Below are 230,686 nucleotides of genomic sequence, written 5' to 3'. Positions count from 1 at the left end.
GGTAGAAGAGCGTGTCCGTCTCGCCCGTATGGCAGCCGCTGCACGTGTTGGACGAGAACCGAAAGCGCGCCTCGAGCTCCGCCGGCGTGTCCAGCTCCTTGTGATCCCAGAAGGTCCCGGCGTTGTAGGTCGACGCGCCGCCCATGAAGGGCACGCCGCCGCGGTCTTCGGGCATCGTGTAGCCGGGGCTCATGGAGGCCAGGATCTCCGTGAGCAGCGCGTCGCTGCCGTTCAGATCGATCGGCGCCGGGGTCGTGCCCGGGACCGACGTGAAGCTCGCCTGGTGCTCGCGGGGGTTGTTCTTGGTGGTGGTCTGTTGCAGAGGTCCGCTCCCGGGGCGGATCACGAACTCGCGCATCTGCCAGATCCCCGTGAGATCGATCTCGTTCGTGCGCAGCTGGTTGAGCGCGTTCTGGTTGGGGTTGCCCGGCGCGGCGCCGTTCCTCACCACCTGCTCGGTCAGCGCCTCGAGCGACGTGCCGTACGCGGGGTCGCCGGGGAGCAGGGCGCTCAGGTTGACCCATTTGTTCGCCCAGTCCTTGATGTCGCCGCAGCTCGTGATGGGCACTCCGTACTCGAAGATCGCCGCCGCCTCGATCGGCTGGCAGGTGTCCACGCCGTCCCTGGCGTCGCCGTCCCGATTGCCGTCGCGGACCTCCATCAGGCCGAAGACGAAGCGGAGCTCGCCTCCGTTGTTGCCGGCAGCCCCGCCGAGGTAGGGCGAGCTCTGCGCGAGGTCGGGGCGATACAGGATGGCCTGCAGCCGAAACGGCGCGATGCTGAGGTTCAACGCGCCCCCGCCGCTCCGCTGGCGCCAGGGGTTGATGATCATGCTGTCCACGTTCGCCGCGGCGGCCGCGCTCGTGGCGTCGAGGACCAGGCCCCCCGAGCTGGCGTTGACGATCTGCTGGGTGCGCCAGGAAGCCAGCCACTGCTCGACGAACTGGCTCGCGGTGAGCCCGGAGCCGATGGCCATCTGTTCCATCAGGTAGCCGAAGGTCCACTTCTTGAGCGGGGCGTTCGCGGCGATCGAGTCGCACGGGTTCATGGTGCGCGCCGGGTCCTCGATCACCGGTAGTGAACGGATCAGCAGCGATTTCTGCGGGTTGATGGCGGCCGTGGTCACGCCGCCGAGCGTGCGCAAGGGGCCGAGCTCCGCGAGGTTGGGCAAACGGATGGTCGCGCCCTTCTTCAGCGCCTCGATGTCGATCGCGCTGGTCTGCGAGATCTCGATGGGCTTGGCGGCGAAACGCGACCCCGGCTCGAACGTCTGGAGCGTGCGGGTCTTGAGCTTCGAGATCTCGCTGTTGATCTGGCTCAGCCGTTCCAGGTCGATGGGGATCGAGGCGGAGAACAAGCCATCTCCGGCCTTGAGATCCGGCTTCATCCCCGAGTCGTTGAAGGTGACCGCCTTCTCGCGCGCGTCGAGGCTCATCTGGAACGCCGTGCCTTTGTTCTCTTCGAGCACACGCTTGCGGTCGCTCGGCGCGAACTCGAGGGAGAGCACCCCGACGCCATCCGACGCGAGCCGCAGGTACAGCTGATCGACCTTGGGCGCCCGCCTGGAGGGCGCCACGATGAGCGAGTCGCTGTTCGATCCGGCGAGCTCCGGCTCTTCCGGCTCGGCGCCGCAGGCGGTCAACAGCAGGGCGCAGGTCAACGCCGCGCCTATCGTTCGATTCTTCATGGAATTCTCCATCGCTGGTCGTTGGTGCGCGCGGCGCGAAAGGCGCCCGCGCGTGACGAGAAGATCCAGACGTCTGCAATCCTCACGCAGAGCTGGACGTCTCCCCCGCCCCTGGCCACGCATCCCGGGCCGAGAAATGGCCATCCGGGCGCCTGACCGCCCGGTCGGGCAGACGCTCGCCGGTATTGCAGCTCCGGTGCCAACCGGACGGACGATCGCGCGTGGCCAGCGCTGGCCCTTCGAGCGCGTGCCAGACGCGGACACCCGCGCCTCGACGGGGTGATGCCGCAGGGCCGGACGTGCCGTTCCATGGCGGCGCATCGTTCGTGGCTTCACGCCGAAACGGACCGCCGGCCCGGCGCATCGGTCACCGTCACCGTCCTGTGACGCCCCGCTGGCTCCGCGCCGCGCGGTGCAACAGCGGGGCGCCCGACCTGTTGCGGGGACACGTGCGCGGCGCGTTTCTCCGCAGCGCAACACGGTGTATCACCGGCGTAACACCCCGGTTCATCGCAGGCGCTGGGCGCGCCAGGCGGGGCTCGGGGCTGCCTCGATGGGACGGCGAACGTGCCGCCCGCGGTAAGAAGCAGGCTCCAGCCACGCTGGTGGGCAATGCCGCGCAGCGTACACCGTGGCACGAAAGATGCCTCGACGGCGGCAAGAACCATTCAGCATCGATGGGGCCAGCTGGCCAACCGCCGCGCGTCCGTGCAAGGATGCGCGCCCACGAGGAGCGCTCACCTCGCGACTCGAGTTCAGGAGAAGGAGAATGCCTGTGACCGTAAGCCGTTTGTACATGGCGCTGGCCTGCATCGGCGTGGGTTCTTTCCTGGGGTGCGGCGGGTGCGTCGTCACGGTGAACCCCAAAGGGCCCGTGACGCCGGCGTCCACGGGTGGGCCAACAGAGCCGGTCGCTCCCCCGGGGCAGCTGCCTCACAACGGCATGCCCAAGAACGGCATCAGCGCGGAGGCGCTCCGCGCGAACAGCGAATTGCTCGAGCGCCTCAAGGTGAGCAAGCTGAACAGCCTGAAGCTCGACGATGTCAAGCCTTTCAGCTCGCAGGACCCGACGCTGGAGCCTCGCGCCGTCCAGCTGATGCACTACATCGTATCGTTTGCCCTGAAGGAAGGCCAGAAGGTGTCGGCCCGCGTCGGGAACAAGCGCTACGAGTGGAGCGGGCACATCGGGGCATGCGCCGGCGGGGGACCGCTCGGGGACTGGTTCAACGACCTTCCATCCCCGGAATGCCTGCAAGCGGTCTCCGCCGGCGTGCTCGCCCGGGTGAACGCGCTCAACAAGGTGGTCGTTGTATCCATGCGCGGCCCAGGGGATCTCGTCGCGCTCCATGACAAGGTCCCCGCCGAGACAAGGTCTCGCGAGCGGAACACGAGCACTGGCGAGGCCACGGTGATCGAGAGCTTCGCCGCTTGCAACCCTGTCGGCAGACCGGATCAGGCGACGAGCGACTGCGGGTGGTCGGCGCGCTACGTCGGGCAGTGCCTGGCCCAGAGGTCAGGCGATACAGCGCCGAGGACGGTCAAGCTCAAGCTCAACTCGGCCCACGCCCGCCCATCTCCGGTGTTCGTGCGTGTATGCGCGGGCATCCATGGATGCAACCATGTGGACTACGCCGCGGCAGATCCTCGGAGCAGGTACATCAAGCACATCAAGAGCGACGCGCTCGACGTTCCTGGCGATACGGTCGAGTTCACGTGCCCCGCGAATGGCCCTGCCGGCACACGCCTTGTCGATGAGGCGAATCCCACCTTCGAACAGATCGGGTACTTCAGCGTGATGCTGTCGGAGCGAAATTTTGCGGTCGATGTAAAAGTCGAAGGCTCGGGCGATGGCGTGAGGTATCCGGCGAAGGAGGCGGAGCTGTTCAGGTACCGCGAGGGCGCGTTCTATGGGAATATCTTCGATTCGGTGCCCAGCGATGCTCGGCCCGACGGGGTGCTCTTCGACAAGCAGTACGCGTGTTATGGCGAGGACTGGGATCAAGGGGCGGCGAACCTCGCCGACAGGCTCTGCGCGCTCCCTGCGCCCGATGCGGCCGCGCAGTGCTTCGTCCATGAGCCGAAGGCATGCTCGCCTTTCAATGGGAACCCGGGCGCCTGCACCAGGTCTGCTGGCGGCAGGCGAGCCATCTACACGCCGTGTGATGAGGCGGGCGCGAACTGGAGATACCCCGTCACGGTCTACTTGAACCATCCATGCGATCTCAGGAGCGATTCCGGGTGCTCCTCTTCGTTCAAAGGCTGGGTGATCGACCGTTCACTCAGGTAGCCTCGCCGCGAGCCGCCTCATCGACTCGACCGCCGGGACAGGGGCGTCCACCGCAGACCAGGCCTTGATCACCTGCTGGGCGAGCGCGAGGGCCCTCTGCCTGTCCCCGCGCCTCGCCGCGCGCTCCGCCTCGCGCACCGTCTTCAGGCTCGCGCCGTTCAGGGCCTCGCTGTCGTCCGGGATCGCCCGCTCCAGCCGGTCCGCGAGCTCGTGCTCCCCCTCGCGCTCGTACGTCGCGATCATGGCGTCGCCGAGCACCTCGACGAACGGCTCAGGCTCCTGCAGCAGCGGGCGCCACGCGAGCGCGGCGCCCCTCGGGTCTCCGCTGGCATGACGCTCGGCGCCCGTGATGAAGCTCTCCGTGTTCGGCAGCTCGCCTTCCGGGAACCTGACCCGGAGCTCGCGGAGCCGCTCGAAGCAACGCCGCGTCACCGCCCGGCTGGCGCGGGCGCAGACGGCGCCCATGCGGAGCGGGACGCTGATGTGGGTGCCCTCGAGGAGGGGCGGCTCCGGGTCGAGGAAGCGGGACACGATGAGGTCGGCGATCTCGCGCTCGCGCCCGAGGACGAGCGCGAGCTCCAGCGCGCGCCAGGCGATCTGGAGGCGTTGCACGCGAACAAACCCGGAATCGCCGGGGGAAATGGCCATCGCGCGCCTCGCTCGCTCGAGGGCGGCGCCGACGCCGGCCTCGCTCGCCTCGACGCGGAGGAGGAGGAGCTCGCCGCCGACCTTGTGCAGCACCTGGCTTCCCTGCCCCACCGCGAGCGCTATCCCGCGCGCCTCCTGGCGCGCTCCCTCCTGGAGGAGCCGCTCGACGAGCGTGTCGGCCACATTCATGTCCAGGGGCGAGAGGACATAGGCACGCCGCGCGAACGTGAGGGCGCGCGCGCGAGCCTGCCGCGCGGGAGCCTCGGCCGCTGCAGGGCCGGAGTCCTCGAACAGCCACCCGTACGCCTCCCACGGCATCCAGGCCCGCATTCCCTGCAACGCGCTCGCCGCGCTCGGGGTCCCGTGCGTCACCGTCGCCAGCTGCACCCAGGGCGCGCACCACTCCCCGATCGGGTTCTTCGGCTCGGCCTGCACCGCGCTGAACGCCATGTCCTTGGCGAGCGTCGTCCTCTCCGTGGCGCGCTTCTCGTCGGGCGACGGCAGCAGGCAGGATATCGTCGCCGCGAGGGTCGAGCGCCCCCAGGCCGACGCCTCGCGATCATGGAGGCGCTGGAGCTCCGCCACGGCCGTCGGGTCGACGGTACGCCGCATCATGAGATCGACGCGGGCGCGCGCGGCGAGCTCACCCGGTGAGGCGTTTGCGCTGGCCGGTGGGAGCGCGACCCCAGGCGCGGGCTCGCCGAGCGTGTAGGCGCAGCGGAAGCGCTCTCCTGGCCCCATCTCCGCGAGCCCGCCGCCGCGCGCCTCGAACCGGGCGCACTCCTGTCGGAGCCCGCCGGCGTTGTGGGTCATGGCCAGCGTCAGGTCGAGCAGATCCAGCGCCCCGTCGACCGTGCGCGCCCTCGAGTAATCGGCCACGGCGTCGTCGAGGCGCTGGGCCTTTGGCAACACCCCCGCATCGACCCAGGGATCCATGGCGTTCCTCACGGCTTCATAGAGCGCGCTCGCCCTGCCGACCGAGGACGCGAGCTCCCTGCCGTCGGCGGCCCGCAGCGTGACCGTGAGCCGAAAGGCGCGGGACGGCTCCAGGACGATCGCCCCGTCCACATAGGCCGCTCCCCTCCTGCGCGCCGCGTCCAGCGATCGCGCGCGAGCCTCCGGCCCGGCATAGGGATCGATCGGCGCCGTGTCCGCGTGCGGCCGCGGGAGCGAGAGCAGCTCCGCAGGGACCAGCGTGCGCGCCGCGCGGCCTCCGAGGAGGACCCGAGCCCGCTCGCACAACGTCGCCGCCGCGGCCGCTCCCAGCCAGCCGGCCGGCTCCTCGACCCCGGAGGCCTCCAGGATCGGACAGGCGAGCACCGCGCTGTCGGGCTCCAGCGGAGATCGCAGGACGGCGGGTGGAGGAGCAGGCGCTTGCCGGTGAGGGAACACCCAGCGGGTGGCGCCCAGGCCCATGGCGGCCAGCGCGACGCTCGAGGCCGCGATCCAGCGCCACCGGCGCGACCGATGCACGATGGCCCGCGGCGGCCGAGCGGAGCTCGCGCTCGGCGCGTCGCTCTCGGGCTCGGAGCGAGGCGGCGCGGGGCCGGGCCCCCCTGCGCCGGCGGCCACCGGGTCCGTTCGTCCCGCTGCCTCGCTCCCGCCCCGATGCCCGTCGGACTGGAACGTGTCGGTCCACGTCGATTGCTCGTCGACGGGTGGCGTCCCCTCGCGCGCCTCGGCCCCGGCGGCCTGCTGTGCTGGCAGCTCGTAGCCTGGCACGCCGAGCGCTCGCGCGAGCGCCCCCACGGCGGCGCCCGCGGTCGGGAAGCGCTGGCCCGGCGCGAGCGCCGTGGCGCGCGCGAACCACGCGTCGAACGCGGGCGGCAACGTCACGCCGTACCGCGCGGCGCGCTCGCACGCAGGCTCCTTGGGGCCCTGCAGCGCGACGAGCGCGAAGGCGACGGGGCTGTCGCCTATGGCCACTTCGTCCTCCCAGTAGGGCCTGCCGACGAGGAGCGTGAACGCGATCATGCCGAGCGCGTAGATATCGGCGGATCGTGTGATCCTGCCGTTCTGGAACTGCTCCGGCGCCATGTAGATCGGCGTCCCGGCCGCGCCGGTCGAGCCGCGCGTCGCGCCCTCGCGCAGCACCTTCGCCACGCCGAAATCGAGGATCCTGATGCGCGGGGCGTCGTTCTCTCGCTGCTCCAGGAACAGGTTGCTCGGCTTCAGGTCTCGGTGGACGATGCCGAGCTGGTGCATCTTGTCGATGGCCGGCGCGGCTTGAGCGAGATAAACAAGCACCTCCTCCGGCGCGTGACCGCCCGCGCGCGCGAGCCGCTCGCTCAAGGTCTCCCCCCGGAGCAGCTCCATCACGAGGAATGGAGTCCCCGTGGCGTCATCGACGCCCGCGTCGACGACGTCGACGAGCGCGGGGCTGTCGACCTGGCCGGACACGCGGGCCTCCAGCGCGAATCGCTCCCTCAGGTCGGCGCGATCGACCGTGTGCGGGTGCATCACCTTGAGCGCCCGCCGGCGCTCCGTCTGGAGGTCGATCACCTCGTAGACAGCGCCCATCGCGCCGGCGCCCAGGCGGCGCAGGACGCGGTAGCGAGCCGCGACGACGGTGTCCGGCGTCATGCCCGCCTCACGCCGCGGCCGCGGCGCAGCACCTCAGTGGCGGAACTCATCGGGGTCGATCTCGTAGCGCTTCAACCAGCGATGGATCTGCATCCTGGCTTTGCCCATGGCGCGCGCCACGCCAGCGATGTTGCCGCTGTGCGCGCGCAGGAGCGCCTTGAGCTCCTCGGGCCGGGTCGGATCGTCCCCCTGCTCCGCGGCGCCCACGGCGTTGCGCCTCAGGGCGCTGTTCAGGTGATCGAGCTCGATCGTGCCCCGCTGCGCCAGCACCGCCGCGGTCGTGATGCACTGCTCGAGCTCGCGCACGTTGAGCGGCCAGCCGTACGTGACGAGGGCGCGCGCCGCGCGCGGGTGCAGCTGGATGTGCTCGGCGCGCTCTGCGTCGGCGCGCCGGAGGATCGCGCCGAGGATGAGGCCGAGGTCCTCCCGGCGAGCCCGGAGCGGCGAGAGCTCGACGGCGTGACCGGAGAGGCGCGCGAGCAGGTCGGAGCGGAAGTCGCCCGAGGCCGCCATCCGCTCGATCGGCCGGTGGGTGGCCGCCACGACGCGGAGGTCCACGGAGATCGAGCGCGTGCCGCCGACGGGGCGCACCTCGCGCTCCTGGAGCACGCGGAGCAAGGCCACCTGGGCGGACAGGGGCAGGTCGCCGATCTCGTCGAGGAAGAGCGTGCCGCGATCGGCGCTGCGCACGAGCCCGGGGCGATCCTCGGTCGCCCCGGAGAAGGCGCCCTTCCTGTGCCCGAAGAGCTCGCCTTCGACGAGATCCCGCGGCAGCGCGCCGCAGTTGATCGCCACGAACGCGCCCGGCCTGCCCGAGAGCGAATGGATGGCGCGCGCCATGACCTCCTTGCCGGTGCCCGTCTCGCCCTGGATCAGCACGGGGATGGTGGAGGCCGCCACCACCCTGAGCTGCTCGAACATCTCGAGCTGCGACGGGATGAGGGAGAGCAGCCCGGGGACGTGCGCGGCGAGGCTCGACGCTTCCAGCAGCGTGACCTGCTCGGCGCCGCGGGGAATCGCCGCGCGGTAGAGGAAGAACGTGCGGCCCAGCTCGAGCACGTCGCCCTCCGCGAGCTCGGCGTGCTTCCTCGGCGCCCCATTGAGGATGCTGCCGTTCTTGGAGCCGCAATCCTCGAAGCACCACCGGCCGAGGACCCGCATGATCCGCGCGTGCCTCGACGAGAGCCATGGGTCGTCGAGCCGGATCTCGACGCGCCGGCGTGAGCCGCTGTCCGCGACCTCCAGCCTCCGGGCATTGCCGCGGCCGATAACGACCTCCTCCACGTCATCGAGCGCGATGCGCGCCGACGACGCGAGCGGCCGATGGCTGTCCGCGATCAGAAACAAAAAGCTGCCGTTGCCTGAATTGTCCAGATACAACTGTCCGCCCGTGGCGGATAGCGTTCGTTGATCAGGTTCACCAGGCACGAACCCAGTCGTACCCAGTCGGGCAGACGCGGTCAATATGCCACGGGCGGCATTCCGAGCGGCTGCCGCGCGGGTTAGTCATCGTCCGCGGGCGTGCGCCGCGTCTGGTCACCGATCGGCCAGGAACGCCGCGAGCACCTTGCACGGCGCGGCGCACAGGAGCATCCGGGCGGGGGGCTCGACCGACCCGTCGTCCGCGCTGCGCGCCTTGATCGCGAGGGATCGTTCGGGGAAGGTCGGGCAAGGCCTCGACTCGGCGAGCGGAGCGCATCGCGAGGCCATCGTCTGGCCGATTCGACCAACTCCCTGGCCGGCGCGACCAAGCAGCTCATCAGGCCGATCGCTAGATCTGCCACATGTCCAGCCGCGCAGGCGCGCGTCGCGCCTCGCCGGACGCGTGGAGGCTCAAAGCCATGATCGGTCGAATGGAACTGTCGCGAAATTCAAGGAGGGGCTCAATGGCCCTCGCGCTCGCCACCACCCTCGCTGTCGCAGGGGGCTGCCCCATGTCGGATGAGGATGGCGCCGGCGGCAGCTCGACGAGCGCAGGGCACGGCGGCTCGTCGGCCTCCGGCGAGGGCGGCTCCTCGAGCTCCGGTGAAGGAGGCTCCTCGAGCTCCGGTGAAGGAGGCTCGGACCGCTGCGCCCCGGTCGCGACGCACAACGGGATCATCTCTATCCAGGAGATATCGATTCAAGGGGTGCCTCAAGCGGGCCACGGCCTCACTGTGCAAGTCCTGTTCACCGCGTCCAGGCCTCCTACTTACGAGGAGAGGCCCGGGCAAGTCGAAGGATGCAAGGCGTGGGTCTACGACACGGAGGACAGCCCGCCGCCGGCGCTGACGGATCAAGGCGAGATCACGATTGCCGGCCTCCAAGGCGGGCCCATCGCGTGCCGCTTCGCTGGCTCGGGTTATGTGTGCCCGACGTCGACTGGGACCGGCCAGGCGAGCGTCGCGCCGGGTCAGACGGGGACCGCGGCCTACACGATCGAGGGCGCGACGTTCTCCGCGGCCGACGTCGGCCGTTACCTGCGCGTCACCGGCGCGGCGAACGTGAAGAACCAGGGCGCGTTCCCCATCGTCGCCGTGGAGTCGAGCACGACGGCGATCGTGGTCAACCAGGGCGCGGCGGAGGAAGCCTTCGCGGCCGAGTACACAGTCCTCGCCGGGGCGGGGCCCGTTCCGAACAACCCCACCAACCCGATCGAGGGCGGCGACGAGGTCGTCGTGGGCATCTCGCCCGGCGGCGAGATGGCCTTCGACTTCCCCGACAGCGCGCCCATCGTGGCCGGCGAGGCGTTCACTCCCGACACCGCGTCGGCGGCCGCCCTCGTCGCGGTGCCGCTCGACGGAAGCCCATTGACGCTCGGCTGCGGCGGCCCGGGGGGCAGCTGCGGGCCGGCGCAGGCCACGATCGTGCGCCTCACCAGCACGGACGGTGACGTCGAGGGCGCGTCGCCGTTCGCGATGCCCCCGCCCGCGCGCAAGCAGGTCGAGATTCAATGCGTCGCGCTGGGAGGTGATGGCACACTGACCATCCCGGCCGAGGCGATGAAGCTGCTCCAGGAGGCCCACCAGGTCTCCCCGATCTCGCGCATCCGGACGGCGCTGATGCGCGAAGGGTGGGCGGCCCCCGCGAACGCCGCCTCCCTGCCTCCGAACATCACGACCCTCCTCGTCGGCCACGGGCTCCTCGGCTTCACCAGCCCCTGACACCCGCGGTGCCTGCGCCCTGATCGGCGCGTCAGAGCGCGCTCGCCCCGCCGCGCTCTTGCGCCGCGGCGAACGCCGGCGAGCGACCTCCGGTGCGGATCCTGCATAATCGCGGGCGCATGCACCGCCCGCTGCCCACCGTGATGACGTCCGTGGCCAGGCTGGTCGTCGACCTCGGGCTCCGCGACGGCATCCGGCTGGGCGCGATGGAGCGCGCCGCGCGCCTGCCGCCGCTCGCGGCCGATCCCGAGCGGCGCATCGAGATCGACCGGCTGCTCGATCTGTGGACGTATCTGGGTCAGACGCTGGACGACCCGTCGCTGCCGATCCGCGTCGCGCAGCGGGCGAGGGTGGAGGACCTGCATGTGCTCGGCTTCGCGATCATGACCGCGCCCTCCATCCGCGATGCGCTCGACACCGCGGCGCGGTACAGCGCGCTCCTGACCGACTCGGGCCGATGGGAGACGGTCGAGAGCGCGAAGCGCGCCGAGGTGCGGTGGCATCGCCTGCGGCCGCTCACGCTGGGGCACCGCCTCTCCAACGAGACAGCGCTGGCGCAGAACCTCGGCTGTCTGCGGCAGATGGCGGGCGACGACCTCACGCCGCTGGAGGTGAGCTTCCGCCACGCGGCGCCGCCGCGCCGGACTGCGCACCTGGAGTTCTTCCGTTGCCCCGTGCGGTTCGACGCGCCCTGGGACGGGATGGTGTTCCGCCGCGAGGTCCTCGACATGGTGCCTGCGGGCGCGAACCAGAGGTTATGGGAGTACCTGTGCCGGAGCGTGAGCGCCCTCTGCGAGCAGCTCGCGCCGCCGTCGATCGCGGACGGCGTGCGGCACCAGCTCGTCCGCGCGCTCTCGAGCGCCGAGGGCGCGATCCCGACGCTGGACGACGTGGCGCGCTCCCTCGGCACGACGGAGCGGACGCTGCGCCGGCGCCTGGCGGTCGAGCGGACGAGCTTCCGGAAGCTGGTCGAGGAGGTGCGCCGCGACCGCGCGGCCGACCTGCTGGCGAGGAGCAGCGTGACCGAGACGGCGCTCCGGCTCGGCTTCTCGGACACGACCGCGTTCAGCCACGCGTTCCGGCGCTGGTTCGGCTGCCCTCCACGCGAGCTCCGGGGCGCGAGGGGGGCAGCGGGCAATCAGGGGACGTGAGCGGGGGCGACGCTGGGACGGCGTCCGCGGCTGCATCGCTAGAGCGACAAACGGGTTGAAACCCCGGAAAAGAACAGGAATTTGAACCGCCAAGCGCACCAAGGACGCCAAGATTCTGTTTTGTTCTTGGCGTCCTTGGCGCCTTGGCGGCTAATTTCTCGCTCGATCAACGTGATCGATGTCCTAGCCACGATTCGACATGGGTGAACCGCTGCGTCATGCGCGCCCCCGAAGCTGTCACAACCCGTGGAGCCACCCCGACCTCGGTCGGCTCGAAGCATTATTCGTCGGCAGACTCGAGGAGCCCGGGCCGAGGTCACGGTGCACCTCGATACACGTTCCGATGACTCGCTCGGACAGATCTCACAATCTTCACGATTCCCTGTTTCCCTGTGCCCAATCGATGCTCATGCCCAATATATCGACGCGGGGCCAGCTCTGGTTGCGCGGAATTGACATCGCCGGGCGCCACATGCAAACGAGTGCCATGAAAGCCGCCGACCCCGATCGAGCAGGCCCGAAGAATGGTCCCCACCTCTCCGCCTCTCCCCGTTGGGCTCTCTCTCCTCCCCGTCTCCCCGTGTACTCTCCCTTTCTCTGTCTCCCCTCCAACAAGCCGCTGGTGCCGACCACGCTTCGCGCGGCGGCACGCCGGCAAGACGTTCGGCGGCCGAGTGCGACGCCGATGTGGGACTGGCGGACGCACCTTCGCGCGCCGTGGCGGCGCCGGCGCGCCCAGCCATGCACCCTACGTGCCAGGGCGGCAAGCCGATCGGCGCGATGGGGAGACGGCTGGGCGAGCGCGGCGATGGCGATGCCTCGTCCGCGACGGACGATGCCAGCCCATGGCGCTGAGTCAATCCGATTCGCCGCGGGAACCAGGCAGCAGAACGTGCCGGCTCTCGCCCGCCACGCGGCGCTTGACACGGGCGAACGTCTGGGTGTTGCTAGAGTTCCCGGAGAGGATTGAAGCATGAGCTCGGCCGCATCCCTGAAGACCTTCCTGAAGGACAAGAAAGCGCGCGATGAGGAATCGGGGCGCCTCGCCGACAAGGAAGAGAAGATCAAGCTGCGCAGCGCTGCGATCGGTGATCTCTTCAACCGCATCGAGGGCTGGCTCAAGCCGTCGGTCGACGAGGGCATCGTCGAGCTGGAGAGGGGCTCCTACGTCCATTCTGACGAGCAGCTCGGTATGCTCTCCGAGGAAAGCATGAAGCTGATTGTCGGGGTATCGGAGGTCTTCTTCGCGCCTCGTACGGGCACCATTGCCGGCGCCTCAGCTCGCGTAGACATGACCTGTGATGCCCGCACGCTGCCCATTGTGCTGCTGCCGGACCGCGGATGGCACTTCCTCGTGCGAGGCCCGATCACTCGTACTGAACCCGTCACCGAGGACTCGTTCGCGGACGCGTTAAGGGAGCTTCTCGACGGATGAGCTTCTTCGCGGACCGACCGCGCGCCTCGCAACTTCGGCAGTGGCATCTCGAGATGCGAGCTGCCATTGACGACCGCGAACTCAAGATACTGGATCTGATTGCTCAACACCTCCCGGTTCCGAATGCAGTTCTGGGTATGACGAAGGAGGAGGTAACCGTCTACCTCGAGGACGCGCGCCGCGAACTCGATGCCGCGGCGAGCCTTTTGGCGCTTGCCGAAGCTGAAGCCGTGCTCCGCGTCGATTATCTCTCTCGAGTCCAGCGCAAAGCGAAGGATCCCGTCAGCAGAACCTACCGCGAGCTGTACAAGGACAAAGAAGCAAGCGTACGGCTCGATGAAGATCTACTGGCCACTTGGGTCACCCACCACGCGGAGTGCAAATCCGCAGTGTCCGAGTTCAGGGCGGCGCTGAACCTTCGCCATTGGCTCGCGCACGGTCGATATTGGACCCCAAAGCTGGGACGGGCGTACGCTCCCAAGGACGTGTTCGAGATAGCTGAGCGACTCTTCGCGAAGCTCCCCGGAGTCACCGGCTGGACCTGACGCGCCATGCGCGGAAGTAGTCGAGGATGGCCGTAGCGCTCACCACCGAGCAAGATTCGGGTGCTGACGACTCGCCTGGCCGGTGCACCGCAGCACAGCCATAAGGCGTTCGACAGCCAGGACCTCCCGCTACATCACACATTTGAGACCACGTAATCCTACAACCCGCGAGGAGACATGGCCGAACCGTACACCATACGAATCTACGTCCCAGCCGGCGATCCAGAAGGACTGAAGATTGTCGATCGGCTTAACTGGACCGGTGTAGGAGTCGCCTTTCCTCGGCTATTGTGGCCAGAGATTGCTGCGCGGCCGGAGTTCGCAAGAGCTGGGGTGTACGTCCTGAGCGGCACGGAAGAGGGATCCGCCGACGATCTACCAACGATCTACGTCGGCCAAGGAGACGGCGTCGGCGAGCGAATCAGGGCTCACTATGCCGAGAAAGAGTTCTGGGAGTGGGGATACGCCTTCGTCTCGAGCAACAGCGGTCTGAACCGCGCGCACATCACCTGGCTGGAATACGCGCTACTGGAGAGAGCCCGCAATGCCGGGCGATGCCATTTGAACAACGCGAACGCCCCTCGAGAGCCCGGCCTGACGGAGGCCGAAAAGGCGGACACGCAGGGATTCCTTCGAGAACTCCTTCGCATCCTTCCACTTCTGGGCGTTCGCGTCTTTGAGAAGCCCGTCCCCATCGCTTCGTCCAACACACCACGCGCGGCTGCCGTGCCCGTGTCGCAGATCGACGATCGCGACACCATTGTAGTTCCCGCTCAAGAGGACGGGTTTCGTGACGTTTTCCTGGCCGAAAACTGCTGGTATGCGATCAGGGTCAGCGGTGGCATGCTGACGCGAATCAAGTACATCGCTGCGTATCAGACCGCCCCGATATCCGCGATTACTCACTATGCGCCGGTGCGCGCGATCGAGCCCTACGGGGACGAGGGGAAATATCGACTGGTCTTCTCGGAGGCCCCCAAGCCGATTGGTCCTATCCCCTTCGCGAACGCCCCGACGGGCTCCATGCAAGGCCCCCGCTACACGAGCCTTGCCAGGCTCAAACTCGCGTCGAAGGTTGCAGATCTATTTGTCAAGTAGGATTATCCTGACGCCCCGCACTGCGGAACGACTCGCTGCTGCCGACGGCGCTGCGCGCCGCGGCAGACCGGCGCACCGTACGTCGTATGTCGGGCAGACGGCTTACCGCCTGATCGGTCGGGGCCTGGACAAGCAGGGAGCGGTTGTCGATGTGAGCATCGCGAGCGGCGCCCGCTTGTTCGACACCGCGGGGATGTACGGCCACGGCGCCTCGAACGCGCAGTCTGAGAGCTGACGCGAGAGACCGGTGCCTCCATCGCGACTAGTCGGCCTGCTCCGGGAGCTCCCCGAGGTGCGCGACAGGAGCCGTTGCCATGTGGCCCTGCACTGGTTGATCCAGAAGAACGTCGTCTCCGTACCGGGCGCGAAGAGCAGCGCGCAGGCACGACACAACACGGGTGCACTCTCGTTCGCGCGGTCGAGCTCGGAGATCAAGGACATCGAGCGTGAGGCGGCCGCGTGGCGCGAATAGAAGGACGAGCATGCACCCCCTGTTTCTGACCGCGGCTTGCAGGACAGCGAACCTACACCGCCCGCCATGAGGTCCTCCGCTTTTCTGGACCGGGCGCTCGCGCAGGCGGCGGAGCAGCGGATAGCGTGGAAGGATGAAGAACCATCTGCAATTTCTCCTGGTGATCGCGCTGTTCTTCGCCGCCTGCGACTCCACGCCGAGCAACGGCGGCGACGGCGGCTCAGGGCCCGACGTGCCCTCGCCGCACCCCGACGGCGGCGGCGGACCGAACGATGGCGGCGGCGGCGGCGGAACGAGCGATGGCGGCGCGGGCGGCGGCGACACGTCGCCGTCCGGCACGCTGAGCGAGCGCTACGCGGACGACGTGGGGCTCGCCGGTGACCCCGCGGTGCTCTTCCACGACGACTTCGAGCAGGGCTGGGGGCGCTGGGACGGGCCCACCGCCGACACGCGCTATCTGCACATCGAGACCGACCCGGCCACGGCCCACGCCGGGCAAGGCTACCTCCGCTCGACCGTGACGACCGCCGATCTGGCGGAGGAGACGTACATCTCGTCGTCCACGTGGGTCACCCATGAGCGCGTCGACGCGCTCTACTGGCGCTTCCATGTGCGCTTCCCCGAGCTCGCCCCGAACCCGCACCACTGGGTGCGCATGGCGGCGGGCACCGAGAGCTGGGACAGCAGCGGCCGCGCGAACACGGTGCCACCAGGAGACGAGGGCTTCTGGTTCGACTTCGACACGACCACCGACGACGTCTTCAACTTCTACGCCTACTGGTACAAGATGCGCTCCGGGCGCTGCAACGACGGGACCGCCACCCCTGGCTGCGCCGGCGATCAAGGCACGACGTATTACTACGGGAATGTCTTCCAGCCGCCGGATCAAGCGCCGTTCCCGCGCGACCGGTGGTTCTGCGTCGAGATGCACGCGCGCGCCAACACGGTCGGCCAGAGCGACGGCGCGCTCGCGTTCTGGATCGACGGCGTGGCGATCGGCGACTACCGCCCCGGCTACCCCGACGGCACCTGGCTCCGCGCCCAGTTCCACACGGGAGGGTGCGACTTCAGCGCGTGCACGCCGCCCGAGCCGTTCGGTGGCTTCGACTTCCGATCGAGCGATGACGTGCGCTTCAAGAGCTTCATGCTCGACGCCTACTACGAGCGCGACTCCGACGCGCGCCGGCGAGCGGAGATGGAAGAGCTCGGCATGACCGTCTCCGACACACACACCATCCTCTACGACGATGTCGTCGTCGCGACCGAGCGCATCGGCTGCCGCCGCTGAAGCACGCTCCGCGCTCGGCCCTCTCCATGGTACCCTCCCGCGCATGGGTACCGCGAACGCCCCCGCCCCCCGACGGCGCTCGGCCCTGCGCTGCGCCGCATGCGCGGCCCTCCTGCTGGCCGCGTGCGGCCCCGCGCCCACGCTGGCCGAGCCGCGCGCGCCGGAGCCGCCGCCCGCCGCCGAGACGGTCTACATCGTCCTCCAGGATCCGCCCCCGGCGGCGACGACAACGGCGGCCGACGGCTGGGTGCCGGAGGAGTTCCCCGGCGACAACCCGTTCGAACAGACACGGACCTGGATCGGCGATTACGACTGCCCGCAAGGCACGACCGAGATGACGTTCCGGATCCTGGAGGTCAAGGGCGACAGGATCAAGGCCGTGTTCGGCTTTCATCATGCCGAGTCCGGCGCCGCCGGCAAATACCTCATGAGCGGCCGCTACGACGCCGAGACGCGGACGGCATCGTTCTCGCCCGGCGCCTGGCTCGAGCGCCCGCCCAACTACGTCACCGTGGGCATGAAGGGCGACCTCGCGTTCGACGGCTCGCTCTTCGCCGGACGCATCGAATACCCCGACTGCGGCGCATTCCGGCTCCGGCCGGCGGGGTAGCGCCGCCCCTCCCGCTGCTCGTCGCCGGGCCACGCCGAGCGACGAGCAGCGGTTTCATGATGTGGGCAGTCGCGCGAGCGAGGGGCGCGGCGCGATCCTCATCAGGGCGTGCTCGACGGGTCCGCCGCGTCGCTGCCCTCGTCTTCCTCGTCGCCGTCGCGGAAGCCGTCGCCGTCGCGATCCAGCCCCATCCGCACCCCCGAGCCCGGCGGCGCGCACGTGTACGTGAGCTCGCCCCGGTTGCGCGAGGCCCGGTGCCGCAGCGCCGCGTCGCGGATCGGCGCGTCGCAGAGCCGGTCGCCGACGAACAGGCCCGCGCCGACGTAGAGGAACCCGGCCGCCTCGTGGTCGTGCGATCCCTTGACCACCAGATCGCACTCCCCTGCATCAGCCCGCGCGCGGAGCAGATCGATCCTCGGCCCGACCACGGCCGCGTTGTGCCGGGTGAGCGTCACCTGCTGCCCGACGATCGGCGCCAGGTTGCTGTCGAACGCGAGCAGGAACTGCTCCACCTCGCGCCGCATCACGTCGCCCTCCGGCCCCGGCGGGAACCCGCCCGGGGTGAGCGGCGACTGGTTGAACCCCATGTCGGGGGTCGCCGAGCTCACGAAGCGGAAGAGCGTCGGGACGCCCCCTTCGTTGTTGAAGCCGAAGCCGCGGACCTGGTCGCCCATGTGCGCGTCGCTGCCCGGGAAGAGCTCGTTGTTCGCCATCCCGAACATGCCGACCTTCTGGTACAGATTGCGGAAGTGCGGCGACTTGAAGGCCTCGGTCTCCAGGTCGAACGTGTACCGGCCATCGCCGCCGAAGAAGCCCGGCGCGTCGACGCCGAACTCCTCGTTCGCGTGGCGGTCGAGCACATGGCACGAGACGCAGGTGCCCTCCTCGCTGAAGTCGGACACGTTGTTGAAGAAGAAGCCGCGCCCGGCCTGCTGCGCCGGGGTGAGCGAGTTGTCCAGCGCCCGGATCGGGTTCGGCGGATAGGTGACCTGCAGGATGAAATCGGCGAACGCCTGCATGTCGACCTCGGGGATGAACTCGCTCCTCCCCAGGAGATCCGTGAACGCGGCCTGGAACTCCATGAACGCCGTCACCTCGTCGAACGTCCCGCTGTCCGGGTGCGCGCTCGGCTCCTCATCGCCGCCGGTGCGATCGCCGCGCCAGTGCATGGGCCCGTGGTTCGCCATCCCGCGGAGGCTCTGCGTCGTCATCGGCCCCTTCATCGGGTGGTGGGTGTCGGGTATCCCGAAATCCAGCGGGTGGGACTCGAACGGCCCCGGGATGTCGGCGACAACGCCGTCCGGATTGCCGAGATCCCAGGCCAGGCTGTCGAAATCGCCGTAAACATGGCAGCTCGCGCACGACGAGTCGCCGTGGCTCGACTCGAACGACGCGTCGTAGAGGAACCGGCGGCCGGCGACAACGCTCGGCGGCTCCGGGTTGTGCATCGGCACGTGCGCGATCTCGGACCTGGTCGTCGTGCTGAGGATCGAGATCGCGTTGTCGAAGCGCGTGATCGTGTACAGGCGCCGCCGCGCCTCGTCGAGCAGGAGCCCCGTCGGGCCGCCGCCGGGCACCGGGATCTGCTTGGAGGCGCTCGGCACGAAGGTGTTGTTCTCCAGGGCGGCCGTGCTGAACACCCCGATCTTGGACGAGCCTATCGTCGCCACGTACAGCGTCTTGCCGTCCTTCGTGACGGCCATCTGCTGCGGGAGGGCGAGGCTCTTCTGGTTCTCGGCGTTCGGGACCGGGGCGCAGCACGCGTCGTAATCGATGTGTTTGTTGAGGTGCCTCGGCTTGACGCTGCCCGCCGGGCCGAGGACGGTGATCCTGCTCTCGTGCAGGTGGCCTCGCACCGTCTGGCCGGCGAAGATCCCGGGCCCCTCGAAGCGCTTCTCGTTCCGCGCCTCGGTGTTCGACACGTACACCTTCCCGCTGACCGGGTTGACCGCCATGTTGTAGAGGACGGTGCCGACGCCGGTGTAGAACCCGGCGGCGCCGGGCAGCTGCCTCGGCGGGTTCGCGTTCGCGTCGATGACGAACACGTCCTTGTCGGGCAGCGAGAGCCGGACGGAGCCGTCCCAGACGCGGTTCAGCTCGTCCACCCAGTGGGAGCCATTGAACTTGACGATGAGCCCCGTCTCCGGGTGCGGGATCCCCTCCGCGTTGGTGGCCGGCCCGGGCACGCCCCCCGCAGCCTCTCCGCCGTTCGGGATGATGCCCTCGTGGATCGCGGTGGTGCGGTTCCCGGAGTGGAAGGCCGCCGCATACACCTTGCTGCCGTCCGGCGTCACCGCGAGCGCCCTCGGGGTATCGCTGAACAGCGTGACGACCGTGAGGGGCGCGCCGGCGAGCGTCGACCCGAGGTGATTGGCGTCGAAGACCCATACGTCCGCCCGGCCCACGCCGGGGGTCGTGAGCTGGGGATCGAACGGGATGTTCTGCCCGCGGTGCGCCGTCGTGATGAACGCGCGGCGCCTTCCAGGACCCGCGAACACGATATCGCGCGGCTCGTCGCCCACGAGCAGCGTCCGCACGACCCGGCCCGAGCGCGCCCCCTGGGTCAGCTCGACGACGCTCACGCTGTCCGACAGGTGGTTGACGACCCAGACCTCGGTATCGCTCCGCGCCGCCACGGCCACCGGCTCGAGGCCGACGGGGATGGAGGCGCGGTGCTCGATACCCTGATCCTTGACCCGATACACCTCGAGGTGGTTGTCGGGCGTGTTCACGGCGAATAGCAGCTTTCCGTCGGGCGAGAGCGCGAGCGGACGCACATGGCCGCTCTCGAAGAGGGTGAAAGACGACGCCGCGTCGGCGGATCGGCCCGCCGCGAGGGCGACGAGCAGCGCCGACGCCGCGACGAGACGGGAGAGGACGTCGCGCACGACAAAGTACGAGGCCATGAGTCACCTCCGATGAGTGGGGTTCTCTTCAACTGATTTCGAATGGCAAGCAGACGATAAGACGCGAAGGCTGAGTTTAAGGGTAGTCGTGGCCGGCTCGCATTGCAATATCGCAATGGTTTTGCTTCAGCAATCGATGCCTTCGGCACACCTGCGCCGAGCTACCTACCGAGGTCTCGCGACGGTGCGAGGCAGTCCAGCCGGGCAGACGGCGCCGGCGACCTCGAGCCGCGCCCCCGGATCGCCGTGATCCGGTCGCAGAGCATCGCGGCGCCGCGGCGGTTCATGGTAGGCTGCGCAACATGCAGGGGGGCCTCGCAGCCGGGCCGTCGTCTCGGCGCCGGGAGCACGGCGCGCGGCGATCGGCGCGCATTCCGCGCTGTCGCGCCGCCGGGCGGCGCGCGCGGCCCGCACGACACGCCCCGGGAAGGAGCCCCGAGAGACCATGAAGACATCGGTTGCGCGACGCACCATCGGCTGGCTCGCGGTCTCCGCGCTGTCCGTCCTCGCCTCGGCGTGCCAGCCGGAGCCCTCGCCCGGCGATCGGGGCAAGGACGCGCGGCCGCCGCTCCGGGTCAGCCACGGCAGCTGGGTCGGGTACTTCCCGCTGTCGATCGCCGAGGAGAAGGGCTTCTTCGACCAGCAGGGCGTCGACGTGGAGCTCGTCGTCAACCCGGATCTCTACGGCATGATCTCCGATTTCACCGCGGGCAAGGTCGACGGCCTGCCGTGGACCATGGAGGTCGTCGTGCGCATCCTCGCGAGGGAGCCCGATGCGCGGGTCGTCCTCTACTCCGGCCAGACGGCGGGCGCCGACGTCATCATGGCGCGGCCGGAGATCCAGACGATCTCCGATCTCAAGGGGAAGAAGATCGCGGCCAAGACCGGCGCCATGGGCGAGATGCTTGTCAGCGAGATGCTGGAGAGGAACGGGCTCGCCATCGACGACGTGACGCTTGTCAACGTGAGCGAGACGGACGTCGCCCCGTTCCTGGCGAACAATACGATCCAGGCTGGGCACACCTGGGAGCCCTATGTCACGCAGGCGGCGAAGTCCGGCGCCAAGGCGATCTTCTCGAGCAAGGAGACGCCCGCGCTGTTCGCCGACTTCACGCTCTTCCGCAGCACGGTGCTGCGCGACCGGCCCGACGACGTCCGCGCCTTCATCCGGGCGTGGTTCCAGGCCGTCGAGTTCTGGAAGGCCCACCCGCAGGAGGGCAACGAGATCATCGCGAAGGCGCTCAAGATCCCGGCCTCGGACATCAGCACGGACGGATACGAGCTCTTCTCGCTGGAGGAGGTCCGACGGAGGTTCGCCCCGAACAACGACCCCACGTCGCTGGCCCCGCTCGTCAACAAGCACATCGATTTTCTCGTCCAGGACGGGCAGCTGGGGCGCCGCCCGGACCTCGACAACATCTTCGATTCGTCCTTCCTGCCGCCCGCCACGGGCCGCGAGTGACCGCCGCGGGCCGCGGAGCACCTGGAGAGCATCGCCACGGAGGTTCGACGAACGCCATGAGTCGCGCAATGCAGCAGCAGGTCCCGCTCATCACCCTCCGCATGAAGCTGATCGTGGCGCTCTTGACGGTCGCGCTCGCGCCGCTCTCGATCCTCACGCTCCTGAACAAGCGGACGAACGAGATGGTGTTGACCGAGAGCGCCAACCAGGCGCTCGCCGCGGCCGCGTCGCAGGCCGCGACAAGCGTCGACGACTTCATCGAGAGCAACCTGGACGCGGTCCGCGTCGAGGCCCGCCTGCCCGGGCTGACCAGCTACCTGAGCCTCGACGACGAGGCCCGGAGGAGCGGGAGCGAGGCGCACGCGCTCGCGTCGAGGACGCTGCACGGCCTCATCCGGAAGGACACGATCAACATCCTCTCCTATGCGCTGCTCGACGAGCGCGGGCACAACGTGCTCGACACGGTGCAGACGCCCGCGGAGAGGGACGAATCCAGGAGGGACTACTTCGTCCGCGCGATGGAGACGGGCCTGCCGTACGCGTCGTCGGTCGTGTTCGCCGGCGACGTGCCCCAGCTCGTCTTCAGCAGCCCCGTCCGCGACGCGCTGAACAAGAAGAAGACGATCGGCGTGCTCCGGTGCACCTACAACCTGTCCGCCGTCCAGCGGATCATCCTCTCCCAGACGCGCCTCCTGGAGGCGTCGGACGCGTTCGCGATCCTCCTCGACGAGCACCACGTCCGCCTGGCGCACGGCCGCTCCCCGGAGCTCGTGTTCAAGTCGCTGGTGCCGCTCGCCCCGGAGCTCGAAGGCCGGCTCAAGGCGGAGCGGCGGCTGCCGGACAAGCCGGCCGCGGAGCTGTCGACCGACGTGCAGGCCTTCGACGAGGGGCTGCGCCGGTTCGAGCGCGAGCAGGACCCGACCTCGACGGCGAGCCGCTTCCTGCAGGCCCGCATGGCCGCGCGGGGCGCCCCCATGAGCGCGGTGGCCCTCGCGCGCGTGAGCGCCTTCGACGGCATGAAGAAGCCGCCGTGGACCGTGGCGTTCGTGCGGCCGGAGGCGGCGTTCCTCGAGCCCATCGAGGAGAGGACGACGCGCGACGCGCTGCTGCTCGCCTCGCTGATCGCCGCGATCGTCACGGCGGTCGCCGTCCTGATGGCGCAGGTCCTGACGAGGCCGATCACCCGCCTCGCCCAGGCGGCGTCGCAGCTGGCGAGCGGGAAGCTCGACACAGCGGTCGAGGTGCGATCCCACGACGAGATGGGCACGCTGGCGGAGTCGTTCAACCAGATGGCGCGCCAGATCCAGGGGTCGTTCGAGGAGCTCGAGCACCGCGTCGAGCAGCGCACGGCCGAGCTGAAGGAGGCGAAGGTCGCCGCGGACGCCGCCAACAAGGCGAAGAGCGACTTCCTCGCCAACATGAGCCACGAGCTCAGGACGCCGCTCAACGGCATCCTCGGCTACGCGCAGATCCTCCGGCGCTCGCGGGGGCTGAGCGAGCAGGACCTGCGCGGGATCGACGTCATCCATCGCTCCGGCGCCCACCTGCTCACGTTGATCAACGACGTCCTCGATCTGGCGAAGATCGAGGCGCAGGCGATGGAGGCCCACGCGAACGATTTCCACCTGCCCTCGTTCCTGCGATCGACGGCCGAGATCTGCCGCATCCGCGCCGAGGAGAAGGGCATCGCGCTGGTGTATACGCCCGATCCCGAGCTCCCCACCGACGTCTACGCCGACGAGCGGCGGCTGCGGCAGGTGCTGATCAACCTGCTCGGCAACGCCGTGAAGTTCACCGAGAAGGGCCGCGTCTCCTTCACGATCAAGCGGCTGGGCGACGGGCCGCGCCCGCCGCACGGCTCCGCGCCGGACTCCGCCGCGATCCAGAGCGCGCCGCGCAGGACGCACCGGGTGCGCTTCGAGATCGAGGACACAGGGACGGGCATCAGCCCGGATCAGCTCGACCAGATCTTCCTCCCGTTCAAGCAAGCCAGCGACGGCAAGCGCCGCGTCGACGGGACGGGGCTCGGGCTCGCGATCAGCCAGCGCATCATGAAGCTGCTCGGCAGCTCCATCGAGGTGAGGAGCGAGCCCGGCAAGGGGAGCGTGTTCTGGATGGACGTGGTCCTCGCCGAGTCGCCCCGGCGAACCCAGCCCACGGCGCTCCGGCCCGCTTCGGCGGTCGCCGACTACGAGGGCAGGCGGCGCCACGTCCTCGTCGTCGACGACCAGCCCGAGAACCGCGCGGTGCTCGTGAAGATGCTGCAGTCCGTCGGGTTCGAGACGTCCGAGGCCACGGGCGGCAAGGAGGGCCTCGCGGCGGCGTCGGAGCGCGAGTTCGACCTGGTGATCACGGACCTCGCGATGCCGGAGCTCGACGGCTGGGAGATGATCCAGCTGCTCCGGAAGGCGCCGGGTCGAGCAGGATTGAAGATCTTCGCGTCGTCCGCGAGCGTCTTCCTCTCCGATCAGGACAAAAGCCTGGCCGCGGGCGCCGACGATTTCCTCCCGAAGCCGCTGCAGCTGGAGGAGCTCTACGACAAGATCCAGCGGCACCTCGGGCTCTCGTGGGTCTACGAGCAGCAGGGCGATCCTGCCGCGCCGGGCGAGGCGCCCGCCGGCGCCCACCGCGACCCGAGCTCACCCGAGCTCGCCGGCGGCGCAGATCTCCCGGTGACCGCCCCCGCCGCCGAGGATCTGCGGCTGCTCTTCGATCTCGCGCACAGGGGGCTCTTCAACCAGCTCCAGAAGCACCTCGACAGGCTCGATCGCGCCGATCCGAAGCTCGCGCCGTTTTGCAGGCACCTGCGCCGCCTGATGCAGGATTTCAAGATGGAACCCGTGGAAGATTTCATCAAGATGCACCTACGCGATTGACGTTGCTTGGACGGCGCGCGCCTTGGTCGTGGCAATGGGAGCGCGCGCTTCCTGGAGGGTAGAACGATGGATGCCAGTGAAGCCGGGACGATACTCATCGTGGACGACAACCCGAGGAACCTCGGTCTCTTGTCCGATACCCTGACGGGCTCAGGCTTCGAGGTCGCGGTGGCGGTGGACGGCGCGCGCGCCCTCCGGCTCGCGAGGGAGGGATTGCCGGATCTCATCCTGCTCGACGTGAAGATGGATGGGATGGATGGGTTCGAGACGTGCCGCCGGCTGAAGGGGGACCCGGCCACGGCCGCGATCCCCGTCATCTTCATGACGGCGAGCACGGACCTGTCTGCGGACCGGGTGAAGGGCCTGAACCTCGGGGCCGTCGATTACCTCGCCAAGCCGTTCCTGGACGAGGAGCTGCTCGCGCGCGTCCGGGTGCACACCAAGCTCAGGAAGCTGACGATGCGCCTCGCCGCGCAGGTGGACGAGCGGATCGCGGCGGAGGCGGCCTTGCAGCGGCTCACGCAGGAGCTGGAGAGGCGCGTGGGAGAGCGCACGGTGGCGCTGGAGCGCGCGCTCGAGGGGCTCACGCAGGCGCAGGCGCAGATGGCGACGGTCATCCGCGCGGCGCAGGCGGTCTCGGGCGAGATCGTCCTCGACGACGTGCTCGACCGGCTGATGCGGCTCACGCTGGAGCACGCCGGCGCGCGGAAATGCGTCCTCGTCCTCTCGCGCGAGTCCGGGCTGGTGATCGAGGCGTCGATCACGAGCGAGCCAGATACGGTGGTGCTCGGGCTCTCGGCGCCGGTGGGCCCGGGCGCCGATCTCGCTGTGTCGCTCGTGGAGGAGGTCGCGAGGACCCGTCAATCGGTCTTCGTCTGGGACACGGGCCGCGACGCTCGCCCGGAGGACGCGCGGTACCTCGCCGGGAAGGGGCCGAGGTCGATCCTCTGCCTGGCCATGATGTGCCAGGGCGAGCTGATCGGCGTCCTCTACATCGAGGGCGACGCGGCGCCGGAGCCGCTGCTCGCGGCGCAGCTGGAGACGCTCGGGCTCCTGGCCTCCCAGGCGGCGGTGGCCGTGAAGAACGCCCTGCTGTACGGGCACCTGGCCGACATGACGTCCGAGCTCCGCCGCTCGAACGAGCGCCTGGAGACCGAGGTGGCGCGCCAGACGGAGGAGCTCCGCCAGACGAACGAGCGCCTGCAGCGGGAGCTCGTGGAGCGCGCCCGGGCCGAGGAGGAGCGCGCCGCGCTGCAGGCGGAGGTCATCGACGCGCAGAGCGCCCGGCTCGCCGAGCTCTCGACGCCGCTCATCCCGATCACCGATCATATCATGGTGATGCCGCTCATCGGGACGATCGACTCCGCGCGAGCGGAGCAGGCGCTCGAGGCGGCGCTGAACGGCGTCCAGGCGAACCGGGCGAAGGTCGTCATCATCGACGTCACCGGGGTGACGGTGCTCGACTCGGCGGTCGCGAGCACGCTGATGAGCACGGCGACGGCGCTGCGGCTGCTCGGGTCGAAGACGGTGATCACCGGCATCCGCGCCGAGCTGGCGCAGACGCTCATCGATCTGGGCGTCGATCTCGGCGCCGTGGTGACCAAGGGGACGCTGCAGAGCGGCATCGGCTATGCGCTCCGGCAAGCCGGCGGCGGCGTGGCGGGCCTGCACGAAAGCGGCAAACACGCCCGCAACGGCGCCGCGCCCGGGCGCCGGAGCGGCCATTAGAGCGGTTCCCACCCGCCCCTGGCACGAGCGTCGCAGAGCGGCGGTCACCCGCACAGGAGACGGGTCCAGATCGGCGTTTTCGGCGCGGAAGCGCACTCCTGTGCGCTGAGCACCGAAAACGTCGAGGTGGGCCCGTATCCGAAGCGGGTGACCGCCGCTCTAGAGCGCCGCCCGGTACCCCAGGTAGCGCCCGAACGCGCGCATCGCCTGGTTCCAGTGCTTGGGCTCCTTCACCAGCATCTCCTTCACGCCGACGTCGGCCAGCGCGTCGCCCACCTCGATCCACCGCGGCTCGCGCGTCAGCGCGTAGGCGGCGCCGAACACGGGCACGATCAGCAGGTTGAGGTCGGCGGTCCCGCTGTCGTCGTACGCGTCGGTCTCGCAGCCCCACAGGTACCGGAACGCGCGCCCGTCCGAGGTGATGGCGCGCTCGGCGAGCCAGCCTGCCGCGCGCGCGACCACCTCGCGGACGCGCGGATCGCCGGTGAGCGCGTGGTAGTCCATGAGCGCGTCGACGAGCAGCGCGGTCATGAACGGCGAGCCGCCGCGCGGGCCGCGCTCGCACTCCGACGGGTCGGCGCGGGTCAGGTCGTGCTCGAACGCGCCCGACGCGCCCTGTCGCTGCCACGCGACCGTGCGATCCGCGAGCCCGCGCAGCGTCGACAGGAGCTCCGGCCGCGGGTCGAGCGCGTAGTAGCTCGACAGGGTCATCATCACCCAGGCCATGTTGCGCTCGGTCACGCGCAGCACGTCTTCCCTTCCGCCCGTGAGCGCGGCCTGGTTCTGCCGGAGGGCCTCGCCCATGGCGAGGACCGCCTCCCTGGCCGCAGGATCGCCGGTGAGCAGGTAGTCGTCGACCATCCCCTGGCCGAGCATGCGCCGGAGGACTCGCCAGGAGAGGGGCGCCGCCGGGCTCCAGTCGTCGCGCTCGCAGACGTGGACCGCGAGGCGGCGATCGGGCGAGAACCTGAGCTCGTGCTGCCGGTACCAGACGGCCTCGGCGCGCGCGCGCCGGTAGCGCGCGGCGTCGCCGTTGCGGAGGAAGCGCTGGTAGAGCGCGTGCGGGCCGTCGTAGTACGTGCGGTACGGGGCCGCGCAGCTGACGCCGTACGCGTCGTAGGCGGGCGTCATGCGGGCGAGCGCGCCCTCGATGCGGGCCTCGAACTCGGGGAAGCGGCGGTCGTCGATGGCCGGCAGCTGCGGCCCGGACACCAGGCTCGCCGCGTACCACGACGGCGGCAGCACCGCCGCGATCGGGCCGTCCGGGTTCGGCAGGAGCGCCTCGTCGAGCACGGCCGCCCGAGGGACCTGGAAGGGCTGCGGGACCTGGGCGAGCGGGGCGGCCTGAGGGGCTTGGCGGTCGGCGCGCTGCGAAGGTGACGATGGCGAAGGGGAGCCGAAATTCAGCGTGTAGATCGCTCGTTCTCCGGGCGCGAGCGCGGCGCGGAAGACGAGGAGCGCGCTGCGGATCGAGCGGCCCCTGGGCCAGATCGCGAGCGGCTTCGCGCGGAGCGGGACCGCCGCGCCGCGCGCGTCGCGCAGGCGGATGAGCCGGACGTCGCGCAGCGCGCCCGGCGGGAACGGCACGGCCGCCGACACGACGGCTTCCGGCGCCGGCGGCGCCGCTCCCGGCGGGCGCTTCAGGGGCGCGGGCGCGCTCGGCGCGGCGTCGGCGACGAGCAGCAGCGGGACCGATTCCGCGGCCGGCGGCGCCGGGAGCGCAGGCGCGCCGTGCGCCTCCAGGACGGCCCGCACGCCCGGCTCCACCCGGCGGGCGGCGGGCGCCCGAGCGGACGGCCGGCCGCAGCTCGCCAGGAGGAGCGGCGCTGCGAGGAGCAGCGCCGCGAGCGGGCGGCGGGCGGCGGGCCTCGCCTTGGCGCGCTGCGCATCCATGCCGCATCCGATGCTCTGCGCCCGCCGCGCATCGCGGCAGCGCCATCGAGCGCACGGCCGCGACGAGGCGGGCTGCTCGGCACGGCGCGCTCGCCCGGTCGCGCTTGATCGCGCTCGCCGGCGCCGCGGGAACGAGGGCAAGCAGCGCGTCGAGCTCGCCCGGCAGGCCGTAGGCCCGAACGCCTCGGACCCTCGCCGGCATCGAAGGGGAACCTGCCGCGATGCTGTGGGCTGTCCTGAGCGTGTTCGTCGGAGCGCTGCTGGCGCCGGCCCTCTACCGCGGGCTCGGGCGCCCGGCCGGCTGGCTCTTCGCGGCGCTCCCGCTCGCGGTGCTCGTGTCCGCGGCGCGGCTCGTCCCGGGGCCCTTCGCCGGGGGGGAGGCCCACCACGCGTCGCTGCCGTGGATCCCGTCGCTCGGCGTGGCGCTCGCGGTGAGGCTGGATGGGCTCTCGCTCGTGTTCCTCGGGCTCATCTGCGGCATCGGCGCGCTGATCTTCGTGTACGCGAGCGAATACCTGCGCTCGCACCCGCGGCTCGGGCGGTTTTACGCCTACCTGCTCCTGTTCACGGGATCCATGGCGGGCCTCGTGCTCGCCGACGACGTCATTCTCCTCTTCGTGTGCTGGGAGCTCACGAGCGTGAGCTCGTATCTGCTCATCGGGTGGGACCACGAGCGGCCGGAGGCGCGCAAGGCCGCCTTGACGGCGCTCCTCGTGACGGGCGGCGGCGGGCTCGCGATGCTCGCGGGCCTCGTCCTCCTCGTCGTTGTCACGGGAGAGACGCAGATCTCGCGGTTCTCGGGCGACGTCGTCCGCGAAGGCCCCCTCTACCTGCCGATCCTGCTCCTCGTCCTCGCGGGGGCTTTCACGAAATCAGCGCAGGTGCCCTTTCACTTCTGGCTCCCTCGGGCGATGGAGGCGCCAACGCCGGTCAGCGCTTACCTGCATTCGGCCACGATGGTGAAGGCCGGCGTCTATCTGCTCGCGCGCCTGCATCCCACGCTGGGCGCCACGCGGCAATGGCACCTCGTCGTGACGGGCTTCGGCGCCGCCACGATGGTGGCGGGCGCGGCGCTCGCTGTCACGCAGAAGGACCTCAAGCGGATCCTCGCCTATTCGACCGTGAGCGTGCTCGGCCTGCTCACGATGCTCCTCGGCATCGGGACCCGGGAGGCCGTCTCCGCGGCGGTGGTCTATCTGGTCGCGCATTCGCTGTACAAGGGCGCGCTCTTCATGACCGCGGGGACCCTGGACCACGAGACCGGGACCCGCGACGTCACCCTTTTGCGCGGCCTCGCGCGGCGGATGCCGATCACCGCGACGGCGGCCGTGCTGGCGGCGATCTCGAGCGCGGGGGCGCCGCCGCTCCTCGGTTTCCTGTCGAAAGAGCTCTTCTACGAGGCCGTCCTCGGGCCGCCCTCGATGACGGCGGTCCTCGCCGGGGCCGCGGTCCTGTCGAGCGCCCTCCTGGTCGTTGTGAGCCTGGTCGTCGCCCATCGCCCCTTCTTCGGCGGTCCTCCGGCGGCGCCCGCGCTCCCCCACGAAGCGCCGCTGTCGTTGTGGCTCGGGCCAGCCACGCTCGCGGCGGCGAGCCTCGTCCTCGGCGTGGCGCCGCGGCTCCTCGGCGACCTCCCGAGCGCGGCGGCGACAGCGATCCTCGGCCGGCCCGCGCCGCTCGAGCTGCACCTGTGGCACGGCCTGACCCCCGTGCTCGGGCTCAGCGTCGCGACGCTCCTCGCCGGCCTCGGGCTCTTCCGCGCCCTCTCCGGCCGCGAAGGGCGCCTCCTCGACGCCGCCGCGCGCCTCGGCGCCTGGGGCCCCGCGCGCGTGTACGACGCTGCCTTCGCGGGGCTCCTCCGGTTCGCGGAGTGGCTGACAGGGCGGCTCCAGACGGGGCATTTGCGCCGCTATCTGCTCATCACGGCCCTGACGACGGTCGTGCTCGTCGGGACGCCTCTGCTCCGGAGCCTCCCTTTCACGATCCCGTCGCTCACGGTGGAGCTCCCGGAGCTCGTGCTCGCGGGCGTGATCCTCGCGTCCGCGGCCATGGCGACGCGCACGCGATCGCGCCTCGCCGTCGTCGCCGCGCTCGGCGCGATCGGCCTCTGCGTCATGCTCGTCTACGTGATCTTCAGCGCGCTCGATCTCGCGCTGACGCAGATCATGGTCGAGGTGCTGACGGTCGTCATCTTCGTCCTCGTCCTGCACCACCTGCCGCGCTTCGTGCCCCGATCCCCCGCGCGCGTGTGGATCCCGGACGCGATCGTCTCCGCGATCTTCGGGGCCACGGTGACCCTGTTGATCCTGATGTCGTCGACGCTCTCCCCGGAGCCGATCCTGCGCGAGTTCTTCGTGGCGAAGGGATACCCGGAGGCCCACGGGCGGGACATCGTCAACGTGATCCTCGTGGATTTCCGGGCGATGGACACGCTGGGCGAGTCCACGGTCCTCTGCGTGGCCGGGATCGGGGTCTATGCCCTGCTCGCGACGCGCGCGCGGAAGGGCGCCTGAGCCATGCCCTCCGTCATCCTGCGCGCCGTCACGCCGGTCTTGATGGTGCTCCTGATCATCGTCTCGATCTACGCGCTCCTCCGCGGCCACAACGAGCCCGGGGGCGGGTTCCTCGGCGGGCTCATCATCGCAGCGGCGTTCTCGCTCCACATCCTCGCTCACGACGTCCCCTCGACGCGGCGGCTGCTCCGCGTCGCGCCCCAGACGCTCATGGGGCTCGGGCTCTCGACGATCCTTCTCTCGGGCGTCGTCGGGCTCGTGGCCGGCGGATCCTTCCTGCAAGGCGTGTGGGCGACCGTCCCCGTGCCGGGGCTCGGCGACGTCGCGGTGGGGACGCCGGTGCTGTTCGACGTCGGCGTGTATGCCGCCGTGATGGGCATGGTGCTCATGATCCTCCTCATGGCCGCGGAGATGAGCTCATGACGGTCCTCCTCGCGATCGTCGTCGGCGGGCTCTACGCGTCGGGGCTGTTCCTCATGCTCCGGCGCAGCATCGTGAAGCTCGCCTTCGGCCTCGTGCTGCTCGGGCACGGGACGAACCTCCTCATCCTCACGGCGGCCGGCGTCGTCCGCGGCCGTCCCCCGCTGATCCCCAAGGGCGAAGGGGCCTTCCACGCGCCGCCGGCCGATCCCGTGGCCCAGGCGCTGATCCTGACGGCGATCGTCATCAGCTTCGCGGTCGTCGCGTTCGCCGTCGTCCTCCTTCATCGCGTTCATCGGACGATGGGCAGCGACGACATCGACTCTCTCGAATCGACCCGCCCATGAAGGTGCTCCTCGTCCTGCCCGTCCTCGTCCCCCTGGCCACGGCGGCCCTCTCGCTCCTCTCCTTCCGGCGCGTGGGGAGGCAGCGCGCGCTCGGGCTCGCGGGGAGCGTCCTTCAGCTCACCGTCGGGTTCGCCCTGCTCCGCGCCGTGCACCGGGGAGGCATTCAATCGACCCAGCTCGGCGGCTGGCCCGCGCCGTACGGCATCACCTTCGTGGTCGACCTCTTCTCCGCGCTCATGGTCCTGCTCTCGGGCGTCATCGCGGTCGTCACGTCGATCTACTCCGTGTCGGACATCGACCGCGGGCGGCGGGCGCACGGGTTCTACCCGCTCATGCACGTGCTCCTCATGGGCACGAACGGGGTCTTCGTCACCGGCGACCTCTTCAATCTGTACGTCTGGTTCGAGGTGACGCTGATCGCGTCCTTCGTCCTCCTGGTGCTCGGCAACGAGCGGCCGCAGATGCAGGGCGCGATCAAGTACGTCGCGATGAACCTGATCTCGAGCGCCCTGTTCCTCACCGGCCTCGGCATCCTCTACGGATCCGTGCACGCCCTCAACATGGCCGACCTCTCGCTCAAGCTGCCGAGCCTCGCGCCGCCGATCCGGTTCACCCTCGCGATGATCTTCCTCGTCGCGTTCGGCATCAAGGCCGCTGTCTTCCCCCTCTTCTTCTGGCTGCCGGACTCGTATCACACGCCCCCCGTGACGGTCACCGCGCTGTTCGCGGGGCTCTTGACGAAGGTGGGTGTCTACGCCCTCGTGCGCAGCTTCACCCTCCTCTTCGTGAGCGACGGGGAGGCCACCCACGCGCTCCTCCTCGGGATCGCGGCCTTCACCATGGCCGTCGGCGTGCTCGGCGCGGTGTCCCACCGGGAGGTCCGGCGGATCCTCGCGTTTCACAGCGTGAGCCAGGTCGGCTACATGGTCATGGGCCTCGGCCTGTTCACGCTGTCGTCCCTCTCGGGGGCGATCTTCTTCGTCTTGCACCACGCCATCATCAAGTCGAACCTCTTCCTCATCAGCGGGATCATGCAATCCGGGGGGAAAGACGCTCGCCTCGACCTCCAGGGCGGGCTCCTCGCGCGGAGCCCCGGGCTCTCCGCCTGCTTCCTCGTCACGGCCCTCTCGCTCGCCGGCATGCCGCCTCTGTCGGGCTTCTGGGCCAAGCTCATCCTGGTGCGATCGGGGCTCGAGGTCGGCTCGCGCGGGGCCGCGGCCGTCGTCGCCACGAGCCTCGCCGTCGGCCTCGTCACCCTCATTTCGATGACGAAGATATGGAACGAGGCCTTCTGGAAGCCCGCGCCCGCCGGGGCCGACCTCGCCCCGCGCGAGAGCGGGACGCGGCGCCCTGCGCTCCTGTACGTGCCGGTCGTCCTCTTGACCGCGCTGGGCGTCACGCTCGGAATGGCGCCCGAGCCGCTCCTCGCCGTCGTCCGGCGGGCCGCCGCGCAGCTCGCCGATCCAACCGAGTACGTGCGCGCCGTGCTGGGGGAGGGTCGCCCATGAGAGCCCTCGTTCTCAATCTGTTCCTGGCGATCGTCTGGGTGGGCCTGACAGGCCGCGCCACCGCAGGGGGCCTCGTCTTCGGCTTCCTCCTCGGGTACCTCTTGCTCCTCTGGCTCCGGCGCCTGATCGGCCCCACGACCTATTTCGAGAAGCTGCCAGGGGTGCTGTCGTTCATGCTCTTCTATGTGAAAGAGATGGTGCGGGCGAACCTCAGGGTCGCCCGCGACGTCATCTCGATCAGGCGAGAGAGCCGCCCGGGCATCGTCGCGGTCCCCCTGGATCTGACGACCGATCTCGAGATCACCGTGCTGACGATCCTCCTCGCCCTGACGCCCGGCACCTTTGGCCTCGACGTCTCGGGCGACCGCACGGTCCTCTTCGTCCATGCGATGTTCGTGGACAGCGCCGACGCGCTGCGCGCGACCATCAAGAGCGACCTCGAGCGCCGCGTGAAGGAGCTCTTCCGATGACCCCGCTCCTGCTCTTCGCGATCGCCGTCGTCACGGTGGCGTTCGTCGTCGCGTTCATCCGCCTCCTGCTCGGGCCGAGCCTCCCCGACCGCGTTGTCGCGATGGACCTCATGGCGACGGTCGGCAGCGGGGGCATCGCCCTCTACGCGATGGTGACCGACCACGGCGTCCTCCTCGACGCGGTGATGGTGCTGTCGCTCATCTTTTTCCTCGGCACCATCGCGTTCGCGTACTACCTCGAGCGGCAGGGGGAGGCGTCGTGATCCTCGAGCTCGTCGAGGGCGCGCTCCTCGTCGTCGGATGCATCTTCATGCTGCTCGCGGCCGTGGGCATCCTGCGCATGCCGGACCTGTTCACGCGCCTCCAGGTGACATCGAAGGCCTCGGTGCTCGGGATGACGTGCATCATCTCGGCCTCCGCCCTTCATTTCTACGACCCGGCCGTCACCACCCGGGCCATCGTCATCATCGCGTTCGTTGCGCTGACGATGCCCGTGGCGACGCACTTGCTCGCTCGCGCCGGTTACACGACGAGCACGCCCCTCTCGCCGGAGACCGTGGTGAACGAGCTCGCGGCGCATTACGATCCGGCGACCCACACCCTCGCCGGCACAGAGCCGAGGACCCGCGCGTTCGAGCTCGTGTCCGGGGCCGCCGTCGTCGGCAAGCGTATCGCTGAGCTCGGCCTGCCTGCCGGCGTGCTCATTCGCGCCATTCACCGGGAGGGCGGGACCGTCGTGCCCCGAGGCCAGACGATCCTCGAGGCCGGCGACAGGCTCGAAGTGCTCGTGGAGCCGGCAGAGCTCGGCCGCGTGCGCGAGATCTTCGAGGCCTAGAGCGACAAACGGGTTGAAACCGCCAGAAGAGAGCAGAATTCGAACCGCTCGGGTAGCCCTGGGGGATTGCTCCCCCAGGGCCCCCACAGATCCGGACGTGCGGGGCTACCGCATCCGGCTCTTCGCAACATGGATTCGCTACGCGGGTGAGTACGGCCTCGCGACCCGGGCAGGTGGGAGGGGGTAGCGTTCCAGCAGCATGTGCCTGCGGTCCCAGTTGATCCGCGCTCTCTGGGAGCGACGACCGAGCCACTTGCACCAGATGCCGATGACCAGCTCGCGGAAGCGGCTGATCGCCTCGGAGTTCCCCGTGATGCCGAAGTACCCGAAGTGACCTCGCAGCTTCTGCGCGAGCGATCGCTGCTGCTCCCCGAGCGCCTGGTGCCGATGCTGCCGACACCACGCCGCGACCCGCTTCAGCGCGCGGCGAAAGCGACCGGAGGCGGTCTTCTGCTTGACCACCCACCTGCCTCGACGAGACAAGCCCCAGTAGTGGGTGAAGCCCAGCAGGTCGAACGTGTCGGGTCCATGATCCGATCGATCCTCCGAGGGAGGCTGACGGTCAGGCCGACGAAATTCGATCAGCCGGGTCTTGTCCGGGTGGAGCGCAAGGCCGTACTTGCCGAACCTCTTCGGGAGCACGGCCAGAACGCGACGAGCATCTTCCTCGTGCGAGAACACCAGGACGAAATCGTCCGCGTACCGGATGAGAAACGCGCGGCCTTGCAGTCGCGGCTTCACCTCCTGCTCGAACCACACGTCCAGTACCTCGTGCAGGTAGACGTTCGACAGCAGTGGCGAGACCACGCCGCCTTGAGGCGAGCCAGACTCCGGGAAGGACACGGCCCCGGATTCCAGCACGCCCGCATGCAACCACTTGCCGATGAGCCGCAGCAGCACCCCATCGCGCACCCTTCGGCGAAGGATCTCCTGGAGGTGGCCATGGTCGAGGGTGTCGAAGAACTTCCGGATGTCGACCTCCAGGACCCAGCCGCCGCCCATGTGCATCACCTGGTCACGGAGCGCGTGCAGCGCTTGATGCGCAGAACGCTCCCTCCGGAAGCCGTACGAGCTGTGTAGAAAGTCCTGCTCGTAGATCGCCTCCAGCACCATGACGACCGCGCGTTGCAGGACCTTGTCCTCGAAGGTCGGAATGCCGATGGGCCGCATCTGCGTCCCGTCGCCCTTCGGGATGAGGACCCGCCTCACGGGCGGCGCGCGGTACGTGCCGGACTTCGCGCGTTCAAGCAGCGACCGGAGGTTGTCCTCCAGATGCGCCGCGTACTCGTCCGCGGTCTGCCCGTCCACGCCCACGGCGCCGTCCTTGCGCGTGCGACGGTACGCCTCGCGCAGCCACTCGACGTCGATGTGGTGCGCGAGCGTCGTGAACGCCACGCCAGGCGCTTCCCTCGCCAGCTTCGCTATCCGCTCGAGTTTCGTGGAGATGTTTTGGGAGCCCGGTGTCTCCTTCATCTTTCCCTCCAGCAGTTCCATGTCCCGGCACCCCCTTCGCTCCACGGGGTCCCTCGGGACGGTTCCCCCGCTTCATCCGCTACTACGAGGTGCTCGGACGCCTCGTCACCCTTCCCGCCTCGCTTCGTTCCCTTCGCTCGGCGGTACCGCACCCGCCGCTGCGGCGGGCTTTTCTTGGCGGAGGCGACGGGGCCTCCCAGGTTCCTGGGGAACCCTTGCGTGCACGCCCTGGTCTCCGACCCCGGGGGGTCCAGCGCGCCGAGCCCTTCGCCGCACGCAGCGTTCCAGCGCGCCGGTGTTGCCTTCCGCTTCTTGGACAGCTTGGGCACCCACCAAACATGGCATTTCGAGGCTCAATACAAGGCTTTCACGCTCGCTGTCTACGCTTCGCAGCCCGGGGTCTACCCTCCGAGCCACGCAAGACTCGCTTCCGGCTGGGGGCTAGCCTTGGCCGGAGAGGTCCGCAGGACCTCCATGGGTTCCATCGCAAGGTTTCAGCTTTCTACATGAGCATCCTCCTCGCCCAGGCTTTGCCTGGCGCACCCAAGGCGCCAACGACGCCAAGAGAATCACAATAATCTTGGCGTCTTATGGCGCCTTGGCGGTTCACTTCTCGCTCGATCAACGTGATCGGTCTTCTAGTACTAGCTCGATCCCTGATGAACCGGCTCCGTATCCTCACGCTCAATCTCTGGAACCGCAAGGGCCCCTGGGACGCGCGCCTCTCGCTCATCCGCGAGGGCATCCGCGCGTGGAACCCAGGTGGTATCGGGCTTGAGGAGGTGCTCCTCGAAAACCATCACACGCAGGCGGACGAGATTCGCGAGGGCCTCGGGAGCTGGGATCTCGAGCTCGCCGATCGCATCCGTGCAGGCTGGCCAGACGGCCCTCCCCGGAACCAGGACTTTCTCGCTTGGCTCGGTCGAGACTACGATCGTCTCGCTGCCAGGACAGCCTCCTCCACGCGAGCGCTCAGGGCTGGATAGCCCCCACCGCGCGCGCCGGAGCGCCGAAGCAGGGCAGCAGCGCCACATCTTTCTACGATCGTCGGAATTCCGTCGCCGGATAAGCGACCGATGCATGATTTTTGTGACGGAACTGCTTGGACGCTCGCCGTGTTCGGACATACTCGTGCCCTCGATGGCTTGATCGCGTCCGGGGGGCAACTGCCTGCCTGTTCGGGTCACGCCGAGAAAAGGAGACTTATGTCACGGTGGTTGAAGCTCTCGTTGCTCGCCCTTGGGGCCAGCACTCTCTTGGCCGCGTGCGGGGATGACGGGGAATCGCCCGCTGGCACCAGCAGCACGTCGTCCACGGCCGGCTCGGGCGGGGGCGACGCCTCGACGAGCACATCCGCGTCGGGGAGCGGCGGCGGTGGCGGCGGTGACGGCGGAAACGGCGGCGGTGACGGCGGAAACGGCGGCGGCGCGTCCCTGCGGGCCGAGGCGGAGATCCAGGGGCTGAACTCGAGCGGCCTGACCGGGACCGCGGCTTTCGCGCAGACCGGAGAGGAGGTGACGCTCACCATCACGCTGTCAGGCTGCCCTGAAGGCGAGCACTCCGCTCACATCCACGAGAACAAGAGCTGCGGCAGCAACGGTACTGATGCGGGCGCCCACTGGGTGCCCAACGGCGAAGGACTCGGCAGCTTCACGTGCGATGCGAGCGGGAAGGGCACGCACACGGTCAAGCGCGGGACCGACGTCTGGACCGTCGGCGACGACGCGGACACCGACGTGACGAAGTACGCGATCGTCGTGCACGCCGCGGCAGACCCCGACGCGGGCGGCCGCATCGGCTGCGGCCTCATCGAGCAGGAGTAACCCTCCGCGGAGCTCGTCCGTCCGGGCCTCCGGGGGGCGTATCGGCCCCCCGGCTACCATCCCGCGGCGGGTGGCCAGCTAGCGAGACTCGGAAACTTTCTTCGAAGGCATCACCGTGACCGTGCTCGTGGAGCCGGCGGAGCTCGGCCGCGTGCGTGAGATCTTCGAGGCGTAGCACCAGAGCCGCACCTTGACACCCCCGGCGGTCGGCGGGCAGGCGTGTTTGCCAGGCTCGCCATCCTCTCTTATCCTATGCGGTTCGTCCGCTTGCGCCGCTTCCACGCGGCGAGCCGGGACGAAGGGGGGTTGTAATGAACAGAATGATGCTGGTCGCTGGGTCGCTCCTCGCGCTCACGGGGCGTGCCGGGAACGTGGACGCTCCCGGCGCAGGCGGAGCCGACGACGCAGACGGGTTCGAGACGGCGCCCGGGCCGCTCCGGGCGGGTGACGTCATCGCGTATGCGGCCGAGACGTCCCACCCGTACGCGGGTGGCTGGAAGCAGGCGATCACCTCGCCGGGCGCCACGTTCGTGCGCGTTCACTTCAACGACTTCTCGCTCGCGAAGGGCGATGTCGTCACCGTCTCGAGCCCCGACGGCGCGCAGTCGTTCCGGTACGAGGACCGCGGCCCGAACGGGGACGGCGACGTCTGGGCGTTCGCCATCGACGGCGAGACGGCGATCGTCGAGCTGCACAGCAGCACCGGCGGTGGCCACGGGTTCTCGATCGCGGACATCGGCCACGGGACGCTCGCGATCGCCCCGGATCCTGTGACGCCGGGCGAGGCGACGCCCCACAGCGTCTCCGTCGAGCGGAGGCCCGGCGGAGGCACGCCGGATGTCGTGTGCGCCACGCCGCGTCGGCAACCCCATCAACTTCATCCAGCACCCGGGCGGACGCCCGAAAGAGATCGGCTTCTGGAGGGATGACGCGCATACCCTCCGCTGCCAGATCGACACGCTCGATCAGACCTACTCCGGCACGCTCTCGGGATCGCAGATCGGCTACTCGTGCGACAGCGAAGGCGGATCGAGCGGGTCGCCGATCATCAATGCCAACACGGGCCTGGTGGTCGGCCTCCACCACCTCGCCAACGTCGCCTGGTTCTCCTGCAGGAACGGAGGAACAGAGATGTCCGCGATCTGCGCGGACGCCGGCGACCTCATCAGCTGCGCCACCGATTGAGTCGAACGAAGGCTCCACGCGTCTCGCCCTCCGAAGCGCCCTCGGCGTAAAGCCCCGCGCGCCTCGGCCCCGGGGCTCGCGGTCGCCGCCCCACGCAGGGGCCCGGCGCCGACTCCTCCACCGGGCAACCCGCCGCTGGACGCCAGCGGCGATCGAGGGGTATCCAGGTCCCCATGATCACGAGGGCGGGTTCACGGAGGCGGCGCGCGCGGGAGGCCGCCCGGCACGGAGGGCGATACGGTGGGTAAGTCGCCCGCGAGCGCGAAGACCCAGAGCCTCCACCGAGGCGACCTCTCCGGCGGCGATCTGGACGCCGCCGCCTATCTCCTCGTGATCGACGGCTCCTCGTCGCGGCGGTTCCCGCTGCCCAGGGAGGGGGTGCTCTTCGTCGGCCGCTCCACCGACGCGGAAATCTGCGTCGCCGCCGCCGCGGCGTCCCGGCGGCACGCGAAGTTCCTCGTCGCCGACGGCGAGGTGCAGCTCATCGACCTGAAGAGCCACAACGGCACGCTCGTCAACGGCGAGCGCCTGGAGGGCTCGCGCCTCCTCTCCTCGGGCGACGTCGTCGCGATCGGCGACGCGCTCCTGATCCTCCGGCGCGAGCCCCGGACGCCGGACCGGGCCACCGTCGACGCGGGCCGCTGGCGCCGGCGCCTCGAGGAAGAGCTCGCGCGCGCAGGCGATTACGGCAGGCCGCTCGCCGTGGCCGTCGTGTCGACCGGCGGCGTCCAGGACAGGGAGGCCACCGGGGTCGCGGCCGCGGCGGCGCTGCGGCTCATCGATGTCCTCGCCTGGAGCGGCGGCGCGCAGCTCGTCGTCCTGATGCCCGAGCTCGGCCCCGAGGCGGCGCGCGCGGCGACGCTCGATCTCCTGGAGGCGCTCGCGCCGCTCGCGCCGGAGGCCCGGGGCGGCGTCGCCTCGTACCCGGCCGACGGCGGCGACGCCGAGACGCTCGTCTCCGGCGCCGCCGCGGCGGCCGCGATCGCGGGGCCGGGCGCGGTGGCCCTCGCCGCGGACACCGCCGTCCGGCACCACGTCGGCGAGCGCGAGGTCGTGCTCGCGGATCCGGCGATGATCCGCGTGTTCGAGCTGATTCGAAGGCTCGCGGCGAGCGACCTCTCGGTGCTCGTCCTCGGCGAGACCGGGGCCGGCAAGGAGAACGCCGCGGCCGCCCTGCACCACTGGTCGGCGCGGGCGAGCAAGCCGATGATCACGCTGAACTGCGCCGCCCTCCCGGAGACGCTCGTCGAGAGCGAGCTGTTCGGGTACGAGCGGGGCGCTTTCTCGGACGCGCGCGCGCCGAAGGCCGGCCTGCTCGAGCGGGCGCACGGCGGCACGGTGTTCCTCGACGAGATCGGCGAGCTGCCGCTCGGCGCGCAGGCCAAGCTGCTGCGCGCGCTCGAGGCGAAGCGGATCACGCGCCTCGGCGACGTGCGCGAGCGCGAGGTCGATTTCCGCGTCGTGGCCGCGACGAACCGCGACCTCGAGGCCGAGCGCCGCGCGGGCCGCTTCCGGGAAGACCTGCTCTTCCGGCTGAGCACGGCGGTGGTCGAGCTGCCGCCGCTGCGGCACCGCCCGCGCGAGGTGCCGATCCTGGCGCGCCTCTTCCTGGCCGAGGCGCGCGCCCGCGGCGGCAAGGCGCCGCTCGAGCTCTCCGAGGCCGCGCTGTCGACCCTCGCGTCCTACGGGTTCCCGGGCAACGTGCGCGAGCTGAAGAACGCGATGGAGTACGCGGCGGCGACCGCGGAGGGCGAGGCCGTCGAGCTGTGGAACCTGCCGGACCGGATCGCGGGGCGAGGGCCTGCCGCACCGGCCGGCGAGGGCGCGCCGGCCGGTGGACGCGCGCCGTCGTCGCCGCCGGGCGCGCCGTCGCCGCCGCAGGGCGCGCCCTCGTCGGCGCCGCGCTTCCGGCCGATCGCCGAGGAGCTGAAGGAGCTCGAGCGGCGGCGGATGCAGGAGGCGCTCGAGGCGACGGGCGGGGTGCAGACGCGCGCGGCGGAGCTCATCGGGATGCCGACGCGGACCTTCGTGTTCAAGCTGAAGCAGTACGGCCTCGCGGCGCGCCCGGCGAAGCGGCCGTCCTGAGGGCGCCGGGCGCCCAGCGCGATCCGCCGGGGCCCGGTCCGCTCACCGAGCGCTCGCCCGGCCGGAAAGGGACACTGGCTCGAAGCTTACCACCACCTCGTGAGCGCCGATGTCGTGCGTGCTCTGCTGGGGACGCGGGGTGCCGAAGAAGTCCTCCTGGACGCCGGGGAGGAGCGTCCCCCGGTTCCTGACGGGTGAGCCGCCCAGCAGCCGGAAGTCGTCGGGCTCGGTGCCTTCCTCGTGGACGAGCAGCGGGTCCCCGATCACGTCGCTCGCGCTCTGCCCGGATCCCCCCGGTGAGGAGCTCCCGTTGCCGCCGAACCAGCTGTTGCTGGCGAAGTCGATCCTGACCGTGTGGCTGAACCTCGTCAGCGGCCTGTCGCTCCTCAGCTGGTAGAAGATGTTGTTGACGACCTGCGCTCGCTTTCCCGCGGCGGAGGGCGCGGGGCCCCGGATGCCGAACAGCTCCGCGTCTCCGGCGCCGACCACCGTGTTGTTCTCGATCCTGGTTCCACCCAGGTCGCTCGGCCCCGTGCCGCCCCACGCGCTCAGCTGGAGGACCGTGCGGCGGGGGACGGCCGAGGGGCCGGGGCCGACGACGATGTTGTTCCGGACCAGGTTGTTGTCCAGCAAGACGTCGCCCGGGTCCTCGTTGGCGAGCGAGATCCCTACCGCGGCGGCGGGGATCCGCAGGTCCCCGGCCCACGTGCAAGCCGTCTCGCCCGCGGGTCGAGCGGGGCAGCTCACGCCGTCCGGGCAGTAGGGCCTGTGGAACGCCGGCGCGCTCAGCGAGTAGATGAAGTTGCGCTCGATCGTGGAGTCGGCGAGGTTGTTGAGGTAGAGGTCGACGCTGTAGTTGTCGTGCAGCACGTTGTCGGCGACGTGGTGGTTCGTCCCGTAGGCGCCGATCCCCTCCCCGAAGTTCTCGTAGATCGTGTTGCCCACGACCACGTCGCCCTCCCGCGTCAGGTTCACCGCCGACGGCCACCCGCCCTGGTGGCAGAACTGCAGCTTGTCCGCGTTGATCCTCACGTTGTCGTAGACGACGTTGTTCTCGAACCGCATATGGGTCGACTGGTGCCCGGGATAGACGGCGCCCTTGAACGAGCCGTGGATCGTGTTCCCCGCGATGCGGATGTGCTTGCCGCTGCTCGACCCGTCCCACTTCCAGAGGTTGATCGCGACGCCCTTCGCGTTGCGCATCTCGAACCCGAGGATGTCGTAGTACGCTCCTCGGATCTGAAAGATGTTCTCGTTGCCGCTCCCTCCCAGGCTGCCGTCGAGCACGACCGACTCGCCGGGATAGGGCTGGAAGACGATGTGCTCTTCCTCGGTGCCGAGGTGGTCGAGCTTCACCGGGCTCGCGCTGTCCGTGAAGTAGGTGCCGCCGCGGACGTAGACCGTATCGCCGACCTGCGCCGCCTGCCCCGCCTTCACGAGCGTCCTGAAGGGTTTGGCCAGCGTGCCCGGGTTCGTGTCGAGCCCGCTGGTCGCGACATGATAGGTGTTCCTGGTGAGCGCCTTGATCTGGGCGGCGGTCAACGAGACGTCGTAGAGGCGCACCTCGTCGATCGTCCCGGCGTAGGCGTTCGAGGAGGGGTGGTTGCCGATGACGACGGGGCGCGTGGAGTCTTGCAGCGCCCGGGGCTCCGTCGAGACGGCGGCCGTCGCGGCCAGGGCGCCGTTCACGTACAGCGAGACGCGCGTCCCGTCGTAGACGCCCGCCACGTGCGACCACACGCCCGGGGTCGCCGGGGCGGCGACGGTGACCGTGCTCCCCGAGCCATTTCCGGGGAGAGCGATGCTGAACCCGAACTGACCGTCCTGGAGGAACAGCGCGTACGACTCCATCGAATACCACTTGTTCACGATGGTCCGGAGGCCCGAGGTGCTCGACGGCTTCACCCACGCTGCGGCGGTCATCTGCGTCGTGAAGTGGAAGGCCGGGCGGTCCGGGATCTCGATGCGATCGTCGGCCCCGTCGAAGGTGGCGCCCCGGTCGACGCGGCCTGCGCCGCACCCCGCCCCGTTGTACCTCACGCCGTTCGCGCCGTTGCCCGAGTCGTCGATCACGACCGTGCTCGAGCAATCCTCATCCAGGTGCCATAGCGCGACCGGCGACGGCGGCGATGCCGCGAGCGGAGCCGAGGCCCCGGCGACCGGCTCGGCCGGGAGCGGCTCGCCCGTATCCGCGCAGCCCGCCGCGACAACCGCCGCGAAGGCCATCGTGGCCCGGCGCAGGAGCGATCGCCCTGTCCGCCGCGCGGGGGCCGAGAGGACGCCCGCGGCGGCCAACGGGGCCGGCCGCGGCGTGTCGTTGATGTTCCCTGTCATCGAGGAGCCATGTTGAATACGCATCGTGCTGTCTCGCTGTGGCGTGTTGAGCTGCAATCCGCACTCGGCTCTGGCAACTCGCGGGCCAGGTGGCGGCGTCGGGGCAGCGCGCGGGCGCAGCGCCGGTCACGCAAACGTTGCTCACCGCGCCGCGGAGCGAACGCAAGTCTTGCTCACCTCCGCAAGCGTTGCTCGGCGCCGGCGCGCTCCGCTCGTTGCCCGGCGCGCGGCATCTCGCCGCGCGGCGATGTGGCCCTGGGGGCGACAGCGCGGCGCGCGGCCGTGATTCGTTCCTCGAAAGAGGGCTATTCCGAACCTGGCATGCGAGTTGCCGAGGCTCCAGCGACATGCTCATGCGCAACCATTCTTCGAGACAACCCCATGGGATCGACCTGCTGCTCGCCTCGTGTTTCGCGGTGATGCCGCTGGGGTGTGCGGCGGCGGAAGCCGAAGACGCCCTGCTTGGGGAGAGCCACGACGCCATCATCCACGGCTACCATGGCGTCTACTCCGCCGCCCAGTATTTTCCAGCCATCGGCGAGAGCCTCATATACAGCAATCCCGCGGACGATCGGCAATTCGGATACTGCACGGGGACGCTCATCGACGACCACACCGTGCTCACGGCGGGTCATTGCGTCTGCTCGGGGATGGATCCCGACTGTGGCCCTGGCGGCGATATCTCGAGCTCCGACGCCCGGGACTCCTTCAGCATCACGCTCTACAACGACGGCGCGCCACGCCCGTTCCGCGTCCCTGTCGACAAGTGGGCGCTCGTGAGCAAGCACGCGGGAATCGATGACCTCGCCCTCGTCCGGCTGAAGTACCGCGTTCCGAGCTCGATCGCCAAGCCCCTTCCCTACGTGCAATGGAACGAGACCAAGGTGTCGTCGTATTGCACGTTCGGTTATGGCCCCGGCCCGTACGACGAGAATTTCGAGGAGGGACCCACGGGGGTCAAGCGCGTGGGCGTGCACGCCGTCGGGACGTTCACGTATGAGGACAACCCCAACATCTGGGTTGGGAGCGGAGACTCCGGGGGGCCCACGATCGCTGACTGGAGCTTGGTCGCTAAATCGACGACCTCGGCGAAGATCATCGCGGTGAACAGCGCGGCCTCTTTCGACTACCCCAACCTCCATTCGGCGCGCCCGGGCTCCTACAAGCAATGGATCGATAGCACGCGGTCGCGGTGGGACCTCGCCGGTCTGCCCCCGTCGCTCCTGAACTGGTATTACCGGGCCGATTTCGAGACCACCCCCGGCCCCGAGTGGACCGCCTCGCTCCCGGGCGTCGGGCCAGCGCTCATCCACACGACCCTGAGCGAGAACGGCTCGCAGCGCTTCCTGGGCGAGTATGCGAACGAGAAGTTGAGCCTCAAGCTGACCGGGCTACCCAAGCACTCGAGCGTCATCGTCTCGTTCGATCTCTACATCATGAAAACATGGGACGGAAACAGCACCTGGTGGGGCCCCGACGTCTGGACGTTCTCGAGCGACGGCCAGGTTCGTATCAACACCACCTTCTCGATGAGCCCCGACCTTTCGCAGGCGTACCCGGGCACCTATCCGGGCGCGGATCACCCGGCTCGAATGGGTGAGGCCGTGGACGATTCGCTCGGGTACGGCTTGGCCGGCGACTCGGTGTACCGCTTCCGCATGGCCATCCCTCACAGCGAGGGCTCGCTGTCGCTCGATTTCCAGGGTCAGGGCCTGACGGGCGTTCACAACGAGAGCTGGGGCCTGGACAACGTGTCGGTCCAGCTCGTCGGGCCGACCTTGGAGTCGGCGACAGTGCCTCTCTAGCACTAGTTTGCCCGTGCACCAGGGAAGCGCATCGGTTCCGACTTCACCACGCTGCGTGCAGGCCGACTCGCGCCGGCGAGACGTCGATTCTCCAGCGGACGGCGCCCGTGTTTTCTGGCCCGTCCTGCCGCGAAGGCGCGGTGACGAGCAGCACCAAGCCTCCCGCCGCCAGCACGCTGCCGACCACGAGCGCTGCCGTCGCCCCGTTCCCGAGATCCGCCGCCTGATCGCGCAGACCGAGCCCGATCTCGTCGCACGTGTTCCGCGCGTCGCAATGCCCCTCCTGGTTGCTCGCGTTCTTCTTTCCGACGGCGAGCGCCGCGAGCACCCCGGTCGCCCCGAGCCCCGCGGCCCCGGCCGCGACGGCCGCGATGCCGACAGGCCGTTGCCAGGGGTGCGCCGCGGGCGCGGGCGCAGGCGAGCCGGGCGCGGGCGTCGACGTCACCGGCGCGGCCGAGCCGGGCGCGGAGGCCACGGGCGCGGGCGGCGGAGCAGCTTCCTCCGCCCCAAGCATGGGCACCTCCACGCGCGCGTGCGCGCCATCCTCGCCGATCACGACCTTGCGCGACCAGGGGCGATACCCCGGCGCCCTCGCCTCGATCACGTGCTCGCCCCTGTCGACCGCCAGCGCCGTCCCCCAGACGGCGGCGCCGAGCGCGAGCCCATCGCTGGCGATCGAGATCCCTGGCAGGCGGCGGACGGCGTCCGGCAGCTCCACCGTCAAGGTCGCGAGCCTCGGCCTCAAGGCGACCGCCTTCCTGCCTGCCGCGGCGGCGCGCTGGGCCTGACCGGCGCGGCTCGCCAGCACCTCCACGAGCCCGTACTGCGCCCACGCGCTCGCGAGCCGGCCCTGGGCCTCGTAGCACCTCGCGAGCGTCTCCTTCGCGCCGAGCGCCTCGGGGAGCATCTGCGTCGTCTGCTCGAGCTTGGGGCAGGCGCTCGCGTAGTTCTTGCTGTCCATCTCGGCGACGGCCTGCTCGAAGAGGGACTGGGCCGCCGCCATGGTCTTCGGATCGGCGGCCTGCGCACGCGCGGCAGCGGGGACGAGCAGCAGCGTCAGGGCGAGCGTGCAGGCACGTGAGGGGAAACTGGCCATGATCAGATCACCAGAGGGTGGGCCGCTCGGTCGTGGAGCCCGGCGCCCGCGGCCGCGCAGAGGGCGCGGGCGCAGCGCCGGGCGCGGCCTTCGCGCTCGAAGGCGCGGGCCCTTGCTGCGAGGCCGCGCTCGCGGCGGCCGCCGCCGTGCTGCTCACGGGCGGCGCAGGGGCCGCCGCCCCGGCAGGCGCCGCCTCCTCAACGCGCGGCGCCGCCTCGGACGGCACCTCCGCTTCGGCCGCTTCGGCAGGCGCGGCAGCGCCCCCGGGCGCGACGGCCGCCGGCGCCGCCGACGCGGGCGCCGCAGCGCTCCCGGACGAGCGACCGCGGACGAGCCACCATGCTCCGCCGCCAAGGACCACGAGCCCCACCGCCGCCCCGACGGCCATGGCCGCCGTCGCCTTCCGGCGCGGGGCCGGCGCGGCCCCGCTGGTCCCCGGCGCCTCGTGGGTGGGCGCGCGCAGCGTCGGCGTGGGCTCATGGACTGTCGTGATCAGCTCGATGACCGCAGGCGCGCTCTCCGGCGCGGCCGCGACGGGCGCGGCAGGCACCTCGATCGAGAGGGTCGCCATCGTGGACGAAGGGCCGGGGGGCGCCGCGGACGCCTGCTCCAGCGCCAGCGAAGGCACGCTCACCGTCGTCGCGTCCGGCGTCGACGCCGCGCGGGGCCGCGGCGGATGGGCGATCGTCGCGCCGGCGAACGCCGCGAAGGCGGCCGGAGACAGCGCCTCGCGCAGCGCCGCCGCGAGCTCGCCGATGCTCTGGAATCGCTCCTCGGGCCGCTTGCGCATGCAGCGCAGGATGACCTCCTCGACGGACCGCGGCAGGTCCGGCCGCAGCTCGGACGGCAGCGCCGGCTCTGCCTGCAGCACCAGCGCGACGACCTTGAGGACGGTCTCGGCGTCGAACGGCCTTCGGCCCGTCACGAGCTCGTACAGCACGACCCCCATCGCCCAGATGTCGGTCCGTGCGTCGGCCGACTTCGAGCATGCGACCTGCTCGGGCGCCATGTACATCGGCGACCCCAGCATGGCGCCCGTGGTGGTCAGTTCCACCTCGTCGACGCCCGTTTGCTTGGAGACCCCGAAGTCGAGGACCTTGATGCTCGGGCTGCCGTTCGGGCGGCGGATCAGGAAGAGATTGGCAGGCTTGAGGTCGCGATGCACGATCCCGGCCGCGTGCGCCTCGGCGATCGCATCGCAGGCCTGCAGCACGAACAGCGCGGCGTCCTCGACGGGCAGCGGCCCCTTCTCGCGGACGAGCTCGCGCAGGTCGCTGCCCTGGAGGTACTCCAGCACCATGTACGGCGCCCCCGCCTCGGTGCGGCCGACGTCGTGGACCCGGGCCACGTGGTCGCCCCGGAGGCGAGCCGCGGCGCGCGCCTCGCGCACGAATCGCTCGACCAGCTGGGGCTGCTCGGGCGTGGAAGGCAGGAGGAACTTGATGGCGAACAGCTCGCCCAGCTGGAGGTGGCGGGCCGCGACGACGAGGCCCATGCCGCCTTTCCCGAGCACGCGCTCGACCCTGTACTTGCCAAGGAGGACATCACCGGTCTTGACGAGAGTGTCCATCGAGCAGGCGCGGGTCGGGGAGGGCAGGCGTGGGACCCCGGGAGAGAGTCCCTGGCAGGGGACAGCATCCTCGCCCTGGCAGCAAGGGGTCAGCTCGACAAAAGGGCCAAGCGCAGGCGAGGTGGCCCGCAGCCTGCCGTCCGGCTGGATGTCCGAGGCCCCGCGCCCGGCGGACGGCGCTCGACGGGGCCGAGTCACGGGACGTCGTCAGGCTCGGCGTAAACACAGCGAACGAAGCCGGCGTCCGATGGCGGCCGGTTTCTGGTGTAACCGCCCCAGAAACTCACCATCCAGACGTCGCGCGGTGAGTCCCTGTTCGCGTAGGGATAGTCGTCCGACGACCAGTACTCTGCATTATTGCGGTACGGTTCTGGACCGCGGAACAACTCTGGGTCGATCACTGGATAGGCCCTGGCATGGTCCACGATCGTGTGCAGCTCTTGAAGACTGGGGAGCCTCCATGGCTTGCCCCAGGCGAGCATGAGCTTCTCACACTGCTCCGCCGCACCATCTCGGGTGAAGGTGCTCGTGCCGCCGTTACGCTGCCACGTCAGGCCCGTTGCCCTGTCTCTCACGACCTCCACGCCTTCCACGTCCAACTCGTAGTCGTGACAGGCTCCGCTCCTCGGTCCTGCCGTCCGAACGCAACGAACGCGATGCAACTCCTTTCCATCAGGACAATTCCCGTCCGCCCATGCTTGCTCCGAACACGTATCTTTCCCGCAGATCGCGACGTAGCCGTCATCGACGTGGACGCACCACGCTTCCGGAGATGTGCGTTCCTTAACGGGCGTCGACCAGAGAAAATCCTTATTGACCGTCCCTGTGAACAGCGGGATAGCCGGAGAGTCGCCTTCCGGGATAGTCGGAAAGTGGTCCGGGATAGCCGGAGAGTGGTCTTCATAATTCACGATCGAGACCAGCTCAATGCGTGACGGCAGCCGCCAGTCGTCATATCCCTCCAGCTCGGAATTCAGGCAGCGATTTTCTGCGTCCTCCCAGGTGAGCGCATCCGGTTCCGCGACGAGCGCCCATTGAAGCGACGTCTTCGGATCGAACACCGTGTAGTCCGTCTTTTTCGCCTCGTCGCTCTCCCACCGAGCCACGTCGAGGCGCTTCGGGCGCCAATGCGCCCAGTTGGTGTCATCGCAGGCATGTGCGCCTCCGGCCCCTCCTGTTCCTCCCTCGTGGGCTCCGCCGGTACCGCCCGTCGAGCCTGTCGAGCTCGTGGACTCCCCTCCGCCCGTCGCTCCGACCTCGCGAGACACGCCCGCATCGATCCCGAGGACCCCATTGCACCCGAGGCACGCGCCCATCAAGAAAGCCGCTCCACCCGCCCTGATGGCGAGCTTCATTGCTGTCCCCGTACCCGCACGAGCGGGCTTTCCCTTTGAAGCCATTTCCGTGTCCCTCTGCGCACGCGTTGACGACTCCGGCGCAATCGACTCATCCTGATCGTATCATCCCCCGCCGCAAGGGACGCTCCGTCCGAGCGGCGAACCGGTCGATGCTGGCCCGGAACCGCTCCAGCGTCGCCCCGAACCGCTCCAGCGTCGCCCTTCTCCGCTCCGCGGTGCCCCCAGGCGCCACGGCCCCCCGGTACCCCCCGGCACTCTCCGGCGTGGGGCCCCGATCGCCTCGAACCCCGGGAGTCCTCGGCCGCCCATCGTGTTAAGCGTCGCCGCACCATGCAGGCGCCCGACACCGATCCCCCCCCGCCCTCGGAGCCGCTCCAGGACAGCGCCCTCCCGGCCGAATCCCCCACGCTCGCCAGCCGCGGCGCCGCCTCCGCGCGCCCGCCCGCGCGCCGCTGGGCCGTCGGGCTGCTCAGCGCCCTCCACGCCCCCGTCTTCGCCTGGGCCGCGCTCTCCCTCCCCTTCCGGCCGTGGACGCTCTTCGCCGTGGTCACCGCCGCGCTCGCGCTGCTCCACGCCGCGACCGCCGTCCTCTCGCTCCTCCCCCACCCGCTCGCGCCGCGCGCCTTCCGCGCGACGTCGTTCTGCTCGCTCGGCTACCTCGCCTTCCTGAGCTTCGAGCTGCTCTCCTCCGCCGTCTACGTCGCCTCGCTGAACCGCGGCCTCGGCACCGGCATCGCGGCGGCGCTGCTCGCGGTCTGGGCGGTCGTCGCGCTGCTCACGCTGCCGTTCGCGTGCTGGGGCGTCGCCTCGACCGGCGGCCTCCGCCTGCTCCGCGCGAAGCGCCGGCCCTCGCCCGCGCTCTCCGCGCTCGCCGCGCTGGTCGTCCTGGCCGCCCTCTCGCTGCTCTTCCGCCACCGCGTCGCCAAGGCCGACGTCATGCCCGTGCCGGGCGGCGCGCCGTCGCGCACCGGGGCGGCGCTGCGCGAGGCGCTCTCTTCCTTCGACGCGCTCCCGCCGCCGCCGGGCAAGGCGCCCTCGCTCATGACCACGGCGCCGGCCGCGTGCGCCGCGCCCCCGGAGCCCGGCCGCCCCACCCTCGTCGTCACCCACCTCGCCCGCGGCCGCGACCCCGAGCGCGCCGCCGTCGCGACCCGCTGCGTGCAGCTCGGGCCGGGCGAGGACGCCGCGGCGGCGCTGCGCGGCCCGCTCGCCGACGCCCTGCGCGGCCCGCTCAAGATCGACGTCGTCTCGGCCGCGCAGCCGCTCGCCTCCCCCGGCCCGGGCCTCGACGGGCTGTCGCTGCGCCCCGGGCTCGACGGCCTCTGCCTCGCGGAGCGGTGCCTCATGCCGTGGCAGCTCATCGCGCTCGACGCGTTCAACACGAACGCGCCGCTGGCCGGCGTCCCCGACTTCCGCTTCGGCGTGGATCTCGCGGTCCTGCGCCGCGCCCTCGGCGAGCCCGAGCCGCCCGGCGGCCCCGCCGCCGGCGGCGCCGCGCTCCGGGACGGCCTCGTGCGGATCGAGACGCTCAGCTACGCCGTCGACGCCGACGGCGCGCTCCACCTCCTGTCGCGGATCGGAGAGCCGTCGGTCCCGCTCACCGAGGCGACCGCGCAGCAGGCGGCGGCCGCGGCCCAGCGCTACATCCTCGGGGCGCAGCGGAAGGACGGCATGTTCCGCTACATCGTCGACCCGTTCACCGGGCGCGCCTCGTTCGACGGGTTCTCGATCGCGCGGCAGGCCGGCACGACGCTCGCCCTGTGCGAGCTCGGGGTCGGCGCCGAGGGCGTGCCCACGTCGCCGGAGCTCGCGAAGGTGGTGCAGCGCTCGCTCGGGCTGCTCGCGAAGCTCGAGCGCAAGGCCGGCGAAGACAGCTCCGTCGGCGCGCTCTTCTACCCCAAGGACAGCCCCGGGACGATCGCGGGCCTCAACCCCACGGCGCTGAGCCTTGTCACGTTCCTCTCGTGCCGCGACGCGCACGGCGCGCACGACGCGCTCATCGGGCGGCTCGCCCGGATGGTGCTCGCCACGCAGCGGGACGACGGCGGCTTCGCGCCGCAGCTCGACCTCGCGCGCGTCGCGCCCGTCCTCGGCCCGACGCAGCTCTACGAGGGAGGCCAGTCGGTGCTCGCGCTGACGCTGCTCGAGGCGCTCGCCGCCCGCGAGCCGAGCCCCGAGTACCCGCCCGCGGCCGCCGTGCGCGCCGCCGTCGATCGCGCCATGGACTACTACGCGAACCGCTACTGGGACCATTTCGCCAGTGATTTCGTGTACATGGAGGAGAACTGGCACTGCCTCGCGGCGCGGGCGGCGCTCGGGCACCACCGCCGCGACGACTACGAGCGGTTCTGCCTCGACTACGTGGCGTTCAAGTCGCGGCTCGTGCTCGACGAGGACAGCAAGGTGACGCCCGATCTCGTGGGCGGGTACGGGTTCGGCAACGTGCTGCCGCCGCACAACACGGCGACGGCGGGGTTCGGCGAGGCGCTGGCCGCGGCGATGGCGGTCAAGGAGGCGCGCGGCGAGGACCTCGCTTCCGATCAGGCGCTGATGCGGCGGGTGCTCGGGTTCCTCGTGCGGCAGCAGTGGTCGCCCGCGACCTGCTTCGCGTGCAGCCGCGACGTGATCATCGAGGGGGGCTTCAGCGAGAGCATGGCGTCTCCCCGGATCCGCATCGATTACGTGCAGCACGCCTGGGCCGCGCTCGGCCACGGGGGCCGGATGCTCGGGCTCGTGCCAGGGCGGAGCGCGCCGGCGGCGGGGCCTCTGTGAGCGCGGGCGGCGAGGGAGAGGCCGTCGCGAGCGCTGGCGCCGGCGGTGGACCGAGCCCGCAGGGCGGCGTTGTGGGCGCCGGGGCCGGCGGTGGATCGAGCCCGCGCGGGGCCGCTCGCTTCGGCGAGCGCCGGGCGTACGCGTACGGCGTGACCGCCGCGCTGCTGCTCCTCATGCTCGCCCCGCTGTTCCGCCGCCCTCCGGTGGACAGCTTTCCGCTGTCGACCTACCCGATGTTCTCGTGGGGCCGCCACGACGCGCGGACCGCCGTGGAGCGCGCCGTCGGCGTGGACTCCCGGGGCGGGCGGCGGCCGATCCCGCCGCGCCTCGTGGGCAGCGAGGAGGTGCTGCAGGCCAAGGCCACGCTGGCGCACAGCATCCGCCAGGGCGCCCGCGCGGCCCGCGCGCTCTGCCGCGGCATCGCGTCGCGCGTCGCGGCAGAGGACCGCTACGCGGATGTCGTCGCGGTCGAGATCCGGACCGACACCTTCGATGCCGTCGCGTTCTTCGAGGGCCAGGAGGCGCCGATCGACGCCAAGCTCCACGCGACGTGCAAGGTGGGCGCGCGATGAGGCGGCTCCTCGACCGGCTCGACCGGGCCTTCTTCGCCGAGGCGCCCGCCGAGCGGCTCGCGCTGCTGCGGCTGCTCGTGGGCGCCTTCGCCCTCGTGTACCTCTGCGCCCGCGCGGTGCACCTCCAGCGGGTGGGCCACCTACCTCCGGGGAGCTTCAAGCCGATCGGGGTGGTCTCGGTGCTGTCCTCGCCGCTGCCTCTCTGGGCGGTGCGCGGCCTCATCGGCGCGGCGATCGCGGCCGGGGCTGCCTTCGTCGCCGGCTACCGGTTCCGCGTCGCCGGTCCGCTCTTCGGCGCGCTCCTGCTCTGGGTCCTGACCTACAGGAACTCGTGGGGCATGGTGTTCCACACCGAGAACCTCCTCGTGCTCCACGTCATCGCGCTCGGCCTCGGAGCCGCGGCCGACGTGTACTCGCTCGACGCGCGCGCGGCGCGCCGCTCGGGCACCCACGCGCCGGCGCCGGACGGCCGCTACGGCTGGCCGATCCGGCTGTGCTGCGCGATCACGGTGACCTCGTACTTCATCGCGGGGGTCACGAAGCTCCGGAACAGCGGCCTCGACTGGGCATTCAGCGACATCCTCCGCAACTACGTCGCTTACGACAACCTCCGGAAGATCGCGCTCGGCGACACGCACTCCCCGCTCGGCGGCGCGCTGGTCCGCTACCGGCTCCTGTTCCCGCCGCTCGCGCTCGCCAGCCTGGCCATGGAGCTCGGCGCGCCGCTCGCCCTGTTCAGCCGGCGCGTCGCGGTCGTCTTCTGCGGCGCCGCCTGGCTCTTCCACCTCGGCGTGCTGCTCACGATGGCGATCCTGTTCCCGTACCCGCTGCTCGGCGTGGCGTTCGCGGGGTTCTTCGAGCTGGAGAAGCTGCGCGATCTGAGGCGCCCGCGCCGCGTGAACGCAGCCATCGGGGACGGGAGGTCGTGAAGGGCGCTCCCGGGCTCGCGCGCCGCTACGAGGGCTCGCTCGGCTCCTCGTCGAACGGCTCGCACACGAGATAGACCTTCTTCCCGCTCGGATGGATCGCGAGCGTCGCGTAACGCGGGCAGGCAAAGCACTCCCGCGCGTCCACCGTCGCCGCCCGCCGCGGGCAGCGCACCTTCCGTGGCTCGGTGCCGCCCCCCTCGATCTCGATCCACACCAGCTTGTCCGATTCTTCCAGATGACAGGCCATGGCGACCTCCTCCCGCGGCCATCTGCCGATGAAGGGCGTTTTGCAATCGCCGAGCCGGAAGATGTCGACCCGCGGCGCCGCCATGGCGAGCCGCCAGGACCGCACCGGATCGCGCCTGTTGCCGTCGATTCCCATGCTTCTTCACGGCTCCTCGCGTCATCGCTCGGCGGCGAGGCGGGCTGCTGCTCCTCACCCCGGGTTCCGGGGCGCACGCCCTGCGCCGAGAGGCGCGCGGAATGCATCCACCATGACACGAGCAACGGGCCCTCCCGCGCCGGCTGGCCCACGCCTCGGCACAGCGCATGGCGCGCCCCTTGCTGCGTCGTACGTGCTGCGGTGGGCGCCGCAGCGCTCTTCACAGGGGGTCGCGATGGCAGACTGGCTCGTCGTGCTGCTGGCGGCAGCTGGAGGCGTCGTGGCGTTGATCGTCGGGACGAGAAGCCTGCTCGCCCGGCGGCATTACCACACCTCGGAGGTCACCCTGGTCTGTCCACGGACCGGGGCTCCCGTGCGGTGTCGACTCGTCGTCGACGGCCGCTCCGAGGAGCCCGTCGAGGTCGCACACTGCTCGCTTCTCCCCGGCGGGCCGCCCGCGTGCGAGCAGGACTGTGTGAAGCTCCTGAACCTGGGCATCCGGCTCGCGCCCGTCGAGCCGGTGCGTCCACCACGAACGCACGAGCGCCCTGACGCGGGCGAGCCCGGCGCCGGCGAGGAGCCCGGCTCGCCCTCGCCCTGATGGGACCGGGGGCTCGTGAAGCGCAAGGCGTGCGCCGCCCCGCACTCCCTGCATCACGCAGCGCGCCGGCCCGGCCCGCCGCCGCCCGGGAGCCGTGATGGCACATCGCGTGCTGTCATCGCGGAAGCATGGCTTTCCAGACACCGAAGATGACGACCCGCTCCTCGGCCAACCTGCCGATCGCGATGGTCCTCCTGGGGACTGGCTCCCTGCTGTGGATCCGCGCCGCGCTGCGCACGCCAGGCGCGCTGGACATGACCCCCAGCGTCGACGGCTGTCTCACGGTGGGGATCGTCGGCGTGCTGCTCGCGTTGCTTCACGGCGTCACGTACCCGACAGCGCTCCTGTCGGTCGCGGCCCCGATCGCCCTCGTGCAGTTCCTCGCTACCGGGAGCTCGGGCGCCGCTTTCCTGCCCGTGCTGGGGATCGAGCTCACCGCGCTCGGCCTCTTCGGCCTGCCGCTCTCCCGGCTGCCCCGCCGCCGCCCTGCGGTGACGGCGCCGGCCCGCTCGCTGAGCGCGGCGCACCCGTCGCCCTCGTGAACAGCCAGCCGCTTGCGGGTCGATCGACGCGCCGCGGTCGCGGTGTCGCGGCGGCGCGGGTGGACAGGCGTCGCTCCGGCCCCGCGCGCGCGGGGCCGTCGCTCTCGCCGCGGATCAGAACTCGAACTTGTCGAACGAGTTCAGGTCCTTGCACGCGTCCACGAGGCGCGCCGCCACGCTCTTCTCACCGAGGTGGAGCCAGCCGCGCGGGTCGATGTACTTCTTGTTGGGCTTGTCCTCGCCCTCGGGGTTGCCGAGCTGCGACTTCAGGTAGGCGCCCTTGTCGTCCATGTACTTCTTGATGGGCTGCGTGAAGGCCCACTGCGTGTCCGTGTCGATGTTCATCTTGATGACGCCGTAGGACACCGCCTCGCGGATCTCCTCGCGCGACGAGCCGGAGCCGCCGTGGAACACGAAGTCGACAGGCTTCGGGCCCGTCTTGCGCTCCTTCTGGATCGCGTCCTGGGAGTTCTTCAGGATGGGCGGCCGGAGCTGCACGTTGCCCGGCTTGTAGACGCCGTGCGTGTTGCCGAACGACGCGGCGATCGTGAAGTTGCCGATCGGCTTCAGCGCGTCGTACGCGGCGAGCACCTCCGCGGGCTGGGTGTACAGCTTGGAGTTGTCGATGCCACTGTTGTCGACGCCGTCCTCCTCGCCGCCCGTGACGCCGAGCTCGATCTCGAGCGTCATCTTGAGCGCCGCCATCTGCCGCAGGTACTTCTGGCAGATCTCGAGGTTCTCGTGGAGCGGCTCCTCGGACAGATCGAGCATGTGAGAGGAGAACAGGGGCTCTCCGTTCTTCTCGAAGAACTTCTTGCCGTGCTCCAGCAGGCCGTCGATCCACGGCAGGAGCTTCTTCGCGGCGTGATCGGTGTGCAGGATGACCGGCACGCCGTAGGCCTCGGCCAGGTTCCGCACGTAGTGCGCGCCCGCGACGGCGCCCGCGATGGCGGCCTTCTCACCCTTGTTGTCCAGGAACTTGCCGCCGAAGAAGTGGGCGCCGCCGTTCGAGAACTGGATGATGATGGGGCACTTGGCCTCTCGGGCCGCCTGGAGCGCGGCGGTCGTGCTGTGCGAGCCGATCACGTTCACGGCCGGCAGCGCACACTCGACGCTCTTCATGTACTCGAACAGCTCCTGAAGAGCGGAGCCAGTGATCACGCCGGGCTTGAGCTTCATCTTGGACATGGCACCTTGAATCCTTGTTCCTTGCTCGGGTCTCGCCCGAGCATGCAACGCGGCGAAGGAAAGCGGAAGGGTGGATCGGAGCCGCAGGGCGGGCGCGGTCCGGGTACCATCGCCAAAGCCCAGGGAGCAAGCGGATTCTCCGCTGGCTTCACGGCGGAATGATCACCCCACGGCGAGCTCGCCCTCGCCGAGCAGCCGCCCGGAGATCCGCATGCAGGCCTCATCCATGTCGCCCGAAGAGCTCCTCGCCTCCCTCGCGGAGGCCGCGCAGGGCCTGCTGTTCCCCAGCGAGTCCGATCACGAGCTGCGCCCGTTCCGGTCGCGCGGGGACGCGTCCTCGCCGGCCGCGCTGCTGGCGGCCGAGGGCCTCGGCGCGGCGACGCCGGTCGAGGTCACGACGGCGAGCGACCTCTTCGCGCCCGTGATCGACGTGCCCGGGGACGGCGGCGACGCGGCGCTGGCCGAGGCGGGGCGGTACCGGCGGCTCGTGGACCTGCTGGAGCGCCAGCTGACCGACGTCCGGGTCTACCGCGTCGGGCGCGTCGCGATCGATGTCTACGTCGTCGGCCGCCACCCGTCGGGCGCGTGGCTCGGCCTCGTGACGAAGGTCGTCGAGACCTGAGCGCGCCGCTCAGCGACCGCCGGCGGGCCCGTCGTCGACGCGCGCCTCGAGCGTCCGCTGCGTGGCCTCGGGGAGGGCGGTCATGAGGTCGTAGCCCGCGCGCCGCTCGATCTCGTCCACCGTCGTCCGGTACTGCCCCCAGCCCCGATCGAGGATGCCCGTCTCGTTCGGCATCACCACCGCGATGACCCGCGTCGCCGGGCCGATGTCGCCGGGCCCCTGCCCCGGCTCGAGGACCACGGCGACCTTGAAGAACGCGTCCGGCACGGCGACGTCCTTGCCGATGGTGGCGGCCCGGCGCTCGCGCTCGTCGAAGAGGCCGCCGGCGATCAGGAACAGCACCCGCCGCTCCTTCTGCGCGAGCTCCTGGCACGCCTCCTCGAGCCTCAGCCACGGACCGGCGTTGAGCTCGTGCCGCTGCGGCAGGATGTTCGTGAGGAGGAACGTCGCCTTGTTGTCGTCGGGGTTCCGCGTCCGCTCCTCGGAGCGGACCATGTGGCCTCGATCGAAGCCCGAGCCGGTGTAGTCGTCGTGCTGCACGCGGTACCAGCCGTCCGGCAGCGCGCTGTCGGACAGGAATTTGCCCCGATGGCGGGGCGCGTCGCCGAACGACGCGGCGTCGAGCCTCCAGCCGACCCAGTTCGCCACGTTCCTGGAGCGGTTGTACGAGAGGGCGTACTGGGGCTTGATCATCAGGTGATCGTCGGACGCGTCGGCCCGCGCGGCGCGCGCTCCCGTGCGGGCCGGGACGCCGAGCTCGAGATGCGGGCTCGGCGCGGGCGGGCGCGAGGAGGGCGCGCCGCTCGTCGGAGATCCCTTCGGTGGAGCGCCCTTCGGCGGCGAGGCGCTGCCGGATCGGCCGGGCGTCGGCGATGGCCTGGAGGGGCGGTCGCCGCCGAGGTCGAGGCCGAGCTCCTCGAGCCCCCGCTCGAGGCCGCACTTGACCCCCACCGCGCTGAGCCCGGTCACGAGGAGCGCGACGAGCACGCGCGAACCCGAGGACTTCTGTTGTCGCTTCCTGGTCGAGCCCACGTCGGCGCTGCCAGCTATCTACGGCAGGGACGGCGCGGTCGTCCAGCGCGACCTCGGCGAGGCGCGTAGCGCTCGGCCCGAAAGGGGCGCCGGTACGTTTTGCTTGAGCGTGCCGCCGCGACTCTCCATGGTTTCCGGAGCGCCGATGGAGGAGCCGGAGCACAGCGATCTGCGACGCCGGAGGACGCGCGGCCCCGCGGCCGTCGCGGTGGCCGCGGCGACCGGCGCCCTCGTGGCCTTCACCGACGGCGAGGCCACGGCGGTTCCCGCGCAGGAGCCGGCCCCTGCGGCGCCCGCGGCGGCCACGCAGGGCGCGCGGGTCACGATGCCGTCGCCGCTCGGCCCCACCGAGCCGCCTTACCCGCCCGGCGGCGTAGGCGACGCGACCGTGGTCGCCCGCATCACGGTGTACGCGGACGGTACCGTGGGCGCGGTCGAGGTGGAGGGCGAGGAGCCGTTCGCGAGCGCGGCCGCGCGCGCGGCGCCGTCGTGGCGGTTCGAGCCCGCCCGGCGCGACGGGCGGCCCATCGGCGCGCGCATCCTGTTCCCCGTGAGGTTCCGCGATCCTCGCGCCGCGGCGCCGGCCGCGCCGAGCGCGCCTCCTGCGGCGCCCGCGGGGCCCGCTCTGCCCCGCGGGAGCGTCGCGGCGGCGCCGCCCTCGCCGCCGGCCGCCGCGCAGACCATCGACGTGGTGGTGGTGGGCGAACGCGCGGCGCCGATGACGACCTCGATGACGCGCGAGGAGGTTCGCCAGGTGCCCGGCGCGTTCGGCGATCCTTTCCGCGCGATCGAGGCGATGCCCGGCGTGACGCCCATCGCGTCCGGCGTGCCGTACTTCTTCGTGCGCGGCGCGCCGCCGGGCAACGTCGGCTACTTCATCGACGGCGTGCGCGTCCCGCTGCTCTATCACGTGGCGCTCGGCCCCAGCGTGATCCACCCGGCGCTCGTCGAGCGGGTCGATCTCTACCCCGGCGGCTTCCCGGCGCGCTTCGGGCGCTACACCGGCGGCGTCATCGCCGGCGAGACCCGGGAGCCGGCGCGCCTGCTCCACGGCGAGGCCAACCTCCGGCTCTTCGACGCGGGCGCCCTTGTCGAGGCGCCCTGGGCCGGCGGCCGCGGGACCGCGCTCGTCGGCGGGCGCTACGCGTACCCGGGCGCGCTGCTCGCCCTCTTCTCGCCCGGCGTCGAGCTCGGCTACTGGGACTACCAGGCGCGCGTCACCTACGACGCCTCGCCGTACGACCGGGTCGGCCTCTTCGCCTTCGGGTCGCACGACTACCTCGCCCAGATCGAGGACGACGGCGACACGGACGTGGTGCTCGCCGGCGACTTCCACCGGCTCGACCTCCGCTACGACAGGTTCTTCGCGCGCGGCGGCCGCCTCCGGCACGCGATCACGCTCGGCCACGAGGAGAGCGAGAACCAGGACGGGGAGCGGGCCGGACGCGCCCGCCTCGTCGGCGCGCGCGTGGAGCTGTCCGCGCCGGTCTCCGAGCGGCTGACGGTGCGCGCCGGCGCCGACGCGCAGCTGGAGCGGTTCGACATCGACATCCGCGAGAACGACGGCGACTTCCCGACCCGGAACGACAGGGCGCTCGCGCGCCTCTTCACGAGCCGGGAGGACCTCGCCGCGGGGCTCTGGGCCGACGTCGTCTTCCGCGCCGCGCCCGGGTTCGAGGTGGTCCCCGGCCTGCGCGGCGACCTCTTCGCGTCCGGCGGCGCGACGAGGGCCACGGTGGATCCGCGGCTCGCGACGCGGCTGCAGGCGACCCCGCGCGTCGCCCTGCTGAGCGCCTTCGGCGTGACCCACCAGCCGCCGAGCTTCCTCGGCGCGGTGCCCGGCATGCAGGTGGGCGGCCTGCGCGGCGGCGTGCAGACGGGGCTGCTGGCGAGCGCCGGCGTCGAGCTCCGCCTCCCCGGGGAGATCAAGGCCACGATCACCGGCTTCCGGAGCGGCTTCTTCGGCCTGAGCGACGCCCTCGGCAACCGGCCTCCCGGCACCGACGCCGGCCTCGCGCAGCGGGCCGAGCTGCGCGGGGCCGGCAGCGCCCATGGGCTGGAGATCCACGCGCACCGCAGCCTGTCGAAGCGCATCGGAGGGTTCGTGTCTTACACCCTCTCCCGCTCGGTCCGCCATGTCGGCCGGGAGAGCTTCGACTCGGCGTTCGACCGCCGCCATGTGCTCAACATGGCGGCCGCGGTCGACGTGGGCCGCGGCTGGAAGCTCGGGGGCAGGGCGGTGTTCTACAGCGGCATTCCCATGACGGTCGATTACGACCTCTGGGACAACGACGGCGTCGACGGGCAGCGCCCGGATGGCAACGACGACCGCCCCGACACGGAGCAGGACATCCGGCGCCGCGAGCAGCTGCGCGAGCGGATCGCCCAGGTGGTCCGCCGGCTGAGCCTGCCGGAGCGGCTTCCGGCGTTCTTCCGGCTGGACCTGCGGCTCGAGAAGCGGTGGATCCTCCGCGAAGGACGGACCGTCTCGCTCACAATCGAGGTGCTCAACGCCACCGCTGGAAAAGAGACGCTGCAATACGAGTGCTCGCTCCTGCGCGGATGCGCGCCGGAGACGCTCGGACCCATCATCCTGCCGAGCATCGGCGTCGAAGCGACCTTCTGAGCGGCATTGACCTCACCGCGCCGCGAGCAGCGCTCGCGCTCACCAGCGGCGCCGCGGCTGCGCGCCCGCGCCGCGCCGAGGATCGCCGGGATCACCCGCGGGGGCGCGATCGCCCGTGCCCCCGCGAGCACGACACAGCGGAGCCACAAAAATCCCATATCGGTTCATCAAACGACGTCCGTGCCGCGATGGCGTCTCCTGGCCATGACGTCCGGCAAGAGCGGTAAAGCACGGGGAGATTTGTTCGCCAGCACAGAAGTCGTCGTGATGACGCTTTCCCTGGCACATGTGCCGGGACCGGCAGCCGGCGTCACCCCCGTGCAAGCCATTGCGGCATCACGCAAAGACTCGTGCAGCGGTCAGCTCCTCACGACGGGCCGCGAGGGCCCGGCGAGCCCGCGGTCGACGCGCTGTCGACCAAACAGCGCTCCGAAATGGCGGCGAACGGCGGCGCGGGCGGAGATCGTGCGCTATCCTGTTGACGTGGACGCTTTCTGGTCCAATGTTTGCGAACATGGCGTGGCGGCGCTGGAGCTGAGAGACCACGGGATATCGCACCGCGATAGACGTTGCCTCACCTCCAATCACCTGCCGTAACCATGAGGGTCAATTCATGAACTTTTATTATCGCGCACTCAGCACGGTACTCTTCTCGGCGACGCTCGCGGCCGCCACGCTCTCTTCGGGCGATGCCGAGGCGTCGTCGTCGAGGCAGCCCACCAAGGTCGAGCGCCTGGTGTTCCCGGTGACCCTCTCCGACGGCAACACGTACGACGTCGTCGGATACCTCTACTATCAGGGTCAGACCAAGTACCGCCCCCTTCAGGTGCTCGTGCACGGCCTGACCTACACGCACGAGTACTGGGATCTCCCGTCGTTCGGCGGACACGATTACTCCTATGCCCGGCACATGGCGAAGGAGGGATACGCCGTCCTGGCGCTCGACATGCTCGGCGCCGGAGAGAGCAGCCGGCCCGACGGCGACTTCCTCGACCTGGCAGACACCGCCGACAGCGTCCATCAGATCATCACCGAGATGCGCACGCCTGGCGGCGTCTACAAGACGCCTTTCACGCGCGTCGCGCTCGTCGGTCACTCGAACGGCGCCATCATCAACACGTTCGCTCAGAGCACCTACAATGACGCCGACGTCCTCGTGAACACCGGCCTCGCCTTCACGCCGCACCCGATCCCGGTCCCCCCGGAGGCGATCTCCGCGCTGCTGCAGACGCCCTATATCGCGATCCCGCCGGACATGCGCACCGCCATCTTCTACGACACCGCGAACGCGGCCCCGGCGCTCATCGATTTCGACAACGCCACCATCGCGGACACGTTCACGCGCGGGCAGTTCCTGAGCCTCCTCGCCGTCTCCGAGGACCCCACGCTCGCCGGCATCGACGAGGTGACGAGCCCGGTGTTCATCCAGTTCGGGGAGACGGACGCGCTGCAGCCGGCGGCGTACGCGGGCTCCGACGCGGCGCTCTATGCCGGCGCCGAGAGCGTCACGACCGCGATCGTCCCCGACACGGGCCATATCCTGAACGGCCATCGCAAGGCGCGGGTCGGCTGGGAGCAGATCGACTGCTGGGTCCACCACAACATGGGCTGGTAGGGCGCGATCGGGGCCTCGGGCAGCGCCGCCTGCCCGGATCGCCGCGGCCGCCAAGCCTGCGCGCCGCCGCCCTCCCTCGCCCGGGCGGCGGCGCGCAGGCTTGGCGGCCGCTGTCCGGAGCCTATGCTGCCCCCATGCGCGAACAGCTCGCCAAGACGCTCGGGGAGGTCTTCTGGACCGATCTCCGCACCCATACAGCGCGCGACGCGGTCATCGTCGTCGCCGCCGATCTCGACCTCCTGGACGTCGGCGAGGCCATGGCCGCGAACGACACGGCCGCGGTGGAGGCCTGGATCGCGGCCGGCAAGCTGAGCAAGCCGACGGCCGCCGATCTCGCGCGCTGGCCGCAGCAGCACGATCTGCGCTTCCTGTCGCTCGTCGTCGCGCCGTTCGTGCTGATCCGCCAGCCGCCCTCGCCGCCGCCCTCTTGAGGCGCGCCGCCAGCGCGACGTGATATCGTCGCCCGCATGCGCCGGTTCGAGTTCGTGCAGGGGACGAGCGCCAAGTTCTGGATGGCCGACGTGGACGACACGACCTTCATCGTCGTCTACGGGCGGCTCGGGACCGCCGGGCAACGCAAGGAGAAGGCGTTCCCCACGGCGGAGGCCGCGCAGCGCGAGTGCGACAAGAAGATCGCGGAGAAGCTCAGGGAGGGCTACCAGGAAGTGGCCGCCGCCGCCGGCGGCGCGCCCGCCGGCGGCGCCCCCGCGGCCACCCCCGGAGCGGCCGCGCCCCCGCAGCCGCCGAAGCTCGATCTGCCACCGCGCGTCCAGCCCGGCGAGGCCACCGAGGCGCGGCGCAAGGCGGCCGTCCAGGCGCTCGCCGCGGTCTCGGCCGCGCGCGGCCGGCGGAGCTGGGTGCTCGGGCGCGCCGTCCGACGCGCCCGCCGGGCGCTCGAGTCGCTCGGCGGGCTCGATCCCGCGACCGACGGGGCGCTGTCCGCCGCGCTGGACGCGCTCCTCGACCGCGTCGTCGCGCCGAGCGCGCGCGATCGCCTGCCGCTCGTGCGCGCGCTCGAGCTGCTCTCGGAGCTCGACGCCGCGGCGTTCGCGCGCGCGGTGCGCGACACATGGAAGGCCCCGCCGGCGACCTCTCCTGCCGCCGGAGCGCTCGCCCTGCTGAAGCGGCAGCTCGAGGAGCTCGACGATCCCGAGCTCGGCCTCCGGCTCGGCGCCCTGCTCGTCGATCGGCCACACCACGGCTCGATGAGCGCCGAGGCCGGGTGGGCGCGGCGCTGGAAGGCGCTCTCGCCGCACCTCGAGGCGCACCTCGCCCACCGCGGGCGCTCGCTGAAGGACCTCCTCGCGGGCATCGACGCGGGCGGCGACCCGCACGTCGCCGAGCGGGTCGCGCGGATGCGCGCGGCGTGAGCTGCTCGGCCTGAGCTGCGCTGGCCGACCTGCGCGTCCGGCGCGCGCCTCGAGGCAACGCTCCGGGCGCCGCGCGGCACCCCTGCATCGGCGAACACGCCCCACCCACAGGCGCACACCGCGGGGAAGCGACGACGCTTCCGTCATCGTCAGCTCGACTCTGGCTTGACCTGCACCGCGGGGCTCGCGATTCTCCCAGGCCATCCCGCCGCGGGAGGGCGCCTTGACGAGCTCACCGAACCCGATCGACATCGCGAACGTCAAGCAGCTCGCCACGAGCGGCTCACCCACCCTGGCCGAGGCCGTCGAGGCGTACCTCGATCAGCCGGATCCAAAACCGGAGACGCCGCCGCGCGAGGGGGCGCTCACCTTCGCGGCGTTCCTGCAGCTGCTCTCGCGCGCGCAGGGCATGCGCTCCCCCGAGCAGCGGCGAGAGCAGTCGACCGACGCGTGGAAGCGCTTCCTCGCGCAGGTCGACGCCGCGCCGCCGCCGCGGCTCGAGCTCGCGGACCTGCTCGTGCGCATCTACGACGAGGGCACGGACGCAGGGCGCAGCGCGCTGCGCGACATCGCCACGAGCGCGCCGCTGGTCTTCGGCGCGTGGGGCGGGCTCAAGCGCATCTACAAGCTGGCCGAGGCGCGGCTCGACGCGGAGCTCTTCGGGGCGCTCGCCTTCCGCTTCGACGTCGAGCTCTCCCGCAGCCGGCGGCGCGAGGTCTCCAGCGGGACGTTGATCTACATGCGCCGCCGCGCGTGGCGCTTCCTGCGCGAGCTCGGCCGGAGCACGCCGGAGCTCTACCCGCAGTTCGCGGTCGAGGTCCTCCGCCACTACGCGCCGGGCACGAGCTTCGGCGACCTCTGGGTCGCGAACCACATCTGGGCGCACGGCACGGGCAAGTACGACGGGCGCTCGTTCCACGGCAACGTCCCGCCGAACGACATGGTGAAGCACCGCGCCTTCGACGACGCGTGGAAGCGATCGCCCGATCCGCTGATGCTCCTGCTCTCGGCCTGCCAGGCCGATCCGCCGGCCAAGTTCGCGATCCAGGGGCTCAAGAAGGACTTCGCCGACACCCTGCGGAGCGTCACGCCCGCGTGGCTCTCGCGCCTCGCGTACCGGCCGCTCGCGAGCGCGCACGAGTTTTTGATCGAGACGCTGCTCGGCTCGCCGGAGCTCCACCAGAGCAAGCTGCGCGGCCTCGGGCTGCACGACGCGGCGCTCGCGCTGCTCGCCTCCCCGAGCGCGAAGGCGCGCACGTTCGCGATCGAGTACGCCCGCGCGCACGCGACGGACCTCGACCCGGAGCGCCTCGCCGCGCTGCTCGACTCCGAGCACAAGGACACGCGCGCCTTCGCGGCGTCGGCGCTCCAGGGCAAGAGCCCGCGCGCGCTCGGCCACGCGTTCCTGGGGCGGCTGCTCACGCACGGCGAGACCGAGGCGTGGGCCAGCAAGGCCCTGAGCGAGAGCTTCGACCGCGCCGAGCTACCCGAGGGCTTCCTCATCGACATGCTCTACGGCGAGTCCGAGCAGAAGAAGTGGGCCGCCGCCTACTTCAAGGCCAAGTACCGGCCCGGCGAGCCGGGGGCCGGCTTCTGGGTGCGCGTGCTCGACGACCCGCGCCACGAGGACGACTACCAGGCGACGAAGTCCGCGCTCGACGCGCTCGGCAAGCACCCGATCGCGGCGATCGGGACGCCGTGGCTGCTCGGCGCGCTCACGCGCAAGCGCCTCGGGTCGACGGTCGCGACCTGGCTCCAGAAGGCCGACGCCCTGCCCGACCTGACGGCCGAGGGCGTCGAGCGCCTGAAGGGGCTCGTGTTCAGCGCCGAGACGCGCGCTGTCGCGCTGGAGGTGCTCGGTAACCCGAAGATCGTGTCGCCGCGGCAGCTCACGCTGCCCTGGCTGCTCGCGCTCGCGCGGCGCGCCGATCCGACGCTGAACGGCTTCGCGCGCCGCTACCTCCTCTCGCACATGAAGCCGCAGGACTTCGATGCGGGGCAGGACGCGAGCGGCCGCGGCGACCGCGAGGCGGGCACGGCGAGGCTGTTCGCGCTCGCGCTCGGCGAGAAGGAGCCCGAGCCGATGCGGGCGTTCGCGCAGACGTACCTGCGCTGCCACCACCCGGTGCTCGGGCCCGAGCAGGGCGAGGCCAAGGAGCTCGAGCTGAAGCCGGCGCTCAAGCGAGGCGCGTTCACCGCGGAGCGCATCTGGCCCGCGCTCTCCGACAAGCGGGACGATGTCCGGCGCTTCGCCGCGCTCATCACGCGCGCCGAGCTCCGGGCGTGGGGCTACCAGACCCGCGTCTACGAGCTCGCGCACAGCGACGCGAAGGAGGTGCGCAACATCGCCTTCGACGCGCTCCGCAAGGTCGGCGATCCGTCGGCCGATCCGGCGATCGCGCTCACGCCGGAGGAGCTCGATCCGGCGCAGGTCTTCGCGCTCACGGAGAGCCTGAAGAAGAGCGCGCGCGAGCTCGGCCTGTCGCTCATCCTGAAGCACTACGCGCGGCTCGGCGGCCCGGAGCGCCTCGGCTGGCTGATGCAGAGCGCCGACCGCGAGGTGCGCCTCTTCGCCGTGCGGATGCTCTGGGAGAAGCACCGGCCGCGCCATCTGCCGCCGGGCTGGAAGCCGCGCGCGGCGCGCGGAGACGAGGCGCGCCCCGCGGCGGAGCTGCCCGAGGACGCCGGGCGGTTCGCGGACGTCGAGGCGCTCCGGCGCTTCCTGCGGTACGTGCTGTCCGGGATCCCCGCGGGGCGGTCGCCGGAGCCGGGCGACGACGCGGGCTCGCGCAGGCGCCTCTCGGCGAGCGAGGCCAAGCGGCACGTGATCGAGGTCGTGCGCGATCTCGCGGTCGAGGACGCGGCGTTCGCGGCGCTCGTCGCCCCCGTCATCGCCGAGTTCACCGGGTCGATCGCGAAGGGCGAGTGGCAGGCGTGCCTGGCGGCGCTCCTGCGGCTCAGGCACGCGCACCCGGGGCTCGAGATCGAAGGCCTCGAAGCGGCCGGCGAAGGCCGGGCGCTCCCCGGCGTCGGACGAGCGGCCGGCGAAGGCCGGGCGCTCCCCGGCGTCGGACAGGAGACCGCATGAGCCACGCTATCGGCCATTACGAGAAGGTCCGCGCGCTCGCGATCGGCCCGCGGCTCCTCGCCGTCGGCGGCGTGCGCGCGCCGGCGCCGGGCGAGCCGCGCGGGACGCGCGAGACGCAGACCACGCCGTCCCCCGCGAGCGCGAGCCAGGTGACGCTGTTCGATCACGTGGCGAACAAGCCGGTGCGCTCGATCGACGTGCCCGCGCACGTGCTGGGCCTCGCCTTCGCGGGCGACCTGCTCGCGGCGGCGTGCTCCGACGGGGCGCTGCGCCTCCTCGCGGGCGGCGGGGCCGACGTGCGGGCGATCGACGCGCACCCGGGCGGCGCAACGGCGATCGCCGCGGGCGTGTGGCAGAACGCCGGCGCGCGCCTCGCGACCGTGGGGGTCGACGGCGCGCTGCGGGTGTTCCGCGTCGGCGAGGCCGCCGGCTCCCCTGCCCCGCCGCCCGGCGCCGCGGTCGAGATCGCGTCGTTCGCGCTCTCGGCGGCGCCGCTCCGCGCCGTCGCCTTCGATCCCGCGGGCGAGCTCTGCGCGGCGGCGGGCGACGACGGCGTCGTCCGCGTGGTCACGCTGTCGACGGGCGCCGTCCGCGCCATGCCGGGCCACGACGGGCCGGTCACGGCGCTCGCGTTCACGCCGCGCGACGGGCGGCTCGCGTCGGGCGGCGACGACGGCACCGTGCGCCTCTGGTACCTCGTCGGCGACGTCGAGTGCGAGGTGCGCGGCGCGGACGGGAGCGGCCACGCGGGCGGCGTCCGCGCGCTCCTGTGCCTGCCCGCCCCGCCGCCGCAGGAAGACGGCAAGGAGAGCGGCGACCGCCTGCTGTCCGCAGGCGCGGACGGCGCGATCCGCATCCACCGGCTCGAGGACAAGCGCAAGCCGCGCACGCTGGAGACGAGCGCGCTGGCGCTGCACGCGCTCGCGCTCGCGCCGGCCGCCGCGCGCAAAGGGGCGCGCGGGCAGGCGGGCCGCGGCGGCGCGGACGCGAAGGACGGGCTCGGCGCCGTCTTCGCCGCGGGGGACCGGCGCACGGTATGGCGCTTCCCGATCGACGCCGCCGGCGCGCCCGCGGACGGCACCGCCGAGCTCACGCACGGCTTCGATGTCCTCGCCCAGGCGCTCTCGGGCGCGCGGCCGGCGCGCGAGAGCGCCGTCAAGACGCTCGCCTCGCTGGACGAGCCCGAGGCGCTCGAGGCCGCGCTTCCCGTGCTCCGCTCGGATCGCGACGCCGAGGTGCGCGCGCTCGCCGCCCGCGAGCTCGGCGCGAAGGGGCGCCGCGGCGCGCGCGCGAAGCTGCGCGAGGCGCTCGACGACGAGAGCCCGAACGTCCGCATGGCCGCGCTCGAGGCGCTCCGCGCGATCGAGCGCGACACGCCGCTCGCCCCGCTCCGGGCGGCGCTCGACGCCCGCGCCGCGGACGTCCAGCGCCGGGCGCTCCTCGAGCTCGGGAAGCTCTACGGCAGCTCGCCGCTCGTCCCGGGGCTCATCGCCGAGAAGCTCGCCGGCCGCGACGCGTCGGTGCGGCTCACGGCGCTCGACCAGCTCCAGCAGATCTACCCGGACGGCCCGCAGCCGCTCCGCACCGCCTTCGAGCGCGGCCCGGCCGACCTCCGGGTCGAGGCGCTCATCCGTGCCGCGCTCGCCGGCTGGCTCTCGGCGCCGGAGTTCGCGCCGATCGCGGCGCGCGCGCTCGACGACGAGGACGCCGAGGTGCGCCGCAGCGCGTTCGCGGCCAAGGTGATCGAGCGGCGCGCGCTCGCCCACGCGCTCGAGGCGCGCGACGAGGATCTCGGTCGCGCGGCGATCGACATCGCGCGGCGCGCGGCGGAGGTCCTGCGGCGCGCCGGCGCCGGCGCAGGCGGCGCGGAGAAGCCCGCGGCGAACGCGAAGGATGGGGCGAAGGACGCCGCGAAGGCGGCCGACGAAGCGGCCATCAAGGCGGCGCGCGCCCGGATCCCCGGCGTGGGCAGCCCGGGGGCCGAGCCCGCCGAGGCCGACCTGGAGCCGCTGCTCACCGCGATGGCGTGCCGCACGCCGGACACGGCGGTGCGTGGGGCGCGCGGCCTCGCGCAGCTCGGCGACACGCGCGCCCTCGGCGCGCTGCTGCAGCTCACGCGCGAGCAGGACCCGTCGCTGCGACGGCAGGCGGCGACCGCGCTCGCCGAGCTCCGGGACACCCGCGCCGAGAAGCGCCTCATCTGGATGCTCGACGACGCGGACGGCGCGGTGCGCGCCGCGGCGCACGACGCCTACGCGCGGCTCCAGCCGTCGGCCCCGCTCACCGTCGCCGAGGCGTCGCTCCGCTCGTCGCAGGAGGACATCCGCGTCCGCGGGCTCGACCGGCTCGTGGCCCTCGCCGGCGAGGGCAAGGGACCGAGGTCGCCCGAGGCCGAGGCGCTGCTCGCCGACGCGATCGAGGACGAGTCGCCCAAGGTCCGCCGCGAGGCGTTCCGGACGCTCTGGTCGTGGCACGCCTCGGATCCGCAGACGGCGCTCGACCGCGCCCAGCTCGCGCGCTTCCCCGACCTGCGCCTGCGCGCCGTCGAGGAGCTCAAGGCGCACGGCGAGCAGCCGTGGGCCGCGGAGCGGCTGCACGCGGCCATCGGCGACCGCGACGCGGGCGTGGCCCAGGCCGCGTACGACGCCGTCGTCAAGCTGCGCGGCAAGGAGGCCGCGGAGCCGCATCTCGCCGCGATGGCGTCGATCCACCCCTCGGTCCGGGAGAGCGGCGCGCGCGGGGCCGCGCACCTGCCGGCGGGCGACGACGCGCGCAACGCCCTGCTCCGGCTGCTCGCCACGCGCGTGCCGGTGGGCGAGGCCGCGCGCAGCGCCCTGAGCAAGCTGCTCGAGGACGAGCACGCGGGGCCGCGCATCGCCGCGATCGAGGCGCTCGACAGGCTCCTGCCGGGCGAGGCGGGGCCGCTCCACATCGGCCTCCAGTCGAGCCACCTCGACCTCCGGGTGCGGGCGGCCGAGCTCTGCGCCGTCCGGCGCGACGAGCAGCTGATCAACCCGATGCGGGCGCTCCTCGCCGATCAATCCCTCTTGAACGCGGGTCGGGGATCCGCGTTCGCGGTCCCCTCCGCGCAGGTGCCGATCCAGGTCCTCGGCCCGCTGCGCGCCCGCGCCGCGACCGCGCTGGCGACGCTGGGATCGCCGCGCCTCGTCAAGTACTTCGCCACCGAGCTGCTCAAGGACGAGTACCCCGACGTGCGCGAGCAGGCCGCGCGCGGGCTCGCGATGGCCGCCCGCCGCGGCGAGGAGGGTTACCTGCTCGACGCCATGGGCCACGCCGACGTCGCGGTGCGGTCGTGGGCCGCCGACGGGCTCGCGCGGCTCGGCGACGTGCGGGCGCTGCCGGTGCTCACGGGCACGCTGCGCCACGAGCACCCGCCCATCCGCGTCGCGACGATCATGTCGTTCGCGGCGCTCGGGCCCGAGGGCTACGGCGGCATGCTGCAGGGCCTCGAGGACAGCTCTCGCGAGGTCCAGGAGATCGTCTTCGCGATCGTGCTCGCGCGCGACCTCAGGGCCTTCCGCCGCGGCGACCCGCCGGATCTCCTGACGAGCGCGCTCTCGTCGCAGCGCTCCGACGTGCGCTTCGCCGCGGCGCGCGCGCTGGAGCTCCGCACCGATCCGGAGCTGTACCTCGCCCACCTCATCGAGGCGCTGATGCCCCCGCGCCCCGACACGGCGGAGCAGGGCCGCGCGGCCGACGGCGAGAAGCCCGCCGGCATGAAGGACTGGCCGCCCGAGGTCGCGCGCGGGCGCATCCTGGTCGGCCTGGCCGAGGCGCTCGCCAGCGACGACCCGCAGCAGCGCTACGCGGCCGCGCAGGTGCTCCGCATCCGGCGCAAGCCGGTCGAGTACTTCCGCGAGGCGAAGCGCGTGGCCGCGCTGCGCCCCGCGGGCGCCCACGTCGTGGCGGACACGACCCCGCGCGCCGCGGAGGAGAGCGACACGAAGCCCGCGAAGGGGTGGCTCCGCCGCCTCTTCGCGCAGCCCGAGCCGAGCGGGCAGAGCGGCCAGAGCGGCCAGAAGGAGAGCGACAGGCCGGCCGGCGACGCGGTCCCGGAGGGCGAGCAGCGGCGGCTGCGCTGGCTCGCGTTCGGCGCGTACATGGGCCTGCTCCGGCAGGTCTCGGCGGGCGACGACGAGGCGCACCGCACGCGCCGCGACGCCATCGATCGCATCGTCGACGTCTGCGCCAAGGGGCACGTCAGCAGCACGGCGGCGGTCCCGCCGCTCGTCCGGGCGCTCGACGACCCGCACCACCTCGTGCGCAAGGCGGCGTTCGCGGGGCTCAAGGCGCTCTTCCCGGCGGGGGCGGGCGAGCCGCTCGCGCTCGGGCTCGCCTCGGCGTCGGCCGACGTGGCGCGGACCGCGCTCGACGAGATCGCCGCGCGGGGCGGCGACGCCCGCCCCGAGATCGTGCGCGCGCTGAGCTCCGCGCTGCCCGACGTGCGCCGCTACGCCTTCGAGCTCCTGGAGCGGCTCTCTCCGAAGGGCAGCCTCGACCCGCTCCTCGCGGCGCTCGGCAGCGAGCACGCCGACCTCCGCCTCGGCGTGCTCGAGCGCCTCGCGTCGTCGAGCGATCCGCGCATCGTGCCCGCCCTGTGCCGCGCGATGGAGAGCGATCACGACGACCTGCGCCTGCGCGCCGCGGAGCTCCTCGCCCGCAGCCGCGACGATCGCGCGGTCGACGTGCTCTCGGCGTTCCTGCGCGAGGGCGCGGCCGCGCCGGCGGCGCGCGCCCGCAAGGCGCTCGTCGCGCTCGCGAGTGACGCGGCGGTGCGGGCGCTCGCGGCGCGCATGGATGAGGCCGCCACGCCGGCGGACCGCGCCGCGCTGGCGGGCGCGCTCGGGAGCACGCGGAACCCCGCGGCCACCGGCCCGCTCGCGGCGCGCTTCGACGACGAGGCGGCCGAGGTCCGGAGCGCCGCGCTCAAGGCGTGCCTCGAGATCGTCGACAAGGGGCGCGAGCGCGAGAAGCGCGAGACGGCGCTCGCGCTCGCGTTCCTCGCCGCCGCCACACGCGCGAAGGACCCGGCGCTCCGCCTCGCCGCGGCGCGCGAGCTCGATCTCGGCGACGATCCCGCGCAGAACGACCTCCTTGTCGCGCTCTTCGCGGATCGCGATCTCCCCACGCGCGTCGCGGCCGTGACGTCCTACGCGAAGCGCGTCAAGGGCGATCGACAGCAGCGCGCGCCCTCCGGGCCGCTCGAGGCCGTGCTGCGCGCGGGCGCGCGCGAGCTCGTGCTGCCCGCCGCGGAGGGGGTGGCCGAGCGGGGACTCGCGTCGGCGCTCCGGCCGCTCCTCCTCGTCGTGCGCGCGGGCGAGCCCGGGGAGCGGGAGCGCGCGCTGCTCGCGCTCGGCACGCTCGGCGACGCCCGCGCGCTGGAAGAGCTCGAGGCGGTGGCCGCCGGCGGAACCAAAGAGGCGCCGATCGAACCGAGCATGCAGGCCGCCGCCACGGAGGCGCTCGGCCGCATCGCCCCGAAGCTCGGGAGCGCCGAGCTCCGCAAGCGCGCCTCGGAGCGCGTCGAGCAGGCGCTCCACGCGGACTCCATCGATCTCCGCGAGTCGGCGGCGAAGGGCGTGCGCTGGATCGGCGGCGAGCGCGCCCGCGTGCTGCTCGAGGAGCTCGTGCGCGCCGGCGACACGCCTGAAAGGCTCCGCGTCGTCGCGGTGAACGAGCTCGGCCTGCTCGGCGACGGCGCGGCCGAGCCCGCGCTCGCCCGCGCGCTCGACGCGCGGAGCGGCGAGGTCCGCAAGAACGCGCGCAAGGCGCTGGAGAAGCTCTTCCCTGGCGAGCGGACGCGCGTCGAGCTCCTCGCGGTCGGGAGCGAGTACGACGACATCGCGGGCCCGGCGGCGAGCTACCTCGCCGCGGAGGCCGACCCGGCCGAGCTCTTGCCCCGGCTCGCCGCGCTCAAGGACGAGGACCTGCGGCAGCGCCTCGCCATGGGCCTGCTCCGCCGCGGCGCGCTGCCGGTGGCCGCGCTCCTGCGCATGCTCGAGGACGAGCGCGCCCCGGCGCGGCAGGAGGCCGCGCGGCTCATCGCCGCCGGCACCGTGGCCGGCGATCGCGGGGCCCTCGCGGGCGCGCTCGCCGCCGCGGCGCAGCGCACCGCGGAGCGCTGGTCGGCCGCGCACGGCGACGAGCGCAGCGCCGAGGCCGCTGCCTGGCGAGAGCTGCTCTGGGCCGCGGGGCGCGCCGGCGCGACCGCGATGGCGCCCGCGCTGCGCGCGCTCCTCTCGAACGACAGCGCCCCCGGCGAGGTCCGCCGCGAGGCCGTGCGCGCCCTCGGCGCGCTCGAGTCGGCCGCGAGGTCCGCAGGGGCCGCGCCGCCCGCGGGCGCTGTCGAGGCGCTCACGGCGGCCCTCGAGGACATGGACGCCGGCGTCCGGGGCTCGGCGTCGGCCGCGCTCGCCGCGCTCGCGCCGGACGGCTCGGCCGCGATCGCCGTTGCGGTGAGGCCGTTCGACCCGGTCGCCTTCGGGCCGACCGCGCGCGTCGCCTCGCCCGAGGCGCTCGGCGCGCTCGCCGCGACCGAGCCGGGCCGGCGCCTCGCGCTGCCGTCGATCCTCGCGCGCCACGACGCCGCCGCGCTCGCCCCGCTGATCTCCCTCGCCCGAGGCAGCGGCGGCGACGCCTCCGCGCGCCTCGACGCCATCGCGGCGCTCGGCCGCGCCGGCGGCGAGCGCGCGCTCGAGGCGCTGGCCGCGCTCGCCTTCGACAAGGAGAAGGCCAAGGAGAAGGCCGAGATCGCCGTCCGCAAGGCCGCGTACCGAGCGTACCGCCGCGCGAAGCGCAAGGCGGCGGATCCCCGCGCGGCGCGGCTCGCGGCCGCGCGCTCGTCCAGAGAGCCCGAGACCCCCGAAGGAGTCAACGCATGACGGCCGCACTCGCCCGCCCGATCCTCCTCCGGTACGCCGCGCCGAGCGAGCTCGCCGCCGCCCCGCTCCACTCGAGCGTGCGCCTCTCCCTCGACGGCGCCCGCGGCCCGGTCGGCGTGCGCGGCACCGTCCGCGACGCGGCGCTCTTCCGCGACGCGATGGTCGCGCTCGCGACCATCCTGGAGAGCGATCTCCGGTACAAGGGCCGGGATCGGACCGCGTACCTCGCCTACCTGATGAAGCAGGGCAAGAAGGCGACGGCGGCCATCTGGGAGGCGCAGAAGGCGTTCCTGGAGGGCGCCTTCCCCGACGACGCGGCGACCCAGGGCGACGGCTCCGCCGCGAAGCCGAGGGCCTCCGGCGCGCTCGATCCCGTGCTCACCGTGCACCCGGACGAGGTCTCGATCGAGGTCTTCTCGCGCGACGAGAGCGCCTACGCCCGGCTCGCCTTCTCCAGCGACCTCTTCGATGGCCGCGAGGCCGCCCACGGCACCGCCTTCGTCGATCTCTCGCCGCGCATCGTCGAGCAGATCGATCGCCTGCGCGCCTACGCCAAGGTGGAGCTCGACGCCGGCGCGGCGCGCGGAGACGCCGAGGCGACGCGCGCCACGCGCGCCACGCGCGCCACGCCGATCGAGCGCTCGATCGAGGTCCCGACGACCTGGCTCCGCGGCTTTTTGCAGGTGCAGTCGGCGGCGACGCTGCCCGCGGTCTCCTGCGAGCTCGCGCCGATCGATCTCTACAACGCGCTGTTCGTGCTCCGCACGCGCAAGGCGAAGAAGCCGCCTCGCGGCCTGCGCTTCGAGCTCGTCCCCGGCAAGCCGCCGCGCCTCATCCTGGAGCCCTGGGAGATCTTGATCGAGGGCCACGGCCCTCCGTACGAGGGCCCGCCGCGCGTGGTCCGGACCTTCGGCCGGCAGCGGCTGCTCGCGCTGTCGCGGCTCCTGCCGCACGTGCAACGCGTGCGCGCCGAGCTCCGTGGCCCCGGGCTGCCGGTCTTCTGGGTGCTCGATCTGGGCCGCGCGACGCTGACGATCGCGCTCACGGGCTGGACCGACAGCAGCTGGGCCAGCGCCGCCTCGTTCGACGCCCTGATGCCTCGCGAGGGGAAAGGCGGCGACAAGGCGCGCGCGGCGCTCGACGCGCTCGCGGGCAGGCAGCTCGCCCTCCTCCGCGAGCGCGGGCCGCTCCCGCTCGCGTCGCTCGCGGCCGGCGGCGGCGCCGAGGAGGCCCGCGCGGCGCTCCAGCTCGAGTGCCTGCGCGGCCGGGTGCTCTACGACGTCGCGCGCCGCGTCTACCGCCCGCGCGAGCTGTTCGCCGATCCGGTGGACGAGCGCGACATCCGCTACAGCTCGCCCCGCGAGGCCGCGGCCCACCGCCTGCTCGGCGCGCCCGGCGCGGTGAGGCCGACCAAGGTGCACGAGATCGCCGGCGAGGGCACCGAGATCCACGGAGAGGTCGCGGACCGGGAGGCGCACCGCGACTTCGCGCCGCGGTTCACGATGGATCTCGAGGGCCGCGTCTCCGACGCGTGGTGCAGCTGCCCCACGTTCCGCAGGAGCGGCCTCCGCGAAGGTCCGTGCGAGCACATGATCGCGCTCCGCGTCGCCTACGCCCGCGAGCGCGCCGAGCGGGACGCCCTGCGCCAGACGGCCGAGGGGCGGTCGCTCATCCGCGCCGAGACGCGCACGTACGTGCGCCGCGAGGCCTCGGGCGCGGAGGTCGTCTACCGTGTCTCCCTGGACGACCGCGTAGTACACCTCTCGTGGGGGGCGCGCGCCGAAGCGCCTCGACACCAACGCATTTGGTTTGACACGGACGGCGAAGCGCGCGACGCGTATTTCAAGAGACTGGATGCATTGACGTCCTCCGGGTTCGTGGACGCCGACGCGTCGTCAGCATGAGAGAGGAAAGGAGGTCAAGAAAAAGAGATTGTTCGTGTTGCCAGGAGAGGTTCTGAACGCACCAGCCTCCACGCCTCGAGCGTAGGAGCGGCGTCGCGCCGCTCTGGAGGAACCGCCAGTCACTCTCCGCAAGGTAGCCTGTTCTTGGTTCTCTTCGGCTAGACGAGCCCTACGGCGTCGGGAGAGCTGAGACAACCTCGCAAACGCCGTTTCTCCCGACGCCGTAGGGCTCGTCTAGCCGGAGAACCGGTGAGGCTACCGTGCACCAAGCGATGAAGGTGATGCGCTTGGAGCCTCTCTTGGCGACATGAGACAGCGATCGACGGTCCGGTGTCCCGAGGACAGATCGCTTCCATCGTGACTCACCACCACGCTCCCACCGAGACATGACCGCGAAGATCGACGCGACCGTTCAAGCCCGAGCCCCCGTCGTTCTCCCCATCACGACGCCGCCTGCCCCCGGCGGCGCGGCGGCCCGCGGCGCGGGCGCGGAAGCGCGCCGGCTCGCCCACGAGGAGCGCGTCGCCCGGTGGAAGGCGATCGACGAGGCGGGCGGGATCGACGCGTGGGTGAGCGCGGAGCTCACGTCGAAGGGCGCCCTCGCGACCGGCGATCCCAAGGCGATGTCCGACCGGGAGCGCGCGCAGTGGAAGGAGCGCAAGAAGGTCGAGGCCCGGGAGCGCCGCGCGCTGCGCCGCCTGGCCTGGGAGGCCTACGTCGCCACGCACGTCAACCACCTCGGCGCGGGCGTGCACTGGAGCGACCGTGTCGGGCCGGACAGGCTCGATGTGCCCGGGCTGAGCGAGCGCGCGCGGGCGCACGGGCTCCCCGACCTGCCGGGCGCGGCCGAGCTCGCGAGCGCGCTCGGGCTGTCGATCCCGCGGCTCCGCTGGCTCGCGTACCACCGCGAGGTCGACACGGGCACCCATTACCGGCGGTGGCACATCCCGAAGCGCGACGGCAGCGCGCGCACCATCTCGTCGCCGAAGCGGGATCTGAAGCGCGCGCAGCGCTGGGCGCTCCGCAACCTGTTCGAGAAGCTGCCGGTCCACGCCGCGGCGCACGGCTTCCTGGCGAGCCGATCCATCGTCACGAACGCCGCCGCGCACGCCGGCGCCGACACGATCGTCAAGGTGGACATCAAGGACTTCTTCCCGACGATCACGTGGCGCCGGGTGCGCGGCCTGCTCCGCAAGGCGGGCGTGGCCGAGGGTCCCGCGACGCTCGTGGCGCTCCTCTCGACGGAGGCGCCGCGGGACGTCGTGCAGTTCCGGGGGCAGACGCTCTATGTGGCCACGGGCCCGCGCGTGCTCCCGCAGGGCGCGCCCACCTCCCCGGCGATCACGAACGCGATCTGCCTGCGGCTCGATCGGCGCGCGTCCGGCCTCGCCCGCAAGCTGGGACTTCGTTACACGCGGTATGCTGACGATCTCACGTTCTCCTTCCGCGCGCCCGAGGCGTCCGGCGCCGCGCGGCCGCGCGCGCCGGTGGGCGCGCTGCTCCGCGGGCTCCGGGAGATCCTGAGCTCGGAGGGCTTCCGGCTGCATCCGAGCAAGACGGTGGTGATGCGCAAGGGAAGCCGGCAGAAGGTGACGGGCCTCGTCGTCAACCAGGCGAGCGAGGGGGCGCCGGCGGCGCGCGTCCCGCGCGATCGGGTGCGCGCGCTGCGCGCGGCGATCCGCAACCGGGAGCTCGGGAGGCCGGGCAAGGGCGAGACGCTCGCGCAGCTCAAGGGGCTCGCGGCGTTCGTGTACATGACGGATCCGGCCAAGGGGCGCGCGTTCCTCGGGCGCATCGAGGCCCTCGAGCGGAACCAGCCCACGCCGGCCGGCGAGGCGGGCTCTCCCGAGGCGCGCCCCGTGCTGACGTAGGGCGGGCTACTCCGCGGCTGAAGAGCCCCGGGCCGGCGACGCGGCGTCGGCCGAGCGCCGGCCCCCGCCCCCGCACGTGCCGTGAAGCGCCGCGCGCCGGTAGGCCGCGGGCGTCGTCGCGAAGCGGCCCCGGAACAAGCGCGTGAAGTGGCTCGTGTCGCGGAAGCCCCAGCGCGCGGCGACCTCGGACACGGCCTCGAGCGGGCGGAGCGAGAGCTCGCTCGCCGCCCGTTCGAGCCGGCGCCGCCGGATGTGCGCGGCCAGCGAGCAGCCCAGCTGCTCTGCCATCACGCCGTCGAGGTAACGGCGGCTCACCCCTTGCGCCCGCGCGATATCCGCCGGCTGGAGGGTCGAATCGCCGAGGCGAACCTCGATGTCGGCCAGCGCCCGCTCGACCCTCGCCTGCGGAAGCTCGGGCGCGCGGCCGCACATCCCGATCGCCTCGAGCACCACGCCGACGGCCGCCACGCAGTCGCGCTCCGACAGCGAGGAGCTCTCGCACAGGATCTGGCGCAAGAGCCCCGCCACGACCCGCTCGCCCGCGTGCTCTTCGCCGCGCGTGACGGCCGTCCGTACGTCGACCCCCGGGTGCCTCTGCTGCACCGCCGAGAGAGGCAGCCGTAGCAGCAGCCGCCGGCCCCGGCTCATCGTCAGCTCGAAGGGGGTGTCCGACTGAAACCAGGCGAATGTCCCTTCGCGCAGGATTGCCCGGCGCCCTCCTTGCGCGATCACCCCCTCCCCCTCGGCCACGGCGATGATCTTGAGCAGCCCCGCGGCCTGTCTGGGCTCGCAGCGGACCTCGAAGGGCTCGGCGCCGAGCCAGAGCAGCTCGCCAGGGCCGGTCCGCACCGCGCGCTCGAGCATCGACTCCGGAGGTGTCGCCACGTGGGTCAGTTCCATCGTGGACCATCCGCCGCGTCGAATCGGGCCAGGCGAGAGCCGCCTCGACACGCCACCTTGGGGCCAGGCGTTCGGCCCCGGAGGAACATCATGTCTGCCGCCCAGATCATTCGCGTGCCCATTCTACCCTTTCGCATGCTCAACGCCTACCTGCTCGTCGGCGCCACGGGTTGCGTGCTTGTCGATGCGGGCGTGACGGACGCGGCGCCCAGGGTGGGCGAGGCGCTGGCGCGCGCGGGCCGTGGCTGGTCCGACTTGAAGGCGATCGTGGTCACTCATGCGCACGTCGACCATGCCGGGAGCGCCGCCGAGCTGCGCGAGCGCTCCGGGGCGCTCGTCGTCGCCCACGAGGCCGAGCTCGAGCACCTCAACGGGCGGGCCCCGATGACATTCTGTCCGACCGGTTGGTTCGGCCGCTTGTTCGTCCGGGCCCCTCTCGTGCACGAGCGCTACGCCCCCGTCGCGCCCGACCTCGTGCTGTCCGGCAACGAGACGCTCGATCTGGCTCCCTACGGGGTCGCGGGTCGCGTGCGCCACACCCCCGGGCACACCCAGGGCTCACTCTCGGTCGTCCTCGAGTCGCGCGAGGCGCTGGTTGGAGATCTGGTCGCCTCGGGGCTGATGCTGGGCGGGCTCGCGCGGCTCGGCCACGCTATCCGTCCCCCCTTCGAGCTGGACCCGCGCGCCGTCGGCGTCGAGCTCACGCGGCTGGTCGACGAGGGGATACAGACGTTCCACCTGGGCCATGGAGGGCCGCTCGGCGCTGACGAGGTGCGGCGGCACGCCCGCGTGTTGGCCGGATCCCTCGCCGGCGTGCCCCACCTGCAGCGGATGCCCCAGCTGCGGTGAGCGCCACCCCATGCCGGATTCTGCTTCGGGTCCTCGAGTCAAGCTCGGGCCCTGCCTCGACGCTGGGCGAAGGAAGGAGCGTGGGGCCGCCGACGTATACGCTCCATGGCCCGGTCCCAACAAGGGAGTGGCGAGTCGACCGATCACGGACGTTGCATGTTGAAACAACAGCGCTCCCACGCTGCACGAGGACACTCCCCGACAGCGTCGAGCCGGCGGCGTCCCGCTTGCCTGGTTCACGCGTGAACCACGCGTAAACCACGCGTAAACCACGCGTAACCCCCGCGTGAAGCCATGCCGCTGTAATGCTGCTTTCTCCGCGATGTGCATGGACATCGCACGTGTGGAATGGATAGGATGGTCGGCTATGCGAAAGCCATCTGCTCGTCTCCTTGCGCTTCCGGCCGTCCTGCTCTTCGGCGCCCTGCTCTCGGGCTGCCCCAACCCGAACTCCTACGGAACCCCGCGGACCGTGGCGCCCGGCAAGGTCGCGCATTCGGTGTCGCTCGAGAGCTTCGGCTACATCGGCGAGACCGCCGAGCTCGTGGAGAATCCGGAGACCGGCCAGGCGGAGGCGAGGACGAGGACGACCAGCGGGTTCGTGCCGACGCTGCCCTCGTATCAGCTCCGGACCGGCTTGACGGACATCCTCGACGTCGGCGCCCACGTCCATAACCTCAGCTCGTTCGGCGTCGATCTCAAGGTGAACCCCGTCCGCGGCGTCTTTGATCTCGCCGTCGATCCGGGGGTTCAGTACTTCTATCTCGCGTCCGACGACGCGTCGGTCCACATCGTCTACCTTCACGCGCCGGTGATGCTCGGCGTGAACCCGACGGACTGGTTCTCGATCGTGCTGACCCCTGGCGTCACCTACGGCCTCTCCTCGAGCAATATCGCAAACGACGATGAGGCCGCTGCGACCGCGGATGGCCTCCTCCTCCGGGGTAGCCTCGGGTTCCAGTTCCGGACCTCCGACAGCTTCGCGATCCACCCGGAGCTCACGATGATGAAGAGCCTCGAGGGGCCGGGGCTCGTCTACAACTTCGGCATCGGGTTCAACTTCGGCGCGCTGCCGAGCTACAAGGACCTTCAAGAGCCGATGTGACGCGCCCGCCGGACTAGCGCGCTGGACCGGTCGTCGAGAAGAGGCGGATCGCGTCCTTCGGGGTGCGCATCGTGACCATGCTCGACAGATCGATGCCCAGCGAGGTCATCGTGTGCGCGACCGCCGGCTGGATCCCCGTGATCGCCGCGCGCGCGCCGAGCAGGCCTATCGCGCGGACGATGCCGACCAGCCGGTCGGCGGTGCGCGTGTCGATCGTCTCGAGCGCCGAGAGGTCGAGCACGACGCTGCGCACCTGCCGCGTCGCGATGATGTTGAGGAGGCGCTCGGTGAGCGTCGCCGTCCGCTCCTCATCCATGGCGCCGATGAGGGGCACGCCGACGACGCCATCGGCGACCTCCAGGATGGGCGCGGAGAGCGCCAGGATCTGCCGGTGCTGCGCCTGGATGACGGCGAGCCTCCGGTCGAGCTCGGCCGCGAGCGCCGACTTCTCGTCCGCCTCGCGCCGGGCCGCCGCGGCCATGGCCTCGAGCTCGCGCGCCGAGCTCTGGAGCGCGTCCTGCGCCTGCTGGCGCTCGGTGACATCCACGCAGAAGCAGGCGACCTGCACCTCGCCGCTCCTGCGGAGGATGGGCTTCTTGACCGTCTCGTACCAGTGCACCTCGCCGTTCGGCCGCGTCTCCTTCTCCTCGATGACCACGGGCTGTCTCGTGTCGATGACCTGCCGGTCGACGCTGGTGAAGCCTGAGGCCTCATCCACGCTCGTGGTGAGCTCGTGCTGGGACGCGTGGACGACCTGCGCCGGCGTCATCCCGTAGCAGCTCGCGAGGGCGCTGTTCGCCATGACGTAGCGGCTGCGCCGGTCCTTGATGAACATGAGGTTGGGCGCGAGGTCGATGAAGTTGCGCAGGAGCTCCAGCTCCTCGGCGAGCGCCTCCTCGCGGCGGCGCTGCGCGGCGTCGTCGGCCGCATGAGCGTGGACGAAGACGAGCGGCTCTCCCTCGGCTCTCGAGCACCGCAGGAGCGTCCAGCGCTGCGGGCTCGCCCCGTTGCTCGCCGAGGCGTCGATCTCCGCCCGGCGCTGGGCCCCGCCGAGCACCGCGCGAGCGGCCTCCTCCGCCTCGGGCACAAGGCGCGCCGCCTCTCCGAACGTGTTGCGCCAGGCCAGGTTGGCCTCCCGCAACCGGAGGTCCGCGTCGAGCACCGCGAGCGGTTCAGGAAAAGCGTCCAAGTTTGCGTGCATCCATACCTCCCCCGCGGCCCGTGCGGCGCAGCAGACGCACCATGCCGCATCGTTGAAGATGCCTGTGCTCCAGCGCCTTGTCCACGGCGCGCGCCGGTGCCCGCGACGAAAGCCACCGTCTCTCACAGAGGATGTTCCGTGAGTGACGGACGGGCGAGAGGCGCTGGACGGACTGGCCTGGTTCGCGATGTGGAGCGACAGACAAGGAAGGCGCAGGACTCTGCCCGTCCACGGCGTTTCCATCGACGGCTGTAGCGTACGTCGTGGGCGTGGCGTGGGCGTGCTCCCACCTGCGCGAGCCAGGAGAGCGACACGCGCGGCGGCGCGCGATTGCCGACTACAGCGCTGCCGGGTGCGGGGCCTGGCTCCCCTTCAGGGGCAGCCGCGCCGCGGGATCGCCGAGGAGCACATAACCCCGCAGATCGTTGCGGAGCATGAACGCGCTGCCGCGCTGCATGGGATCGACCGGGGAAGGCCGGTTCCACACGCGCGCGTCCTCCTCGGCGTGGTAGCCGGCGAGCAGCTCGTCGTTGACCTCGCGGTAGGAGCGCATCAGCGCGTCGAGCGCCACGCCGGCGCGGCTGCCGCGGGCCATGGCCTGGAGGCAGCTGAAGATCCGGGAGGCGCGGCTCTGGGTCATCCTGTTGGGATCGACGAAGCCGAAGGTCCAGGCCAGATCCAGGTGCGCTATCACCGAGAGCGGCCCCTCGGGATTCCGGAGCGCGGCCTGCGGCAGCGCGGCGAGGAACGGGCGCTCGCCGCCCTGCGGCAAGCTCGCCAGCACCCGCTGGACCTGGCCGCCGTAGGCGCCTTCACGGGCGAGGAGCGAGAGCCAGGGATGGAACGCGCTCTCCTTCGGTGTCCCGGCCCCGAAGCAGGCCAGACAGAACCACAGGCCGCCTGGGAGGAAGGGCGCGTGGTGCAGCATGTCCGCCGTGAGCAGCGGCGAGGAGCTGCCATGGGCGCCTACACAGAGCGCCCCCTGGAGCGCATGCTGCTGATCGACGGATGCCCACCCGCCGCGGGGCCGCCCGAGGCCGTGGCTCACGGACAGGAGCACGGAAGGCCTCGGCGTGCTCCCCGCGCGGAGGAGATCGTCGGCGCTGCCGGCGCCTGGGATCTCGATGACGTTCGCGGCCGGGAACGGTCGCCTGCCTTGCCTCTGCGCCATCGTGACGCAAGGCGCGATGAGCAGGCTGCGGCCGAGCTGGGTAGCGGCGGTGCCGTCGTCCGCTACGAAGAACAGCGCATCGGGCCGGTCGTATCCAGAAGGCGCCTTGGCCCAGCGCACCACCTTGTCTGCGTACGCGGCATAGCCGCTGGGATCCGGCTTGCCGTCGGCGCCCGCGATGTGGAGGCGGCCGACGAACGCGCCGTTCGCGAGGACGTGCTGGAGCTCGGCGGAGACGGCGTCGAGATCCCCGAGGAGGAGCAGATACCGGGGCCTCTCCTCCTCCGGAATCGACTCGTCGCGCAGCACATCGGTCTTCCAACGGAGGGCTTCCGCCATGCCCATTCCGGGCTCGACGCGGTAGGGTGTCACCGGCGCGCCTTGCTCCGCCTCCCGGAGCCGGAGGAGCGGCGCGATCGCCTCGAGCGCCTCGTCGCCCAGCGCGCCTTCGGGCGCGATCACCGACCAGCGCTGGAGAGCGAGATCGTTGGGATCTGCGTCGGGCATCTCGCGCACGAGCGCGTCCACACGACGAGACGTCTTGTCCGGCCGCGGCGCAATGCCCGCCGTCACCTCGGGCAGGCCCGCCGCGAGGGTGGGGCGGCGCTCGGTGGCGTCCGCGAGCAGGAGCTCCAGGGTGCTGGGGAGGGCAGCGTTCATGACCGCCGCAGGGTGCCAGGGGCATTCGGGCGGGTCAATGCGCCGTGGCGGTGTGGTTCAACCTCTCTCTTCGCGCCACGATCCATCCTGCGTCGCGCTCTGCTCGGTGTGCTCGGGAGCCAGGCGAACGGCCTGGATCTCGTGCCGTGCGATCGCGAACGCCGCTCGCCCTTCCCCCTCGGCGACGAGGACATCGTTGAAGCGGAGCTCGAGGATGCGGACGCGCTGCGCTCGCGACCAGGGCTCGGCCCAGCCAGGCGCCACGCCGATCACCAGATCGATGGGCGTGCCCGTCTCGCTGGCGCTCTTCAGCTGCCGGTAGAGGCTCACGTCGCCGGGCAGCGCCCACTCGGTGGTCAAGCCCTCGTCGATGAAGCCCCAGCGGAGCCGGACGAAGCCTTGGATGACACCGTAATGGTAGAATGCATAAAGCGCCTTGACGTCGCTCTCGAGCCGGCGCGCGAGCTTCGAATGGTCTCCTTCGACCAGGTAGCCCGCCATCTTCTCGAGGTCGCCGAGCGGGCGGCTGATTCCGGTGGTGCCGGCGATGAGGAGCTCCGGCGTGATCTCCAGCGTGCGGCCCGCGCGGTTCAGCCGTCTCGACTTCTTCGGCGGCCTGAGGTCCACGACGCGGCGCCGGTCGGCGTCGAGCCCGAGCGCGCGCAGCGTGTTTCGGATGTTGAGGCCGGCGATCACGTCGAACCGATCGAGCATGCCGGCGAGCTCTGCGATGTCGCGGCCAATGAAGACCCGGATCGATCGCTGGCCGACGTCGAGCACCGCCGCGGCCTGCGGTTCCTCCGCGAAAGGCACCACGCGAACGACGGCACGGCGCGCCCTTCGCGCGATCTCGGCGTCGCGTCGTGCCTCCGCGTCGAGCTCCGCCCGGCGGACCGCGAGGCGCTCCGCGGACGCCGCGCGCTCCGCCCGCCGGACGAGCTCCGGCTGCGACAGCTTGCGGATCGCCCGCCGCATCGCGGTGAGGCCGGGCGCGAGCGGGTCGAGCGTGAGTCGTCCGCCGTCACCGAAGAGGAACAGGTCGCTCTTCTCTGGCCCGTTGGTTTCGCGGAGCGGCGTTCGGTGTCTCGTGATCGCTGCGAGGAAGGCCTCGATCTCCTCCGCCGTCATCGCCGTCTGCCGTGCGTCGAGCACGGCCGCGGCCTGGCGGACCCATGAGAGGCTCGTGATGAACCGATCGCGGAATGCCGCGTCGAGCTCCTCGGCGGACAGCGGGACGTCGTCGCCAGGCGCGGGAGGTGTCGGCGCGGGAGGCGGAGGCGCCGCGCGCGTCTCGCAGAGGCCGGTGACCTGCATGATCATGCGAAGCGCGAAGGCGTCGAGGTCGAGGCCGAAGTTGCCCGTCGCGTCGCGGTACACCGGCGCCATGCCGTGCCACGCCTTCTTGAGCGAATAGGCGAGATCGCCGGTCTCGGCGAGCACGCCAGCCGATTCGAGGCGCTCCGCGATGTCGTCAAGGGTCATGGGGGCGCCGCGCTCGAGGAGGGCGACGATCATGAGGTGGAAGAGCTTCGCCGCGCCCTGCGCTGCGACGTCCTCGACGCGGGGAACGGCGATGCCCAGGCGCTCGCAATACCTGTTCTGCGCCGGGGTCATGGCGCCTTCCGAATGGGCCATGGCACGCAGCATGTCGCTCGAGCGAGCGGCCGGAGCTCGGGTTTCTTCGTGATTCTCGTGGTTCGGGGCCTCGGCCTCGGCATGGGCGCGCAGCCTACCGCAGGACCCGCGTCGAATGATCGGCGGCAGGCGTGAGAAAATTTTGGGCGAAAAGGCAATGCACGCTGGATGCGTCGGCGGCATTGCGATGAGCCATAGCAATTTACCATGCGATCGGCGCCGCGCATGGGGGCGGGGCTCGGAGCGGGATGAGCGCGCGACCGGCCGCTGGGTGGGCGTCGTCGAAGCTAGCGTGTTCTTCAGCGCTGCCGTTCGACGCTCCGGTAAATCGAAGCGGCGTCCTCGCCGCCGGCCTCCAGGAACTTCTCTCCCTGCATCCTGGGCTCGAACCAGACGGTCATCACGCCGACCACGTGCCCGGCCCGGTCGACGACCGGCGCGCCGCTGAAGCCGCGGATGTCGACCGGCGGGTCGATGTCGTATCGGAAGCGATCTGCGGTCCGCGCGGTGATCTTGCCGGCATAGACGTTCTGCTTGCACGCCGCCTCGTCGTAGGGACAACCGACGAGAAAGACCTCCTCGCCGACCTCGACCGCCTTCTGGCGCAGCCGCAGGGGCGTCGCGGGGAGGGGCTTACCGGTGTCTTTGAGGGTCAGGATCAGCCAGTCGAGCCTCCGGTCGTCGAGGCCTTCGGCGCCGACCCTGCCCGCATCGACGCGCTGGTCCTGGAGCGTGCGCGGGAACAGGTGCCAGGACTGGATGACGCCATCGAAGGCGGCCACGGAGACCTCGGGTTCCACGCCGCCGTTCTGGCCGAGGAGGTGCTTGGCGGTCGCGGCCAGCGTGCGCCCGTCCTGGGTCTTGATGAGGAAGGCGCTCGCGCCCTGGAGAGGGGTGCTGCCCTGGAACTCGGCGCGGTTCGTCAAGACAAGCTGAGGCCACTCTCGTGGCGGCCGGGACGCCCACGGCTCGGCCGGGGGAGACGGGGGCGTGGGAGCAGCGGGCGGAGCCGATGGCGGATCGCTGGGGGTGGCCTCGGAGCGCTGGCAGGCGGCCATGAGGAGAGAGAGGGCGATCGAGAAGGAACGAGGATTCATGTTGGCGATCCCTTCGGCTGCAGCCGAACGTCGGACATCCCGTGGGCCTGATGCCCACGGAGGGGCCCCTGCCAATGTTACATCCTGTTGCACCGAGGCGGGGATTCGTGGGGAGGGCGAAGAAGATGAACCAGGCACCGGGTATCGAAACTGTCGATAGGCGTCGGTCCTCGCAGAGGAGGCTTATCGAGGAAAATCAGCCCCGCGTGGGCGTCCCCGGGCTCGCGCTTTCATGGTTCGACGGCGTGCAGAGAAGGCTCCTTTGCCGCTCGCCGCAGGTCGACCTCTGGGTAGAACGGTATCCGGCCGTAGGAGCGCTCGCAGGACTCGTAGCCTTTCCGGGCATCTTCATCATTCTCGCTGAGGTAGGTTCGGCGCATTTCAGGCGAGAGGCAGTCGGTGGTGACAGAGCGGAGGCTCAGCGGGAGAACGAGGGAGAAGATGGGCCATATCCGCGCCGTCTTGTCCGCTGACGCGGTGACCGCCCGCTGCCCGTCGGCGCTGAACTCCGCGGACCAAACCCCGCCCTCGTGGCCCTGGAGCACGACGGGTGCGCCGCTGCCGTCCGCGTTCCACACCCGCGCTGTCCTGTCCTCCGACGCGGTGACTATCCGCTGCCCGTCGGCGCTGAACTCCGCGGACCGAACCCAGCCCTCGTGGCCCTGAAGCACGACGGGCGCTCCGCGGCCGTTTGCGTTCCACACCCGTGCCGTCTTGTCCTCCGACGCGGTGACTATCCGCTGCCCGTCGGGACTGAAGCCAGCAAACAACACCATGCCTTGATGGCCACGCATCGTCGTCTTCGGAGGGCCCAGAGTCAACACCTCATGCATCAAGTCGACCCATCCCCTTACCTTGTCCGGGTCTTCGACTTCGAGAAGCAGGTTTGCTGCTGGTGCAAGCTGGTTCCTCGCCAGGAGCTCACCAGCGCCGGCCATCAAGGAGGAAGTTCGCGCGCGCCCCGCCTGGGCCGTAGCCTCCTGCTGCGCTGTCTTCGCGACATCTTCGGCGCTCAGCGCCGCGTTCCGCTGCCCCAGCGCCCAGACGACGATGACCGCCATCAACGCCGCCACCGCGATCGCAACCGCCGCAATCGTCCCCAGAGTCCGCCGCGCCGCCCGCTCCCTGGCGCTCCTCTGGCCCTCTTCCTCCCTCCGCTTTCTCTCCGCCTCTTCCCGTTCCTGTTCCCGCTCCCGCCTCCGCTGGAACACCCGGCCGGCCAGCCAGTCGTGCCCGAGCTCGAAGTACCGGCTCCCCTGGTGCTCCTCCGCCCGCAGCACCGCCGCCCTCTCCAGTCGCCCGAGCACCTCGTCCGCAGCTCCGGCCGGCAGCACGCGGTGCGCCTCCGGCTCGGTCAGCAACGTTCGGTGCCCCTCCCCATCGATGAGATGCTCCTCGAGCAGGTGCCGCGCTGGCCCACTCAGCGCCCCGAGCCCTTCCACTGTGGCCTCCAGGTACCGGTGCACGATGGCCTCTGCCTCCACGGCGCCGGCCTCACTGCCTCGCCCCTCGGCCCGCTCCTCCCACAGCGCCCGACAGACGATCTGCCCGAAGGCGGCCTGCACCTCCGCCTCTTCCGAGGCTGACGATCCGGGCGTCCTCACCTCCAGCATCAGCGCCCGCACGTGCTCCTCAGCCCACCACTGGCGCGGCCATCCCTCCTCCGCTGCCCGGCAGACCGCGCGGATCATCTCGCCTACCGTGAGCGGCCCCAGCCGGAAGCCGTGCTCGAGCAGCTCCCGCCGCCCTCTCGCCCGATCCCGGAACCGCCCGAGGTAGTCCTCCCGCAGCGAGAGAGCGATCTGCAGCCCCCGGATCGGCTTCTGCGCCAGCCGATCCACCGCCTCGATCAGCGCGCTCGCCTCGCCCGCGTCCCGCCCTGGGAAGAGCAACTGCTCGAGCTGATCGAGATAGATCAGGATCGGCCGCTCGCTCCTTCGCTCGGCCAGGCTCATCGCCTCGTCCAACGCCTCGCCTGGGCCCATCTGCGATGGCGGTGTCCCGATCTCGAGGTCGTCGAAGAGCGCGCGCACGAGCCAGGAGAGCGGCGCTTCCCCGGGCGGCCAGGTATCGACGCGCACGACCCGGAAGTCGTGCGCCTCCTCCAGGAGCGGGATGACCCCTGCTTGCATCAGCGACGACTTCCCCGCCCCGGAGGGCCCGAACACCGTTGTGCACGGATGGGCCATCAGCCGGTGCGCAAGCTTTCTCGTGAGCTCCTCCCGCCGCAGCAGCACGATCTCCCGCTCGAAGTCGACCGACCCAGGCGGCGCCTCGAGCGCCTCCCAGTCGCCCCCGGCCTCCCGCCGGAGCACCAGCGTGCTCTCCTCGTCCGGCTGGATCACGTGGATCGTCCTCTCCGGCTGCTGCTCCGCGAGCGCGATCTCCCGCAGCGGGCTGCGCAGCAGCGTCGCGTGCACCCCGGGGCCGAGGGCGCGCGCCAGCGCCTTGATCACCGGCGGAGCCTCCGCGCCCCCGCGGAATACGCGCTGGAACACGGCGCCCAGCTTGTCGGCCCCGCGGCGGAGCGCGTACCGCTGGGTCAGCGCGCTCATCGGCAGGCCCGTCGGCATCGGCTCGGCCCCCTTCGCGAGCTCCGTCCGGAGCTTGTCGCGAAAGCCGTCGAGCGCGGCGCGCTCGGCCTTCCAGCGATCGCCGAGCAGCAGCGAGAACGGCCGCGAGGCGATGCGCGCCAGGGCCGGTTCGATCGCCCTCGCCGCATCGCTCACCGCGGGCGCATTCGCTGGAGGAGGAGCGACCTTGCGGCCCTTGAAGTCGAAGAGCACCCCGTCCGGCCCGCGGAGGTACACGACCGGCGAGAACGCCTCGGCGCTGCCCTCGAACTCGGCGAGGATCGCCCGCCTCGCCTCGTTGAGGGCGCGCGCGACGTCTCCCTTGCCCAGGCTCGCGCCGGCGAGCGAGCGGTAGAGCTGCGCCGAGCACGCCCTGGCCACGTCGGCCTGCACCGGCCAGAGGTGCGCAACCACGGCGTCCGCGCCGGCCCGGGCGAGGAGCTCCGCTGCCGAGGCGAACGCCGACGGCCGCGCCCCCTCGCACGCCTCCAGCACGATGAGCCGGAGGAAGCTGCGGAAGCCGGCCGCGAGCTGCTGCCCGAGGAGCTCTACCGGCAGCCAGCGCTCGTCGCCGTCCGCGTCCGCGAGCCGAAGGACGGGAGCGCCATCCTTCACCCCTCCGTGGCCAACGAAGTGGAGCACGTGCGGTATCGGCTCGCAGCGCAGGCGATCGAAGAGCCAGGGCAGCCGCGCGGCCTGCCCCTCGATCGGCGCCAGCCACTCGACCTCGCCCGCGGCGATCGGCTCGGCAAGCGCCCCCCTTGAGCGGCGCGAGCGCGGCGCCGCCGCCAGGCGCGATCGAGAGCACACGCACCGCGCCGCGCACCTCGCGGGGCTGCCACGGCTCGGTGGACCTGACGCCGCGCACGGGCAAGAGGTCCGGCGAGGTCCCCCAGAAGCGCATCGCCTCGCCCGGCGCGGCGAGCGCCTCCCACGGGACCTCTTGCAGCTCGGGATCGCCCACCACCAGGCGCACGAGCAGCGGCCCGCCCGCGCTCCCCGCAGCCTCACAAAGGCGCGCCCGGAGGTCATCAATGCCATCGCGGAGGACGGCGCGATGGAGCGCCTGCGCCGTCTCGACGCGCGCCCCGAGCGGCCGCCCGCGCGCAGCGGCCTCGCGCACGGCGACGCCGAAGCTGCCGAGGTGCTCGGCGCCGAGCTCCGGGCCGAGCGGGTGCGCCGCCGTCTGCTCGCCCCGGCTGCCTCGAGCAGAGGCCCGCACGTCGAGTCCGGCACGGTCCAGCTCTATCTCCAACCACGGGCTGGACGCCCCGGGTCGCTGCATGCCCATGGACGTTACACCACGCGGGCTCGCCCGATCCCACGCGCGGTATTGGGCCTGTTTCCTCGGCGGAGATCGCGCCCGCGCCGACGCACCGTCACCTCGGCCTCATCGCCGCAGGAGGCGCCACCCCGACCCAGGCAGCAGAAGGCGACGGCGACGAGGCCTTCCGCGAACAGGTCGAGTTCGGAGAGCAGGCCCTCCTGGGCGTCGAGAAGAACGACGGGGACACGCTGCGAGCGGCGGACGCTCGAAGCGTCAGCCCCCGCGGCCGCGCCAGGAGCCCGGTCGGCGCCGGAGGTGCATCACCGCGAGCACCAGGACGTGCTCCGACGCGATCGCGTACAGGACACCGTACGGGAAGCGGTGCAGGAGCATGCGCCGCACGCCTTGCTCGATCTCGGGACCCTGCTCGGAGGTCTCCGTGATGCGGTCGATGGCGGCGAGCAACTCCCCCTCGAAGCGGGCGCCTGCACGCTCGTCCCGCTCCCGGTACCAGCGGAAGGCTTCGTGGGCTTCGCGCTCGGCCTCGGGCGCGAAGGACAGGGTGCGTCGAACCACGTCAGCCCCGCGCGAAGATGCGCTTCCGGGCGTCCTCCCAGGGGATCGGCTGGGTGCGTCCTGCGCGGAGATCCTCCAGCCGGCGCAGCGCCTCCTCGGTCCACGCGCGCTCGATCTCCTCGGGCGGCTCCTCGCCCACGCTGTCGAGCAGGCGGAGCGCGATGAGGCGCCGCTCGCTCTCGGGGAGCTTCAACGCCTCGTCGAGGAGCTTCTCGGCCGGATTGCTCATGGAACGCAGCGTAGCAGCGCCGGCCACGCTTCGGGAGGTTCAGATCGGCCGAGCTGAGCCCTCGCGCAGCGCGGCGAGCGCACACGCCGCACGCCGCAACCGGGGACGCGCCCCGGTCTCGACCCCTCGGGGGCGCTCCACGCTCCACCGCGCATGGGTCCCAGCCCTCCCGCGCACGCCCCGCGTTGGGTAGTGGTCAAATTTGAAACTGAAGACGGGAAGGCGGGAAGAAAACATGAATGATCTTCCCGTCTTCATGTGGGCTCTCTCTGGGCGAAGGATCCTGATCGAGCAGCCAACTGCGTCCGGCGTCTACCAGGTGACGGCGTCGAACGGAGCGCACGCCAGCCCGACGATGTCGCTGAGCAGGTAGGGAGTCCAGAGAGGGTTGACCGAGCCAGGGCCATCTAGCCCCACCATGCGGGTTGACATCGTCAGCCGCCATGCGCCCAGCAACACGCCGGACTCCCTGCGCAAGGAGATCGAGCAGCGCCTCGGCGCGAGCGCTCGATCGCGAGCATGGGCAGGCGCTCATCGCTTGCCGAGCATCCACCGCGGAGCACGACCTGGCGGCGCGCCGGGAGCGCTCACGAGGCGCTCCGGTGATCTCGCGAGTTTCCGTCGCGTGTCGTCCACCGGCTCGGGAGGGGCCTCGTGCAAAGGCGATTGACCCGGCTCGGCGCCTCGACTCCGATGCGCCACCATGACTACCGCCGTGACCCCTCTGCAGATGCTCGCCGGCACGAACCACTTTGGCAAGGCGCAGCCGGACTGGAACCTGCTCGGACCGCCGAGCGAGGGCGTCGATCGGGAGTTCTCGGCACGCGTCGAGTTCGAGCGCGAGTTCAATAGCCCGCCGGTCGTGCACATCGGCATCGCCGGTCTGGACGTGGAAGGCAGCGACGCGGTGCGCGTGCGCGTGCGCGCGCGCCACATCGATCGCGCCGGCTTCACGGTGCTGCTCAGCACCTGGTTCGGCAGCCAGGTGCACGGCGTCGACGTCAACTGGATCGCGCTCGGCACCTGAGCCGATGCCCCTCCTCTGGACCGCACGATGCGGCTCGCTCTCCCAGGGGCTGTCATCGACGCGAGCGCGCTGTGGAAGATGACATCCCGCCGTCCGCGCGCTCCGTGCTAGAGCGCCGCCCGTCGTAGGCGTGCTTCCCGACGAGCCCGTCCCCGCGTCCTTCTACGACCGGCGAGTCCCGCAGCTGCCCGATTCGCTGCCGGGCGGCCGGCCGGTCGTTCGATGTCGAGCAGGCACCTTTGCGGCTCACGGCAGGTCAACGTCTGCGTAGAACGGGACCCGGCCGTAAAAGCGCTCGCAGGACTCGTAGCCCCGACGGGCGTCTTCGTCGCTCTCATCGAGGTAGGTCCGACGCATCTCAGGAGAGATGCAGTCGCTGGTGGCGGCGCGAAGGGCCTGCCGAAGCGCGTCGGTAGAGATTGCCCACACCCGCGCAGTCTTGTCCGAGGCGGTGACCACGCGCTGCCCGTCGGCGCTGAACGCCGCCGAGAGAAGCGAGCCCTCATGGCCACGGAGCACGACGGGCGTGCCGCTGCCATCCGCGTTCCACACCCGCGCCGTCCTGTCGTGCGAGGCCGTCACCACCCGCTGCCCGTCGGCGCTGAGGGCCGCGAAGCTGACCCCTGCCTCGTGGCCCCGGAGCACCACCGGTGCCCCGCTGCCGTCCGCGTTCCACACACGCGCCGTCTTGTCGTGCGAGGCCGTCACCACCCGCTGCCCATCGGCGCTGAACGCCGCCGAGAGCAGCGAGCTCTCATGGCCCCGGAGCACGACGGGCGTGCCGCTGCCATCCGCGTTCCACACTCGCGCCGTCCTGTCGTGCGAGGCCGTGACCACCCGCTGCCCGTCGGCGCTGAGGGCCGCGGACCAGACCGGGGCCTCGTGGCCGCGGAGCACGACGGGCGTGCCGCTGCCGTCCGCGTTCCACACACGCGCCGTCCTGTCGTGCGAGATGGTGATCACCCGCCGCCCATCGGCGCTGAACGCTGCGGCTCTGACCCAGTCCTCGTGCCCCCGGAGCACGACGGGCGTGCCGCTGCCGTCCGCGTTCCACACACGCGCCGTCCTGTCGTTCGAGGCCGTGACCACCCGTTGCCCGTCGGCGCTGAACGCCGCAAAACCGACCCCTGCCTCGTGGCCTCGGAGCACGACGGGCGCGCCGCTGCCGTCCGCGTTCCACACGCGCGCCGTCTTGTCGTGCGAGGCCGTGACCACCCGCCGCCCATCGGCGCTGAACGCCGCCGACCACACCGGGGCCTCATGGGCCTGGAGCACGACAGGCATGCTGCTGCCGTCCGCGCTCCACACACGCGCCATCTTGTCGTTCGAGGCCGTGACCACCCACCGCCCATCGATGCTGAACGCCGCCGACCACACCGGGGCCTCATGCCCTCGGAGCACGACAGGCATGCTGCTGCCGTCCGCGCTCCACACACGCACCGTCGTGTCGTTCGAGGCCGTGACCACGCGCCGCCCGTCAGGGCTGAACGCCGCGGAGCTCACGTCGCCCTCGTGGCCACGGAGCACGATGGGCACGCCGCCGCCGTCCGCGTTCCACACACGCGCCGTCCTGTCGAACCCGGTGGTGACTACCCGCTGCCCATCGGCGCTGAACGCCGCGTACCCGACGCCTACCTCATGGCCGCGGAGCACGACAGGCGCGCCACCGTCCTCCGCGTGGTCGTGGTCGCAACCGGTCTGCGCGTGCTCGGACTCATCCGCGTGAACAGGGCCATTCCGGGCACTCCCGGCGTTCCACACCCGCGCCGTCTTGTCGTTCGAGGCCGTGACCACACGCTGCCCGTCAGCGCTGAACTCCGCGGAGCTCACCACGCCTTCGTGGCCCCGGAGCACCACCGGCGCTCCACTGCCATTGCCATCCGCGTTCCACACCCGCGCCGTCTTGTCGTTCGAGGCCGTGACCACACGCTGCCCGTCAGCGCTGAACTCCGCGGAGATCACCGCAGCCTCGTGGCCCCGGAGCACCACGGCCCTGCGACTGCCATCCGCGTTCCACACGCGCGCCGTCTTGTCGTGGGAGGCCGTGACCACACGCCGCCCATCCGCGCTGAACTCCGCGGAGCTCACCTCGCCTTCGTGGCCCCGGAGCACCACGGCCGTGCCGCTGTCATCCGCGTTCCACACGCGCGCCGTCCTGTCGTGGGAGGCCGTGACCACACGCCGCCCATCCGCGCTGAACGCCGCGAACACAACCGCGCCCTGATGGCCCCCGAGCACCACGGACGTGCCGCTGCCATCCGCGCTCCACACCCGCGCCGTCCCGTCGTCCGAGGCCGTGACCACACGCCGCCCGTCGGCGCTGAACGCCGCGAACATGACGGCGCCCTCGTGGCCCCGGAGGACCACGGTCGTGCCGCTGCCGTCCGCGTTCCACACCCGCGCCGTCTTGTCGCTCGAGGCCGAGACGATGCGCTTCCCATCGGGGCTGAAGTCAGCACGCAGCACGTCGCCGCGATGGCCGCGCATCGTGAGCATCAAAGGAGCCGAGCCGAGCACATCACGTGTCAGCTCGGTCCAGCCAGGTACGTTTTCCGCGTCTCTCACCTCGAGCAGCAGCTGCACCGCTGACTCTGGCCGATCTCGCGCCAGCAGCTCACGAGCGCCGGCCATCAGCGAGGACGCTCGCTTCAGCGCCGCCTGGGTCGCCGCCTCCCGCTGCGCCTCCTCCGCCCTCCGCGCGGCAGCCTCCGCATTCCGTGCCGCGGCCCGCTGCTCCAGCGCCCGGACGACGATGACCGCCACCACCACGGCCACCGCGGCGGCAACGGCCGCACTCGCCACCAGCGTCCGTCGCGGCGCACGCTCCCGGACCGCCCGCCGCTCCTCTTCCTCTTCCTGCTTCAACGTCGCCCGCTCCCGTTCCTGCCCTCGCTCGCCTCGAGCGCGACGGTAGCAGGCCGCAACCCGGTACGTGCCCCGGTCCCGCCAGCCCGGGAGCGCCCCACGCTCCGCCGGGCAGGGTTGCCGCCCTCCTGCGCACGCGCCGCTCTGGGACCGGAAGGGGGATCGAGACGGCCGGCGCCGGCGAGCCGGACGATGCTGCGAAAGCGCGGACACTCCATGTGGCTCGGCGCGGTACACGCCGCCGCGTGGCGCAGGCCGTCGCGCAGGGCGACCAGGCGCTGGATGGTCCCGTCCAGCTCCTCGGCCTTGGCTGTCAGCCGCTCTCGCTCGATGCGCGGCCGGCCGTCGGGCGAGAACATCCGGGCGATCTCGTCCAGCGAGAACCCCGCCACCTGGCCGAGCGCGATCAGCGCCAGGCGCTCCAGCACCCCGGGGTCGAACAGGCGCCGCAAGCCCCGCCGCCCGGTGGACGCGATCAGCCCCTTCTCCTCGTAAAACCGCAGGGTGGAGGCGGGCACGCCGGAGCGCCGGGCCACCTCCGCGATGTCCAGCTGTTTCACGCTTGACCTCAAGTTGACTTGAGCTTGCAGACTACGGCACATGAGTTCCGACTGCAAACCGAAGGAGACTCCGATGTCCGAAGCCCATCGACCGAATCGCGACCAGGCCACGCTGTGGAACGAGGCCAGCGGGCGCACCTGGGTGGAAATGCAGGAAGTGCTCGACGGCATGATGGCGCCGCTCGCGACGCCGCTCATCGACGAGGGCTTCCCCGGCGAGGGCGGGCGCGTCCTCGACGTCGGCTGCGGCGCGGGCGCCACGTCCCTCGCGATGGCGCGGCGCCTCGGGCCAGCGGGCCTCTGCCTCGGCGTGGATATCTCCGGGCCGCTCGTGACGGCCGCCAGGGCGCGCGCCGCCGCCGAGGGGCTGGCGTCCGCCGCGTTCGTCCAGGCGGACGCGCAGACCCATGCGTTCGAGCAGGGCACGTTCGACGCGGTGATCTCGCGCTTCGGCGTGATGTTCTTCGACGATCCCGCGGCGGCGTTCGCCAACATCCGGCGCGCCGCCCGGCGCAAGGCGAAGCTCTCGTTCGTGGCATGGCGCAGCGCGGACGAGAATCCGTTCATGACCGAGGCCGCGCGCGCTGCGGCCCCGCTCCTGCCGAGCTTGCGCGTCCCGGACCCCGACGCCCCCGGCCCGTTCGCCTTCGCGGACAGAGAGCGGGTGCAGCGGATCCTGGACGCGAGCGGCTGGACCGACGTCGACATTCGCCCGATCGACGTGCCGATCGGCGTCGCGGAGAAGGACCTGCTCGCCTACGTCACCAGGCTCGGACCGGTGGGTCAGGCGCTGCGGGACGCGGACGAGCCGACGCGCGCCCGGACGGCCCAGGCGGTTCGCGCTGCCTTCGACGCGTACGTCCAGGAGGGCGCGGCCCGCTTCACCGCGGCCTGCTGGCTCGTGAGCGCGCGCGCCTAGAGAAATCCTGCAGAACAGCCGGTCGATGACGATCCGTCGCCCGGCGCGCCGTGCCCGGCGACGGGCCGAGACCGACATGCCGCGCGTCGCGAGGCGCCGGGCCGCACCTCAACCAAGGTCGCCTGTGAAGCGGATCGGCACGCGAAACGCCGCGAACATGGCCTTCACGTGCCTGGGCGAGAAGAGCGCGCCGAGCGTCGTGTCCTCGACCCCGCGGCTCCGCACCAGCTCGTGGAGCTCGAGCAGCGAGTACGCGCAGAAGAGCTCGAGGCGCTTTCCGATGTGCTTCAGGATCTTGCCGCGATTCCTGTAATACGGCGCGTAGTCGCCCTTGTACCGGAGATCGAGCGCTTCGATGCGGTATTCGTACTGCACGTAGGAGCGCTCCCCGAGCGCACGATTGCAGAGGAGCTCGGCTTCGACGTGCGCGCCGGTGTCGCCCACCTCAACGCCGGGCCCATCCCCGAAGACCCAGAGCCCGTCGAAATGGGGCGCTTCGGCCTCTCGCGCCTCCTCGTGCGTCTTCGGGTGCCCGGGCGACACGGAGAAGCACGCTCGAAACTCGTCGCGTATCTCGGCGCTGCGCGCGCAGAGCGCCTCCATCTGCCGCTCTTTCGGGACCGAAAACAGTTTGGCCGTCTTGCCCATGAGCCGTGCTCCTCAGAGATGTCTCGCCCGCAGCCCGAGAGTGCCCGAGTCAGAACCTCCCATGCTAGCCGATCGCAGCGGGCTGCGAGCGCCGGGCCAACGCGTCCCCGGCGGCTTCCCGTCGAGGCTGCGGGCGGATCAGGTCACCGCGCCGCGCTGGTGGAATTCCGGCTTGTCCCAGGCGCCGCTCTCCAGAAGGTCGCGCAGCGCTTCCACCGCATCCCAGACGTCGACGAAGCGGGTATACAGCGGGGTGAAGCCGAAGCGCATGATGCGCGGCTCGCGGTAGTCGCCGATCACGCCACGGGCGATCAGCGCCTGCATCACCGCGTAGCCCTGCGGGTGCTCGAAGCTGACCTGACTGCCGCGGCGGGCGGCGTCGCGCGGGGTGACCAGGATCAGCGGATGCTGGCCGCAGCGCGCTTCCACCAGCTGGATGAACAGCTCCGTCAGCGCCAGCGACTTGGCGCGCAGCGCGGCCATGTCGGTATGGCGGAAGATGGCAAGCCCGCATTCCACCAGCGAAAGGGCGGTGATCGGCTGGGTGCCGCACAGGAAGCGGCCGATGCCGTCGGCGGGGGTGTAGGCGGGTTCCATCGCGAACTGCCGGGCATGGCCGAACCAGCCGGACAGCGGCTGCCCGAAGCGGCTCTGATGACGCGGCGCCACCCACAGGAAGGCCGGCGCGCCGGGTCCGCCGTTCAGGTATTTATAGGTGCAGCCGACGGCGAAGTCGGCGCGGGCGCCGTGGAGGTCCACCGGCACGGCGCCGGCGGAATGCGCCAGGTCCCACACGGTCAGCACGCCGGCTTCGCGCGCGAGCGCCGTGACGGCGGCCATGTCGTGCATATAGCCGGTCTTGTAGTTGACATGGGTGAGCATCAGCACCGCCACGTCGTCGCGGATCGCCTGCGGCAATTCCCTGGGCGAGTCGATCAGGCGCAACTCGTAGGCTGCGCCGCCGCCCATCTTCAGCAGCTCGGTCAGGCCCTCGGCAATGTACAGGTCGGTGGGGAAGTTGTCGCGCTCCGACACGAGCACCCGGCGCTCGGGCGCGGTGGTCTGCTGCTGGCGCAGCGCGGTGGCCAGCACCTTGAACAAGTTGATGGACGTCGTGTCGGTGACCACCACTTCGCCGCTGCCGGCGCCGATCAGCGGAGCCAGGAGGTCGCCCAGGCGGCGGGACAGGTGCACCCAGCCGGCCGTGTTCCAGCTACGGATCAAGCCGTCACCCCATTCCGCTTCGATCACTTCCCTGGCGCGGGCCAGGGACGCCTTGGGGCGGGCGCCCAGCGAGTTGCCGTCCAGGTAGATCACACCGTCCGGTAGCGCGAACTCGTCGCGCAGGTGGCGCAGCGGGTCGCTCGCATCGCGGGCAAGGCAGGTGTCGCGGGTGGTTTGCAGGCTCATGTAAAGCGTCCTTCGGTTCCGCAGCGCAGGGTGCGCAGCATGGCACGGACCGGACTCGCGCCCAGGGGGGCCAGCGTGAGCGGCAGGGCGATCCGTCCGTGGTCGCCTGGCGGCATGGCAGCCAGCCGCAAGCGACACGCGGCCCCGGTCGCCCGTGCAGGTGCTCAGTCGGCGAGCGCCCGTTCGACGGCCTGCGCGTACGGCATGGGCGTGAGCGGGATGATGGCGCGGATCGGCCCCACATCGCCGACGAGGTCGGCGTCCAGGCCCAGCAGCAGGTCGGCGAAGGCGCCACGGGGCAGGCCCGCCAGGCGCTCGAAGAGCCCGGCGAAGGGCGCTAGCAGCCAGGGCAGGAGGTGCAGCTTCCACGGCGGGCGCCGGCCGAGCACGCGAGCCGCCACGTCGGTAGTGAACGCCTCGTCGCCGCCCACGACGAAGGCCCGGCCGAAGGTACGCGGCTCGTCGAGGCTGCACGTGAATGAGCCGGGAACGGCGCGCTCACCTCGTCCGCTTCAGCGCCGCCTTGAGCACGTGCTCCGCGATGAGGTAACCGAACCCCTCGCCCTCGATCCGCCGGATCAGCTGGTCGCGCGTGGTCCGGAGCGCCGCCGCGGTGGCGTTCAGGTTCCACCCGTGCGCCGCGAGCTGCTGGAGGAGCCGGGCGCGCCTCACCTGCCCCGCCGCGAGCCGGTACGTCTTCGCGTACTCCAGCGTGCCGTCCTCGCGCACGATCGCCTCGCCGATGTGGTTGTCCAGCGACGGATCGAGCTCGGTCATGAACCGCTGCAGCGAGAACGGCCCCGCCCGGTACACGCGCTCCGCCGCGATCGGCCGGCCGAGGAGCCCCGCGGCCGCGTCCACGTGCAGCGCGCCGGCCTCCGCCCGCGCCCGGCCGAGCGCGGCCCGCAGGTCGTCGAGCGAGCCGATCTGCGCGGCGTCGAAGGTGTGCTCGAGCGCCTGGCTGTCGCCGTTGTGGCGGGCCGCGTAGAGCAGCGTCTGCTCGTAGAAGTCCTCGATCAGCGTGCGGTGCAGCGCGCGGTAGTCGTCGGGGTGCGACACGACGAACACCGACGCGAGCAGCTCGCCGACGAAGAGCAGGACGCCGCACTGGCCCTCGTGGATCTCGAAGACGCGCAGCGCGTCCTCCAGGCTCGGGATCGCCCGGCCGGAGAGCGACACCTCGGTGCGCGGGTCGAGGCCGCGGGAGATCGCCCGCCGCGAGTACTCGGACCAGGCGATCTCGGGGGCGTTGAAGTGCAGGGAGAGGAAGCCCTCCATCGCGAGGTGCAGCGGCAAGAGGCGCAGGCGGTTCCGCTCGGCCGGGTCCTCGCCGCGCGCCTCGCGCCGGGCCATGCGGTGGAGCAGCTGGACGCCGCAGCCCCACTTGCTGAGCGGGTTCCGGACCTCCGGCCCCGCGAGCGCCGCGCCGTAGGACGCGACCGGCGAGCCGTCCTCGGTCCACCCGATCACGAGCGCGTGCGGCACGTAGGAGCAGTAGGCCGTGCCGTCGCCGAGATCGACGATCGACCAGGCGTCCTCGTGTCTGCGGCCGGCGATACGCAGGTCGTCCCGCGGCGCGTCCCGGAGGAGCGGGACCAGGCGCACGCCCGCGAAGACCTGGGCGTGCGTCGCGGAGAGGCCCCGGAGCGAGAGCGACCGGAGCAGGGCCGGCGCCTTGGCCATCAGGGCACCTCGAGCGCCGCGGCGGGCGCCTCTTCTGCGGGCTCGGCGGCGTCTGCCGGCTCCACGGCGTCTGCGGGCTCGGCGGCGTCTGCCGGCTCCGCGGCGTCTGCCAGCTCCGCGGCGTCTGCCGGCCCCGCATCCGCAGCTGGCTCCGCGGCGCCCGGCGCCCGGGCGTGCCGCGAGAGCAGCGCGGCCGCGCGCCGCGCGAGGTAGCGCTCGAGCTCCGCGAGCGGCGCCGTGCCCTCGGCGAAGCGGGCGAAGCCGAGGACCGTCGGCAGGTCCTCGGCGTCGCGCAGGCCGACCGTCGGGATCGACGGGCCGAGCGCGCGGGGCGCGTAGCGCTCGCTGTCGAACACGGGGTTGATGTGGACGATCGACGTGCGCTGCCCCGGATCGAGCCGCGCCCGGAAGCAGCGGGCGACCTCGGCGGCGGCGCCGGGCGGGTCGTTCTCGAAGCCGTCCGAGAGGACGACCACGACGTCGGGTCGCCAGGCGAGCGCGTCGAGCAGCGGCGTCGCGAGATCGGTCTGGCCGCGCGCGCCGACGAGGATCTCGTCGGGCGTGGGCGCGGTCCAGAAGGCGCGGTACTCGCGGGCGGCGGCGCGGAGCAGGTAGCTCACGCCGAGCGCGACGGCGAGCGGGCGGCGGCGCTTCTCGCTCGACCCGGACGCCGAGTAGCTCCGGTCGAGCACGGCGGCGACGCGCCCGAGCGCGGCTGGGCTCTTCCTGAGCGCGCGGGCGGCGGCGCGCCCGAGCGCCGCGTGGAGCTCGTCGCGGCGCTCGCGCCGCGCCTCCTCGGGCAGCGAGAGGGCATAGAGGGCGACGCGCGTGAGCGGGGCGCGGCCGAGGTCGACGGCGAGGTCGACGTCCTCTCGCCCGGCGGCGCGCTGGAGCCGGAGGCGCTCGCCCTCGGTCATGCGCGGCGCGGCGCGGCGCAGGAGCTCCTCGCGAGAGACGCCGCGGGCGGCGGCGAGCCCCTCGGCGACGGTCAGCGGCAGGTCGAAGATCGCCTCTTTCGCATGGCGCGCCTGCCGCGCGCGCTCGAGGAGCGGCGTCTCGAACGGCGCGCGCCGCTTGGGCTCGAACAGGAAGGGCCCGATCTCGCCGGGGAGCTGGAGGTGGGCGTGCACCGCGAGCGCGCGGAGGTGGGCGCGGTACTTGACGGCGTCGAACGCCGGGTCCGGCCGGCCGGCGAGGTAGGCGCGGATGACGGCGCGCGCGCGGCGGTTGTTCACGCGGCGCTCCCGGAGCTCGCGCAGCGCCCGGAGCGCGCGCTGCGGCGGGAGCTCCCGGAGCGCCGCCGCGATGAGCGAGCCCTCCTCGCGCCGATCGGGGGCGGGCGTCTCTGCGCCGGTCGCGAGGAGGTTCACGGCGATGCGCGCCTGGTTGAAGTGGTTGATGCCGGCGGCGAGCGTGCGCGCGTAGAGGCGGCGGTAATTGCCGAGGATGTACTCGTGGAGGAACTCGATGGAGACGGCCTGGCCCCCGGAGGTGCCATAGAACTCGGCCTGCCCGGTGCACGCGAAGCAGGCGTTGATGAACATGACGAGGTCCTCGCGCTCGACGCGCTCGGTGTGGAAGCGTGCGGGGGGCGCGGGAGGGGCGGTGGGCATGGCAAAGAGCCGCCCGGGGAATGGTGGGGCGATCAACCTACGACAGTTTCCAGACTGGGATCGGAAATCGCCCCGAAGTCCCACGGGCGGCAACCGGCAGCATACACCTGGAGGGGCACCTCTCGAAGGACAAGATCTCCCTTGACGACGAGATCATCGCTGGCAGCGCGGAACGTCTCCCCCCTGCCTGCCATGTCTTCGTCCCCCGCTCCGAATTCAGTTAGTTAGACTGCCTAACAAAACCGGATCGAGCCAGGCGGCCGACGGAGGGTGCAGCGCCAGGCGCGACGAGGAGCCCTGCTGATGTAGGGCGACGAGGAACAACGACGAGGAGCAACGACGCGACGCACACGCCGTCGGCCGCCCGGTGACGGGAGGTCTCGAGAGGCGCTCTTGAGCAAGGGTGGCGAACAACGGACAGACATCAACCTCACGAAGCAGGCGAGAGAGGCGAACCGCGCAAGGCTTCCCGTGCCATTCAACACGTGCGGCGTGACTGCACCATGAGAACGTTCACACGCGGCGCTTGACATTCGAACCGCGTTTGGATTCTCTAGTCGCTCGGATCGCGTTTGGATTCCCTCGCCCTGTTGCTCCTCGGAACGCCTGAAGCGTAGTTTTGCATGCCCGCTGCCGCGTGGTGCGCGACCCGTGCGTCGGCACGTGCCGCTTGCCCGGGACACCACGGTGACAATGCAAGTGCGCCAATGCGCTTGTAGCGCGGGCCATGGAACTAGCGCGGGCCATGGAACTCGATTTTGAATTTCACGCACGTTGGAGGTCCTCATGCCCTTGAAGAACTGGCCTGCCGTCTTTTCGCTCGCGGTCATCTCTGCCCTCCCCGCCGCGGCGTACGCCAGCGACCCCGCGAATCTTCCCCTTCCGCCCAGGGGCTTCGATGCCAGGGACAACAGCATTCCCCATGGGAAGGTGGACGTCTCCGTCAGCTATCCGACCCGAAACTACGGAATGCGGAAGGTGACGGTTTACACGCCGCCGGGGTACTCGACGGACAAGAAATATCCTGTCGTCTATCTGCATCACGGGATCGGCGGCAATGAGGTTTCCTGGATCGGCCAGGGGAGCAACGAAGGCAATGCCGACAACATCATGGACTATCTGTACTCGAAGCAGATGGCCAAGCCCATGATCGTCGTGATGCCCAGCGGCAAGATGGACGGAGGGGACGATTTCGCGCGCTTCGCGAACTTCGGGGACGTCCTGCTCAACGACCTGATCCCCTGGGTCGAAAAGACGTATTCCGCCGCCACCGATGCCGATTTGCGGGCCATCTCCGGCCTGTCGATGGGCGGGGGGCAGACCTTCAACTTCGGGTTCCCCAACACCGATGTGTTCCATTACATCGGACCGTATTCGGCTGCGCCCAATACCCAGCAGCCAAGTCAGACCATCAAGGATGTGGCTGCGGTCAAGAAGAACGTGAAGCTCATCTTCATCTCTTGCGGCAGCGCAGACAACCTGATCAACAATAGCAGGAATTATCACGACTTCCTGGATCAGAACAACATCGACCATATTTACCAGATCGAGGCGAACGAAGGTCATACCAAGACCGTCTGGAACCGCAGCTTTTACAACTTCGCCCAGCGCATCTTCCTCGATGAGGGCACGACGAGCGGCGGTGGGGAGGGCGGGGCCGGTGGGGCGGGTGAGACCGCGGGCAGCGGCGGTAGCGCAGGGGACGGGAGCGGGAACGGAAGCGGCGGCAGCGCAGGGGATGGGAGCGGGAGCGGCGGCAGCGCAGGGGATGGGAGCGGAAGCGGCGCGGGCGCAGGGGACGGGAGCGGGAGCGGCGCGGGCGCAGGGGACGGGAGCGGGAGCGGGAGCGGCGGGGGCGTGCCCGGAGGTGATGCCGTCACGACAGGCGGTTCCACAGCGAATGGCGGGCAGGGTTCGAGCAGCGCGAGCGGCGGCACCGACCAGGCTACGCCTGTGACGGAAGACGGTGGCTGCAGCGTCTCGGTCCCCGGGTCCGAACCCGGAACGCCGCCTTGGCGCTTCGGGATCCATCTTGCGGCGATCGGAGCCATGCTCTTCAGAGCGCGAGCAAGACGCAATCGCGGCTGAGCGGCCGAGCGTCGCTCCGGAACCTGCGCTTTCCAGGCAGCTTCAACCCGGTCTGTCGCTCTACCGCGAGCAGGCCTCTACTCCGGCCAGACCTCGATCCAGACGAACAGCACCTGTCCGGCGGCCTGGTTGTCGACCGCCACCGGATAGACCGTGCGCGCTCGGAGCGCCTCGACGAGGTGACCGTGGTGGATCGCGAACCGCCCGATGAAGTCGTCGTTCACGAGATCCCTGTCGATGAGCTCACCGCTCAGGTGCACATCCGGCGTGAGCGGCACGCGGTACCAGGTCGGCGGGCCGTTCCATCCGGGCGTGCAGGTGTCGCGTTGCCCCGGGCGATCCAGCGCGCGCCTCCCCAGCGATCGGCCGCCCACGAACAGCTCCGCCGAGCCGAAGGGCTCCGGCGGCTCGGTCCCCGCCCCCGCCGCCTCCGCCGCGAAGCCGGCCACGCTGGCGGCCGCCGCGACAGGGTGCTTCGTGCGGAGCAGGCCGCCGATGGCGGTGAGCGCCTCCGCCGGGACCGCGCCCATGCCGTCCCATTGACGGCCGTCCGCCTTGGCCGGGCTGATGACCGCGCCGTCGATGGAGATGCGGACATGCGCCGGCAGCGGCGGCGCCGCCGGCTTGCACGCCGCGCAGCCAAGGGCGATCCCGCACAGCGCGGCCGCTCCGAGAGGACGTGACGCCATGCCTCGAGAGCGTATCCCGGCGGCCGCGGCGCACCAACGTCCTCGGTCGCGCGCGGGCGGCCGTGGGGTCACCCGCGGCTCGTCCGCACGATCGCCTCCGCCAGCGCGCCGTCGTCCGCGCCCTCGGCGTCGCCCGAGAGCGCCTCCTCCGCGGCGGCGAGCGCCGCGTCGCGGAGGCGGTAGAGCTCGGGCTCGGGGATGCGCTCGCGCGCTGCGAGGACGCCCGGCGGGACGCCGCGCAGCATCTCCAGGACCAGGCCGAGGCGGCGGCGGGCCTCGAGCGGCGGCGGCGCGTCGAGGCCGAGCCGCCGCCGCGTGGCCCGCGGCGCTCCGGCGAGGCGGCGCGCGGCGGCCCCGGCGACCTCCGCGGCGAGCGCGTCGTACGCCGGCGGCGACGGGAGCCGCGCCTCCGTCCAGACGAGCAGCCGCACGAACTCGCGCGCCCCCTCGAACGCCCGCCGGCCGTGCAGCATGCGCCGGTTGTCGACGACCAGGATGTCCGCCGGGCCGAGCGACAGCTCGATCACCTCGCCTCGCGACGCCTCGACGAAGCGCGCGAGGCGCGCGGCGATCGCGTCCCCCGGCGGCACGAACGGCGCGTGCGTGAGCGCGAGCGCGCCGCCGCGGAGCGACACGGTGGGCCCGAAGAAGTCGCCGAAGACGAACGGGATGCGCCTGTACACCGTGAAGAGCGCGCGGAAGAGCTCGGGCTCGGCGCGCTCGATCGCCGAGAGCAGCGGCCAGCCGTCGAGCAGGAGGCAGCCGCCGCCGTGTTGCGCCGGCCTGACGCAGGCCATGATCTGCACCGCCGGAGGCGCGCCCGCGAAGCACTGGCTGTCGGTGTGGAGCGGCGCCGCCGCGGAGCTCGCGGCGAACGACCTGCCGCCCGGCACGGCCTTGATCGGCTGCCGCTCCACCAGGAGCGGCCTTGCCCCGAGGAGCCGCTCGGCGAAGCTCCACGGCGCCCGCGCGGCCTCCTCCGGCGCCAGCGCCGCGTCGCCGCGGAGGACCGAGAAGCCGCGCGCCGCGAGCTCGCCGAAGAGCCTCGCCGGGCCGCCCTCCGGCCCGGGCCAGATCCATCGCTCGCTCATGGGCGCGCTCCGCGAGGGCGCTCGAAGGGGGAAATCATCATGCTTATCCAGCATATACAGACCCGCTGATCGCGCCGTCCGTTCCGCTCACGCATCGAGGAAGCGGGCCTCCCGGAAGCCGGCCCGGAGCAGGTCGCGCGGGATGGGCACGATCCGGAGCAACGGCGCGCCCTCGGGCACCTCGATCGGCGCCCCGAGCCGGCGCACGTGGAACACCGCCGGGGTCGCGAAGAAGGCGTCGGTCGCGACCACGCCGCGCATCACGTCGTAGCCGTCGCCGTTGACGCCGTCGAGCAGGCTCGACCAGCCCGGCGGCGTCCGGGTGAAGGCCCAGGGCTTCACGAAGAAGTGCGGCTCGCCCGGCGGATGCGGCGTGAAGTACTTCGTCAGGTACCAGAGCGCCCCGCGGTTCGCGGCGAGGAAAGCGTCGCCGAAGGTCCGCGCGAACGCGCGCTCCACCGCGGCCGCCCCGTCGGCGAGGCGCGGCGCGTCCGGCGCGACGGCGAGCGTGTGCCCGTCGAACGTCGCGCGGAACGGGACGGCGTTCCTCACCACGATCGACGCGAGCCGCCGAGCACCCCCGCGCCAGGGGACCGGATCCGGCCCGGCCGCGGTCGTGACCTCGGTCACCTCGGTGATCTCGGGCGCCGCCGGCCCGGCGACGACCAGCCGCACGCGCGCCGGCCCTGCGCTCGCCTCGCGCGTGCTTCCCACGCGCGTGCTCTCCTCGCCCGCGCCCTCCCCGCCCGTGCTCCCCTCGCCCGCGCTCGCGTTCCGCCCACCCGCAGTGCCCCCGACGAGCCGCCGGTACTTGCGGGTCACCTGGCCCTTCTTCACCGCGAAGTACTTCGCGTCGTAGAACTCCGCGTGCGCCCGCCCCACCTCGGGCGCGTCCGCGAGCGAGCACGCCTCGATCTGCACGTCGGGGAGCACGGGCGCGATGCAGCCGATCTCCCCCTCGATCTGCAGCCGCTGCGGGGCCTCGTCGCGGACGCGCAGCTCGACCACCAGCGGGACGAACGCGCCGTCGTCGGCGAGGTATGCCTCGCTCACCTCGATCAGCGCGTTCCGGCGGTTGGCTGCCCCCGCGACGCGCAGCCACAGGCCCGGGTCGGGGCGCACCAGGAGCCCCGTCCACAGGCGCAGGCGGGGCGGCCCCAGCCCCTTGCGGCACGTCCAGGCGAGGCCGCCTCGCAGCGCCCGGTGCCACGCCCCTTCCGGCGCCAGGAAGCCCTGCGAGACCAGCCGGGTCAGCGCGGCGCGGTGGGCGCGGGCGAGCGCCTCGCGGTGCTCGCCCGCCGGCTCGGCGCGGAGCGACCCGAGGCGCCGCCGCACCTCGATCGGCCGCGCCAGCGTGATCTGGAGCCCGAACGCGTTGCCCTCGAGCAGCGGTACGCACGCCTTCGCCACCCGGAGCGGCACCGCGCCGTCGAGATCGCCGGTGCGCCGGGTGAGCCGGCACAGGCCGAGGGCGTCGAGCACCTCGAAGCGGGCGTCACCCGCCGCAGCCACCACCACCGCCGCAGCCGCCGCCCCCGCCGCAGCCGCCGCCGCCCCCGCAGCTCGACGAGCTGCAGCTCGATCCGCCGGACGAGCCGCCCCCCGTCGTGACCGGGGGGGGCGGGGTCATCGCGTAGACCATCGGCCCGAAGAGCGGCGACATCGCGAGCGCCGCCGTGCCGCTCGCGGCGACCGTCAGGCCGATGTCCACCGCCTCCCGGCGGCGGCCGCTCGCGACGTCGGAGCGGAGCGAGACGGTCGAGTCGTCGAGCCACCGGAGGTAGTCCGACTTCATGGTGCTGTAGGCGCTCGCGGTCCGCGCCACGATCCACGTGGCGACGAGCAGCGCGATCATCTCCACCACCAGGAACGCGTAGGGCCGGTCGAGCTCCTCCGCGCGGATGGCGCGGATCAGCCCCACGCCGAGCAGGCCGGCGCCGACCGCCCACACGACGGCCGAGAGGGCCGTCATCGTCCCCCGCGGGCGGAGCATCCCCGCGGCGGCGAGATCGAGGCGGATCTCCTGCTCGAAGCGGGCCGCGATCTGGTCGGCGGAGGTGCGCACCTGCTCGATCGAGAGCGTCACCGTCTGCTGGCCGTGCGCGCCCCTCGACGAGAGCGAGCTGAAGAACGCCGCGAGCACCCGGTCCGGCGGGGGCGAGCCGACCAGGAGGTGCAGCGCCTGCGGCGCGTCCTTCGCGTCCCCCGCGGGGACGAGCCAGCCCGCGCCCATCGCGACCGCGATCAGCGTGGCGGCGACGCCCTTGTTCCCGTCGCGGAGGTACGCGATCGCCCAGTACTCGTCCGGCTGAGGGATCCATCCCGCCGAGAGCCGCTGCCGCCACGCCGGTGAGCGGTACGACGCGCCCCCCGCGGGGACGCTCGCCTGCCCCGCTCGATCCAGGGAGGCGCCGACCGCGCTGCGCACCAGGATGGCGACGACGAGGCCAGAGACCGAGAGCGCCAGATAGAAGAGCAGGAACGCCGGCCCCGACGCCATGTTGAACGGGAAGAAGTCGAAGATCTCGTGGATCATCGCGCCGCCTCCGGGTGCTCCAGCCGGTCGACGTCGTCGACCGCGCGCGCGAGCAGCTCCGCCAGCGCCGCGTAGGCCGGGCCCGGCGCCTCGTGGACGCGCTTCAGCGGGGCCACGTCGACGCCGAGGAGCTTGCCCGCTCCGGCGAGCACCGTGCCCAGATCGTCGCCGCCCTCGATCCCGTGCAGGCCGAGCAGGGCGTGGAGCGGGCCGCGGATCTGCTTCACCTTGCGGGAGACCGCCCCCTTCAAGGCGTCGTCCGCGCCCATCCCGTCCACCACCGCGCGCCGGAAGCGGATCTGCGCCTCGCGCAGCTCCTGCTCGACGCGCAGGCGGCGGTTCTTGCCGTCGATCACGAGCGACGAGAACGGGTCGCTGCCGGAGAGCAGCACGTGGCACCGGCGGATGTCGTCGTAGAGCAGCGGGAACACGTCCGCGGCCCGCGGGATCTCGGCGGCGGTGAGGATCATCGCCTCGATGCGGGCCGCGTAGCGCGCGATCTGGAGCGCGTTGGCGATCGCGTCGAGGCTCTGGCGGGAGGCTTCCTTGAGCACCACCATCAGATCGACGTCGCTCTGCCCGTCTCGGTAGCCGCCGCGCGCCGCGCTCCCGTACAGGAGCAGGCACGAAAGCTCGTCGCCGAGCGTCCGTTCGAGGCTCTCCTTGAGCTCGACGAGCCGCGCCTGCACCGGCGCCGGCAACCTGGAGACGGCGCTCCCCGTGGCGATGGATCCATCGTTCATGGTCTACCTTCGCGGCTCGATGAGCCGGACCTCGGCGCTCGAGCCAATCCCCTTGATCGCCCAGACTACCCGACCTCCCGGCAGCCGCTCTCGCCGAATGAACGGCAGGAGCCTGGGCCTGACGCTCCCGTCGCCCGCGGGCCCGACGAAGCGGGCGCGGAGCAGCAGGCGGTCGACGATCGCCTCGGGCGCGAGCCGGGCGTCGTCCGCCGCCGCCTCGGCGATGCGGAGCGCGTCGGCGACCGCCGTGAGGCGCGGGGCCCGCGGCGACGCCTCGACGCACCGGGCCCCGAGGCGCGCGGCCGCCTCGCGGTGAGACGAGAGCCGCGGCAAGAGCGGGAGCGCGTCGTCGACGCGCTTGCGCTGGAGGATCGCGCGCGACCGGGCGACGTCCTCGGCGTCGAACGGAGCCACGGCCTCCGGCCGCGGATCGACGGGTGAGGTGAGCAGCTCGGCCACGCGGGCCTGGACCTCGGCGAGCGCCGACGCCTCGGAAGGTGAAACATCAGGAGAATTTTGCAGCAAGGTGACACGAGAGGTGGGCAACCCCGGTCGGGTCGGCGCCAACGTGGGTTCGGCCGGTGTGGGCCCGGCCAACGTGGGTCGGGTCGCGGCCAACGTCGGTCGGGTCAGTCGGGTCAACGTCGGTCGGGTCGCGGCCAACGTCGGTCGGGTCGCGGCCAACGTCGGTCGGGTCAACGTCGGTCGGGTCGGCGCGGACCGGACGATCGCCCTCGCGGTCGCGATCTCGGCCGCGAGCGCGGCAAAGGGCGGGAAATCACCGTCGCGCTCGAAGAGGATCGGGAGCGGCCCGATGCGAGCGACGACCTGGGCCAGCAGGTCGAACACCGGCGCGGGGACCGGATGGGCATGCGTGTCGAAGTAGAAGCCGTGCTCCACGACGCCCCCGGCGATGTGGATCATCGCCACGCGCTCGAGCGGGTAGGAACCGACGAGCTCCCCGGGATCGACGCCGGCGTTGACGGCGTTCGCGTAGACGTTGCCGACGTCGAGGAGCAGATCGCACCCGGTGCGGGCGACGACCTCGGCATAGAAGTCCCCCTCCCCGAGGGCGTCGCCCGGGAACCGCAGCGTGCACGCCGCGTTCTCGAGCAGCAGGGGGATGTCCGGGAGCGCCCGCCGGGCGGCGGCGACGTTCTTCGCGACAGCGCGCGCCGCCTCGAGCGTGTACGGCAGGGCGGTGAGGTGGCCGATCTCCCGGCCGCCGCCGCGCACGAACGCGACGTGCTCGCTCACGACCGGGGCCGAGAGCTCCCGGCAGAGCGCCCCGAGGCGGCGCGCGCGATCCATGTCGATGCCCGAGGCGCTGCCGAGCGAGAGCTTCACGCCGTGGGGCACCACCGGCCAGATGCGCGCGATGGCCGAGGCCTCGCGCCGCGCGGCCGGGCTCGCGAAGCAGGCCTCGGCGACGACCTCGACGAAGTCCACCGCGCCGGGCGCGGCCAGCAAGTCGGCGGCGAGCTCGGGGCGGAATCCAACGCCGACGACGCCGACGGCGCCGGAGAGGGGCGATCTGGGGGCGGGCACGAGCACGCGGGGACCTGCCTCAGTCTGCCCTCGCGGAGGGATCCGGAACAGAGGCCATCGGGATCGGCTGGAAGTCGAGCTCACCCGAGATGCGAGAGGCAGCACCCATGCGCGTGGCGATCCTCGACGACTACCAGGGCGTGGCGCTCCGGATGGCCGACTGGCGGAGCCTCCACCCTGCGGCGGAGGAGCAGGCCTTCACCGACCACCTCGACGACCTCGAGGCCCTGGCCGCGCGGCTGCGCCCCTTCCAGGCCGTGGTGCTGATGCGCGAGCGCACGCCGTTCCCGCGCGCGCTGTTCGAGAGGCTCACGTCTTCGAGCCCGAGCCGCTGCCCGCGGATCACCCGCTGCTCGCGCTCGACAACACGGTGAGCACGCCGCACCTCGGCGTTGTCACCGAGGAGGGCTATCGCCTGGTCTATGGCCAGGCGGTCGAGGACCTCCGCGCCTTCCTCGATGGCAAGGTGCTGCGGCCCTTGAACCAGCTCCCGGTCGATGTGGCCCCGCTCGGATAGAGGCCGCCGCCGCGCCCCGCGCGTCAGAGGAACTGGCTGCTCCACTTGCGGAACGTCATGATGCCCTTCTCCCCGGCGCACAGGACGGGCTGAGCGCGGTAGATCTTGTTCTCCCAGATCGGGATGTCCTCCTCGATCTGCCGGCAGACCTCCGCCGCCACGGCCTGGCCAAGGCGCTGCGCGCCGTCGTTGCGCAGCCAGAAGGCGACGCGGATGTCGACGAGCTCGTCGTCGATCGGGGTGACCGTGTTCACGAAGAGGAGCTCGACGATGCCGGTGAAGCGGATCGTCCCGTACCCCATGCCGTGGCCTTCCCAGGTGATCGTGCCGTCGACCACCTGCCCTCCCGGGCCCTTCTGCTTCACCGCCGACCTGGATCGGATGATGTGGCCCTCGATCTCGATCTCGGTCCGGGGCGGCACCAGCATGCCGTGCACCGTCACGAAGTGGGCCGGATCCACGATGTTCTCGAGGTTCTCCTGGATGTGCGTCCGGACCCTCCAGCGCTTGCTCAGCCTCGGGGACCACTCCGTCGAGCGCGCCTCGGCGAGCGGCGGGATCTCGAAGGCGGGGGGCTCGCCGCCGAGCGCGTGGTGGACAAGGATCAGGCCGTCGAGCTCCCGCACCTCCCAGGCGCGGGTCTTCGCTTTCGGCGGGATCGTGTCCGCGTAAGGGATGTGCACGCACTTCCCTTCGCCGGAGATCACCCATCCGTGGAACGGGCACCGGATGCCGCCCTGCTCGACGCGGCCCCCCACCCCGAGGTGCGCGCCCATGTGAGGGCAGTGGGCGTCGAGGACCCTGGCCTGTCCGTCCTGCGTCCGGAACAGCACCAGATCCTGCCCGAAGCAGCGGAGCGAAATGGGCCCGCCCGTGGACAGCTCGTCCGAGGTGGCGACCTGGAACCAGCCTCGGGGGAAGGGCTGCAGAGGGATTCGCGCGCTCACGTGGGTCTCCTCGGCTCAGCGTCTGTCGGGGCCGCCCGCGCGCTCGTGCAGCGCCGGGCGGAGGGGCCTCATCATGCCGGTGATCGCGGCATGAGAACGTCACTCTACCAGCAAACCTCGCAGGCGTGAGCGCGCCGAGGCACTGGCACGCTCCCTCGCCGCGCGAGGCGCGCCTGGCGAGCAGCCGGGCGGCCGGGCGCGAGCTGCTGGGCATCCGGGGCGGGTGGTGGCGTACTTCCCCTGCCCTGCCGGAATGAAGGAACCGTCAAGACGCCAGAAGACGCCAAAAGACGCCAAAAGACGCCAAATTTTTTATATTTTTCTTGGCGTCTTCTGGCGGTTCAAAGCCCCACCTTCGGCCAAAGTACACCACCACCCGTGGGCGAGCTACGCTCGCGCCGGAAGGAGCGCAGCACGCTGATGGCCCCCATGCTCGGCGCAGTGTAGGCTCGGCCACGTGTCAGGATCGCGTTGGGCTCGCCGCGCGAGGAGGGCGACGCAGGCCGTCGTCGCAGCGGCGGGGCTCGCGCTGCTCGCGCTGCGCTACGTGATCCCTGCCCTGATGATGCAGGCGCATCCCATCGGGTCGACGGCGTCGCCCTACGGATATGTCGAGTACGTGCCGCCGGAGCCGGGGCCGCGCCCGCTCCTGCTCGTGCTGCACGGCGGGGGCAGCCGCGGTGATGGTACGCACCCGCGCGCCATCATCCACCGCCTGCCCCCGCTGCGTTATCTGGCGCGCGCGCGCCTGTTCGGCATGTCGTCCCCGCTCGTCGACGCCGGCGTGCTGATCGCCGCACCGCAGTCGCCCGGCGAATGGGACCCGACGAAGATCGACGCTTTCCTCGACCACCTGCTCGCAACGCACGAGATCGATCGCGACCGCATCTATGTCACCGGTCCGAGCATGGGTGGATGCGGAACCTGGCGCTACGCCGCTATGCATCCGGAGCGGCTGGCGGCGGCGCTCCCCATCTGCGGCGCTTGCCCGCAGGCGGGTGAGCTCGCGGCGGGTCTGCGCACGCTGCCGGTGCGCGCGTTCCACGCGTTCGACGACGAGATCGTGCCGAACTACATGTCCGCGACCTGGGTATCCGCCATCGCGGCGCTGCGGGGCGCCCCGGCCGGCAATCCGATGCTGAGCTATCCGCCGGGGTCCGATTCGACCGCGGTGTTCGATGGCGGCCAGGTCGTCTGGCGTCCCGGCACCGGCGCGTCCGCGGACGAGGCGCTCACGCTCACCGAGTTCGCGCGCGGCGGGCACGCCGTGTTCATCGATGTCTATGCCGAGGATGGGACCTGGCGCTGGCTCTTTGCGCAGCGCCGCGGCGCTCGTGCGCAATGAACGCACGGCGGGCATCGAGCCGTCACGCCCGGCCCCCGCCGCGGCGGCCGAAAACGGCCCGGCACCGGCCACGAGCGGCCGCAGGATCCGGCGCTCACCGCCCGCGGCTCGTCCCCTGTCAACAAGCCGCCGAGAGCTGGTCCAGCCCCTCTTCCACGCCGATGACGGGCGTATCGCCGAGCTCGGCGCGGGCGCGGTCGATCTTCACGGTCACCGAATGCGACATCATGGCGACGGCGAAGCGGGTCATCGGCGGCGCCCGGCGGACGCCGAGGAGGCGCCATGCGCCCTCGATCGCGGCCGCGAGCGGGACGACGGTGGTCATGCCGCCGGGTTCGTTCGCGGCGAGCACGCGCCGCTCCGCCTCTGCCTTCGTCTCCGAGTACAGGAAGCGTTACCTCTCGGGATAAGGGTGCGTCAGCCCGATCAGCCGACCGTGGACTGTCTCCTCGACGTGCGCGCCGAGATCGTCACACGGAGGGCGAACAAGCCGCAAGCTGTCCGGTGCGCCGTGTGCGGGGGCATAATCGCCCTTATCTCCGGTCTGGCAGCACGCGCATGCAGGCTGACAGCACACGCGCGTGAACCCCTGCGCCGACTCGCTGGTCGCAAGCCACGTATCGTCGGCAGCATCGTCGGAGGGAGTTCTCCGGCGCCAAGACCGGTCCTGACGCCGAGCTGCGCGACCCGAGCGAGGACCAGAGCCATCCCGCCCGGTTGCACGAATGTACATATTGGTGTACATCTATGGAATGGCGCATCGCTACTCCGTCGCAGAAGCTCGGGCCCATCTCCCCTCCATCATCGAGCAAGCGGAAGCGGGTGAAGTCGTCGAGCTCACCCGGAGAGGTCGCCCCGTGGCGGTCGTCCTGTCCCGGGAGGAGTTCGACCGGCTGCGCTCGGATCGACCGAGCTTCGGCGACGCGTACCGTGCATTCCGGAAGAGGCACGACCTCGCGGAGGTGGGCCTGGAGCGCGACTTCGCCGCGTCCGTTCGCGACCGTTCGCCGGGTCGACAGGTCAAGCTGTGAGCCCGCGCTTCTTGCTCGACACCTCCACGATCTCGGAGCCGATGAAGCAGGCGCCCGACGAGGCGATGCTCGCGAAGATCGAGGCCCACGCGCACGAGAGCGCGCTCGCCGCCCCCGTGTGGCACGAGCTGTGGTACGGCTGTCGGCTCCTGCCCTCAGGCAAGCGGCGCACGGCGCTGGAGGCGTACCTGCGCGAGGTCGTTTACCTGTCTTTTCCCATCCTGCCGTACGATGCCGCGGCCTCGGCATGGCATGCCGACGAGCGCGCTCGGCTCGATGGAAAGGGAACGTCGGCACCGTTCGTGGACGGCCAAATCGCCGCCATCGCGAAGAGCAACGACCTGATCCTGGTAACGGTGAATACCCGAGATTTTCGGCGATTTCAGGGCCTGCCGATCGAGAACTGGTCGAGCAGAAAGAAGCAATAGGCGCCGAGTTATCGTATCGACAGCGAAGGCAGGTGCCGCCGCGCAGCCCCGCGCGACAGCCGCTCAGGGATGGCGCAGCTCAGCCGAGGAAGTCGAGGACATCCTCGTTGAACTTCTCGGGGTTCTCGAGCCACATGAAGTGGCTGCCCCCCTCGTCCGCGCCGAAGAGGATGAGCTCGGCGCCGGGGATCTGGTCGGCGACCCACTGCTGGGAGATGGGGTTGAAGATGCTCGCCTCTCCGCCGACGACGAGCGTGGGCACGTCGATCCGCGGGATCACGTCCCTCCAGTCCTGCTCGGCCTGGTCCACGAGCAGCTTGGCGGCGTACTCGCGCGGGAGCTTCAGGTTCTGCTCGACGACCAGGGCGAGCTGATCCGCCGGGTAGCCGGCGGTGAACATGGTGGCCACGAGCCCGTAGGTCGTGGCGATCCCGTCGGGCCCGCGCAGCGCGGCGGCCGTCTCGTGGAGCGACTGCGGGGTGAACAGGGCCCCCGCCTCGACCGCCTCTTCCGGGGACCAGTCGGGCCAGGCCGTCATCGCCGGGCCCACGTCGACGAGGATCAGCCGGTCCAGAGCGCGACCCCCGTAGTTGTCCCAGTAGCCGTAGAGCGCGCCGCACCCCATCGAGTGACCGAGCACGGAGAGGTGCTTGAACCTCATCCCGGAGATGAATTCGTGAAGATCCCTGCTGAAGCGGGCCATGCGGTAGCCGTGCTCGGGCTTCTCCGACGCGCCATGTCCGCGCCAGTCGAGCGCGAAGACATGGTGGTGCCGCGAGAAGGCGAGGATCTGCGCCCTGTACAGCGCGGCCGACTGGGACCACCCGTGCAGGAGCAGCAGCGGCCTCCCCCTCCCCGCCTCCAGGTAGCTGAGGGCGACCCCGTCGCTCGTCATGAAGGTCCCGGAGCGGATGCGCGGCGCCGCCGACGCCTCGCCACCGAGCAAGCTCGTGGCGGCCAGCCCCGCGCCGAGGCCCACGGCCTGCTTCAGCACCTGGCGGCGGGTACGGGTCGAGCTGGACGAAGGTGCTCCTTGCTTCTTGTCGGTCATGGCTCTTGATCTCCACTGCCGGCCGCGCGCGCGAGGCTGCCCCTCGATCACGCGCTGCCACGGCCAAAAGGAAGAGTCTCGACGCGACCGCGGCGATCGCCAGGATTGACGATCATCTCGACCGCGCCGCCGAGCAGATTGTTCACGAACGGACCAAGGCCGCAAGTAAATACAAATGACAAACGGCTCAAGCAAATCTCCGACGCCGGGGCGTGTCTACGCAGGATACAGGCCGCGCGGCGCCGCGATCGCGACGGCGCGCGCCGTGTCATGCATGAATCGGACGCACTACATCGGAGGGAGGTGGCTTGAGATCGCCTGCCAGGAATCGCCTTGATCTTCCGGGGTCCGCCTGCGCGCAACGAAGCTCACCGCGCTGGCACCGCGCCCCAAACTCGAGCGGTAGCGTCGCGCGCCCCGTGACATGTCACGTCCCGGCGTGACGTGTCACGGTCGCGGCGTGACATGTCACGGTCGTGGCGCGAAGAGCATCGCGGTCGCCCCCGAGGCGGCAGCAGAGCCCTGGCCCTGCGCGCTGAATGGAAAGCGCCTTCGTCGGTCGATGTTTCCGGCATCCGCGACGCGCGGCGCCCCGAGCGGGTCCGCCAAGGCACCAGCGCCGCCGAGGAGAGCCACGGCCGGCACGGCCGTTGCTGACGTTGACGTCGCCGACGACAGTTCAGAAAGCGGATTGACCGGCGCTTCCACGGTATTCTGAGCCATGCAACACGACCTCCTTGCCAGTCTCGCGGCGCGCGCCGTGCCATTCTTCTTCTCCCTTTCGGCCCTCTCGGCGAGCTGCTCTCGCGGCGCGCCGGAGCCTCCGAGCGTCGACGGCACCGGCGGCACCGGCGGACATCCGGCGACCGCTGACGCGACCCAGGGCAGCACGCACGGGTCCGGGACTGCAGGCGAGGCGACGACCGGCGCCGGCGTCCCGGGTGACGCTGGCCCGGACGCTCCCCCTGATGCGCCTCAAGATCCAGGCGACAGCACCTGGAGAGCCACGGGTTGGCTCGAGAGGTGCCAGATCGACGTCGCCGACGAGCCCGGCAAGGCGCTGCCGTCCTTGCGCTGGGAGCAGTGCCCGGGGAACGCTCCGGGCTGCACGTCGCTCGTCGTCGACTGGGACGCCGGCAAGTATCCATGGACCGCCTCGCCGACCGTCGTTCGATGGGGCGACGGCTACCGCGTCGGGCTGTATTTCGAGTACCGGGGTGAGCGACGGACCGGCGTCTACGACGCCGACGGGACACCGCTCGCCGCATGGCGCTTCAAGGACCTCGAGCCGACCGTGCCCGAGGCCGACCCGACACAGGAGTACTGCCTACCGACGGTGCCCAGCGTCGGTCATGAGCGGGTCTGGCTCGGCGCGCTGAGGGCGGGCGTCGAGGCGCCCGGCTCGGCCTACCTCGTCTCCGGCTACGACGCGCTCGCCACCGCGAGCCAACCCATCCCGGTCGACGCGCTGAGCCAGGGCCTCCACACGAGCGACGACACCCTCGCGCTCTCGGGGCCCGGGCCCGGCACCGTCAACATCTACGACAGGATCAGCGGCCAGGCCAAGAGGTTCGGTCGCCAGTCAGGCAACGGCGCGCCATCCTTCCGCCAGATGGTTCCAGTCGGCGATCATGCGCTCGGCCTGGCGACCCTCGAAGACGCCACGTCCGAGGGGTGGATCTGGAGCCGCCAGACCCACACCATCGAACCGCTGCTCCGGGCGGAGTCGCCTCGGGTCATCGCCGACATCAAGAGCGACGGCCAGACGCTCGTGTGGCTGGAGGCGGAGCCCTACTCCGACGACGGGCTCTACGGGGCGTCCAGCCTCTGGACCAGCCCCTTCGCGGCGACGAAGGCGGCTCTCGCTCCGAAGGAGCGCCGGCCGGGCCCTATCATCGGATACCCCATCTCGGCCGCCGGGGAAGGCTTCTATGCCGTCTACGCGATCGGCGAGAAGGTGATCCACGTCTACCGCCTGTCCGACGCCCATCACTGGTCGTTCACGACGCCGCCCGAGCTCTTCGACATCCAGAACATCGCTCACGTGGACTCCCGCGAGGTCTGGGTCTGGGTCCCGGGCGGCATCGTGCGCCAGGCGATCTCGGAGCTCGGCGCCGGCGATCCCGCCCCGTGATGTCCGCCCCCCACCCACGGGACGAGCCTGGACGATAACGAGGCAAGTCCCAGGCGGGGTCCGCCCGCCCGTACCAGGGCGCACCCCCCTGGCGCCTGCGGCCGCGCAAGCGGCGGTGCGGGTCCAGCGATCGCGCGCTCCCGCGACACCTGGCTGGCGGGAAGCCTGCCTGGCTGGTAGTAGCCTCGAGCTGGTAGCAACCTCGTGAGCCCCCTCCTCTCCGCCGCGGCGTCGTGGGCATGCGCATCACGCCGCCCGTTGGCTCGAGCGGAGCGGGGCTATTGCCTTGGAGAGCAGACATGTTGAAGGTGGCGATCATCCTGGGGAGCACGCGGCCGGGCCGCAACGGCGAGGCCGTCGCGAAGTGGGTGCACGACCTGGCGACGAAGAAGGGCGGCGCCGACTACGAGCTCGTCGATATCAAGGATTTCGACCTGCCGTTGCTCGACGAGCCGGCGCCCCCGTCGATGGGACAGTACACGAAGCCTCACACCAAGGCGTGGGCGGCGAAGATCGATTCGTTCGACGCCTTCGTGTTCGTCACGCCGGAGTACAACCACGGCACCTCGGGCGCGCTCAAGAACGCGATCGATTACCTGTACAAGGAGTGGAACAACAAGGCGGCTGGCTTCGTGAGCTACGGCAGCGCGGGCGGCTCGCGCGCCGTCGAGCACCTCCGGCTCGTGATGGCCGAGCTCCAGATCGCGGACGTGCGCTCGCAGGTCATGCTCTCTCTGTTCGACGACTTCGAAAATTTCAGCGTGTTCAAGCCCCGCCCCCGCCACGAGAAGTCCGCCTTCGCCTTGCTCGATCAGCTGCTCGCGTGGGCCGGCGCGATGAAGACGCTGCGCGCCGGGTGAGCAACGCGCGCCCGCGCAGCCTCGAGGGCCCGACGCCGCCGATCCGCAGCGGTTCTCGTGACGTTCGCCGATTCTACCGCGGACGTTGCAGGAGGGTACCAGGAGAACCCCGTGGAGGGGAAATCGCCGCCTGAGGCCGCCGAGAGGAAACCAGCGCCGACCTCGATTGTGTAGGGTGTCAGATGGCGCAGCTCGTGGTCGGCTCGTGGGGCTTCACGGCGGACGGGACCCTCGCTGGGAGGCGCCGGTGAACCTCGCCGCGCGACCTCATTTCGAGGGCCAGACCCGGGCGGAGGAGCTGCTCCCCCCTCCGGGGGACGGAGGCCGGAGCGCTCCGCCGGACGACATCGCCGTGCCTTCGGAGCGGAAGCTCCCCCCCGCCGTGACGCAGCGCTCCGGCGAAGAGGCGCTGGAGCTCGGCGCGCTCTACCGCAACCACCATCGCCTGGTGTACCGCCTCGCGCTCCGTTACGGCCGCGGCAACGTGGCCTGGGCAGAGGACGTGACGCAGGACGTCTTTCTCGACCTGATGAAGGCGCTCGACACCCTGACCGAGCGAGACAACCTCGAGGGGTGGCTGTACCGGACGACCTCGAATCGCTGCCTGAACCGCCTGCGCCGGGACCGATTCCTGGCGCTCCCCCCCATCCGCTGGCTGCTCGGGCAACGCGAGGGCGAGCGCAGCCCCCTCGATGAAGTGACGATCGCGCGCGACGATCTGCGCCGCGCGCTCGAGACGCTGGGCACGCTGCCTCCCAAAGAACAGGTCGCTTTCTCGATGTTTTATCTCGACGGCAAGGAGCAGGAGGAGATCGGGAAGATACTCGGCCACTCCAAGGGATACGTTTGCAAGCTGATTCAAAAGGCGGTTGCGCAGCTCCGCGATGCCGGATGGGAGGTGGGCCATGACGCGAAACCGTGATCTGCTCGCGTTGCTGCGCGAGGTGGACGAGCAGCTCGCCGCGGTGAAGCCGTCCCCTCGGCTCGAGGCGCGCCTCGTCGCGGAGCTCGACCGGCGCGGGCGGCGGCCTTTCATGGCCGGGAGCGGGGGGCGCTCGCTCGTGCTGGCGCTGGGCGCCAGCGCGAGCGTCGTCGCCCTCGGCACCGCGCTCCAGGGCCTGACACCCGGCTCGATCTTCACAGAGCGCCCCGTCGAGCCAGCGATCGAGCGCGCGGGTGATCCGACTCCCGCGGACGCCGGGCTCCTGGAGCGCACGCCGGCCCACGGCCCGACAGCGCCGCCTCCCCGGATCCGCGCCCCGCTCCTCCAGGAACCTCCCCGCCGGCTCGCTCCGGCGCCGCCCGTGCCGCGCAGCGCCGTGCCGCCGCGGGACGCGAACGACACCCCAGGGCTCCTGGACGACAGCGGGCTCCCTGTCGACCGCGCCTCGCCTCCGCCGGCGCGCGGGCGCGTCGAGCCGCTGACCCCTCCGCAGACGCTGGGCCGGAGGTGGGCCGACGGCCCGGAAGGGCTATCTCCTCTCGCGCAGCGCGGGCCTCACGCCGCGCTGCGCCGAGGCGCCGGAGGCGTCCCCGCGGAAGCGGCAGCGCACGAGGGCGAGAGCGGAGAAGGCACCCGTGCCCCGGACGCCGAAGGACCCGCGACCGAAGATCCGGTGGCCCCGCGGGACGAGGCGCTCTGCCGGACGGCGGACGTGTTGCGGCGTGAGGCCAGGGCGCAGTGCGAGGCGCAAGGCCTCATCGTCGCGGACCTGACGCTGCTCGATCCCTGCGATCACGGGGGCTACCTCGACGCCGAGTACACGTGCGGGAAGATGGCGCTGACCACGTGCTGGAAAGGGGTGCTCGGCGACGGCGTCACGTGCTTCGACACGACGTATGTCAAGGACGAGGTCTGGACGATGTGCAGGGACAGGGGCACGGAGCTCCGCTCCCTCGAGCAGGAGCAGCCTGACCGGGACTGCGGTGACCACGAGACGACCAGGGTCTACTACGAGTGCTGCCCCCCGGGGGATCCGCTGCCTTCGCCGTCGTGCTGGACGAGCGAGATGGACTTCGGTGAGGCGTGCCAGCCGTACGAGAGGCTGGATGCCGAGGCCACGGCGCTCTGCAGCGGCAAGGGCCACTATCTCTTCCGTCGCGTGTTCGGGGACAAACACGTCGCCTGCACCGACGCCACGGCCACGAGCCTGAGCTACACGTGCTGCCCCTTCTGAGCGCGAAATCGCCCGCCCGAGGAAACCGCCGGCCCCGTCGCGGTTGATAGATGGAGAGCGACACGACGGAGAGGGCGCGCTGACCCGAGCTCGAGCGGCGCGTTCGGAGCTGTCCGGCGCAACGCCGGCTTTCACGGAGGATCACGATGCGGACTTCCCTTGCGATAGGTCTATTGCTCAGCGTCTCGATATCCAGTCTCCTCGTCGGCTCCGGGTGCACCATCACCCTGGCGGCGGATCCCGATCCACCAGCGGGCTCGACGGGCGGGGAAGGCGGGAACGGCGGGGACGCGAATCAAGGGACGGGCGGCGGGGAGGACCCGGGGTCGGAGGGCGGCGGGGGACGTTTGCCTCCCCCCCCGCCCTCGGCGTGCTGGCTCGGGGACATGGGCGACGGGTTCACGTGCCACGACACGGCCACGCTCCGGGATCACGCCCAGGCGAGGTGCGCGAGGATGGGCGCGGAGCTCGCGAGCTTCGTGAGCGACACCCTCAACCCGAGCTGCGCCGAGCACGAGAGCAGCGAGGTGGTCTTCGAGTGCTGCGGCGGCGAGCCGCCGCCTCCGCCGCCGCCGAACTCGTGCTGGAAGGGCGAGCTGGGGAACGGGGCCTCCTGCATCGACATGGGCGCCATCAAGGATCGGGCCTACGCGATGTGCGTGAGCGCGGGCGCCCGGCTCACCTGGCTCGACGCCCTGCCGGACCCCGGGCGCTGCGGTCCGAACGAGGCCACCAAGGCCACCTTCGAGTGCTGCGGCGGCGAGCCGCCGCCCCCTCCGCCGCGCGCGTGCTGGAAGGGCGAGCTGGGCGATCGCAGATCCTGCGTCGACCCCTCCGCGCTCAAGGACCAGGCCTATGCGGCGTGCTCGCGCTCGGCCGCAGACCTCACCTTCTTCGATTACGAGCGGAACAACCCGAGCTGCGCGGCCCACGAGACCACCTGGGGTTACTTCGAGTGCTGCGGTAACGAGCCTCCTCCTCCTCCGCCGCCGCCTCCTCCGTCCGGCGCGTGCTGGAAGGGCGAGCTGGGCGATGGCCTCTCCTGCGTCGACCGCACGGCCATGAAGGATCGGGCCTATGCGACGTGCGTGAGCGCAGGCGCCAGGTTCACCTCCTTCACGTACGAGGAGCAAAACCCGCGTTGCACCGGCTACGAGACCAGCAAGGCCTTCTTCGAGTGCTGCGGTAACGAGCCGCCGCCTCCTCCGCCGGAGGCCTGCTGGGGTGGTTCTCTGGGCGACGGCACCTCGTGCATCGACGCGACCGCCCTCAAGGAACGGGCCTACGCCACGTGCGCGAGCGACGGCGCGGAGCTCGCGGCGTTCGACGCCGGAAACGATGGTCGCTGCGCCGCCCACGAGTCGAGCCACGCACAGTTCACTTGCTGCGCCGCGAAGACGCCGCCCCCTCGGTAGCGCCGGCGCGACCGCGCGGAACCCCGGGCGAGCGTTCTCGATCCTCGAGCGCTCGCCGCTGCCGTCGACAGGTCGTGCACCCCGCCAGCGCCGCCGGTGAGCGTACCGAGCGAGCCCATCGGGCCGTGCATACATCCCAGGGTCGTAAGGCCGACAGCGGTCGCTCGGGGTCCACTTCAGGACACGACTCGACGATCACCCACATCGAGCCGATGAGCTGCTCCGATTCCAAGCAGCTCGCTTGTTCGCGGTCGGATGCGTCCGCGGCCTACACGTGAGATTGACGTCCTCGCGCCGGGGGCCGGGCCCGTCCAGCACGCTGCGCGGTCGCGAGGGGCGCGGGCGCCAGGCCCCCCTCAGCTCACGGCGGGCCCTCGCAGGGTCCGGGACCGAGGTGCACGGCGATCGCGGACATGGGCCATTTCGCTCCGATGCAACCTCATTGTTCGCCGGCTGCCTGCGGTCGGCGGCTGGCTCGGCGTCGGAAGACGGAACGGCCCGCTTGCGGACGACGACGCACCGGGCTAGGATGCCCTCCTCACGACCGTCCCTGGCCCTCTATAACGACGCTTTCCCTCTTCCCTCTCTCGTGAGGGAGATTGCAGCTCGCTCGGATGACTGGACGACGCACCGTGTGATCGCGCGGGAGTTCCGCGCCGCACGTCTCCGTTCGATCCGTTACGGCTTCGTCGGATGGCAGGCCGAGAGCGCTGCGGAGCGCACCAGAAAGCCGTAAAAGAGCAGGATGGCATGGGAAATCGTCTCTACGTAGGAAATGTTTCGTTCAGCACCACCCGCGAGACCCTCGAGTCCGCGTTCGCCGCGGCCGGCGAGGTCCGTGAGATCGCGATGCCGACCGACCGCGAGACGGGCCAGCCGCGCGGCTTCGCGTTCGTGACCATGGGCACGGCCCAGGACGCGAACAGCGCCATCTCGCAGCTGAACGGCGCCATGGTCGATGGCCGCGCGCTGAAGGTCAACGAGGCCCAGGAGCGTCCGGCGCGCGGCTTCGGCGGCGGCGGCGGTCGCGACCGGTACTGATCACGGGCGCGGCGTGGCGGCGCTCGTGCGCCGCCACGCCTGCGCACTCAGGACGCACCATGAGGTGCTGAAGAACGCGCCCGGAGGCGCCGAAAGGCCTGTTTCGCATGCAGAGACAAGGAGCATTGAAGCGGCAAAAGGAACGCGAACGGCAAGAGAAGCAGCGCGAGAAAGACGCGAACCGTCTCGCGCGCCGCATGGGAAAGGGCTCCGGCGTCAGCGGGACACCGGGAGAGGATCCGGACATCGCAGGGATCGTCCCGGGGCCTCAGCCTACGGTCACCGAGTGAAGCGCCCAGCGCCGAGCCTGGGCGCCGAGAGCGCCCCGCCAGAGCCAGGAGCCGACGAGGACGGCTCGGCGCAGGCGATCGTGCGGCAACGATTCATCGAGCAGAGCGCAAACGCGCTGGGTCAGGCGTGGGCCAGGCGTTGGCGTCAAGACCTCCATCGAGAAGGCCGCCCCGCCGCCGGCGGATGGCCCGGCACGCTGCGTGAAGCACGAACTCAGGTGGAGATCACCCTTCCCGGGGAGCTGCGCCATCGCAAGATGCCCGCCATCACCGGCGTGGAGCGCGAGCTCGCCGCCCGGACCGCCAACTCGAGCGCGCGGAACGAGTGGCGAAGGCACACCGATCCCGAAATCCCCTAGTCGGGGGCCCTCCCTCACGCCGGCGAGCTGGTCGTGCCAGTGCTCGCTCTCGGTCCGTCGAGCGTCGCGTCGGGCGCGTGCGTGAGGAGCGGGAGCGGCTCGAGCCCTGGCAGCTCCGGGAAATAGGACGCGCCGCGTCCCACGACGAGCAGCTTGAAGACCGAGTTCCCCACGAACTCGGCGAAAGGGCGCTGATCGGTGGACGCGAGGACCCGAGGAAGCTCGCGGCCGGCGATCGCGCGTTCAGGACCGAAGTAGACGTGCCCGAGCCCGGCCTCGCGAGCCGCCAGCGAGAGATCGGTGAAGTTGACGTCGGCCGTCAGGTCCTGCGCGCCCGGACGCGCGTACGGGGTGTTGGGGCGCGGAAGATAGCTCCCTTCATCGCAGTAGATCCGGAAAGGAAACTGGCCCTGCCTGGCCCCCTGAATGAGGCCCCAGGTCGTGTCGCCGTAATCGATGGTGAGGACCTGGCCCAGGCGCAGGACCTTGGCGAGTTCGCCGATGAAGCGGGTCGCGTGAGCGTTCACATAGGTGATGACCCCGGACGGCTCAGCCGCCAGGGCTCGAGCCATTTCGGACGCGCCACGCCGCAGGACCTCCGCGAGCGAGCCAAAGCAGGCGGCCGGCACGAGCACCTCGTCGAACCAGACCTTGTCGATCAGCGGCTCACGCTGGCCCGCGGGGAGCCGGTAGAGGGCCGTCATCAGATCTCCCAGACAGCTCCGATCGAGCAGGAGCTCACCGCCGTGGCGGGTCTCGCCGAGGAGCGGACGAAGACGCGCGTCGGCCTGACGGCAGGCGTCTCGGAGCTCTGGGCGGAGCGCATCGAGGAGCTGTGACTCGATGCGCGGGACGACCAGGACCGCCTCGGCGTCCCCGCTCGCCGAGAGACGGACCTTGTGGACTCCGAAGGCGTCCGGCAGCTCGTTGGTGACAACGAGCCCCACGAACCCCTCAGGGAAGTCGCGGCGCAGGCAGCCTGCCGGCGCCCGCGCGTCTCCCTCGAGCACGCGGGCGTCGGCGCCGAGCAGAGCCTGCTGCTTCTTGCGCAGGGGATCCGAGATCTCGTAGATGCGAACCTCGAGGACCTCCCTGAAGCGACGCCAGTCGTCGCTCGAGCCGCTCAGGCTCCGGACCGCATCCAGGACGTCGCGGGCAAGGCGTCCGTTGCCCGCGCCGAGCTCGACGAGCGAGAAGGGCTCATCCCGCCGCAGCTTGCCGCTCGCGCAAAGCTCTCTCCACACCTCGAAGGCCCAGGCGGCCACCCAGCGGCCATAGTGCGGCGTCAGGTTCTCGGGATGGGTCGAGAAGTGACCTTCCTGTCCGATGACGACGCGGTTGGCGTAGTAGCCCCAGCGCGGGTCGTGGAGGGCGTCATCCATGAAGGCCTCGAAGCTGGGAAGGAGCGACACGGCCGTGGCGAGGGCGTCCGGTGCCAGACGCCGTCCGCCGAAGAGCTCCGGATTGGCCAGCTCGCGGGCGGGGCGAGCGCGGGACCAGCGATCGAGAGCGGCGAGCGTGCCCTCCTCCTCGGCGGGCGCGACGCCTGGACACAGAAGCCGGCTCGGTGGCAAGGCGGCGAGGCCCGGCAGGCGCGCTTCGAGCTCGGCGCGACTCCGGTAGGGCCAGCTCTCGAACCATGTGTCGGCGGCCGACGCGCGCGCATCGGCCCTGACGCCAGCGCTCTCGAGCAGGTCGAGCACCTCCCTGCGATCGACGTCATTGACCGAGGGCGCCGTGCCGGCGTCCGCGGGATCCGAGACGCCGACCACCCCGAGCAAGCGTTCGATGAGGCTGCTGAGCGGCGCGGCGGCTTCCTCGCCGCGCTCGAGCCGCAATCGGTCGCGGCGTTGTCGCAGCTCGACCAGGTTCCACCAGGGTCGTCGCGGATCATCGGACGCCAAGGGGGGTGCGGAATGAGGATCGCGGTAGCGCTCGACCCAGGGGCGATAACCCCTGCCTCCTCCAGAGCGCGCGAAGGAATCGAGGAGCGCCCGGGCCTGCGCGACGCCGCGCGCGGGATCCTCGCCGAGGTCCAGGCAGCGCAGGCCCCTGCCCCGCGTGAAGCCTGCGAACGCCGCCTCGGGATCGGTGAGCGGAACGGGGAGCCCCAGCAGATCGCCGTCGACCTCCCAGTCCTCGTACGCCATGAGCTGCATGAGATAGAGCAAGAACCGCTCGGGGCCGACGCCGCTCTCCAGGGTGCGCGCCGCCGTCCAGCGGAGCGCGAAGCTGCCGTCGCGATCCCGTTTCACAAGGAAGTCGCCGTCGTTGATCACGACGTCGGCGATCGTCGTCCCGCTCTCGAGGTCGTAATGGTAAGCCATGGCCGCGCAGAGCTCGACGAGGATCTCCCGGGTCGAGCGTGCCCCGAGGCCGATCCCCCAGGCACCGTCCTCGTGGATGACGTCGACGCGGGCGCGACCCAGACCGAAGGTCAGAGGGAGATAGCCGCTCGGCAGCCGAAAACAGGCCCCCACTCCGGCGCCGCGCGCCTCGACGAGCTGGTCCGGAGCCAGGAGATAGCGATTTAACCGGCGCTCGACGAAGGTGCGCGCGTGCTCGAAGCAGCGCTCGGGCACGCGCGCTCTGCTGCGTCCGCCGACGCCCGCCTGGTCGATGCCGAGCGGCAGGACCAGGTGGACGGGGCCGCGCCGATCCCGGCCGCGGACGTTCCAGGACAGCACACCGAGGTTCGCCTCCTCCACCTCGAAGTCTCCGAGCACCGAGGTCAGCGCGTCGAGCCGCTCCTGCAGCTGCTCGACGCCGACGCGCGCCGAGAAGGGCCCGGTGTAGAGGCGCGACGGATCGGGGGTGATGAGGTTATCCCGCGACCAGCGGCTCGAGAGGAGGGCCGAGGGAACCAGGGGCACGAGCCCTTCGCCGGGTGGAGCCACGGAGGCGATTCTACCGAGATCGCCCGGCGCGAGCGAGCGCCCGGAGCTCCGGCGTCCGGGCGTGATGGGCCGCAGTGTGCGTGTAAGATGCTTGCACCATTGCCCTCGGCGTCCGGCTCCCGCGCTACGGCCGGCTCGCCGCCCGCGGGTACCTGAGAACGATCGAGTCTGCTCGCGCCAATGCTCATGCGACCGGCAAATCGCTCCTCGTTTCTCGGCGCACGATCCTGGGTCTGCCGCTGCTGGCCGCGCCGGCGCTGCTCACGGGCTGCACCGCCGAGACGCTGCTCAGCGCCGGGTTCAACCAGGACGCCGCATCTCAGCCGCCGGGCTCACAGCAAGCGGTCGGCACCGTCGCGACGGCGCTCGGCAACGGCAACGTGACGGTGGCCGCTTCTCCGGCTGGCGAGGCCAGCGATCAGTGGGTGCTCATCCAGCACCCGAGCTTCAACGACGTGACGTCGGTCCAGGGTCGCTTCAGCGCCTTCCGTGGAGATGGTCAGTACATGGCGACCGCCAGGCTCTTCATTCCAAGCGCGGGCGGCGGGGTCCCGACGCTGCAGTTCGAGGGCTTCAACCAGCCGCTGAACGACCTGAGCAGCTTCTTGCACCTCGACTTTCTCACGAACGGAACGGTGCGTGTCAACGACGACAGCAACCTGACCTTTGGGACCTATCAACGCGGGCAGGTGTTCAGCGTGCAGGTGACGTTCAACATCGGCGCGAGCGCGGCGACGGCGACCATGACCCTCCTGGGGGCGGCGTCGGGCAGCCTCGACGTCGCGATCCCGAGCTACTACCTCAACCAGGCGCGGAACTTCGGCGCAGTCAGAGCCTGGATGGGCGCGAACTCCACGGGCGCCTTCTACGCGGACGATCTCTCGGTCATTTTCGTGATACCGTAGACATACCGAGAGGGAGGACGCGCGACAGCGGGACGAGGTGGTCTTCTCGTCCGGCGGCGGCGTTGTCCCGCGACGAGCTCGCCCCATTCACGCGATCCTCCAGCCGGGATCGCAGCCGAGCTGGTGCAGCGCAGATCCAGGGACAATGCTCGGGAACGCTATATTCCATCGAGAGAGGCGCATACCTGTCCGCCCAACTTATTTTCGTGCAGCCTCCCTGCACTCGTTGACACGTCGACCTATCAGATCCGCCGGAAGGGCTGTGCCCACGGTACCCACGGCGACATCGCCAGAAGCAGCCCTCCCAGCAGCCGCTCCAGGTGGTTCACCGAGGTGCCCGGTGACAGGCTGGGGTGAGCTCCTGGCGTACGGCCTGTCTTGCGCCGCCGCCCCCCGCAGCACAGTTGTGTCGGGGGAGCACCGTTTGCTGCTATCCGGCCGGGTGCTATATGGCCGCAGGGGGCGAACAGGAGGCTTGGTGATGCGCGAGGATCGATCGAAGAGAGGGCTTCAATCCACGGGCTTCGGCCCCTCGCGGTGGTGGGCAGCGTGGGCAGCCTGGACTGCTGTCCTGTCGGCATCGCCGATGGCTGGCGCCATCACCGTCGGCAATGTGATCATCGAGGAAACCACGAGCCTGACTGAAGACCACATTGGCCAAATCGAGCTGCGAAACGGCGCGAGCCTGTTCTGCAACGGTCACAGCATCATCAGCTCTGCCGGATTCGTCCCGCTGGAGAACTGCGAAGATGACACGGGAACAGCCCGCAGCTGCGGGCTCAAAGTGCTCGGCGGGTCCGGCGCCACGATTCACGATTGCCGCATCGGCAGCGCGGGGCGCTGGAACTATGGGCTCTGGGTGAAGGACGCGAGCGACCTGCAGATCATTCTCGTGGACGCGGGCGGCACGTACGGTGCCGGACTGCACGTGGCGGACAGCGTCAACTTTCGGGTTGAGGACAGCAACTTCTCCCAAAACTGGGGCCACGGGGTGGAGCTGATCAGGGCCTCCAGCGCGAGCATCGTGGACACCGCCGTCCTCGAGAATCGCGAGATAGGGTTCTACCAGGAGGACAGCGACTGGATTCAGTATTTTGGGGGAGAAGCGACCGGGAACTGGGGCGGGGGTCTCTACGTCCTCGGCGGCGAGAACAACGTGGTTGAGAATTTTGAGGCGACTGGCGGGTGGGTCGGCGTAGAGTTCAAGGACACTTACACTTTCACCATCGAGGGCACTGTCACGACGTCGAACGACTATGGGATTCGCGTGGCGAACGGCCGCAACGGGCACATCCTCGGCAACGTCGCCCACGGGAACTCCGTCTATGACGCGTGGCAGAGCTACAATTCGTCGTCGCCCACCAACAGCTGGCACGACAACGACTTCGAGACGCGGCGGAACGTGCCTGCTCAGTGACGCCCAGCGCTGGGGTCCCACGGCTGTCGTGGATTTAGGGACGAACTCAGGCCAGCGCCCTCTCGGACCGGGGCATCCGGGGAGGATTCGAGAGAGCGCACGGTCCGCCGCGGGGCTGAGCTACTGCTGCAAATACGTGCAGACGCCTTGGATGGCGTCGGCGAGGCTGCCGCTCCGACCGGAGAGCGAGGTGATGACGTAGCCCTTCGGGCAGGTATCGGTGAATGCGCCTCCGCCCGGACCTCCACCCGCGTAATAGCCGTTTCGGACGCTGCCGCAGCTGCACCAGTCGTCCACCGGGGCGCACTGGATCCCGATCTGATCCACATACTTCCCGGAGCGTCCTTCGAGGCCGACCAGCACCTCCCCGCTTGGACACAGCGTGGAGAATGGCCCGCCGCCATAGCCACCGGCGGAGCCGCGGGTGGAGTAGGGACCGATGCTGCCGTTTGCCTGGAGCGGCGCGCAGACGAGACCCACCTGGTCGACGAGCGCGCCGCTCCGCCCGTACAGTCCGATCGCCACCTCGTCATGCGCACACGGAATGTCGAACCAGCCGCCCCCCGTGCCACCGCGATACGCCATCCGGACATGAGCGTCAGTTCGTGAGAACGCCGCGGTCGCGATGCCGACCTCGTCCTGCGTTGCGGCACGATCGGATGCTTCGGGCTCCTGCGCGGCAGGATCAGGCTCGGTCACGTCCACCTCAGCAGCGCAGGCGGGCACGAGCGCGATGCTGGATAGTACACCTATGAGCAGACTACGTATGATAGCTCCTCGTGGTTCTTGGGCACCGTCGTCGGAGGGGCGCATCCGATGTGCCCAGTTGTCGCACACGGGGCACAACTGCAATACGTATGCCTCATCTCGAAGCGGCGGCGGAAGTACGCATAGTGGCCGGATAGCCGCGGGACGGCCGATTGGCGGAAAAGGGTTGAGCACGACGGATCTCGTTCTCCGTCCGCACCGGCGGGGAGCCGCGATCGTACAGCTGCGTTCTACGAATATGCTGGAATGACACCTATCGGTGAAGGAGGACCACGTCGCAGTCGCTCGGGCCCGCGGCTTCCAATTTGTCCAATACGGCGGCGCGCGCGGGCGACAGAATCGGCGCATGAAGATCATCGTCAAGATCATCCTCATCCTGGTCATTCTCTCTCTCGGAGGTTGCATGTCCCATACCACCGGATCGACCTCGGTCATGGAAGGCCCCGATGCCACCTCGGCCGTCGTCCGCTACCAGGTCACGGACGTCGATCGCGCCGTTCGCTTCTACACCGAGCGGCTCGGCTTCACGCTCGACCTGCAGGCCGGCACGGCGTTCGCGACGGTCTCCCGCGGTGACTTGCGCTTGCTCCTGAGCGGCCCCGGCAGCTCCGGCGCGCGCCCGATGCCCGACGGCCGCGCTCAGGTCGCGGGCGGCTGGAACCGCATCGTCCTCTACGTCGACGACCTCGCCGCGCTCATCGAACGACTCCGCGCGGCCGGGACACCCTTCCGAAACGACATCGAAAGCGGCGTGGGGGGCGCGCAGATTCAGCTCGAGGATCCCGACGGCAACCCGGTCGAGCTTCACGAGGCGCCGGAGGAATCGACCTCGACCGTGGAAGTCCCCGATGCCACCTCGGCCGTCGTCCGCTACCAGAACACGGACGTCGATCGCGCCGTTCGCTTCTACACCGAGCAACTGGGCTTCACGCTCGACCTGCAGTCCGGCACGGCGTTCGCGACGGTCTCCCGCGGTGACTTGCGCTTGCTCCTGAGCGGCCCCGGCAGCTCCGGCGCGCGTCCCATGCCCGATGGCCGCGCTCAGGTCGCGGGCGGCTGGAACCGCGTCGTCCTCTACGTCGACGACTTCGACGCGCTCATCGAACGACTCCGCGCGGCCGGGACACCCTTCCGAAACGACATCGAAAGCGGCGTGGGGGGCGTGCAGATTCAGCTCGAGGATCCCGACGGCAACCCGATCGAGCTTCACGAGGCATCGGCGGGTTGATCATGACGACTCGGAGGCGACCGGGTTCGTCGCCGGTCGCGCCGCGGTGCGTCCCGACATCGCGCTGATCCTTCGCCGTCATCGGGTCGGGACGCCTCGGGATCGCGCGTGTTGCCGGTCCCTTCCGCGCGCCCCATCCGGCGCGGCTGGCGCGGCGATGGCGATGTGGTGCAACTTGACGCGTTCGCGGGAGGAGTGGGCGACGAGCGCGGTCGGCGAATTGCCGGAGAGCGCCACGAACTCGCGGATCAGGTGCGACTGATCGCAGAACCCTGACACGGCAGCGAGCCGGGCCCAGTCCGGCTCGCGCTCCCTCTCGGCCTGCGAGAGCGCCCGCCGAAAGCGTGTGATCCGGGCGAAGGCCTTCGGGGCGAGGCCGGTCTCGGCGGTGAACACGTCGACGAGCCGGCGGTGGCTGATGCCAAGCGTGGCCGCGACGTCGGCGACGCGCCTTTCGCCTCTCTCGAGCGCCGCGATCGCGTGCGGCACCAGGGGATGACCGGGGCGCGCAACCGAAAGGCGGTCGAGCAGCGCGCGCTCGAGCAGCGCGAAGCGCGCGCGCGGCTCCGGCGCCGCGCACAGGCGGTCGCGGAGCTCCGCCGCTCGCAGCCCCCAGAGGTCCGCGAGGTCGGCGTGCCTGTCGGTCAGCGCGCCGGGCGGCGCGCCGAGGAACGGCCACGCGCCGCCGGGCCGGAACTGGACCCCGACCATCGACGCGTGCTCGCGTGTGTCGACGCCAAAGGCGGACTGGTACGCGCCCGAGACGACGGCACCGGAGTAGCGGCGAATGGTGGAGCCATCGTAGACGCGCACCTCGTCCTGGTCGAGGTTGACGACCAGCTGGAGGGTACCGGAGGGCAGGATGCGCTCGGCCGCGTGAGGCGGAGCAGCCGAAAGGTACCAGAGCTCGGCGACGTGCGCCGAGAGCGGCGGACCCGGCACGTGGCGGACATACAACACGTGGACACTATGGCCGGCAATCAGGTCAACGGCCACATCGCTGCGCGGCGATCGCCCACTTGTGCCGGGGCCGCGGTACGACGCAGGGTCTCGCTCATGCGCACCGCCACGACCAGGCCGGAAGCGAACGTGAGCGCGGCGACGAGCCACATCGCAGCCGGGAGGCCGAGCGCGTCGGCCGTGATGCCGGCGACGAGCGCGCCGAACGCGTAGCCGATGTCGCGCCAGAGCCGGTACACACCCACGGAAGAGGCGCGCCAGGAGGGATGCGCGACGTCGCCGATCGCGGCGAGCAGCGTCGGGTACACCATGGCCGTGCCCACGCCCAACAGGACCGCACCCACCGCGAAGCCCGCGAAGCCGGTCGACATGGCCACGGCCGCGATTCCCGCGGCCTGGACCCACATGCCGCCTGCGATGAGCCACTTGCGGCCCACGCGATCGGACCACGCGCCGGTGAAGATCTGAGAGATGCCCCAGGTCGCCGGATAGATCGCCGCGAGCGTGCCGATCTGCCCGAGGTTCATCCGGGCCGCCGCGAAGAAGAGCGGAAAGAGCCCCCACGCCATACCATCGTTGAGGTTGTTGACGAGCCCCGCCTGGCTGACGCTCGATAGGTTCTTGTCGAGGAGGGACGTCCGCCAGAACACCTCGCGCTGCGTGGGCATGCCCTCTGGGGGCAGCGCGCCGTGGAGCTTCGACTCGGCGGCCACGTGGTGCTTCGTCTCGCGGACGACGAGCACCGAGAGCAGGAGCCCGAGCGCGACGAACGCCACGCCCAGGTAAAACGGCTCGGGGCGCAGACCGTAATGCGCCGCGACGACTCCGGTAGCGAGCGCGCTGCCGGCGACGGCGAAGTACCCGGCGAACTCGTTGAGGCCCATCGCGAGGCCGCGCTTCTGCGGACCCGCGAGGTCGATCTTCATGATAACCGTCGTCGACCACGTGAGGCCCTGGCTGACGCCCAGGAGCGCGTTCGCGAAGAGCACCCAGGCCCAGCTCGGCGCCCACATCAGCAGGAACGGCACCGGGGCGGCCACGAGCCAGCCACCCACGAGCACGAGCTTGCGTCCGAAGCGATCCGAGAGCCGCCCCGCGAGGTAGTTCGTGAGCGCCTTCGTCACGCCGAACACGACGATGAACGACAGCACCGCCGTCTTCGCGGCGAGGTGGAAGTCCTGCTCGGCGATCGCCGGCAGGATGGTGCGCTCCATGCCGACCATCGCGCCGACGAAGGCGTTGACGAGGACCAGCAGCGAGAACTGCCCGAGGTTTTCGCGGAGGCCGAGCCGCACCTGGCTCATCGCGCGGGCGCCTCTCGGCCCTGGTTGACGCGGAGGATCTGGTCCATCGTCGCTGGCTTCGGGGGGACGTCCGAGAGCGCGTCGACGAAGTCCTCGCGCGACTTCGAGAGCAGCGGGTTCCACCGCTTCTCGAAGGCGATGGTGCTCGACGGCTTGCCGCTCATGCCGGCGCCGCACGCCGAACCGGCGAAGTGGCCCGGGTACACCTCGAGGTCGCCGGGCAGCGTGAGCAGCTTCTCGTGAATGCTGTCGTGAAGCTCGCCCGCGTTCTCGCGCGCACGCCCCGGGAGGTCAGGACGGCCAACAGCACCGACGAACAGCGTGTCGCCGGTGAGCACGAACCACGGGTCCTCGCCGCGTCGGAGATCCGTGACGACAAGGCAGAGGCTCTCCGGCGTGTGCCCGGGCGTGTGGAGTACCTTCGCGCGCGTGTTGCCGAGCTCGATCTCCTGGCCGTCCGCGAGGGGCTCGAACGGGAGCGCGACGTTCGCCGACTCGTACAGGCAGTACGCAGCGCCGGCTTTCCTCGCGAGCGCGGGCCCTCCGGAGCGGTGGTCGGCGTGCACGTGCGTGTCGATGACGTGCGTGATGCGCATGCCCTTCGCTGCGGCGAAGGCGATGTAACTGTCGACATCCTCCTCGTGCGCGTCGACGACCGCGCACTTGCCGAGCCCCCCGCAACCGAAGAGGTACGCGGCGCAGCCGGTCTCGAAGTAGTAATAGGGCTTGAAGATCATGGACGTGCTCCTTCGCGTTACGCGCCACCCGACGAGGCGCGCTGGCGCGCCTCGATGCTCCAGCCGCGGGCACGCCAGTCGACGACCCCCTGCTCCATGCGGTGGGCCTTGAAGCCCTTCTTGCGGAGCAGCTCGACCGCTTCGACGGCCATCACGCAGTACCGCCCGCGGCAGTAGGCGACGACCTCGCGATCGCCCGGCAGCTCCTTGAGGCGTGCTTCCAGCTCACCGACGGGGATCGAGATCGCGCCGGGGATGTGACCGGCGCGGTACTCCTCGCGGGGACGCACGTCGAGGACGGTCACCTCGCCGCTCCTGACGCGGCGAAGCAGCTCCTCGCCGTCGACCACCTCCATCACGCCGCGTCGCTCGAAGTACTCGCGCGTGACCTGGTCGATTTCGGGGAGTCGCGTCTCGGCAAGCCTGCGCATCGCGAAGACGAACTGGCCGATGTCGCCATCGGCGAGCCGGTACTCGACGTACAGGCCCTTCTTCTCGGCGTCGACGAGCCGCGCCGCACGAAGGACCTGCAGGTGCTGCGAGGCGTTCGCGACCGAGATGGCCGCCTGCTCGGCGAGCGACTCCACCGTGCGCGGGCCCTGGCAGAGGAGGTCGAGCAACTCCAGCCGCTTCGGTGCCGAGACGGCTTTCCCGAGCCGGGCGAGCTGCTCGTAGATCACGTCCTTGAACCGCCGATGGGGCGTCGCCATACGCTCAACTATTCAAGCAACAAGTAAAATAGTCAAGCGACGCGGATCTTGACTGACCTGGTCGGTCGGTTATGGTTCGCGGGTGGCGAGAACGATTCCTCCGGACCGGTTCCGTCAGCTTGTCGATGTCGCGACGGACACGTTCGTCGCCCGGGGGTACCGGATGACGCAGATGGCGGACGTGGCGAGCGCGATCGGCGTCGCCAAGGGGACTGTCTACGGCTACGTCGAGTCGAAGGAGGCGCTCTTCGACCTGGCGCTCCGCTTCGCCGACGGCCCTCTGGCGCCCGATCCGGCCGCGCTGCCGTGGAGGACGCCTGGTCAGGGCGCGACAGTGGCCTACATCCGCGAACGGCTTGTGAGCGAGTCGAGCGAGCTCGTCCTGCTCCAGGCGCTCGGCCGACCATGCCCGGGAGATGCGGCGGCGGAGTTCGCAGACATCGCGCGTGACCTCTATCGTCGCTTGGCGCGCAACCGGAGGAGCCTGAAGCTCGTCGACCGCTGCGCGCTCGATCACCCCGAGCTCGCAGCCGCATGGTTCAACGAGGGGCGATGGGCGCAGCATGCCGCGCTCGCGCATTACCTCGAGCGCCGCATCGCCGAAGGCGCGCTGAGGCCCGTGACGAACGTCTCGATCGCCGCGCGCTTCGTGCTCGAGACCATCGCCTTCTGGGCTGTCCACCGCCACTGGGACCCTTCCCCGCAGCCACTCGTCGAGGAAGAGGTCGAGGCCACCATCAACGAGCTCGTGTTCCATGGGCTCGCGAAGGAGTCATCATGATGAACCGCGCCCGCCTGTACCTTCCGCTTGCTGGTTTCGTGATCCCGACGGTCGTCATCGGATACGGCTTCGTGATCCCTCGAAGCTGCATCGCGGGCGTGAACGAGCTCACGCTCGGCTTCGCGACGACGATGCTCGGCGCCGTCTTCACCTACGTCGCTGGCCTGCGGACGGCGTTGTCGGAGATGCAGGGCGCGGCGTGCTCGAAGCCGCCGCTCCGCATCCGGCTTTCCCGCTGGGTGAACCGCCAGGCGGCCCACCCACGCGGCGTCTTCGGCCGCTTCCTCGGATGGAACTGGACCCGGGAGACCGCGGCGGTGAACGCAGCGACACTCGACCTCCTCTCGATCGAGCCCGAAAGCCGCGTGCTCGATCTCGGCTGCGGACCCGGCGTGACGCTGCGCGAAGCCGCGCGACGCGCGAGCCGTGGCAGCGTGGTCGGTCTCGATGTCTCGAATCTCATGATCGCCACGTCGCGACGATGCAATCGAAGCGGGATACGCGAAGGCCGGGTCGAGGTACGGAAGGCCGATGCGGACGATCTCACGCTCGAGGCGGATGCGTTCGATCGCATCTACTCCGTTCACTGTATCTACTTCTGGAGCGACCCGGATCGCGTCCTCGGGCAGCTCGCCGCTGCGCTACGTCCCGGTGGAAGGCTCGTGCTCGCCTTTCGGCCGGAAGGGCCGAGCGTGCCCGCGCGCTTCCGCGACCCGACCTACCGCTTTTACGCGCCCGAGGACGTGATCGCTCGCCTCGCGCGGGTCGGGCTGAGCAGCGAGGTATCCAAACAATCGGATGACGTCGTCTGGATCGTGGCAGAACGGCCGTAGAGAAACAGATAACCAGCCGCAGCGACTGCGGCTCCCGGCCCTCTTCCCGGTCCGGCCGTCCTCCTAGCTGCGTGCGCGAGCTTGCGGCGGGCGGCTTGCTCGCGGAGCGGCTCTTTCGCGAACGTCAGCACGTCGTCGGTCACGAGGCGCCCCGCCTGGTGCTGACGGCGGAGCACCGCGACGAGATCGGTGTGCTTGCCGGCCCTCTCGAAGCGGGGGAACAGACGGCGCTCATGCCGATGCTGCCGGTCGCGAGCAGCAGCGTCCTTCGCGACAATCCGTCGTTGTTCATGGACGATGCCTCCCTCCCGCGGCGCGCCCCAGCTTGCTACCCGTGCTTCAGCCCCTCCACGCGCGTGGCGCGATCGAGCAGCCCATTCCCCTGGAGGCGCCGGTCACGAGCGCAGCAGCCGGCTCCATCCCGTGACGTGCGATGCGGGCGGTTCGAGCCATGGATCACGATACCAGGCAGCACCGAGCCGGCCGATGCGGAGGCGCCGGGCTCGATCGTAGGACCGAGCCGGAAGGTTACAGGCCGCGTCCGTACGATAGCGTGTCGAGCTTGACGACATTACGAAGATCGTCTACGCGCTTCGAACTATGATCTCGACGGCGGATCGTGAGATCCGGGTGGGCCTCTGGAAGATCCACATCCTTCACCACGCCGCGGCGCGCGAAGTTTGGGGCCTGTGGCTCCTGGAGGAGCTCGCAGAGCACGGCCATCGGTTGAGCCCCGGAACGCTCTACCCGGCGCTCGCCCGCATGGAGCGCCACGGCTGGCTGGAGGCCAGCCAAGAGACGCAGGCGCGTGGCCGGCGAAGCTACCGCGCGACGGGCGCCGGCCGCCGGCTGCTCGCTGCGCTCAAACGCGACGTGGCGGAGCTCTACCGCGAGGTCGTACTGGGCGAGGAGCCCCGCGGCCGCGCGGCAGCTTCAGACGAGAACCGTGGCGCCGTCGTGCGCCCCCGCAAGCGCACTCCATCAACGAGGGCTGGAACGAAATGATGAAACACCTGCGCAAGATGCTCGATTCCCAGGCGCCAGCGGCGACGCTCCTCGTCCGCCTCTCGGTCGGGGCCGTGTTCTTGTCCGAAGGGCTCCAGAAGTTCATTTATCCAGCGGAGCTCGGCGCCGGACGGTTCGTCAAGATCGGCATCCCCTGGCCGGAAGTCATGGGACCTTTCGTAGGGGTGGTCGAGATCGTCTGCGGGGCGCTCGTGCTCGCGGGGCTCCTGACCCGGTTCGCCGCCGCTCTGCTCGTCATCGACATGGTCGTGGCGCTGGCCTCGACCAAGCTTCCGATCCTGCTCGGCCGAGACATCCTCGGCTTCCACGTGCGCAAGCTGCCGCACTACGGCTTCTTGAGCATGGCCCACGAGGCGAGGACGGACTGGGCGATGCTGCTGGGCGCGCTCTTTCTCGTGATCGTCGGCGCGGGGCGCTGGTCCGTCGACGCGCGCCTGGTACGGCGCCAGAGCGCGCCGTGAAGGAATCAACCACCTCTCCCGCGTCGGTCCAGCGCTGGACGGGGCCGACCTGAGGCCGGCGCGTCGCTCCCGAGCAGAAGTCCTATCCTCGATGACGGAACGAGTGCATCGCGACGGCGATGCCGTCCTGGAGCGTGCCCTTCGTGACGATGCCTTGCAGCGGCGCGTCGAGCTGCACGAGCGTTCGGGCCACCTCCGGACCTATCCCGGTGATCACCGTGCGCGTCCCCAGGAGCCGCAGGCCGCTGGCCGCGACGAGGAGCATGGTGGCGACGCTCTCGTCCACATGCTTGAGGCCCGTGATGTCGATGATGACGAACTCGGCGCCACGGCTGCTCGCGCCGTGGAGCATCGCGTGGTTTATCTGCTGAGCACGGTCGCTGTCCATCGTGCCGATGAGCGGCATGACAAGGATGCGATCCGTGATCGGAATGAGCGGCGTGGAGAGCTCGAGGAGCCGGCTGCGCTGCGCGGCGATGATCTGCTCGTGCAGCGCCGTCCTCTCCGCGTTCGCGTGCCCCTTCTCGACGAGCTCGCGCTCGAGCCCCTCCTTGGCCTCGCGCAGCTCGTCCGTACGGGTCATGAGCTCGACGAGGAGCGCCTCGCGCGCGGCCTCGACGTCGACGCGCCGCCGAACCTCCGACTCCAGGCTGGCATTCTTCTCCTGCAACGCCCGCGTCATGCGCCGGACGGCGATGTGCGGGCGTATCCGCGCAAGGAGCTCCTCCGTATCGAAGGGCTTGCTGATGTAATCCACGGCGCCCGCCTTCAACCCTTGCAACCGGTGCTCCCGATTGTTCAAGGCGGTCATGAAGACGATCTGGGTGTCGGCGGTCTGCGGGTTGGCCTTCAGGCGCCTGCACACCCCGAAACCGTCGATATCTGGCAACATGACGTCGAGGAGAACGAGATCCGGCTGCTCGCGCTCGATCAAGCTGATCGCCATGTTGCCATCCGTGGCGACGGCGAGGTCCAGCTGCTCGCCCGACAGTACGTCGAGGAGCGTGTCGAGGTTGGCGGGGTTGTCGTCGACCGCGACCACGAAACCATTGAATTGCGTCAAAATCGTCCCCCAGTGCCTGAAAAACGCAGCGTGGACGCTATCAAGGAGCGTGACGACTGTAAAGAGTCACGCATGCAGCGTCGCCCTGGAAGCGCTGTCCGACGCTCTTTGCGAAGTGCTCACACGACGCATCTGTAACGTGCTTCACGTCGAGAACACCAGGACAGATCGGACTGTACGAGTGCCAACGTGTACGGCTTTGCGCAAAGATGAACACGATCTGGAAACGGCGCACGCGGGTGTGCCCGCGCACGCGCGCGGGGTGCGCAAATGTGGCAGTCGCGAAGCGTCTTTCACAATTGCATTGACTTGTGTTGACCTGCCCAGGCTAGTTTAGCGAACACCCGGCTATCGCGCCGCGGTGCTCGTGCACGGGAGGGGTTCAGTGATGGAACTGACGGAGTACGCCCTGGGGGATATCGCCTACGAGGGGAGCGAGACGCGCGTCTGTCGCGCGGTGCATCTCCCCTCGGGCGCGCAGGTGGCGATCAAGCTTCCGCTCGCCGAGGTGCCCAGCCCTCGCGTCATGGGGCGGCTGGTCCACGAGCATCAAGTGCTCCAGCAGCTCGCGGCCGTGCCAGGCGTGGCGCGCGTGCATGCGTTCGAGCAGCGGAACGGCACGGCGGCGCTGGTGCTCGAGAACCCTGGAGCGAGCTCGCTCGATCAGGTGCTCGCCAGGCACGGTCGCCTGCCGGTGGCGGCCGGGCTGCGGTTCGGGCGGCGCCTTGCTCAGGTGCTCGAGGGGGTGCATGCCGCCGGCGTGATGCACAAGGACGTCAAACCGCAGAACCTGCTCGTGGATGACACGTACGAGCAGGTCACCCTGCTCGACTTCGGCATCGCCTCGCTGCTGTCCCAGGAAGCGACCGAGGCGAGCATCCCCGAAGCGCTGGAAGGGACCCTGGCGTACATCTCGCCAGAGCAAACGGGGCGCACGGCGCGCGCGCTCGATACACGCACGGATCTCTATTCGCTCGGCGTGACGCTGTTCGAGGTGCTGTCGGGGCGGCGGCCCTTCACGGACCGCGATCCGCTCTCGCTGGTCCACGCGCATCTGGCCAAGAGCCCGCCTCCGCTCGACACCATCGCGCCGGAGGTCCCGAGCGGCGTGTCCGCGATCCTATCGAAGCTCCTGGCGAAGGATCCCGAGCGGCGGTACCAGACAGCCAGAGGCGCGGCCGAGGATCTTGAGGAGGCGCTCCGCGCGCTCAACGAGCGTGGCACGGCGGCGCCGTTCTCGCTTGGAAGGAAGGACTTCTCACGGAAGCTGCGGTTGCCGCAGGTGCTCGTGGGGCGGGAGCGGGACGTCGAGCGGGTGGGCGAGTCGTTTGCCCGCGCCGAGCGAGGCGCGGCGGAGCTCTTGCTCGTCGGCGGACCGTCGGGCATCGGCAAGACGGCGCTGGTGCGCACGGTCTACCACGACATCGCGAAGGCGGGGCGCGGCCTCTTGATTGCAGGCAAGCACGACCAGCTCGCGCGGTCGACGCCGTACGCCGCGATGGCGCAGGCGTTCGGGGGGCTGATGCGTCAATGGATCTCGAGCCCGAAGGCGGTCCTGGAGACCTTCCGGGATCGGATCCGGAACGAGGTCGGGGACAACGCGCGGCTGATCGCGGACGTGGTGCCGGAGCTCGACCTCGTCATGGGCAAGCTGCCGCCGGTGCCGCCGGCGGAGGGCGAGCAGGTGCTCAACCGGCAGAAGCTGACGTGGTTGAACTTCGTTCGGACCGTCACGACGCCGAACCCGCCGCTCGTCATGTTCCTGGACGACATGCAGTGGGCGGACAGCGCCACGCTGATCATCCTGCAGACGCTGCTGACGGACGTGGAGCGGAGATCGCTGCTGGTGATCGCGGCCTACCGCGACAACGAGACGCCGCCCGAGCATCCGCTGTGGAAGCTCGTGGAGGCCGTGGAGGCGAGCGAGGCCAAGGTATCGAGGCTGACGGTGGGCCCCCTGTCGGAAGAGCAGGTGCAAAAGTGGCTCTCGCGCACGCTCGAGAGCGAGCCGAAGCGCGTGGAGCCGCTCGCGCGCGTGCAGTGGCAAAAGACGCGTGGAAACCCGTTTTTCCTGGAGCAGCTGCTGTTCTCCCTGCACCGGCAGAAGCTGCTTTCGAGGGACGCGGAGAGCGGGGAATGGCAGTGGAATCAAGCAGACCTGGAGCGAGCGCAGATCACCGACAACGTGGTGTCGTTGCTGACGGACAAAGTGCGAGAAATGCCGGACGCGACACAGCAGCTCATGGGGCTCGCGGCGTGCGCGGGGCACACGTTCCATCTCCATGATCTGGAGCGATTGAGCGGGTGGGAGCCCGCCCGGGTGACGGGAGCGTTATGGCCGGCGCTGCAGGAGGAGCTCGTCGTGCCGGTCGACGGGGCGTATCGCCCCGCGCAGGCGCTCGGAGGGGTGGGCGACGGAGCGCTGGACGCTTCGTACCGGTTCTTGCACGACCGCGTGCAGCAGGCGAGCTACGAGCGGATCTCGCCGGAGCAGCGCGTCCTCGCGCACCTCGAGATCGGCCGGCGGCTCTGGGCGCGGTATCGCGCGGAAGGGGGCACGGCGCAGCAGCTCCTGGAGCTCGCGCGGCACATGAACCAGGGTTCGGCGCGGCTCACGTCCGCGGAGGAGCTCAACGACGTCGCGCGGATGAACCTGGAGGCCGCCCGCGTCGCGAAGGCCGCGAGCTCCCACCGCCTGATGGCGAGCCTGCTGGAGAACGCGCAGGGGCTCCTCGGCGAGCGAGCCGCCGGCGACGAGCTGGCGCTGTCGGTGGAGATAGCGCTGGAGCGGCTGGAAGCGGCCTATCTGCTGCGAGATTTCGAGGACGTCGAAGCACGTGCGCTCGACCTGCTCGCGAGGCCTCTCGGGGCGGTGCCCTGGCTGTCGGCCCAGGAGATCCGCGTCCGCTGCTGCCTGGCGACGGGCCAGTATGCGCGGGGGATCGGGCTGGGTATCGCGGCGCTCGCGGAGCGGGGCTTCGCCTTCCCCGAGACGGACGAGGCGTGTCAGCCGGCGCTCCTCGAGGAGTCCGCCGCGCTGGATCGATGGCTGGAGCAGGACCTCGGCGCGTTCGATCGAATGCCGCCCGAGCAGTCCGCGGAGCACCGGCTCATCGACGCTTTGATGACGCAGACGCAGCTCTGCTCCATCTACGGCGGCCGGCCGATGCTCTACACGCTCATCATCGTTCGCCTGGTCTCCGAGGCGGTGCGGCGGGGGGCCCTCACGCCAGCGGCCACCCTCATGCTCTGCAGCTTCGCCAACGTGTGGTCGGTGGCCACGGGCATGTACCGCCGGGTCTTGCGGTGGGTCGAGCCCGGGGTGCGCGCCGCGGAGCGGGTGGGGTCCCCGATGCTCCCCGAGTGCCTGGTGCTTCACGGTATCTACATGGTCTATTCCAGGCCTGTCGACGAGACGGCTGCCCTCTATGAACAGGGCATGGCGGCCGGCCTGAAGCTCGGTTCATTCCAGGGCACGAGCTGGGGCCTCCTCGCCGAGCTGTTCTACCACCGCGTCTGGCGTGGCCTGCCGCTCGGCCAGGTCGACGCGCAGGTCAAGGCGCGCTGGGATCTCGTGCAGCGCGCGGGCGACGCCGTGGGGAGGCACCACTTCGAGGCGATCGCGTCCTATTGTGACGTGCTGATGACCCCTGACGGCGCCCCGAAGCTCCTGGACGACGAGCCGCTCTCGCGAGGCTCGCACTCCCTCCTGGCCGACGGGGACGGGTTCACGGGAGGGCTCGCTCGTACTCTGGAAGTCTATCTGTTCTGTGTCACCGGCAGGTGGGAGCGAGCGTTGTCGCGGGCGCGGGAGGCAGACCAGTCTCGAGCCGACATCCTCGGCATGCCGCCGGTGACGGATATCCCGTTCTTCCTCGCCCTCTCGGCGGCGAAGCGCTGGCAGGACGCCGCCGGCGCCGAGGAGCAGGCGAGGCTGCGGGAGCACATCGACCACGGCCTCGAGCGGCTGCGGTACTTCGCGGAAGGGTGCGCGCCGAACTTCCTCCACAAGCTGCGCCTCGTCGAGGCCGAAGACGCCCGCGTCCGCGGCGAGACCGAGGAGGCCATCGCCAGGTACGACGAGGCCATCGAGCTCGCGCGCGAGCACCGCTTCCTCCACATCGAGGCGCTTTCGATCCAGCTCGCCGCCGAGCTCCGGCTGCAAACGGGCAAGAGGCACATCGGCGCGATGTACCTGCGCGAGGCGCGCGACGCCTATGCGCGCTGGGGCGCGGTCAACCTGGTCGCCCATCTGAACGCGAAATACCCTGCCTTGCTCAGGGCGGCCATGCAGGGGGCGCCTGTCGAGCGCGCGATGATGGCGGCGGCGACCACGGCGACCACAGGCGCCTCCACGGGCGCGAGCCTCGACGTGAACACCGCGGTGCGCGCGGCGCAGGCGCTCTCGAGCGAGCGCGACCCGGAGCGCGTCGTTGGCCGGCTGATGGAGCTCTTGCTGGCGAACGCGGGGGCGCAGCGCGGCGCCCTCGTCCTCCGCGAAGGGGAAGCGCTCTCCGTCGTTGCGCGGCTGTCGGTGGAGGGGGCTCGCATCGAGACGGGGCTGTCGGAGCCGCTCGGGCAAAGCCACGACGTGCCGGCGACGATCGTGCAGTACGCGGCCCGCGCGGGCGAGCCGGTGGTGACAGGCGATGCGACGAGCGACGCGCGCTTCGCCGTCGACCCTTACCTCGCGTCGCGCGTGGTGCTCTCGCTGCTGGCCCTGCCCTTGACCCACAGGGGGCATCTCGTGGGCGTGCTGTACCTCGAGCACCGCGACGTGCCGTCGGCGTTCCCTCCGGCGCGCGTGGAGTTCCTGTCGGTGCTGGCCTCGCAGGCGGCCATCGCCGTCGAGAACGCCGTCCTGTACCGGGACCTGGAGGCCAAGATCAAGGAGCGCACGGCCGAGCTCCAGATCGCCAAGGAGGCGGCCGATCGCGCGAACCGTGCGAAGAGCGATTTCCTCTCGAGCATGAGCCACGAGCTGCGCACGCCGCTCAACGGCATCCTCGGTTATGCCCAGGTCCTCGCTCGCGCGCCCGAGCTCTCCCTGAAGAGCCGTGATGGGGTGCAAGTCATCAAGAAATCGGGCGAGCATCTCCTTTCCTTGCTGGAAGACGTCCTGGACCTCGCGAAGATCGAGGCCGGCAAGATGGATCTCGTCGCGAAGAAGTTCGATTTCCAGGCGCTGGTGCGCACGGTGGTGGATCTGTGCCGCGTGCGCGCGGACCAGAAGGGCATCGCCTTCACCCATGAGATACGCGGCGGGACGACGTCGACGTTCTACGGCGACGAGAAGCGCCTGACGCAGGTGCTGTTGAACCTCCTGAGCAACGCCATCAAGTTCACCGAGCGAGGGAGCATCACCCTCGTCGTCGACGAGCTGAAGCGCGGCCCTTGTGAGGCGAGCACGTTGCGGTTCCGGGTCGAGGACACGGGCCCGGGGATCGCCGCGGAGCACGTCTCGCGCATCTTCGATCCCTTCGAGCAGGTCGGAGATCACAGGGCGAAGAGCGCCGGCACAGGGCTCGGCCTCGCCATCACGAAGAAGATCGTCGACCAGATGGGCGGCACGATCGAGGTCGAGAGTGAGCTCGGCCGAGGCAGCGCCTTCACGGTGACGCTCGCGCTCGCGGAGGGGCCTGCCTCCGCGGGCGCCGACAAGGCCATCGGATGGCATACGATCACCGGGTATCGCGGAGCGCGCCGCACGATCCTCGTCGTGGACGACAACCCGCATAACCGTGCCCTGATGAGCGATTTGCTGGTCCCGATCGGCTTCGAGGTGGTGGAGGCCGAAGACGGTGAGGCGGCGCTCCGGCTCGCCATGGAGCGGAGGCCGGCGCTCGTCGTGATGGACCTGGTCATGCCGGGCATCGACGGCCATGAGGCCACGCGCCGCCTGCGGCAGATGCCCGAGCTCGGCGAGATCGTCATCCTGATCTCGTCCGCGAACGTGTCCGGAGCCGAACAGCAGGAGGGCGTCCGCGCCGGCTGGAACGACGCCTTGCACAAGCCGGTGCAAGCGGGCGAGCTCTTCGACAAGATCCACCGCTTCCTCGGCGTGGAATGGATTCACGCCGAGGAGAAGGCCCCTGTCACGGCGGCGAGGGAGAAGGGTCCGCTTGTGCCGCCTTCGGCCGAGGAGCTCGCCCTTCTATCGCGCCTGGTGGCGTCGGGGCGCGTCCGCAACGTGGTGACGGAGGCGGTGCGGATGGAGGAGACCGATCCGCGGCTCGGCCCGTGGCTCGAGCAGCTCAGGGCGCTCGTGCGGACGTACCAGATGCGAAAGCTGCAGGAGTTCGTCGACGGGTATGCCGCAGCCACGGTGCTTTCCAGGAAGAGCGCTAGCACTCCGGCAAATTGACCCCCACCTCCACCGGCAGCTCGAGCACGTTGACGGCGAGCCCCCCGCGCGCCGTCTCCTTGTACTTCGACTCCATGTCTGCGCCGGTGTCGCGCATCGTCTTGATCACCTTGTCGAGGCTCACGAAGTGCGCCCCGTCGCCGTGCAGCGCCATGCGCGCCGCGCTGATGGCCTTGATCGCGGCCATCGCGTTGCGCTCGATGCACGGCACCTGGACGAGCCCGCCCACCGGATCACACGTCAACCCGAGGTTGTGCTCCATCGCGATCTCGGCCGCGTTCTCCGCCTGCTCCGGCGTGCCGCCCAGCCCCTCGGCCAGCGCGCCCGCGGCCATCGAGCACGCCGAGCCCACCTCGCCCTGACACCCCACCTCCGCGCCGCTGATCGACGCGTTCTCCTTGTAGAGAATGCCTATCGCGCCCGCCGTCAGCAAGAAGCGGATGACCCCCTCGTCCGTCGACGTCGGCACGAAGCGCCGGTAATAGTGCAGGACCGCCGGGATGATCCCCGCGGCGCCGTTCGTCGGCGCCGTCACCACGCGGCCCCCGGCGGCGTTCTCCTCGCTCACCGCGAGCGCGTAGAGGCTCACCCAGTCCATCGCCGTCAGCGGATCCCGGAGCCCCGCCTCGGGGCTCTCGATGAGCTTGCGGTACAGGGCCGGCGCGCGGCGCGCCACCTTGAGGCCGCCGGGCAGCACGCCCTCCGCCCGGAAGCCGCGCCGCACGCAGTCCTGCATCACCCCCCAGATGCGCAGGAGCCCCGCCCGGGTCTCCGCCTCCGGGCGAAAGACCTTCTCGTTCTCCAGCATGACCTGGCTCACCGACAGGCCGCTCGCCGCGCACGCCGCGAGCAGCTCCGCGGCGCTGTGAAACGGATATGGCAGCGGCGTCGTGTCCGCTTCGATCGGGTTCTCCCCCTTCGCCGCCGCCTCGTTCACCACGAAGCCGCCGCCCACCGAGTAATACACGCGCGCGCGCAGCGGCGCGCCCACCTCGTCCAGCGCCGTGAAGCGCATGCCGTTCGGATGAAACGGCAGGCTCCGGTGCAGGAAGGCCAGGTGGCCTTTCACCTGGAAGCCGATCTCGTGGCGGGAGAGCAGCGACAGCCGGCCGCTCTGCCGCACGCCCTCGACGATCGCGCCCGCCCGCTCGACGTCCACCCCGTCCGGCGTCTCGCCCATGAGCCCGAGGATCACGGCCTTGTCGCTGCCGTGGCCGCGGCCGGTGGCGCCGAGCGACCCGAACAGCTCCACCGACACCGCCGCGGTGCGGGCGAGCAGGCCCGCCTCGTCGAGATCCACCGCGAACATGCGCGCCGCGCGCATCGGCCCGACCGTGTGCGAGCTGCTGGGCCCGATACCGATCTTGAAGAGGTCGAAAATGGTGACTGCCATGTGACGTGGAACGCCGTTCAGCAGGATCTCCGGCGCCTTTGCCGGAGCGCGCTCGACGCTCGACGGTACACCCTACACCGGCGCAGGCCGGCGCGCAGGGCGGCTCGCGCCGCGAGCCCACAGCATGTCACCCCGCCGCTCCACCACGGGCCCCTTTTGGTATGCTCGGGGACGTCTTCCCGCATTTCCCTCACCCTCAAGAGATGGGGATCCCCATGCGCCATGCCCCGGCCGTGCTCCTCGCCGCCTCCCTGCTCGCCCCCGCCGCCGCGCGCGCCGACGGCCCCTCGCCGGCGCCCTCACCGCCGCAGAGCGCCCAGACGAGGCCGCCCGCGCTCGAGGTGACGATCGACAGGTCCAAGGTGGACCTCAAGGGTCGCCAGATCGAGGTGAAGCTGTCGCGCGCCGCCAGCAAGGTGCGCATCAAGGTCCTCGGGCAGTCGGGCGCTGTCCTGGCCGAGGAGGAGAAGCCGTTCGGCGGGGCCGCCGCCGGCTCGCCGCTCGCCGTGACCTGGTCGCCCTCGAGCGACGAGCCCGTCGCGCGCATCGAGGTGTACGGCCACGACACCGAGGGGTACTGGGCGGGGATCGCGATCATCCCCTGGAACGTGAGCATCCCCCACGAAGAGGTGCAGTTCGAGACCAACTCCGACGTCATCCGCGCCCCCGAGGTGCCCAAGCTGGAGGCGAGCCTCCAGAAGATCTCGGAGGTCGTGGCGAAGACCAGCGAGCTCGGCAAGATCACGCTGTTCATCGTCGGCCACACGGACACGGTCGGCAGCGCGGAGCACAACCTCGCCCTGTCGCGGAAGCGCGCCCGCGCGATCGCCGCCTGGTTCAAGGGCCGCGGCGTGAAGCTCCCCATCGCCTTCGAGGGGCTCGGGGAGTCGGCGCCGCTCGTGAAGACCGCGGACCAGGTGGACGAGCCCCGCAACCGCCGGGTCGACTACATCCTGTCGGTCGAGCCGCCGCGGCTGCCGTCGGGCGACGCGTCCTGGAAGGCGCTCTGAGGCGAGGCGCCCCGTGAAGACCACCGTCCTCGCCCTGGGCACCCGGGGCGACGTCCAGCCCACGATCGCGCTCGGCAAGGCGCTCGCGGCCCGCGGCCACGCGGTCCGCGTCCTCGCCGGCAAGAGCTTCCAGCCCTGGATCGAGGCGCACGGGCTCGCCGCGATCCCGGCGAGCGTCGACATGGTCGAGGTCATGGAGAGCGACCTCGGCAAAGAGTGGGTGTCGCGCGGCACGGACCCCATGGCCCAGTCGCGGATCCTGCAGCGGCTCATCGATCGCTTCGGCGCGGAGATGACCGACGACGCCCTGCGCGCGTGCGAGGGCGCCGAGCTCATCCTGAGCAGCTTCACCTCGGACACGTACGCGGCCTCCATCGCCGAGGCCTCCGGCGCGGTGCAGGTCAGCATCCCGTTCCAGCCCTCCATCCTGGCGACGCGCCATGGGCCCACCGCGGTCGCCGCGCCCTTCCCGCGCAGCGATAGCGTGCTCAACCTCCTGTTCGGCAAGCTCCTGATCGAGCCGACGGTGTGGCGCTGGTACGGCGGCGTGACGGCCCGCGTGCGGCAGAGGCTCGGCCTGCCGCCGCAGGATCGTCGGGCGTACATGGCCGCGCTGCGCCGCATGCTGGTCGTCCACGGCTACAGCGCCCACGTCGTCCCGCACCCGCCGGACTGGCCGCCCAGCTACCACACGACGGGCTACTGGTTCCTCGACGAGGGCGAAGCGTACAGGCCGCCCGAGGCCCTCGAGCGGTTCCTCGCGGCGGGAGAGCCGCCGGTCGTCCTCGGCTTCGGCAGCATGACGTCCCACGATCCCGGCGCCACGACGAGGCTCCTCGTCGACGCGGTCGCGCGGAGCGGCCAGCGCGCCGTCCTGCTCTCCGGATGGGCCGGGCTCGGCGACATGGCGCTGCCCGAAAGCATCCTCCGGATCGACGGCGCGCCGCACGACTGGCTGTATCCGCGGGTCGCCGCGGCGGTGATCCACGGCGGCGCGGGCACCGTGGCCGCGTGCCTGCGCGCCGGGCGGCCCGCGATTGTCGTCCCGCACCTCGGGGACCAGCTCTTCTGGGGGCGCCGCGTCGAGGAGCTCGGCGTCGGCCCGCGCGCCATCCCGCGGCCGCGCCTCACCGCCGACGCGCTCGCGGCCGCGATCCGGACCGCCGCCACCGACGCCGGCATGAAGCAGCGCGCCGAGGAGCTCGGGCGCAAGATCCGCGGCGAGGACGGCGTGGCGGCGGCGATAGACCACATCGAGCGGCACCTCGCGGCGCGCGGTCGCGTGACAGCGTAGGAATCCACCGTCCGAGGACATCGCCCCTCGGCCGCTCACGCCGTCGCTTGGGCCTCGCGCGTCCACACTGTGGGCGGCGAGGGCGCGCTGCGAAGGAGCCTTTCCAAAGTCCTCGTCGCCGGGGTCCGGGCGCATGTACGCTCGTCCGATCAGCGCAGCGGGCGCCCCGTCCGCCGAGCGGCTCGGATACTGCCGCTCGATCGGATACGCCCCTTACCTGGACGAGGCCATGATGCAGCCAGATCTTCTCTCCGGCACACCCGCCCGCGCGGGCGGCAGCGCCGGCGCCGCCGCCCGCGCGAGCGCGCCGCCGCTGGCGCGCGGTTTTCCGCTCGTCGGCGTGCTCCCGCACCTGCTCAAGGATCGGCTCGATTACCTCGTCTCGGCGAGAGCCGCGCTCGGCGATCTGTTCACCGTCGATCTCGGGTTCACGCGGATCGTCGCGCTGAACCACCCGAGGCACGCGCAGCACGTCCTGCGCGACAACGCGCGCAACTACCGCAAGGGAGGCGCCATATGGGAGAGCATCCGCGCGCTCATCGGCGATGGGCTGCCCACGAGCGAGGGGGATCTCTGGCTGCGGCAGCGGCGGATGATCCAGCCGGAGTTCCACCGGGACCGGCTCGCCGCGATGTGCGACCTCATGGTGCAGGCGATCGACGACGGCATGGCCGGCTTCGGCGCGGCCGCCGCCGCGGGGCGCCCTGTCGACGCCGAGCGGGAGCTCCCGCACATCACGATGAAGGTCATCCTCAACACGATGTTCGGCTCGGGGATCACCAAGGAGGAGGCGGACGCCGTCGGCGGCTCGATGCAGTACGCGATCGACTACATGCTCCTCGGGGCCGCGCTCCGGGCGCTGCCGAGCTGGATACCGGCCCCGGGGCGGCGCCGCTTCGAGCGGTCGGTGAAGACGATCGATGAAAACGTGTTTCGCTTCATCGCGCAGCGCCGCGCGCAGCCGGGGCGGGGCGGCGATCTGCTCTCGATGCTCCTCGCCACGGTGGACGCCGAGACCGGCGAGCAGATGTCCAACCAGCAGCTGCGGGACGAGGCGGTGTCGATGTTCCTCGCGGGGTACGAGACGACCTCGGTCGCCCTCGCGTGGTCGCTCCACTTCCTCGTCGAGAGCCCCGAGCTCCTGCAGGCGCTCGCCGCCGAGGTCGACGCGGCGCTCGGCGACAGGCGGCCCGGCTTCGCGGACGTCCCCCGGCTGCCGCTCGCGCTCGCGGTCGTGCAGGAGGCCCTCCGGATCTACCCGCCGGCGTACTGGATACCTCGCACCGCGGTCGAAGACGATGAGATCGACGGCTTCCACATCCCCGCCGGCACGCCGGTCAGCATCATGACGTATGTCCTGCACCGGCACCCGGACCACTGGGAGGATCCGGCGCGCTTCGACCCTGGCCGGTTCACGCCCGAGCGCGCGCGCGCCCGGCACCCGCTCGCGTTCATCCCGTTCGGGATCGGGCAGCGGCAGTGCATCGGCAAGGAGTTCGCGCTGATGGAAGGGCAGCTCATCCTCGCGCGGCTCCTCCAGCGTTACCGGGTCAGCGCCGTGCCCGGGCGGACGACGCGGCTGCACGTCGCGACCACGCTGCGCACGTCCGGCGGCGTGTGGCTCCGGCTGGAGCCGCGCGCTGGCAGATGAGCGTCGATGCAGCTGGTCCTGCTGGCGCCCTCCGTCGAGATGGTCGACGACCTCGCGAGGTCCCGTCGAAGAGCCCCTGCCAGGAAGCCCGAAGCTGTCGCGGCGCCCCCGGCCGGGGCGGTCTGCACCCCGTCAACCCGTCCGGGTGATCCGGCCCGTCCACGCGGACATGGGAGGCACCCATCTCCCGGTCGCCGTGCCTCCACAAAAAGGCGGGGCAGACCCATCTCCGCGGCGGACGAGCCTCAACAAAAACATGGGTCGCACCCATGTCCCGGTGGACACGCCTCGAACAAAACATGGCTGCGATCCGTCTCCGCGGTGGACATGCCTCCAACAAACGATGAATTGCAGCCATCTCCGGGCTTGAGAGCGCCTCCCTCCGCCCCCGCGATCATAGGCATTGCTCCAAGCTCAGCCGCCCAACAAGGGCTTCTGCTGCGGGTGGGTCTGACGCGCGCACCCACCCGCAGCAGAAGCCCTTGTTGAGCGAAGAAGTGGAGGAGACCGGAGCCGGCCCCGGAATCCGGAACCTGGATTTTGCGCACCCCGGTACGGCGCTGCCCCCATGATGAGAGCCTCGCTGCTCGCCCCGCCGGCCCCGGCCCTGGTTGGCTGGTTCGCGCCGGTCCTGACGGCTGCCGGCGCGCAGGCCGGGCACACCGCTCCGCGGTAACGGCGTGCCGTGTGGTAGGCTCCAGGCATGCCGAGCGACCTGGAAGACGTGCTGGCAGCTGCGCTACGCCTGCCTGACCACGCGCGGGCTGCTCTGGCAGCCGAGCTGCTCCAGAGCCTGGACCAGGCCGAAGGAGACGGCGATCATGTCGAGGAAGCCTGGACGGACGAGATCGAGCGCCGCCTGGACGAGGTGGATGCGGGAACGGTCACGCCGATCCCATGGCCGGAAGCCCGTCGCCGCCTCCTCGCGGCAGCCGGTGGCCGTGGCCAAGGCCGTTGAACTACAGCCAGCCGCCCTCGCCGAAGCCGAGGAGGCCGCCGTGTGGTACGCTGAACGGGATTCCACGGCTCCTTCAGCGTTACCGGCCAGCGCGGTGCCGGGGCGGACGACGCGGCTGCACGTCGCGACCACGCTGCGCACGTCCGGGGGCGTGTGGCTCCGGCTGGAGCCTCGCGCGGGCAGATGAGATCTCTACTACGGCACGATGAGCGGCACGCCGAACAACCCAACCGTGCACGGCGGGAAGTACGTGCCCACAGCGCCAAAGCGATAGCCCTATGCCTGTTTGGCCCATCCTGCCTTCGCCGCCTCCGCAGCAAGCGGATGTGGACCGCGCCCTCGGCAGCGCGACGGCGGCGTGGCTCGTCGCGAACGATCGCCGCCGCGTTCGCGTCCCTCGTTCCGAGCTCGACGCGCTTCGCCCGCTGCTTCGCCTCCGCGGGAATACGCCTCCGCAGGGCGAGGGCGCAGTTCCAGAAGAGGACACGCTGGGACCGATCACGGTGGAGCTCGAGCGCCATGGGCGGCCAATCGCCGCGCTGCGCGTGGGTGCTGACCTATCGATCCGGCTTGCGTGGGATACCGCCGCGCACGTGGACGCGCCTGCCGCGCTCCGCGCCTGGCTCACCGCGCACGGTGTAGCCGCACCGCGCCCTGAGCCAGGACGCGGCCAGGCGCCCGCAGGCCTGGCGTCAGGAGGTGCGCTCGTTCCTCCGGGGACAACCCTCGTTGCCGCAACGTCGTCGTCCTATCGCCGCCTTTGCACGGATGGCAGCCGGGTCTTTTCCATCGACGGCTGGAGGCTCGTGCGGCTGAAGAAGGACCACGGGGTCCTCGAGGTGCGCCCGGTCTTCAGGCCAGCCACACCTATCGCGATCCGCAATCGCGCGGTGCTCTTGCTCGACCCGAGCGGCAAGCGCTGCATTGTGACGGAAGAGGGTGAGTCTCGCCCAGACCTGCGACCGCTCTGTGGCCTGCCGGCGTTACGCCTTCGCCATGCGCTGCCACGCTTCACGGAGGCGCGCGACGCGGCGCTCGCCCGCCTCGTCCCGAACGACGCCGACCTGCTCCCGCTCGACCCCGGCTACGACGCCTGCGACGCCTACGAGGCGTTCGGCGGCCCGCTGCCGGCCGCGCTGCGGCTGCGCTCGTTCTGGGGCTGCGACGTTCCCCGCGGGCTCCTGCACGAGGTGCCGAAGCGCGGCGCTCCCCGGAACGTCGCGCTCGGCGGCCGCCCTGTTTGGCTGGGCGCGACCAGCACGGGCGTGCTCGTCGTCGTGGCGCGCGCTGACGACGAGGTCGCCGTCCTTGCGGTCGATGAGGGCGGCCCGGCCCGCTCGCTGGGCGCGTTCCGCGGCCGGGCGGACGACGTGCTCGCCGTGCTGCGCGTTGGCGGCGAGGCGTGGATCCACCTCGCTGCGCCGCTCGGCGACATCGTCGTGGCGCTGGAGGGTGCCGCCGGCGCATGACACCACTGCAAGGGGCACCTCTACCGCGGCACGGTCAGCTCCCCGCGCGCCGGCGACGATCGATGAGCGCGGTCACGATCGGGAACAGCGGCAGCGCCATCAGCACGTAGAACCCCGGCTCATCGAACGCGGGCCCGCGCGGCCGGTAGATGCCACCGCTGAGCAGGCACGTCGCGAGGTACGCCACCAGGATGGCCGCCCCGCACAGGCTCCACAGCCGCAGGTCGATCGGCGCTGGTGACGAGGCACGCGCGGCCCGCGGCGTGGCGTCCGGCGCGTCGAGGACGCCGCGCCACCGCCCGACATCCCACAGCGCCAGCCCGACCAGGCCCGCGAACATCAGCGTGACGACCGTCGCCGTCGGGACGACCGCCGTGCTCCAGCAGAACGCCAGGATCGCGCCCGTCACCGGCAGCGCCAGGAATGCGCCGGCCGTCGCGAACCGCTGCGTCATGAGCAGCGTCGCGGCCACCAGCTGGACCACGCCCACGAACGTGTAGAAGTGCCCGGTCGCGTGGAACGCGTGCAAGAACTCGTGGAACGGGCCGCGATTGCCCGGATCCGTGAACGGCTCGCCGAGGATCTTCTTCAGCCCCGCCGGCAGGAACGCGAAGCCGATCAGGATGCGCAGGTTCACCACGGCGAGGTGCGCCCACCGGCGCTGCCGGAGCCAGGCGACCATCGCCTCGATGCGGTCCATCACGGAGTCCACGGGCCGGGCAGTGTAGCCGCGCCGCGCATAACGCCAAGGCCAGTCGAACCCGCACACCGGCGGCGAGCCGCGATCGGACGGCGCTGCTCCACGATCACGTTGAAAGACTCACCAAACTGTCCACTGGACAGACCTCGTCCTGCGGCTTCGACCGACCAATCGACGGATAGTTAGACAAACTAACCAATTTGCGCATGAAAACGACACAAGCACCGCCACTCGCGATACTGCTGTTACACGCCGGCTGTGCCCGAAATGGTCCGTCGCCTCTGCCCCACGGCTCCGCAGCTCGACCGCCCAGCGTCGAGTCGATCGGCGACATCAACGTGGACGGCCGCGAGGACCACAGGGTGACATTCAGCGCGTCACCGCAAGAGCGATGCGCCGGTTCGCTGCGAGAGGACTGACGGTGTTCAGCGCGCCCTCGGAGATCCAGGCCCGAATGCCCGAGCCACGCTCATCCCCGATACCTCATGCAGACCTTCGTACTGGCAGAGGAACGAGTAGCGCATCGTGCAGGCGAGCATGTGCCGTCCAACCCGGTGTTGCCATCGATGGGCCCTTCGCTTACGCTCGGGTCCCAAGGTCGAACGCACTCTGCTGGACGAAAAAAGGCTAAAAGCTGGACTGTGCCTCGGCCGTGGATGTGGAGATTCCCATGACGACGCTTCAGGAGCTCCTTGGAATCGATCTTCCAATCATCCAGGCCCCCATGGCCGGCGTGCAGGGCAGCGCGCTCGCGGTCGCGGTCTCCAGCGCTGGTGGGCTCGGTTCGCTGCCCGGCGCCGTGCTGGGCCCGGACGCCCTGCGCAAGGAGCTGGCAGCCATCCGAGCGCAGACAACGAGGCCGTTCAACGTGAACTTCTTCTGTCACACGCGGCCCGAGCCCGACGCCGAGCAAGAAGCGATCTGGCGTGCCCGGCTCTCGCCGTACTTCGCCGAGCTCGGCGTCGACGCAAGCGCGATCCCGACCGGCCCCGGCCGGTTGCCCTTCAGCGATGAGGCAGCTGATGTGCTCGACGAGCTCAGACCTGCTGTGGTGAGCTTTCACTTCGGTCTGCCCTCGGAGGCTTTGCTCTCGCGGGTGCGCCGCTGGAGCGCGAAGATCCTGTCCTCTGCAACGACGGTCGACGAGGCGCGCTGGCTTGAGGCGCGCGGGGTCGACGCGGTCATCGCCCAGGGCATCGAGGCGGGCGGTCATCGCGGCGGCTTCCTGTCCGACGATCTCAGCCTCCAGCTCGGCACCTTCGCGCTGGTGCCGCAGATCGTGGACGCCGTGAAGATCCCCGTCATCGCCGCGGGCGGCATCGCGGACGCGAGGGGTGTCGCGGCCGCCATGGCGCTCGGTGCGGCCGGCGTACAGGTCGGGACGGCCTACCTGTTGTGCCCCGAAGCCACCACGAGCCGGGTGCATCGCGCGGCCCTCGCGAGCGGCGCAGCCAGCATCACGGCGCTCACCAACCTCTTCACCGGGCGACCCGCGCGGGGCATCGTGAACCGCATCATGAGGGAGCTTGGGCCGATGAACGGCGCCGCGCCTGCTTTTCCCCTGGCGACGTCGGCCATCGCGCCCCTGCGCGCCAAGGCCGAAAGCCAGGGCAGCGGCGACTTCTCGCCGTTATGGGCGGGGCAAAACGCCAGCGGGTGCAAGGAAGTGCCAGCGGCCGATCTGACGCGACAGCTCGCGGCTGCACTCCCAGGTGCACACTGACGCCGCCCAGCCTGCCGATGGATCCGATGGGCGCCCGCGGCTCATCTGCCGACAACGGGGAGAAAGGCTCCTGTTCGTGTATCCTGCAGCGACCATGTGCTGCACCTTCTCCCCCGCGAGGCTCTCCAGCACCCTCCTCTATGCCGGCGATGCGCAGTGGAACGGCCTTTACGTCCACGTCCTCGCCTACCAGAACACGGCGTCGACCTCCGGCCCGAACGCCATGATCCTGCCGATCCCGGCCGCGCGGCTCGGCCCGCAGAACGCGGTCGACACGCGCCCGTTCCGCACCTTCCTCGAGGACATCCGCCAGGCGACGCGCCGGCCGATCCCGCCAAGCTACGGCCCGCCGCCGTTCGCCGCGGTCGGGGCCGCCCGGGCCGTTGTCTTCGACGTGGGCAGCTATGCGGTGGTGCTCGCCGAGTCGCCGCGCGCGGTCCTCTCCGTCCTCGGGCAGGTCCCGGAGCCCAAGCGGCCTGCGATCAACGATGGCCTGCTTCAGGCGTTCGAGGCCTACTACCCCGGCTGGCCGGTGGCGGTCTGTTGCTGGAACGGCAACCTCCAGCCCGAGCCGCTCCTGTGGTGGTACGAGCCCAGGTACCCGGAGTGGCTGTTCGCACCCGCGCTCGACGCGCACGACGGCAACCCGCCCGATCTCCGGGCGACGGTCGAGGTCGATCACCACATCGCCTTTGGCTCGGCCCTGAAGCCCGAGGGCCAGCCGGTCCGTTACCGCGATGAGGCGGGGGCGCACCGGTCGCTCTTGCCCTCGAGCGTGCACGGCACGGAGCTGCGGTCCCGGATGAGCAACGGCGATTTCTGGGCGCAGCGCGACCAGCTCGGCGGGCCGGCGCTGCGTTGCGTGCCGGGCGACAGGGCGGGCGCGCCGATCGCGCTGAACGGCTGGGAGGGAGCTCCACCGCCCTGGCTACCGCCGGAGCCCATGGCGTGGACCTGGAATCCGCCGTCACCCCGCCCGCCCATGCCGCCGCCTCCTGACGGAAAGAGGTACTGCTCGAACTGTAACTTCCTGCCCGACGCCTCGGCGAAGCTCTGCACCATGTGCGGAACATGGATGGATGTCGAGGGAGCAGCCCAGAGCTGAGCTCGACGGCCACGGTCGAGCGATCTGAAAGCCGTCGACCCCGAGCAAGCAGAGGCGAAGGATGGTCCCCACCTCTCGCCTCTCCACCTTGGTCTCTCGATATATCTCCTCCCCGTCTCCCCGTCTCCCTGTGTGCTCTCTCTTGCTCTCTCTCCCGCCCGACAAGCCGGCGGGGCCACCTCCGAGCTGAAAATCGCGCGGTCATCGCCCGATCTACACCCTCGTGACGACCATCCCGCCGTCGTATAGAGTCTGCGAGATGCTCCCCGCCCCGCTCGTCCTGTTCCCGAGCAGCCCGCTGCACCCGACCGCGCCGGACAGCGCCTTCGAGGAGGAAGCCGGGCATGCCGCCAGCGCCGGCTTCGACGTCGGCCTCATCGACCTCGAGGTGTTCCTCGGCGGCGGCGTGAAGCTCCGCCGGGTGCCGGAGGGCCCGGGCGAGGTGCTCTACCGCGGCTGGATCCTGGGCCTCGATGCTTATCGATGCATGAGCGAGGTCGTCGCCGCGCGCGGCCGGCGACTGATCACGGAGCCGGCGGCGTACCAGCACTGCTATCACCTGCCCGAGTGGTACGAGGCGATCGGCGGCGCCGAGCACACAGCGCGGTCGATCTGGATCCCGGACTCCGCGTTCGACCTCGACGCCGTCGTCGTCAACGTGCGAGAGGCGTTCGGATCGGGCGCCGTGATCCTCAAGGACTATGTGAAGTCCCGCAAGCACGAGTGGTTCGACGCCTGCTTCATCCCGGCGGCGGACGACGAGGCCAACGTGCGGCGCGTCGTGGGCAACTTCCTCCGCCTCCAGGACGACCACGTCGTCGGCGGGCTCGTCTTCCGGGAGTTCGTCGAGCTGCGACGCATCGGGCTGCACCCGAAGAGCAGGCTGCCGCTTGTGAACGAGCATCGCTTCTTCGTGCTCGACGGCCGGCCGTTCTACGCGGCGCCGTACTGGGCCGACGGTGACTATCCGGGCGAGCCGCCGAGCGCCGAGGTCCTCGCGCCCGTTCTCGGCCGCGTGCGCAGTCGCTTCTACGCGGCCGACGTCGCCGAGAAGGAAGGGGGCGGCTGGATGCTGGTGGAGCTGAACGATGGCGGGTCGGCGGGCATCCCCGAGGGCGGGGCCGCGGACGCGTTCTACCGGCACCTGCGCGCGGCGCTCGGCTGAGCATGGCGCAAGAGACAGCGTTCGCCCTGTGGCTCATCCCCGGCGGAGCGCCGGCCGCGCGGCTCGAGGAGCTCATCGATGCGCTCGCCCGGGAGACCGGGGGCCCGGCGTTCGCGCCTCACCTCACCCTGCTCGGCGGGCTGCGCGGCGACGGCGGCGCGCTGGCCGCGAAGCTCGGCGGGCTGCGCGGCGACGGCGGCGCGCTCCGCCCCGTCGCGCTCGAGGCGCGGGGCCCCGCCACCGGCAGCACCCGCCACCAGTGCGTGTTCCTCGACGTGACGCCGTCCGAGCCGCTCGCGGCGCTGCGCCGCGCGGCCGAGGCGGCGCTCGGCGCGAACGCGAACGAGGCCCCCTTTCGCCCGCACGTGAGCCTCGTGTACGGCGAGCTGCCGGCCGCGCGCCGAGAGGAGCTCGCCGCGGATCCTCGGGTGCTTGCGCTCGCGCACGAGGTGTGGCGGGCCGACCGGCTCGAGCTGTGGGCCGTGGAGGGGCAGACCGAGCGCTGGCGCTGCGTCGAGCGCGTCGCGCTGGAACGCCGGTGAGATCCCGCCGGCGCGGGTGTCATGCCTGCCCACCACGCGTCCCGACGCACGGCGCCGCCGCAGCGCAAGCGTCGACGAGGGATTTCCGCCCTGCGCGCAGATCGCCGCTCGCCGAAGTATGTGATCTCGTGGATCTCGGCTAGCCTAGGGCCCATGGCGATGGCTCCCGTTGCTGTGGGCGACGTCCTCGCGGGCAAGTACCGCGTGGAGCAGATCGTTGGCGCCGGTGCGATGGGCACGATCGTCGCCGCGTGGCACCTGGAGCTGGAGCAGCGCGTCGCGATGAAGTTCCTGCACTCGCTGCGGGCGGACGGCGGCGACCCGGCGGAGCGGTTCCGGCGCGAGGCGCGCGCGCTGGCCAGGATCAAGAGCGAGCACGTGGCGCGCGTCCTGGATGTCGGCTCGCTGGAGGGCGGGCTGCCCTACATGGTGATGGAGTTCCTGGAGGGGAACGACCTCGCCCACGAGATCCGGGCGCGCGGTCCGCTGCCCGTGATGGAGGCCGTCGGGTACATGCTCCAGGCCCTCGACGCGATGGCCGAGGCGCACGCCACGGGGATCGTCCACCGCGATCTCAAGCCGGCCAACCTGTTCCTCTCGCTCCGGCCCGACGGCGATCGGGTCATCAAGGTCCTCGATTTCGGGATCTCGAAGTCGCTGCTCGGCATATCGCGCGACCAGGTCGCGCTGACCCAGACAGCGTCGCTCCTCGGCTCGCCGCTCTACATGTCTCCCGAGCAGGTGCGCTCCGCGCGGGACGTGGATACGCGCGCGGATATCTGGTCTCTCGGCGTGATCCTGTACGAGATGCTGACCGGGCGGACTCCGTACGACGGCGACTCCGTCGCTCAGCTCTTCCACGCGCTGCTCTACGAGAACGCGGCCCCGGTCGCCCAGCTGCGCCCCGACGTCCCGCGCGAGCTGGACGCCGTGGTGATGCACTGCCTCGCCAAGGAGCGCGAGCAGCGGTGGACGAACGTCGGCGATCTGGCGGCCGCGCTGCTCCCGTTCGGCCCCGCCACGGGCCACATGCACGTCGACCGGGCGCGCCGCATGCTCGGCAGCTCCTCGGACATCGCGCGGCCGTCGCTCCTCCAGACCGGCGTGCCGAGCGGGGGCGCCCAGGGCACCGGATCGCGCCCGTCCGTACCGCACGGAGGCCCGCCCTTCGCGCCGGCCTCGCCGTCGTCGCCGTCCTTCGCGCCGGGCACGCCGCCCTTCGCGCCGTCGTCGCCGTCCTTCGCGCCGGGCACGCCGCCCTTCACACCGGGCACGCCGTCCTTCGTGCCGCCCTCGCCGACCGCGCCCAACGCGGAGACGGGGCCGACGGTCAACTCGTGGAGCAACTCGGGCCATCCGGTGCGAACGGTCCGCAACGGGGCGCGCGTCGCCCTGGCCATCGCCGCCGCCGCCTTGCTGGCAGGGGCCTCGCTCGGCGCCCTGTTCTTCCTGCGCTCCGGGCTCGCCACCGACCCGGGACAGCCCCCCGCAGCCGCGTCTACGCCCACCGCCGAGGCCACGGCGGCGCCCACCGCCGAGGCCACGGCGGCGCCCACCGCCGAGGCCGCGGCTGCGCCCACCGCCGAGGCCGCGGCTACGCCCGCCTCCGAGGCCACGGCGAAGGGCGACGCGCGCGAGGCTCCCGGCGCCACCGGCGCCGCGCCCGAGGTGGCCGGCGGTTCTCCGGCCCCGACCGCGCCTGCGGCCTCGTCCAGCGCGCCCGCGCCGCCGCCGGCGGCGGCCTCCGGCCCGGCGGCGCCGCTCGCCGCGCAGCCGGGCGCGCCTCGGGCGACCGCCACGGCCCGGCCCGTCGAGCGCGCGCAGCCCGACGCGGGGGCGCGCCCGGAGCCGACGCGGAGCAATTCGATCAGCGACTTCGGCGGGCGGCGCTGAGCGTGGCGCTCGCGTCGATCCGGCGACGGCCCCGAGGCTCGTCGTGGCCAGCTTGGAGGAGAACACGGGACGTATGAGGCGTACGAAACGTCGTCAGCGAAGCATCGCACACTGCGTCGGCCTGGGTCTGTGCGCGGCGTTGATCGCCGGGGGGCTCCCCGCGCGGGCGGAGCCGAGCGCCGCCGACAAGGCGACGGCGGAGGCGCTCTTCGACGCGGCGCTCGACCTGATGAAGCAGGGGCGCAGCGCGGAGGCGTGCCCGAGGCTGGAGCAGAGCCAGCGCATCGATCCGGGCATCGGCACGCTCCTCTACCTGGCCGAGTGCTACGAGAACACCGGCCGCACGGCGAGCGCCTGGGCCACGTTCCGGCAGGCCATGTCGGAGTCGCAGGCCGCGGGGCAGGCCGACCGCGCCCGCAAGGCGCAGGCGAGGGCGGCCCGGCTGGAGCCGGGCCTGTCGAAGCTGAGCATCGGCGTCGCGGCGGAGAACCTCGCGATCGAGGGCTTCAAGGTGCGCTCCGCCGGAAAGGCGGTCGATCCCGCGGTCTTCGGCGTCGCGATCCCCATGGATCCCGGCGAGATCGCGATCGAGGCGAGCGCCCCGGGCCACGAGACCTGGACGGCGACCGTGAAGCTCGGGGGCGACAAGAAGGGCCCTGCGAGCGTCGATGTCCCGGCGCTCAAGCGGATCGAGGGGCCGCCGCCTGCGCCCCGCGATGCGCCGCCTCCCGAGGCGGCGGGCCCTGCGCCGGCGCGCGGCGCCCCTGCGCCTGCGCCGGCGCCCGCGGCGTCCGGGGGCAACACGGCGCGCTTGATCGGCCTCGTCGTGGGCGGCGCGGGCGTCGTGGGGCTCGGCGTCGGGACGTTCTTCGGCGTGAAGGCCATCTCGAAGAACAGCGACGCGGAGGGCTACTGCAAGGGCGGCAGCACGTGCGAGGACGAGCGCGGCGTCACGCTGACCGAGGAGGCCAAGAGCGCCGCCACCGTGTCGAACGTCGCGTTCGGGCTCGGGGCGGCGGCGGCGATCGGCGGCGCCGTCCTCGTGTTCGTCGTCGCGCCGAGGCAGGCCCCGCCCGTCCAGGTGGGGGCGTTCGTGGACGCGCGCAACGTCGGGTTGCGCGTGGGAGGTACGTTCCAATGAGACGCATGACAGGGCTCCTGTCGCTCGCCCTGCTCGCCCCGCTCTCGAGCCTCGCGTGGCTCGGCTGTCAGGCCATCGCCGGCATCGAGGACCGCACCTTCGACCCGGGCGGCGGGCAGGCGCCCGTGAGCGAGCAATGCGCGTCGTACTGCGCCGACGTGATGGCGAACTGCACGGGAGAGCACCAGGTCTACGCCACGCTGGCGACCTGCCAGGGCGTGTGCGCGCTGCTCCCGGAGGGCGATCCCCTGGAGCCCGTGGACAACACGGTCGCGTGCCGCGCCCGCCAGGCGGAGCTGGCCGGCGCCACCGGCGAGGTCGGAGTGCACTGTCCGGCGGCCGGCCCGGGCGGGGGCGGCGAGTGCGGGAGCAACTGCGAGAGCTACTGCGCGCTGCGGGCCGCGGCGTGCACGCTCGAGGTCGCCACCGAGGAGGAGTGCGTCGCCATGTGCGCGGGGCTCAAGGACGTGGACAAGTTCGACGTCATCGAGAACCACGACGGCGACACGCTGCAGTGCCGCCTCGTGCACGTGAGCTCCGCGACGGTGGACCCCGAGGAGCACTGCCCGCACGCGAGCCTGACGCCGGTGCAGCCCTGCGGCGATCCGGAAGGGACCGAGCCGAGCTGCGAGGACTTCTGCCAGGTGGTGATGACGTCGTGCACGGGTGATCTGGCCGTCTACGAGTCGAGTGCGCAGTGCCTCGCGGTCTGCGCGGCGCTCCCTCCCGGCGCGACGGAGGACCGGACCGAGAACACCGTGGGTTGCCGCAAGTACCACGCTTACAGCGCGATGCTGGCGCCGACCACCCACTGCCCGCACGCGGGGCCGGGCGGAGACGGCCATTGTGGGGTCGAGGAGCCGGGCTCGGGCGTGACGGGCAACTGCGTGTCGTACTGCACGCTGTTCGAGGCGGCCTGCAAGGAGGCCCTCGGCGAGGCGTACGTTGGCTGGGGCGCGGCGTGCCAGGACGAGTGCAGCACGATCACGGGAGCCGCCCACGACTCCCACTACGCCGTCGCGAGCGCCGAGGGCGGCGACACGGTCTCTTGCCGGCTGCTCCACGTGAGCCGCGCGCTCGAGAACCCGGACGAGTGCGCGGCGCTGGCCGACGGGACCGCCTGTCAGTGACGGCCCGCGGTGGCCAACACCACATTACAGGCCGAAGCTCGCCTTGATCGCGTCGAACTCGGCGAAGTCTTGGCTGTTGGCCCTGTAGGCGCCGCCCTGCTGCGTGAAGAGGGATGAGCCCCATGAACCGCTCTGCGTCGGCTCCCAGAAGAACGTCCCGAGCCCTCTGCCATCCGGCAGGTCGCGCATGATCTGATTGGCCGTCGTGCGTTCGGGGTTGTACTCCGCGATCGCGAACGACAGATCCGGGAATGTCTCGGCCAGGGTATTAAAGGTGTTCCGCCATACCGCGGGCTGCCCCTGAAATGCCGTGTAGCAGGAGAGTCCGAGGACGTCGAACTCGACGCCCCGCGTCTTTGCGCTGTCGACCCACCACGTGACTCCGTTGACGTCCTCGGTGTTCTCGACGTGCAGCATGATCTTGATGGTGTCATCGACCTCCTTGACCCCGGCGATTCCCGCCTTGAGCAGGGCGGCCAGGTTGTCCCAGTTCTGGTTCGTCGCTCGCCCGGTGAGGCCTTCCGGATGAACGACCGAATCGTTGCCCCAGCAGTCCGTGTTCGCGGACGGCACATGGATGAGCATGCCCGGCGTGATCTCGTTGCCGATCTGCACCATGTCCGGGCGCGCGCCCGCGCTGACGAGCGCGGCGACGACGTCCTTCGTGTAGGCCTTCAAGAGGCCCGCCATCTCGGCGATCGTCCGGGCGCTCCGCCAAGCGTCGGGGATGATCTGTTTGCCAGGATCCGCCCAGGTGTCGCTGTAATGGAAGTCGAGCAGGAACCCCATGCCCGCTTCCTTGATCTGCTTGCCGAACTCGATCGTGTGGTCCTTGTCGCAATAGGTCTCATTTTTTTCGCAAGAGCCGCCGGTCCCGAAGGCATATCCGTAGGTAGCGCCTGGGTCCACGAACGCCCGGAGCCGGATATAGTTGAACCCGTGATTCTTCAGCAGATCGAGCATCGGCTTTTCATTTCCGTCCGTGTCCGTGTACGTCGCGCCGTTATCGACCGCCTCCTGGACGCTGGAGATGTCAGCGCCGAGGATGAAGCTGGGCTCGAACGCCGGCATGCCGCCCATTCCGCCCGTCCCGGAGCCGCCCGTCCCCTGCGACGAGGACGAGGACGAGGACGAGCTCGTTGAGACGGATACGCCTCCCCCGCCCGTGCTCCCTGTCGTCACGCTGCCACCGCCTTCCCCCGAGGTGGCTCCTCCCTGACCAGCGCCGCTGGCATCACTTCCATCCGAGCCTGACCCGGTGCAGTGACATAGAAAAAGTGAGATGAATAGCGCGCCGATCGTGGCGCTGGAGGGTAAGCTGAAGCGAATCGTAGCCATCATGCCACCATCATATCCGAGCCCGATCGCCAGCGTCACGAAGGAACCTTTCACCTGACGGCCCAGGAAGGAGGCGTCTACTGCAAGCGACTCGAGCGCTCGAGCGCCCGCGCCCCGCCGTGGGAACACGCCGTCATCCTGCTACCCAGGACGATGCCCCGCCGCGCGTACGCGCGATGGATTAGTGATCCCGGCGGCAGAGGGCCATGCACGGAGGAGGGGCTGTCAGGCCATGAAGAGAGCGGAAGCGAGACGGTGGCTTGCCCTTGTCGTGCTCGGGCTGGCGGCGGCGGGGATCCTGGGCTTCTTGTCGTGGCTCCGCGCCGGAGACGCGCCGGCGGAAGGCCCCGCGCCTCCGGCGAGCGCCGCTTCGACGCGGGGAGCGCGGCGCCTCCGCGCGAGGGACGCGCCGCCCCCGGCGCTCGGGAGCATCGCGGGGCGGGTCGCCAACGCGGCCGGCTCGCCCGTCTCTGGAGCGCTCGTGTGCGCCAGCGCGAGCGGCGGAGCGAGCGGACTGACGCCGTTCGATCCGGGCGAGCCGACGTGCGCGCCCGCAGGAGAGGACGGCCGCTACCAGATCGCGGATCTCTCCCCCGCGCGCTGGACGATCTTCGCCTCGGCGCCGGGCCACCGCCCCGCGAGCTACACCTCCCCTGCCCCGGACCGCGCCGGCTGGCTCGATCTCCGCCAGGGAGAGGCGCGCACCGGCGTCGATCTGACGCTCGTCCGCGGCGGCGTCGAGGTGCGGGGCCACGTCAAGGACGTCAGCGGCGGGCCCATCGCCGGGGCGCTCGTCATGGTTCATGGCTTCCTGGGGTCGCACCGGGGCGTCGCGGTGACCCGCTCCGACGCAGAGGGCTCCTTCTCCGCGTGGACCGAGGAGGGATACTGCCTGGCGCGCGCCACCGCCGACGGGTACGCCGAGGGGTCGCAGCACGGCATGGCGCCGGGGCCGCCGCTCGAGATCTCGATGACGCCCGGCTCGGTGATCGAGGGGCGGGTCGTCGAGGCGGGGTCGGGCGCGCCGATCGCCGGCGCGACGGTCCGTCCCGGGATGGATCAGAGGTGGGGTCCCGGGGAGGTGAAACCCGTGTCGAGCGACGCGGAGGGGCGCTTCCGCATCCCGGGTCTGCCGCCCGGGCGGTACAAGCCCACGGCGCGCGCCGCGGGCGGTTATGGCCAGACGCGCGCGAGCGTGGTGCTCGGGATCGGCCAGACCGCGAGCGAGGTGGTGATCGAGATGCACCCCGCCAGCAGCGTGGCCGGCCGGGTGGAGGTCGCGCCCGGGGGCGGGCCCTGCGCGAGCGGCTCCGTCACCCTGTTCCACGAGGGGAGCGGCTGGCTCCCGACGGTCCTCGGGGCCGACGGTTCGGCGCGCTTCGAGGGGGTGCTGCCCGGCTCGTACCAGGTGATGGTGCTCTGCCAGGATCACGCGTCGGAGCCGGCCTACCCCGCCGTGGAGGTCGGCGAGGCGGACGTCGAGGGGCTCGTGTGGACCGTCCGCGCCGGGCTGTCGCTCCGCGGCCGGGTGGTGGACCGCGAGGACAAGCCCGTGCGCGCCATGGTCCACGCGAGCCCGACCGACATCGGGGGGATGCAGCCGATGCATCCCGGCCCCGTCGGGCAGAGCGACGACGACGGCCGCTTCGTGCTCCGGGGGCTCCTCCCTGGCAAGCACAGGGTCATGGCGCACTCGAACGATCACATTCCGCCCGAACCGGTGATGGTCGAGCTCGTCGACGAGCGCGCTCCCGGGATCACCCTCGTGATGGACAGCGGGGGTCGCGTCGAGGGCACCGTGACCGACGAGGACCGCCGCCCCGTCGCAGGCGCGGACGTCATGCTGAGCGCGCAGCAGCCCGGGTGGGGCGGCCCTCCGAGAAAGTCCCTCGCGGACGGGACATTCGTGATCAAGGGGGTCGCGCCGGGCGCATACCGGATCTGGGCCATGCAGGGGGGTATGCCCATGAGGGCGAAAGGTCAGGCCGGCGGCGGCGACCCCGGGGTCGCGGTCACCGTGAAGGCAGGGGCGGCCGCGCGCGTGAGCCTGGTCGTGGAGCGCCAGAACGGCGAGATCCACGGGCGCGTCGTCGACGGGAGCAGCAGGCCGGTGGCGGACGCGTTCGTCAATGTCCAGCGGGAGCCCGAGGGCGCGGGCGGGCCGGGCGCCCCGACCCCTCCGCCCCCGCCGCCGGAGAGCGTGGGGCCCTACGCGCCGGTGCTCACCGATCCCGACGGGGAGTTCGTGATCGGGAACCTGGGCCGGGGCACGTACACGGTCCAGGCGCAGCGCCGCGGAGGGGGCCGCGCCGCCGTCGAGCACGTCGAGATCGGCGGCACCGTGACGCTCATGATCCAGGAGACAGGCACCGTCTCCGGCGCCGTCTCCGGCCCCGGCGGCGCGCCGCCCGATCAGTTCACGATCCGCGTCACGGGCCGCGAAGCGCCGTTCTTCCGGAACGAGTCCTTCTCGTTCACGGACGGGGCCTGGACGATGAGCGATCTGCCGGCGGGCAAGTACGACCTTGCAGCCGACGCCCCGGAGGGGACGGCCACGGGCGAGGTGACGCTCGCGCAGGGGGAGCAGCGGAGCGGCGTGGTGCTCACGCTCGCCGGGCGCGTCGCGCTCCGGGGTCAGGTGGTGTCCCTGGAGGACGGCGCGCCCATGGCCGGGGTGACCGTGCACGCGTACCCGCGCGCCGGCGGAATGGCGCCCTCGCCGGTGCAGCAGCACGAGGTCACCGACGGAGCGGGCCATTTTCACCTCGAGCGCGTGCCCAGAGGCCCCCTCGCGCTCATGCTCATGCCCGCGGATCCGATGAGCTCGCCGTTCGACGCGGCGATGATCCCTGTCGATGTGCAGCCGGGCGCGGAGACCGACGTCGGGCGTTTGCTTATGGCGAAGCGCCGGGTGAAGTACGACGAGCCTCCCGGCGATCTCGGGTTCACGGTCGAGCCGCCCCGGTCGCCGATGGAGTCGGCCATGCGGCCGCACAAGGTGGTCGAGGTGCGCCGCGACGGTCCGGCCGCGGCGGCGGGCCTGCAGGTGGGGGACGTGATCGTCTCGGTGGACGGCCACGATGTCACCGGCAAGCTGGGCTATCTGGTCGGGCCCCTGCTCCGCGTGCCCGCGGGGACCCGGGTGACCCTCGGGCTCTCGCGCGGGGCGCGCGTGGCCCTGGTGGCCGCGGCGATGCCGCCGCCCCCGGGCTTCGGGCAGGGCGGCATCGAGGCCGCGCCCGCGTCACCGTAGGCGCCGGCCGCTCCTCCCGGTGCCCATGAGGTCTCCGGGATCTCCTTCATGGACGGTACGCGCACGCCGCTCGGGCCCTCGGCCGCGGGTGTCTATCGGCGCAGCGCTACCCTCCCCGCATGAACGCACCGCCGCTGCCTCGCCTGCGCGCCGTGGACCTGAACCTGCTCACCGTGCTGGACGCCGTGCTCACCGAGCGCAACGTGACGCGGGCGGCCGAGCGCCTCGGCATGACCCAGCCGGCCGTGAGCAGCGCGCTGAACCGGCTGCGCCTGCTGTTCAACGACGATCTCATCGTGCGCCGCGGCAAGGAGATGGCCCCGACGCCGCGCGCCCTCGCGCTCGCCGGCCCGATCCGCAGGGCGCTCGACCTGATCCAGGCATCACTCGCCCACACCGGCGCCTTCGATTGCACGGCGAGCCGTACCTTCAGGCTGGGGATCAGCGACATCGGAGAGGCCCTCCTCTTGCCTCGTTTTCTGCAGTGGCTCGAGCAGCTCGGCGCCCGCGTCCGGCTCGATTTCTGTAGCGAGCCCGGGACCTCGCTGCAAAACGAGATGCGGCTCGGCAAGATCGAGCTCGTCCTGGATCACATCGCCATCCCGGGCGAGGAGTTCCGGCGAACACGCGTGCTCGACCTCGAGTTCGTCTCGCTGGTGCGCCAGGATCATCCGACCGTCGGACCCTCGCTGACCCTCGACGAGTACATGGCGCTCGAGCACGTGATCATCGAGCCGCGCGAGGGCCAGACCAACCTGGCAGAGCAAATTCAGGCCGCCGTCGGGCGATCGCGGCGCGTGCGGGTGCAGGTCCCCCGCTATCTCTCGATGCCGTTCATCGTCTCGCAGTCGAACGTCGTCTGCACGTTGCCGCTCCCCCTGGCGCGGCTGTTCGAGCAGCACTTCCCCGTGCGGGTGGTGAGCTGTCCGCTCCCCATCCAGCCGATCCCGCTGTTCATGATGTGGCATGCCTGTCAGGACGGCGACCCGGCCCACGAGTGGCTCCGGCGATCCCTCATCGAGCTCTGCAGCCGCGTCTGACGCGTCCGCTGCGGGCGGGCTCGGCCGGGTCAGAGGCGGGCGGCCGTGGATTCGGCGGAATATTCACGCCGGCAATCTGCCTCATACCATTTGCTGATTGGGCTTTTCGGTGGCCGCCTCCATGAAGCTGCGTGCAACAGGGAGCCATGACATCGTGAAAGCCATCTCATTCGGCGGCCGGACGAGGGGTCGAGCCGGGACCCTTCAACTCCTGGGCAGCGATCGCGCGGTCCGTATCGAGGCAGGAGAAACGCTGCTCAGCGCAGCCGTGCGCGGGAACATCCCGTTTCCACACATGTGCAGGGTGGGCGAGTGCGGCACCTGCAAGTGCCGCCTCATCAAGGGGCATATCCGCCTCAAGAGCGATATCTCGCGCCACGTCGCGCCCGAGGAGATCTCTGCCGGCTTCGTGCTCGCCTGCCAGAGCCTGGCCGTGTCGGAGGAGGTGGCGGTCGAGGTCCCGGGGATGGGCCGCGGGCGCTCGACGGATCGAGCGCCGGTGCGGATCGACGCGCGCGTCGCGCGCGTGACGCGGCTCGCGCCCAGCGTCGTCGCGCTCGAGGTCGACCTCGCCTCGGACGTCCGCTACGTGGCCGGGCAGGTTGCGCAGCTCACGGTTCCCGGCGTCCCGGGGCTCGGCGAGCCGCGCTGTTACTCGTTCGCCGAGGCGCCGGATCGGGCCTCGCCGCGCAGGGCGCTCTTTCATATCCGCCACGTGCCGGGCGGCGCCTTCACCGGTTGGCTCTTCGGGGCCGATCGCACGGGCGCGCGCCTCTGCTTCTCGGGGCCCCTCGGCAGCTTCCGCTATCACGAGGCCGATCGGCCGCTCCTCTGCGTGGCAGGAGGCACGGGGCTCTCTCCGATCAAGGCGATCCTGGAGCAGGGGCTCTCGGATGGGCTCGCCCGCGACGTGACGCTGGTCGTCGGCGCGCGCACCCGGCAGGATCTCTATGCGCTCGACGCCATCGCCTCGATCGAGGCGCGATGGCGAGGTCGATTCGTCTTCATCCCCGTGCTCTCGCACGAGCCCGAAGGCTCGAGCTGGACAGGGCGTAAGGGGCACGTCACCGACCACCTCCGCGAGGTCGCCGCGGGCCACGCCGATTGCGCGGCCTACGTGTGCGGGCCGCCCGGGATGATCGACGCCGTGCTCGACGTGCTGCGCGGCGAGATCCCGCCGATGCACTTGCATCACGACAGATTCCTGGACCGCGGCTCGGTGGCTCGCGCCGCCGCTGCGGTCGCCTGAGCCAGGCCACGACGCTCGAAAGGAGAGCCCTCATGCTCCACGGCACGGTGTTCGTCCTCGTGTTCCTCGCGCTCTTTGCCGCCCTCGAGCTCGCGCTCGGCCTGTATCGGCGCACAGGCGCGCTCACCATGCGGGAGCTCGGCGCGAGCCTCGTGTCCGTCGGCGCCTACCTCGTGATCCGCGGCGCGTCCTTCGTCGCCGTGACCTGGGCGCTCGGGGCGCTCTGGCCCGGCTCCGAGGGCGCGCTCGCCGGCGTGAGCTCCCTGGTGGTGTTCCCGATCTACGTGCTCCTCGATGAGTACGGGATCTACTGGGTACACCGCAAGAGCCATGCGTTACCCTGGCTCTGGCGGCTCCACAAGCCGCACCACGTGCCGCGCAACATGAACATCGCGGTCACGTACCGGGAGAACTGGCTATGGCATGTCCTGTTGCCGGGCACGTGGATGGCGCCGCTCGTCGTCTGGCTCGGCCACCCTGGCGCCTATGTCCTCGGACTGGCCATCAGGACGATGATCGTGCTGGCGGAGCACAGCGATCTCCGCTGGGACCTGCACCTGCAGCAGAGCCGCTTCACGCGCCCTGCCATGCGGGTCCTCGAGCGCATCGTCTCGCTGCCCGACACGCACCATGTGCACCACGGGGTCGGCCGCTTCGGCAATGCCACGAAGAACTATGGCGCCGCCCTCATCTGCTTCGATTGGATCCATGGCACGCTCATGATCCCGCACGCGCGCCAGGAGGGCTTCGGGCTCCCCGAGGGCGCGCCGGTCGAGCCCTGGGCCGAGCAGCTCTTCTGGCCGTTCGTGCGCTCGACGAAGCACGAGAGGGCGGATCGCCGCCGCCCGATCGAACCGACGCCACCGACGGCCGACCTCGCCATGGCGGAGGCGGTGATTTACACCGCCGATGGCCGCGCTGTCGTCGTGAGGTGAGCCCTGCCAGACGGCGCGCCCGGCGCGCCCCGCCTCACGGCGGCATGACGAACGACGCCGGCCCCGCCACGGCGGGGGACGGGTCCTTCCGGTAGCGCTCCAGCAGCTCGCGCCGCTCCGCGGTCCAGCCGTTCTTCGGCGACGCCGCCTGCACGAGCGCCTCCAGCGCCAGCCGGCGCAGCCGCGGATCCGGGCTCCCCCGGAGCTCCTGCTCCAGCTGCGACGGGTGGACGCAGCCGTGCACAGCGGACATCGCCGCGACCATCGCGTCGTGGTGCAAGAGGTCCCGCCGGCCGAGCTCGACGAGCGCCTGCCCGAGCGCCTTCCAGGGAAGGAGGCGCGCCGCGAGCCCCAGGTACTGGGGCACGGCCAGGGCGTCCGCCTCGAGCGCGGCGAGCAGCCCCTCGCCGACGGCGACGTGGTGCTTCGCGGCATACGAGCCGAGCCGCGCCGAGAGCGCGGGCAGGAACGCCACGAGGTGCCGGCGCCTCGGCGAGAGCTCCGCGAGCCGCTGGACGACGGTCGCGACCTCCCCGTGCTGCATCCTGGCGAGCGCCGCGGACAGCGCCTCCGCCGCCTCCTCGGGCGCGGGGGCGGCCATGTGCTCGAGCAGCCGGCGGAAGAGCGACCGCGCCTCGTCCCGGAGCGGCAGGTGCGCCGCGCGCCGCAGCAGGTCGAGCCGCGCCTCCGGCTCCGCCCGCCCCAGGATCGCGGCGAGCAGGTCCACCACGCGCCGCTCGGCCTCGGTCGACAGCCTGCCGAGCGGGATGTCCGCGAGCTTCGAGGCCACGATCCAGTCGGGATCCCGCGCGGCGCGGCCGAAGACGTCCCACGTCTCGGGCTTGTCCAGGTGGTCCCAGAGCGCCCGGAGCAGCGCGATCCGCACGTCGCGGTGCGTCTTCGGGGCGTCCAGCCGGAGCAGGTCCCGGTAGGCGTCGTCGCCGCCCAGCTCGCCGAGCAGGCGCACGACCTCCTTGGCCACGGTCACCTTCGTTGTCGGCACCGCCCGGAGCTCGGCGAGCACCCGCTCCCGGGACATCTCGGAGAAGGCCTTCCGGAGCGCGTAGATCGCCCAGCGCGCGCGATCGTCGCCCAGGCACTCGATCAGGACGGGGACGCCCTGGCCGGCGTCGAGCCACGGCAGGCCCCGGATGGCCATCTCGCGCAGGGGCGGCCTCGGATCCGAGGCGAACGGGGTGATCGCCGACGCGTCGACGTACGCGAGCCGGACCAGCGCGGAGATCGCGAACCGCAGCGTGGGGACATCGCTGGTCTCGTCGCCGAGCAGCGCGCGGAGGCCGGCGGCGTACGTCTCCTGCTGCCTCGCCGTCCAGCGGCCGTGGCCCCCGCCGAAGTCGAGCACCCAGCGCGTCTTGCCCGTCGCGAACCTGCCGGTCATGGGCTGCGCCCGGTCGAGCAGGGGGTCCAGGAGATCCTGGCGCTTCTGGCTCACGTGCCGGGCGACAGCGCCGATCAGCACGAAGCTCCTGTCCTCGCGCAGCAGCGCGGGCACGAGCCGCGCGAACCGCGGCCTGTCGTGGGCGCGCAGGAGGCCGAGCGCGCCCGCCGCGACGCCGACGAACGGGAGCTCGCGGGACAGCCGCTCGAGCGCCTCGAGCAGCGGCGTGACCACCTTGAGGCGGATGCCGAGGCTCTGCGCGAGCGAGAGCACCGCCCCTGCCCGCTCGCCGGTGCTCCACGCGCCCGCGAGCTGCGCGAGCGCCGGGCTGAGCCGCTCGGCCTCCGCGCGGGTCAGCCCGTCCCCGAGGCCCGCCGTCGAGACCGAGCCGCGCACCGCGAGGATCTTCGTGAGCCAGCGCGCCCCCCACGCCCCGTCGACGCGGAACAGGCGGACCACGAGCCGCTCCACGGCCGAGGCCGTGGCGTGGGACAGATCCGCGGCGTCGAGCGCGTCCTGCGCCACGGCGCCCGCGGCCTCCAGGTGCTCCTGCGCGAACCGGCCGAGGGGCAGCGCGGCGAGCGCGCCGATCATCGCCCGCCGCACCGGATCCTGCTCGAACTTGCGGGCGCGCACGTTCGCGAGGGCGTCCGCGAGCGCGCCCCGGTCGTGCAGGACGCTCGCGAGGAGCAGCGCCTGCGCCTTCGCCCGCTCGTCGCCCTCCGGGTGCCCGAGGAGCGGCGCGAGCACCTCCTTCGCCTCGGCGAAGGACAGGAGGCGCGCGTAGCTCATCCGCCGGTCCGGCTTCGAGACGAGCGACGGGCAGCTCGAGAGGTGCCGCCTCGCCTCGCGCTCGCGCAGGTCGCGGGGCAGCGCGTCGAGCACCTCGGGCGCGATCGAGCCGTCGGCGGCCTGCGCCGCGCACGACCAGCGCGCGAAGGCCCGCTCCCGGATCGCCTGCTCCTCGGCCGAGTCGGCCTTCACGTAGCGGAACAGGAAGGCGCCGAAGCCCCCGCGCCCTCCGAGCAGGAAGGCCCGCAGGACGGCCTTCTGGTCGTCGGGGCCGAGCCGCAGGAACCACCGCGGGCCCTGCTTGCCGTCGCTCAGCGCGCCCCAGGCGTGGCGGATGAGGTAATCGAGGCGCTCGGCGCCGAGGGCGGGCGCGCCCTTGTCGAAGCGCACCACCGCGAAGGCGCCGGGCGGCCGCGCGGGTCGCCCGCTCTCGTGGCGCGCCTTGAGGAGGTCGAACGTGGCGGCCGGGCGCGATCGGGCGAGGAGGTGCAGGGAGCCGGCGAGGGACGAGGGCTCCTCGCCGCGCTCGAAGAGGGCCTGGATCAGCGGCAGCGCCGCGTCGGGCGCGCGCCGGGCGAGCGGGACGAGCAGCGGCGCGAGGCGGTAGCGCAGGCGAGCGTCGACGGACTTGGAGCGGGCGATCGCCTCCCCGAACCAGCGCGCCGCGGCCGCGGGGTGCCTCACGCCGAGCCGATCGAGGCAGCTCGGGCCGCCCGCCTCGTCGATGGCGCGCCGGTGCGCCGACACGAGCGCCTCGGAGCCGAACGGGAGCAGATCCACGATCAGGGGGTCGCGCCCCGCCTGCATGCGCGCGCCGAGGAAGGCGTCCACGGCGGCCTGGCGCTTGCGCCGCGCGAGCTGGGCGACGGTGCGCCGGAGGGTGCGGCGCTCGAGGAGGGCGCCGAGCGCCGCGAGCGCCTGCGCGTCGTCGCAGAAGCGGGCGATCATGCGGCCCGCGCGCCGCCGCACGGAGCGGGACGGGTCGGAGACGGCCGCGACGACGCGCGCGCCGTCGCCCGAGCCGTAGACGCTCATGAGGGCGAGGAGGCGCTCGTAGGGCTGAGCGCTGCTCCAGAGCGCACCGAGGAGCGCGCTTGCGCCGGCGTCGCCGCGCGCGGCGGCGCGGCCCAGCTCCACGACGCGGCGGACGCGGTCGTAGTGGGTCAGCGGCTCGATGTCGGCGAGGAAGGAAGCGGCGTCCATGGAGGGCGATCATAGCGCCCCGGGGCCAGAGGCTCGCAAGGCCGAGCGCGGCGGCGCTCCGGAGCGTCGAGACCCTCCGGCCAGAGGTTCATCTCTCCCGGGAGGCTGTCGACACCCTCCGGCCAGAGGTTCATCTCTCCCGGGAGGCTGTCGACACCCTCCGGCCAGAGGTTCATCTCTCCCGGGAGGCTGTCGACAGGTCCGGGCCGCGATGGGTCGACCCCGGGCCGGGTCGCCCGCGCCTCACTTCCAGTTGACGGTGGCCCAGCCGCGGGCAGGAACGCTGAACTGGAGCTTCTTGCCGGCCACGCCGAGGGTGGTCGTCTTCGCGGCGCTGCCGGAGTTGTACATGACCGTGACGATGCTGCCGTCCGGGTTCTTGAACGCCAGCGCGTCGCCGCCGGTCGTGTTGACGCGCATCGCTCCAGGATCGACGTACTGCGAGACGTGGCGGAAGACGTAGTAGGCAGGGGTCAGCACCAGCTCCTTCGTGTCGGCTTTCACGTTGAGGAGCGCGTTCTGGGGCCACGGCCGCTGCGAGTCGATGTTCTTCCCCACCGGGTCCAGCACCATGTTCCAGGCGCTGTACGAGTTCACCCCCGCCTTGATCCAGTCGCGGATGAGCCCCCAGCTCTCCTGCCCGTACGCGTGATCGTTCGCTGCCGTGTTCGGGTTGAACGCCGGCACGCCCGGAGGGTTCCAGTTGTAGTTGCCGCACTGGTGCTCCGTTTGCACGATCGGCATATTCCGCGATTTCAAGCCGTTCACGCTGTCCCGCATGTTCCACTGCAGCCCGAAGCCCTTGACGTACTTCATCGCGGTGGCATCGCCGGTCACGGCGCTCAGGATCCCCGGGTCCGCCGCTTCGTTGGACATCGTGCCGAGGAAGATCTGCGCCTTGATCCCGCGCTCTTCGAACGTCGGTCCGAGGTAGGTGCCGATGAACTTGGCCATGAGCTGCCCCGTCCACCCGCAGCTCGGATACCTCGTCTCGTAGGTCGGCTCGTTCTGGGGGTGGACCGCCTCGATGGTCATGCCCTCCGCGGCGTACGCCTCCACGAACTTCGCGAAGTACAGGGCATGCGCCTTCAGGGTGTTCGCGTCGTCCTTCATCTTGCCACCATCGAAGGCGCCGTTGCTCTTCATCCAGGTGGGGGGCGTCCAGGGGCTGGCCCAGAGGTGGAGCCCGGGCCTCACGGCGAGCGCCGCCTTGATGTACGGGATCAATTTCTCCTTGTCCCGCGCGATGGAGAAGCTCTCCATCGTGAAATCATCCTTCTTCTCGTTGAGGCTATAGCGGTCCATCGCATAGTCGCTGGCCCCCATGGGGATGCGCCCGTAGGCGAACCCTGCCCCCTCGTTCTTGTCGAAGAGGAGCTTGATGGCTCGCTGCCGCTCAGCCTCGCTGAGCATCGAGAGCATGTTCCATCCCATCTCGTTGAAGGAGCCGCCGAAGCCATCCCAGCGCTGCTGCGTCGCCGCGTCATCGACGGTCACGTCGGCATTGCCGCTCGTCACCTCCGTCGGCGTCCCGATCTTCCAGTACTCGTTCGCGCCCGAGGTGATCAACGTGGGCTCGACAATGTCGGGCTCACCGCCGCCGGTACCGGAACCGGACGACGAGCCGCCGCCGCCGTCTCCGCCCGGATCGCCGCCCGCACCGTCCGAACCGCCCGTCCCCGCGCCGCTGCCTGTCGCCCCGCTGCCGCTCCCGCTCGCGTCTCCGCTGCTGCTCGCGTCTCCGCTGCTGCTCGCGTTTCCGCTCCCGCTCCCGCTATTGCCCGCACCCGCACCCGGGCCGCCCGAGCTCTCGGGTTCTTCCGGGCCGCTCGAAGAACCACAACCCACCAGGAGAAACGCGAGCAATATGCCGACGGTCGAACCGCGTGCCCTGTTCATCACAAAAATCCTCCATCCCAGGGGTGCAACCCCTTGGCGGTGCCTGCAGCAGGCGTCAGAAAGTGGCCGTCCTATATGCCCACAAGGCCCCACGGTGATCGGGCGGGTGGAATAAAAGGCGGCAAGCTCCACGTCGATGACCCGGCGCACGCACGCGCCGTGCGCTCGCGTCACGCCTCCCGTGCCGAAGGTCCGCGTCGACGTCGCGGATGACACGGCGGCACGCCTTCCAGATCGTGCACAGCGGATCCAACCCGGCCGTACGATTGCTGGGTTTCGATGCGCGTGTTAGCGTCGGCCCCCGATGCGAACCGCGGTTCTCGCCCTCGCCCTGCTGGCCGGTTGCGGGAGCGCATCCGGGGCGGCGCCCGGCTCGGCCCTCTCCCCCTCCTACGCGACGAGCCTGGGCTCCACGTCGGCGAGCATGCCCAGCATGCTGCCCGCGCCGGCGTTGCCCAGCCGGGCTTCGGTCCAGGCCGATCTGGTCGTCCGCCCCGACGTGCTCGTCCTCGGCTTCGCGCTCCAGGAGACCGACGCTGATCCGCAGCGCGCCCTCACCGCGGCGCAGGCCGCGGTGGCGAACCTGGAGCGGCAGTTCAAGGAGGCGACCGGCGGCGCATCCACGGTGAGGATGCTGGGCGCGTCGTTCACGGCGGTCTTCACCGAGAAGGCGGGGAGCGAGGGCGACGCCGTATCGGCCACTGTCGACGGCGTGATCGAGGTGCGCCTCGCCCCCGAGCTCGACTTCTGGGCGAGGAGCCGGCTGGCCGCAGCCGTGGCGCAGGTCAGGCGCGAGGTGAGCGCCGCGGTGCAGGCGGCGGACGGGCGGCGCGGGGCCACGTTCGGACAGCTTCGGGCCGAGGTGAAGGAGCCGGAGGGGCACCGCGCGCAGCTGACCGAGCAATGGCTCCGGAGGGCGCGATCGTTCGCGGAGGCGGCGCAGGCGGCGTCGGCGCCGCTCCTGCTGGTGGACTGCGCGCCGCCGGGGGCCATCGAGCAGCGGCCCATCTCGCTGCTGGAGGTAGGGCTCTCTCTGTCGGTCGCGTGCCGCCTGAACGCGCTCTCCGCAGAACCGAAGCGCGACTGACGACCTCCGGGCGGTTCACCCCCGGTCGCCCGTCGTCGGGCAGGACGTCACCCGGCGATGAGCCGGTACACGGGGAGCTCTGGCCGACATGTGAACCGCACAGGCAGGACGCTCGTGCCGACACCGCGGCTCACGTACACCCTGCCATGGGCCGTGTCGTACATGCCCGAGCGAAATCGGCCCGATCCAGGCGGAACCCACACCGCTGTTCCGAGCGCTCGGATCTGTCCTCCATGCGTATGCCCCGCGAGGCCCAGATCGAAGCGCGGCGCGCCGGGAGGGAGCGTATCGAAGACGCCGGGCGCGTGCGTGAGAAAGAGCCGCGCCGGAGCGGACGGCACGTTCGCCAGGGCGGCGCGCAGATCGGCGTTCCCGCTGCAGAAATCGTCCGTCGCGACGATGGAGACGCCGCGCTTCAGCAGCACCGACTCGTTCCCGAGGAGCCTGGCTCCGGCGCGCGCGTACACCTCGCTCAGCCTTTGCAAGGGGACGTGCCCCCAGTGTTCCCAGTTGCCGACGGTGGCGAGGACCTCACGCCCCGGCGCGGCGAGGCTGCGGCAGAACTCCTCCAGCACGCCGAGCGAGCCCTCGCCCTCGATCGCGTCGCCGGTCAGCACGACGAGATCAGGCGCCAGCCCGCGGATGGCGTCGATCGCCTTCTCGTGGACGCTGCCCAGCGCGCGCAGGTGGATGTCAGAGAGGTGAGCTATCCGAAACCCCTGGAGCGCGGCCGGGAGCCGGGGGATCGGGACATCGTGCTCGGCGACATCGAGCCAGGAAGGTTCGATGGCGATTCCATCGAAGGCGGCAATCCCTGCAGCGCAACAGCTGGCGTGGAGGAAGGCTCGGCGGGTGACCGGTCGGACCATCTCGGAATCTTAGCAAACTCAGCTGGAGGGCCGCGGCTTGCGCGTGAGCTGGACCAGCCGCTCCGGGGAATCATCGTGCCCGGGATCGGGGCCGTCGAGATCTTCCAGCACGAGCTCGAACAGCCCGTTGTCGAACGGCCTCCCCGCGGCCGGCGCGGCGGGGATGAGGCGCTCGCGCTTGCCCTGCGCGGCCAGCGTGCGCGCGCGGAAGTGGCAGTACGGGTTGTTCCCCGGCCGCCCGAAGAGCGCGTGCGCCGTGAAGGTGCACCCGCCCATGCACACCTCCGCGAATGCGCAGCTCCGGCAGAAGCCCCAGAGATCGTCGGCCGTGCGCGCCCGCGCGAACGCGAGGCGCGGGGCCTCGTCCCAGATCTCCTGGAGCGCGCGCCCGCGCAGGTCGCCGCCCACGTAGGCGTCGCTCTGGAGCGACGGGCAGCCCTTCACCGCGCCGTCGGACTCGATCCCCAGCACCAGCTTCCCGGCCTGACAGCCGCGAAAGTGGTCGCGGCCGCCCTCGCGCAGCGAGCGCAGGAGCGCCTCCTCCGGGCCGAAGTAGCCGAGGTTATTGCCGGGCATCACCGTGATCCCGTCCCGGAAGGCCCGCCGCTTCAGCTCGGCGATGCGCGGGAGCACGTCGAGCAGATCGTAGGGCTGGAGCAGCATCGCCGGCCGGTCGGCCGCGCGGCCGAGCGCCGCGGTGATCTGCACCTGCCACGCCTTGATCCCCTGCTCCCGGAGCAGGTCGTAGAGCGCCTCGAGGTCGCCCTGGTTCACCCGGTTGAGGTTGGTGTTGGCCGCGGTGAGCAGCCCCGCGCCCCGGAGGTGTCCGAGCGCCGAGAGCGCGCTCCGGTGGCTGCCCGGGGCCTTGCGGATGAGGTCGTGGGCGCGCTCCAGCCCGTCGACGCTGACCGAGACGCTGTGCAGGCCGGCCTCCTTCATCCGCGCCGCGATCTCCGCCGTGATCCCGCGCCCTCCGGTCGTCATGGTCGGCCGCACGCCCGCGGCCTCGAGCGCCGCGATGATCTCCAGAAAGCCGTCGTGCAGGTAGGCCTCGCCGCCGATGAGCACCACCTCGCGCGCGCCCATCGCCGCGAGCTGCCGCACCACGCCCAGCGCCTCGTCGGTGCCGAGCTCCGAGGGCCGCGCGGCCCCTGCCCTGGATCCGCAGTGCCGGCAGGGCTGATCGCAGCGGAGCGTCAGCTCCCAGACGACGTACGCCGGGAAGTACTCGCCGGGGACCACATCGAGACGGCGCAGCGCCATGCCGGAGCCTAGCGCGAACGCCGCCGGCGGATCCTGCTCTTCGCCGCCCTTTCTATCGCGCGGGGGGGATGGTGACCTGCGTACGCGCACGCGCACGCGCACGAACACGAGCACGAACACGAGCACGAGCACGCGGGGCCGCTGCGCCATTCCCCTCCATTTTCCTTGCGCGTCGCCGAGGCGCCTTGCCGTAGAATGGAACGGTTTGACCTCCCTGGCTCGGCCTTCCGAGGCGCACCAGGGCTCGGCCACAGGGCCCCAAAGGCGGAGATCCTCATGCTCACCCTCGGCGCTTGTCCTTGCTGCGACGGTTTCCTGCCTCCCGGCGCTTCCGCCTGCCCGCATTGCGGCGCGACGCCCACGGCCGAGCGCGCCAGCTGCGCGCAGGCGCGCCTCGGGATCGCGGGCCGGCTGCTCGCGGTGGCGTCGGGCGGCATGATGGCTGTCACGCTGATGGCCTGCTACGGCATGCCCCCGTGTGACGAGCCCGCGACCGACAGCGACGGCGACGGCTACCAGGCGACATGCGAGGGCTACGGGCCCGAGGAGGACTGCGACGACGGCAATCCGGACATCCACCCCGGCGCGACGGACGTGGCAGGTGACAGCCTCGATCAGGACTGCAGCGGCGACGACACGCCGCTCGGCACCGGCGGCGGGGGCGGCAGCGGCACCGCAGGCGGCGCCTCCTGAGGCTCGGCGACCTCCTCCTCGTGCTCTGGCACGATTCTGCTGAAGCGGTCGGATCCGGGGTTGCCTCTATAGTCCGGTGGCGAGGTACTTACCCCACCTTGCCGAAATGATGGGGCCGCCATAAGACGCCATAAGACGACGCCATAAGACGCCAAGATCATTCATTTTTTGGCGTGTTTTGGCGTGTTTTGGCGTCTTTTGGCGTCCTGGCGGCTCAAAAGACCCCACCCTCGGCCAAAGTATCCAACCACCTACAGTCCGAGGGAATCGTCGTCCCCTTGCGAGGCTGCGGCCCATTCGGACAACACACGGCGGACGCGCTCGAGATATCCCCCCTCGCGCACGATCTCCTGGTATCCCGGCACCGCGCCGACCCACTCCCGCATACGCACGTTCGACGCCTCGGTGAGGTACATCGTGGGAAGCCCCATGAGCGCGGGCCCGTCCATGCCTGCGGTCGTGACGCCGAGCTGGCCGACAACGCCGTGCGTTCGTTTCAGGTGCTCGAAGAACTGAAGCTGCGCCCGGCGCATGTCGAGCTGCCGGAAGGTCGGGTCCTTCCAGAAGAGCGTCATGTCGATCGCGCCCTCGGGGACCCGTGCGTCTCGAAGGGCGTCGCCGGTCAGCACAGGCACGAGCCCCGTGCGTTGAACGAGGTCCGTCAGCTCCAGGAGCTCGGCGAGCGTCGTGTTGCGGTGCGGGTGGTGGGTCCCCTCGCGGATCCAGAGCAGCACCTTCTTCCGGCATGACGCTCCCGCCCGCGCTTCCGCGAGCCTGCGATCGACCCAGGCGATCACCGATCCCGGAATGGGCGCGTCCGCCAGAAACGCCGCGCGGAGCCTCCCCTGGGCGGAGGACGGATCGGCCTTGAAGGCGCGCGCGACGATCTCCGTGGTCTGCTTCACCGCGCGCGGGCGCGAGCGGTACGCCTGAAGGTGATCGCTCAGGCCTGCATCGCGCAGAAACGCCTCGGCTTGCGCCGTCCCCGCTTTGCCTGGCTCGACCTGGATCGCCGCGCCCGCGAGGACGGCGGCCGCGGCGACGTACCACCCCTCGCCGAACGAGAAGCCGCCGTCGGTGTGGAATGTATACGCGTGGTTTCGCTCCTCGATGATCCTGCGCGCCGCGCGGGCGGCGACCGCGGCCTCGTGAGCCGCCGCGCGCGCCGCGCGGGCGACCTTGGACCGCGAAGAGCCGCCCTCGAGCTCGGAGGCGCAGTCCGCGGCCGCGCGGGCCGAGGCCTCTGCGCCGGCCACGATCGCCTCCACGCGCCGCCAGCCGTCGTCGCAGGCGCCGCGCGTCGGCGCGCGCTGCGCGCTCAACGAGAGCTGGCCCGCGCCGTGGAGCGCGTCTTCTGCTCGCGCCGCGTGGGCCCTTGCCAGCATCGAACGGGCGCCCATCGCCGTAGCGAGGATTCGCTCTCTTCCAGCGGCGACCTCATGTTCCTGGAGGGCGGCGCGCTCCTGCTCGGCGGTGGCCAGCGCGCGATCCGCCTGCTCGATCGCGCAGTCGAGCAGACGCCGGTAGCGCTCGCGCTGCCCCGGCGTGTGCAGCGTGGTCGCCAGGGCGAGCGCGGCGTCGAGGCTGCTTTCGGCGTCGCGCTCGATCTGCTGTGCGGCGAGCGCCTCGGCGACAACCACTCCCATGCACACCGGATCGAGTCCCTCGATCATCGTCCTGTCGGTCACCCGCCGCTCGCAGCGCTGCCGGCAATAGCGGTTTGTTGGTCCCGCACCCCTGCCATGGGAAATGCTTCCGGTCCGGGCTTTGGCGCATCGAGCAGCCCATAAGGATACCTTACGATATCCACTGGGATGCCACCCACCATTACCCGCAACGCCGCATCGGTCATGCTTATCACCTGCAGATCGGGCACCACAACCCGAACCTCCTGGGCGAGCATCGTCAGATCGACGTCCGCGGAAATGCTGAACAAGTCGAGGTCCAGCGACCGACGGTGGCGTAGATGCACTGCGATGGCCGTCCCCCCGGCCAGATAGAACCGCTCGATCCCTGGGATGATCTTCAGTCGACCCAGGGCGCGGCTCTGCTCCTTCGCCAATCCAGTGGACTTGCCCACACTTCACCCTCCGCTTTTAGTACTGCCCGCCAGAACGCAAGCGTCCGCCCACTCAATTCGGGGTGCCCGAGTTCCCGCAAAAACCGGTGAATCCCGTTCATTCCGTACGTCCGGATGAGCCAGCGCACCTCCTCCAGCCGACCGAACTCGAGAACTCGCGGGATGATGTAGTCCTGGCCCGTCACTGTATCGAGTGCCTTCGCGTCGACGTCCCAGAATACCCAGCGGAATCTCTCCGGCACCTTCGCCATGCCCGAGTCTACCGCACCTGGAGCCCCGCCAGGAAGCCGCTGCCGCCCGGCCTTCGCGCGGGCAGCCGGAATCCGCCCGCCTCTGTCCGCCGCCGGGCGCTCGCTGCTGGAACGCCGGCGCCACCGAGCGCCGGCGGTCTGCGGCCAGCGAGGTTCAGTAGGGATATCCCGGGATGTTCATCTCCATCGCGTAGAGCGACGCGCCCGCCGTGATGTAAAGGGTCTTTCTATCGGCCCCGCCGAACGCGACGTTCGACACCTCGCCCATCCCCGTGATCTTGCCGAGCTTCGCGCCGCTCGGCGCGACGACCTCGAGGCCGTCACGCCACCCGATGTAGAGATTGCCCGCGCAGTCGACGCCCAGGCCGTCGGCCTTCGGCAGGTTCGAGGCGAAATCGGACGAGGCGCCAGGCGCTCCGTCGGCGCTCAGCGTATAGCGACGGATCCGGCCGGGGGTGAACTCGGTCACGTACAGCACGCTCTCGTCCGGCGACAGCGCGACGCCGTTGGGGGTCTCCAGCGTGCCGATGAGGCTCACCGCGCCGGACGGGGACACGCGGTAAGCTGCTGTCGGCAGCTCCGGCCTGCCGCCGGTGAGCTGAAAATCAGGATCGCTGAAGTAGACGTTGCCGTCGCTCCGCACGACGACATCGTTCGGGGAGCTGAACCGCTTGCCCATGTACGATCCGGCGATCTCGCGCCGCGCCTTCGTGCCGAGATCGAACACGGAGATGCTGCGCGTGTCGTGGGTACATGCGACGAGGTTTCCGTCGCTGTGGAGGCCCAGCCCGTTCGTCCCGCTGTTCTCGAGGAACACCTCGAACGCGCCCGGCGGCGTGAGCCTGTGGATCTTCGCCTTTGGACCGTTGAGCGGCGGAGCGTTCTGCGCCTGCATGTTGATCTCCGAGAAGAACAGCGCCCCGAGCTCGGCGACCCAGACCGGGCCCTCGACGTACGTGAACCCCCCTCTCACCAGCTGCGGCCTGCCGTTCGCCGGCACCGGATCGGCCGCGTACGGGCCGCCCGGGCAGACGGCCGACACGTCTTCACCGCCACCCGCCCCGGCGCCGCCCTCCCCGGCGCCGCCGCTGCCGCTCCCGCTCCCCGTCGCGTCGCCCCCACTGCCGCTCGTCGCCGCAGCGCTGCCCGCGCCCGCGCCCGCGCCCGCGCCCGCGCTGCTTGTGCTGGCGGCGCTGGAGCTCGTGGCGCCCACGCTGCCCGTGGAGCCGCTCGACCCGCCAGCCCCAGCGCCGCTGGAGGCTCCGCCCCCGCCCTCCGACTCGAGCGGGTCGTCGTCGCCGCCGCCGCCACAGCCAGCCGCCGCAACGAGCACGGTCCAAGAAACGACGAGCGAGTACCTGACCTTCATAAGCAAGTGCCTCCAAGCGCCCCCGGATGGTGTGCCGATCGGGCACGCTCATCATCGTCAGCTCGCCTCGCGCCGCAAGGGCCGAGGTGACGGAGCGGCACAGCGCCTCCGACGCGCGCTCCGCGCAGTCCGAGGACCGGTGCGACGCGGTGCGCCGTGAACGGCGGCGGCGGGCGAGGAGGCAACCGGCGGTCCGCGACGATAGGATGCAGGGACATCATGAAAATTGCTGTTTACGGCTTCGGATCCATCGGCGGTTTGCTCGGCGCCCGGCTGGCCACGGCCGGCTGCGACGTCAGCGCCGTCGCGCGCGGAGAGAACCTCGCCGCCTTGCAGAAGCGCGGCCTGCTGCTGCAGGTCGATGGAGAGATCACCCGCGTGCCGATCCGCGCCGCAGAGGATCCGGCCGCGCTCGGCGCGCAGGACGTCGTCATCATCGCGGTCAAGGCCACCGCGCTGGCCGACGTCGCCGCGCGCATCGCGCCGCTGCTCCGCGAGGACACGATCGTCGTCCCCGCGATGAACGGCGTGCCGTGGTGGTTCTTCGCGCCCGAGAACGTGCCGTATGCCGGCGCTCGGCTCCGCTCGCTCGACCCGGGCGACGTCGTGCCGCGCGCCATCCGGCTCCGCCAGGTGGTCGGCTGCGTCGTGCATCTGTCGGGCTCCAGCCCGGAACCGGGGCTGGTGCGCGTCGGCCTCGGCAACCGCCTGCTCCTCGGCGAGCCGGCCGGCGGACCGTCGGGCCGGGTGGGCGCGCTGGTCGAGCTGCTGCGGCGCGCCGGCTTCGAGGCCGAGGCCAGCGCCGATATCCGGACCGACATCTGGTACAAGCTGTGGGGCAACATGACGATGAACCCGGTGTCGGTGCTCACCGGCGCGACGTGCGATCGGATACTGGACGATCCGCTGGTGCGCGGCTTCTGTCTCCAGGCGATGCAGGAGGCGGCGGCGATCGGCGAGAGGATCGGTTGCCCGATCGCGCAGAGCGGAGAAGACCGGATGGAGGTCACGCGCAGGCTCGGCGCGTTCAAGACATCGATGCTGCAGGACGCGGAAGCCGGCAAGTCGCTGGAGATCGACGCGCTGGTGACCGTGGTCCACGAGATCGGCAAGCTGACCGGCGTGCCGACGCCGACCATCGACGGCTTGCTCGGCCTCGTGCGCCTGTGCGGCCGCGCGCGCGGCCTGTACGCCGGATGATCCGCTGCCGCTGCGTCGCCGACGCCGCCGCGGCGCCGCCCGGGCAGCGGCGGCGCTCGCCGCGCGGCGCCCGCGGAGACCTGCCGCCGCCGCCACGGCGGCCCGGGTGACGGGCGCGTCAGAGCGCGTCGCATGTAATGCCGAGCCGCACCAGCGACACGGGCACGAGCGTGGCTCCGATGGAGACGAGCCGAGGCTCGCCCATGGATTCGGGGTCATGAATTGAGGAGTAGGGGACTCGCTCCTTCGTCACGTCGTGCTCGACGGCGACGGCGAGGCCGAGCTCGAAGTGCACGGGACCTGGACCGAAGATCCAGCTCGCCCCGGCGCGAGCCCCGACGAAGATCGTGTCGCCGTCGATGCCGGGGCCGCTGTCCCAGCCGGGAGCCCCCACCCCCGTGTAGGAGTGTCTCCCGAAGGAGCCCGCGAGCGAGAGTCGAAGCCCGGCTGGCGATCTCCACGCGACGCCCGCTGTCGCGCCGACGCCGCTGAAGCTCTCCCCGAGCGGCTCCCCCCCTGTCTCGGCGAAGCCACCTACCTCGATGACGCCGATGCGGTACGTGAGCGCGAGATCGAAGCGCAGCCCATCGCTGTCCGAGCCCGAGTAGAGGCCGGCGCCCGCTAGCACGTTGAAATCCATGCTCGGCGCGGACCTGCGCGCAGGAGCGACGTCAGGGGCGCTGCCCTCCTGCGCGCGGGCCGCCCCGGCGCAAAGAAAGAGGGCTGTCGCGAACCATCGAGACACGTTCGATCGAAGTGAGCGCATGTCGCGCCCTGGAGCATCGCGTGTACCAGGTGCGTCGTATTCATGCGGCCCGCCGCCGGGCGCCGCCGCGCTGGCCTGTCCGACGCGAGATCACGAGTCCTCCATCGCTCCCCTGGGCCGCCGGCCGCTCTGGCTCGCCTGCGGGCGCGCGCTGGCGCTCGCGCGGCCCGTGACAACCTGGTCGCGGTGTCGCTCGAGCAGCACAGGAGGTGACGCAGCGCCGGGGGTGTTGTAACTGCAATCTTCGCTGTGCGGCGCTGTGCACCTGGCCTCGGCTTGCTTGTCGCGGGCGCCCTCGCGGGCGCGTGCGCTGCCGCGCCGGACGCGCCCGCGCGGCCCGCGGGGGACGTCGAGGCGCCGGCCGGCGGCGCCCTGCCCGGGGCCGCGGAGGCGGCGCGGGTGCCCATGCCGGGGCCGGCGCGGGCGCGGCTCGGGGCGGCGGTGATCGCGAACCGGGCCTGCGAGGGGTGCCACGAGGAGGTGGCGCGGGAGTGGCGCGCGTCGCTCCACCACCGGGCGAACACCGAGCCGGCCTACCGGCGGGCGTTCGCGATCGAGCCGATGCCGTTCTGCCGGGCGTGCCACGCGCCCGAGGCGAGGCCGGAGGAGCCAGAGCCGGAGGCGCTCGGGGCGCTCGGGGTGGGGTGCGTGACGTGCCACGTGACGACCGACGGCGAGGGCGAGCTCGCGGGGCAGGCGGTGGCGCCGGTGCTCGCGGCGCCGTGGGCGGGGCGCGGGGCGCCGCCGGCGGCGCCGCACGCGGTGATCCGGGACGCGCGGTTCGGGGGCGCGGACGCGTGCGCTGCCTGCCACGAGTTCGCGTTCCCCACGGCGCGAGGGCGGTCGGCCGCGGAGCTGATGCAGTCGACCGTCATCGAGCACCGCGCATCGCCGGCCGCGGACCAGCCCTGCGCGGCCTGCCACATGCCCCGCGGGCCGGGGGGGCGGCGCGGCCACGGGTTCGCGGGATCGCGGGACGAGGCGCTCGTGCGGAGCGCCGTCGCGGTGACGGCGCGGCGGCTCTCGGCGACGCGCGTGGCGGTGACGCTCGCGCCCGCGAACGCGGGGCACGCGTTCCCGACGGGAGATCTGTTCCGGAGGCTCGAGGTGTCGGCCGAGGCGCTCGGGCCCGACGAGCTGGTGCTGGGGCAGGAGACGCGCTACCTGGCGCGGCACTTCGCGCTGCGGCCCGGGGCGATCGGGCGGAAGCTCGTGGCCGACGACCGGGTGCACGCGGAGCCCGTGACGGTGGAGCTCGATGTCGGGGCCGCCGGCGAGGGGCGCGCGATCGCGTGGCAGGTGGCCTACCAGCGGGTGGCGCACCCGAACGGGGTGGACCTGCGCGACGCGGAGATCGAGGGCGAGATCCGGGTCGCGTCGGGGAGGCTCGCGCCATGAGCGGACGAGGGATCGGCGCGAGGGGGAGCAGGCCGGCATGGCGCGCGGTCCGGGGTGGTGAGCGGCCGGGCAGCCGGCGGGTCGAGGACGATAGCATGGGAGCGCGGCGCGGCAGTCCGGCGCGGCCGTGCCTGAAGGAGGACGAGCGATGATCGGGCGAAGGGCGTGGTGGGGGCTGGGCGGGCTCGTGATGGCGACGGCGGGGTGCGGCCCTGTGCCTTCGCCACAGGCGGCGGACGGGCCGCGCGCGGAGGCCGCGGCGCAGGCGCCGGGCGCGCCCGGTACGGCAGGCGCGGCAGGCCCATCGAGCACCGGAGGCGCCTCGAGCGCGGCGGGCGGGGTGAAGGCGGATGAGGCGACGAAGCCGGCGCCGCCGCCGGAGTCGGCGTTCACGCCGGTGGCGCAGATCCCGGAGGACCTCGAGATTCGGCTGCACCCGGTGGAGGGAGCGCTGCTCGTGTCGACCCCCAACCTGACGGTCGTGGAGGGGGAGCAGACGAACGTGGCCACCGCCGTCGGCGTGCTGAAGGACGGGAAGATCGATTTCCCGGAGCGGCTGCGCGTGCCGGGGTGGATGGTGACCGTGAGCGGCGTCCACGGACGCTATCCCGACCAGCTCGACCTGATCGCGACGGGCACCACGGGCCGCACCGGCGTCGCCGAGCACTACGCGCTGGGGGCGAAGGGCTGGGATCAGCGCGTGGGCGACGCGGGGCAGTGGTTCACCGGCGTGGCGAGGATGGGCAGCTCGCTCGTGGGGCTGACCGGGCCGACGATGATCGGACGCTCGAGGTTCGTCACGCTGCGCGGGCCCAGGGTGGGGCTGACGATCACGCCGGCGCCCAGGAAGGGGGAGTGCCGCGGGTTCGACGCCGAAGCGGCATCGCGTTACTCGGAGGCCGAGGTCCGCCCGGAGGCATTCGGGGCGACGCGCGACGGGACCGCGCTGAGCTACGGGCGCAACTGCAACGGGGACAACGCCGTCGAGGTATGGAAGCCGGGCGAGAAACGGTCGACCATCCTGCCCGTCCCGGCGCCGTCCGAGGAACAGACGACCGACGAGGTGCGCACGCTGATCCTGCCGGGCCCCGGCGACGGCGAGGCGTGGATCGTGGACGGGGGCGTGCTCCGCTACCAGGGCGGGGAGGCGAAGAAGATCGACCCGCCGGCGAAGGGCGCGCGCGTGCTCACCGCGTCGGCGGCGCCGGACGGGACGCTGTGGGCGCTCACGGACGACGCGCTGTTCACGCGCAAGGGCGATGCCTGGGAGCAGGCGCCGCTGCCCGACGGGGTGAAGGCCCGCGACGTGGCCGTGGGGAGCGACGGGGCGGTGTGGGTCGCGGCCGGCGGGGCGATCCTGAAGCACGGCGGCGCCAGCGAGCCCGCGGGCGCGGCGCCCGGGACCATTCAGCTCCAGAAGGGGCCGCCGCCGAAGCCCAGGGAGAACCGGACCTTGCCCAGGCCCGGCGGGCCGAAGTGCCCGCAGAACCTCGTGGTGCTCTACACGTTCAGCAAGACGGCGCCGGACGACTACGACTTCCCGCTGACGCGCAAGGCGCTCAAGGGACGCACGGAGTTCTCGCCGGCGCGCTTCGTTGTGACGCGCGACATGGGGCAGCGCTTCCTCGCCGCGTTCGTGCCGACCTGGGATCTCGCCAAGAAACTGGAGGAGCGGATCAAGACCGATGTGCGGGGCTCGACGCCGCAGATCGTGTGCGCCAAGCCGGAGGTGGTGCGAGAGCTCAAGCTGGATCTGAAGACGGGAGAGGTCGCGAAATAGGACGGGTGAAGACGGCGCGGCCGGGGCGCCGGCGTGCGGCGGCGCCTCCGTCGATGGGCCTCCGTCCACCGCAGGCAGCGGCGGCGACGGTCACAGGTGCCGGGTCTCTCCCGGCGGCGCGCCCCAGTTGTTGTTGCGTCCGTCGGCGTACCGGATCGGCGCGGAGATGAGCTCCGCGAGATCCACGTCGTCCAGCGAAGCGAGCTGGACCGCCACATAATCGCCGCCGATCGCCTCGACATACCCGCGCCCGAACGAGCGCACGCCGCAGTGTCGACAGAACAGGTGGTGCCCGAACTTCATGCCGAACTGGTAGTCGCTCAGCGCGTCCTCACCCGCGAGCAACCGGAACGCGTCCGGCTTGAGGATCACGTTCCAGTTTCTCGTCTTGGTGCAGATCGAGCAGTTGCACTTGTTGGTTCCAGCGCTCAGGTCGATGTCGGCCTCGAAGCGGACCGCGCCGCAGTGACAGCTCCCCGTATAGGTCTTCTTCATGTGCAAACCTCCTGGCAGGACGGGCGTTCGCGTTCGAACGCGCGACCACCTGAAGGCCTGACGGTACCCGAATCCGCACCGGCGGGGGCCCCTTCGAAGCGCCGCCGCGCGGTCTAGAGGCGCGCTGCGCCGGCGGCGCCGGGGCGTCCATCAGCCGAGCAGCCGAGCCGCGGGTTCGTTGCCCTGACACACCTGTCATGCCGCTCGGCGGGCGCCTGGCACAAGGCGTCAGGAGCACCGGCTTCTTGCGCCCGCGCAGGTGGTCTACCCGTTGCTTCGCCAGCGCCTCCATCCACGGCGGTCCCGCCGGAGAGAGGATGGCTCCATGACCTTATCTCTTTTTTCCCTCGTCCCGCTCGGCTCTTGCGTGCGCACGACCGCAGCGCTCGCCGCCGGATTCGCCGTGGCCTCCGCCATGCCCGGCTGCATCATGAACCAGAAGCAATGCACCGAGATGGCCTGTAGCGACACCTTCACCATCACCGCCGCGACGGCGAACAAGAGCTGGGCAGCGGGAGAGTACACGCTGGAGCTCGCGGTGGACGGCAACGCGGTGTCGTGCGCCTACAGCTGGACGAACACACCGAACGTCGGCGGCAGCGGCGTGTTCGTCCAGTGCAGCCCGACCGTCAGCGTCTCGGTCAATGCGGTGGAAATCTGCACGGAGACGAGGCGCGGCGGCGGCGTCTCCCAGAGCTGCGTCCCGGCCCCCGGGCAGTTCACCCAGCAGCTCGCGATTCGTGGCACGCCGGCGCGCGTCGACGTCGTCGTGCGGCGGGACGGCGCGCTCCTCGGAGAGCGGAGCTTCACCCCCGCGTACCGGACATGGTACCCGAACGGCGAAGACTGCGGGCCTGGGTGCCGACAGGACGCGCAGGACTGGGCGCTTCCTTAGCCGTCGGCGCCGAAGGGGCGCGAGGGGCTGCCTGGTTCCGTGTGTCAGAAATCCCGATGAATCACGTCGGTTCGCCGCCGCAAATTCGTCCTTGGGCGACAACGTACTAGCCTTGCCAGGGTGGATCCGTCTGACCCCGTGACCCGGTACCTGCCGCCCCTCGGGCGCGCCCGCGCCGAGGGCCTCGCGCTGCCGCCCGGCGCGCCGGCCGAGGAGCGCCGCGTGGCAGCGCTGGTGGTGCTCGCGTCGATCGTGCGCCGCGAAGGCTGGACCGAGGTCGTCGACCTCAGCCGGGAGGACGCGCTGGAGATCGCGCCCGGAGAGCCGCCGTTCCCCGACGCCTTCGAGGCCCGCGCCCACCGGCGCCTGGTCGAGCATCTCGGCCCTTGGCCCTGCACCGCGTGCGCCGGCGCCAGCGCCCCGGCGAGCCCGCGCGCGACGTGGTCGTCTTCCCCGATCTTACCGGCGCGCTCCAGGCCTTCTCGGGCGCGAGCCCGGGCGAGCTCGGCGGCCCGCCGCTGCAGCGACAGCACCCGCGGGGTAGAGGGAGCTCTGGCGCGGGCGATCGAACGCAATCGCTGTGTTCACCCGGACATCACTCCACGGGTGGCGCGGCCTCGGGCGGTCTCGGCGTCGTAGCTCTCAGGATCGAGCGGCGACGGCACGAGATCGAGCGCCCGCGACGTGTGGATATCGCCGGTGACCACGACGACGTCGCTCACGCCCTCCTCGATGAGTTCGTTTTATCCTCCCGGCCCGTGGCACCTCAACCTCAGAAAGTCTCCGCCCTCTCGATCGATCCTCGTCGGACGCGCGCGCTGGGCAATGCCGTCCGCCAAGGCGCGATCGCGGTTGTGGTATGGCTCGTTCTGGTGCGAGCGGAGGCCGCCCACGCCACGAACGTCGGGGCCGCTGTGGAGCTCGATGAGCAGCGCTGCGTGACGCTGGACGCGGTGCGGGCGGCGGCCGCGCTGCGCGGAGGGCGCGTGGACGCCGACTCCACGGTACGGCTCCGGGTCCATCTGCGCGAAGCGGAGCCGCCGAGCGCGGTGACGCTCGTGATCTCGGGAGAAGGCGCTCACGGCGCCATCGAAACGCGCACGATCCTGGCAGACTCCTGCGCGGAAGCCGCCTCAGCGCTCGGGCTGGTCGTCACGATGGCCGGCGAGGACGAGCAGGCCTCGGTCGAAGCTTCCCGCGCCGAGCCTCTCCCCCTGACGCCGCCGGCGAGACCGTCGCAAGACACAGCCCGCGGGCTCAGCCCAACCTCCACAGCGCCGCCGGCGAGGCCGTCGCGAGTCACAGCCCGCGAGCTCAGCCCAACCTCCGCCGCGCCGCCGGCGCGACCGTCGCGAGCCACGGCTCGCGAGACCACACACGCGAGGAAGCTGTATGCGACGCTCAGTCTCGTGGCCACACCGCTCTACGTAGGGCCGGCAGGTGCGCGGCTCTCGGGAGGATTCGCATCGGGTCGGGTGTTCTTTCCATGGGCGGAGCTCGGCGTGGGGGCGAGTTTGCCGCGCACCGTGCTCGGAGGGGGAGCGGCGGTGAGCCTCACCTGGCTCAGCGCTCGTGCGTCGCTGGCGCCGCTCGGCGCATCCCTCGGCGATCGCGTTTTCGTGAGTGCTTACATGATGTTCGATGCGGGCGCGTTGCTCGCCTCGGGGGAGGGAGCCCCGAAGGTCTACAGCCGATGGCGCCCGTGGCTCGAGGCGGGCGCCGGCGCACGGATGCGCGCGCTGCTCGGCGCATGGTCCTTCATGGATTGGCAGGTCGGGCCCGCGCTGCCCCTCCTTCGGGACGAGTTCTACTACGTGCACGGCGGGACGGCCTATCAAGCCCCCGCCGTGCGGCTGGACGCCGCGCTCTCCATCGGGGCTTATTTTCCGTGATCAAACCGGGGACCTCGTGGATCGCCTGGGACGAGCCCCTCGTGATCACCACCACCGACGACGCCCCAGGTTCCACCGCCTTCCGCCTGGCTCGCCCTCCGGGCGGACTCGTGGACGCACAGGCGCGTTCCCCCTGTGAGTCCACCGCCGACGTCGCCCGCGAGGCGCGCCTCGAAGAGCTCGCGTCGCACCTCGAGTTCCTGTGGCGGTTCGCGTGCCGGATGGGCGTGGGCGAGGCGGCGGCCGAGGACATTGCGCAGGAAGCGTTCGTGGTGGCGGCGTCGCGCCTCGACGCGATCCTTCCCGGCAAAGAGCGCTCTTACCTCGTCTCGGTCGCGGTTCACATGGTCCGACGCGAGCGAACCCGGCGAGCACGTCACGAAGAGCTCACGGGAGAGCCCTCCGCGCCGGCGGGCGAGCAGCCGGACAGCCGCCTCGACGACGCGCGCGCGCGCAGGCTGCTGGACGCGTCGCTCGAGGCGCTGGACGACGGGCTTCGCGCGGTGTTCGTGCTCCATGAGATCGAAGAAGAGACGATGGCGGACATCGCCCATCTGCTGGACTTGCCGCCAGGGACCGTCGCGTCACGACTCCGCCGCGCCCGTGAAGCGTGGAAGCGAGCGACCGATCGGTTGAAGAGGGGTCTGCCGGTGAGCGGGGGGAGGCGGCCGTGAGTGACTCGTACGACGACTTCGACCGCGCGCTGCTGCGCGCCGGGAGGACGGCGAAGGCGCCTTCCTCGCTCCGCGCGAAGGCCCTCGTGGCCGCCGCGGCGGGGACCGCGACCGCGGTCGCAACGACGAAGCTCGGCGTCGGTGCGGCCAAGGCGAGCGGGGGGATCGCGGCGCAGGCCGCTCACGCGCTCGGCTTGAAGGCGGTGCTCGTCGCGTCCATCGGCGTCACGTCCGTCGCCCTCGTGCTCGGGGGCGCGTACGTGGCGGCGACCCATCACGCGGACGCCGTCGCGTCCGCAGCCCCCGTTCGCCCGCCTCGCGCGGCGGAGGTCGGTGGGGCGGCGCCGGCGGCCGCTTCACCCACGCAGGAGGCCACGCAGGAGGAGCCCGCCCTGCCTGCGAAGGCGGAGCCCGCCGTCGCCCCTGCCGCGGAGCCCGCCCCGCGCGCAGCGGCGTCGCCCGCCCCGCGCGCAGCGGCGTCGACCACGAACGTGGCGCCCGCGCCCCAGGAGATCGGGCTCGCGCGCCAGGTCCCCTCATCCGTTCCTGCGGCGACGGCCGTCCCCGCCGTCGACCCCGTTCCACGAGAACCCCGCAGTGAGCAGGTCGCGCCGCCCCCTCCGGCCCCTACCTTCGTCCTGTCGGACGAGCTCCGGCTCATCGACGCCGCGCGAGCGGCCCTCGCGCGGGGGGACGCGCCGCTCGCCCTTCGCCTCACCGCCGAGCACGCGGCGCGCTTTCCAGGGGGCAGCCTCGCCATCGAGCGCGACGTCCTCCGCGTCGACGCCCTCGTGGCCGGAGGGCACATCGCAGAGGCCGCGTCGCACGCGTGCGCCTTCGTCGCGCGGAGCCCGCGCTCCGCTCAGGCGCCGCGCATGATCAAGGTGGGTCGCTGTTCGACCACGATTCCGTGATCAAAAGCGCCGGGAGAGAGATCGCCGGGTCGTGGAGGATTCTCGATCATGCGACCTTCGCAGCTAGCACTCTCCTTGTTGTGGTTCCCGGTCACTCTCTCAGTCACCACGTTTGGGTGCGCCATCGATCGCGTGCCGATCGGTGATCTCGACCCCGACCAGCAGCCGCTCGACCCCGATGCCTCGGGCGCGGGCGGCGCTGGCGGCTCGTCGGGTTCCGGCGGCGCGGGCGGCTCGTCGGGTTCCGGCGGCGCGGGCGGCTCGTCGGGTTCCGGCGGCGCGGGCGGCTCGTCGGGCAGGTGCAGCGCGCCGGTGGCCTCCCGTCCCTTCAGCCTGGACGACTGGCCGGCGACGAGCGGCGACTTTCCGCTGGTGATCCTGGACATCGCCTTTGATCCATCCGGCAACCTCGGCATGACAGGATACACGACGTCGGACGTCGACATGGGCGGCGGCGAGCTCCCGCCCGGGGCAAACCGCGACGCCCTCTTGGCAAAGTACGATGCCGCGGGCAACCACACCTTCAGCAAGCTCTTCGGCGATGATTCAACCCCGCATCACGGCACGCACATCGTTTTCGACGCGGACTGCAACATGTTCCTCGTACGCACGACCTCGTCCTCGTCCGACGCCTTCCTGGAAAAGCTCGACAGCGCCGGCAACACCCTCTGGAGCGAGCGCCTCAACGCTGGTCATGAAGCAGATTGGTACATCAGCTCCATCGCGGTGGATCCGACGACGGGCGGCGTGGTGTTCATGGGAAGATACTACGGGGAGTTCGATCTCGGGGGAGGTCTGCTACCGCGGGTAGAGGGAGAGGGTCCCGAAGACACGATGAATGCCTACGTGGCGAAGTTCGATGCGGCGGGACATCATGTCTGGAGCGAGCTCGTCATAGAAGGCGGCAGCTACAACACAAGCGGCATCATGGTCGTCGATGCTTCAGGGCAAATTGTGATCGCGGCCGACGACTCGGTCGACATCGATGACGGAAGCGGCGAATTCGAGCGGTTCGTCCTCTCGCGGTTGGACGCCTCGGGAAACCTGCTCTGGAGCAAGCGTTTGTCCGGCCCTCTCCACCATGACTCAATCTCGGACCACCATAAAGCTCTTGTTGACGTCGCGGTGGATGGAGACGGAAGCGTGTTCCTCGCAGGGAACGCGCACTGCGACTTTGATTTCGGCGGCGGACCGCTGGTTGGCGCGAATTGTTCATCCGACAATGCCTTCGTGGCGAAATTCGATGTTCATGGAGGCCACCTCTGGAGCCGACTCATCGAGGGCAGCCTTGCATCCAGAGCCGTGAGCCTCGGCGCCGACGCTCTCGGGAACACCTTCGTTGCGGGCAACGTCACCGGTACCCTGGACGCCGACGGCACGGCGCTCGGCGCAGAGGACGGAGCTGAGCGGCAGTTCGTCGTGCGGCTCGACAGGGATGGGCATATTTCGTGGTCCCACATCCTCAGCCCCGAGTTCAGCAGAGTGCATGGCCTCGCCGTGGATCCTGAAGGAAACGTCGCCATTGTGGGGCAAGATGCCAGCGCCGTGCATGTGGAATTCCAGGGCGGAAATATCGTGACGAAGTTCGACGTCGCAGCGCCGTGATTCCATGCTTCGGCCCCGGCGGCGGCGCTGTCGGTGAGTGCAAGCTGCGCGCCGCAACCAGGGCAGGGCGCCGAGCCTGCGGCGTCTGCCTCGACGCCCGCGACGCGCCGAACCTGCTGCGGAATTCCGTGACGCGAATCTCGCACGCTGGCCCTCTGCCGGCGCGACGCGCTGGGTCCTGAGAAGCGTCGGGCCGCTCGCGACGTTCGTCGGACAGAGCCTAGTCCCAGCGAGCGGAGAGGACCGCCCTCATCCGGTCGATCCGCAGCGCCCTCTCCAGGGCGCGCCCCTCGTAGGCGCTCAGGAGCGCGGGGAGCGCCTGCCGGGCCAGCGCCAGCAGCGCGCGGCGGCGGACCTCCGGATCGAGCCTGCCCTCGACGACGATCTGGCTGAAGGCCAAGGCGAGGATCGCCTCGTCGCGGGTGAGCAGGCCGTACTCGTCCTCTTCCCCGAGCGCCTCGACCTCGCCCGCGTCCACGGCGTCCCAGCCGGCATTGCCGACCTCCCAGCGCTCGAGGAGCTCGTCGAGGAGCTCGATCGGGCTCCTCTTCGGGTGCTCGTCGCGGAAGTCGCGGAAGGCGTTGAGGGTCTCGTGCGCGGTCTCGTTGCCGAACGGAGCGGTCTCGTCGGTGAGCGACCAGAAGAACGGGTCGGCGAGGGCAGCGGCGGCCCGGGGGTGGCAGTCGTCGGGGGAGAGGTCGGGGAGCTCGGGCGCTTCGGTCATGGGAGAGGGCTTTCCGTCGGGTGAGGCGCGGGCGCGCCGCGCCGCCACCTTACCGCGTCGGCGCGCCCCCTCCGAGCGCGGCGCCGTCTTCCCCCGTCATTTCCAGTGCCACTTGCCCTTCCCCTTGCCCTTGTGCTTGTGCTTGTGCTTGTGGATGACGAGGACCCGGCCGTCGTCATCGTCGTCGTGCACCACCACGGTCGGCTTGACGTCGACCTTCACGGCCCACGTGGTCGCCACGAGGATGCCGATCACGGGCGCGCTCGGGCCGACCACGATCACCGCGCCTGGACGGTAACCACAGAGGACCACGTGCGTGTGCCCGCCCTCCTTGAGCACCACCGTGATCCTGGTCGGATTGACCTTCACGTCGAGCTTGCCGGTGAAGTAGAGCCGATCGGGGCCAGGCGCGAGCACGATGACGTCCGGCCCCGACGCCGTCTGGATCGCGAGCTTGATCTCGCGCTCGCCGATCGGCACCGGCTTGAGGTTGAGATCCAGCACGTACACGCGCAGATCGCCGCTCTCCTTGTCGGCGACGATCTCCACGATGTCGCCTCCGACCGGCTGGAGCACGCCCCCGTTCGGCCCCTTGGTCCCGTCGAGCTGGGTTGTCTGGTGCTCCCTGGCGCTCTCCTGGAGCTCCCGGGTCCCGCCGCGCGGCACGTGCAGCACCCCCTTGAACGGCTCGCCCTTCACCTTGAGCTCGTAGCTGACCTCGGTCAGGTCGTCCTCGAGCGGCGGGAGCTTGGCGAGCAGCACGCCCCCCGACCTGGGCTCCGGCACGAGCGCCGCGCTCATGGGGGCTCCGCCCTTGCCAGGCACCTTGACCGAGACGCTGCCCGACACATCCGCCGCGATGGGCTTGCCGTCGCGATCCTTCACGAGCGCCGTCACCTGCCCGTCCTGGGCCACCGTCATGACGACGGACCCGGGCTCGTGCTGCTCCGTCAGCGCCCAGTTGTCCTCCATGCTCTCCGCCGTGATCTGCGGCGACTTGCTGCAAGCGGGCGAGACGAGCGCCGCGGAGGCGACCCCGAGCGCGACGACCATGGACCGGAGACAACGTTGGATTCGCATACACCCCTCTCTGGTAACATCTCGAAGGCGCGATCGCCTCACACCTGCTTGCGCGTCACGGACCAGATGAAGCCGTCATACCAGAAGTGCATCAGCGCGACGGTCTGCGTGATCGACCACAGCGCGCGGTCGTCCGCCGGCGCGAGCTCGGCCCAGACCCCGTACACAAGGACACCCCCGAGGAAGACCGCCGCCGCGATCGGCTTGCCAGCCCGGAGCGCGTCGAGGCGCAGCCGGCGGCGGAGGCGGCCGCCCTCCGACCACCAGACGAGCGCCAGGTACTGCACGGCGTGGAACAGGTTCATGATGAAGAAGGCCTGTCCCCAGGGGTTGAAACCCCACGTGTAGATCGAGCAGAGCCCCGTGCTGACGAGCAGCCACACCTTGGGGAACGACACCCGGTAACCCCGCCGGACCATCGCGCGGTAAGCGAGCGCGTAATAGACCAGGTACGACGTGCCCGCGGCGATGACGGCCCAGCTGATGACGCGGTGGCTCGACGTCATCAGCGCAGGGACGGCGGTGAAGAAGGCGGGGCCCACGCCCTCGAAGGCGTCGAAGCTCTGGAAGTGGAGGAGCATCGTCGCGCCGCCCAGGATGGGGCCGGCGTAGAGGACGAGGTTGAGCCACAGATCCAGCCGGCGGCCGAGCGCCGGCGCGTTCCCCGCGCGCGCGTCGTAGATGCGCCCGAGGCCGAACGTCTGGAGCGCCGAGTGGTGGACGTCCCAGAACACCACGAGGACCGACACGCAGGCGACGGCCCACATGGACAGCATCATCGCGGCGAACAGGGCGACCGGCGCCACGAGGAAGCGGAGCCGGTGCCGCCGGAAGATGTCCGCGTTGCCGTGGCTCCGGAGGAGCACCGCGGCGAGGTGGCCGTGGATGAGCGTGCCGATGAAGAGCCCCGCCCACGTGACCTTCTCCCCATGAAGCCTGAACGTCGCGTCGGCGAACGGCGTCCCCGCGATCAGGGCGCCCGCGGCGAGCGCGACGAGCGGCGGGAGCAGGAAGAAGGCCCAATCGTACCAGGGGCCGACGATGTACGCGGCCCGGCCCACACCGAGCAGCGCAGCGGACGCGGGCTCGGCCCGTGCGCTCATGCGGGACGCGGGGCCGCCGCGGGCCGCGGCTCCGGTGCTTCTGGCGAGAAGCCGATCGTCCACCCCTGCACGGCGAGGTGATCGACGAGCGACAGCAGGAAGAGATTCACGCCGAGCATCTCCATCGACTCTTCCACGAAGTCGATGAGCGCATAGATCAGGTTGTCGCTCCCGGCCCGCTCGGTCCAGTACCCGAGCGGCAGCTCCAGGACGAGCGCGCCGGTGACATAGATCCCGCCCGAGAGGAGGAATCGATTCCGCATATCTCGCGAGAGGTGCGAGAGGAACTGGAGGTAGGCGACCGCGAACACCGCCACCGCGGCGGCGGCCGGGATCACCCAGCTGAAGTACAGGACCCCGCCCAGATCGAGCCAGGAGCTCGCCGCTTCATGGATCTCGACCACCTCGTCGAGCGAGATGTAGAGGAACGCCGCGGAGAGCCCCCACCAGTGCTTCACGAACTTGCCCGTGCTGCTGGCGCCGACGGCAATGACAGCGAGCGTGAGTGAGCACACGAACAGCAGTGACGAGGTGTACCACGTGGGCACATTCTGTTCGTAGCTCAGCGAGAACAACGGGACGACGCCGCTCTGGCTCCTCAGGTGGAGGAGCGGCTTGAGCACCTCGACGGCGAGCCCGGCGCCCGCGATCACCGCCATCACGGCGAGCAGCGCGACCTGGAGCCGGGCCCTCGGGAGGGTGATCTGCATCGAATGAGAAGAACTACGCCAGGACGCCGGACACGGTCAATGCGTAAAGCAGCCGACACCGGCGCAGCGGGGCGGCGCGGCGCGCCCTGGCGAGCGGACTCGGGAGCGCTCGCCAGGGCGCGCTCTCGAGCCACTTCGGTGCAATGCGGTGAGGGCGAACAGGCTCCCTCCGCCGCGTTCGCCCCTGCTGTCCTGCTGCCCGCGATCGCCGCCGGAGGCGCGCGCTCAAGGAGCGCTGTAGGACACGATCTGTCCTTCGAAGCGATAATCGCCGCCGTTGGTCCAGAACACGTCCTGACCTTCCGGGGCGATGATGCGCCAGGCGAAGTGCTGGCCGAGCGCGAGCACGACGGTCGTATTGCTCGCGAGATCGTGGGCCTGAACGCTGCGGTTCCGGCTCATGTCCGTCGAGAAGAGCGTCGCGCCCCTGAGGGCCAGCCCCCCCATCGAGCCGCCCTGGTAGATCAGCGTCTTCGCCCCTCCGCCGATCGGCGCCTTGAACACGCCGCCGTCACCGGCGTTGGCCCAGTAGACGAACTGCGCGTCCACCGCGATCCCGGCCGGCTCGCCCTCGTTCTCGGCGATGACGGTCACGTCCCCGCCCGACTTCGCCACCTTGTAGACCTTGTTCGTCCGGGAGCCACCGGTCCAGTAGATGTTCTCTGCGTCCTGCGCCAGGTACTCCGGCGCGCCGGCGTCGGCGGCGAGCACGACGGGCTCGCCGCCGTCGAGGGGCAGCTTGTAGATGTTGTGTCCGTCACCATCGCCGAAATAGACGGACGACTCGTCTCCGGTGACGCTCAGCACGTAGCCGATCTCGACAAGCGTCTCCATCTCCAGGGTCGATTTGTCGACGCGCTTGAGCGCCGAAGGGATGATCGGATCGTTGTCTCCGCCGCTCGCCCAGTACACGTGGGAGGCGTTGACCCACAGCGCCTTGGGGTCGGGATCCGCGGGGGTCATCGCCTCCACCTCGGTCGTGCCCGGCTTGACGCGATAGATGTAGCCGTCGTTCGAGTCCGCGGGCGCGGTGGACTCGGTGCCGCCGCTCGCGAAGTAGAGGTAGGTGTCGTCGGCGGCGAGCGCCATCGGGTAGGCGTGCTGGCTCGCCATCACCCCCGCCGGGATCATCCCGGCGTAGAAGATGCCAACGGAGGTGGTCTGCGTGATGAGCTCCGCGGCAGAGACCTCGTGATGCTCGAGCGGCGTGAAGACGTCGGAGCCCGCCGGCGCGGAGAAGCCGTAGGCATCGAGGACGGTATTCTCCCCGAGCTCCGCCTCGAGCTCCACGGTGATCGGCAGCGTGAGCTTGATCGGCTTGGCGAACGTCTGCCCCTCCGGACCGAGGCGGTACGTGGGACCTACCGCGCCTTCGCGGGCGTCCACGATGTTCTCGATGGTGAGCTCCGTCGCCGCGCTGACGGCCCCCGGCGGCACTTCGATCTTGAATCCATCATCCCCGGTGAAGACCCCGCCCTCAGCGTCGACGGAGAACTGGGGCTCAGTCTCGTGCGTGGCGTCGTCGCCCGCGTCCGCCCCCCCGCACGACACGCTGCCCAGCCCGCCCGCCACGCACGCCAACACCATGAATGAGGTTCTTTTCATCGACTTGCTCCTCCTCCGGCGGTCACCGCCGCCCGAGATGGACAGGGTTGCAAGCAGGGGCACGGCCGGAGTCTCCACGGTCGTGACCTGTCAAGAATCGAACATGCCACAGCGGCGCCTCTGTGCGAGATATTCGTTGAAGTCCAGGGCGTGTGTTCAGATCAAATGCATCCTATATCGATGTTTCGTCCTGATAGCCAGTGCGCGTGATTCCCCCCCGGCCAGCGTGCGCTGCCTCTGTGGACGAAGACACAGTGAGATGTCTCCGCACGAGCGCTCAAGACCATTGAATCCGCCGAGATCGCCGCGCGCGGCCGCGGCGTCGCCGTCGCGCCCAGGCGCCGGCCACGCCGCAGGCGACGCCGAACCTGTGCACGTGAAAACACACCTCCCTACCCTCCAGGGCCGTCCCGAACATGCAGTTGCGCCGCGGCTCAGCGGCGGCTCATGAATCGACGCGAACGGGACGAGTCCGTCGACCGTCGACGTGATGGCGCGGCGCGCGCCGCGCCACCCAGGGCGGCAGTGGAGAGCGTCGTGCGCCGGCGGAGGCCCGCCGGCGGCGCGTCAGCGCCCGGGGAGCGGCAGCCCGGCGTGCGCCGAGAGCCGGGCCATCGCGAGCTTCGCGGCGACGAGCGCCTCCTCCGGCGTGCGGCCCGTGGCGGAGAGGTGGCCCATCTTGCGGCCGGGGCGGGCGACCCGCTTTCCGTAAAGGTGGAGCCGGACGCCCGGGATCTCCAGCGCGGCCTCGAACGGCGGCGGCGCGCCGCCGAGCCACACGTCGCCGAGCAGGTTGAGGATCGCCGCGGGGCGGACGATCTCGACCGAGCCGAGCGGCAGGTCGCACACGGCGCGGACCGCCTGCTCGAACTGGCTCGTCGCGCAGGCGACCTCGGAGGCGTGGTAGCTGTTGTGGGGCCGCGGGGCGAGCTCGTTGATGAGCAGGCGGCCGTCCTTGAGCAGGAAGAGCTCGACGACGAGCAGCCCCTCGACGCGCAGGCCGACCGCGAGGTCGAGCGCGATCTGGACCGCCTGCCCCGTCACCGCGGCCGAGAGCGGGCCCGGCAGCAGCGACCAGTCGAGGATCTGGTCGACGTGGTGGTTCAGCGCCGGCGGGTAGACCGCGAGCTTGCCGCTCGGGCTCCGCGCGACGAGCACCGAGAGCTCGGCCTCTAGGTCGAGCGCCTGCTCGACAACGCAGCGCTGGCCGCCGAGCGACGCGAAGAGCGACGCGGCCTCGCGCTCGAGGTCGCCGGTACCGCCGGCGCCGCCGCCGCCGTCGTCCAGGCGCGCGTCCCCCGAGAGCCGCAGCTGGCCGCGGCCGTCGTACCCGCCGACGCACGACTTCACGAAGCACGCGCCGCCCATGGCGCGCGTCGCCTCGAGGAGCTGCTCGCTCGTCGCGACCTCGCGGAAGGGTCCCACCGGGAAGCCGTTGCGCGAGAGCCAGCCCTTCTGGACGCCGCGGTCCTGCACCAGGGTCAGCACGTCGGCCGACGGGCGCACCGGCGCGAACCGGGCGGCGGCGACGAGGCCGTCCGTGGCGACCTTCTCGATCTCGAGCGTCACCACGTCGCACTGCGACGCGAGCTCGGCCGCCTGCGCCACGTCGTCGAACGAGGCGACGATGCAGTGATCGAGCACCGAACGGGCCGGGCAGTCCGGGTCAGGATCGAGGGCGTGGACCTTGTACCCGAGCGTGCGGGCGGCCAGCGCCGTCATGCGGCCGAGCTGGCCGCCACCGAGGATACCGAGCGTGGAGCCGGGAGCGATGGGCATTTCCGGAGGACCTGGTCGAGGGGGAGCGAAACGAGGCCTGGCGAGGCCTGACGAGCTAGACGATGACCGAGTCGCGTAGCACCGCCGCCTCCTGGGCGCCGCGGAAGGCGGCGAGGCGCTCGCGGAGCTCCGGGTGCTTGCCCGACAGGACCGCCGCCGCGAACAGGGCCGCGTTCGCCGCCCCGGGCTTGCCGATCGCCATCGTGGCGACGGGGACGCCCTTCGGCATCTGGACGATCGAGAGCAGCGCGTCCATCCCGTTCAGCGCCGTGGCGGGGATGGGCACGCCGATGACGGGCAGCACCGTCTTCGCGGCGACCATCCCGGGCAGGTGGGCGGCGCCCCCGGCGGCGGCGATGATCACCTCGATCCCGCGCTCCGCGGCCGTGCTCGCGTACTCGAACATCCGGTCCGGCGTGCGGTGCGCCGAGACGACGCGCACCTCGTGCGGGATGCCGAGCTGCGTGAGCAGCTCGCTCGTGACGGCGAGGTGCTCGTAATCGCTCTTGCCGCCCATGATCACGCCGACCCAGGGCTTCTCGGCCGAGCTCGCTCCCATTTCCGCTGGGGTCCGGCCCTCGCCGGCCCCTCCCTCCGCCATCGTGCTCATCGTTCCACCGCTCACCGGCTCATCGGCCGTCCGTCATCCGTCATCCGTCGCCCCCCCCGCCCGCTTCAGCGCGTGAGCTGATCCAGGAGGCTCAGGCTCTCGCGCTCTTCCTCGCCGATCTCGCCGTCGGACGAGATCATCTCGCGCGCGGCGTTCAGGAAGAGCTGCCGGTGCGCGCGCGGGATCTTCATCGGATCCACGTCGTCGGCCGCGGGCGGCACCTCGAGCCAGCCGCGCACCTGCTTGGCTTCCTCCGCGTCCAGGTGGAGCCGCAGGATCATCTTGCGCACGAACGCGCGCTCCTGGTCGCGCACCTGGAGGTCGGCCCAGGCGAACGAACAGATGAACCGCATCAGCTGGAGGCGTTCTTCGCGAGAAAGCTTGTCGAGCATGGGCGGGGACTCTAGCCCGGATCCGCGAGCGTTTTGTGTGGAAATCGGCGAGCCGCGCGCCGCGTAAGGGGATTCCCGGTTCCGCGCTCTCGCCTTCCCGCGCTCGCGCTGCCGCGCTCTCGCCTTCCCGCGCTCGCGCTGCCGCGCTCCCGCCCGCGCGTCCTCTCTGCGCGTCCTCGGATGGGCCGCGCGCTCCAGCGCGGTCGCCGCAGCCCCCGCCCGGGCGCCCGCTCCTCGCCGCTCAGCGGTACGGGCGGGCGACGCGCGGGCCGCGCAGGAGCGCCGCCACGTGCAGCTGCTCGCCGAGCAGATCGCGCAGGGTGGCGGGGTCCTCGAGCGGGGCCGGCAGCGTGATCACGATGGCGTGCGGGGCGATCCGGAGCGCGCGCGCGCGGGCCCGCAGGCCCTTGACCGCCTCGCGCGCCCTCGGCGACGCGGCGCGCAGCTGCTCGGGATCGTCGGGATCGAGCGCCGCGTCGAGGGGCGGATCCACCACCAGCGTGATCTCGGAGCGCTCGGGGTGGGGGCCGCGCTCGAAGCAGGTGTCGACGTGGAACGTCGCGCCGTCGACCTGCGCGTCCCGGATGCGCATGCGGCCCACCTCCAAGCGGCCGTGGACCTCGGCCGCGAACCGCTCCCAGGCCGCGCGCATCCCCGCCATCGGCGTGGGCGGCGGGATGCGCGCGTTCGCGGCGCCGATCTCGGCCGCCAGCGCGGCGAGGTGCTCCAGGAACGCGCCGAGCCAGGGCTGATCGTGGCCCGGCGTCCGCGACCGGACCGACACGTGCTCGTCGTCCAGCCGGACGTCGTCGAAGGCGAGCAGCGCCCGGCGCAGCGGCCCCGCGACAACGGCGCGCACCTGGCCGGGATCGCGCCCGCGCACGCGGTAACGGCGGCCGAAGCCCTCGTCGTCCTCGGACGACAGCGCGAGCAGGAAGCGCTTCACGCCGACCTCCAGGTCGAGCCCCCACGACGGCCAGCGCAGCTCGCCCACGAGCGCGCCGCTCGACGAGGAGCCCGCGTCGATCCACACCGACGCCGCGGCGCCGGAGAGCGTGCCCGAGAGGCGGAGCTCCAGCGCGTCGAGGGACAGGCCGTGGCGCGCGCCGACCGCCTCCCAGACGGCGCGCCACCTCCCGGAGCCGATCTGCCGCCGCATCGCGCCGATGCCGGGCGGGCTGTCGAAGACGCCGAGCACGAGCGGCGTCGTGTGGACGACGCCGTCCGCGCGCGCGAGATCGACGCGCACCTCGAGCCCCCAGACGAGGGCGACCCAGCCGGCGTCGAACGACGGCGCGACGGAGCGGGGGATCCGGAACCGGAAGGGCAGCTCCCGCCCCTCGTCGCGGCTGTCCGCGCGGCGGAAGGCGGTGAAGCGGTGCGCCTCGGTCGCGCGGTTCGGCGCGGAGCGGTCGGCGCTGAGGAGGCGCTCGACGCCGACCAGCGAGATCTCGATCCCGCGCACGCCGCGGCCCTGCACGTTGCCGAGGGCCACCGCCCCCGAGATCTCGTCGCCCGGCGCGAAGACGCGATCGTCGAGCGAGACCTCGACGAAGGGGCTGTCGCCGCGCGCCGTGGTCCCCGCGGCCGGCGACCGGCCCGGGCGGGTGACGGGGCGGGGCGTGACGAGCACCTCGTAGGACTCCTGGACGTCGAGCCACCACGGGATCGCGATGGAGAGCGTGATGCCGTAGCGGATCTCGGCGCGCGTGCCGAGGTAGGAGCAGGGCGCGTCGTCGGGGAGCGGGAAGCTCGCGCGGTAGCGCTGCTCGCCCTCCGGCAGCGTCGTCGGCCCCGAGACGCGGGCGACCAGCGAGAGGAAGTGGGGCGGCACGAGGACGCGCTCCTCGACGCGGGCGACCTGCATGCCCTCCAGGTGGAGCTCGATCGCGTCGACCGGCGTCCTCCCGCGGCAGCGGAGCACCAGCTCGACGAGGACGACGTCGCCCGGGTGCACGGTCCTGGACATCCGGAGCTCGACGTCGGGTCGGGTTCGCATGGTGTCCGGCTCAGCGCGGCGGGCGCGGGCTCACTTCACGAGCGGGGCCGGGACGGTGAGGCGGATCGGCCCTCGGGGAGCGCCGCGCTCGAAGAGCTCTCCGCGCCGGTCCGCGACGCCGAGGCGCATGAGCCCGTCCGCGCGCACGAGCGCGAAGGGCGCGCGCGGGGCCGGCGCGTCGCGGACCGAGCCGCCCCGGCCCGCGTCGAACGGGACGACGAAGACCACGACGTCCTCGGCGCCGGCGGCCGGCGCGCGGGGCGGCGCGGGGCGGGCGCAGCGCCCGGCGACCGCGGCGTTCCTGTCCTCGGCGGCGCAGCGGGCGAGCGCGCGGCGATCGTCGTCGGCGCCGCTCCGCGCGAGGTGGTCGGCGGCCGCGAGGCGGACCGCCTCCGCGGGGTCGCGCGCGAGCAGGTCCCGGGCCGCGTCGCCGTCGCAGCGGGCGCCGGCCACGGTGAGGGCCGCGAGCGCGTTGGCCCGCACGTAGGGGCGCGCGTCGGGGAGCGCCGCGCAGAGCGCCGCGGCCGCGCGGGCCGGCTGCCCGAAGCGGCCGGCGGCGCGCCCGATCGCGCCCGCCGCGTTGCCCGCCACGGCGGCGTCGGGGTCCTTGAGGAGCGGCAGGAGCAGCGGCAGCGCGTCCTTGTCCCCCGCCGCGCCCAGCGACCAGACCGCGTTGGCGCGGACGCCGGGATCCGGATCGCCCGCGAGCTTGCGGAGCGCGGCCGCGGCCTCCGGGTGCCCCGCGAGCGCCTCGGCGATCTTGCGGCGATCGTCGATGGGCGCCGCCGAGGCCATCCGCGCGAGCGCGGCGCCCGCGGCCTGCCCCGGCATGCGGCCGAGCCCCTCGATCAGCGCGTCGCGCGCGGCGTCCGGCGCGCTCGCGATCGCGGCCGCGACCTCGTGGACGAGGCCCTTGCCGCCCGCGTCGTTCGCGGCCTTCGCGTCCTTCGCGTCCGTTGCGCCGCCCCCGCCGCCGGCGTCGTCCGCGCGCGACAGGGCGCCCGAGAGCGCGATGCCGAGCGCGCCGCGGTCCTGCTCCGCCGCGACCGTGAGGCGCTGGAGCAGCGGCCGGGCGCTCCCTGGGCCGGCGACGCGGGAGAGCGCGATCGCCGCCCGGAGCCGCACGTCGGCCGACTCGTCGTCGAGCGCCGCGAGCAGGGCGGCGTCCACGGCCGCGCCGAGCGTCCCGGCCGCGCGCGCGGCCCCGAGCGCCTCGATCACGGCGAGGCGGAGCGGCGTGGAGCGCGCCTTGGCGAGCGGCACCAGCGCCGCCTGCGCGCGCGGCGACCCGGTGCGCCCGAGCAGCTGGACGAGGGCGAGCTTCTCGTCGGGCGCGGTCGCCGGGTCGACCAGCAGGGCGCGCGCCGGGTCCACCGCGCGCCCGTCGGGCCGCGCTGGATCGAGCAGCGCCGTCGCGGCGCGGATGGCCTCCGCGCGGACCGCGGGGTCGCCGTCGCCGAGCAGCTCCAGCACGCCGGGCAGCGCCGCGGGATCGCCGAGCGCGCCGAGGGCGCGCAGCCCGTGCCGGAGCGGGACGACGCCCCGCTGCATCCCCCGCGCGAGCGCGGGCAGCGCTTCCCTGGCCTTGAGCTCGCCGAGCACGAGGGCGGCGCCCGCCGCGGCGTTGGCCGACGGCGCGGCCGCGAGCGCGGCGACGAGCGCGGGGACGGCCGCGGCGCCGGCGCTGACGAGGGCGTCGCGGACCGCGGAGCGCGGCGCCGCGGGGTTGTCCTTCGCGAGCGCCGCGAGCAGCGCCTTCACGGCCGCGTCGGAGCCGATGCGGCCGAGCGCCCGGAGCGCCGCCTCCCGCACGTCGTTGCTCGAGGTGGCGCTGTCGGACGGCCGCGCCCCCGGGAACGCGCCCGCGGCCCCCGGCGACGCCGTGACGAGATCGGCGATCGCCGACGTCGCGTCGTCCGAGCGCAGCCGGCCGAGGGCGGTCACCGCCTCGACGCGCACGTCCTGGGATGCGTCCTGGAGGGCGAGCAAGAGCGCGCTGACCGCGCGCGGGTCTCCGAGCTCTCCGAGCGCGCGCGCCGTGGCCTTGCGGACCTCCGGCACCGAGTCCTGCACCTTGCCGATCAGCGGCACGACGGCGCGCGCGTCGCCGATCCGGCCGAGCGCGCGCGCGACCTCCGCGCGCACCTCCGGCGCGGTGTCGTCGAGGTGGCCGAGCAGCGGCGAGACCGCGTCCGGGAGCCCCGCCGCGCCCATCGCGGTCGCGGCGGCGAGGCGGACGTGCGGGTCGGGATCGCCGAGCACCCGGCCGAGCGCGACGACGGAGCGGTCCGTGGGCGCCGCGCGGATCACGTCGCAGGCCGCGAGCCGCAGGCGCGCGTCGCCCTCGCCGAGCCACTCGATCACGAGGTCCCCCGCGCGCGGCATCCGGAGGCGCACGGCCGCCCCGGCGAGGTGCAGCCGCACCTCGATGTCCGGGTCGCTCATGCCCCGCTGGATCAGCCTGATCGCCGTCTCCGGGGCGAGCTCGCCCACGCGGGTCGCGGCCAGGCGCCGCTCCAGGGCGTCGCCCGACGTGAGCGCGCGCGCGATCTGCTCCGGCACGTTGGGCCAGAGGGTCGCGGCCGCTCCCCCGGGCGAAGCGATCGCGGCGGCCGAGGCGGCGACGACGAGCAGGACCTGCGACAGGCGGCGCAGCGGCAAGGACGAACGGCGCACGAGCCGAGCGTAATACAGCGGGCGCGGCCTCGTCATGGCGTTCCAGACGGCACGAGCGCCGCGGGGCGCGCTGGCCGGGGCGCGCCGGCGGGGACGCGCGCCGGCGGGGACGCGCGCTGGCGGGGGCGCGCTGGCCGGGGCGCGCTGGCCGGGGCGCGCTGGCCGGGGCGCGCTGGCCGGGGCGCGTCCTCGCCGCGATCCCGCGTCGAGACCGCGCACGGGCCGCGCCGGTCCCCGGGCGCTGCCGCAACCGTCCGTGGCGTGCAACAGTCTGGCGAGGTGTCCAACATGATTCCCTTCTCCGTTCTCGACCTCGCCCCGATCGTCCAGGGCGGAGACGCCGCGCAGGCGCTCCGCAACTCGCTCGATCTCGCGCGCCACGCCGAGCGGCTCGGCTATCACCGCTACTGGCTGGCCGAGCACCACAACATGGCCGGCGTGGCCAGCGCCGCGACGTCGATCGTGATCGCGCACGTGGCCGCCGGCACCTCGACGATCCGGGTCGGTGCGGGCGGGATCATGCTGCCGAACCACGCGCCGCTCGTGATCGCCGAGCAGTTCGGCACGCTGGCGTCGCTCTTTCCCGGGCGCATCGATCTGGGCCTCGGGCGCGCTCCGGGCTCCGACCCGGTCACCGCCCGCGCGCTCAGGCGCCACCTGGCTGGCGACGCGGACGGCTTCCCCCAAGACGTCCTGGAGCTGATGGGCTACTTCCGCCCGGCGGAGCCTGGCCAGCTGGTTCAGGCCGTGCCCGGCGCCGGGCTCCGCGTGCCGATCTGGATCCTCGGCTCCAGCCTCTTCGGCGCGCAGCTCGCCGCGGCGCTCGGCCTCCCCTACGCCTTCGCCTCGCACTTCGCGCCGGGCCAGATGACGCAGGCGATCGCGCTGTACCGCAGGGAGTTCCGCCCCTCGGACGAGCTCGCAGAGCCCCGCGTCATGCTGGGGATCAACGTGGTCGCGGCCGGCACCGACGAGGAGGCGCGCCGGCTGTGGACGTCGCTCCAGCAGGCCTTCGTCAACCTGCGCCGTGGCCGGCCGGGGCCCTTTCCTCCGCCGGTCGACGATTTCGAGCGCGACCTGAGCCCCCTGGATCGCGCCGGCCTCGAGCAGGCGCTGTCCTGCTCGGTCGCCGGCTCGCCCGAGACCGTGCGGCGTTGGCTGGACGCCTTCATCACCCGCACCCGCGCCGACGAGCTCATCGTGAGCTCGCCGATCTTCGATCACGCCGCACGCGTGCGCTCGCTCGAGCTCACGGCAGCGGTGCGCGACGAGCTCGCCCGCGCCGGGTGAAGCGCCTTGCCGAAGGCGCCTCGGCGCGCAGCCCGGCTCGTTCACGGGGCGGTGCTCGACCACCTCCGGCCAAGCCCACCGGGCTCCCGCGACGGTGCTCGAGCACGCTCACGCTCGGACCGGACCGAGGCGGGCGTACGCGTCGTCGGTGCGGCAGTTGCGCAGGTGGTCCCAAGTGCGAAACCGGCAAATTGCGCCGCGGACCGGCGCGATCATGGAGGGCACGTGAGGCCGACCGACGTCTGAGCGCCGAGGCCGATCACGTGGACCACGCGCGCACCCACGCTGCTCACCGTAAGACCTCCTTTGCATGCAGGACCTGACCTGCCCCCGCGCTATACCCTGCGTCCGACATGCACCGAACCGCTTGCTTCCTCCTCGCGTTCACCACCCGCCTGTTCGCCGCGTCGAGCCTAATCGCGTGCGACCTATCGTCGCCGGTGCCGCCGAACGCATCCACCACCGGCCCACCGCCGTCTGGGACGTCTCCGCTTTCCTCGTCCAGCGTCACTCCAACCGCATCCGGTGGCGCCGCGACATCTGCCGGCGTTCTCGCTCCGCCGTCCGCTGTCGCGCCGATCCCCGCGATGACGGGTGGGCGTCCAAAGGTCGATGCAGCCACGCCGTTCGACGTTGATGACTGGCTCACGGCCCGCGGCGTGCGGTGGCGGCCCGACGCTGCCTGCTGGTCGACGCTCGCCGTCAGCCCACCTCAGCCGGTCAACGACTGCAGTTGCAGCGGGACGCTCGTTCTGCCCGATGCCGAGCTGCTTGTCTGCTGGCGCGGGCGCGAGCAGAAGGCCGCGCTCGTCCCCTTTGTCGCACACACGGTGCTCTACGTCGCGGAGGGCAGCGCCCTCCGGCCAGTACTCGACGTGCCCTCCTCGGCGGCACTTGATGATTGCGCTCCCCAGAACCCGGCCATCTGCAGGGTCGCGATCGTGCCGCGGGTCGAGGAGGGCGTGCTCCGGTTCTCGGACTCGGCCGCCGCTGCCGCCGGCTCGTCCTGCGATGATGCCCTCAACGCCGTCGACGCGGCCCACCGCGGCGCCGCGCCTGAAAGCCGTGCGGCATGGCAATCGGCGCGCGACGTGTACCGGCGCGTCTGCAGCGGCCGCGGTCGTTATACCTGGCAAGGCCGTGCCCTCCGGCGCGCCCCCTGAGAGGCGCATTCAGCGCACTCAAGGGACCATGAACAGCGATTCCTTGAGGAACCGTAGCAGGAACGTCAGCGCGAACGGTCCGGGCAGGGCTATGTAGCCGCCGAAAATCGCAAATTGATGCCGTGTATCGGGATGGCTTCGCAGGTCCTCCCGCTCCTTGAGGACGTGATCCCAGAGCGGGTTGACCCTGGGCGCATACCCCTCGTTGCTCTCGGGGATCGCTGTCACGTGCGTGAGCGGCCCCGTCACCCCGTTCGTAGTTTGAATCGTTCGGTAGATGGCTTGGTGCTTCGCGACGTTGTACGCGCCACCCACCATCCGGAGCCGCGCTTCGGGACGACTATTGTACCATTGCACGATCGTTCCGGCGCTCGTGTCCGTGCCGACGCAATCGAAGGCGTACACCTCATCGACCCGACCAATGTTAGAGGTCAGCGCGGGCCACAGGCTACCGCCACCCCGGCTGAAGCCGGAGATACCGAGACGGCCGAGTCGAACATTGGCTGTCCCCCGGAAGATGTGCTGATCGGCCCAGAGCAGGCGAAGCGCGCCGGAGCAGAGAGCTGGCAGCTCGCTGCCCGCTGCGCCGCCGAAAGCCGTGCCGCTCGGCCAGGGGTGAAGCATCACCACAGCGCGCTGGCTCCGTGCGAGCGCATCCTCGAACCCGCAGCGGATGAGGTTGTATCCGTCGCCGGCAATGTAGTCGCGTTCCCACGACTGGGCCGTTGCATCGTCCGCCTCCTTGGGTTTAAGGAGATACCGGGCCAGTGCGGCCATCTGGCGTGGCTGGTTCACCTGGGTATAGATATAGTTTTCCGGGCGAAAGAATACAAGACACGAGGCGAAGCCGTTGGTGCAATGAAGGCAGGCGTCCGGGATGCTCGCGAACCAGATGATCGGTGTCGCGCCCGTCGCGCCGAGCACCAGGAGCCTGGTACCCGGCTTATGCTCGGTCTCGTAATAGCTCCAGACCGCCGCGTAGACTTTCCAGAACGGCGTGATGTCGACGAACTCCGTGCGAAGCTTGATGGAGACAGCGGCATGAAGATTAGCCGCTCCGACCATGTGAACGAGCGGATGCGGGCCTGCGTACGCCGGTTGATTCACCGGCCGTAGCCGCGTTCCGCCGTCGACTACATCGAACTCCTGCTGGGCTCGGAGCACGACATGGGTCATCGCTCCGACGTCGTTCAGCACATCCGGGTTCTTGGCCGTGCCCTTGACCGGGCCGAACGCAACCGAAAAACTCGCCTTCAGCGAGAGCTTCGCCGCACCGTCCGGGATCTCGTACTCCCGCCGCCCGGGCGCAGTCTGCTTTGGCGTGAGCGGTGTGCCTCCGGCTTCCAATCTCACGTCAGCGAGATTGTCCGGGAGAAGCGGGCTGTTTGCGTTTGGCCAGGTGACCGCGATGTGCAGGGTCATCCCTCCTCCGACGCCGAGTAGGGCGAATCGACCTGCCCCTCGAAGGCCAGGTGGGTCAAGTGAGCTCGAAAAATAAGCTCTTCGAGGATGGGCGCTGGTGCCTGCGCTGGGGGCGGCGAGGGCTCGATGGGCAGGCTCTCCAGGAGGGAGATGACCGTGTCGAAGTCCTTGTCAAACAGCGCTTCATGAATCCAGTCCACGGCGATGCTGAGCCATTCCGGCGCCGTCCGAGATGTCGGCCAGGATCCTGCGCCGCCCGCCGCATGGGCAGGCGAGCACGTCTCGCAGGTAGATTCGGCGCAGCAGGGAAGGCTGCTAGGAAGCGTGAGAGCGTTGCTGCCGGCCACGCCGTGCCCGGCGCCCGTCCTCCGGACGTCGAAGGTTCGGCGCAGAAGAAGATGTCAGTCGATGCGGCGCGATCCGGCGAAGAGCTCGCCCTCGCTCGAGCGCCCCCGATGCGCGACGGTGATGCTCGTGATCGCCGAGCAGTTCGGCACGCTGGCGTCGCTCCTTCCCGGGCGCATCGATCTGGGCCTCGGGCGCGCTCCGGGCTCCGACCCGGTCACCGCCCGCGCGCTCCGGCGCAACCTGGCTGGCGACGCCGACGGCGTCCCGCAGGACGTCCTGGAGCTGATGGGCTACTTCCGCCCGGCGGAGCCTGACTGGAGCAGGCGCTGGCCGCTCGGTCGCCGGCTCGCCCGAGACCGTGCGGCGCGGGCTGGACGCCTTCATCACCCGCACCCGCGCCGACGAGCGCATCGTGAGCTCGCCGATCTTCGACCACGCCGCGCGCGTGCGCTCGATCGAGCTCACGGCCGCAGCGCGGGACGAGCTCGCCCGCGCCGGCTGAAGCGCCTTGCCGGAGGCGCGGGCTCGCGCCGGGCGGGGCCCCGGCTCGGCACGCAGCGCTCTCCGTCCGGCTCGTTCGCGGGCAAGCCCGCCGCACTTCCCCGACGGTGCTCCACCACCTCCGGGCAAGCCCGCCGCACTTCCCCGACGGTGCTCCACCACCTCCGGGCAAGCCCGCCGCACTTCCCCGACGGTGCTCCACCACCTCCGGGCAAGCCTGCCGCACTTCCACCGAGGTCCTCCACCACCTCCGGGCAAGCCCGCCGCACTTCCCCGACGGTGCTCGACCACCTCCGGGCAAGCCCGCCGCACTTCCACCGAGGTCCTTCATCACCTCCGGCACCTCCGGACAGCCGCCGGGCGTGCTGGTCATGAAGGATGTCGACGCTGCTCGAAGCTCGGCGAGCTCACGATGAGCTCGTCGGCGCGGGTGCGGGTGATGAAGGCGCCGAGCCCCCGAGGCGGGCGTAGACGTCGCCCGATCCCGATCCGAGGGTCAGCGACGCGAGGAAGCGGCGGATGCCATCCGCGTCGAGCCACGCCGCTTCGCCGAGGACGAGGCTCTCTCCGCGGGACCAGTTGTAGCGGTAATCCCCCAGCGAGGTGAGCCGCTCGACGCACTCGAGCGCGGTCTCCCGCGCGGCGGGCAGGTATTCGAACGAGAGCGCGGGCAGCGACCTCGAGAGGCCCGAGAGCACCTCGGCCTCGAAGCCTTCGACGTCGATCTTCACGAAGGCGGGAACGCCGAGCTCGTCGATCAGCGCGTCGAGCGTGCGCACCTCGACCTCTGCGCCCTCGGACCATCTCACGCCCCGGAACGACGGATCCCTCCGTACCTTGTCGATCCAGGCGCGCGACAGCGTCGTGACCGTCGGCGCGCGCTCGCTGACGAAGAGGCGCGCTCGTCCCGGCGCCCGACCGAGCGCGGCGTGCAGGATGACGACGTCCCCGTCGCGTCCATAGAAGCCACGAAGCAGGCGGACGAACGCGGCCTGGGGCTCGACGGCGACGACACGCGCGCCGAGGCGGCGGAACGCGCCGATGCGATCCCCCGCGTGCGCGCCGACGTCGAAGCAGAGCGAGCCCGGCGTCACGAACTGCCCGTAAAGACGAGCCATCCGGCCGCCGCGGCGCGGCACGCCGTAGTACATCGCGAGCGAACGCGCGATGCCGAACCAGCTCTCCACGCGCGTCATCGCGCTCCTTCCGCCCCGCGGGTCGAGCCCGGAGCGTCGAAGGCCCCCCGGGGCCGCCTGGCGTACCTCGTGTCGTCCTTCGGCGGCGCAGCTCCGATCGTGAGCCGCCGCGAGCGACGGTAGCACGGCGCCCGCTCACCCGCCGCTCCACGGGGAGCGGTTCGATTCCACGTTACCGAGCGGCCGTTACGTCCACTTCCGGCGCGTCCGTCCGCTCGGCGAAGGCGACATCAACGGCTTCACTCGGGAGGATGCGCGGCGAGGCGGATGGATCCGCAGCGGCGCGTGACGGATCTTGGCCGCCGGCGTCACCGGCCGTGGTTGCGGGTCCACGGGGCGTCGGTGTCATCTCACCGTCGGTCACCAAGGTCGGGGTGGTCGTGCCGGTGAGCTCCTGATAAACGGACGCGCACCCCCCGTGGTCTTCCCGTCACCCCGATGCCCTCTGGAGAAGCCAGCATGAGTCGATTCGTCGGCAGCCGCAGCCTGACCGTTCGAGATCCGGTGAACGACCTCTCGTTCCCGGTCCTCGTGATGTACCCGACGCACGTCCCTGCCGAGGTCGTATCGATGGGGCCTTACTCGCTGGAGGTCGCCAGGAACGCGCCCGTGCACGGCGGCCCTCTCCCCTTCGTGCTCCTCTCGCATGGCGGCGGCGGGACGCCCCTCGCGTATCGGACGCTCGCGTCCCACCTCGCGCAGAGCGGCTATGTCGTCGCGATGCCCGAGCACCCCGGGGACAACCGCAACGATCGGTCGCTGACCGAGGCGGTCGAGAACCTGGAGCGCCGGCCGCGGCACGCCCGGCTGGCGGTGGACGCTGTCTTCTCCGACGCGGAGCTCGGGCCTCACCTGCTGGGCGACGACATCGCCGTCATCGGGCACTCGATGGGTGGCTACACAGCGCTCGCCCTCGCGGGCGGGCAGCCCTGGACGGGGCCGGGGCAGAGGGTCGCGGTCACGAAGGACCCGCGCGTCAAGGCGCTGGTCTTGATGGCCCCCGCTGCGTGCTGGTTCGTGCCCAACGACGCCTTGAAGGACGTCGAGGCGCCCATCCTCCTGCTCGTGGCGGAGCACGACCGCATCGCGCCGAGATGGCAGGGGCAGCTCGTCCTCGACCTCGTCCCCGACCCGGCCCGGGTCACGTTCCAGGTCGTCGAGAACGCGAACCATTACTCGTTCCTGAGCCCGTTTCCTCCCCAGATGCGGCGCCCGGACTTCTTGCCCGCCATCGATCGCGAAGGGTTCGATCGCGAGGCGTTCCACCGTCGGCTCGAGCGCGACGTGCGCGAGTTCCTCGACGCGGCGCTGCGGCAGAGCCCTTAGAGCGCCACGCCGGCAGCCCGTCCCGGAGAGAGCAGGCGACGCGCCGGCGGCCGTGGAGGCACCTCAGCCCGGATCGAGCCGGTAGATACGCCCCGTGTTGAACATCACCACGTAAACCTCCCCGGCCGCGTCCTCGCCGAACGAGGACGGCAGTCCATTCGGGTTCAACGCCGAGGTCAGCTCGACGGGATCGGTCGCTGCCTTGCCGTCCCACACGAACGAGAAGAAGCGACCCGTCACGTAGTCGGCGTACAGGTAACGGCCGCGCAGGCACGGGATCTTCGCCCCGCGGTAGACATAGCCGCCGACGATGGAGCCCGCCTCGCTCCGCGGGTGCTCGACCGCGGGCGGGAGGCCGCGCGGCTTGCACGTCGTGCCAGGAGGGTAGCAATGGGCGCCCTCCATCGTTTCCCAGCCGTAATCGTTCCTGCCCTGGCCAGGGCGCTCCACCAGGATCTCCTCCCAGCTCTTCTGGCCGACGTCGCCGATGTACATGTCCCCGGTGAGCCGGTCGAAGCTGAACCGCCACGGGTTCCGGAGCCCGTAGTCCCAGATCATCGGATCACCGCTCGTCATGTTGCCCGCCGGCGCCTTGCCCGGCTGATCGACGTCGATGCGGAGGATCTTGCCGAGCTTCGAGGTGAGATCGGCCGCGGGGCTCGGCGATCGCGCGGAGTCGCCGATCGCGGCGTAGAGATGGCCGTCCTTGCCGAAGGCGAGCATCCCGCCGACGTGGTTCCACGCGCCGTGCTTCACGTCGACGAGCGACCTGACCGGCTCGGGATGGGCGGAGTCGCCGCCCTGCGCCGCGCGCTTCCACTCCTCGATCACCACGTTGCCGCGCGGGGCCGACGAGTAGTGGAGCCAGAAGCGCCCGTTCTTCTCGTAGTCCGGGTGGAACGCGAGCCCGAGCAGGCCGCCCTCCGCGTTCGGCGCCGGAAAGAACACGCGCGAGCGCACGTCGAGGAACGGCGCCTGCTGGACGGCGCCGCCCTTGATGAGCCGGACGACCCCCGTCTTTTCGAGCACGAGGAGGCGCGACGGATCGCCGGGCGACCCGGCGACATACGTCGGCTGATCGAGCCCGCTCGCCACCAGGGTGAGCTTGAGCTGCGGGACGCCCCCGCACTTCGCCGGGCGAGCGAGCTCCGCGGCGCTCGCGGGCGCCCCCTGCGCCCCCTGCGCCCCCTGCGCCCCCTGCGCCCCCTGCGCCCCCTGCGCAGCCGGCGTGTCTTGCGCGGCGAGCGCCGCGCCAGGCGCCCCCGAGCCCCCCTGAGCCGCCTGGACCGGGCTCCCCGCCGCGGCCTGGCCGGGAGGGCCGCCCTCGCGAGGCTCCTCGGGCGGCCCCGCGACCTGCACGCGCCTGTCGCAGGCGGCTACACTGCCGGCGAGCAGGAGGCACCAGGCGGTCCGATGGCACGCTCTCATCAGATAGGCAGCGCGCCCCACGACGCGCCGGTGGCTCGGTCTCTCGGGCAAGCGGGCACCTCCCTCTCCACCTTCACCACGAGAGGCCGCGCCTGGCAAGCCGTGGCCGCGTCGCTGCTGCTGGCCGGCTGCGGCGGCTGCGGCGCGCAGGAGACGCCCGGGCCCGAACCGCTCCCCACCGCACCGGACCAGACCGCCCCGGCGGCCGCGACCACCACGCGCGCGGCCGGCACAGGCGATCTCCCCGGCCAGGGCGCGGCCCAGGCGCGCGGAGGCCTGCCGCCGTGCAAGGACGGCGACACCGATCCTCACGATCTCCGCTGCACCGGGCTTTACAGCGACCCCGGCGCGCGCACGATCGCGGCGGGTGTCCGCGAGTTCACGCCGGCCTTCGAGCTCTGGAGCGACGGCGCCGAGAAGACGCGCTGGATCTACCTCCCTCTGGGCGCGACAATCGATGTCTCCCGGATGAACGACTGGATCTTTCCTGTCGGCACAAAGCTGTGGAAGGAGTTCCGTCTGCCCGTCGCCGGCGCGAGCCGCCGTATCGAGACGAGGTTCCTGTGGAAGACCGCGGAGGATGGCTGGACGCGCGCCACCTACGTCTGGTCGGAGGACGGAGCGAGCGCCACGCAGGTGAAGGCCGGTGTCCCCCACGTCCCCGGCGCCCCCGACTATGCGATCCCGGCGCAGGTCGACTGCATCCGTTGCCACGCTGGCAAGACCGACAACCCGCTTGGATTCGAGGCGATCCAGCTCGCCGCGCGGGGCGCCGGCGGCCTGACGTATGCCGAGCTCGTCGAGCGCGGCCTCCTGTCGACGACAGCCGGCGGCCCGCTCCCCGGCGCGGCCGCGCTCGAGGTGCCCGGGACCGCGACGGAGCGGCGCGCCCTCGGCCTGCTGCACGTCAACTGCGGCGTCTCGTGCCACCACCCGCGCGGCGTCGCGACGCACTTCGAGATGCGCCTCGACGTCGACGCCGCCGGCCGGGTGGGCGACGTGCGCGGCACGCGCGTCTACCAGACGGCGATCAACCAGCCCGCGAAGGTCCGCCCGCCCGGAGCGCCGCCGGGAGCCCGCTATGACCGGCTGAGGCCCCTCGATCCGGATCGCAGCGCCGTGCTCCGCAGCATGTCCCGGCGCGACGCGCCCGGCGCGCCGCCCGAGCAGATGCCGCCGCTCGCGACCCGGCGCGTCGACGAGGAGGCCGTCGCCGCGATTCGCGCCTGGATCGAGGCGATGACCCCTGCCGCCGGCTACCCGCGCCCCTCCCCTTGATCGCCCGCCGGGGTAGCCCGGCGCGTCGCGAACACCCCGCCTCGTGGCAGCACCTCACGCCGCCGTCCGAGGCGCCGGGAGGAAGGGAGCGCCGGAAACGCGCGAAGGGCGCCCGCGGGAAACGCTGTTGCTCGCGCGCCGGCCCGTGGTGATCGCGGCCGTCGAGCTTCATGCTCCCGGCGGGTCGCAGCGCCGCGCGGCCTCGACCGCGCGGCCTCGACCGACCTCGCGCTCGCCGCGCCCACGGCGCCGGCGGATGCCCCGCCTTGCCCGGCGAGCGCCCACGACCACGACCGGGGGGAACACGTCACGTGAAGCAGCCGAAAGAGATCAAGACCGCGGAGGGCAAGCTCGGGGTCCTGCTGCCGGGGCTGGGCGCCGTCTCCACGACGACCATCGCGGGCGCCCTGCTCGCGCGGCGCGGGCTCGCGGCGCCCATCGGGTCGCTCACCCAGATGGGCACGATCCGGCTCGGCCGGCGCACCGACGAGCGCGCGCCCAGGATCAAGGATTTCTTGCCGATCGCGGCGCTCGATCAGCTGGTGTTCGGCGCGTGGGACATCTTCCCCGACAACGCCTACGAGTCGGCGCGGCACGCGGACGTGCTCGAGCACCGCCACCTCGACGCCGTCCGCGAGGAGCTCGAGCGGATCCGCCCGATGCCCGCGGTGTTCTACCCGCAGTACGTCCGGCGGCTCCACGGCAACCACGTGAAGAAGGGCGCGAGCAAGGCCGCGATGGTCGAGCAGGTCCGGGAGGATATCCGCGCCTTCCTGCGCGACAGCGGCGCTGCGCGCGCCGTCGCCGTCTGGTGCGGATCGACCGAGGTCTATATCGCGCCGGCGGAGGTCCACTCCTCCGTCGCGCGCTTCGAGGCGGGCCTCGCCGAGGACCACCCGGCGATCTCGAGCTCCCAGATCTACGCGTGGGCCTGCCTGAAGGAGCGCGTCCCGTTCGCGAACGGCGCCCCCAACCTGACGGTCGATTTCCCGGCCGCGTGGGAGCTCGCGAGCAAGCAGGAGGTCCCCATCGCCGGCAAGGACTTCAAGACCGGCCAGACCCTGATGAAGACGGTGATCGCCCCGGGGCTCAAGGCGAGGATGCTCGGCGTCGCGGGGTGGTTCTCGACGAACATCCTCGGCAACCGCGACGGCGAGGTGCTCGACGACCCGGACTCGTTCCGATCGAAGGAGGTCTCGAAGCTCGGGGTGCTCGAGCACATCCTCCAGCCGCACGTGTACGACGAGCTCTATGGCAAGCTCTTCCACAAGGTGCGGATCGAGTACTACCCCCCTCGGGGCGACGCCAAGGAGGGGTGGGACAACATCGATCTCGTCGGCTGGCTCGGCTACCCGATGCAGGTGAAGCTCAACTTCCTCTGCCGCGACTCGATCCTCGCCGCGCCGCTCGTGCTCGACCTGGCGCTCCTCCTCGATCTCGCGCAGCGCGCCGGGCTGCGCGGCACGCAGGAGTGGCTCAGCTTCTACTTCAAGAGCCCCATGACCGCGCCGGCCCTGTACCCGGAGCACGATCTCTTCATCCAGTCGATGAAGCTCAAGAACACGATGCGCTGGCTCATGGGGGAGGACCTCATCACCCACCTGGGCAACGAGTACTACGACTGATCGCCCGCGGCTCCGCGCCGCCCCCCGCGGCGGCGTCACTGCCAGCGCAGGTGCACGTCGACGACCGCGCCCGTCCGCGTCGAGGCGCCCTCCGAGAACGTGAACGAGGCCCGCTCGATCTCGCAGTTGCCGCGCGTGTCACAGCGCCGATCGCGCCCGTAAGAGAGCTCGATCGCGACGAGCCCGCGCGACGCGAGCGGCTCGAGCTCGCCGGCGCTCGACGCGCGGTTCGCGTCGCGGTCGCTCCAGAGCACGAGCCGCGACCACGCCTCGTCCCGCGCCGTGATCCGGCCGTCTCCGTCGGTGTCGAGCTCGCGGAGCGCGGTGAACCCGTTGTCCGCGCGGGCGCCGCTCGAGAGCACCGTCGCCGAGCCGAACAGCTCCTCGCCGCCGTCGATCGCCCCGTTGCCGTCCCGATCGAGCGCGAGCCACGGCGTCGCCGCGGTCGGCCAGTCGGTGGCGATCGTGGCCCCGAGCCCGCTCAGATCGAAGGCGCCGCTCATCGCGGTCACGTACTCGACAGGCCGTTGCTCGAACGAGAGCACGAGCGGCGTGCTGGCGGCGCCGCCGCCCGCCTGGCACCCGGTCCAGGTCGCCACCCCGTCGATGTCCTCGCACTGCTCGAAGCCCTGCGTCCCGTTGACGGTGCAGCTCCGGGACTCGCCGATCTCACACGCGGCCTCGGCCTCGTCGCCTTCGAGCTCCTCGCCTTCGAGCGCGCCCTCGTCGGTCCCCTCACCGCTTTCCCCATCTGTCACCTGCGCGGCGCATCCAGCGCCGATCGACGCCACGCCGAGGAGGAGCGCAAGCGAGGCAATTCCCATCGAACCGGAGCGAAGAATGGTCAGCTTGATGTTCATGGCACAGACCCGGAGCAAGCGTTGCGCCAGCCCCTCGCCGCCCGTTCATCCCGAGAAATCCCGGGGAGTCATGGCACCAGGAGCCCCGAAGCGCCCCAACGTGCCACCCTGCGCCATGAGCACGACACGAGTCGTGCCACTCTGGTCCAATCCGTGTCGTCTCGCGCCCTGCCGGACGGGTGAGCCTCATCCGCGCGGCGGCGCGTAGAAATCCACGATCCGGATCGGCTCGGTCAGGCGCACGCGCACCCGCGATCGCTCCCCGCGGACGTCGCCGCCGATCTGGAAGCTCGTCACCGGGTCCATCTCGATCGTGACCTCGTCCACGAAGTAATCGAACACCGTCTCCAGGTCGTCGTACTCGCCGCTCCAGATGCTCGAGAAGTTCCGCACGAACGTGAACGGCGAGACCACCGACACGCGCAGCTGCATCCGGTCCTGGCGATCGTCCGCATAGGGGAACATGCGGAAGCCGAAGCCGTAATAGGGGATCGTCGACAGCGCCGCGATCTTCGCCGGCCCCTCGTAGATGACGCCGCCCTTCTTGATGGGCGCCCCCAGCATCGCCCCCTTCTCGCCGACGCGGATCGCGTCGTTGCCCTCGTTGATGATGCGGCAGTGCGGTGTTCGCCGCACGAGGTAGCTCGGGATCGTCCGCGTCGTCGCGGCGACGGCGTACGCCACCGGCCCCGGCGCGAGCCGCTTCAGCGGGCCCCGCGCGAGCGCCGCCTTCACCGCGTTGTAGTCGCGGAGCATCACCGCATCGATCCCGAAGCCGCAGAACGGCGACAGGATGTCCTCGGCCTCCACCAGCCGCAGGTTGCGGCTCCCGGCCTCGGCGCGCAGCCGCTGGAGGTCGACCGCGAGCCCGGGCTTCGCGCCCGCGCCGCCGGACGCGCCGAGCACCCACGCCAGCGAGTTGCCCGTCCCCAGGCGCAGCAGCCCGAACCGCGGCAGCGGCAGCCCGCGCCGCTTCGCCTCGTTCACCACGGCCGTCACCACCACCGTGAACGTCCCGTCGCCGCCGCCCGTGAGGATCGTGCCGTAACCCCGGTCGACGAGGATCCGCGCGATGCCCTCGCTCTCCTCCACCCGCCGCGAGACGAACAGATCCCCGGTGTCAAGGATCTGATCGAGCGTCTCGATCACCTCCGCCGTCACGCTCTTGGCGTTGCCGTTCACCACCACGGCAATCCGGCTGCTCGCCGCGCCTCGCGGTATGTCGCTCGCACGACGCGGCGCATCAGCGACCACGGCCTTGGGGACGTCATCGGCGGGGCTGCGACCGGCGGGCGGAGAGGTCATACACCGCGATCTACCACGACCCACCCCTGCGCTTGGAGCGCGGGATGACGCGGGATCGCGCGGGATCGCGCGGGATGGAGGATGGATGACCAACCGCCCGGCCGGGCGGCCGGCGCGCGACAGGCGTCGCGGGCGCGGCCTTCGCCGAACCGCAGCGCCGAGCCCGCCGAGGCCGGCGATTGTGGACCGATGTGGCCAGCGCGACCCAGCGGCCCCGCCCGACGACCGGCTTTCGGGGAGGCCCGATAGCGTGCGATGCTCGCTGGTTTTGGCTCCGAGACCGATCTTGGGTCATGCTGCCCTTCGGGAAAGCGAGGAGCCTCCCCGAAACTTAGTGGACGGGGTGGTCGATTTTTTGGTAAGGCGACGACCTGGTGAGCCAATTGGGCTTGACAGCCGTGCGGGTCTTTACCGCCGCGCGGGCGGCGCGCGCTTGAGGCGAAGGGCCGCGACGATCTCGTACCCAGCGGGGGACGCAGCGACATGCCGAAGATCACAAAGCAGGGCAGCTCCGAGAAGGCGACGGGTATGAAGAAGAAGGCCTCTTCGAGCAGCAAGGGGGGCGCAGAAGCTCAGCTTGCGAAGCCCGTGAATCCGGTAATCAAGGAAGATTCGAAATCGGCGTCGAGCGCGTCGAAGCGTAAGCTCGGCCTCCGTGGCGCTGCGCCCTGGGCTGCGCGGCACGCCGCGAAGCACGCCGCCGAGGCGCGGGCCCGGGCCGCGGAGCCGGCGCCCCCTGGCAGCGCCCGGGCGACCATCCGCGTGCCGAGCGGCGCCGAGGAGATCAAGGCGAAGATCGCCGAGCTCCACAACCAGACCCAGAAGATCCGCACGCTCCGCAAGCGGCTCGACAAGGGGTTCTTCGATATCGGGGTGGTGCTCGCCGAGATCCAGCAGCAGGAGCTGTATCAGGCGAAGGGCTACGGCTCGTTCGAGGCGTTCCTCGAGCGCGAGATCGACCTCGGCAAGCAGACGTCGTTGCGCCTCATCAAGGTCGCCCACGTCTTCCAGCGCGAGGTGGCCCTCGACTACGGCATGGACCGGCTGTTCGTCGCGCTCGCCGCCCTCGAGGGCGAGGTGCCCAAGCCCGCCCCCTCCGCGATCCCCTCCGCCCCCGGCTCCAAGCCCCCTCTCCCCCTGAAGCCCCCCATGCGCATCGTCGGCTGAGCGGCGCTCACCCGCCCCGTCAGGCGCCAGCGCCGCGGGGGGGTGACGAGCCGATCGGGCGCTCGACAGGCTCGGGGACGAAGCGGGGGAGCCTCACCCGGACCGTCGTGCCGTCGGCGGCGTGCGCGTCGACATCCACGCGGCCCGCGTGCTGGTCGACGATCTTCCGGACGATCGCGAGCCCGAGGCCCGTGCCCGCCGCCTTCGTGGTGAAGAACGGATCGAAGATCTCGGCGAGGATCGTCGGCGCGATCCCCGGCCCCGTGTCCCCGATCGACAGCCACACCTCGTGCGCGTCCCCCGACGCGCACGCCCGCAAGACCCCGCCGTCGGGCATCACGTCGAGCGCGTTGACGACGAGGTTCAAGACCACCTGCTTGAGCTTCTCGACGTCGCCCAGCGCGAAGCAGTCGTCCGCGAGATCGCGGACGACCTCGACGTGGTGGCTCGCGAACGCCTCCTCCTCGAGGTCGAGCACGTCGCGCACGACGCGGGCCAGATCGACGGGCTCCCGGTGGGGCGCGCGCGGCCGGGCGAGCTCGAGGAACTCGCCGAGGAGCCGGCCCAGGCGGGCGATCTCCGCCTCGACGATGCCGACGCGCCGCTTCATGGGCTCGCGGATCGCCTCGTCGGAGAGGCGGTCGATGCCGCGGCTGAGCAGGTGGAGCTCCAGGACCGCGGCGTTCAGCGGGTTCCTGATCTCGTGGGCGAGCCCGAGGGCGAGCGGGGCCATGGCGTTCAGGGCCTCGGCGTCGGCGGCCCGCCGCTCGAGGGCGCGCCGCTCGGTCACGTCGATGCCGATGCCGTAGACGAGGTCGGTCCTGCCGCCGCGCCCGCCGCCGCGGACGCCGGAGAGGTGCCAGCGCACGCGGCGGATGGCGCCCACCGCGTCCCTGACGCCGACCTCGACCTCGGCGGCGGCGTCGCCCTCGACCACGCTCAGGAACGACTGGTTGAACCGGCGCTGATCGGGCTCGTCGACGAGCGCCTCGCAGAACGCCATGCCGAGCGCGGCGTCGCAGGAGACGCCGGTCAGCGCGGACAGGCGCGGGTTGAAGAGCGCGACGCTTCCGCCGGCGTTCAGGCCGAGGATGAGCACGTCCGCCGCGTCGATGATCGCCCGGTACCGGCGCTCGAGCTCTTCCCGCTCCCGCTTCAGCGAGATCTTCTCGATCGCCTGCGCCACCGTGGAGATGAGCTCCTCGGGGCGGAACGACTTGAGGATGAAGGCGAAGGCGCCGGCGCGCAGCGCGGCCATGGCGGCGTCGACGGTCGCGAAGCCGGTCACGAGGACGATCTCGCCGTGGGGGGCGGCGGCGCGGAGCGGGGCGATGAGCTCCAGGCCGCTCGCGTCCGGGAGCTTGACGTCGACGACCGCGACGTCGAACCCATCGCGCCGGGCGGCCGCGAGCCCCTGCTTGCCGTCGGGCGCGAGGGCGACCTCCACGTCGAGCTCGCGCGCGCCCTCGAGGACCTCGCGGAGGTTTCCGGCGAGGCTCGTGTTGTCGTCCACGATCAGGATTCGAGCGGGCACCTGGGGTCTCCTGGGCGAGCGGTCCGGCGGGCGGCCCGATGCGCGGGGCGCCCTTCCGCTTTGGGGTCTTTCCTAAATTGTATGCTATGAGCCGCCGTCATGCGGTTCGTCGATCGGTGCCGTCTGAAGGTGATCGCCGGGGATGGCGGCAATGGAGCGATCGCATTCCGTCGTGAGAAGTACATCCCGTTCGGCGGCCCCGCGGGTGGAGACGGCGGCCGCGGCGGGGACGTCGTCTTCGTGGGCGACGGAGGCCTGTCCACGCTACTCGACTTCACCTACGCGCGCACGCTCGAGGCCGACCGGGGCGAGCACGGGATGGGGAGCGACTGCCACGGGCGCGCCGGCGCCGACCGGGTCGAGAAGCTCCCCGTGGGGACGCAGATCTTCGACGCGGAGAGCGGCGAGCTGATCGCCGACGTGACCGAGCACGGCCAGCGGGTCATCGTCGCCCGCGGCGGCAAGGGGGGCCGCGGCAACCTGCACTTCAAGTCGCCGCACGACAGGGCTCCGCGGCGCGCCGAGCCGGGCGAGCCAGGCGAGGCCCGCGAGCTCCGCCTCGAGCTGAAGGTGCTCGCCGACATCGGCCTGCTCGGCTTCCCCAACGCCGGCAAGAGCACCTTCGTCGCGGCCGTCTCGGCGGCCCGGCCCAAGATCGGCGACTACCCGTTCACGACGCTCACCCCGATCCTGGGCATGGTCGAGATCGGCGGCGGCGTCCGGGCGGGCGGGTCGAGCTTCGTCATCGCCGACATCCCCGGCCTGGTCCCGGGCGCGAGCGAGGGGGTCGGGCTCGGCATCCAGTTTCTGAGGCACGTCGAGCGGACGCGGGCGCTCCTCCACCTCGTGACGCTCGACCCGGGCGAGGGCCGCGAGCCGCTCGCCGACTACCGGGCGCTCCGCAAGGAGCTCAAGAAGTTCAGCCCGGAGATCGCGGAGCGCCCGGAGATCGTCGTCCTGACGAAGGCCGATCTGACCGAGGTGCGCGAGGCCTACCCGAAGCTCAAGGCGCGGTTCGCGAAGGCGAAGGTGAAGCTCCACCTCATCAGCGCCGCGACGGGCGAGGGGGTGCCGGAGCTCGTCCGCGAGCTCGCGGCGCTCGCGCGCAAGCGGGAAGAGCCGGCAGAGCAGGACGGCTGAGCGCCTCGGCCCGGACGGCTGGCGCGGCGCGCGTCGACGGCGCGGCGTGAGCGCCGCCGCTGTCGGCGCATCGTGAGACGGCGGAGCCTGCTGGCTCGCCGGCTCGATCGGACACTGGCTCGCGGAACGCGGAAGACGCTGAAGAACGCGGAAGAACGCTGACGGCGTCGCAGCGCCGGCGCCGTGCGCCGCTTCGTCATCACATCACCCGTCATCCAGCGCACTGGAAAAAGGGGATTGCCCGTCTTCGTGCGTACAGACACGAAGTGTTCTCACGTGGGCTGGTCCTCCACATCCGTCGTTATTGGGTTCGAGCGGGCGCGCGCGTCACCTGGACAGGAGAGCAAAACTCGAGTCCAATTTACGATCCGGACTCACGTGTCCTGTCGGAAGGAGAAGCCCTATGCGCTGGTCGACCCCCAACAAACCGTCTTCTCTCGCGTGGCGTGTCGCCCTCCTCGTGGCGCTCGGCACGGGCGGGGCGGCGCGCGCGGATGTGGTGCAGCCGAACGGCACCGTCGTCCCCGTGATCACGAGCCGATTGAGCGATCTGCTGAACGGCTCGGCGAAGAACGACATGCTCGACGAGATGATCGACGTCGTGGCCGACGCCGCGGTGGAGCCTCAGGTGTTCTCGCCGCTCTGCGAGTTCAGCGGCAAGTACATCGAGAAGGGGGGCGGCGCCAACTTCGCGGTCGGCTGGTACAACGTCGACGACGGCCGCGACAGCGGCGACCCGCCGCTGTACGTCCCGCTCGGCACCGGAGCCAACCTCAGCACACCGGCGCCGGAGAGCGATATCCAGATCCTCTTTCCGTTCTCGGGCTCCCTGCCGTCCCCCGAGAAGCGCGAGCTGACGGCCGTCTCGATCCGGGAGAACCCCGCCTACGCGGGAGGCCTCATCGGCTTCGTGCTGATCCCCAACCCGAACGGCACCGGCAACGGCAACGCCACGCAGTACCATTACACCGAGCACCGGTTCAACGTGGAGTGTACGGCGTGCGAGAATCCGGGGCCCTGGTACTCCGATCTCATCTACAGGTCGAACCAGCTCGCCAACACGTTCTACCTGGGGTTCGAGGATCTCGATTTCCGGGACGCCGCCGGCAGCGCGGGCATCAACGGCAATGATCTCGATTACGAGGACTTCCTGTTCCGCTTCTCCGGCATCACGTGCCCCGCGGCCGGCCGGCCGTGCGAGGTCGAAGAGAACGTGGGCGCGTGCCGCGCGGGCGTCTCCGACTGCGACGCGCAGGGACAGGCGATCTGCACGCCCATCGTCGAGCCTGGCAGCCAGGCCGAGCAGTGCGACGGCATCGACAACGACTGCGACGACATCGTCGACGAGGAGGCGCCCTGTCCGGAGGACCAGGTGTGCAGCCGCGGCCGCTGCGTGAACCGCTGCGGCTCGGCCGAGTTCCCGTGCGAGCCGGGGCTCGTGTGCGTGGAGGGCCTGTGCGTCGAGCAGGCGTGCGTCGACGCGAAGTGCGATGTCGGCGAGGTGTGCCATGACGGCGTGTGCCGCGCCCCGTGCGACGGCGTGGTGTGCCCGCACGGCCAGATCTGTCGCGGCGACCGCTGCCAGGATCCGTGCGACGGCGTGACGTGCGGCGCGGGCGAGGTGTGCGAGAGCGGCGTCTGCGTGGTCCAGTGCGGCTGCCGGGGCTGCCCGTCGGAGGACCGCTGCGCGGCGGACACCGGGCGGTGCGTCGAGGCCGCGTGCGCCGACGTCGCGTGCGGCGCGGGCACCACGTGCCGTGGCGGGGCGTGCGTCGACCTCTGCGACGGCGTCGTGTGCCCCGCGGGCGAGCGGTGCGTGGCCGGCATGTGCGCCGAGGAGCCGCCGGCTCCTGCCACCACGACGGCGGCGGGTCCGACGCTCGACGTGGCCGCCTCGGTCGGCGCGGGCGACGCCGGATCGGGCGCGGGCGGGGACGCCGCTTCAGGCTCGGGAGGGGCTCCCTCCACCGGCGCGGGCGGGGACGCGAGCGGGAGCGGGGAGTCGGCGGGCTGCAGCTGCAGCCTCGGCGGCGACGCGCCCTCCGCCGGCGGCGTCGCCGCGTTGCTCCTCGCCGTGAGCCTCGGGCTCCGCCGCAGGAGGGGCGGAGACCCGGGGCGCTCGGCTCCGGGCCTCCGTATCCGTCGTTCAGGGTGACTCGGACGTCGGCCCGAAGAACTCGACATCGTCGATCTCGATGGTGCCCGAGTCGACCTTGTCCTTGCCGAGGAAGCCGTTCGCGCGGACGCCGTTCATCTCCGCGCTGAAGGAGAGGCCGACGATCGACCGGAGCACGTCGTTCACGTCGTCGCCCGGGTCGCGCCCCTGATCGATGGCCCAGCCGGGCAGCGCCATCTCGGCGAACCTGAGCTCGATCAGCGTCGGCTCCGCGGTGAGCCGCACGTCCCATCCGTGGCGAACGCCCGTGAGCCCTTCGCTCTGCGCCGGGCTCTCGACGTCGAAGCGCATCCCGCGCGCCGCCTCCGCCCGCGCCCAGAAGCGGACCCCCTCGAGCGCCGTCGCGTCGATCATGCCCTCGGCGAGGGGCACCCCGAAGTAGACGTACTGCCCCCAGGGAGACGCCTCGTCGCGGAAGTCGAAGCGGAGGAGCATGCTCTGCGCGCCGTTCAGCGGATCTTCCTGCGAGAGGCCCTGCACGGCGCTCGAGGCGTTGTTGGTGGACAGCACCGTCCCGACGTACAGCCCGAGCGTGTCCGCGGCCTCGAAGTCGTTGATCCCCGTCGCGGTGAACGAGAAGGGCGCGAGCGGCGTGCCGCCGGCGAAGCGGCCCAGGCGCTCTCGCAGGATCGGCAGCTCGTTCCTGAGGCGCTCGACCGCGGGCTCCCACCCGGCGAGCCCGGGCCCGAGCGGGTCCTCCTCGACGGCGGTGCGGATCAGCGCCGCGTACTTGTCGACCTGCTCCTCGAGCCGCCCCTCGCTGAACGGGCCCTCATGGAGCGCCTGCAGCGCGGCCTTGTAGCCCGCGGCGTCCTGGTTCAAGGCGGCGAACAGGGCGTCGCAGCCCGGCGGGCGCACGTGCTCGGAGCCCATGAACACCGGGACCACGGCGCTGCAGTCCGCCGGCGTCTCCGTCCATCGCGGCACGTGGCCGAAGTAGGTGCTGGGGCCGAGGGTCTGATCGAGATCCCACGGGATGAGGTGGAACTTGCCCGAGGACGGCTCGTCGTAGAAGTAGAAGTTGTGGTTGAACGCGGCGCCCGCCTCGTTGGCGTAGTAGGTCGTGACGCCGTCCCAGTTCACGATCGCCTCGTCGACGGCCATGTAGCGCTGCAGCTGCTCGATGTCCGCCCACTCCGACAGCGCGGTGAGCCGCTCCGCGCCCTCGGCGGACGCGACGGCGGTCGAGAACGCGATGAATCGCTCGTGCGTGGCCACGTCTTCGTTCGTCTCGATCCGCTCCGCGTAGTAGCCGGCGTCGTCCGAGACCGGCCACGCTTCCTTGTAGAGATCGCCGTCCGGAGCCTCGGAGAAGTGGTGTTCCAGGAAGCGGCCGTCCACGTCCTCGACCATCGAGAAGAGCCCTTGCGACTCGCCGTTCACGCGCAGCGTCGCCCACGCGCTCCGCGGGGCGGCGACGCCCATCTCCCGGAACAGGCCATAGGCGATCCGCTCGTGGAGCCTCGTCGGGTCCCAGATCATGGAGTGGAAGTTCAGGCGCTTCTGCGCGTAGAAGCGCTGTCCGCCGACGTACTCGTCGAACTTCACCTTCATGCTGAGCTTCGGACAGGTGAGGTTCCCCTCCCCGTCGAAGCACATGTCGAGGGTGCCGTAACCGCCCTTGAACCGCAGGCCGACCACGCCCAGGCTCTTGCCCTTGTAGCAGGCCTCGGCCTCGACATACCGCTCGTCGCGGGCGTTCTCCTTGAGCTCCGCCCAGCGCTCTTCCGGAAGGTAGAAGTCGAAGCGCGGGACCTCCTCCGCCGCGTACAGCTCGTCCGCGTCGCGGTCGGCCAGCGCGGGGTCGGACGGCTCGCACCGCGGCGTCGGGGGCTGCCCGCCGCTCCCGCCGTCGCTCGTGCCGCCCTCTCCGCCGGCGCCTCCGCCTCCAGCGCCTCCGCCTCCGGCGCCTCCGCCTCCGGCGCCTCCAGCGCCCGCCCCGCCCGAGCCGCCTGGCCCGACGCCGCTGCTCGCGCCTTCGTCATCACCGCAGCCCGCGCCCACCGCGGCAGCCGCCAATGCAAGCACCATCCAATACCCAAGCTTCATCCAACGATCCTCCAAGATCCTCGACCCTAGTCGCGGCCCCCCCGTCCGTCGATGCCTGATTTTCACGGCAGGCATGGACGCCTCGCTGGACGTCGTGCATCGCCGCGCCGAGCAGGCGCGCCGCGTGAGCCCGCGACCCCGCTCATGACCCGGCACGAGGCGCGCCGTGATGGTAGCTTTCCAGGCGTGAGCCAGCGCCCGTATCCCGAGCCCCAGGCAGCCCGCCTCTTGTCCGTCGCGGAGTGGGCAGCGCTGCCGGAAGACGAGGCCGGTGAGCTCATCGATGGCCGCCTGGTCGAGGAAGAGATGCCCGATTGCGTCCACGAGCTGGCCGTCGCCTGGCTCATCCACACCCTGCGGGCCTGGCTCATCCCGCGCGGCGGCTTCGTCTTCGGCTCCGAGGTGAAGTACGCGCTCAAGCCGCGGCGCGGTCGCAAATCCGACGTGTCGGCGTTCCTCCCGACCTCACGGAGGCCCCCGGCCCGCGGCGCTGTCGGCGTCCCGCCTGACATCATGGTCGAGATCGTCTCCCCCTCGCCGCGGGACAGCCGGCGCGATCGCGTCGAGAAGCTCGAGGAGTACGCCGCGTTCGGCGTGCGCTGGTACTGGTTGCTCGATCCGCAGCTCCGCACGCTGGAGATCCACGAGCTCGCGCGCGGCGGGCTCTACCAGCGCCGCCTCACCGCGCCCGGAGGGGTGCTCCGGGAGGTTCCGGGCTGCGAGGGGCTGACGCTCGATCTGGACGCGCTCTTCGGCGAGCTCGACCGGCTCGACGCGACGGAGCCGCCGCAAGGCACCGCGGACGACGAGGCGTGACAGCGCGGGCGGCGAACGGCGCGGCCGCGCGGCGGTTCACCCGCGATGTCAACGCGGCTCACCCGCGGTGCCGCGGCGCGCGCTCACCCGCGGCGGGGGCCGGCGCCTCGGCCTCGACAGCCAGGCACGCCTCGAACCCCTCGATGTAGCTCGGGTAGAGCAGCGCCATCCCGAGGGCGCGCTTGATCTTCGCGTTGTCCACGGCGCGATCGTGGCGGAGCGTCTCGTGTAGATCCTCCCGCGGCGCCCCGGCCGGCAGCGCTAGGCCGAGCCGCGCGCAGAGCCAGCGGACGACCTCGATCTGCGGCACGGGCGCGTCGTCCGCGACCAGGAAGGCCTCGCCGGGGGCGGCGCTCGCGGCGCTCGCGGCGCGCTCCAGCGCCGCGAGCGCGAGGCGCGCGAGGTCCTCGACGTGGATGCGCGAGACGACGTTCCTGCCCTGCCGATCGCCCTCGCCGGTCATGCGGAAGTCGCCGCGCAAGAGCCGCTGGTGCAGGCCGCGGCCCGGGCCGTAGATCCCCGCGGCGCGCAGCACCACGGCGCCGCGCGCGCGGTACACGTCCTCGGCCGCGAGGCGCGCCGCCGCGCGGGGGCCGTCGGCCGACGTGGGCGTCGCCTCGTCGATGCGCCCCGTCGCGTCGCCGTACACGGCGGTCGACGAGACGTACGCGATCGCGCGCGCGCGGCGGAGCGAAGGCGCGATCGCGGCGTCGGTCGCGCCGTCGGGCGGGAAGGCGACGAGCACGTCGGCGCCGTCCGTGACGAGCCGGTCGACGGCCTCGGCGGTGAGCGCCGGGAGGACGCTCACCTCGATGCCCGCCTGCGCGAGCTCCGCGGCGCGCTCCGGCGAGCGCGTCGTCGCGACGACGCGGCCGCCGGACGCCCTCCGCAGGCCGGCGACCACCGCGCCGGTGAAGCCGCAGCCGAGGACGATGAGCGGAGGGGAGGTGTTGAGCATGGGTGCTGGGCGACGCTTCTACCAGCAAGCGCGAGAGGACGCCTCCGCGGCGCGAGAGCGCTGCCGGCCGCGCCCGAGGTGCACGGATGAGGTCGCGTCGTCGTCGTCTTCGTGCGAGCGGGTCGCCAGGTCGGCGCGCCGCTGCCTAGGATGGTCATGGTAGGGCTGGCGGCGACGCTGCGATCGCCGGCATGGCGGGGGAGCGGCGCACCGAAAGCAGGAAGGACAGGGAGATGGGCAATAGGGAGAGAGCGAAGACGCTGCTGCTCGTGGTCGCGACGGCGGGGCTCACCGCGTGTGAGGAGGACGGCTCGACCAACCCCCCGTCTCCGCCGCTCGTGTGCGAAGAGCTCACCCACAACTCCTGGACAGGGCTCTTTGCGACGGCGAGGTTCAACAAGGATCCCCAGGATCCACAGGCTCTCCTCTTCATCGAGCTGCACATCAACAATGGCGGCGATTGGACCGCCCCCCCCGTCGTGACGGCCTTGTCCGGAATGACCATCAACGCCTACAACCAGTCGTCGAGGACCA

General features: G+C 71.3%; 180 protein-coding genes and 2 pseudogenes (2 of these 182 cut by a window edge). 104 read left to right on the top strand and 78 right to left on the bottom strand.

What is annotated here, in order from left to right:
* A protein-coding gene (locus tag WMF22_RS10735; protein ID WP_438035687.1) for a hypothetical protein crosses the window boundary here: on the bottom strand, nucleotides 1–1,687 show its 5' portion. It extends 215 nt beyond the left edge of the window; only the first 1,687 of its 1,902 coding nucleotides appear in the window; it begins with the start codon at nucleotides 1,685–1,687; the stop codon falls past the left edge of the window.
* Between the two features lie 769 nt (nucleotides 1,688–2,456).
* On the opposite strand from WMF22_RS10735, the gene WMF22_RS10730 reads away from it, so the two are divergent.
* Nucleotides 2,457–3,974: a hypothetical protein gene (locus tag WMF22_RS10730; protein WP_438035686.1), complete on the top strand. Its 1,518-nt coding sequence runs from the start codon at nucleotides 2,457–2,459 to the stop codon at nucleotides 3,972–3,974.
* On the opposite strand, the gene WMF22_RS10725 is transcribed toward WMF22_RS10730, so the two are convergent.
* The 3 genes from WMF22_RS10725 to WMF22_RS10715 all read right to left on the bottom strand — a co-directional run bounded on the left by WMF22_RS10725 (nucleotide 3,963) and on the right by WMF22_RS10715 (nucleotide 8,915).
* Nucleotides 3,963–7,205: a serine/threonine-protein kinase gene (locus WMF22_RS10725; RefSeq protein ID WP_438035685.1), complete on the bottom strand. Its 3,243-nt coding sequence runs from the start codon at nucleotides 7,203–7,205 to the stop codon at nucleotides 3,963–3,965. The two genes, WMF22_RS10730 and WMF22_RS10725, sit on opposite strands and share 12 nt — an antisense overlap.
* 33 nt (nucleotides 7,206–7,238) lie before the next feature.
* A complete protein-coding gene (locus tag WMF22_RS10720; RefSeq protein ID WP_438035684.1) occupies nucleotides 7,239–8,585 on the bottom strand; it encodes a sigma 54-interacting transcriptional regulator in 1,347 nt (448 codons plus the stop codon).
* A 156-nt stretch (nucleotides 8,586–8,741) separates the two neighbouring features.
* Nucleotides 8,742–8,915, bottom strand: a complete 174-nt coding sequence (locus WMF22_RS10715; protein ID WP_438035683.1) for a hypothetical protein — start codon at nucleotides 8,913–8,915, stop codon at nucleotides 8,742–8,744.
* Nucleotides 8,916–9,091: 176 nt separating this feature from the next.
* On the opposite strand from WMF22_RS10715, the gene WMF22_RS10710 reads away from it, so the two are divergent.
* The 8 genes from WMF22_RS10710 to WMF22_RS10675 all read left to right on the top strand — a co-directional run bounded on the left by WMF22_RS10710 (nucleotide 9,092) and on the right by WMF22_RS10675 (nucleotide 16,947).
* A complete protein-coding gene (locus WMF22_RS10710) occupies nucleotides 9,092–10,348 on the top strand; it encodes a hypothetical protein (protein ID WP_438035682.1) in 1,257 nt (418 codons plus the stop codon).
* A 119-nt stretch (nucleotides 10,349–10,467) separates the two neighbouring features.
* Nucleotides 10,468–11,499: an AraC family transcriptional regulator gene (locus WMF22_RS10705; RefSeq protein ID WP_438035681.1), complete on the top strand. Its 1,032-nt coding sequence runs from the start codon at nucleotides 10,468–10,470 to the stop codon at nucleotides 11,497–11,499.
* 973 nt (nucleotides 11,500–12,472) lie between these two features.
* Complete coding sequence (locus WMF22_RS10700; RefSeq protein ID WP_438035680.1) at nucleotides 12,473–12,934, top strand: hypothetical protein; 462 nt, start codon at nucleotides 12,473–12,475, stop codon at nucleotides 12,932–12,934.
* On the top strand, nucleotides 12,931–13,479 hold the full coding sequence (locus WMF22_RS10695) for a hypothetical protein (RefSeq protein ID WP_437769168.1): 549 nt from the start codon (nucleotides 12,931–12,933) through the stop codon (nucleotides 13,477–13,479). The genes WMF22_RS10700 and WMF22_RS10695 overlap by 4 nt, the downstream gene beginning before the upstream one ends.
* Before the next feature lie 177 nt (nucleotides 13,480–13,656).
* On the top strand, nucleotides 13,657–14,577 hold the full coding sequence (locus tag WMF22_RS10690; RefSeq protein ID WP_438035679.1) for a GIY-YIG nuclease family protein: 921 nt from the start codon (nucleotides 13,657–13,659) through the stop codon (nucleotides 14,575–14,577).
* Nucleotides 14,578–14,824: 247 nt separating this feature from the next.
* Nucleotides 14,825–15,049: an aldo/keto reductase gene (locus WMF22_RS10685; protein WP_438035678.1), complete on the top strand. Its 225-nt coding sequence runs from the start codon at nucleotides 14,825–14,827 to the stop codon at nucleotides 15,047–15,049.
* A 133-nt stretch (nucleotides 15,050–15,182) separates the two neighbouring features.
* Entirely contained in the window at nucleotides 15,183–16,337 is a 1,155-nt protein-coding gene (locus WMF22_RS10680) for a hypothetical protein (RefSeq protein ID WP_438035677.1), read from the top strand.
* Between the two features lie 43 nt (nucleotides 16,338–16,380).
* Complete coding sequence (locus tag WMF22_RS10675) at nucleotides 16,381–16,947, top strand: hypothetical protein (protein ID WP_438035676.1); 567 nt, start codon at nucleotides 16,381–16,383, stop codon at nucleotides 16,945–16,947.
* Between the two features lie 101 nt (nucleotides 16,948–17,048).
* Here WMF22_RS10675 and WMF22_RS10670 read toward each other — a convergent pair whose 3' ends face one another.
* Nucleotides 17,049–19,853 carry a hypothetical protein gene (locus WMF22_RS10670; RefSeq protein WP_438035675.1) on the bottom strand — a complete coding sequence of 935 codons (2,805 nt, stop codon included), beginning with the start codon at nucleotides 19,851–19,853 and terminating at the stop codon, nucleotides 17,049–17,051.
* A 445-nt stretch (nucleotides 19,854–20,298) separates the two neighbouring features.
* Here WMF22_RS10670 and WMF22_RS10665 point away from each other — a divergent pair, with 445 nt between their 5' ends.
* The 3 genes from WMF22_RS10665 (at nucleotide 20,299) to WMF22_RS10655 (ending at nucleotide 25,919) form a co-directional block, all read left to right on the top strand.
* Nucleotides 20,299–21,315 (top strand): ABC transporter substrate-binding protein, encoded by a 1,017-nt coding sequence (locus tag WMF22_RS10665; protein WP_438035674.1) that lies wholly within the window; start codon nucleotides 20,299–20,301, stop codon nucleotides 21,313–21,315.
* Nucleotides 21,316–21,371: 56 nt separating this feature from the next.
* Entirely contained in the window at nucleotides 21,372–24,191 is a 2,820-nt protein-coding gene (locus WMF22_RS10660; RefSeq protein ID WP_438035673.1) for an ATP-binding protein, read from the top strand.
* 66 nt (nucleotides 24,192–24,257) lie between these two features.
* Nucleotides 24,258–25,919: a response regulator gene (locus WMF22_RS10655; RefSeq protein WP_438035672.1), complete on the top strand. Its 1,662-nt coding sequence runs from the start codon at nucleotides 24,258–24,260 to the stop codon at nucleotides 25,917–25,919.
* 159 nt (nucleotides 25,920–26,078) lie between these two features.
* Here the strand turns inward: WMF22_RS10655 and WMF22_RS10650 are convergent, their stop codons facing one another.
* Entirely contained in the window at nucleotides 26,079–27,812 is a 1,734-nt protein-coding gene (locus WMF22_RS10650) for a hypothetical protein (RefSeq protein ID WP_438035671.1), read from the bottom strand.
* A 221-nt stretch (nucleotides 27,813–28,033) separates the two neighbouring features.
* Here WMF22_RS10650 and WMF22_RS10645 point away from each other — a divergent pair, with 221 nt between their 5' ends.
* The 7 genes from WMF22_RS10645 to mnhG are packed head-to-tail and all read left to right on the top strand — an operon-like array spanning nucleotide 28,034 to nucleotide 33,902.
* Nucleotides 28,034–30,322 (top strand): putative monovalent cation/H+ antiporter subunit A, encoded by a 2,289-nt coding sequence (locus tag WMF22_RS10645; RefSeq protein ID WP_438035670.1) that lies wholly within the window; start codon nucleotides 28,034–28,036, stop codon nucleotides 30,320–30,322.
* 3 nt (nucleotides 30,323–30,325) lie between these two features.
* Nucleotides 30,326–30,745 (top strand): Na+/H+ antiporter subunit B, encoded by a 420-nt coding sequence (locus WMF22_RS10640; protein ID WP_438035669.1) that lies wholly within the window; start codon nucleotides 30,326–30,328, stop codon nucleotides 30,743–30,745.
* The gene (locus WMF22_RS10635; RefSeq protein WP_272101619.1) at nucleotides 30,742–31,089 is read left to right on the top strand and encodes a Na+/H+ antiporter subunit C; all 348 of its coding nucleotides are present in this window, start codon (nucleotides 30,742–30,744) and stop codon (nucleotides 31,087–31,089) included. Before WMF22_RS10640 ends, WMF22_RS10635 begins: the two co-directional genes overlap by 4 nt.
* Nucleotides 31,086–32,597: a proton-conducting transporter transmembrane domain-containing protein gene (locus WMF22_RS10630; protein WP_438035668.1), complete on the top strand. Its 1,512-nt coding sequence runs from the start codon at nucleotides 31,086–31,088 to the stop codon at nucleotides 32,595–32,597. The genes WMF22_RS10635 and WMF22_RS10630 overlap by 4 nt, the downstream gene beginning before the upstream one ends.
* Nucleotides 32,594–33,067, top strand: coding sequence for a Na+/H+ antiporter subunit E (locus WMF22_RS10625; protein WP_438035667.1), 474 nt, complete (start codon nucleotides 32,594–32,596; stop codon nucleotides 33,065–33,067). Before WMF22_RS10630 ends, WMF22_RS10625 begins: the two co-directional genes overlap by 4 nt.
* Nucleotides 33,064–33,330, top strand: a complete 267-nt coding sequence (locus WMF22_RS10620; RefSeq protein WP_438035666.1) for a monovalent cation/H+ antiporter complex subunit F — start codon at nucleotides 33,064–33,066, stop codon at nucleotides 33,328–33,330. Before WMF22_RS10625 ends, WMF22_RS10620 begins: the two co-directional genes overlap by 4 nt.
* Complete coding sequence (gene mnhG / locus WMF22_RS10615) at nucleotides 33,327–33,902, top strand: monovalent cation/H(+) antiporter subunit G (RefSeq protein WP_438035665.1); 576 nt, start codon at nucleotides 33,327–33,329, stop codon at nucleotides 33,900–33,902. The genes WMF22_RS10620 and mnhG overlap by 4 nt, the downstream gene beginning before the upstream one ends.
* A 138-nt stretch (nucleotides 33,903–34,040) precedes the next feature.
* Here the strand turns inward: mnhG and ltrA are convergent, their stop codons facing one another.
* Entirely contained in the window at nucleotides 34,041–35,375 is a 1,335-nt protein-coding gene (gene ltrA, locus WMF22_RS10610; RefSeq protein ID WP_438035664.1) for a group II intron reverse transcriptase/maturase, read from the bottom strand.
* Nucleotides 35,376–35,965: 590 nt separating this feature from the next.
* On the opposite strand from ltrA, the gene WMF22_RS10605 reads away from it, so the two are divergent.
* The 5 genes from WMF22_RS10605 to WMF22_RS10585 all read left to right on the top strand — a co-directional run bounded on the left by WMF22_RS10605 (nucleotide 35,966) and on the right by WMF22_RS10585 (nucleotide 40,468).
* Nucleotides 35,966–36,361, top strand: coding sequence for a hypothetical protein (locus tag WMF22_RS10605; RefSeq protein WP_438035663.1), 396 nt, complete (start codon nucleotides 35,966–35,968; stop codon nucleotides 36,359–36,361).
* A 219-nt stretch (nucleotides 36,362–36,580) separates the two neighbouring features.
* The gene (locus WMF22_RS10600) at nucleotides 36,581–37,198 is read left to right on the top strand and encodes a superoxide dismutase family protein (protein WP_438035662.1); all 618 of its coding nucleotides are present in this window, start codon (nucleotides 36,581–36,583) and stop codon (nucleotides 37,196–37,198) included.
* 320 nt (nucleotides 37,199–37,518) lie between these two features.
* A complete protein-coding gene (locus tag WMF22_RS10595) occupies nucleotides 37,519–38,127 on the top strand; it encodes a hypothetical protein (RefSeq protein WP_438035661.1) in 609 nt (202 codons plus the stop codon).
* Nucleotides 38,036–38,383: a trypsin-like serine peptidase gene (locus WMF22_RS10590; protein ID WP_438035660.1), complete on the top strand. Its 348-nt coding sequence runs from the start codon at nucleotides 38,036–38,038 to the stop codon at nucleotides 38,381–38,383. The genes WMF22_RS10595 and WMF22_RS10590 overlap by 92 nt, the downstream gene beginning before the upstream one ends.
* Before the next feature lie 240 nt (nucleotides 38,384–38,623).
* Nucleotides 38,624–40,468 carry a sigma 54-interacting transcriptional regulator gene (locus WMF22_RS10585; protein WP_438035659.1) on the top strand — a complete coding sequence of 615 codons (1,845 nt, stop codon included), beginning with the start codon at nucleotides 38,624–38,626 and terminating at the stop codon, nucleotides 40,466–40,468.
* A 42-nt stretch (nucleotides 40,469–40,510) separates the two neighbouring features.
* Here the strand turns inward: WMF22_RS10585 and WMF22_RS10580 are convergent, their stop codons facing one another.
* Entirely contained in the window at nucleotides 40,511–42,802 is a 2,292-nt protein-coding gene (locus tag WMF22_RS10580; RefSeq protein ID WP_438035658.1) for a LamG-like jellyroll fold domain-containing protein, read from the bottom strand.
* 347 nt (nucleotides 42,803–43,149) lie between these two features.
* Between WMF22_RS10580 and WMF22_RS10575 the strand changes: the two genes are divergently transcribed.
* On the top strand, nucleotides 43,150–44,607 hold the full coding sequence (locus WMF22_RS10575; protein WP_438035657.1) for a trypsin-like serine peptidase: 1,458 nt from the start codon (nucleotides 43,150–43,152) through the stop codon (nucleotides 44,605–44,607).
* Nucleotides 44,608–44,650: 43 nt separating this feature from the next.
* Here the strand turns inward: WMF22_RS10575 and WMF22_RS10570 are convergent, their stop codons facing one another.
* From WMF22_RS10570 to WMF22_RS10560, 3 genes are all read right to left on the bottom strand, one after another.
* The gene (locus WMF22_RS10570) at nucleotides 44,651–45,703 is read right to left on the bottom strand and encodes a hypothetical protein (RefSeq protein WP_438035656.1); all 1,053 of its coding nucleotides are present in this window, start codon (nucleotides 45,701–45,703) and stop codon (nucleotides 44,651–44,653) included.
* Nucleotides 45,704–45,710: 7 nt separating this feature from the next.
* Entirely contained in the window at nucleotides 45,711–47,273 is a 1,563-nt protein-coding gene (locus tag WMF22_RS10565) for a serine/threonine-protein kinase (RefSeq protein ID WP_438035655.1), read from the bottom strand.
* Nucleotides 47,274–47,467: 194 nt separating this feature from the next.
* Nucleotides 47,468–48,628, bottom strand: coding sequence for a DUF1566 domain-containing protein (locus WMF22_RS10560; protein ID WP_438035654.1), 1,161 nt, complete (start codon nucleotides 48,626–48,628; stop codon nucleotides 47,468–47,470).
* Between the two features lie 333 nt (nucleotides 48,629–48,961).
* On the opposite strand from WMF22_RS10560, the gene WMF22_RS10555 reads away from it, so the two are divergent.
* The 3 genes from WMF22_RS10555 to WMF22_RS10545 are packed head-to-tail and all read left to right on the top strand — an operon-like array spanning nucleotide 48,962 to nucleotide 52,904.
* Nucleotides 48,962–51,403: a hypothetical protein gene (locus WMF22_RS10555; protein WP_438035653.1), complete on the top strand. Its 2,442-nt coding sequence runs from the start codon at nucleotides 48,962–48,964 to the stop codon at nucleotides 51,401–51,403.
* Nucleotides 51,400–51,975: a hypothetical protein gene (locus WMF22_RS10550; RefSeq protein WP_438035652.1), complete on the top strand. Its 576-nt coding sequence runs from the start codon at nucleotides 51,400–51,402 to the stop codon at nucleotides 51,973–51,975. The genes WMF22_RS10555 and WMF22_RS10550 overlap by 4 nt, the downstream gene beginning before the upstream one ends.
* Nucleotides 51,972–52,904: an HTTM domain-containing protein gene (locus WMF22_RS10545; protein ID WP_438035651.1), complete on the top strand. Its 933-nt coding sequence runs from the start codon at nucleotides 51,972–51,974 to the stop codon at nucleotides 52,902–52,904. The genes WMF22_RS10550 and WMF22_RS10545 overlap by 4 nt, the downstream gene beginning before the upstream one ends.
* A 25-nt stretch (nucleotides 52,905–52,929) precedes the next feature.
* On the opposite strand, the gene WMF22_RS10540 is transcribed toward WMF22_RS10545, so the two are convergent.
* A complete protein-coding gene (locus WMF22_RS10540; protein WP_438035650.1) occupies nucleotides 52,930–53,286 on the bottom strand; it encodes a hypothetical protein in 357 nt (118 codons plus the stop codon).
* A gap of 235 nt (nucleotides 53,287–53,521) precedes the next feature.
* On the opposite strand from WMF22_RS10540, the gene WMF22_RS10535 reads away from it, so the two are divergent.
* Together WMF22_RS10535 and WMF22_RS10530 are read left to right on the top strand one after the other, a co-directional pair.
* Entirely contained in the window at nucleotides 53,522–53,887 is a 366-nt protein-coding gene (locus WMF22_RS10535) for a hypothetical protein (protein WP_438035649.1), read from the top strand.
* Between the two features lie 128 nt (nucleotides 53,888–54,015).
* Nucleotides 54,016–54,429 (top strand): hypothetical protein, encoded by a 414-nt coding sequence (locus WMF22_RS10530; protein ID WP_438035648.1) that lies wholly within the window; start codon nucleotides 54,016–54,018, stop codon nucleotides 54,427–54,429.
* A 114-nt stretch (nucleotides 54,430–54,543) separates the two neighbouring features.
* On the opposite strand, the gene fbaA is transcribed toward WMF22_RS10530, so the two are convergent.
* The gene (gene fbaA / locus WMF22_RS10525) at nucleotides 54,544–55,617 is read right to left on the bottom strand and encodes a class II fructose-bisphosphate aldolase (RefSeq protein ID WP_437298978.1); all 1,074 of its coding nucleotides are present in this window, start codon (nucleotides 55,615–55,617) and stop codon (nucleotides 54,544–54,546) included.
* 211 nt (nucleotides 55,618–55,828) lie between these two features.
* On the opposite strand from fbaA, the gene WMF22_RS10520 reads away from it, so the two are divergent.
* The gene (locus tag WMF22_RS10520; RefSeq protein WP_438035647.1) at nucleotides 55,829–56,239 is read left to right on the top strand and encodes a nuclease A inhibitor family protein; all 411 of its coding nucleotides are present in this window, start codon (nucleotides 55,829–55,831) and stop codon (nucleotides 56,237–56,239) included.
* 9 nt (nucleotides 56,240–56,248) lie between these two features.
* On the opposite strand, the gene WMF22_RS10515 is transcribed toward WMF22_RS10520, so the two are convergent.
* Nucleotides 56,249–57,226 carry a DNA/RNA non-specific endonuclease gene (locus WMF22_RS10515; RefSeq protein WP_438035646.1) on the bottom strand — a complete coding sequence of 326 codons (978 nt, stop codon included), beginning with the start codon at nucleotides 57,224–57,226 and terminating at the stop codon, nucleotides 56,249–56,251.
* 172 nt (nucleotides 57,227–57,398) lie between these two features.
* Between WMF22_RS10515 and WMF22_RS10510 the strand changes: the two genes are divergently transcribed.
* The 8 genes from WMF22_RS10510 to WMF22_RS10475 all read left to right on the top strand — a co-directional run bounded on the left by WMF22_RS10510 (nucleotide 57,399) and on the right by WMF22_RS10475 (nucleotide 76,647).
* Nucleotides 57,399–59,897 carry a TonB-dependent receptor plug domain-containing protein gene (locus WMF22_RS10510; protein ID WP_438035645.1) on the top strand — a complete coding sequence of 833 codons (2,499 nt, stop codon included), beginning with the start codon at nucleotides 57,399–57,401 and terminating at the stop codon, nucleotides 59,895–59,897.
* Nucleotides 59,898–60,510: 613 nt separating this feature from the next.
* Entirely contained in the window at nucleotides 60,511–61,512 is a 1,002-nt protein-coding gene (locus tag WMF22_RS10505; protein WP_438035644.1) for an alpha/beta hydrolase, read from the top strand.
* A 134-nt stretch (nucleotides 61,513–61,646) separates the two neighbouring features.
* Nucleotides 61,647–61,943 (top strand): DUF2288 domain-containing protein, encoded by a 297-nt coding sequence (locus WMF22_RS10500; protein WP_438035643.1) that lies wholly within the window; start codon nucleotides 61,647–61,649, stop codon nucleotides 61,941–61,943.
* Between the two features lie 36 nt (nucleotides 61,944–61,979).
* The gene (locus tag WMF22_RS10495) at nucleotides 61,980–62,882 is read left to right on the top strand and encodes a WGR domain-containing protein (RefSeq protein WP_438035642.1); all 903 of its coding nucleotides are present in this window, start codon (nucleotides 61,980–61,982) and stop codon (nucleotides 62,880–62,882) included.
* Nucleotides 62,883–63,105: 223 nt separating this feature from the next.
* The gene (locus WMF22_RS10490; protein WP_438035641.1) at nucleotides 63,106–65,970 is read left to right on the top strand and encodes a hypothetical protein; all 2,865 of its coding nucleotides are present in this window, start codon (nucleotides 63,106–63,108) and stop codon (nucleotides 65,968–65,970) included.
* The gene (locus WMF22_RS10485) at nucleotides 65,967–72,872 is read left to right on the top strand and encodes a HEAT repeat domain-containing protein (RefSeq protein WP_438035640.1); all 6,906 of its coding nucleotides are present in this window, start codon (nucleotides 65,967–65,969) and stop codon (nucleotides 72,870–72,872) included. Before WMF22_RS10490 ends, WMF22_RS10485 begins: the two co-directional genes overlap by 4 nt.
* The gene (locus WMF22_RS10480) at nucleotides 72,869–74,776 is read left to right on the top strand and encodes an SWIM zinc finger family protein (RefSeq protein ID WP_438035639.1); all 1,908 of its coding nucleotides are present in this window, start codon (nucleotides 72,869–72,871) and stop codon (nucleotides 74,774–74,776) included. The genes WMF22_RS10485 and WMF22_RS10480 overlap by 4 nt, the downstream gene beginning before the upstream one ends.
* Before the next feature lie 386 nt (nucleotides 74,777–75,162).
* Nucleotides 75,163–76,647, top strand: coding sequence for a reverse transcriptase family protein (locus tag WMF22_RS10475; RefSeq protein ID WP_437298968.1), 1,485 nt, complete (start codon nucleotides 75,163–75,165; stop codon nucleotides 76,645–76,647).
* Nucleotides 76,648–76,653: 6 nt separating this feature from the next.
* Here the strand turns inward: WMF22_RS10475 and WMF22_RS10470 are convergent, their stop codons facing one another.
* Nucleotides 76,654–77,547, bottom strand: coding sequence for a helix-turn-helix transcriptional regulator (locus WMF22_RS10470; RefSeq protein ID WP_438035638.1), 894 nt, complete (start codon nucleotides 77,545–77,547; stop codon nucleotides 76,654–76,656).
* Nucleotides 77,548–77,637: 90 nt separating this feature from the next.
* Here WMF22_RS10470 and WMF22_RS10465 point away from each other — a divergent pair, with 90 nt between their 5' ends.
* On the top strand, nucleotides 77,638–78,396 hold the full coding sequence (locus tag WMF22_RS10465) for an MBL fold metallo-hydrolase (protein WP_438035637.1): 759 nt from the start codon (nucleotides 77,638–77,640) through the stop codon (nucleotides 78,394–78,396).
* A gap of 367 nt (nucleotides 78,397–78,763) precedes the next feature.
* Nucleotides 78,764–79,501, top strand: coding sequence for a hypothetical protein (locus WMF22_RS10460; protein WP_437298965.1), 738 nt, complete (start codon nucleotides 78,764–78,766; stop codon nucleotides 79,499–79,501).
* Nucleotides 79,502–79,514: 13 nt separating this feature from the next.
* On the opposite strand, the gene WMF22_RS10455 is transcribed toward WMF22_RS10460, so the two are convergent.
* From WMF22_RS10455 to WMF22_RS10425, 7 genes are all read right to left on the bottom strand, one after another.
* Nucleotides 79,515–80,690: a PAS domain-containing protein gene (locus tag WMF22_RS10455; RefSeq protein WP_438035636.1), complete on the bottom strand. Its 1,176-nt coding sequence runs from the start codon at nucleotides 80,688–80,690 to the stop codon at nucleotides 79,515–79,517.
* Between the two features lie 349 nt (nucleotides 80,691–81,039).
* Nucleotides 81,040–82,533 carry a hypothetical protein gene (locus WMF22_RS10450; protein ID WP_438035635.1) on the bottom strand — a complete coding sequence of 498 codons (1,494 nt, stop codon included), beginning with the start codon at nucleotides 82,531–82,533 and terminating at the stop codon, nucleotides 81,040–81,042.
* Nucleotides 82,534–82,590: 57 nt separating this feature from the next.
* On the bottom strand, nucleotides 82,591–84,168 hold the full coding sequence (locus WMF22_RS10445) for a hypothetical protein (RefSeq protein WP_438035634.1): 1,578 nt from the start codon (nucleotides 84,166–84,168) through the stop codon (nucleotides 82,591–82,593).
* 299 nt (nucleotides 84,169–84,467) lie between these two features.
* Nucleotides 84,468–85,265: a S1 family peptidase gene (locus tag WMF22_RS10440; protein ID WP_438035633.1), complete on the bottom strand. Its 798-nt coding sequence runs from the start codon at nucleotides 85,263–85,265 to the stop codon at nucleotides 84,468–84,470.
* Nucleotides 85,266–85,495: 230 nt separating this feature from the next.
* The gene (locus WMF22_RS10435) at nucleotides 85,496–88,870 is read right to left on the bottom strand and encodes an nSTAND1 domain-containing NTPase (RefSeq protein WP_438037250.1); all 3,375 of its coding nucleotides are present in this window, start codon (nucleotides 88,868–88,870) and stop codon (nucleotides 85,496–85,498) included.
* Nucleotides 88,871–89,378: 508 nt separating this feature from the next.
* Nucleotides 89,379–89,681, bottom strand: a complete 303-nt coding sequence (locus tag WMF22_RS10430; protein ID WP_438035632.1) for a type II toxin-antitoxin system RelE/ParE family toxin — start codon at nucleotides 89,679–89,681, stop codon at nucleotides 89,379–89,381.
* Nucleotide 89,682: 1 nt separating this feature from the next.
* On the bottom strand, nucleotides 89,683–89,910 hold the full coding sequence (locus WMF22_RS10425; protein WP_437298958.1) for an addiction module protein: 228 nt from the start codon (nucleotides 89,908–89,910) through the stop codon (nucleotides 89,683–89,685).
* Between the two features lie 703 nt (nucleotides 89,911–90,613).
* Here WMF22_RS10425 and WMF22_RS10420 point away from each other — a divergent pair.
* Nucleotides 90,614–90,937 (top strand): H-type lectin domain-containing protein, encoded by a 324-nt coding sequence (locus tag WMF22_RS10420; protein WP_437298957.1) that lies wholly within the window; start codon nucleotides 90,614–90,616, stop codon nucleotides 90,935–90,937.
* A 246-nt stretch (nucleotides 90,938–91,183) separates the two neighbouring features.
* Here WMF22_RS10420 and WMF22_RS10415 read toward each other — a convergent pair whose 3' ends face one another.
* Together WMF22_RS10415 and WMF22_RS10410 are read right to left on the bottom strand one after the other, a co-directional pair.
* Complete coding sequence (locus tag WMF22_RS10415; RefSeq protein WP_438035631.1) at nucleotides 91,184–93,802, bottom strand: WD40 repeat domain-containing protein; 2,619 nt, start codon at nucleotides 93,800–93,802, stop codon at nucleotides 91,184–91,186.
* A 164-nt stretch (nucleotides 93,803–93,966) separates the two neighbouring features.
* Nucleotides 93,967–94,362 (bottom strand): annotated as a pseudogene (locus WMF22_RS10410) (helix-turn-helix domain-containing protein); the annotation flags it as partial.
* Between the two features lie 73 nt (nucleotides 94,363–94,435).
* Between WMF22_RS10410 and WMF22_RS10405 the strand changes: the two are divergent.
* On the top strand, nucleotides 94,436–95,281 hold the full coding sequence (locus WMF22_RS10405; protein ID WP_437298955.1) for a class I SAM-dependent methyltransferase: 846 nt from the start codon (nucleotides 94,436–94,438) through the stop codon (nucleotides 95,279–95,281).
* Between the two features lie 108 nt (nucleotides 95,282–95,389).
* On the opposite strand, the gene WMF22_RS10400 is transcribed toward WMF22_RS10405, so the two are convergent.
* The 5 genes from WMF22_RS10400 to WMF22_RS10380 form a co-directional block, all read right to left on the bottom strand.
* Entirely contained in the window at nucleotides 95,390–95,929 is a 540-nt protein-coding gene (locus tag WMF22_RS10400) for a hypothetical protein (RefSeq protein WP_438035630.1), read from the bottom strand.
* A gap of 138 nt (nucleotides 95,930–96,067) precedes the next feature.
* Nucleotides 96,068–97,333, bottom strand: coding sequence for a kynureninase (gene kynU / locus WMF22_RS10395; RefSeq protein WP_438037249.1), 1,266 nt, complete (start codon nucleotides 97,331–97,333; stop codon nucleotides 96,068–96,070).
* A gap of 170 nt (nucleotides 97,334–97,503) precedes the next feature.
* The gene (locus tag WMF22_RS10390; RefSeq protein WP_438035629.1) at nucleotides 97,504–97,770 is read right to left on the bottom strand and encodes a hypothetical protein; all 267 of its coding nucleotides are present in this window, start codon (nucleotides 97,768–97,770) and stop codon (nucleotides 97,504–97,506) included.
* Between the two features lie 67 nt (nucleotides 97,771–97,837).
* A complete protein-coding gene (locus WMF22_RS10385; RefSeq protein WP_438035628.1) occupies nucleotides 97,838–99,022 on the bottom strand; it encodes an ARPP-2 domain-containing protein in 1,185 nt (394 codons plus the stop codon).
* Nucleotides 99,022–100,635, bottom strand: coding sequence for a hypothetical protein (locus tag WMF22_RS10380; RefSeq protein ID WP_438035627.1), 1,614 nt, complete (start codon nucleotides 100,633–100,635; stop codon nucleotides 99,022–99,024). The genes WMF22_RS10385 and WMF22_RS10380 overlap by 1 nt, the downstream gene beginning before the upstream one ends.
* Before the next feature lie 786 nt (nucleotides 100,636–101,421).
* Here WMF22_RS10380 and WMF22_RS10375 point away from each other — a divergent pair.
* Complete coding sequence (locus WMF22_RS10375) at nucleotides 101,422–102,723, top strand: alpha/beta hydrolase (RefSeq protein WP_438035626.1); 1,302 nt, start codon at nucleotides 101,422–101,424, stop codon at nucleotides 102,721–102,723.
* A gap of 77 nt (nucleotides 102,724–102,800) precedes the next feature.
* Here WMF22_RS10375 and WMF22_RS10370 read toward each other — a convergent pair whose 3' ends face one another.
* From WMF22_RS10370 to WMF22_RS10345, 6 genes are all read right to left on the bottom strand, one after another.
* Complete coding sequence (locus WMF22_RS10370) at nucleotides 102,801–103,412, bottom strand: hypothetical protein (protein WP_437908309.1); 612 nt, start codon at nucleotides 103,410–103,412, stop codon at nucleotides 102,801–102,803.
* Between the two features lie 68 nt (nucleotides 103,413–103,480).
* The gene (locus tag WMF22_RS10365; protein WP_438035625.1) at nucleotides 103,481–104,503 is read right to left on the bottom strand and encodes a TauD/TfdA family dioxygenase; all 1,023 of its coding nucleotides are present in this window, start codon (nucleotides 104,501–104,503) and stop codon (nucleotides 103,481–103,483) included.
* An 87-nt stretch (nucleotides 104,504–104,590) separates the two neighbouring features.
* Complete coding sequence (locus WMF22_RS10360) at nucleotides 104,591–106,015, bottom strand: hypothetical protein (RefSeq protein ID WP_438035624.1); 1,425 nt, start codon at nucleotides 106,013–106,015, stop codon at nucleotides 104,591–104,593.
* The gene (locus WMF22_RS10355; RefSeq protein WP_438035623.1) at nucleotides 105,999–107,039 is read right to left on the bottom strand and encodes a hypothetical protein; all 1,041 of its coding nucleotides are present in this window, start codon (nucleotides 107,037–107,039) and stop codon (nucleotides 105,999–106,001) included. The genes WMF22_RS10360 and WMF22_RS10355 overlap by 17 nt, the downstream gene beginning before the upstream one ends.
* Entirely contained in the window at nucleotides 107,036–107,782 is a 747-nt protein-coding gene (locus tag WMF22_RS10350; RefSeq protein ID WP_438035622.1) for a nucleotidyltransferase domain-containing protein, read from the bottom strand. Before WMF22_RS10350 ends, WMF22_RS10355 begins: the two co-directional genes overlap by 4 nt.
* Nucleotides 107,783–107,785: 3 nt before the next feature.
* Nucleotides 107,786–109,336, bottom strand: coding sequence for a multinuclear nonheme iron-dependent oxidase (locus WMF22_RS10345; protein WP_438035621.1), 1,551 nt, complete (start codon nucleotides 109,334–109,336; stop codon nucleotides 107,786–107,788).
* A gap of 101 nt (nucleotides 109,337–109,437) precedes the next feature.
* Here WMF22_RS10345 and WMF22_RS10340 point away from each other — a divergent pair, with 101 nt between their 5' ends.
* Both WMF22_RS10340 and WMF22_RS10335 read left to right on the top strand, forming a co-directional pair.
* Nucleotides 109,438–109,704 carry a hypothetical protein gene (locus WMF22_RS10340; protein WP_437298943.1) on the top strand — a complete coding sequence of 89 codons (267 nt, stop codon included), beginning with the start codon at nucleotides 109,438–109,440 and terminating at the stop codon, nucleotides 109,702–109,704.
* Nucleotides 109,701–109,847: a hypothetical protein gene (locus WMF22_RS10335; RefSeq protein WP_438035620.1), complete on the top strand. Its 147-nt coding sequence runs from the start codon at nucleotides 109,701–109,703 to the stop codon at nucleotides 109,845–109,847. The genes WMF22_RS10340 and WMF22_RS10335 overlap by 4 nt, the downstream gene beginning before the upstream one ends.
* Nucleotides 109,848–109,870: 23 nt before the next feature.
* Here the strand turns inward: WMF22_RS10335 and WMF22_RS10330 are convergent, their stop codons facing one another.
* Complete coding sequence (locus WMF22_RS10330; RefSeq protein ID WP_438035619.1) at nucleotides 109,871–110,794, bottom strand: Rieske 2Fe-2S domain-containing protein; 924 nt, start codon at nucleotides 110,792–110,794, stop codon at nucleotides 109,871–109,873.
* Nucleotides 110,795–111,251: 457 nt separating this feature from the next.
* Here WMF22_RS10330 and WMF22_RS10325 point away from each other — a divergent pair, with 457 nt between their 5' ends.
* Nucleotides 111,252–112,139: a hypothetical protein gene (locus tag WMF22_RS10325; RefSeq protein ID WP_438035618.1), complete on the top strand. Its 888-nt coding sequence runs from the start codon at nucleotides 111,252–111,254 to the stop codon at nucleotides 112,137–112,139.
* A 118-nt stretch (nucleotides 112,140–112,257) separates the two neighbouring features.
* On the opposite strand, the gene WMF22_RS10320 is transcribed toward WMF22_RS10325, so the two are convergent.
* Nucleotides 112,258–112,464 (bottom strand): hypothetical protein, encoded by a 207-nt coding sequence (locus WMF22_RS10320; RefSeq protein WP_437298940.1) that lies wholly within the window; start codon nucleotides 112,462–112,464, stop codon nucleotides 112,258–112,260.
* A gap of 400 nt (nucleotides 112,465–112,864) precedes the next feature.
* Here WMF22_RS10320 and WMF22_RS10315 point away from each other — a divergent pair, with 400 nt between their 5' ends.
* Together WMF22_RS10315 and WMF22_RS10310 are read left to right on the top strand one after the other, a co-directional pair.
* Nucleotides 112,865–113,170, top strand: coding sequence for a type II toxin-antitoxin system Phd/YefM family antitoxin (locus tag WMF22_RS10315; RefSeq protein ID WP_437298939.1), 306 nt, complete (start codon nucleotides 112,865–112,867; stop codon nucleotides 113,168–113,170).
* Entirely contained in the window at nucleotides 113,167–113,598 is a 432-nt protein-coding gene (locus tag WMF22_RS10310) for a type II toxin-antitoxin system VapC family toxin (RefSeq protein ID WP_437298938.1), read from the top strand. The genes WMF22_RS10315 and WMF22_RS10310 overlap by 4 nt, the downstream gene beginning before the upstream one ends.
* Before the next feature lie 79 nt (nucleotides 113,599–113,677).
* Here WMF22_RS10310 and WMF22_RS10305 read toward each other — a convergent pair whose 3' ends face one another.
* Nucleotides 113,678–114,649, bottom strand: coding sequence for an alpha/beta fold hydrolase (locus tag WMF22_RS10305; RefSeq protein WP_438035617.1), 972 nt, complete (start codon nucleotides 114,647–114,649; stop codon nucleotides 113,678–113,680).
* A gap of 468 nt (nucleotides 114,650–115,117) precedes the next feature.
* Nucleotides 115,118–115,372 carry a hypothetical protein gene (locus WMF22_RS10300; RefSeq protein ID WP_437298936.1) on the bottom strand — a complete coding sequence of 85 codons (255 nt, stop codon included), beginning with the start codon at nucleotides 115,370–115,372 and terminating at the stop codon, nucleotides 115,118–115,120.
* Here WMF22_RS10300 and WMF22_RS10295 point away from each other — a divergent pair.
* The 8 genes from WMF22_RS10295 (at nucleotide 115,371) to WMF22_RS10260 (ending at nucleotide 122,925) form a co-directional block, all read left to right on the top strand.
* Nucleotides 115,371–116,783, top strand: a complete 1,413-nt coding sequence (locus WMF22_RS10295) for a hypothetical protein (protein WP_438035616.1) — start codon at nucleotides 115,371–115,373, stop codon at nucleotides 116,781–116,783. The genes WMF22_RS10300 and WMF22_RS10295 overlap by 2 nt on opposite strands.
* A 299-nt stretch (nucleotides 116,784–117,082) precedes the next feature.
* A complete protein-coding gene (locus tag WMF22_RS10290; protein WP_437298934.1) occupies nucleotides 117,083–117,643 on the top strand; it encodes an NADPH-dependent FMN reductase in 561 nt (186 codons plus the stop codon).
* Between the two features lie 247 nt (nucleotides 117,644–117,890).
* Nucleotides 117,891–118,565, top strand: a complete 675-nt coding sequence (locus WMF22_RS10285) for an RNA polymerase sigma factor (RefSeq protein ID WP_438035615.1) — start codon at nucleotides 117,891–117,893, stop codon at nucleotides 118,563–118,565.
* Nucleotides 118,549–119,820 carry a hypothetical protein gene (locus WMF22_RS10280; protein WP_438035614.1) on the top strand — a complete coding sequence of 424 codons (1,272 nt, stop codon included), beginning with the start codon at nucleotides 118,549–118,551 and terminating at the stop codon, nucleotides 119,818–119,820. The genes WMF22_RS10285 and WMF22_RS10280 overlap by 17 nt, the downstream gene beginning before the upstream one ends.
* A 146-nt stretch (nucleotides 119,821–119,966) precedes the next feature.
* Entirely contained in the window at nucleotides 119,967–121,235 is a 1,269-nt protein-coding gene (locus WMF22_RS10275; RefSeq protein WP_438035613.1) for a hypothetical protein, read from the top strand.
* Nucleotides 121,236–121,985: 750 nt separating this feature from the next.
* Nucleotides 121,986–122,276: an RNA recognition motif domain-containing protein gene (locus WMF22_RS10270; RefSeq protein ID WP_437298930.1), complete on the top strand. Its 291-nt coding sequence runs from the start codon at nucleotides 121,986–121,988 to the stop codon at nucleotides 122,274–122,276.
* Between the two features lie 107 nt (nucleotides 122,277–122,383).
* Nucleotides 122,384–122,566 (top strand): hypothetical protein, encoded by a 183-nt coding sequence (locus tag WMF22_RS10265; protein WP_437298929.1) that lies wholly within the window; start codon nucleotides 122,384–122,386, stop codon nucleotides 122,564–122,566.
* Between the two features lie 218 nt (nucleotides 122,567–122,784).
* Nucleotides 122,785–122,925: a hypothetical protein gene (locus tag WMF22_RS10260; protein WP_157906575.1), complete on the top strand. Its 141-nt coding sequence runs from the start codon at nucleotides 122,785–122,787 to the stop codon at nucleotides 122,923–122,925.
* Between the two features lie 14 nt (nucleotides 122,926–122,939).
* On the opposite strand, the gene WMF22_RS10255 is transcribed toward WMF22_RS10260, so the two are convergent.
* A complete protein-coding gene (locus WMF22_RS10255; RefSeq protein ID WP_438035612.1) occupies nucleotides 122,940–125,822 on the bottom strand; it encodes an SAM-dependent methyltransferase in 2,883 nt (960 codons plus the stop codon).
* 386 nt (nucleotides 125,823–126,208) lie between these two features.
* Between WMF22_RS10255 and WMF22_RS10250 the strand changes: the two genes are divergently transcribed.
* Both WMF22_RS10250 and WMF22_RS10245 read left to right on the top strand, forming a co-directional pair.
* Entirely contained in the window at nucleotides 126,209–126,727 is a 519-nt protein-coding gene (locus WMF22_RS10250; RefSeq protein WP_438035611.1) for a hypothetical protein, read from the top strand.
* Nucleotides 126,728–127,208: 481 nt separating this feature from the next.
* A complete protein-coding gene (locus WMF22_RS10245; protein ID WP_437298926.1) occupies nucleotides 127,209–128,144 on the top strand; it encodes a right-handed parallel beta-helix repeat-containing protein in 936 nt (311 codons plus the stop codon).
* 120 nt (nucleotides 128,145–128,264) lie between these two features.
* On the opposite strand, the gene WMF22_RS10240 is transcribed toward WMF22_RS10245, so the two are convergent.
* Complete coding sequence (locus WMF22_RS10240) at nucleotides 128,265–128,849, bottom strand: hypothetical protein (protein WP_438035610.1); 585 nt, start codon at nucleotides 128,847–128,849, stop codon at nucleotides 128,265–128,267.
* A 322-nt stretch (nucleotides 128,850–129,171) separates the two neighbouring features.
* Between WMF22_RS10240 and WMF22_RS10235 the strand changes: the two genes are divergently transcribed.
* Nucleotides 129,172–130,140: a VOC family protein gene (locus tag WMF22_RS10235; RefSeq protein ID WP_438035609.1), complete on the top strand. Its 969-nt coding sequence runs from the start codon at nucleotides 129,172–129,174 to the stop codon at nucleotides 130,138–130,140.
* 78 nt (nucleotides 130,141–130,218) lie between these two features.
* Here the strand turns inward: WMF22_RS10235 and WMF22_RS10230 are convergent, their stop codons facing one another.
* The 4 genes from WMF22_RS10230 to WMF22_RS10215 are packed head-to-tail and all read right to left on the bottom strand — an operon-like array spanning nucleotide 130,219 to nucleotide 133,851.
* Nucleotides 130,219–131,136 (bottom strand): AraC family transcriptional regulator, encoded by a 918-nt coding sequence (locus WMF22_RS10230; protein ID WP_438035608.1) that lies wholly within the window; start codon nucleotides 131,134–131,136, stop codon nucleotides 130,219–130,221.
* Nucleotides 131,121–132,404, bottom strand: a complete 1,284-nt coding sequence (locus WMF22_RS10225) for an MFS transporter (RefSeq protein WP_437298922.1) — start codon at nucleotides 132,402–132,404, stop codon at nucleotides 131,121–131,123. Before WMF22_RS10225 ends, WMF22_RS10230 begins: the two co-directional genes overlap by 16 nt.
* Nucleotides 132,401–133,141 (bottom strand): MBL fold metallo-hydrolase, encoded by a 741-nt coding sequence (locus WMF22_RS10220; RefSeq protein ID WP_437298921.1) that lies wholly within the window; start codon nucleotides 133,139–133,141, stop codon nucleotides 132,401–132,403. Before WMF22_RS10220 ends, WMF22_RS10225 begins: the two co-directional genes overlap by 4 nt.
* Nucleotides 133,142–133,158: 17 nt before the next feature.
* On the bottom strand, nucleotides 133,159–133,851 hold the full coding sequence (locus WMF22_RS10215) for an ArsR/SmtB family transcription factor (RefSeq protein ID WP_437298920.1): 693 nt from the start codon (nucleotides 133,849–133,851) through the stop codon (nucleotides 133,159–133,161).
* A gap of 82 nt (nucleotides 133,852–133,933) precedes the next feature.
* On the opposite strand from WMF22_RS10215, the gene WMF22_RS10210 reads away from it, so the two are divergent.
* From WMF22_RS10210 to WMF22_RS10195, 4 genes are all read left to right on the top strand, one after another.
* A complete protein-coding gene (locus tag WMF22_RS10210; protein WP_438035607.1) occupies nucleotides 133,934–134,632 on the top strand; it encodes a TetR/AcrR family transcriptional regulator in 699 nt (232 codons plus the stop codon).
* Nucleotides 134,629–135,465 carry a class I SAM-dependent methyltransferase gene (locus WMF22_RS10205; RefSeq protein ID WP_438035606.1) on the top strand — a complete coding sequence of 279 codons (837 nt, stop codon included), beginning with the start codon at nucleotides 134,629–134,631 and terminating at the stop codon, nucleotides 135,463–135,465. The genes WMF22_RS10210 and WMF22_RS10205 overlap by 4 nt, the downstream gene beginning before the upstream one ends.
* Nucleotides 135,466–136,065: 600 nt before the next feature.
* On the top strand, nucleotides 136,066–136,470 hold the full coding sequence (locus tag WMF22_RS10200; protein WP_437298917.1) for a PadR family transcriptional regulator: 405 nt from the start codon (nucleotides 136,066–136,068) through the stop codon (nucleotides 136,468–136,470).
* Nucleotides 136,470–136,952: a DoxX family protein gene (locus tag WMF22_RS10195; RefSeq protein ID WP_438037248.1), complete on the top strand. Its 483-nt coding sequence runs from the start codon at nucleotides 136,470–136,472 to the stop codon at nucleotides 136,950–136,952. Before WMF22_RS10200 ends, WMF22_RS10195 begins: the two co-directional genes overlap by 1 nt.
* Nucleotides 136,953–137,034: 82 nt before the next feature.
* On the opposite strand, the gene WMF22_RS10190 is transcribed toward WMF22_RS10195, so the two are convergent.
* On the bottom strand, nucleotides 137,035–137,994 hold the full coding sequence (locus WMF22_RS10190; RefSeq protein WP_438035605.1) for a response regulator: 960 nt from the start codon (nucleotides 137,992–137,994) through the stop codon (nucleotides 137,035–137,037).
* A 409-nt stretch (nucleotides 137,995–138,403) separates the two neighbouring features.
* Between WMF22_RS10190 and WMF22_RS10185 the strand changes: the two genes are divergently transcribed.
* Nucleotides 138,404–144,379, top strand: a complete 5,976-nt coding sequence (locus WMF22_RS10185) for a protein kinase domain-containing protein (protein WP_438035604.1) — start codon at nucleotides 138,404–138,406, stop codon at nucleotides 144,377–144,379.
* Here the strand turns inward: WMF22_RS10185 and WMF22_RS10180 are convergent.
* Nucleotides 144,360–145,772, bottom strand: a complete 1,413-nt coding sequence (locus WMF22_RS10180) for an L-serine ammonia-lyase (protein ID WP_438035603.1) — start codon at nucleotides 145,770–145,772, stop codon at nucleotides 144,360–144,362. The genes WMF22_RS10185 and WMF22_RS10180 overlap by 20 nt on opposite strands.
* Nucleotides 145,773–145,987: 215 nt before the next feature.
* Here WMF22_RS10180 and WMF22_RS10175 point away from each other — a divergent pair, with 215 nt between their 5' ends.
* The 5 genes from WMF22_RS10175 (at nucleotide 145,988) to WMF22_RS10155 (ending at nucleotide 152,154) form a co-directional block, all read left to right on the top strand.
* Complete coding sequence (locus WMF22_RS10175) at nucleotides 145,988–146,782, top strand: OmpA family protein (protein WP_438035602.1); 795 nt, start codon at nucleotides 145,988–145,990, stop codon at nucleotides 146,780–146,782.
* Between the two features lie 13 nt (nucleotides 146,783–146,795).
* Nucleotides 146,796–148,076: a glycosyltransferase gene (locus tag WMF22_RS10170; RefSeq protein ID WP_438035601.1), complete on the top strand. Its 1,281-nt coding sequence runs from the start codon at nucleotides 146,796–146,798 to the stop codon at nucleotides 148,074–148,076.
* 133 nt (nucleotides 148,077–148,209) lie between these two features.
* Nucleotides 148,210–149,727: a cytochrome P450 gene (locus tag WMF22_RS10165; RefSeq protein WP_438035600.1), complete on the top strand. Its 1,518-nt coding sequence runs from the start codon at nucleotides 148,210–148,212 to the stop codon at nucleotides 149,725–149,727.
* Between the two features lie 703 nt (nucleotides 149,728–150,430).
* Entirely contained in the window at nucleotides 150,431–150,685 is a 255-nt protein-coding gene (locus tag WMF22_RS10160; RefSeq protein WP_437298889.1) for an addiction module protein, read from the top strand.
* An 806-nt stretch (nucleotides 150,686–151,491) separates the two neighbouring features.
* The gene (locus WMF22_RS10155) at nucleotides 151,492–152,154 is read left to right on the top strand and encodes a hypothetical protein (RefSeq protein WP_437298887.1); all 663 of its coding nucleotides are present in this window, start codon (nucleotides 151,492–151,494) and stop codon (nucleotides 152,152–152,154) included.
* Between the two features lie 34 nt (nucleotides 152,155–152,188).
* On the opposite strand, the gene WMF22_RS10150 is transcribed toward WMF22_RS10155, so the two are convergent.
* A complete protein-coding gene (locus WMF22_RS10150) occupies nucleotides 152,189–152,866 on the bottom strand; it encodes a hypothetical protein (RefSeq protein ID WP_438035599.1) in 678 nt (225 codons plus the stop codon).
* Nucleotides 152,867–153,524: 658 nt separating this feature from the next.
* Here WMF22_RS10150 and WMF22_RS10145 point away from each other — a divergent pair.
* From WMF22_RS10145 to WMF22_RS10115, 7 genes are all read left to right on the top strand, one after another.
* Nucleotides 153,525–154,577 carry an NAD(P)H-dependent flavin oxidoreductase gene (locus WMF22_RS10145; protein WP_438035598.1) on the top strand — a complete coding sequence of 351 codons (1,053 nt, stop codon included), beginning with the start codon at nucleotides 153,525–153,527 and terminating at the stop codon, nucleotides 154,575–154,577.
* Between the two features lie 76 nt (nucleotides 154,578–154,653).
* A complete protein-coding gene (locus tag WMF22_RS10140; protein WP_438035597.1) occupies nucleotides 154,654–155,682 on the top strand; it encodes a hypothetical protein in 1,029 nt (342 codons plus the stop codon).
* 259 nt (nucleotides 155,683–155,941) lie between these two features.
* Nucleotides 155,942–156,847, top strand: coding sequence for an ATP-grasp domain-containing protein (locus WMF22_RS10135; protein ID WP_438035596.1), 906 nt, complete (start codon nucleotides 155,942–155,944; stop codon nucleotides 156,845–156,847).
* A gap of 2 nt (nucleotides 156,848–156,849) precedes the next feature.
* The gene (locus WMF22_RS10130; protein WP_438035595.1) at nucleotides 156,850–157,389 is read left to right on the top strand and encodes a 2'-5' RNA ligase family protein; all 540 of its coding nucleotides are present in this window, start codon (nucleotides 156,850–156,852) and stop codon (nucleotides 157,387–157,389) included.
* Between the two features lie 159 nt (nucleotides 157,390–157,548).
* Nucleotides 157,549–159,282 (top strand): protein kinase domain-containing protein, encoded by a 1,734-nt coding sequence (locus WMF22_RS10125; RefSeq protein ID WP_438035594.1) that lies wholly within the window; start codon nucleotides 157,549–157,551, stop codon nucleotides 159,280–159,282.
* A 73-nt stretch (nucleotides 159,283–159,355) separates the two neighbouring features.
* Complete coding sequence (locus WMF22_RS10120; RefSeq protein WP_438035593.1) at nucleotides 159,356–160,423, top strand: tetratricopeptide repeat protein; 1,068 nt, start codon at nucleotides 159,356–159,358, stop codon at nucleotides 160,421–160,423.
* Nucleotides 160,420–161,553 (top strand): hypothetical protein, encoded by a 1,134-nt coding sequence (locus WMF22_RS10115; protein WP_438035592.1) that lies wholly within the window; start codon nucleotides 160,420–160,422, stop codon nucleotides 161,551–161,553. Before WMF22_RS10120 ends, WMF22_RS10115 begins: the two co-directional genes overlap by 4 nt.
* A gap of 24 nt (nucleotides 161,554–161,577) precedes the next feature.
* Here the strand turns inward: WMF22_RS10115 and WMF22_RS10110 are convergent, their stop codons facing one another.
* Nucleotides 161,578–162,624: a glycosyl hydrolase 53 family protein gene (locus WMF22_RS10110; protein ID WP_438035591.1), complete on the bottom strand. Its 1,047-nt coding sequence runs from the start codon at nucleotides 162,622–162,624 to the stop codon at nucleotides 161,578–161,580.
* On the opposite strand from WMF22_RS10110, the gene WMF22_RS10105 reads away from it, so the two are divergent.
* The 5 genes from WMF22_RS10105 (at nucleotide 162,623) to WMF22_RS10085 (ending at nucleotide 169,368) form a co-directional block, all read left to right on the top strand.
* On the top strand, nucleotides 162,623–162,772 hold the full coding sequence (locus WMF22_RS10105; protein ID WP_438035590.1) for a hypothetical protein: 150 nt from the start codon (nucleotides 162,623–162,625) through the stop codon (nucleotides 162,770–162,772). The genes WMF22_RS10110 and WMF22_RS10105 overlap by 2 nt on opposite strands.
* A 351-nt stretch (nucleotides 162,773–163,123) precedes the next feature.
* Nucleotides 163,124–166,144, top strand: coding sequence for a carboxypeptidase regulatory-like domain-containing protein (locus tag WMF22_RS10100; RefSeq protein WP_438035589.1), 3,021 nt, complete (start codon nucleotides 163,124–163,126; stop codon nucleotides 166,142–166,144).
* Nucleotides 166,145–166,263: 119 nt separating this feature from the next.
* Nucleotides 166,264–167,184, top strand: coding sequence for a LysR family transcriptional regulator (locus WMF22_RS10095; RefSeq protein ID WP_437298875.1), 921 nt, complete (start codon nucleotides 166,264–166,266; stop codon nucleotides 167,182–167,184).
* A 154-nt stretch (nucleotides 167,185–167,338) separates the two neighbouring features.
* Nucleotides 167,339–168,433, top strand: a complete 1,095-nt coding sequence (locus WMF22_RS10090; RefSeq protein WP_438035588.1) for a 2Fe-2S iron-sulfur cluster-binding protein — start codon at nucleotides 167,339–167,341, stop codon at nucleotides 168,431–168,433.
* Between the two features lie 32 nt (nucleotides 168,434–168,465).
* Nucleotides 168,466–169,368, top strand: a complete 903-nt coding sequence (locus WMF22_RS10085; protein WP_438035587.1) for a sterol desaturase family protein — start codon at nucleotides 168,466–168,468, stop codon at nucleotides 169,366–169,368.
* Between the two features lie 34 nt (nucleotides 169,369–169,402).
* On the opposite strand, the gene WMF22_RS10080 is transcribed toward WMF22_RS10085, so the two are convergent.
* Nucleotides 169,403–172,762 carry a HEAT repeat domain-containing protein gene (locus tag WMF22_RS10080; RefSeq protein ID WP_438035586.1) on the bottom strand — a complete coding sequence of 1,120 codons (3,360 nt, stop codon included), beginning with the start codon at nucleotides 172,760–172,762 and terminating at the stop codon, nucleotides 169,403–169,405.
* 243 nt (nucleotides 172,763–173,005) lie between these two features.
* A complete protein-coding gene (locus WMF22_RS10075; protein ID WP_438035585.1) occupies nucleotides 173,006–174,661 on the bottom strand; it encodes a glycoside hydrolase family 30 protein in 1,656 nt (551 codons plus the stop codon).
* Between the two features lie 304 nt (nucleotides 174,662–174,965).
* Here WMF22_RS10075 and WMF22_RS10070 point away from each other — a divergent pair, with 304 nt between their 5' ends.
* Nucleotides 174,966–175,748 (top strand): hypothetical protein, encoded by a 783-nt coding sequence (locus WMF22_RS10070; RefSeq protein WP_438035584.1) that lies wholly within the window; start codon nucleotides 174,966–174,968, stop codon nucleotides 175,746–175,748.
* Nucleotides 175,749–175,795: 47 nt separating this feature from the next.
* Here the strand turns inward: WMF22_RS10070 and WMF22_RS10065 are convergent, their stop codons facing one another.
* The gene (locus WMF22_RS10065) at nucleotides 175,796–176,617 is read right to left on the bottom strand and encodes a metallophosphoesterase (RefSeq protein ID WP_438035583.1); all 822 of its coding nucleotides are present in this window, start codon (nucleotides 176,615–176,617) and stop codon (nucleotides 175,796–175,798) included.
* 18 nt (nucleotides 176,618–176,635) lie between these two features.
* A complete protein-coding gene (locus WMF22_RS10060; RefSeq protein ID WP_438035582.1) occupies nucleotides 176,636–178,030 on the bottom strand; it encodes a radical SAM protein in 1,395 nt (464 codons plus the stop codon).
* A gap of 126 nt (nucleotides 178,031–178,156) precedes the next feature.
* On the opposite strand from WMF22_RS10060, the gene WMF22_RS10055 reads away from it, so the two are divergent.
* A complete protein-coding gene (locus tag WMF22_RS10055) occupies nucleotides 178,157–178,573 on the top strand; it encodes a putative metal-binding motif-containing protein (protein ID WP_438035581.1) in 417 nt (138 codons plus the stop codon).
* A 251-nt stretch (nucleotides 178,574–178,824) separates the two neighbouring features.
* Here the strand turns inward: WMF22_RS10055 and WMF22_RS10050 are convergent, their stop codons facing one another.
* The 4 genes from WMF22_RS10050 to WMF22_RS10035 all read right to left on the bottom strand — a co-directional run bounded on the left by WMF22_RS10050 (nucleotide 178,825) and on the right by WMF22_RS10035 (nucleotide 182,273).
* Nucleotides 178,825–180,261, bottom strand: coding sequence for a hypothetical protein (locus tag WMF22_RS10050; RefSeq protein ID WP_438035580.1), 1,437 nt, complete (start codon nucleotides 180,259–180,261; stop codon nucleotides 178,825–178,827).
* The gene (locus WMF22_RS10045; RefSeq protein ID WP_437298865.1) at nucleotides 180,258–180,653 is read right to left on the bottom strand and encodes a nucleotidyl transferase AbiEii/AbiGii toxin family protein; all 396 of its coding nucleotides are present in this window, start codon (nucleotides 180,651–180,653) and stop codon (nucleotides 180,258–180,260) included. The genes WMF22_RS10050 and WMF22_RS10045 overlap by 4 nt, the downstream gene beginning before the upstream one ends.
* Nucleotides 180,599–180,904, bottom strand: a complete 306-nt coding sequence (locus WMF22_RS10040) for a DUF6922 domain-containing protein (RefSeq protein WP_438035579.1) — start codon at nucleotides 180,902–180,904, stop codon at nucleotides 180,599–180,601. The genes WMF22_RS10045 and WMF22_RS10040 overlap by 55 nt, the downstream gene beginning before the upstream one ends.
* A gap of 154 nt (nucleotides 180,905–181,058) precedes the next feature.
* A complete protein-coding gene (locus WMF22_RS10035) occupies nucleotides 181,059–182,273 on the bottom strand; it encodes an SMP-30/gluconolactonase/LRE family protein (protein WP_438035578.1) in 1,215 nt (404 codons plus the stop codon).
* A 219-nt stretch (nucleotides 182,274–182,492) separates the two neighbouring features.
* On the opposite strand from WMF22_RS10035, the gene WMF22_RS10030 reads away from it, so the two are divergent.
* Nucleotides 182,493–183,473, top strand: coding sequence for a 2-dehydropantoate 2-reductase (locus WMF22_RS10030; RefSeq protein WP_438035577.1), 981 nt, complete (start codon nucleotides 182,493–182,495; stop codon nucleotides 183,471–183,473).
* A 118-nt stretch (nucleotides 183,474–183,591) separates the two neighbouring features.
* On the opposite strand, the gene WMF22_RS10025 is transcribed toward WMF22_RS10030, so the two are convergent.
* On the bottom strand, nucleotides 183,592–184,218 hold the full coding sequence (locus WMF22_RS10025; RefSeq protein WP_438035576.1) for a hypothetical protein: 627 nt from the start codon (nucleotides 184,216–184,218) through the stop codon (nucleotides 183,592–183,594).
* A gap of 270 nt (nucleotides 184,219–184,488) precedes the next feature.
* Here WMF22_RS10025 and WMF22_RS10020 point away from each other — a divergent pair, with 270 nt between their 5' ends.
* Entirely contained in the window at nucleotides 184,489–185,637 is a 1,149-nt protein-coding gene (locus tag WMF22_RS10020; RefSeq protein WP_438035575.1) for a multiheme c-type cytochrome, read from the top strand.
* Nucleotides 185,638–185,785: 148 nt separating this feature from the next.
* Nucleotides 185,786–187,417, top strand: coding sequence for a hypothetical protein (locus tag WMF22_RS10015; protein ID WP_438035574.1), 1,632 nt, complete (start codon nucleotides 185,786–185,788; stop codon nucleotides 187,415–187,417).
* A gap of 90 nt (nucleotides 187,418–187,507) precedes the next feature.
* Here WMF22_RS10015 and WMF22_RS10010 read toward each other — a convergent pair whose 3' ends face one another.
* Nucleotides 187,508–187,912 (bottom strand): GFA family protein, encoded by a 405-nt coding sequence (locus tag WMF22_RS10010; protein ID WP_438035573.1) that lies wholly within the window; start codon nucleotides 187,910–187,912, stop codon nucleotides 187,508–187,510.
* Between the two features lie 325 nt (nucleotides 187,913–188,237).
* On the opposite strand from WMF22_RS10010, the gene WMF22_RS10005 reads away from it, so the two are divergent.
* From WMF22_RS10005 to WMF22_RS09980, 6 genes are all read left to right on the top strand, one after another.
* On the top strand, nucleotides 188,238–188,807 hold the full coding sequence (locus WMF22_RS10005) for a hypothetical protein (protein ID WP_438035572.1): 570 nt from the start codon (nucleotides 188,238–188,240) through the stop codon (nucleotides 188,805–188,807).
* Between the two features lie 120 nt (nucleotides 188,808–188,927).
* A complete protein-coding gene (locus WMF22_RS10000) occupies nucleotides 188,928–189,446 on the top strand; it encodes a hypothetical protein (RefSeq protein WP_438035571.1) in 519 nt (172 codons plus the stop codon).
* Nucleotides 189,447–190,309: 863 nt separating this feature from the next.
* Entirely contained in the window at nucleotides 190,310–190,699 is a 390-nt protein-coding gene (locus tag WMF22_RS09995) for a hypothetical protein (RefSeq protein ID WP_438035570.1), read from the top strand.
* Nucleotides 190,696–191,373 (top strand): RNA polymerase sigma factor, encoded by a 678-nt coding sequence (locus WMF22_RS09990; RefSeq protein WP_438035569.1) that lies wholly within the window; start codon nucleotides 190,696–190,698, stop codon nucleotides 191,371–191,373. The genes WMF22_RS09995 and WMF22_RS09990 overlap by 4 nt, the downstream gene beginning before the upstream one ends.
* Nucleotides 191,370–192,287 (top strand): hypothetical protein, encoded by a 918-nt coding sequence (locus WMF22_RS09985; protein ID WP_438035568.1) that lies wholly within the window; start codon nucleotides 191,370–191,372, stop codon nucleotides 192,285–192,287. The genes WMF22_RS09990 and WMF22_RS09985 overlap by 4 nt, the downstream gene beginning before the upstream one ends.
* Before the next feature lie 48 nt (nucleotides 192,288–192,335).
* The gene (locus tag WMF22_RS09980; RefSeq protein ID WP_438035567.1) at nucleotides 192,336–193,892 is read left to right on the top strand and encodes a hypothetical protein; all 1,557 of its coding nucleotides are present in this window, start codon (nucleotides 192,336–192,338) and stop codon (nucleotides 193,890–193,892) included.
* A 220-nt stretch (nucleotides 193,893–194,112) separates the two neighbouring features.
* Here the strand turns inward: WMF22_RS09980 and WMF22_RS09975 are convergent, their stop codons facing one another.
* The 10 genes from WMF22_RS09975 to WMF22_RS09930 form a co-directional block, all read right to left on the bottom strand.
* Nucleotides 194,113–194,616 (bottom strand): hypothetical protein, encoded by a 504-nt coding sequence (locus WMF22_RS09975; protein WP_438035566.1) that lies wholly within the window; start codon nucleotides 194,614–194,616, stop codon nucleotides 194,113–194,115.
* Between the two features lie 96 nt (nucleotides 194,617–194,712).
* A complete protein-coding gene (locus WMF22_RS09970; RefSeq protein ID WP_438035565.1) occupies nucleotides 194,713–195,696 on the bottom strand; it encodes a hypothetical protein in 984 nt (327 codons plus the stop codon).
* Between the two features lie 38 nt (nucleotides 195,697–195,734).
* Nucleotides 195,735–196,799 carry a hypothetical protein gene (locus WMF22_RS09965; RefSeq protein WP_438035564.1) on the bottom strand — a complete coding sequence of 355 codons (1,065 nt, stop codon included), beginning with the start codon at nucleotides 196,797–196,799 and terminating at the stop codon, nucleotides 195,735–195,737.
* Entirely contained in the window at nucleotides 196,796–197,509 is a 714-nt protein-coding gene (locus WMF22_RS09960) for a hypothetical protein (RefSeq protein WP_438035563.1), read from the bottom strand. Before WMF22_RS09960 ends, WMF22_RS09965 begins: the two co-directional genes overlap by 4 nt.
* 225 nt (nucleotides 197,510–197,734) lie before the next feature.
* Nucleotides 197,735–199,114 carry a DUF5050 domain-containing protein gene (locus WMF22_RS09955; RefSeq protein WP_438035562.1) on the bottom strand — a complete coding sequence of 460 codons (1,380 nt, stop codon included), beginning with the start codon at nucleotides 199,112–199,114 and terminating at the stop codon, nucleotides 197,735–197,737.
* A gap of 567 nt (nucleotides 199,115–199,681) precedes the next feature.
* Nucleotides 199,682–200,893: a 5-(carboxyamino)imidazole ribonucleotide synthase gene (purK, locus tag WMF22_RS09950; RefSeq protein ID WP_437298852.1), complete on the bottom strand. Its 1,212-nt coding sequence runs from the start codon at nucleotides 200,891–200,893 to the stop codon at nucleotides 199,682–199,684.
* A 55-nt stretch (nucleotides 200,894–200,948) separates the two neighbouring features.
* Entirely contained in the window at nucleotides 200,949–201,452 is a 504-nt protein-coding gene (gene purE / locus WMF22_RS09945; RefSeq protein WP_173427451.1) for a 5-(carboxyamino)imidazole ribonucleotide mutase, read from the bottom strand.
* A 116-nt stretch (nucleotides 201,453–201,568) separates the two neighbouring features.
* Complete coding sequence (locus tag WMF22_RS09940; RefSeq protein WP_012234447.1) at nucleotides 201,569–201,895, bottom strand: TerB family tellurite resistance protein; 327 nt, start codon at nucleotides 201,893–201,895, stop codon at nucleotides 201,569–201,571.
* A 241-nt stretch (nucleotides 201,896–202,136) separates the two neighbouring features.
* On the bottom strand, nucleotides 202,137–203,894 hold the full coding sequence (locus tag WMF22_RS09935) for a hypothetical protein (protein WP_438035561.1): 1,758 nt from the start codon (nucleotides 203,892–203,894) through the stop codon (nucleotides 202,137–202,139).
* A gap of 30 nt (nucleotides 203,895–203,924) precedes the next feature.
* Nucleotides 203,925–206,570 carry a HEAT repeat domain-containing protein gene (locus WMF22_RS09930; protein ID WP_438035560.1) on the bottom strand — a complete coding sequence of 882 codons (2,646 nt, stop codon included), beginning with the start codon at nucleotides 206,568–206,570 and terminating at the stop codon, nucleotides 203,925–203,927.
* Nucleotides 206,571–206,858: 288 nt separating this feature from the next.
* Between WMF22_RS09930 and WMF22_RS09925 the strand changes: the two genes are divergently transcribed.
* Together WMF22_RS09925 and WMF22_RS09920 are read left to right on the top strand one after the other, a co-directional pair.
* The gene (locus tag WMF22_RS09925; RefSeq protein WP_437298849.1) at nucleotides 206,859–207,860 is read left to right on the top strand and encodes an LLM class flavin-dependent oxidoreductase; all 1,002 of its coding nucleotides are present in this window, start codon (nucleotides 206,859–206,861) and stop codon (nucleotides 207,858–207,860) included.
* Between the two features lie 587 nt (nucleotides 207,861–208,447).
* Complete coding sequence (locus tag WMF22_RS09920; RefSeq protein ID WP_437298848.1) at nucleotides 208,448–209,023, top strand: hypothetical protein; 576 nt, start codon at nucleotides 208,448–208,450, stop codon at nucleotides 209,021–209,023.
* A gap of 18 nt (nucleotides 209,024–209,041) precedes the next feature.
* On the opposite strand, the gene WMF22_RS09915 is transcribed toward WMF22_RS09920, so the two are convergent.
* Complete coding sequence (locus WMF22_RS09915) at nucleotides 209,042–210,445, bottom strand: hypothetical protein (RefSeq protein ID WP_438035559.1); 1,404 nt, start codon at nucleotides 210,443–210,445, stop codon at nucleotides 209,042–209,044.
* Complete coding sequence (locus WMF22_RS09910) at nucleotides 210,442–210,645, bottom strand: hypothetical protein (protein WP_438035558.1); 204 nt, start codon at nucleotides 210,643–210,645, stop codon at nucleotides 210,442–210,444. Before WMF22_RS09910 ends, WMF22_RS09915 begins: the two co-directional genes overlap by 4 nt.
* Before the next feature lie 271 nt (nucleotides 210,646–210,916).
* Here WMF22_RS09910 and WMF22_RS09905 point away from each other — a divergent pair.
* A pseudogene (locus tag WMF22_RS09905) lies at nucleotides 210,917–211,105 on the top strand (LLM class flavin-dependent oxidoreductase); the annotation flags it as partial.
* Nucleotides 211,106–211,701: 596 nt separating this feature from the next.
* Here WMF22_RS09905 and WMF22_RS09900 read toward each other — a convergent pair.
* Nucleotides 211,702–212,490 carry an FkbM family methyltransferase gene (locus tag WMF22_RS09900; protein ID WP_437298846.1) on the bottom strand — a complete coding sequence of 263 codons (789 nt, stop codon included), beginning with the start codon at nucleotides 212,488–212,490 and terminating at the stop codon, nucleotides 211,702–211,704.
* 459 nt (nucleotides 212,491–212,949) lie between these two features.
* Between WMF22_RS09900 and WMF22_RS09895 the strand changes: the two genes are divergently transcribed.
* Nucleotides 212,950–213,816 carry an alpha/beta hydrolase family protein gene (locus tag WMF22_RS09895; protein WP_437298845.1) on the top strand — a complete coding sequence of 289 codons (867 nt, stop codon included), beginning with the start codon at nucleotides 212,950–212,952 and terminating at the stop codon, nucleotides 213,814–213,816.
* 63 nt (nucleotides 213,817–213,879) lie between these two features.
* Here the strand turns inward: WMF22_RS09895 and WMF22_RS09890 are convergent, their stop codons facing one another.
* Entirely contained in the window at nucleotides 213,880–215,244 is a 1,365-nt protein-coding gene (locus WMF22_RS09890; RefSeq protein ID WP_438035557.1) for a PQQ-dependent sugar dehydrogenase, read from the bottom strand.
* Between WMF22_RS09890 and WMF22_RS09885 the strand changes: the two genes are divergently transcribed.
* Nucleotides 215,230–216,522, top strand: coding sequence for a hypothetical protein (locus WMF22_RS09885; protein WP_438035556.1), 1,293 nt, complete (start codon nucleotides 215,230–215,232; stop codon nucleotides 216,520–216,522). The two genes, WMF22_RS09890 and WMF22_RS09885, sit on opposite strands and share 15 nt — an antisense overlap.
* Before the next feature lie 311 nt (nucleotides 216,523–216,833).
* Nucleotides 216,834–218,147, top strand: a complete 1,314-nt coding sequence (locus WMF22_RS09880; RefSeq protein WP_438035555.1) for an inositol-3-phosphate synthase — start codon at nucleotides 216,834–216,836, stop codon at nucleotides 218,145–218,147.
* A gap of 35 nt (nucleotides 218,148–218,182) precedes the next feature.
* Here WMF22_RS09880 and WMF22_RS09875 read toward each other — a convergent pair whose 3' ends face one another.
* The gene (locus tag WMF22_RS09875; protein WP_437298841.1) at nucleotides 218,183–218,971 is read right to left on the bottom strand and encodes a calcium-binding protein; all 789 of its coding nucleotides are present in this window, start codon (nucleotides 218,969–218,971) and stop codon (nucleotides 218,183–218,185) included.
* 222 nt (nucleotides 218,972–219,193) lie between these two features.
* Nucleotides 219,194–220,195, bottom strand: a complete 1,002-nt coding sequence (locus WMF22_RS09870; RefSeq protein ID WP_438035554.1) for a diacylglycerol/lipid kinase family protein — start codon at nucleotides 220,193–220,195, stop codon at nucleotides 219,194–219,196.
* A 600-nt stretch (nucleotides 220,196–220,795) separates the two neighbouring features.
* Here WMF22_RS09870 and WMF22_RS09865 point away from each other — a divergent pair.
* A complete protein-coding gene (locus WMF22_RS09865; protein WP_012234436.1) occupies nucleotides 220,796–221,479 on the top strand; it encodes a hypothetical protein in 684 nt (227 codons plus the stop codon).
* A gap of 19 nt (nucleotides 221,480–221,498) precedes the next feature.
* Here WMF22_RS09865 and WMF22_RS09860 read toward each other — a convergent pair whose 3' ends face one another.
* Nucleotides 221,499–223,013 (bottom strand): hybrid sensor histidine kinase/response regulator, encoded by a 1,515-nt coding sequence (locus tag WMF22_RS09860; protein WP_012234435.1) that lies wholly within the window; start codon nucleotides 223,011–223,013, stop codon nucleotides 221,499–221,501.
* Between the two features lie 99 nt (nucleotides 223,014–223,112).
* Between WMF22_RS09860 and obgE the strand changes: the two genes are divergently transcribed.
* Nucleotides 223,113–224,153 carry a GTPase ObgE gene (gene obgE / locus WMF22_RS09855; RefSeq protein WP_438035553.1) on the top strand — a complete coding sequence of 347 codons (1,041 nt, stop codon included), beginning with the start codon at nucleotides 223,113–223,115 and terminating at the stop codon, nucleotides 224,151–224,153.
* Between the two features lie 403 nt (nucleotides 224,154–224,556).
* Nucleotides 224,557–226,308 carry a hypothetical protein gene (locus WMF22_RS09850; RefSeq protein WP_438035552.1) on the top strand — a complete coding sequence of 584 codons (1,752 nt, stop codon included), beginning with the start codon at nucleotides 224,557–224,559 and terminating at the stop codon, nucleotides 226,306–226,308.
* On the opposite strand, the gene WMF22_RS09845 is transcribed toward WMF22_RS09850, so the two are convergent.
* Complete coding sequence (locus WMF22_RS09845; RefSeq protein WP_438035551.1) at nucleotides 226,300–228,378, bottom strand: CotH kinase family protein; 2,079 nt, start codon at nucleotides 228,376–228,378, stop codon at nucleotides 226,300–226,302. The two genes, WMF22_RS09850 and WMF22_RS09845, sit on opposite strands and share 9 nt — an antisense overlap.
* 186 nt (nucleotides 228,379–228,564) lie before the next feature.
* Between WMF22_RS09845 and WMF22_RS09840 the strand changes: the two genes are divergently transcribed.
* The gene (locus WMF22_RS09840; protein ID WP_437298835.1) at nucleotides 228,565–229,194 is read left to right on the top strand and encodes a Uma2 family endonuclease; all 630 of its coding nucleotides are present in this window, start codon (nucleotides 228,565–228,567) and stop codon (nucleotides 229,192–229,194) included.
* A 58-nt stretch (nucleotides 229,195–229,252) separates the two neighbouring features.
* On the opposite strand, the gene WMF22_RS09835 is transcribed toward WMF22_RS09840, so the two are convergent.
* A complete protein-coding gene (locus WMF22_RS09835; protein ID WP_437298834.1) occupies nucleotides 229,253–230,152 on the bottom strand; it encodes an NAD-dependent epimerase/dehydratase family protein in 900 nt (299 codons plus the stop codon).
* A gap of 233 nt (nucleotides 230,153–230,385) precedes the next feature.
* Between WMF22_RS09835 and WMF22_RS09830 the strand changes: the two genes are divergently transcribed.
* Nucleotides 230,386–230,686 carry the beginning of a hypothetical protein gene (locus WMF22_RS09830; RefSeq protein ID WP_437298833.1) on the top strand. Its footprint extends 371 nt past the window's final position, so only the first 301 of its 672 coding nucleotides appear in the window; its start codon is at nucleotides 230,386–230,388; its stop codon lies off the right edge, out of view.

The organism is Sorangium sp. So ce204, from assembly GCF_051526795.1.
Taxonomy (GTDB): domain Bacteria; phylum Myxococcota_A; class Polyangia; order Polyangiales; family Polyangiaceae; genus Sorangium; species Sorangium cellulosum_B.
This window is presented reverse-complemented; position numbering and strand designations above follow the sequence as displayed.

What these genes read in the sequence shown, in the direction of transcription:
- WMF22_RS10270 (WP_437298930.1), top strand. Translation starts at nt 121,986, where the DNA reads ATGGGAAATCGTCTCTACGTAGGAAATGTTTCGTTCAGCACCACCCGC.
- WMF22_RS10435 (WP_438037250.1), bottom strand. Translation starts at nt 88,870, where the DNA reads ATGACCTCCGGGCGCGCCTTTGTGAGGCTGCGGGGAGCGCGGGCGGGC.
- WMF22_RS10145 (WP_438035598.1), top strand. Translation starts at nt 153,525, where the DNA reads ATGACGACGCTTCAGGAGCTCCTTGGAATCGATCTTCCAATCATCCAG.
- WMF22_RS10125 (WP_438035594.1), top strand. Translation starts at nt 157,549, where the DNA reads ATGGCTCCCGTTGCTGTGGGCGACGTCCTCGCGGGCAAGTACCGCGTG.
- WMF22_RS10730 (WP_438035686.1), top strand. Translation starts at nt 2,457, where the DNA reads ATGCCTGTGACCGTAAGCCGTTTGTACATGGCGCTGGCCTGCATCGGC.
- WMF22_RS10280 (WP_438035614.1), top strand. Translation starts at nt 118,549, where the DNA reads ATGACGCGAAACCGTGATCTGCTCGCGTTGCTGCGCGAGGTGGACGAG.
- WMF22_RS10370 (WP_437908309.1), bottom strand. Translation starts at nt 103,412, where the DNA reads ATGGCGTCACGTCCTCTCGGAGCGGCCGCGCTGTGCGGGATCGCCCTT.
- WMF22_RS10690 (WP_438035679.1), top strand. Translation starts at nt 13,657, where the DNA reads ATGGCCGAACCGTACACCATACGAATCTACGTCCCAGCCGGCGATCCA.
- WMF22_RS10575 (WP_438035657.1), top strand. Translation starts at nt 43,150, where the DNA reads ATGCTCATGCGCAACCATTCTTCGAGACAACCCCATGGGATCGACCTG.
- fbaA (WP_437298978.1), bottom strand. Translation starts at nt 55,617, where the DNA reads ATGTCCAAGATGAAGCTCAAGCCCGGCGTGATCACTGGCTCCGCTCTT.
- WMF22_RS10580 (WP_438035658.1), bottom strand. Translation starts at nt 42,802, where the DNA reads ATGACAGGGAACATCAACGACACGCCGCGGCCGGCCCCGTTGGCCGCC.
- WMF22_RS10705 (WP_438035681.1), top strand. Translation starts at nt 10,468, where the DNA reads ATGCACCGCCCGCTGCCCACCGTGATGACGTCCGTGGCCAGGCTGGTC.
- WMF22_RS10200 (WP_437298917.1), top strand. Translation starts at nt 136,066, where the DNA reads ATGATCTCGACGGCGGATCGTGAGATCCGGGTGGGCCTCTGGAAGATC.
- WMF22_RS10460 (WP_437298965.1), top strand. Translation starts at nt 78,764, where the DNA reads ATGCGAAAGCCATCTGCTCGTCTCCTTGCGCTTCCGGCCGTCCTGCTC.
- WMF22_RS10065 (WP_438035583.1), bottom strand. Translation starts at nt 176,617, where the DNA reads ATGGTCCGACCGGTCACCCGCCGAGCCTTCCTCCACGCCAGCTGTTGC.
- WMF22_RS10095 (WP_437298875.1), top strand. Translation starts at nt 166,264, where the DNA reads ATGAACGCACCGCCGCTGCCTCGCCTGCGCGCCGTGGACCTGAACCTG.
- obgE (WP_438035553.1), top strand. Translation starts at nt 223,113, where the DNA reads ATGCGGTTCGTCGATCGGTGCCGTCTGAAGGTGATCGCCGGGGATGGC.
- WMF22_RS10710 (WP_438035682.1), top strand. Translation starts at nt 9,092, where the DNA reads ATGGCCCTCGCGCTCGCCACCACCCTCGCTGTCGCAGGGGGCTGCCCC.
- WMF22_RS10470 (WP_438035638.1), bottom strand. Translation starts at nt 77,547, where the DNA reads ATGGAACTGACCCACGTGGCGACACCTCCGGAGTCGATGCTCGAGCGC.
- WMF22_RS10675 (WP_438035676.1), top strand. Translation starts at nt 16,381, where the DNA reads ATGGGTACCGCGAACGCCCCCGCCCCCCGACGGCGCTCGGCCCTGCGC.
- WMF22_RS10465 (WP_438035637.1), top strand. Translation starts at nt 77,638, where the DNA reads ATGTCTGCCGCCCAGATCATTCGCGTGCCCATTCTACCCTTTCGCATG.
- WMF22_RS10670 (WP_438035675.1), bottom strand. Translation starts at nt 19,853, where the DNA reads ATGGCCTCGTACTTTGTCGTGCGCGACGTCCTCTCCCGTCTCGTCGCG.
- WMF22_RS09915 (WP_438035559.1), bottom strand. Translation starts at nt 210,445, where the DNA reads ATGACCCTGCACATCGCGGTCACCTGGCCAAACGCAAACAGCCCGCTT.
- WMF22_RS10175 (WP_438035602.1), top strand. Translation starts at nt 145,988, where the DNA reads ATGCGCCATGCCCCGGCCGTGCTCCTCGCCGCCTCCCTGCTCGCCCCC.
- WMF22_RS10520 (WP_438035647.1), top strand. Translation starts at nt 55,829, where the DNA reads ATGCAGGCCTCATCCATGTCGCCCGAAGAGCTCCTCGCCTCCCTCGCG.
- WMF22_RS10650 (WP_438035671.1), bottom strand. Translation starts at nt 27,812, where the DNA reads ATGGATGCGCAGCGCGCCAAGGCGAGGCCCGCCGCCCGCCGCCCGCTC.
- WMF22_RS10480 (WP_438035639.1), top strand. Translation starts at nt 72,869, where the DNA reads ATGACGGCCGCACTCGCCCGCCCGATCCTCCTCCGGTACGCCGCGCCG.
- WMF22_RS10185 (WP_438035604.1), top strand. Translation starts at nt 138,404, where the DNA reads ATGGAACTGACGGAGTACGCCCTGGGGGATATCGCCTACGAGGGGAGC.
- WMF22_RS09925 (WP_437298849.1), top strand. Translation starts at nt 206,859, where the DNA reads ATGATTCCCTTCTCCGTTCTCGACCTCGCCCCGATCGTCCAGGGCGGA.
- WMF22_RS10060 (WP_438035582.1), bottom strand. Translation starts at nt 178,030, where the DNA reads ATGGCGCAGCGGCCCCGCGTGCTCGTGCTCGTGTTCGTGCTCGTGTTC.
- WMF22_RS10510 (WP_438035645.1), top strand. Translation starts at nt 57,399, where the DNA reads ATGGTTTCCGGAGCGCCGATGGAGGAGCCGGAGCACAGCGATCTGCGA.
- WMF22_RS10405 (WP_437298955.1), top strand. Translation starts at nt 94,436, where the DNA reads ATGTCCGAAGCCCATCGACCGAATCGCGACCAGGCCACGCTGTGGAAC.
- WMF22_RS10070 (WP_438035584.1), top strand. Translation starts at nt 174,966, where the DNA reads ATGCGAACCGCGGTTCTCGCCCTCGCCCTGCTGGCCGGTTGCGGGAGC.
- WMF22_RS09875 (WP_437298841.1), bottom strand. Translation starts at nt 218,971, where the DNA reads ATGGGAATTGCCTCGCTTGCGCTCCTCCTCGGCGTGGCGTCGATCGGC.
- WMF22_RS10400 (WP_438035630.1), bottom strand. Translation starts at nt 95,929, where the DNA reads ATGGGCAAGACGGCCAAACTGTTTTCGGTCCCGAAAGAGCGGCAGATG.
- WMF22_RS10340 (WP_437298943.1), top strand. Translation starts at nt 109,438, where the DNA reads ATGCGCGTGGCGATCCTCGACGACTACCAGGGCGTGGCGCTCCGGATG.
- WMF22_RS10010 (WP_438035573.1), bottom strand. Translation starts at nt 187,912, where the DNA reads ATGAAGAAGACCTATACGGGGAGCTGTCACTGCGGCGCGGTCCGCTTC.
- WMF22_RS10570 (WP_438035656.1), bottom strand. Translation starts at nt 45,703, where the DNA reads ATGGCCAGTTTCCCCTCACGTGCCTGCACGCTCGCCCTGACGCTGCTG.
- WMF22_RS09890 (WP_438035557.1), bottom strand. Translation starts at nt 215,244, where the DNA reads ATGAGAGCGTGCCATCGGACCGCCTGGTGCCTCCTGCTCGCCGGCAGT.
- WMF22_RS10030 (WP_438035577.1), top strand. Translation starts at nt 182,493, where the DNA reads ATGAAAATTGCTGTTTACGGCTTCGGATCCATCGGCGGTTTGCTCGGC.
- WMF22_RS10080 (WP_438035586.1), bottom strand. Translation starts at nt 172,762, where the DNA reads ATGGACGCCGCTTCCTTCCTCGCCGACATCGAGCCGCTGACCCACTAC.
- WMF22_RS09955 (WP_438035562.1), bottom strand. Translation starts at nt 199,114, where the DNA reads ATGAAAAGAACCTCATTCATGGTGTTGGCGTGCGTGGCGGGCGGGCTG.
- WMF22_RS10700 (WP_438035680.1), top strand. Translation starts at nt 12,473, where the DNA reads ATGAGCTCGGCCGCATCCCTGAAGACCTTCCTGAAGGACAAGAAAGCG.
- WMF22_RS10645 (WP_438035670.1), top strand. Translation starts at nt 28,034, where the DNA reads ATGCTGTGGGCTGTCCTGAGCGTGTTCGTCGGAGCGCTGCTGGCGCCG.
- ltrA (WP_438035664.1), bottom strand. Translation starts at nt 35,375, where the DNA reads ATGAAGGAGACACCGGGCTCCCAAAACATCTCCACGAAACTCGAGCGG.
- WMF22_RS10320 (WP_437298940.1), bottom strand. Translation starts at nt 112,464, where the DNA reads ATGACCACCGTCGTCCCGCTCGCGGCCGCGATCGAGGGCGCATGGCGC.
- WMF22_RS10040 (WP_438035579.1), bottom strand. Translation starts at nt 180,904, where the DNA reads ATGGCGAAGGTGCCGGAGAGATTCCGCTGGGTATTCTGGGACGTCGAC.
- WMF22_RS10385 (WP_438035628.1), bottom strand. Translation starts at nt 99,022, where the DNA reads ATGGCCAAGGCGCCGGCCCTGCTCCGGTCGCTCTCGCTCCGGGGCCTC.
- WMF22_RS10100 (WP_438035589.1), top strand. Translation starts at nt 163,124, where the DNA reads ATGAAGAGAGCGGAAGCGAGACGGTGGCTTGCCCTTGTCGTGCTCGGG.
- WMF22_RS10295 (WP_438035616.1), top strand. Translation starts at nt 115,371, where the DNA reads ATGCAACACGACCTCCTTGCCAGTCTCGCGGCGCGCGCCGTGCCATTC.
- WMF22_RS09960 (WP_438035563.1), bottom strand. Translation starts at nt 197,509, where the DNA reads ATGCAGATCACCCTCCCGAGGGCCCGGCTCCAGGTCGCGCTGCTCGCC.
- WMF22_RS09980 (WP_438035567.1), top strand. Translation starts at nt 192,336, where the DNA reads ATGCGACCTTCGCAGCTAGCACTCTCCTTGTTGTGGTTCCCGGTCACT.
- WMF22_RS10355 (WP_438035623.1), bottom strand. Translation starts at nt 107,039, where the DNA reads ATGATCCACGAGATCTTCGACTTCTTCCCGTTCAACATGGCGTCGGGG.
- WMF22_RS10555 (WP_438035653.1), top strand. Translation starts at nt 48,962, where the DNA reads ATGCAGGCGCCCGACACCGATCCCCCCCCGCCCTCGGAGCCGCTCCAG.
- WMF22_RS10085 (WP_438035587.1), top strand. Translation starts at nt 168,466, where the DNA reads ATGCTCCACGGCACGGTGTTCGTCCTCGTGTTCCTCGCGCTCTTTGCC.
- WMF22_RS10055 (WP_438035581.1), top strand. Translation starts at nt 178,157, where the DNA reads ATGCTCACCCTCGGCGCTTGTCCTTGCTGCGACGGTTTCCTGCCTCCC.
- WMF22_RS10195 (WP_438037248.1), top strand. Translation starts at nt 136,470, where the DNA reads ATGAAACACCTGCGCAAGATGCTCGATTCCCAGGCGCCAGCGGCGACG.
- WMF22_RS09835 (WP_437298834.1), bottom strand. Translation starts at nt 230,152, where the DNA reads ATGCTCAACACCTCCCCTCCGCTCATCGTCCTCGGCTGCGGCTTCACC.
- WMF22_RS10130 (WP_438035595.1), top strand. Translation starts at nt 156,850, where the DNA reads ATGGCGCAAGAGACAGCGTTCGCCCTGTGGCTCATCCCCGGCGGAGCG.
- WMF22_RS10680 (WP_438035677.1), top strand. Translation starts at nt 15,183, where the DNA reads ATGAAGAACCATCTGCAATTTCTCCTGGTGATCGCGCTGTTCTTCGCC.
- WMF22_RS10380 (WP_438035627.1), bottom strand. Translation starts at nt 100,635, where the DNA reads ATGCCCACCGCCCCTCCCGCGCCCCCCGCACGCTTCCACACCGAGCGC.
- WMF22_RS10120 (WP_438035593.1), top strand. Translation starts at nt 159,356, where the DNA reads ATGAGGCGTACGAAACGTCGTCAGCGAAGCATCGCACACTGCGTCGGC.
- WMF22_RS10660 (WP_438035673.1), top strand. Translation starts at nt 21,372, where the DNA reads ATGAGTCGCGCAATGCAGCAGCAGGTCCCGCTCATCACCCTCCGCATG.
- WMF22_RS10375 (WP_438035626.1), top strand. Translation starts at nt 101,422, where the DNA reads ATGCCCTTGAAGAACTGGCCTGCCGTCTTTTCGCTCGCGGTCATCTCT.
- WMF22_RS10440 (WP_438035633.1), bottom strand. Translation starts at nt 85,265, where the DNA reads ATGAATCCTCGTTCCTTCTCGATCGCCCTCTCTCTCCTCATGGCCGCC.
- WMF22_RS10425 (WP_437298958.1), bottom strand. Translation starts at nt 89,910, where the DNA reads ATGAGCAATCCGGCCGAGAAGCTCCTCGACGAGGCGTTGAAGCTCCCC.
- WMF22_RS10165 (WP_438035600.1), top strand. Translation starts at nt 148,210, where the DNA reads ATGTACGCTCGTCCGATCAGCGCAGCGGGCGCCCCGTCCGCCGAGCGG.
- WMF22_RS10315 (WP_437298939.1), top strand. Translation starts at nt 112,865, where the DNA reads ATGTACATATTGGTGTACATCTATGGAATGGCGCATCGCTACTCCGTC.
- WMF22_RS10625 (WP_438035667.1), top strand. Translation starts at nt 32,594, where the DNA reads ATGAGAGCCCTCGTTCTCAATCTGTTCCTGGCGATCGTCTGGGTGGGC.
- WMF22_RS10620 (WP_438035666.1), top strand. Translation starts at nt 33,064, where the DNA reads ATGACCCCGCTCCTGCTCTTCGCGATCGCCGTCGTCACGGTGGCGTTC.
- WMF22_RS10350 (WP_438035622.1), bottom strand. Translation starts at nt 107,782, where the DNA reads ATGAACGATGGATCCATCGCCACGGGGAGCGCCGTCTCCAGGTTGCCG.
- WMF22_RS10495 (WP_438035642.1), top strand. Translation starts at nt 61,980, where the DNA reads ATGCGCCGGTTCGAGTTCGTGCAGGGGACGAGCGCCAAGTTCTGGATG.
- WMF22_RS10110 (WP_438035591.1), bottom strand. Translation starts at nt 162,624, where the DNA reads ATGCCGGCGTTCGAGCCCAGCTTCATCCTCGGCGCTGACATCTCCAGC.
- WMF22_RS10245 (WP_437298926.1), top strand. Translation starts at nt 127,209, where the DNA reads ATGCGCGAGGATCGATCGAAGAGAGGGCTTCAATCCACGGGCTTCGGC.
- WMF22_RS10595 (WP_438035661.1), top strand. Translation starts at nt 37,519, where the DNA reads ATGATGCTGGTCGCTGGGTCGCTCCTCGCGCTCACGGGGCGTGCCGGG.
- purK (WP_437298852.1), bottom strand. Translation starts at nt 200,893, where the DNA reads ATGCCCATCGCTCCCGGCTCCACGCTCGGTATCCTCGGTGGCGGCCAG.
- WMF22_RS10075 (WP_438035585.1), bottom strand. Translation starts at nt 174,661, where the DNA reads ATGAACAGGGCACGCGGTTCGACCGTCGGCATATTGCTCGCGTTTCTC.
- WMF22_RS10305 (WP_438035617.1), bottom strand. Translation starts at nt 114,649, where the DNA reads ATGACCGACAAGAAGCAAGGAGCACCTTCGTCCAGCTCGACCCGTACC.
- WMF22_RS10365 (WP_438035625.1), bottom strand. Translation starts at nt 104,503, where the DNA reads ATGAGCGAGCGATGGATCTGGCCCGGGCCGGAGGGCGGCCCGGCGAGG.
- WMF22_RS10530 (WP_438035648.1), top strand. Translation starts at nt 54,016, where the DNA reads ATGGCTTTCCAGACACCGAAGATGACGACCCGCTCCTCGGCCAACCTG.
- WMF22_RS10135 (WP_438035596.1), top strand. Translation starts at nt 155,942, where the DNA reads ATGCTCCCCGCCCCGCTCGTCCTGTTCCCGAGCAGCCCGCTGCACCCG.
- WMF22_RS10205 (WP_438035606.1), top strand. Translation starts at nt 134,629, where the DNA reads ATGATGAACCGCGCCCGCCTGTACCTTCCGCTTGCTGGTTTCGTGATC.
- WMF22_RS10300 (WP_437298936.1), bottom strand. Translation starts at nt 115,372, where the DNA reads ATGGCTCAGAATACCGTGGAAGCGCCGGTCAATCCGCTTTCTGAACTG.
- WMF22_RS10590 (WP_438035660.1), top strand. Translation starts at nt 38,036, where the DNA reads ATGTCGTGTGCGCCACGCCGCGTCGGCAACCCCATCAACTTCATCCAG.
- WMF22_RS10445 (WP_438035634.1), bottom strand. Translation starts at nt 84,168, where the DNA reads ATGGCCCATTCGGAAGGCGCCATGACCCCGGCGCAGAACAGGTATTGC.
- WMF22_RS10035 (WP_438035578.1), bottom strand. Translation starts at nt 182,273, where the DNA reads ATGAAGGTCAGGTACTCGCTCGTCGTTTCTTGGACCGTGCTCGTTGCG.
- WMF22_RS10180 (WP_438035603.1), bottom strand. Translation starts at nt 145,772, where the DNA reads ATGGCAGTCACCATTTTCGACCTCTTCAAGATCGGTATCGGGCCCAGC.
- WMF22_RS10540 (WP_438035650.1), bottom strand. Translation starts at nt 53,286, where the DNA reads ATGGGAATCGACGGCAACAGGCGCGATCCGGTGCGGTCCTGGCGGCTC.
- WMF22_RS10485 (WP_438035640.1), top strand. Translation starts at nt 65,967, where the DNA reads ATGAGCCACGCTATCGGCCATTACGAGAAGGTCCGCGCGCTCGCGATC.
- WMF22_RS10265 (WP_437298929.1), top strand. Translation starts at nt 122,384, where the DNA reads ATGCAGAGACAAGGAGCATTGAAGCGGCAAAAGGAACGCGAACGGCAA.
- WMF22_RS10475 (WP_437298968.1), top strand. Translation starts at nt 75,163, where the DNA reads ATGACCGCGAAGATCGACGCGACCGTTCAAGCCCGAGCCCCCGTCGTT.
- WMF22_RS10655 (WP_438035672.1), top strand. Translation starts at nt 24,258, where the DNA reads ATGGATGCCAGTGAAGCCGGGACGATACTCATCGTGGACGACAACCCG.
- WMF22_RS10290 (WP_437298934.1), top strand. Translation starts at nt 117,083, where the DNA reads ATGTTGAAGGTGGCGATCATCCTGGGGAGCACGCGGCCGGGCCGCAAC.
- WMF22_RS10560 (WP_438035654.1), bottom strand. Translation starts at nt 48,628, where the DNA reads ATGAAGCTCGCCATCAGGGCGGGTGGAGCGGCTTTCTTGATGGGCGCG.
- WMF22_RS09865 (WP_012234436.1), top strand. Translation starts at nt 220,796, where the DNA reads ATGCCGAAGATCACAAAGCAGGGCAGCTCCGAGAAGGCGACGGGTATG.
- WMF22_RS10605 (WP_438035663.1), top strand. Translation starts at nt 35,966, where the DNA reads ATGGCGCCTTGGCGGTTCACTTCTCGCTCGATCAACGTGATCGGTCTT.
- WMF22_RS10420 (WP_437298957.1), top strand. Translation starts at nt 90,614, where the DNA reads ATGACTACCGCCGTGACCCCTCTGCAGATGCTCGCCGGCACGAACCAC.
- WMF22_RS09885 (WP_438035556.1), top strand. Translation starts at nt 215,230, where the DNA reads ATGGCACGCTCTCATCAGATAGGCAGCGCGCCCCACGACGCGCCGGTG.
- WMF22_RS10715 (WP_438035683.1), bottom strand. Translation starts at nt 8,915, where the DNA reads ATGGCCTCGCGATGCGCTCCGCTCGCCGAGTCGAGGCCTTGCCCGACC.
- WMF22_RS10630 (WP_438035668.1), top strand. Translation starts at nt 31,086, where the DNA reads ATGAAGGTGCTCCTCGTCCTGCCCGTCCTCGTCCCCCTGGCCACGGCG.
- WMF22_RS10115 (WP_438035592.1), top strand. Translation starts at nt 160,420, where the DNA reads ATGAGACGCATGACAGGGCTCCTGTCGCTCGCCCTGCTCGCCCCGCTC.
- WMF22_RS10220 (WP_437298921.1), bottom strand. Translation starts at nt 133,141, where the DNA reads ATGATCTTCAAGCCCTATTACTACTTCGAGACCGGCTGCGCCGCGTAC.
- WMF22_RS10275 (WP_438035613.1), top strand. Translation starts at nt 119,967, where the DNA reads ATGCGGACTTCCCTTGCGATAGGTCTATTGCTCAGCGTCTCGATATCC.
- WMF22_RS10225 (WP_437298922.1), bottom strand. Translation starts at nt 132,404, where the DNA reads ATGAGCCAGGTGCGGCTCGGCCTCCGCGAAAACCTCGGGCAGTTCTCG.
- WMF22_RS09965 (WP_438035564.1), bottom strand. Translation starts at nt 196,799, where the DNA reads ATGAGCGCACGGGCCGAGCCCGCGTCCGCTGCGCTGCTCGGTGTGGGC.
- WMF22_RS10450 (WP_438035635.1), bottom strand. Translation starts at nt 82,533, where the DNA reads ATGAACGCTGCCCTCCCCAGCACCCTGGAGCTCCTGCTCGCGGACGCC.
- WMF22_RS10635 (WP_272101619.1), top strand. Translation starts at nt 30,742, where the DNA reads ATGACGGTCCTCCTCGCGATCGTCGTCGGCGGGCTCTACGCGTCGGGG.
- WMF22_RS10160 (WP_437298889.1), top strand. Translation starts at nt 150,431, where the DNA reads ATGCCGAGCGACCTGGAAGACGTGCTGGCAGCTGCGCTACGCCTGCCT.
- WMF22_RS10500 (WP_438035643.1), top strand. Translation starts at nt 61,647, where the DNA reads ATGCGCGAACAGCTCGCCAAGACGCTCGGGGAGGTCTTCTGGACCGAT.
- purE (WP_173427451.1), bottom strand. Translation starts at nt 201,452, where the DNA reads ATGGGAGCGAGCTCGGCCGAGAAGCCCTGGGTCGGCGTGATCATGGGC.
- WMF22_RS09935 (WP_438035561.1), bottom strand. Translation starts at nt 203,894, where the DNA reads ATGCGAACCCGACCCGACGTCGAGCTCCGGATGTCCAGGACCGTGCAC.
- WMF22_RS10215 (WP_437298920.1), bottom strand. Translation starts at nt 133,851, where the DNA reads ATGGCGACGCCCCATCGGCGGTTCAAGGACGTGATCTACGAGCAGCTC.
- WMF22_RS09845 (WP_438035551.1), bottom strand. Translation starts at nt 228,378, where the DNA reads ATGAAGCTTGGGTATTGGATGGTGCTTGCATTGGCGGCTGCCGCGGTG.
- WMF22_RS10535 (WP_438035649.1), top strand. Translation starts at nt 53,522, where the DNA reads ATGGCAGACTGGCTCGTCGTGCTGCTGGCGGCAGCTGGAGGCGTCGTG.
- WMF22_RS10545 (WP_438035651.1), top strand. Translation starts at nt 51,972, where the DNA reads ATGAGGCGGCTCCTCGACCGGCTCGACCGGGCCTTCTTCGCCGAGGCG.
- WMF22_RS09975 (WP_438035566.1), bottom strand. Translation starts at nt 194,616, where the DNA reads ATGACCGAAGCGCCCGAGCTCCCCGACCTCTCCCCCGACGACTGCCAC.
- WMF22_RS10005 (WP_438035572.1), top strand. Translation starts at nt 188,238, where the DNA reads ATGACCTTATCTCTTTTTTCCCTCGTCCCGCTCGGCTCTTGCGTGCGC.
- WMF22_RS10695 (WP_437769168.1), top strand. Translation starts at nt 12,931, where the DNA reads ATGAGCTTCTTCGCGGACCGACCGCGCGCCTCGCAACTTCGGCAGTGG.
- WMF22_RS09940 (WP_012234447.1), bottom strand. Translation starts at nt 201,895, where the DNA reads ATGCTCGACAAGCTTTCTCGCGAAGAACGCCTCCAGCTGATGCGGTTC.
- WMF22_RS09850 (WP_438035552.1), top strand. Translation starts at nt 224,557, where the DNA reads ATGCGCTGGTCGACCCCCAACAAACCGTCTTCTCTCGCGTGGCGTGTC.
- WMF22_RS10665 (WP_438035674.1), top strand. Translation starts at nt 20,299, where the DNA reads ATGAAGACATCGGTTGCGCGACGCACCATCGGCTGGCTCGCGGTCTCC.
- WMF22_RS10600 (WP_438035662.1), top strand. Translation starts at nt 36,581, where the DNA reads ATGTCACGGTGGTTGAAGCTCTCGTTGCTCGCCCTTGGGGCCAGCACT.
- WMF22_RS10505 (WP_438035644.1), top strand. Translation starts at nt 60,511, where the DNA reads ATGAACTTTTATTATCGCGCACTCAGCACGGTACTCTTCTCGGCGACG.
- WMF22_RS09970 (WP_438035565.1), bottom strand. Translation starts at nt 195,696, where the DNA reads ATGCGAATCCAACGTTGTCTCCGGTCCATGGTCGTCGCGCTCGGGGTC.
- WMF22_RS10725 (WP_438035685.1), bottom strand. Translation starts at nt 7,205, where the DNA reads ATGACGCCGGACACCGTCGTCGCGGCTCGCTACCGCGTCCTGCGCCGC.
- WMF22_RS10105 (WP_438035590.1), top strand. Translation starts at nt 162,623, where the DNA reads ATGCCGCCCATTCCGCCCGTCCCGGAGCCGCCCGTCCCCTGCGACGAG.
- WMF22_RS09920 (WP_437298848.1), top strand. Translation starts at nt 208,448, where the DNA reads ATGACGGGTGGGCGTCCAAAGGTCGATGCAGCCACGCCGTTCGACGTT.
- WMF22_RS10565 (WP_438035655.1), bottom strand. Translation starts at nt 47,273, where the DNA reads ATGGACACTCTCGTCAAGACCGGTGATGTCCTCCTTGGCAAGTACAGG.
- WMF22_RS09895 (WP_437298845.1), top strand. Translation starts at nt 212,950, where the DNA reads ATGAGTCGATTCGTCGGCAGCCGCAGCCTGACCGTTCGAGATCCGGTG.
- WMF22_RS09900 (WP_437298846.1), bottom strand. Translation starts at nt 212,490, where the DNA reads ATGACGCGCGTGGAGAGCTGGTTCGGCATCGCGCGTTCGCTCGCGATG.
- WMF22_RS10015 (WP_438035574.1), top strand. Translation starts at nt 185,786, where the DNA reads ATGATCGGGCGAAGGGCGTGGTGGGGGCTGGGCGGGCTCGTGATGGCG.
- WMF22_RS10640 (WP_438035669.1), top strand. Translation starts at nt 30,326, where the DNA reads ATGCCCTCCGTCATCCTGCGCGCCGTCACGCCGGTCTTGATGGTGCTC.